Here is a 204,364-nt window from a genome sequence, read left to right as displayed (position 1 = left end):
GGCCGACCCCCCCAAGGCCGACCCCCCCAAGGCCGACGCCCCCAAGGCCGACGCCCCCAAGGCCGACGCCCCCAAGGCCGACGCCCCCAAGGCCGACGCCCCCAAGGCCGACAGCCCCAAGGCCGCCGCGCCCAAGCCGCCGGGCGGCGCGGGCACGCAGTCCCCGCTGCGCGGCGCCGCCGCCGCCGTGGTCAAGAACATGAACGCCTCGCTGACCGTGCCGACGGCGACGAGCGTGCGCGCGGTCCCGGCCAAGCTGCTGGTCGACCAGCGGATCGTCATCAACAACCACCTGGCCCGCACCCGCGGCGGCAAGATCTCCTTCACGCACCTGATCGGCTACGCGCTGGTCCGGGCGCTCGACGCGTTCCCGAACATGAACAGCGCCTTCGCCGAGGTCGACGGCAAGCCGGTGCTCGTGCGCCCCGAGCACGTGAACTTCGGGCTGGCCATCGACCTGCCCAAGCCCGACGGCTCGCGCTCGCTCGTGGTGGCCTCGATCAAGGCCGCCGAGCAGATGGACTTCGCCGCCTTCTGGGCCGCCTACGAGGACATCATCCGCCGTGCCCGGAACAACAAGCTGACGATGGAGGACTTCTCCGGCACCACGATCAGCCTGACCAACCCGGGGACGATCGGCACCAACCACTCGGTGCCCCGTCTCACCGCCGGCCAGGGCGCGATCATCGGCGTGGGTGCGATGGAGTACCCCGCCGAGTTCCAGGGGATGAGCCCCGAGGTGCTCACCGAGATGGGCATCTCGAAGATCATCACGCTGACCTCGACGTACGACCACCGGATCATCCAGGGCGCGGAGTCCGGCGACTTCCTCCGGAAGCTGCACGCGCTGCTGCTCGGTGAGGACGGCTTCTACGACGACATCTTCCGCTCGCTGCGGATCCCCTACGAGCCGGTGCGCTGGATGCCGGACGCGCGGATCACCCGCGAGGGGCAGATCGACAAGGAAGCCCGGGTCATCGAGGTCATCGAGTCCTACCGGCGCAACGGCCACCTGATGGCCGACACCGACCCGCTCGAGTTCAAGGTCCGCACCCACCCCGACCTGGACATCCTCCAGCACGGCCTGACCCTGTGGGACCTCGACCGGAAGTTCCCGGTCGGCGGGTTCGCCGGCGAGCGGCTCATGGCGCTGCGGGACATCCTCGGCGTGCTGCGCAACTCGTACTGCCGCACCGTCGGCGTCGAGTACATGCACATCACCGACCCCGAGGAGCGCGAGTGGCTCCAGGAGCGGATCGAGGTCAAGCACGAGCAGCCCGACCGCGAGAAGCAGAAGCACGTGCTCGGCCGGCTCAACGCCGCCGAGGCCTTCGAGACCTTCCTGCAGACCAAGTACGTCGGCCAGAAGCGCTTCAGCCTCGAGGGCGGGGAGTCGGTCATCCCGATCCTCGACGAGGTGCTCATCGCCGGCACCGACCACGGGCTCGACGAGGTCGCCATCGGCATGGCCCACCGCGGCCGGCTCAACGTGCTGGCCAACGTGCTCGGCAAGAGCTACGCCAAGATCTTCGGCGAGTTCGAGGGCAACATCGACCCGGGCACGGTCCAGGGCTCCGGTGACGTGAAGTACCACCTCGGCGCCACCGGCAAGTTCCGCAACCCGTTCCAGTCGGACGCCGAGATCGCCGTCTCGCTGGCCAGCAACCCGAGCCACCTCGAGACGGTCAACCCGGTGCTCGAGGGCATCGTGCGCGCCAAGCAGGACATGATCGACAAGGGCGAGCAGGGCTTCACCGTCCTGCCCGTCCTGCTGCACGGCGACTCCGCGTTCGCCGGCCAGGGCGTGGTCCAGGAGACCCTGAACCTCTCCCAGCTGCGCGGCTACCGCACCGGCGGCACGGTGCACGTGGTCATCAACAACCAGGTCGGCTTCACCACCAGCCCCGGCTCGGCCCGCTCGACCCTCTACTCGACCGACGTCGCGCGGATGGTCAACGCCCCGATCTTCCACGTGAACGGCGACGACCCCGAGGCCTGCGTCCGGGTGGCCCGGCTGGCCGTGGAGTACCGGCAGACGTTCAAGAAGGACGTCGTCATCGACCTGGTCTGCTACCGCCGTCGCGGGCACAACGAGGGCGACGACCCCTCGATGACCCAGCCGCAGATGTACGACATCATCGACCGCAAGCGCTCGGTCCGGAAGCTCTACACCGAGGCGCTGGTCGGTCGCGGCGACATCACGCTCGAGGAGGCCGAGGAGGCTCTCAAGGACTACCGGGGCCAGCTGGAGCGGGCCTTCGCCGAGACCCACGACGCGCAGGACTCCTCCAAGCCCGAGCCGGTCATGGACCCGCGCACGCCGCAGGAGTCCACGGTGAAGACGGCGACCAGCCAGGAGGTCCTGAAGGCCATCGGCGACGCGCACGTCTCCTTCCCGCCGGACTTCCACCCCCACCCGAAGCTGCAGAAGATGCTCGAGAAGCGGGCCGCGATGGCCAGCGAGGGCGGCATCGACTGGGCGATGGGCGAGCTGCTGGCGTTCGGCTCGCTGCTCATGGAGGGCGTGCCCATTCGCCTGGCCGGCCAGGACTCCCGCCGCGGCACGTTCGTGCAGCGGCACTCGGTGCTCATCGACCGGGAGAACGGCTCGGAGTACACCCCGCTGGCCAACCTCACCGAGGAGCAGGCGAAGTTCTTCGTCTACGACTCGCTGCTCAGCGAGTACGCCGCGGTCGGCTTCGAGTACGGCTACTCGGTCGCCAACCCCAAGGCCCTGGTGCTCTGGGAGGCGCAGTTCGGTGACTTCGTCGACGGCGCGCAGATGGTGATCGACGAGTTCATCAGCTCCGGCGAGGCCAAGTGGGGCCAGCGGTCCGGTGTGGTCATGCTGCTGCCGCACGGCATGGAGGGGCAGGGACCCGACCACTCCAGCGGTCGCATCGAGCGGTTCCTGCAGCTGTCGGCGGAGAACAACATGACCGTCGCCAACTGCACGACTCCCGGCAACTACTTCCACCTGCTCCGCCGCCAGGCGCTCTCGGACGTGCACCGGCCGCTGATCGTTTTCACGCCGAAGTCCCTGCTGCGGGCCAAGGCGGCGGTCAGCCCGGTCAGCGACTTCACCGACGAGGCGTTCCGCCCGGTGCTGCCCGACACCGGTGTGGGCGGCGAGCCGCTGGACGCCTCGGCGGTCCGGCGGGTGCTGCTGTGCAGCGGAAAGGTCGCCTACGACCTCATGGCGCAGCGGGAGTCCGACGGCCGCGCCGACACCGCGGTGGTCCGCGTCGAGCAGCTGTACCCGCTGCCGGCCGAGCAGATCCGGGCGGAGCTGGAGCGCTACCCGAACGCCTCGGACGTCGTGTGGGTGCAGGAGGAGCCGGCGAACATGGGTGCCTGGCAGTTCATGGCGGTCAACCTGCCGGAGGAGCTGCCCGAGGGCCGCGCGCTCCGGCGGGTCAGCCGGCGGGCGTCGGCCAGCCCGGCGGTCGGCTCGGCCAAGGTGCACGAGGTCGAGCAGCGCAAGCTCGTGGCCGAGGCCTTCGCCCGCTGAGCCCCGCCCGCTGATCCGGTAGCCACCCCGCGACGCCCGGCCCCCGAACACCTCGGAGGGCCGGGCGTCGTAGGTTCTGCGGCATGTACTTCACCGACCGGGGTCTCGAGGAGCTGGCCGGACGACGCGGCGAGGAGCAGGTCACCCTCGCCTGGCTGGCCGACCAGATGCAGGCGTTCGTCGACCAGCACCCCGACTTCGAGGTGCCGGTCGAACGGCTGGCCACCTGGCTCGCCCGCGGCGGCGCCGACCCGGACGAGGACCTCGACTGAGCACTTCGCGATCCTCCGGACCGCACCGCGGTGACATCGCGATCCTCCGGATCGCACCGCGGTGACATCGCGATCCTCCGGATCGCACCGCGGTGACATCGCGATCCTCCGGATCGCACCGCGGCCAGGTGCCGTCCCCCGGCTGCGCCAAGCCCTCCGGCGGATCCCAGCGAGGACCCTCCGGGCCCATCCCTGGGCTCCGCTGGTGCGGACCTTGTGCCGTCCCCTGCTCGGCTGAGCGCTTCCGCGCAAGCCCCTCCCGGTGCGCCTACCGGGCGCGCCACCGCCGAGAAGGCACGCTCGGTAGGTGCTCGGTCACTCACACGCGCTCTCCGGACTCGCTGCGGGCGCCGCGACCCTGCCCTGGGCGCCCGTCACGGGGCCGGTCGCCCAGGGCGCGTGGATCGCCGCCGTCGGCGGCTTCGCGATGCTGCCCGACCTCGACCACCGCAACTCCACGGTGTCGGACATGTGGGGCCCGGTCACCGACGTGCCCGCGGGCGCGATCGGCGCGCTGTCCGGCGGCCACCGCTGGGGCACGCACGACGCGGTGCTCGCCCCCCTGGCCTTCGGCGCACTGGCGGTGGCGGCGTCCGGGGCCTTCTGGTCCAGCCTGCTGCTGCTCGCGCTGGCCATCGGGCTGGCGCTGCGCGCCCTGCACTTCGTCATCCCCGGCAGCACCGAGACCACCATCCTGGGCAACCTGCTGCTGTCCTGGGGCGGCGCCTGGCTGCTGCTGGACTCCATGGGCAGCCCGGCGTGGCTGCCCTGGGCGGTCGCCGCCGGGGTGCTCACGCACATCCTCGGCGACGCCCTCACCACCGCCGGCGTCCCGGTGCCGTTGCTGTGGCTGGTCAAGCGGAAGCGGATCGCCCTCTCCCCCATCCGCACTGGCGCCACGATCGAGAAGGTGGCCCTCGTGCCGCTGTTCGTGGTGGCCACGGTCGCGTTCGCCTACCTCAACACCGACCTGCGCACGGCGGTCGACCCGCTGGTCGACCGGCTGCTCAGCTCCGGCTGAGCCCGGGTCAGGGGCGGGGGTTGCTCCGGGTCCAGCCGCGCTCGTCCCGGCGGGCGCCCTGGCCGGCCCGGCAGCGCCGGCACACCGCCTGCACGCCCTCCGCGTGCCGCCCCGACTCCGGCTGCGCGTCGGGCCAGCCGACGTGCGGGAAGCAGGTGAGCCGCGACCGGCTCAGCGACAGCCCGCACACCGTCTCGTTGCGGCCGCGTTCCCACGCGTGCACCTCCCCCGCGGGGTACCGGATGCCGTCGTCGGGGTCCACCCACTGGCCGGTGGCCGCGACGGCCGCGCTGCTCGCTCCCATTCGCCACCAGTACCCGCGGCCCCCGTCCGCGGCAAACCGTTCGCCGGACCGGCCCGGAACCCGCAGACTCGCGGCGTGGAAAGACTGTCCGACAAGCTCCTGAACTGGGCGAGCATCCTCGACGACGAGACCCGCCGGCAGGCCGAGCGCACCGCCACCCTCGACATCGTCGACCCGCACGTGGCCCTCATGCCCGACGCACACCTGGGCAAGGGCGCCACCGTGGGGTCGGTGCTGCCCACCCGGGCGGCGATCATCCCGGCGGCCGTGGGGGTGGACATCGGCTGCGGCATGATCGCCGTCCGGACGCCCTGGACGGCCGACGAGGTCCGCTCCCGCGGCTCCCTGGCACCGCTGCGTGGGGACATCGAGCGGAACGTGCCGCTGTCGGCCGGGAAGTACAACAAGGAGCTGACCGGGACCGCCCGCCGCCGAGTCGGCGAGCTGGAGGCCAAGGCCGAGGAGCTCGGTGACCGGGTGCTCCACTCGGTCACGACGACGGCGCCGAACTGGGCGATGCAGCTGGGCAGCCTCGGCTCGGGAAACCACTTCATCGAGGTCACGGCCGACGAGCAGGACCGCGTCTGGCTGTTCCTCCACTCCGGCAGCCGCGGAGTGGGCAACAGGATCGCCCAGAAGCACATCGCGATCGCGCAGGAGCGGGCCCGCCGCGACGGCCTCGACCTGCCCGACCGTGACCTCGCCTGGCTGGACGAGGGGACGCCGGAGTTCGACCGGTACATCGCCGAGCTGCGGTGGGCGCAGCACTTCGCGCTGCTCAACCGTGAGGAGATGATGGACCGGGTCGCCGACTGCCTGGCCCGGCACATGCGGGCCGACGAGACGCCGGAGCTCGAGCGGACCAACTGCCACCACAACTTCACCCAGCGCGAGAAGCACTTCGGCGTGGAGCTGTGGGTGTCCCGCAAGGGCGCCATCCAGGCGCGGAAGGGGCAGGCGGGCCTGATCCCGGGCTCGATGGGAACGGCGAGCTACGTGGTCGCCGGGCTCGGCAACGCCGACTCGCTCGAGTCCTCGCCGCACGGGGCGGGACGGGTCTTCTCCCGGACCCGGGCGCGGAAGACCTTCTCCCGCGCGCAGCTGGAGGAGTCGATGCGGGGCATCGAGTGGCGGCACAGCGACGCTTTCCTCGACGAGATCCCCGCGGCGTACAAGGACGTCGACCAGGTGATGGCCGACGCCGCGGACCTCGTGGAGATCCGGCACACGCTCCGTCAGCTGGTGAACGTGAAGGGCGACTGAGCAGCGCCCGGCCCCGGCCGTCGGACCGGGCGCCGGGCGCCCCCGGTCAGCGGGTGATGCCCTGCTCCCGGGCGCAGGCGGCGACGGCCTCGGCGACCGCGGTGGCCACCCGGCGGTCCAGCGGACTGGGCACGATGTGGTCGGGCCGCAGGTCGTCAACGACGACGTCGGCGATCGCCGTGGCGGCTGCCAGCTTCATCTCCTCGGTGATGCCGGTGGCGCCCGCGTCGATCGCCCCCCGGAAGACACCGGGGAAGGCCAGCACGTTGTTGATCTGGTTGGGCAGGTCGCTGCGGCCGGTCGCGACGACGGCGGCGTACCTCGCGGCCATCTCCGGGTCGACCTCGGGAATCGGGTTGGCGAGGGAGAAGACGATGCCGTTCGGGGCCATCGAGGCGATCGCCGCCTCGGGCACCGACCCCCCGGAGACGCCGACGTAGACGTCGGCACCCGCCAGCGCCCCGACCATGGAGCCGGCGAACCCCGACGCGTTGGTGTTCTCCACCAGCCACTGCTTGGTGCCGGTCAGCGCCTCCCGCCCCGCGTGCAAGATGCCCCGGGAGTCGGCGACGGCGATGTCGCCCACACCCGCCTCCAGCAGGATCTTGGTGCAGGCCACCCCCGCCGCACCGGCGCCGGAGACGACGACGCGCAGGTCCGCGACGTCCCGGCCGACCACGCGCGCGGCGTTCCGCAGCGCGGCGAGCACGACGATCGCCGTCCCGTGCTGGTCGTCGTGCATCACCGGGATGTCGAGCCGGTCGCGCAGCCGCTCCTCGATCTCGAAGCAGCGCGGGGCGCTGATGTCCTCGAGGTTGATGCCGCCGAAGGAGGGCGCGATGGCGGCCACCGTCTCGACGATCTCGTCCACGTCAGTGGTCGCGAGGACGATCGGCACGGCCGAGAGGCCGGCGAACTCGCTGAACAGGCAGGCCTTGCCCTCCATGACCGGCAGCGACGCGGTCGGCCCGATGTTCCCGAGGCCGAGCACCGCGGTGCCGTCGGAGACGACGGCCACGACCCGCGGCGCCCAGGTGAACCGGCGGGCCAGCTCGGGCTCGGCGGCGATAGCGCTGGACACCCGGGCGACGCCGGGGGTGTAGGTCAGGGCGAGGTCGGCGACCGAGCCGATCGGGCGGGTGGCGGCGACCGAGAGCTTGCCGCCCTCGTGCACGGCGAAGGCCGGGTCGTCGGCGAAACGGTCGGAGCTGAGGTGCTGCCCGGGCCCGGCATTTCCGCTCATGGGCACAGCAGCGTAACCGGGGGTCGGGGGCCCGTTGTCGCTACGGTCAGCACGTGGAGATCCGTGAACTCGCCGTGCCCGACAGCTACGTGCTCGACCTGGTGCCGCACGGCGACACGCGGGGGCGTTTCACCGAGTGGTACCGCGCCGACGTGCTGTCCCAGGGTGTGGGACACGCTCTCCCGCTCGCGCAGGCCAACCACAGCGTCTCCGCCCGGGGCGTGCTGCGCGGCGTGCACTTCGCGCTGGTGCCCCCGGGGCAGGCCAAGTACGTGTACTGCCCGGCCGGCCGGGTGCTCGACGTCGTCGTCGACGTGCGGGTCGGCTCGCCGACGTTCGGGACCCACGAGGCGGTGCTGCTCGACAGCGCGCAGCCGCGCGCGGTCTACCTGGCCGAGGGCCTCGGGCACGCCTTCGTCTCGCTCGCCGACGCCAGCTCGGTGACCTACCTGGTCTCCTCCGGCTACGACCCGGCGCGGGAGTTCGGCGTCCACCCGCTGGACCCCGAGCTCGACCTCCCCTGGCCCGCGGACGTCGAGCTCGAGCTGTCGGCGAAGGACCGGACGGCCCCCTCGCTCATGGAGGCGCGCGAGCAGGGGCTGCTGCCCACCATGGCCGCGTGCGCCACCCGCTACGCGGAGCTGGACGGCGCCTGAGCCGCTACTCCGCGAGCAGGTCCGGCGGGGGCGGGGCGGGCAGCCGCCCCGGGCGCGGCCACAGCCGGCCGACCACCCGGCCCACGACGACGGCGGGGCCGAACGCGCGGCTGTCGTCGGAGCCGAATGGGTTGTCGCCCTCCACCCAGTGGCCCTCCGGAACCGCGTGGCGCACCCGCTTGACCACCAGCAGCTCGGGCCGGCGGGGGAAGCGGGCGACGACGACCTCACCGGGTGCCGCCGTGCCCGTTGGCACCCGGCGGACCAGCAGCCGGTCCCCGGGCCGCACGGTCGGCGACATGGAGGGGCCGGTCACCCGGACCTGCACCCAGGCGCGCGGCAACGCCCCCACCGGGCCGGATGCGCGTTCGTCCACGCTGTCGCCGTCGATCACCGCGAGTAGGGTCGCAGACGACACCACCCCACGACATCGGAGGCATCCCATGCGTCTGTTCCGCATGTTCTCCGCCGTGGAGGCCACCGCGCACTGCGACCTCCCCTGCGGCGTGTACGACCCGGCCCAGGCCCGCATCGAGGCCGAGTCGGTCAAGGCCATCCAGGAGAAGTACCAGGCCAGTGACGACGAGGTCTTCAAGATGCGCGCCGTCCTGATCAAGGAGGCCCGGGCCGACCTGGTCAAGCACCACCTGTGGGTGCTGTGGACCGACTACTTCAAGCCCCCGCACTTCGAGAAGTACCCGCACCTGCACGAGCTGTTCAACAAGGCCACCAAGCAGGCCGGCGCGGCCGGCGGCAAGGGCAGCATGGACCCCGCCGAGGGCCAGAAGCTGCTCGACTACATCGCCGAGATCGACAAGATCTTCTGGGAGACCAAGGCAGCCGCCTGAGCGAGGTCCTCGCGACGATGCCGGGCCACCCCACGGGTGGCCCGGCATCGTCGTGTCCGGAGCGGCCGACGGTCTGGAGCCGCCACGCCCGCCACACCCGGGAACGGCGACCACCCTCCCGGTACCGTCTGAGGACGATGCGCATCGACCCCGCCGGCTGGCCCTTCGTCACCGGACCGCTGGCTCCGGCCGCCCTGCTCGCCGCGGGAGCCCGGGCCACCGGCCGCCGTTGGCCACGCCTGGCCGCCTGGCCCCTGCTGGCCCTGTCCGCATACATGGCGCTGTTCTTCCGCGACCCCGACCGGCAGTGCGACAGCACCCCGCCCGGCCCCGACGACGTCCTCTCCCCCGCCGACGGCGTGGTCATGGTCGCCGGCGAGCCGCAGCCCGGCGTCGCCCCGGACGGCGACTGGCAGCAGGTGAGCGTCTTCCTGTCCGTGGTGGACGTGCACGTCAACCGGGCCCCGTACCGCGGGGAGGTCGTGGAGAGCTCCTACCGCAAGGGCAGCTTCCTCGCGGCCTACCGCAAGGAGTCGGCGCACCGGAACGAGCGCAGCGAGATCCGGCTGCACGACACCACCGGCCCCGCGCCGCGCACCGTCGTGTTCCGCCAGATCGTCGGGGTGCTGGCCCGCCGGATCGTCACCCGCACCGGCCCGGGCCAGTCGCTGGCCACCGGGGAACGGATGGGACTGATGAAGTTCGGCTCGCGCATGGACGTCTTCGTGCCGCCCGAGTGCACCATCACCGTGACCAAGGGCCAGCGCGTGCGGGGCGGCGAGACCGTCATCGCCCGCTGGCCCGCGGCCGGCTGAGGCGCGGCATGCCCAGCTCCGCGTCCGGCCAGCGCCCACCCCAGACCCGCCGCACGGCCACCGTCGAGTTCGTCCGCGGATCGGTGCGGGGCAGCCGCCGCCGCGCCCTGGCGACGCTGCCCAGCCTGTTCACCCTGGCCAACATGCTCTGCGGCTTCGCCGCGATCCTGGTGTCGATCCGCGGGCAGTACACCCTCGCCGCCGTGCTGATCGGGCTGTCGGTGCTCTTCGACATCACCGACGGCGCCGTCGCCCGACTGGTCGGTGCGGTGACCCCGTTCGGGCTGCAGTTCGACTCGCTGGCCGACCTCGTCTCCTTCGGCCTGGCCCCGGCGCTGCTGGCGTTCACGCTCTTCTCCGAGGGGCGCGACGAGTGGGATCCCCTCGGCTGGGTGGTCTGCTTCCTCTGGGTGGCCTGCGCGGCGATCCGGCTCGCCCGCTTCAACACCACGATCGACCCCACGGCGGACAAGCGGTACTTCATCGGCATGCCGAGCCCGGGCGCGGCCGGCGTCGTCCTGGCCTCGGTGTTCGCCTTCGGCGACCACATGGAGGGCCGGGACCGGCTCTGGGTGCTGCTGGTGGTGGCACTGCCGGCGGTGCTGATGGTGACGAACGTCCGCTTCCGGTCGTTCCGGTCGCTGGTCAGCCCGAAGAGCGGCCGCCCCTACGGCCTCGTGGCGGCGGCGATCCTGCTGGTCGTCGGCTTCGCGATCATCCCCGTCGTGACCGGCTGCGTCCTCGCCTACGGCTACCTGCTCGCACCGGTCCTCGTGCCGGTGTTCGCCCCGCTGGGCCGGCTCGTGCCCGCCCGGCTCAGGGAGGTGCTCTCCTGAGCGTCCGCCCGGTCCGCCCCGCGGACGTCCCCGCCGTCGTCGGGCTCGTCCGCGAGCTCGCCGACTACGAGCAGGCCCTGCACGAGGTGCGGCTCACCGAGGACCAGCTCGCCGGCTGCCTGTTCGGCGACTCCCCCGCGCTGTTCGGCCACGTCGCCGAGCGCGACGGCCAGGTGGTCGGCGTCGCCCTGTGGTTCCTCAACTTCTCCACCTGGCGCGGCACGCACGGCATCTACCTCGAGGACCTCTACGTCCAGCCGCAGCACCGCGGCACCGGTCTGGGCCGGGAGCTGCTGCGCACGCTGGCGCAGGTCTGCGTGGAGCGGGGCTACTCCCGGCTGGAGTGGTCGGTGCTCGACTGGAACACGCCGTCGATCGAGTTCTACCGCGCGGCCGGCGCCGTCCCCATGGACGAGTGGACGGTCTTCCGGCTCACCGACGACGCGCTGACCGGCTTCGCCGCGGGCTGACCGGCCCGCGCGCCGCTCCGGGCACTAGCGTGGCGTCGTGACCACCGAGCGTGCTGCCACCGAGTGCTGGCTGACCGACATGGACGGCGTCCTGGTGCACGAGGGCAACGCCCTGCCCGGCGCCAAGGAGTTCCTGGACCGGCTCGTGGAGCGGCGCCGCCGCTTCCTCGTCCTCACGAACAATTCGATCTTCACCCCGCGCGACCTCGCCGCGCGCCTGGCCCGCGGCGGCCTGCAGGTGCCCGAGGAGGCCATCTTCACCTCCGCGCTCGCCACGGCGGACTTCCTCACCTCCCAGCTGCCCGGCGGATCGGCGTACGTCATCGGCGAAGCGGGGCTGACCACCGCCCTGTACGAGGCCGGCTACACCCTCACCGACACCGACCCGGACTACGTCGTCCTCGGGGAGACCCGCACGTACTCGTTCGAGGCCATCACCCGGGCCATCCGGCTGGTCGGCAAGGGCGCCCGGTTCATCGCCACCAACCCCGACGTCACCGGCCCCTCCCCCGAGGGGCCGCTGCCCGCCACCGGGTCGGTCGCGGCGATGATCACCGCGGCCACGGGCGCGAAGCCCTACTTCGTCGGCAAGCCGAACCCGATGATGTTCCGCAGCGCGATGAACCGGATCGAGGCCCACTCGGAGTCCACGACCATGATCGGCGACCGGATGGACACCGACGTCGTCGCGGGGATCGAGGCGGGGCTCGAGACGGTGCTGGTGCTCACCGGGTCGACCAGCGCCTCGGAGGTCAGCCGGTTCCCGTTCCGGCCCAGCCGCGTCTGCGACTCGATCGCCGACGTCATCGACCTGGTCTGAGGCAGGCCCCGACCCTGCCGCCCGGGCCCCGACGGCCGGCCTCAGTGGTCGGCGTAGGCCAGCCGTGACTCCGGCGTGGCCAGGAGGTAGAGCACCGTGCCCACCAGCGCGAGGATCGGCAGCCCGATCAGCGGCAGCTGGGCGGGGAAGGCCAGGGTGAACCCGGTGAGGCCGAGGAACAGCTGCAGGGCGATCACCGGACCCCGCGCCCAGCCGGCCACCCGCCACAGCCCCGCGGCTCCGGCGCCGAGCACCCCCGCCGCGAGGGCGGCGAGGACCACCTCCGCCACTGCCCGAGGAACGCTCTCCGGGCTGCCGGTGAGCGTCAGGTAGAGCAGGACCAGCACGCCGAGGGTGAACGCGGCGGACTCGACGCCGACGGCCAGCGCGGCCCGCCGGAGGGACGGGGGCGCCTCGCCGTGCGGCCGCGCCGGGCGGGGCGCCGGCTGCGCCGCGGTCGGGCCGAACAGCCGGTCGGCGAGCCCGCGCGGCGGCCGCGACGGCGTACTCCGGTCCTCGGTCACGCCCCGAGATTACGCGGCGGAGCAGCATCCCCCGCCCACACCGGACCCGCGACCTCGCGTGCACCCGCGGCCGCGCTGGATAGCCTGGCGGCATGCGTGCGCTCGTGGTCGTCAACCCGGCGGCGACCACCACGACCGCCAACATGCGGAACGTGCTGGTCGGCGCCCTCGCCAGCGAGCTCAAGGTCGACGTCGCCGAGACCGGCCACCGGGGCCACGCCCGGGAGCTGGCCGCCCAGGCCACCGCCGAGGGGATCGACGTCGTGGTCTCCCTGGGCGGTGACGGGACGGTGAACGAGGTGGTCAACGGCCTGCTGACCGACGGCCCCGGGCCGGAGGTGCCCACGCTGGCGGTCGTCCCGGGCGGCTCGACCAACGTCTTCTCCCGCGCGCTGGGCCGGTCGCGGGACCCGGTGGAGGCGACCGCGGAGCTCCTCGCCTCGCTGCGCGCCGGGCGCACCCGGCTGGTCTCGCTCGGCACCGCCAGCGCGACCGGCACCAGCACCGCCGCGGTCACCGGTGTGGCGCCCACCGACGCCGAGGCGGTGGCGCGCGCCGACGCCGCCGCCGACGGGCCCGGCTGGACCGACCCCCGCTGGTTCGTCTTCGCCGCCGGGTTCGGCTTCGACGCCGAGGTCATCGCCCGGGTCGAGGCGCGCCGCGCGCAGGGCCGGCGCTCCACCGGCGCGCTCTACGTCCGGGAGGGCACCAGCGCCTTCCTCTTCGGCCGTGAGCGCCGGCGGCCGGCCATGACCCTCCAGGTCCCGGGAGAACCGCCCCTCGAGGGGCTCTTCCTCTGCCTGGTCTCCAACGTCAGCCCCTGGACGTACCTGGGCACCCGGCCGGTGAACCCCACCCCCCAGGCCTCCTTCGACACCGGGCTCGACGTCTTCGCCCTCGGGCGCACCGGCACGACCCGCATGCTGCGCGCCCTCCGGCAGACCATGCGCCCCGAACCCGACCTGCGCGGGCGCGGGCTGCACCGGTGGCACGACCTCCAGGAGCTCACCGTCACCGCGGTGCGGCCGCAGGGCTGGCAGCTCGACGGTGACCATCTCGGCACCGCCACCGGCGTCCGGATCCAGAACGTCCCCGATGCGCTGCGGGTCATCGCCTGACGGGTGTTTCCGGCGCCCGCCACACGGGCACCGACTCTGCCGAGTGGCAGGCCTAGCACGACCGTGGTGAGGTTGCTCACGCGGGGGTCAGCGCGGACCGCGTTTCCCTTGACAGTTGTCCGGCACGTGAAAACATCGCTGCTGGAACGCAACCTGCCGGTAACAAAGCAGGCAGTCGCTGCCGCCATGGCGCTGGGTAACCGGTGTCGGCCCGGCGATGGCAGACCGAGCTGTGCGACTGACGTACCGACCGTAGACGACATCGAGGAGTACAACGCCATGGACTGGCGCCACCGCGCGCTCTGCCGGGACGAGGATCCGGAGCTGTTCTTCCCCATCGGGACGACCGGCCCGGCCCTGGTCCAGATCGAGCAGGCGAAGGCCGTGTGCCAGCGCTGCCCGGTGGTCTCGTCGTGCCTGGACTGGGCCCTGCGCTCCGGTCAGGACTCCGGCGTCTGGGGTGGGCTCTCCGAGGACGAGCGGCGCGCGCTGAAGCGCCGCCAGGCTCGGACCCGGGTCCACACCGCCTGACCAGGAGCACCACGACGGCTGCCGGGGTTCCCCGGCAGCCCACCGCACCACCGCGATCGCACTGACCGCCACGAGGCCGGTCCGGGTCCGTCCCGGACCGGCCTCGGCGCCTCCTCCCCCGGCCCGCGCGCTCAGCGCCGCGGCCGGGCGCTCCCGGGCAGGGTCAGGACCACCTCGGTGCCCGGCCGGTCCGCGGGCGACCCCATGGCGAGGCTCCCGCCGAGCTCGCTGGCCACGAGCGTGCGCACGATCTGCAGCCCCAGCCCGTCGCTGGCGGCCGGATCGAAGCCCGGCGGCAACCCGCGGCCGTCGTCCCGCACGCGGACGACCAGGTCGTCCCCGTCCCGCTCGGCGACCAGCTCGATGGTCCCCGGCTCGCCGCCGACGAAGGCGTGCTCGGCGGCGTTGTGCAGCAGCTCGGTGACCGCCAGGACCAGCGGGGTCGCCGCCACCGCCGGCAGCTCGCCGAAGGAGCCGCGCCGGCGGGTGCGGGCCGCCGGCCCGACCGAGGTCAGGTCGCCCAGCATCGGCAGCACCTGGTCCAGCACGTCGTCCACGTCGACGACGTCCTCCCGGCTGCCGGCGAGGGTCTCGTGGACCACCGCGATGGAGGCGACCCGGCGCACCGACTCCTCCAGCGCCGCCCGGGCGGCCGGCTCGGTCATGCGGCGGGCCTGGAGCCGCAGCAGAGCGGCCACCGTCTGCAGGTTGTTCTTCACCCGGTGGTGGATCTCCCGGATGGTGGCGTCCTTGGTGAGCAGTGCGCGGTCGCGCCGACGCACGTCGGTGACGTCGCGGACCAGCACCAGCGCGCCGTGCTCGCCGCCGGGCGCCTGCAGCGGCAGGGCCCGCAGCAGGAGCGTGGCGCTCGCGGCCTCCACGTCCACCGGGTCGGGATAGCGCCCGCCGACCGCCGCGGTGATGCCGGCCGCCGCCGCCTCCGCGGCCACCCGGTCGCTGCCGGCCCGGCAGGTGACGTCCGCCAGGTTCGCCCCGGCCAGGTCCCCGGCGACGCCGATCCGCCGGTAGGCCGACAGCGCATTCGGGCTGGCGTAGCTCACCCGGCCGGCCGCGTCGAGCCGCACCAGCCCGTCACCGACCCGGGGGCTCATCTCCGCGTCCTGCTGCTTCGGTGGCGGGAAGGTTCCGTCGGACACCATGAGGCAGAGGTCGGCGGCGATGTCGAGGTAGGTGAGCTCGAGCGTCGACGGCGACCGGGTGACGGCCAGGTTGGTGTCCTTGGCGAGGACGGCGACGGGGACGCCCTCGTGGCGGACCGGGATGACCTCCCGCCGGCGCGGGGTGCTGCCCGACCAGTCCGGCTCGCCGGCGGTGAACGGGCGTCCGTCCCGGTGGGCCGTGGCGAACGCGGGCGCGTCCTCCGCGCCCAGGGTCGCGCCGACCATGTCCTCCGGCCGGCTGGTCGGCGCCGTGAGCGGCCGGACCTGGGCGACGCACCACCAGGCGCCGCTCTCCAGCGGCACCCACAGGGTGAGGTCGGCGAAGGCCAGATCGGCCAGCAGCTGCCAGTCGGCGACCAGCCGGCGGGCGTGGTCGACCTGGTCGGGGGTGGACGCCGTGCCGCGGGCGAGACGCTCGGAGAGGCTGCTCATGGTGCGCCGAGCCTAGAAGGGCACCGGGCCCGGGCCTGCCCGCAGGCTCCGCGCGGCCGCCGCCGGCGGGCCACCTACGCTCCGGGCGTGGTCGCCGCCCCCGCCCTGCGCATCGATCCCGCCACGCCCGAGGACCACGCCCGCATCGCGGCGCTCACGCTCGACGTCTACGTGGGCGGGGGGCTCGCCTCCTCCGGGTACGCCGACGAGCTGGCCGACGTGGCCGGGCGGGCGCGGGTGGCCGAGCTGCTGGTCGCCCGCGACGGCGCGGGACGCCTGGTCGGCAGCGTGGCGTTCGTACCGGGCGGCGACTTCGGCGAGGTGCTGGAGTCCGACGACGAGGCCGGGTTCCGGATGCTCGTCGTCGATCCGGCGGCGCAGGGCTGCGGCGTCGGTACCGCCCTGGTCGAGGAGTGCCTGACCCGTGCCCGCGCGGCCGGCAAGCGGCGGGTCGTCATCTCGACCGGCACCCGCATGACCGCCGCGCACCGGCTCTACGAGCGGCTCGGGTTCACCCGGCTGCCCGAGCGGGACTGGAGCCCGGTCCCGGGCATCGACCTGGTGGTCTACGCCCACCCCCTGTGAGGCTCAGGCGTCGGCGACGGTGGCGATGAGGTCGCCCTCCTGGAGGACCTCGCCCTCCACCACGTGCAGCTCCTGCACGGTGCCCGCTCGCTCGGTCAGCACCGGGATCTCCATCTTCATCGACTCGAGGATGACGAGGGTGTCACCGGCCGCCACGGGTGCCCCGGGCTGGACCAGCACCTTCCACACGCTGGAGACCATCTCCGCGTGGATCTCCTCGACCGCCACCGGGACCTCCTGCGCTCGCTGTGGGTGAGGCCTCATCCAAGCACGGCCGACGGCGCGGCGGCCCCCGGCGCGGTCGCACCCGAGGCGAGCCGGCCGAGCACGGCGCACCCCTCCGCACCGTCGTGGGGCACGCCGACGTCCGGCAGCCCCGACAGCGCCCGGCCGGCGGCCCGCGCCGCGGTCGGGACGTCGTCGGCTCCGGCGCTGACCGTGGCCAGGAGCGCGTCGTACCAGCCGTCGAGCCGGTCGCCCGGGTCGTACCCGCTGACCGCGAGCAGGTCCACGCCGTCCGGGGCCGGCGGTCGGCCCGCCGAGCCGGGCAGCCGGCCGCGGACCCGTCCGGCGGTGCCCGGGGGCAGCGTCGAGCGGAGCTGGACGACGACGGCGGCCTGCGGCTCCGCGCGTCCGACCGGCCCGGGATCGTCGGCCCGGGGCTCGGCGGCGCTCCGCAGGGCGAGCTCCACGGCGTCCACGCCGTGCGCCCGCTCCAGCACCGCCATGTCCAGGGAGAAGCCGGCGGCCACCTCGGCGAGCTCGCCGTCCGGGGAGATGCCCACGGTGACCAGCCCCCGCCAGCCCACCTCGGCCAGGCGGGAGGCGGCCGGAGGCAGCTGCGCCGTCGCGCCGGGGGTCCAGGACACCCGCGCGATCCCGGCGGCGCGGTCGCGGGCCACGGGGGTGGGGAAGCGGAGCCCCTCGGCGGTCACCCAGGCGAGGAGGCCGCGCTCGCTGGCCGGCTCCACGCCGTCCCCGCCGATCCGCTCGAGCACGTCCGGGTCGGGCCCCGCCCAGCGCAGCCCCGCGGCGATGACCGCGGCCGCGAGCGTCGCGTTGCCGGCCAGCGCCGGGGGCACGGGCAGCACCGTGTCCGCCCCGCTGCGGCGGGCGGCCTCCACGAGGCGGTCGACGGCCAGGTAGGACTCCGCGGCCGGCGCGGCTCCGAGGAGGACGGCGTCGTCGGCCAGGCGCACGTGCCGCGCGGCGCGCTCGGTCTCGCTGTGCACCGCCACGGCCTTGAGGTCGAGCCGCTGGCAGGCGGTGACCACGGCGCACGCCGCCGGCCCCCGGCCCGCGACGAGAACGGTCTCGATCCCCAGCTGCGGCACTGCTGTTCCTCCTGCATCGCCCTGCCCGGCGCACGGCCGGGTTCCCCCGTGAGAGGCTTGTCCCGTCAGCTTGGCGGGTCTCCCGGCCGCGCGCACCCCCCGTGCGCCGCTCCGGTACCCGCGGGATCCACGGGCCAGCGGCCCACCGGCAGTGTGAGAGGAGGGCAGCGATGTCCAAGCGTGGACGCAAGCGTCGCTCCCGCAAGGGGAACAAGGCCAACCACGGCAAGCGCCCCAACGCGTGATCTGGGGCGTCCCGCCCCCGTCACGCGGGGGTGGGACGCTCTCCGGACCGCTCGACGGTCAGCCGTTCCACGCTGACCGACGTGCCGTCCTCCTCGATGGAGACGGTGGTCAGCTGCAGCTTGATGCGGTCGCGCAGACCCGAGGGCGGCTTGTCCCCGCCGCAGCGGCGGCGGACCAGCGCCTTGAACTCCTGCTCGATGCCGAACTCGCGCAGGCAGGACGAGCAGTCCTCCAGGTGCTCGGCGATGACCGCACGCCGGGCGTCGGGCGTCTCGTGGTCGAGGAACTCGAAGACGTGCGTCAGGACGTCGTCGCAGGAGTTGATCTCGATCGGCTCGCCGGCGTCGTGGGCCTCGCTGCTCATGACTGGCTCGCCTCCTCACCGGCTCCGGCGCGGACGAAGCCGCGCTCACGGGCGTAGTCGGCCAGCAGCTTCTGCAGTCCTCGTCGGCCGCGGTGCAGCCGGGACATCACCGTGCCGATGGGCGTGCCCATGATCTCGGCGATCTCCTTGTAGGCGAACCCCTCGACATCGGCCAGGTACACGGCCAGCCGGAAGTCCTCGGGCAGCTGCTGCAGGGCCTCCTTGATGTCGGAGTCCGGCAGGTGGTCCAGCGCCTCGATCTCGGCCGACCGCAGCCCGGTGGAGCTGTGCTCCTCGGCCGCGTACAGCTGCCAGTCCTGCACCTGCTCGGTGGGGTACTGCTGCGGCTGCCGCTGCTTCTTCCGGTAGCTGTTGATGTAGGTGTTCGTGAGGATCCGGTACAGCCAGGCCTTGAGGTTGGTGCCCTGGGCGAACTGGTGGAAGGCCGAGTACGCCTTCACGAACGTCTCCTGCACCAGGTCCTCGGCGTCGGCGGGGTTGCGGGTCATCCGCAGGGCCGCCGGGTACAGCTGGTCCAGGAAGGGCAGCGCGTCCCGCTCGAAGCGGGCGTCGCGCTCGGCGCGGGTCTCGGCCAGCTCCGTGCGGCTGCCGCCCTCGCGGGCCTCGGGCACCTCTACGGGCGCCCCCACGGGCATCTGGCCGGGGTTCTCGACCGCGGACTCCTCAGGCACCGACCGTCCTCTCTGGGGCCCCCGGACGCGGGGCACCACATCGGTCGATCCTAGCCGCGCGGCGTCGGGACGGCCCGGGGGACGTCGGCGCGCGGTCCTCGTGCGGGCGCTGGAGACGGTGCTGCTCACGGGCGGTGCAACGGCGGTCCCGCCGCCGGGCATTCCCGCCCGCGCGGTGCTGGCTAGGCTGCGGCGCCGTGGCGGCAACCCCGGCGGTGCGGGTCCTGGAGAAGGCGTCGGTGGCGCACGCGCTGCGCTCCTACGACCCCGAGCACCCGGCCGACCAGGGGCACGGCGAGGCGGCGGTCGCCGCGCTCGGGGCCGACCCGCACCAGGTGTTCAAGACCCTGGTGACCCGCGTCGACGGCGTCCTCACCGTGGCGGTGGTGCCGGTCAGCGGCACCCTGGACCTCAAGGCCCTGGCCGCCGCGGTGGGTGGCCGCAAGGCGGTGATGGCCGAGGCGGCCGACGCCGAGCGGGCCACCGGCTACGTGCTCGGGGGCATCAGCCCGCTGGGCCAGAAGAAGGTGCTGCCCACCGTCGTGGACTCCTCTGCGCTGGAGTTCGCCACGGTCATGGTGAGCGGCGGCCGGCGCGGCCTGCAGCTGGAGCTCGCCCCGGGCGACCTCGTCCGGCTCACCCGCGCCCGCACCGCCCCGATCGGGCGGTGAGGGGCGTCAGCCGTACGGGTTGAGCAGCTGGTCGACCGGCGCAAAGTTATCGGTGAGCACGGCGGCGTCGCCGGTGAACCGGTCCAGCTCCGCGCCCTCCGCCACCCGCCAGGCCAGGTCCCGCGCGGTCAGCGCGGCGGCGATCTCCTCGGCGGGCAACGGCTGCTGGGAGGCGACCGCGACCAGGTTGCCGCCGGCCTCCCCGGCCAGTACGGGCGCCCGCGCCAGGAGCAGCACGTGGTCGAACACGGCCCGCATCGTGGCGAGCTCCGCCCGGACGAAGGACAGCGGCGGGTGGTCGATGAGGTTGACCGCGTAGACGCCGTCGTCGGCGAGCGCGCGGTCGACCAGCTCGAGGGCCTCGCGGGTGGTCAGCTGCCAGGGCACCGACAACCCGCCGAAGGCGTCGCCGACGACGAGGTCGCGCTCCCCCACCTGCTCCTCGGCCAGCCCGACCCGGCCGTCGGCGACCCGCACCCGCAGCTCCGCCGACGTCTGGAGGGCGAGCTGCTCGCGGTCCATCGCGACGACGCCGGGGTCGACCTCGACCACCAGGCTCTCCGTCCCCGGCCGCACCTCCGCCAGGTACCGCGGCAGGGTCAGCCCCCCGCCGCCGACGTGCAGCGCCGACAGCGGCTCGCCGGGCGGGAAGACGGCGTCGGTGACCGCGGCGATCGCCCGCACGTACTGGAACTCCAGGTGGGTGGGGTCCTCGAGGTCGACGTAGGAGTGCCGCAGGGTGTCCAGCAGCAGCACACGGCCGGAGTCGTTCGCGGGGTCGGCCACCACGCGGGCGCAGTGGTAGGCCGTCTCCGCCTCGCACGGCGTGGGGGCGACGGCCGCCAGGCCCCCGCCGGCCACCGCCAGCACCAGCAGCCCGGCCGGCACCGGCCGCCCGCCGCTGCCCCGCCGCAGCAGCAGCGCGACGGCCAGCCCGGTGGCGACGGTGATCCCGCCGGTGGCGACCAGGATGACGCTGCTGGGCAGGATCGCGACGAGCACGAACCCGGTGGCGAACGTCGCCGCGATGCCGCCCAGCGTGCCGATGCCCGACAGCCGCCCGACCACCGAACCGGTCTCGTCGAGGCTGGCCAGCTGCAGCTTGACCACCATGGGCGGCACCGCCGACAGCAGCGCCGCCGGCACCACGACCGCCACGGCGGCCAGCAGCAGCACTCCCCCGGCGTCGGCCCCGCTGAGCAGCTCACCGGTGAACCGGACCAGGGGCAGCACGGCGATGATCAGCGCGCCGCCGGCCAGCAGCAGCGGTGCCAGGAGCCGCCGGGGGTCGGTGCGGTCGGCGGTGGCGCCGCCGAACCACGCGCCGGCGGCGATCGCCGCCAGGGCGAAGCCGATGACCGCGGTGCTGGTCTGCACCGTGACGCCCACGTAGGGCGCGATCAGCCGCAGCCCCACGATCTCCAGGACGAGCACCGCGCCCGAGCTCAGGAACGTCAGGCCGGCCGCCACCCACGTCGGCAGCGCGCCGCCAGGTGCGGGCGGCGCGTCCCGCGCCCCGTCCGCGCGCGTGGACCCCTGCTCGGGCGCCACGTCAGAAGAGCGCCGGCTGGTCGGCCGGCGCCGCCACCGCATCGGCCCGGGCCAGCAGCTCCGGGCCGTTGTTGCGCACGTTGCTCACCGCCGCACCCACCGGCCGCAGCTCGAGGCCCGCGACCACCTCGGGCGGCGTCAGCTGCGCCAGCTCGGCGACGTCCTCCCTGGCCGGGTCGAGCCAGTCGGCCCAGCGGTCCCGCGGCAGCACCAGCGGCATCCGGTCGTGGATCTCGGCGAGCGCACCGACGGCGGGGGCGGTGACCACGGTGCAGGTGTAGAGGCGGTCCTCGCCCGTCCCCCACACCTCCCACAGCCCGGCCATGGCCAGCACCGACCCGTCCTCGGGGGTGATGAAGTAGGGCTGCTTGGCCGGGGAGTCCAGCCGCTTGGCCCACTCGTACCAGCCGTCGGCCGGCACCAGGCAGCGGCGGGTGGCCGCCGCCTTCCGGAAGGCCGGCTTCTCGGTGAGCGACTCGACGCGGGCGTTCAGCATCCGGTTGCCGACCGAGACGTCCTTCGCCCACGACGGGACCAGCCCCCACCGGACGGCGCGCAGCTCGCGGTGCCCGCCGCCGGTGGGCAGGCCCTCGGCGTCCCGCTCCTTGGCGTGCCGCACGACGTAGACGTCCTTGGTCGGCGCCACGTTGTAGTCGGCGGCCAGCGGGGCCTGCCCGGCGGCCGGCACCGCCTCGAACTCCAGCGCGAGGTCCTCGGGCTTGCGGCTGGCCGCGTACCGACCGCACATGGGCGCCTCCTCGACGGGCACGGGCTCTGACCGTTCGCACTGTAGGTGGCCCCGCCGACACCGGGCCGCCGGTGCGTGCCGCGGGCCGCCACGGGTAGCCCCCTGTCGGAACAGCCGACGAGAGACGAGGATCACCGCGTGACCGTGACGCAGAAGCCCCCGACCGAGCACCCGAAGACCGCCAGCGACGCCGCGGCGCGCCCGTACGCGACGGTCAACCCCTTCACCGGCCAGACCGAGCAGGAGTTCCCGTTCCTGGACACCGCCGAGGTCGACGGCGTCGTGGGCCGGGCGCACGCCGCCTACCAGGAGTGGCGGCGACGCCCCCTGGCCGAGCGCACGGCCGTCGTGGCCCGCGCCGCCGAGCTGCTGGACGAGCGCGCCGACGAGTACGCCGGGCTGATCACCCGCGAGATGGGCAAGCGCCACGCCGAGGCCGTCGGGGAGCTCAAGCTCTGCTCGCTGATCCTCAAGTACTACGCCGACAACGGCGCCGACTTCCTCGAGCCCACGCACATCCAGCCGATGTTCGGCAAGGGCGAGGCCGTCGTGGAGACCGAGCCGATCGGCGTCCTGTTCGCCATCGAGCCGTGGAACTACCCCTTCTACCAGGTGGTCCGGGTCGCCGGCCCGAACCTGGTGCTGGGGAACACCATCGTCCTGAAGCACTCGGAGAACGTGCCGCAGTGCGCGCAGGCGATCGAGCGCCTCTTCGCCGACGCCGGCGCGCCCGCGGGCGTGTTCACCAACGTCTTCCTGCGGATCGAGGACGTCGAGCAGGTCGTCGCCGACCTGCGGGTGCAGGGCGTCACCCTGACCGGCAGCGAGCGGGCCGGCAGCTCCGTGGGCGCCCTGGCCGGCAAGCACCTCAAGAAGTCGGTCCTGGAGCTGGGCGGCAGCGACCCGTTCATCGTGCTGGACGCCGAGGACATGGGCGCCACGGTCAAGGCCGCGACGGCGGGCCGGATGCAGAACACCGGCCAGGCGTGCACCGCGTCGAAGCGGCTGATCGTGACCGAGGAGCTGTACGAGCCCTTCGTCGAGGGGCTCAAGCAGGCGTTCGGCACCTTTGCCCCGGGCGACCCGGCCGACCCCCAGACATCGCTCGCGCCGCTGTCCAGCGAGCGCGCGGCGAAGGACCTGCACGCCCAGATCCAGGACGCGATCGACAAGGGCGCCACAGTGGTCACCGGTGGCGGGCGCCCCGACCACGCGGGCGCCTTCGTCGAGCCGACGATCCTCACCGATGTCACGCCGGAGATGCGGGCGTACTCCGAGGAGCTCTTCGGCCCCGCCGCCGTCGTCTACAAGGTCAAGGACGCCGACGAGGCGGTGGAGCTGGCCAACAGCAGCGTCTACGGCCTGGGCGCCACCGTGATGAGCGGCGACCCGGACCGGGCCGCCGCCGTCGCCGAGCGGCTCGAGGCGGGCATGGTGTGGATCAACCAGCCCACCGCGTCCTTCCCCGACCTGCCCTTCGGCGGGATCAAGCGCTCCGGGTACGGCCGCGAGCTCTCCGAGCTGGGCATGTTCGAGTTCGCCAACCGGCGGCTGGTGCGCACCGTCCCGGTGAAGAAGGCCGACAAGCCGCAGGCCGGCTGATGGTGGTGCCCCGTCGTCCGCGCGCCCCGCACGCCCGGCGTGCGGACGACGGGGCCGCATCCCGCGGCGCCCGACCGGGCAGACTGGTGCCGTGACAGACGTCTGGTCCGCGCCGCACGCCCCGGCTCCCGTCGACGCCGTCGTCTCGTTGCCGGGGTCGAAGTCGCTCACCGCCCGGGCGCTGGTCCTGGCCGCGCTGGCCGACGGGCCCAGCCGCCTGGTCCGTCCCCTGCGGGCGCGCGACACCGACCTCATGGCCGCCGCCCTGCGCGCCCTCGGCACCGGGATCGCCGACGACGGCGCCGACTGGCTGGTCACCCCCGGCCCACTCCGCGGCCCTGCCGCGGTCGACGCCGGCCTGGCCGGCACCGTGCTGCGGTTCCTGCCACCGGTCGCCGCCCTGGCCGACGGCGCGGTCACGGTCGACGGCGACCCCCGGCTGCGCGAGCGGCCCAACGCCGGGTTGATCGCCGCGCTCCGGGCGCTCGGCGTGCCGGTCGACGACGCCGGCCGCGGGCGGGCGCCGTTCACGGTGCACGGCAGCGGGCGGGTGCGCGGCGGCGCGGTGGCGGTGGACGCGAGCGAGTCCTCCCAGATCGTCTCCGGGCTGCTGCTCGCGGGCGCCCGGTTCGACGAGGGGGTCGACCTGTCGCTCACCGGCACCGTGCCGTCGATGCCGCACGTGGACATGACGGTGCGCGCGCTCCGCGAGCACGGCGTCGAGGTCACCACCACCGACGGCGGGTGGCGGGTCTCCCCCGGTCCGATCACCCCGGTCGACCGGGTGATCGAACCGGACCTCTCCAACGCCGCCCCGTTCCTCGCGGCGGCGCTGGTCACCGGCGGCCGGGTGACGGTCCGGGACTGGCCCACCGCCACGACGCAGCCCGGCGCGCACCTCGACCGGCTGCTGGGCGACATGGGCGCCGACGTCGCCCGCACCCCGGACGGGGGCCTGCAGGTCACCGGCGGGCGCGGGATCCGCCCCCTGGTCGCCGACCTCGGCGAGGTCGGCGAGCTCACCCCCGTGCTCGCGGCGCTGTGCGCGCTGGCCGAGGGCCCGTCGCGGCTCACCGGCATCGGGCACCTGCGCGGCCACGAGACCGATCGCCTCCAGGCGCTCGACGAGGTGCTCACCGCCGTCGGGGCGCGGGTGCGGCAGCTGCCCGACGGCCTGGAGATCGAGCCGGGCCCGCACCGGCCGGCGCGGCTGGACTCCTACGCCGACCACCGCATGGTCATGGCCGCCGCCGTCCTCGGGCTCGCCGTCGACGGCGTCTCGGTCGACGGTCCGGAGGCGGTCACCAAGACCCTCCCCGACTTCCGGGAGCGGTGGGCCGGCCTCCTGGGGGACCCGGTGGAGGCCCTCCGCTGAGCGGCAACCAGCGCGACGCCCGGCGGATGGACGAGGACGACGTCCGCATCCGGCCCGGCCGGCGCGGCTCCCGGCCGCGCACCCGCACCCGCCCCACGCACGACGACGCCGTCCCCGGGCTGGTGATCGCCGTCGACCGCGGGCGGATGACCGTGCGGGTCGAGGGGCCCGACGGCGGCCAGGTCGACGTCACCGCCATGCGGGCGCGGGAGCTGGGCCGGCACGGCGTCGTCGTCGGCGACCGGGTCCGCGTGGTGGGCGACACCAGCGGACGGACCGACACGCTCGCGCGCATCGTCGTCATCGAGGAGCGGACCACCTCGCTGCGCCGCACCGCCGACGACACCGACCCCACCGAGCGGGTGGTCGTGGCCAACGCCGACCTGCTCGTCATCGTCACCTCGGTCACCGACCCCGAGCCCGCGTTCGGCTTCCTCGACCGGTGCCTGGTCGCCGCCTACGCCGGCGGGCTCGAGCCCCTGCTGTGCCTCACCAAGACCGACCTCGCGTCGGCGCAGCCGCTGCTGGACCGCTACGCCGGGCTGAGCCTGAACGCGGTGCCGATGTCCCGCGAGCTCCCGCTGGAGGACCTGGTCGGCCGGCTCCGCGACCGGATGAGCGTCTTCGTCGGCCAGTCCGGCGTCGGCAAGTCCACGCTGGTCAACCGGCTGGTGCCCGATGCGCTGCGGGCCACCGGCGACGTCAGCAAGATCGGCAAGGGCCGGCACACGTCGTCCTCGGCCGTCCTGTTCGACCTGCCCGGTGGCGGCACCGTCATCGACACCCCCGGCATCCGGTCCTTCGGCCTCGCCCACGTCACCGCCGACGACGTCCTCTCCGCGTTCGAGGACATCGCGGAGGCCGCCACCGACTGCCCGCCCGGCTGCGGGCACACCGCCGAGGACCCCGACTGCGCGCTCGACGCATGGGCCGCCGCGATGCCGGAGCGCCGCGAGGACCAGCTCCGCGCGCTCCGGGTGCTGCTCGGCGCCGTCGGCCAGGTCGGCCCCGGCTACTGAGCGGCCGCCGGGTCCGGGCTCACGCGAGCCCCGGCTGCGGCGGGCCGGACCGGCCGCGGCGGCCGAACAGGCCCCGGCGCGGCTCGGCGAACAGGTCGTCGGCCATCGGCTCGTCGACCGCCTCGATCCGCAGGTCGTGGCCCCGGCCAGCGACCTCCCCGCCGATCGCCTCGGTCAGCACGCAGACGCCGGTCTGCACGTCCAGCCGCACCCGGAACGCATCCGGATAGACCGCCAGGAGATGCGCCGCGTCGCCGTCGTACTCGGCGAGGTCGACCTCCCGGGAGCGCAGCAGCGGGCAGCAGCCGCAGCGCGGCTCGTACGCCGGCGTGGTCCGGACGACGGCCTCCCACGCCGGGCGGCCGGCGTGCTCCACCTCGGTGACGGCGTCCAGCAGCAGCGCCGGCTCACCCGGGTCCGCGTCCAGGCCCGGATCGGCGAGCTCGGCCGGGTCGAGCACCGCGACCCAGAAGTAGTTCTGGTACATCGGGTCGTCGAGCGACAGCCCCTGCGGCCGCTCGGCCACCAGCCCGTCGGGACGCCACGTCGGCGCCGGGGCGCCGGGGTCGGACGGCCAGGGCTCGGTCACGGTCCGGCCACCCCCGGGCGAGAGCAGCGCCACCCGCGACCGGGAGGCGCGCCCGGCCTGCAGGAGCTCGCCGTCGAGCGCCTCCACCCGCAGGGCGTCCGGCCGGCGCAGCCAGGCCCGCACGGGAGTCGTCTGCCACGGGTCCCCCGGCCAGGAGACCGTGAACCGCAGCGTGGACCAGCGCCACGGCGAGGACCGGGCGAGCGCGGCGAAGGTGTCCGGTGAGGCGGTCAGCACCCGGCGAGTGTGCGCGGGGGGCGGTCCGCCGTCGACCGACTTGTCGACACACCCACCTGTCGACACCGGCACCTGTCGACATCGCGGGGTGTCGCCCGCCGGGGACACCCCGCGGGGCGGCAACGGGTGGGGAGCTCACACCTCGACGGTGCCGCCGCTGCGCCAGTAGACCCCCGCGGCGCGGCTGAGGAAGCCCTCGTCGACCAGGTAGCGGCGCAGCGCCGCGACGTCGGGGTGCCACACCGCCAGCAGCGCGTTGACCTCCCGCTCGGGGTAGCGCACGCCCGGCTCGAACACCCGCACCAGGTGGTCCAGCACCACCAGGCGCTTGGCGTGCTGGGCCGGGACGGACACCAGCCGGCCGTCCTTGACGAACGCGGAGAGGACGGCGTCCGCGGCCGGGTCGTCCGACAGCGGCTCGGGCGCCGGCGCGGCCTCGGCGGCGGCGCGGGCCGCCGCGCCGAACTGGTCGGCGCGCAGCGCGAGGCCGTGCCCGTCCCGGATCACCAGGCCGGCGCGGGCCAGCCGGCGGGCGGCCAGCGCCACCTCCTTGAGCGAGAGGCCCGACGCCGCGGCGACCTCCTCGATGGTGCCGGCCCCGAGCGCGAGCGCCGCGACCACCTTGAGCCGCACCGGGTCGGCCAGCAGCCCGGCGATCGTCGCTGCGTCCACGCATCCGACGGTATCCGCGCATCCTCGGGCAGGTGACGGGTAGGGACCCGGCCATGGTGAGCCCGATCGACATCCAGAAGGCCCTGTCCGGCATCGACTACCCCGCGGGCAAGGACGACATCGTCAAGCACGCCGAGTCCCACGGTGGCGACAAGGAGGTCCTGGACGCCCTCAGGGGCATCGAGGACCGCGAGTACGAGGGCCCGAGCGGGGTCAGCTCCGCGGTCTTCGACTGACCGACCGCTAGGTTCGGTGCCCATGACGTCGGGTCGGGGCTACTCAGAGGACATGCGGCTGGCACACGTGCTGGCCGACCAGGCCGACTCGATCAGCCTGGACCGCTTCAAGGCCCAGGACCTGACGGTCGAGACCAAGCCGGACCTGACGCCGGTCACCGACGCCGACCGGGCGGTCGAGGAGCAGCTGCGGATCACCCTCGGCCGGGCCCGGACCCGGGACGCCGTGCTCGGTGAGGAGTTCGGCACGACCGGGCACGGCTCCCGGCGGTGGGTGCTCGACCCGATCGACGGCACCAAGAACTTCGTCCGGGGCGTTCCGGTCTGGGCCACCCTGATCGCGTTGTTCGACGGCGACGAGCCGGTGGTCGGCCTGGTCTCGGCACCGGCCCTGAACAAGCGCTGGTGGGCGGCCAAGGACGTCGGCGCCTGGACCGGGCGCCGGCTGGAGTCGGCCACCCGGTGCCGCGTGTCCGAGGTGGCCCGGCTCGACGACGCCAGCCTCAGCTACTCCAGCCTGTCCGGCTGGGAGGAGCGCGGCGGGCTCGACGGCTTCCTCGGCCTCACCCGCTCGGTGTGGCGCACCCGCGCCTACGGCGACTTCTGGAGCTACGTGCTGCTCGCGGAGGGTGCCGTCGACATCGCGTGCGAGCCCGAGGTCTCGCTGTGGGACCTCGCCGCGCTCGACGTGATCGTCCGGGAGGCCGGCGGCCGGTTCACCGACGTCACCGGCGCGCCCGGCCCGGCCGGCGGCAGCGCCCTGGCCACCAACGGCAAGCTGCACGACGCTGCCCTGGAGCGCCTCGCGGCACCCCGGCGGCCCACCCCCGCCTGACCGCGGCTCAGCGCTCCGGGCTGTCGCCGTAGGCGTAGCCGGAGTCGGCGTAGCGGCTCCCGGCGGCGACGCCGGGGGGTGCGATGGCGTCCAGCCGGGCGAGGTCGTCGGCGCCGAGCCGCACCGCGGCCGCCCCCGCGTTCTCCTCCAGGTAGCCGCGCCGCTTCGTGCCCGGGATCGGGACGACGTCCGGCGCCTGGGCCATGACCCACGCCAGCGCCAGCCGGCCGGGCGGGACGCCCTTCTCCGCGGCGAGGTCGCGGACGGCGTCGACCAGCCGCAGGTTGGCCGCGAACGCCGCACCGGTGAACCGGGGGTGGTCCCGCCGCCAGTCGTCGTCGCCGAAGTCGGCCGGGCTGGTGATCGCCCCGGTGAGGAACCCGCGGCCCAGCGGGCTGAATGGCACGATGCCGATGCCGATGCCGTGCTCCCGGGCGACCCCGAGCACCGTCTCGCCGTCCCGGGGGATCTCGACGTCACGGGTCCACAGCGACCACTCGCTCTGCAGCGCGGCGATGGGGTGCACCGCCACGGCCCGGCGGATCGAGGCCGCGCTGGCCTCCGACAGCCCGAGGTGTCGCACCTTGCCCTGCTCGACCAGTTCCGCCATGGCGCCGACGGTGTCCTCGATCGGGACCCGGGGGTCGACGCGGTGCTGGTAGTAGAGGTCGATGACGTCGACCCCGAGCCGGCGCAGGCTGGCCTCGGCGCAGGCCCGGACGTTCTCCGGCCGGCCGTCGATGGTCATCCCGCCGTCCGCGGTGCGGCGGAGGGAGAACTTGGTGGCCAGCTGCACCTCGTCGCGGCGGCCGGCGATCGCCTCGCCCACCAGCTCCTCGTTGTGCCCGCTGCCGTAGACGTCGGAGGTGTCGAGGAAGGTGACGCCGAGCTCCAGGGCCCGGTGGATCGTCGCGATCGACTCGGCGCGGTCGGCCGGGCCGTACATCTGGCTCATGCCCATGCAGCCCAGGCCGAGCGCGGAGACGGCGAGGCCGTCCCGCCCCAGCGTGCGGGTGCCGACGGGATCGGGTCCGGGCCGCGAGGTCGCCATGCCGCGCATCCTCGCCCGCTCCCGGCGCGGCCCGCTACCGGCCGTTTCCGTCCCGGACCCCCGGGTAGGCCGACGGGGCACCGACCGAACCGGAGGACCCCATGAGCTCCAGCCGCGCCCGCCCCGGCCCGCGCCGCACCGCCCGCGTCCTGGGCCTGGTCAGCACCGGTCTCGGCGTCGCCATGCTGCGCGACCCGAAGGGCGTCGCCCGCTTCTCCGGGGTCGACGACTCCGCCACCGCGCTCTCGATGATCACCGTGGTCGGCGCCCGCGAGTTGCTGCACGCCTTCCCGCTGCTGGCCGGGTGCCCCGGCTGGGCCTGGACCCGCGTGGCCGGCGACGCCATGGACCTCACCGCGATGGGCATCGCGCGCTCCTCCCGGGGCATCGCGCGCTCCTCCCGGGGCATGGCGCTCTCCTCCCGGGGCATCGCGCTCTCCTCCCGGTCCGGCGAGCGCGAGCGGCGGCTGCGCAACGCGACCCTCGCCGTCGCCGGCCTCGCCGCCCTCGACCTGGCCACCGCGGTGCGGTCCCGGCGCGCGGGCAGCCGGAGCGCCGACCGCGAGCTGCTCCCCGGCTCGGCGCCCTGGAAGAGCGCGATCGACGTCTCCGCGGCCACCACGGTGAACAGGCCGCCGCAGGAGGTCTACGCGCGCTGGCACGACTTCACCCGGCTGCCCGAGTTCATGGCGCACGTGCGCGAGGTGCGCCCCGCCGGCATCGGGCGCTGGCACTGGGTCGCCGAGGCACCGGGCCGGCGCACGGTGCAGTGGTCCGCCGAGGTGGTCGAGGAGACCCCCGGCGAGCGGATCCGCTGGCGGTCGCTGCCCGGTGCGGACGTCGAGAACGCCGGGGTGGTCGAGTTCCGCCCGGCCCCCGGCGACCAGGGCACCGAGGTGCGCGTCCGGCTGGCCTACGCGCAGCCCGGCGGCAAGGCCGGCAAGGCGGTCGCGAAGCTGTTCGGCGAGGCCCCGGAACAGCAGGTCCGCGACGACCTCGCGCGCTTCAAGCAGATCCTCGAGACCGGGCAGGTGGTCCGCTCCGAGGGCACGCCCGAGGGCCCGCTGGCCCGCCGGATGGCGAAGCAGCAGCCCGCCGCACCCCGTTCCTGACCCCGCCGACCGGAAGGACCACCCCCGTGCGCGCCACCCAGTGGATGGGCAAGGACCACGTCGAGGTCAACGAGGTCCCCGACCCGCGGCTGCTGAACGACCGCGACGCGATCGTGAAGGTCACCTCCACCGCCATCTGCGGCTCCGACCTGCACCTCTACGACGGGTTCATCCCCACGATGAAGAAGGGCGACATCCTCGGCCACGAGTTCATGGGCGAGGTGGTCGAGGTCGGCAAGGGCGTGGGGAACCTGCGCGTCGGCGACCGGGTCGTCGTCCCGTTCCCCATCGCCTGCGGTGCGTGCACCGCCTGCGAGCGCGGTCTGTTCTCCGTCTGCGAGAACTCCAACCCGAACGCCGGCATGGCCGAGAAGCTGTGGGGCCACTCGCCGTGCGGCATCTACGGCTACTCGCACCTGGTCGGCGGCTACCCCGGCGGCCAGGCCGAGTACGCCCGGGTGCCGTTCGCCGACGTCGGCCCGCTGAAGGTCGAGGACGACCTGACCGACGAGCAGGTGCTGTTCCTCACCGACATCTTCCCCACCGGCTACATGGGCGCGGAGATGTGCGACATCTCCCCCGGCGACGTCGTCGCCGTCTGGGGCGCCGGGCCCGTCGGCCTGTTCGCCGTGGCGAGCGCGAAGATGCTCGGCGCCGAACGGGTCATCGCCATCGACCGGTTCGGCTACCGGCTGGACAAGGCGCGCGAGGCCGGGGCCACCGACGTCCTGAACTACGAGGAGGTCGACGTCCTCGACGCGCTGAACGAGCTCACCGCCGGCCGGGGACCGGACGGGTGCATCGATGCCGCGGGGCTGGAGGCCACTCACCCCACCACCGCGGTCGACGCCTACGACCGGGCCAAGACCGCCGTCATGGCCGAGACCGAGCGGCCGCACGCCCTGCGCGAGGCGATCATGGCCTGCCGCAACGGCGGCACCGTCTCCATCGTCGGCGTCTACGGCGGGCTGATGGACAAGTTCCCGGTCGGCTCGCTGATGAACCGGTCGCTGACCGTGCGCACCGGGCAGGCGCACGTGCATCGCTACCTGAAGCCGCTCTACGAGAAGATCCGCGACGGCGAGATCGACCCCACCTTCCTGATCTCGCACACCCTGCCGCTGGACCGGGCGCCGGAGGGCTACCGGATGTTCCGGGACAAGGAGGACAACTGCACCAAGGTGGTCCTCAAGCCCTGACCCGACCCCGTCTGGTGGGATGAGCACGACCGGGCCGGCGACGCGGCCGCCCGGGTCCGAGGAGGCGCCACCGTGCAGTACGCCGAGTCCGTCGTCGACCTGGTCGGCAACACGCCGCTGGTCCGGCTGTCGTCCGTGACCCGTTCCCTGGGCCCGGGCGCGCCGCTGGTGCTGGCGAAGGTCGAGTACCTCAACCCGGGCGGGTCGGTGAAGGACCGCATCGCCGTCCGCATGGTCGACGCCGCCGAGGCCTCCGGTGAGCTGGGGCCGGGCGGCACGATCGTGGAGCCGACCAGCGGCAACACCGGCATCGGGCTGGCCCTGGTCGCCCAGCAGCGCGGCTACCGCTGCATCTTCGTCTGCCCCGACAAGGTCGGCCAGGAGAAGATCAACGTGCTCAAGGCCTACGGCGCCGAGGTGGTCGTCTGCCCGACCGCCGTCGACCCCGCCGACCCCCGGTCGTACTACTCGGTGTCCGACCGGCTGGCCCGTGAGACGCCCGGCGCCTGGAAGCCCGACCAGTACTCGAACCCGAACAACCCGCGCTCGCACTACGAGACCACCGGGCCGGAGATCTGGGCGCAGACCGACGGCCGGATCACCCACTTCGTCACCGGGGCCGGCACCGGCGGCACGATCAGCGGGGTCGGCCGCTACCTCAAGGAGCAGTCCGGCGGGCGGGTGCAGGTCATCGGCGCCGACCCCGAGGGCTCGGTGTACTCCGGGGGCACCGGACGCCCCTACCTGGTCGAGGGCGTGGGCGAGGACTTCTGGCCCAGCACCTACGACCGGGACGTCGCCGACGAGATCGTCGCGGTCTCCGACGGCGACTCCTTCGCGATGACCCGCCGGCTGGCCCGCGAGGAGGGGCTGCTGGTCGGTGGCTCCTGCGGCATGGCCGTGGCCGCGGCGCTGCGCGTGGCCGAGCGGCTGACCGAGGACGACGTCCTCGTGGTCCTGCTGCCCGACGGCGGCCGTGGCTACCTGGGCAAGATCTTCAACGACGCGTGGATGGCCGACTACGGCTTCGTCGAGGCCACCGGCGGGGAGACCGTCGGCGAGCTGCTGCACACCAAGTCCGGCGAGACGCCGACGCTGGTGCACACCCACCCGAACGAGACCGTCCGGGACGCCATCGACATCCTCCGCGAGTACGGGGTCAGCCAGCTCCCGGTGGTCCGGGCCGAGCCGCCGGTGACCGCGGGCGAGGTCGTCGGCTCCATCGACGAGAAGACGCTGCTCGACGCGCTGTTCGCCGGGAAGGCGTCGCTGGCCGACCGGGTGGAGAAGCACATGTCCCCGCCGCTGCCGATCGTCGGCTCCGGCGAGCCGGTCGGCTCCGCCGTCGCCCAGCTGGGTGCCGCCGACGCGCTGCTCGTGCACGTCGACGGCAAGCCCGCCGGCGTCGTCACCCGCCAGGACGTGCTGGGCCACCTCGCGGGGGTGACCCGGTGAGCCGCGAGAACGACGCCCGAGCGAGCATCGCAGCGAGCGCCAGCGAGCGAGGAGCGGAACGAGGGCGGAGTCGAGCCGTGCAGCAGGGCTTCAACACCCGCGCCATCCACGCCGGGCAGGACCCCGACCCGGCCACCGGCGCGGTCATCCCACCGCTGCACCTGACCACCACGTACAAGCAGGACGGCGTCGGCGGGCTGCGCGGCGGCTACGAGTACAGCCGCAGCGGCAACCCGACCCGCGACACGCTGCACGCGGCGCTCGCCGCGCTGGAGGAGGGCTCGACCGCCCTGGCGTTCGCGTCGGGGCTGGCCGCCGAGGACACCCTGCTGCGCACGGTGTGCCGCGCCGGGGACCACGTCGTCCTGGGTGGCGACGCCTACGGCGGCACGTTCCGGCTGATCTCCCGCGTGCTGTCCGAGTGGGGGCTGGAGCACACCCCGGTCGACCTGGACGACGCCGGCGCGCTGCGCGCGGCGATCCGCCCCACCACACGGGTGGTCTGGTGCGAGACGCCCAGCAACCCGCTGCTGAACATCACCGACATCGCGCGGACGGCGGAGATCGCCCACGAGGCCGGGGCGCTGCTCGTCGTCGACAACACCTTCGCCTCGCCGTACCTGCAACGGCCGCTGACGCTGGGCGCGGACGTGGTCGTGCACTCGACCACGAAGTACCTGGGCGGGCACTCGGACGTCGTCGGCGGTGCGCTCGTCACCCGGGACGCCGGCCTCGGCGAGCGGCTGGCCTACAACCACAACGCCATGGGCGCGGTGGCGGGCCCGTTCGACTCCTGGATGGTGCTGCGCAGCCTGAAGACGCTCGGCGTCCGGATGGACCGGCACTGCGCCAACGCCGCGCGCATCGCGGAGTTCCTCGCCGGCCGGCCCGACGTCGGGGCGGTGCTCTACCCCGGCCTGCCCGGGCACCCGGGCCACGAGACCGCGGCGAAGCAGATGTCCGGCTTCGGCGGGATGATCTCCTTCCGGCTCCGGGACGGCGAGGAGGCGGCCCTGCGGGTGTGCGAGCGCACCCGGCTGTTCACGCTGGCCGAGTCGCTCGGCGGGGTCGAGTCGCTGATCGAGCACCCGCACCGGATGACCCACGCCAGCGCCGCCGGCTCCCCGCTGGAGGTGCCGGCCGACCTCGTGCGGCTCTCCGTCGGCATCGAGGACGTCGACGACCTCCTGGCCGACCTCGAGCAGGCCCTCGGCTGAGGCCTCTGGCTCAGGGCACCGGGTGGCCGGAGGTCAGCACCGGCGCGAAGTGCTCCACCACCGGGAACGGGTCGTAGAAGTGGTGCAGCAGCTCGCGCCACTGCTGGTAGCCGGCCGACCCGCGGAACCCCTCGGTGTGGTCCTCCAGCCGCTCCCACCGCACCAGCAGCAGGTAGACGCCGTCCCGCTCGAGGCACCGCGTCAGCGACAGGCCGGCGAACCCGGGCACCGCGGAGATGATGCCGGAGGCGGCGCGGAACGCCTGCTCGAACTCCGCCCCCTGCCCCGGCCGGATCGACAGCTCCGCGCGTTCGAGCACCATCCCCGAACCGTACGGGGCCGTTCCGCGCGGGACATCCCGGAGCCGCCGCTCCCGGTGCATCACCGAGCCCTCGGCCGGGCAGGGTGATCGGCGTGCCGGCTCCCCGTACCAGCGTCGTGATCGCCACCCGCGACCGGCGGGCGTCCCTGCTGCGCTCGCCGGAGCGGCTCGTCGAACCCGGCGGGCCTCCGGTCGTGGTCGTCGACAACGGGTCCTCCGACGGCACCGCCGCCGCCGTCCGCGACCGGTATCCCGCGGTGGGGGTGGTGCCGCTGCCCGGCAACGCCGGAGCCGTCGCCCGCACCGTGGGCGTCCGGTCGACGTCCACCCCCTACGTCGGCTTCGCCGACGACGACTCGTGGTGGGCGGCGGGCGCCCTGGACCGCGCCGCCGACCTGCTCGACGCCCATCCGGCGGTGGCCCTCGTCGCCGGCCGAGTCCGGATGGCGCCGGACGGAGCGCTGGACGCGGTGTCGCGGAAACATCGGGCCGCCGTCCTCGGCACCACGCCGGGCAGCCCGGGGCCGGACGTGCTGAGCTACCCCGCCTTCGCCACCGTCGTCCGCCGCGACGCCTACCTCGCGGTGGGCGGCTTCTCCCCGCTGCTGTTCTTCGGCGGCGAGGAGCACCTGCTGGCCCTCGACCTCGCCGCGGCCGGCTGGCAGCAGGTCTACGCCGACGACGTGGTCGCCTGGCACGACCCCGCCGGCCCCGCGACGGTCGCGCAGGGCCGCTGGGCGCTGCAGACCCGCAACGACCTGCTGGTCGACTGGCTGCGCCGGCCGCTCGGCGTCGCGCTGCCTGCCGCCGGGCGGCTGGCCCGCCGGGCGCTGTCCGACCCGGCGGCGCGGACCGCCGTCCGGGGATGGCTGCGGCGGCTGCCGGCAGCCCTGCGGCAGCGCCGTCCGGTGCCCCCGGACGTCGAGCGCCGGTTCGCCCTGGCGCAGCGCCCGGTCAGCCTCCCAGCCGCCGGGTGAGCTCCGCGCGGAGATCGGCGTTGCCGGCCGCACCGAGCGCACGGGAGCGCGCCACGGCGGCGGAGAGCTCGCCACCCACGCAGCGGGCCAGGGCGTCGTCGAGGGCGTCCGCGGTGACCTCGTCGGCCCCCAGGACCAGGGGCCAGTCCAGCGCCCGCGCCTGACCGCTCACCTTGGCGCCGCCGTCGATCGGGTCGCAGGCGATCACCGGCCGGTCGTTCTTCAGCCCGAGCACCAGCCCGTGCAGCCGCATGCTGACCACGGCGTCGCACCGCCGCAGCAGCGCCTCGACCTGCGCCGGCCGCCGCGGGTGCGGCTTGGCGTACAGGTCGGTGTCGATCGGGAACCACGGCAGCGCGCGGGCGGCCAGCCACTCCTCGATCACCCCGCGCACCCGGTCGGCCCGGCTGCGGTCGCCGTACTCGCCCTGCACCGGCGCGAAGGCCACGGCGAGCACCGGGGCGTCGGGCACCGGGCCCTCGACGGCCAGGTCCGGCCGCGTGATCCCCGGGGCGTCGCGCTCCCACACCTCGTCGAACATCGTCCGGGCGACGTCGTCGCCGACCGAGACGTTCACCGCCCAGCGCTGCGCCGAGGCGAACGCGGCGGTGAGCTCCGGCAGCGGCGGGAGGTCGCCCACCGGGCCGGTGACGAAGAGCAGGTGGGTGTAGCCGGCCGGGTCGACGTCGCGCCAGTGCACCCCGCGCTCCAGGTAGGGCGCCCAGGCGACGTCGTGGGCGATCCCCAGCTCGGTCAGCCACCCGACGACGACGTCGGCCCCCAGCTCGTCGCCGACGGTGGCGATCACCTCGTCGAAGCTGAACCATCCGGCCACGAGCACGCGCATGATCTCCACCCTGGCAGGCGGGCAGCCGGCCGGCACGCCCGGGGAAGGAGATCACCCTCCCGGCGGTTGTCGGCGGTGACCGACCCCACCGGAGAGGACCGTGCCGTGACCACCCCCGACGCTCCCCGTGACCTTCCCGCGCTGGAGGCCGAGCGCGCCCGGATCCGCGAGACCCACCTCCGGCCCGCCGGTTCGCGACCCGCGTCCACCGCCCGGGGCCTGCACCACACCGCCCTGATCAGCAGCGACGTCGAGCGGACCGTCCGCTTCTACCAGGACGTCCTCGGCTTCCCGCTGACCGAGCTGATCGAGAACCGCGACTACCCCGGCTCGTCGCACTTCTTCTTCGACATCGGGAACGGCAACCTGCTGGCCTTCTTCGACTTCCCGGGCCTGGACGTCGGCCCCTACGCCGAGGTGCTCGGCGGGCTGCACCACATGGCGATCAGCGTCGACCCCGAGCGGTGGGAGCGGCTCGTCGAGCGGCTCACCGAGGCGGGCGTGCCGCACGAGGTGCACAGCGGCGTCTCGGTCTACTTCCGCGACCCCGACGACGCCCGCATCGAGCTGATCGCCGACCCGCTCGGGGAGATGTACGGCGCCACGGTCCTCTAGCGCGACCCGTTCTCCAGCGCTTCTCCGCCGCCCGCGAGGTCGCGGGCGGCGGAGGTCGGCTCAGCTGTCCCGGTCGGCCACCAGGTCGGCGTACTCGGGGTGCCGCTCGATCCAGCCGGCGACGAAGGAGCAGCGGGGCACGACCGACCCGCCCCGGGAGCGGACCTCGTCGAGCGCGGCCCGGACCAGGGTGCTGCCCAGCCCGGACTCCCCGGCGTCGGGGTCGACCTCGGTGTGGGTGAACACCACCGTGTCCCCCCGTCGTTCGTAGGCGGCCAGACCGAGCATGCGGTCGCCGCTGCGGATCTCGAACCGGTCGGACTCGGGGACGTCGGTGACTGTGGTCTCCATGGCCCGGTCAACCGGGCGTGGGTGGCGGCTGTTCCGCGCCCAGCCGGAGGGCCTGCGTCGGGCACTGCCGCACCGCCTCCTCGGCGTCGCGCAGGTCGCCGCCCTCGGGCTGCGGGCGCAGCACCACCACCGTGCCCTCGTCGCCCACCTCGAACAGGTCCGGCGCCAGCGCCTCGCAGGCCCCGGCCCCCACGCAGCGCTCGAGATCGGCCTCCAGCCGCAGGCTCACGAGGCCACCGTCAGCCGGGCCGGGAGCCGCTTGAGGCCGTTGACGAAGGAGGAGCGCAGCCGGGCCGGCGGGCCGGTCACCTCCAGGTCGGGCAGCTGCTCGAACACCTTGCGGAAGGTCACGGCCAGCTCCCGGCGGGCCAGGTGCGCACCCAGGCAGAAGTGCGGCCCCTTGGACCCGAAGCCGACGTGCGGGTTGGGGTCGCGCGCCAGGTCGAACCGGTGCGGCTCGGCGAAGACCTCGGGGTCGCGGTTGGCGGCGGCGTAGAACAGCAGGAACTTGTCGCCGGCGGCGAACCGGTAGCCGTTCAGCTCGCCGTCCCGGGTGGCGGTGCGCCGCATCCAGGTGATCGGGCTGGTCCAGCGGACGATCTCCTCCACCGCCGTCCGGGTCAGCGCCGGCTCGGCCACCCAGCGGGCCCGCTCGTCCGGGTGCTCCTGGAGCGCGAGGAGGCCCTGCGAGATGGCGTTGCGGGTGGTCTCGTTGCCCGCGACCAGCAGCAGGATGAAGAACGACGCGATCTCCTCGTGGGTCAGCTTCTCGCCGTCCACCTCGGTGGTGACCAGGGCGGTGGTCAGGTCGTCCGTGGGCTGCTGCACCCGCTCGGCGGCCAGCCGCTCCATGAGACCGGCCAGCTCGATGCCGGCCATGAGGACGCCGGTGAGCGGGTCCTCCTCGTCCTCGACGAGCTCCGGGTCGCCGCCGGAGAGGATGACGTTCGACTTCGCGAGCACCATCGCGCGGTCCTCGGCGGGGATGCCCATCATGTCGCAGATGACCCGCAGCGGGATCGGCGCCGCGAGGTCGGCGACGACGTCGAACGCGCCGTCGCCCTCGGCCGCCTTCCGGCGTACCTCGGCGAGGACGTCGTCGACGATGCCCTCCACCGAGTCCACGACCCGCTCGAGCATCCGGGGGGTGAACGTCTTGGCGACGATGCGCCGGATCTTCGCGTGCCGCGGGTCGTCCATGCTGATCAGCGAGCCGTAGAACTCGTTGAGGTCGGCCGGGATGTCCTGGATCGACACCGCGCCCTCCCCCGAGCAGAAGACCGCGGGCTGGCAGCTGATCGCCTCGAGGTCGGCGTAGCGGGTGACCGCGTGGTACCCGGGACCGCTGGCCAGGTTCGGGATCACCGGCTCGGCGAAGAAGGCGAACGGGCGCTCGGCGCGCAGCCGGTCGAACACCGCGTGCCGCTCGGCCGGCGGGCGCACCCAGAAGTCGCGGTCGGAGAGGTCGATGCCGAGATCGGCGGCGCCTGCCCGGTGGGGTGGCACGGTGCCGGGTGCAGGTGCGTCGACGGACACGATCGTCCTCCCGGGGCAGTGGTCGATGACCGCACGCTATTGAGATCCGCGGTGACGCACAACACACCCGCTCGGCCGGACGCCGGGGACATCTGCCGGGATGCACGAAGGCCTGGTCACCGTGGTGACCAGGCCTTCGTCGTGGTAGCGGGGACAGGATTCGAACCTGTGACCTCTGGGTTATGAGCCCAGCGAGCTACCGAGCTGCTCCACCCCGCGTCGGTAGAACCCACCCTACCAGCTCCGCGGCGGGTGGGTGCCGGGGGGCGGCACCCACCCGCCGCGAGGGGGCGGGATCAGGTCCGGCTGACGCCGTCCCCGGCCTCGGTCACCGGAGCGTCCCCGGGGACAGGAGCGCCGGGGGCCACCGGGGCGGCCGTGGCGCCCACCGGCACCGGCGCGGCCTCGGCCGCCGCGCGGCCGGGCAACCGCGGCTCGCCGCGCAGCGCCTTGACCAGCGACACGAGGACCAGCAGCAGCACGATCGCGAACGGGAACGCGGCCACGATCGAGGCCGTCTGCACACCGGCGAGACCACCGCTCACCAACAGCGCGGCCGCCGACGCCGAGATGACCAGCCCCCACACCACCGTGACCGAGCGCGCCGGGTCGGCGCCCTCCTTGGTGCTCAGGGACCCCAGCACGAAGGTGGCGGAGTCGGCGCTCGTGACGAAGAAGGTGACGATCAGGATCATCGCGCCGATACCGGCGATCACGCCGCCGGGCAGCGTGTCGAGCAGCCCGAACAACTGCGACTCGGTGGCCTGCCCCGCGAGCTCCGCGCCGTCCTGCTGCGCGAGGATCCCGGCTCCGCCGAAGACGGAGAACCACAGGCCGCTGACCAGCGTGGGCACACCGAGAACGCCGATCACGAACTCACGGATGGTGCGACCGCGGGAGATGCGCGCGATGAACGTCGCCACGAACGGCGACCAGGAGATCCACCACGCCCAGTAGAAGACCGTCCAGCCGTTGATCCACTCCGACCGCTCCGCGTCGAACGGGCCGGTCTGCAGGCTCATCGTGGGCAGCTCGGTGATGTAGCTGCCCAGAGTCGTGGTGAACGCCCCGACCAGCCGCCCCGTCGAGGCGGTGAAGAGCACGAAGGCGAACAGCAGCACGGCCAGGACCACGTTGGCGGTGGACAGCCACTTGATGCCGCGCTGAAGGCCCGAGAGCGCGGAGATCAGGAACAGCACCGTGACGACGGCGATGATGATCAGCTGGGTGCCGGAGCCGATGCTGAACCCGTCGTCGAGCGAGGCGAGTCCGCCGTTGACCTGCGCGGCGCCCAGCCCCAGCGAGGTGGCGACACCGAACACGGTCGCCACCACCGCGATGGTGTCGACCAGGGTGCCCAGCGGGCCGTCGACGCGGTCCCCGAGGAGCGGCCGCAGCGCGCCGCTGATGGTGGCCTTCCACCCGCGGCGGAAGCGGGCGTACGCCAGTGCCATGGCGAGCACCGCGTAGATGCCCCACGGGTGCAGACCCCAGTGGAAGAACGAGTAGCGCAGCGCGTCCCGTGCCGCCGCGGTCGTCTCCGGGGCGGCCGTGGGCGGGGTCAGGAAGTGCGACACCGGCTCGGCCACGCCCCAGAACACCAGCCCGATGCCCATCCCGGCGCTGAACAGCATCGCGAACCAGGCGGTGGTGGTGTACTCCGGCCGGTCGGTGTCCCGCCCCAGCCGGACCTTGCCCCACCGGGACGCCGCCACGACGATCACCGCGATCAGGACGGCCGTCGCGGTCAGCAGGTAGAACCAGCCGAACCGGTCGACGACGAAGCCGCGGGTGGCATCCGCGGCCGATGCCAGCGACTCCGGCGCGATCGCTCCCCACGCCACGAACGGCAGGACGACGAGCAACGAGGCCCAGAAGACGGTGGACGTTCGGCGCACGGGGTAGGACCTCCTGGATCGGTACAGCGGACAGCTGGATCGGGGCAGCGGAAAGGACCGGGGGCACCCTCTGCCACCGGCCCGATCTCTCAGCATGCAGGCCGGAGCCCCGGTTCGCACGCCGACAGGGGTGAGAAGGCCCACGGCGCCGCCCCGTCCGGCCGCGAGCGGACCGCCGGGAGCATCGGGGAGAGTGGGGGGCGTGTCGACCCCGCCCACCGGACCGCAGGACGCCTACCGCGCCGTGGAGCTGGCCCTCCGCGCCGGCGAGCTCCTGCTCTCGTCCGGGGCCAGCGCCGCCGAGGTGACCGCGACCTGCACCGCGGTGGCCCGCGCGGGTGGCCTGCGGGGCGTGGAGTGCGACATCACGTTCACCTCGATCACCGTCTCCGGGCACCCGGCCGACGACGACGTCCCGGTCAGCGACCTGCGCCTGGTGCAGCAGCGGGACCTGGACTACACCCGCGCCACCGTGGTGCACGACATCGTCGGCGACCTCACCGAGGGCCGGATCACCCCCACCGAGGCCGACCACCGTCTGGTGGCCGCGGGGCGGGCCCGGCAGCGGTACCCGCGGGCCGTCGTCATCTGCGCCCGGGCCACCCTCGCCGCGTCGGTGGCCGTGCTGCTCGGGGCCGGCGTGCTGGTCACCGCGTCCGCCTTCGGGGCGACCGTGCTGGTCGGCCTGGCGATCGACGGCCTGGGCCGCCGCGGGCTGCCCGCCTTCTTCCAGAACGCCGTCGGCGGGCTGATCGCCACCGTGGTGGCCCTCGCGCTCGTGGCCGCCGATCTCGGGGTGCGCCCCCCGCTGGTGATCGCGGGCGGCATCGTCCTGCTGCTCCCCGGCGTCACCCTCGTGGGCGCGGTCCACGATGCGATCACCGGCTTCTACGTCACGGCCAGCGCCCGGGCGTTCGAGACGTTCCTGCTCACGGCCGGGATCATCAGCGGCGTCGCCGTAGGCCTCTCGCTGGGGGTGCGCCTCGGCGTCCCGGTGCAGATGTGGGAGCCCGCGACCAGCGGGCTGGACGAGGTGCCGCTGCAGCTGGCCGCCGCCGCGGCCATCTCCGCCGCCTTCGCCGTCACCTACCACGCGCCACGGCGCACGCTCCTGCCCGCCGCGGCCGCCGGAGCGCTGGGCTGGGGGGTCTTCGTGGGGCTCGACCGGCTGGAGCTGTCCCCCACGCTGGCCTCGGCGGGCGCCGCCGTGGTCATCGGCCTGGGCAGCTACGCGCTGGCCCGCAGGCAGCGCGTCCCCGCCCTGGTCTACGTGGCCGCGGGCATCATCCCGCTGCTGCCCGGGCTGGCGATCTACCGCGGGCTGCGGCGGCTGACCGAGGGCGACACGCTCGGCGGCATCACGCTGCTCGGCAGCGCCGTGACCGTGGGGCTGGCCCTGGCCGCCGGCGCGCTGCTCGGCGAGTACATCGGCCAGGCCCTGCGCCGCAGCCGGGTGCCGGCGGAGCGCCGGCTGACCGGCCTCCTGCAGGCCCGGCCGGTGCGCCGGGCGCAGCGCGGCACCGCCGACGCGCAGCCGGGGTGAGGACGCGTCGGCACGGACGGCTGTGAACCGTGTGACGCACCGGCACACCGGCCGCCCGCGCCGGAGCGCGCCTTCCCCGGACAGCCCCGGCGCCCCGCCTACAGTCCGGTCCGTGGCGGGGGACGGAGCGGCGAGCAGGCTCGCCGGGAACCCGCAGCCGGTCGAGATCCACCACGCGGGCATCTGGTACTCCGGCGAGCTGCTCGGCTGGCGGCACACCCCGGACGGCCGGGTCGCCGCCCGCGTCCGCTGCACCGTCGACGGGCTGCGGCACTCGACGTGGAAGGACCTGGCCGAGCTCCGGCTCCCCGACCCCGCGCACCCGCCGCGCCGGGAGCCGTTCCCGGCCCGGCTGGCCCGTGCGGTCGGTGCCGCTGGGGCCGGCACGCGGGCCGTGGACGTCGACGAGGCCGACCGGACCCGCCCGCACTCGCTCCTCGCGGCGCTGACCTCCCGCCCGCACCCGCCGGCGCACGCGCTCACGCCGCCACCGGCACCGCGGACCGCCCCCGAGGCGGCCGCGCCCCCGGCACGCGGGCCCTCGTCGTCGCCCTCGCGCCCGCGCCCCACCCCGTACCGCCGCGCCCCGCGCCCGGCCGACGCACACCGGCGCCTCGCCGACGGGACGGTGGCGGCTGCGCGGTCCGGCGTCGGCTGAGCCCGCGCCCGGCCGGTGGCCGGGATCGCCGGAGCCGCTCGATGACGGGTCGGCCCAACCCCCAGAACGACGAAGGCCCGACCCCCTGGGGGCCGGGCCTTCGTGGTGGTAGCGGGGACAGGATTCGAACCTGTGACCTCTGGGTTATGAGCCCAGCGAGCTACCGAGCTGCTCCACCCCGCGTCGGTAGAACCAACCCTACCAGTTCTGCGGCGGGTGGGTGCCGGGGGGGGCGGCACCCACCCGCCGCGAGGGGCGGTCACCCGCCGCCGTTGGCCTCCTGCTGGGCCTGCTGGTAGGCGGTGACCGCCGCCTGCAGGTCCTCCAGCGCCTGGCCCTGGCCGGCGAAGTCGCCGGACCGCTGCGCCTCGGCCAGCGCGGCGAGGGCCGCGTTCATGCCCTCCACCGCCTGCTCCAGCCGGACCTCGACGGCGACGTCGCCGCCCCCGTCGGCCGGCGGCTCGGGCGCGTCCGTGTCCGGCGTCTCCGGGACGTCGGTGGACGCGTCGCCGTCGGCACCGGTGTCGTCGTTGTCGGGAGCCGAGTCCCCGGCCCCGTCACCGAACACCTGCTCCAGCGCCTCGGCCAGCGTGTCGGCGTAACCGACCCGGTCGCCGTAGTTGACCAGCACCTTCCGCAGCAGCGGGAAGGAGTTCTCCCCGGTGCCCTCCACGTACAGCGGCTCCACGTAGAGCAGGCCGCCGTCGCCGATCGGCAGGGTGAGCAGGTTGCCGAACACCGGCGTGGAATCGGCGCTGCGGAACAGGTTCAGGTCACGCGCGACCTCGTCGTTGGTGTTGAACGACTGCTGCACCTGCTGCGGCCCCCGGAAGGGCGTGTTCCCCGGCAACCGGAGCACCTGAAGCTTCCCGTAGTCCTCCCCTGGCTCGCTCGACGCGGAGATGAACGCGGAGAGATTCTGCCGGTTGAAGGCGTTCAGCGCGCTGGTCAGCTGGAACGTCGCCCCCTCCTCGCCCGGCCGCTCGGCGAGGATGTAGTACGGCGGCTGGTCCTGGTCGGTGTCCTGCGTCGGGTCGTCCGGGATCTGCCAGCGGTCGCTGCCGCTGTAGAACGCCTGCGCCTCGTCCACGTGGTACCGGGTGAGGATGTCCCGCTGCACCTTGAACAGGTCCTCGGGGTACCGGACGTGCGCCTTGACCTCCTCGGGCATCTCCTCGAAGGGCAGTACGACGCCGGGGAACGCCTTCATGAAGGTCTGGAGGACCGGGTCCTCCTGGTCCCACTCGTACAGCGTCACGGTGCCGTCGTAGGCGTCGACCGTGGCCTTCACCGAGTTGCGGATGTAGTTGAAGGTCTCGTTCGGCAGCGCCGTCGTCCCGGTGCCGGTCAGCGCGTCGGCCGCGGCCTCGCCGAGCTGCATCTGCTCGGCGTAGGGGTAGGCGTCGGAAGTGGTGTAGCCGTCGAGCATCCACAGGATCTCGCCGTCGATGACCGCGGGGTACGGGTCGCCGTCGACCTCGAGGAAGGGGGCGACCTTCTCCACCCGCTCCCGCGGGTCACGGACGTAGAGCACCTTGGACTCGTCGTTCACGGCACTGGAGAGCAGGAAGTTGCGCTCCCGGTAGTAGATGGCGAACGCCAGCTGCCGGAAGAAGCTGCCGATCTCGACGCCGCCCTCGCCTGCGTAGGTGTTGTTGATCTCCCGCTCCTCGGAGCCACCCTCGGGCTGGTCGAACTCCCGCGGCTCAGCACCCTCCGGGGCGCCCACCACGGAGTAGTCGTCGATCAGCTCGCCGTAGTAGATCCGGCTCTCCTCGACGTCGATCGTGCCGCGGGTGGGCAGGTCGCGGGTGGTGAAGTTCGGCTCGCCGCCCTCCTGGCCGGCCACGACCTCGTTGGCGGGCGCGGCCACGAACCCGTTGCCGTGGGTGTAGACCGCGTGCCGGTTGATCCAGGTGTCCTGGTTCTCCGAGAGGCCCGCGCTGTTGAGCTCGCGGACCGCGACGACGTAGTCGCGGGTCTCGCCGTCGATCGTGTAGCGGTCGATGTCCAGCTTCTCCGGGAAGCCGTACACGTTCCGGATCTGCTGCCGTGCCGTGAAGGTGTCCGACAGCACGTTCGGGTCGAGCAGGCGGGCGTTCTGGATCGTCTCCGAGTCGTTCTGGAGATCGACCTCCTCCGCCTCGGGGTCGGCCTCCTCGGCGGTGGACTGCCGGTAGTTCACGTAGTCGATCTCGGTGAGGTCGTAGGCCTCCCGCGTCGACTGGATGGCCTGCTCGATGAACGGCGCCTCCTTCTCGTTGGCGCTGGGCTTCACCACGAACTGCTGGACGATCGCCGGGTAGGCCACGCCGATGACCAGGCTGGACACCAGCAGCAGCACCAGGGCGGCGGCCGGGAGCAGGAAGTTGCGGACCACGATGTTGGCGAAGAAGGCCAGCGCGCAGACCGCCGCCACGAACACGAGGATCGTCTTCGGCGTGAGCAGCGCGTTGACGTCGGTGTAGCTCGCGCCGGTGAACACGTCACCGCGGCTGGAGTAGACCAGCCCGTACCGGTCCAGCCAGTAGGCGGCGGCCTTGAGCGCGACGAAGACCCCGAGCAGCACCGAGAGCTGCACCCGCGCGGCGGCGGTGAGCTTCTGCCCCGGGGTCTGCAGCCGCAGGCCACCGAAGACGTAGTGGGTCAGCATTGACCCGATCAGCGCCAGGATCGTGATGGCGAAGCCGAAGCCGAGCAGCAGCCGGTAGAAGGGGTAGTCGAAGACGAAGAACGACAGGTCGACGTTGAACAGCGGGTCGACGTTGCCGAAGTCGGTGCTGTACCGGAAGGACAGCCAGGTCTCCCAGCTGCTCTGCGCGGTGAAGCCGGCGAACAGCCCGAGGACGACGGCGATGCCGGTGAGCACCAGGCCGCGGCGCGGCTCCAGCGACTGCCGGTAGCGCTCGAGGTTCTGCTGCTCCAGCGACATCGGCCGGAACGTCGGCCGGAACCGGTAGGCGAGGTACATGGCCAGCGCGGTCAGCCCGCCGGTCGCGACGCCCGCCACGGCGAACAGCAGCGACCGGGTCTGGAGCTCGGTCCAGAACGTCTCGGTGAAGCCGGTGGACTCGAACCAGAGGTAGTCGACGTAGACGTTGGTGAGCGTCCCGACGACGGTGAACAGCACCAGCAGCACGGCGATGGCGCCGATGACCAGCTTCGCGCGCCGCGACAGCGTCGGTACCGGCACGGGGGGCCGCATGGCCACGAGCGGGCTCCTTCAGTTGCAGGCGTGGCCGAGAGGGCCACGGGACGACCGGCCGCGGGCGACCGGGTGGTGCAGCGCCGGGGCGAGCCCCGGCCTCATGGACAACGCTCCGCACGGCCGGGGGTTCCCGACGGTGCGGTTCCGCCGGTCAGGGCGGGTCCGCGACCCTCAACAGGACTCCGGCGTCCGGCCGGCACGGAGGTCGGCCAGGGCCGCGACGGCGTCGTCGAGGGTGGCCACCTTCGCCATCGGGACGCCGGCGTCGGGCGCGGCGAGGGCCTCGGCGCAGTTGCCGGCCGGGACGAGGAACAGCTCCGCGCCGATGTCCCGCGCCGCGAGCATCTTCAGCGGGATCCCGCCGATCGGGCCGACGTTGCCGTCGAGATCGATCGTCCCCGTGCCGGCGATGACCGCCCCACCGGTCAGGTCCTCGTCCCCGACGAGGTCGAGGATGCCAAGGGTTAGCATCAGCCCGGCCGAGGGCCCGCCGACGTCCGCCACCTGGATGTCCACGTCGAAGGGGGCGGCCGGCTGGTCCAGCACCGAGATGCCCAGCAGCGAGCCGTCGCGGCCGTCCGCGGACCGGGTGGTCACCGTCGTGCTCCCCGGCTCCCCCAGGCGCGTGTAGGCCACGGTCACCTCGGTCCCGGGCGGGATGGCGGTCAGCACGTCGGCCAGGACGTCGGTGTCCGGCACCGCCCGTCCGTCGACGGACTCGAGCGCGTCGCCCTCCTCGAGCCGCCCCTCTGCCGGGGAGTCGTCGGGCACGTCGCGCACGACCACCTTCTGCGGGTAGCCGAGCTCGCCGAGCGCGACGCTCTCGGCCGCCGCCTCGGAGGTGATGAAGGCCTGCCGGTTGACCTGCCGCGTCTCCTCCTCGGTCCGGTCCGGCGGGTAGACCGCCTCCTCGGGGACGACGGCCACCTCGTCGTCGAACCAGCCGCGCACGGCCTGCACGAGGCTGAGCCCGCCCTTGCTGACGCCGACCGTCGTGAGGTTGAGGTTCCCCTCCACCTCGTTGCGCTCCCTGCCCTCCACCTCGATGATCTGCTCGCCGTCGATCTCGCCGAGCGTGTTGAAGGTGGGGCCGGGCACCTGCGCCACGTAGGGCACCGGCACGACGGTGCCGAGCACGCCGAACACCAGCAGCAGCAGGGCGCCCACGCTGAGGACGGCGATCCGACGGGTCACGAGGGGCGAGCTTAGAAGCCCTGCGCCACTCGGGGGTCCGCGACGGGTCCCCGCAGGGGCCCGCCGTCCGCTGCGGGCGCAGCGCCACCACCCCCCGACCGAAGATCACACGTCTACCGTGGACGCATGAGTGACGTGCCCTTCGGCTTCGGCCCTCCCGACCGCGACCCCGAGCGCCGGGAGCCCGGCCGCGGCGACCAGGGCGGCGGTGACCCCTTCGGCCTCGGTGCCCTGTTCGGGGGCATGGCCGGGGGCGGCTCGCCGGAGGACGTGCTGGGCAAGATGCCGCTGTTCGCCGAGCTGCAGAAGCTCATGAACTGGTCCGGCGGACCGGTCAACTGGGACCTCGCCCGCCAGGGCGCCATCAGCTCGCTGGCCGCCGGGCACCAGCCGACCTCGGAGGGCGAGCGCTCGGGCGCGGCGGAGGCGCTGCGGCTGGCCGACCTGTGGCTGGACCAGGTCACCGAGCTGCCCTCGGGCATCGAGCGCACCGCCGTCTGGTCGCGCGTGGAGTGGGTGGAGCAGACGCAGCCGGCCTGGGGTGCGCTGATCGACCCACTGGCCGAGCGGGTGGTGGCGGCGATGACCAGCGCCCTGCCGCAGGAGGCGGCGATGTCCTTCGGGCCCATCGCCGGGATCATGGGCCGGATGGGCGGCCTCATGTTCGGCGCCCAGGTCGGTCAGGCGCTCGGCAAGCTCGCCGAGGAGGTGCTCACGAGCACCGACGTCGGGCTGCCGCTCGCGCCCGCCGGGACCGGGGTCCTGGTGCCGCAGAACCTGGCCGCGTTCGCCGAGGGGCTGGACCGCCCGGCCGAGGAGGTCCGGCTGTTCGTGGCCCTGCGGGAGGCCGCCTCCCAGCGGCTGTTCGCGCACGTGCCCTGGCTGCGCCAGCAGCTGCAGGACGCCGTGCACGCCTACGCCCGGGGCATCACCATCGACCGCGAGGCGATCGAGCGCGGCATCAACGAGGCGATGGCCGGCGGGATGGGCGGGGGGCTGGACCCCAGCGACCCGGAGAGCATCCAGCGGCTGCTCGGCAGCGGCGTGCTCGAGCCGGAGGAGACCCCGGAGCAGCAGATGGCGCTGCGCCGGCTGGAGACCCTGCTCGCCCTCGTGGAGGGCTGGGTGGACGCGGTGGTGGCCGAGGCCGCGGCCGAACGGCTGCCCGGGCACGCGGCGCTGGCCGAGACCATGCGCCGTCGCCGCGCCTCCGGCGGCCCGGCGGAGCAGACGTTCGCGACCCTGGTCGGGCTCCAGCTGCGGCCCCGCCGGCTGCGCGACGCCGCCACCGTGTGGGGCGCCATGGCCCAGCAGCACGGGAGCGCCGCCCGCGACCGGTTGTGGTCCCACCCCGACCTGCTGCCCACGTCGGACGACCTGGACGAGCCGCTGGACTTCGTCGCCCGCCAGGGGCTGGACGACGAGCTCGCCGCGCTGACCGCCGACGACGCGGAGCGCGCGCCGGAGCAGTCCGGCGACGACGGCCCGGCCACGGACCCCGACGACGAGGGCGGGACCGCCCGCTAGTCGACGAGGTCGGGCGCCAGGTCCTGCCCCGCCGCCCCGGCGGTGGCCGCGAGCTCGACGCCTTCGAGGAACCCGCGGGCCCGCTCGGCCCGCGGGTAGCGGGCGACCAGCGCCCAGAACCGCTCGTCGTGGCCCGGTTCGAGCAGGTGCACCAGCTCGTGCACCAGCACGTAGTCGACGACGTACTCGGGCATCGAGCGCAGCCGGCTGGAGAGGCGGATGGTGCGGTCGGCCGGCGTGCAGGAGCCCCAGCGCCGGTGCTGGTTCTCCACCCAGCGGACGCTGGCCGGCTCGGCCAGGCCGTCCAGGTGCGCCGCCGACAGCGCCCGCGCCCGGGCCAGCAGCTCGGTGTCGCCCCCGAGGGACCGCTTCCGGCGCTCCTCCCGGGTGCGCAGCTTGGCGACCATCTGGGCGACCCAGCGCTGCTCCTCGGCCGGGCTGAACGCGGCCGGGATGAGCACCACGGTCCGGCCCATCTCCTGGTAGGCGGTCACCGTCCGCCGCCGGCGCGTGCTGCGCCGGACCTCCACGACGTCGTCGTCCGCCGGAGCGGGCACGGCGGACGCGTCGGGAGTCGATCGGGGCACGCACGCACCGTAGGACACCCGGCGGGCGTGGCGCCTGCGCGGAGACACCCGCTCGGGTGCAGGTCGCACGGACGGTGGACACGGCCGTCGCCGCTTGCGCTCCCCGAGCCGGCCGGCGGGGCGCCGTCCACACCCGGAGAGGGACATCGCCGCAGCTCGCGGGCGTGCCGGCGACCACGGTGAGTGGGCCGTCCCCCTCCCGTCCCCCGGTTCCGCACAGCGACACGCCTGTGCGTCCCCATCGCATCCACAGGGCTGTCCACAGCTGTGGGAAGGCGGCGCCGCGTCGGCCGCCACGAGCCCGCCTCCGGACCCCCGCCGAGGGCGTCGGGCCGGGCCGGCGCGGGTAGCGTGCTGGCGCACCGGCGCCCGGCGTGCGAGCCGTGGCGCCCCGGAGACGAGGAGATCCCGTGGCGGAGAGCTACAACGGTTACTGCGTGAAGTGCAAGGAGAAGCGCGACTTCGACGGCGAGGTCAAGGTCAGCGAGTCCGGCCGGCGCATGGCGCAGGGCACCTGCCCCGTCTGCGGCACGAAGATGAACCGGATCCTCGGCAAGGCCTGAGCAAGACCTGAGCAAGGCCTGAGGGACACCCCCTCCGCACGGCGGCGACCCCACGGGGTCGCCGCCGTCCGTCGTCCGGTGCCTGTGGACGACGGGTCCGGCCCCGGCCTCCCGGCTGCCACCCTGCCGCGGTGACCGACAACGCCCACCCCCTCCTCCCGGCCGCGACCCCCGTGCTCCTCGGCGAGGCCGGGACGGTGCAGATCGGCGGCGTCGACTCCACCGACGGGCTGGTGCTGCACCCGCCCCCGGGGCTGGCACCCCTGCTGCGCGGCCTCGACGGCCGCCGGACGCAGCGGGCCGTCCGTGCCGACGCCGTCCGGGACGGACTGGACCCGGAGGTGGTCGACGCCGCGCTGGAGGCGCTGCGCGACACCGGGCTGCTGACCGATCTCGACGCCGCCGACCTGCTCGCGACCGGAGCCGGCCCGGCCGCGGTGGCACGGGCGGCGGTCGAACTCCCCGCGGTCGCCGGCCCCCCCACCGGCGACCGGCCGGCGGGCTGGCGGGCCCGGCGGCTGGCGACCGTGGTGGTCGAGGGGGCCACCCGGGTGGGCACCCCGCTCGCCGCGGTGCTGGCCGCCAGCGGGATCGGCCGCGTGGTCGTGCGCGACACCGGCGTGGTGGCCGCCGCCGACGCCGTCGTGGGCGGGCTGAGCGCCGCCGACGAGGGCCGCCCCCGCGCCGCGGCCGCGGCCGACGCGGTCCGCCGGGCGAGCCCGCTGACCGACCTCGGCCCGCTCCCGGCCGGTCTGGCGGCCGACCTGACGGTGTTCACCCGCGCCTGGGACGCCTCCGACCCGCTGCTGCCCGGCACCGACCGCCCGCACCTGGTCGCGACCGTGCGCGGCGAGACGGGCGTCGTCGGGCCGCTGGTGGTGCCCGGCGGCACCAGCTGCCTGCTCTGCGCCGACCTGCACCGCCGGGACGCCGACGCGCGCTGGCCCCGCCTGGCCGCCCAGCTGACCGCGACCGAGGCCCCCGCCAGCGGCGCGACGATCACCTGCCTGCTCACCGCGCTCGTCGCCGCCGGCCAGGTGCTGTCCTACCTGGACGGTGCCGGCGCGCCGGTCACGCTGGAGGGCACGGTCGAGCTGCGGCCCCCGGATCTGCTGCCCCGCCTGCGCAGATGGCCCCGTCATCCCGCCTGCGGGTGCGGCGTGGCCGAGGACGACGGGACCCGTCCGGCCTCCGGCGTCGAGGCTCCTCCCGGCGGGCACCCGTCCCGGCAGGCCACAATGGGCCGCTGAACGAGCTTCCGGGCTCACCGGGCACGACACACGGCGTCTCCCCGACCGGGCGCCGGCGAGGAGGACGCGTGAGCGACGAGCGACCGGTCATGCCGCGGGGGTCGGTCGCACGGACGGCCAGGCTGGCCTCCCTGCCGCTGGGCGCGGCCGGACGGGCGACCCTGGGGATCGGCAAGCGGCTGTCGGGCCAGTCGGCCGACGCGGTGAACGCCGAGCTGCAGCAGCGCACCGCCGAACAGCTGTTCGCCGTGCTCGGCCAGCTCAAGGGCGGGGCCATGAAGCTGGGCCAGACCCTGTCGGTGTTCGAGGCGGCCGTGCCCGAGGAGATGGCGGCCCCCTACCGGGAGGCGCTGACCAAGCTCCAGGAGGCGGCGCCACCGATGCCGGTGCGCACGGTGCACGCGGTCCTCGCCCAGCAGCTGGGCGGCACGTGGCGGCAGCGGTTCCGCGAGTTCGACGACGCCCCGGCCGCGGCCGCCAGCATCGGGCAGGTGCACCGGGCCACCTGGCGCGACGGGCGCGACGTGGCGGTGAAGATCCAGTACCCCGGCGCGGCCACGGCGCTGATGAGCGACCTGAACCAGCTGGCCCGGTTCGCCCGGCTGTTCGCGGCGGTCTTCCCCGGTCTGGACGTCAAGCCGCTGATCGCCGAGCTGAAGGCCCGCGTGGTCGAGGAGCTGGACTACGGGCTGGAGGCCGACGCGCAGCGGGCGTTCGCCGCGGCCTACGCCGGGGACGCCGAGATCTCCGTCCCCCGGGTGGTGGCCAGCGCCCCCAAGGTGGTGGTCTCGGAGTGGATCGAGGGCGTGCCGCTCTCCCGGATCATCACCTCGGGCAGCCGGGAGGAGCGCGACCGCGCCGGTCGGCTGCTGGCCACGCTGCACTTCTCCGCACCCGAGCGCGCCCGGCTGCTGCACGCCGATCCGCACCCGGGCAACTTCCGGATCCTGCCCGACGGCCGGCTGGGCGTCATCGACTTCGGCGCGATCGCCCGGCTGCCCGACGGCCACCCCGAACCCATCGGGCGGTTGCTGAACTGGGCGCTGGCCGGACGCGCGGCCGAGGTCCTGGCCGACCTGCGCGCCGAGGGGTTCGTGCGGCCGGGGTTCGACGTCGACCCCGAGGCGGTCCTCGAGTACCTGCGCCCGCTGCTGGAGCCGGTCGCCGGCCACCGCTTCCACTTCACCCGCGCGTGGATGCAGGAGCAGGCGATGCGGCTCGGCGATCCGCGGACCGAGGCCAACCGGCTGGGCCGGCAGCTGAACCTGCCGCCGGCCTACCTGCTCATCCACCGGGTCTCGATGGGCTCCATCGGCGTGCTCTGCCAGCTCGACGCGGCGGCCGACTGGCGGGCCATCCTCGAGGAGTGGCTCCCCGGCTTCGCGGATTAGGACGCGGCCCTCCGGACCGCCGCCCCCAGGATCAGGGGCGGCGGTGTCGTGCCGAGTGGGGCCCGGAGGGCTCCGCGCAGGCGCGACTGACCCGCTCCACGCCACCCTGGGTACGGCACGTGGTCGCGGTGCGGTCCGGAGGACCGCGATGTGCACAGCTGCGGTCCGGAGGACCGCGATGTGCTCAGTAGACGGATGCGCTGGCGCGCGCGGCCCGGCGGACCGCACGCTCGGCGCGACGGGCGGCCCGTCGCGCCACGTAGAGACGTCGGGCGCGGCTGGCAGCCATCGCCTCGGCTCGCAGCTCGTTCATGCGGCTGCTGGCCATCTCGTGCTCGAGCATGTACATGGCGGGTTCCTTCGACGTGGTCGGCGGCCGGGCCGCCGGGATGCTGGATGTCGTGCTGGATTCGGTGGTGCTGGATCTGGTGGTGGTGGATCCGCTGGTGCCGGCTCCACCGGTGGTCGGGACGGACGCCGCCGGGCTCATGCGGCGACCACCTTGCGGGGACGGCCGCGGGGCCGCTTCCGGGCGATGACCGCCCCCCGCTCGAAGATCTCGCCGCCCCAGACGCCCCAGGGCTCGCCGCGCGAGAGCGCACCGGCCAGGCAGGCGTCCCGGACCGGGCAGTCCCCGCAGAAGCTCTTGGCGAGCTCCAGCTGCGCCGGGGTCTCGGCGAACCACAGCTCCGGGTCCTCCACCCGGCAGGGCAGGGGGCGCCGCGCCGGGGCGGGTGCCACCGGCGGGCGTGACCGCCGGCGTGGGTGCGGGCTGTTCCGGGGCGTGGCGCCGTCGGTCCAGGGGAGCCCGGGCCGGCGGTGGGACGTCGGGCGGTCGATCGTCTGCTGCACTGCCGCTCCTCCTCGTACTCGTCAGGTACGGCCGGCGGGGGTCCGCCGACCGAAGTCGGGGCCGGGTGCCGCGGAGAAACGAAGAGGCCGCGGATCCCGGGGTTCGGGTTCCGCGGCCTCGAGGAGGACCGGTGAGCTGCTAGCTCAGCGATCTCCCCGGGGCTGGGAGCCCGAGGGTGGTGTTGTCGTTCTGGGGCAGGTAGGTGGGCGCGAGGAAGCGCTCGACGATGCGCAGCGACGTCCGGCGCCGGCCGGCGGTCGACCCGATCAGGCCGGTGGCCACGGCACCGCCGGTGCAGGCGGCGAGGGGCAGACCGGTGCCCTGGATCGGAGCGGCGGACGCAGCCATGACCGGGCCGCGCTCGCGCACGTCGACGCCGCCCCGGACGAGGAGGTCGGAGGCCGCGGTGGTCCACGTGGTGCTGATCATCGAAGGTCCCCTCCTTCCTCGTTCTGCGCCGGCCGGTCGGCCGGGCGCGCTGGGGGGCGCAGCTGGTGTGCGACGGGACACTATGACCCCGCCGGAGACGGGGTCAATCGAATTAAATCCGGTTTCCTCCGGACGGGGCCCGCGCCGGTCCCGGAGCCGCCTGCCGTCGCCCTCGGCGACGGCGCCCTCACCCGTCAGCCGGTGACGGCGGCCAGCACGTCCTCGCCGTAGAGCTCCAGCTTCCGGGCACCGATCCCGGGCAGGCCGGAGAGCTCCCGCAGACTGGCGGGGCGGGTCTCGGCGATCGCCTGCAGGGTCGCGTCGGTGAAGACGACGTAGGCCGGCACCGACGCGGATTGCGCGGCCTGGCTGCGCCAGGCCCGGAGCCGCTCGAACAGCTCGCCCGCCTCGCCCTCGAGCACCACCTTGGGTCGCTTGGCGGACCGGCGGGCCGGCGGCGCGGTCGGGCCGGAGTCGGGGGCCAGCCCGTCGAGGAACCGGCTGCGCGGGCGGGACCGCCGGCCACCGGGGTTGCGGGCCAGGGACCAGGAGAGGGTGAGCTGCTCGCGGGCGCGGGTGATCGCCACGTAGAGCAGCCGGCGCTCCTCGTCCACCGCCTCGGGCCGACTCAGCGACTGCGCGATCGGCAGCACGCCGTCGACCAGGCCGACCACGAAGACGACGTCCCACTCCAGGCCCTTGGCCGCGTGCATGGACGCGAGCGTGACGCCCTGGACGGTCGGGGCGTGCTGGGCGTCGGCGCGCTCGGCGAGGTGCGTGACGAAGCCCGCCAGGTCCAGCGAGGGGTGCTCGGCCACCAGGTCGACCGCGAGGTCGACCAGCGCCGCGAGCGACTGCCAGCGATCCCGCGCCGCGCCTCCCGGCGGCGGCCGGTGCTCCACCCACCCGGTGGAGGCGAGCACGTCGCGGACGGCGGGCACGAGCATGCCCGGCTCGTTGCCACCTGCCGCCGCCCCGCGCAGCAGGATCACCGCCTCGCGGACCTCGGGGCGCTCGAAGAAGCGTTCGCCGCCCTTGAGCACGTACGGGACGCCGGCGTCGGCCAGCGCGGACTCGTACACCTGCGACTGGGCGTTGATGCGGAACAGCACGGCGATCTCGGCGGCGGGCGTGCCGTCGTCGACCAGCGCCTTGCACCGCGCCGCGACCGCCGCGGCCTCGGCCGGCTCGTCGGGGTGCTCGACGAACGTCGGCTCGGGGCCCCCCGCCCGCTGGCCGAGCAGGCGCAGCCCGGGCAGGCCCTTGCGCGGCGGCGCCTGGCCGATCAGCCGGTTGGCCAGCCCGACGACCTGCGGCGTGGACCGGTAGTCGCGCTCGAGCTTCACGACCGCCGAGTCCGCGTAGCGGTCGGCGAAGCCGAGCAGGTAGTCGGGGTCGGCGCCGGTGAAGGAGTAGATCGTCTGGTTCGGGTCACCGACCACGCAGATCTCGGCCCGGCCGCCCAGCCACGCGTCGAGCAGCCGCTGCTGCAGCGGGTTGACGTCCTGGTACTCGTCGACGACGAAGTGCCGGTACTGCGCGCGCACCTGCCGCGCGACGTCCTGGTGCTCCTCGATGGCGTAGGCGGTGACCAGCAGCAGGTCCTCGAAGTCCAGGGCGCCGTCGCGCTGCTTCGCCTGCTCGTAGCTGGCGTACACCGCGGCCACGGCGGCCGGCTCGAACGGCGCCTCGCGCCCGGCGGCCTTCGCGCGGGCCGGGTAGTCCTCCGGCGTGGCCAGCGTGGTCTTGGCCCACTCGATCTCGCTGGCGAGGTCGCGCAGGCTGGTGCGGTCGGTGGTGAGCCGGTTGCGGGCCGCCGCCGAGGCGACCACGCGCAGCTTGTTCTCGATCAGCCCGGGCATCGGCCCACCGAGCACGCGGGGGGCGAAGTACCGGAGCTGGCGCATGGCCGCGGCGTGGAACGTGCGCGCCTGGACCCCGCCGACGTCGAGCGCGGCCAGCCGGCCCCGCAGCTCTCCCGCGGCCCGCGCGGTGAAGGTCACCGCCAGCACCTGCTCGGGCACGTAGGTGCCGGTGTGCACGCCGTAGGCGATCCGGTGGGTGATCGTCCGGGTCTTCCCCGTGCCGGCACCCGCGAGGATGCACACCGGTCCGGAGACCGCCTGCGCGGCCGCACGCTGCTCGTCGTCCAGACCCGCCAGCACGGCCTCCGCGTCCGCTCGTGCCACGCCCGGTCCGCCTTTCCCATCCCTCGTCCTGCCCGCCGGAGCCGGTCCGGCTCCGGGGACGATCCTCCCAGCCGGCACCGACGGGCGGTGGGAAGCATCCCCAGGGGGCGCACGTTGGCATGCACGCACACCACCCCCGTCCCGGGGCTGGACCCGCTCGGCACGAACAGGGAGACTCCCCCGCGATGACCACGACCCCCGGCGCCCCCGTCACGATGTACACCACCACGTGGTGCGGCTACTGCGTGCGGCTGAAGAAGCTGATGCAGCGCGAGGGGATCCAGTTCGCCGAGGTCGACATCGAGACCGACCCGCAGGCGGCGGAGCTGGTCATGTCGGCCAACGGGGGCAACCGCACCGTGCCCACCCTGATCTTCACGGACGGGAGCGCGCTGACCAACCCGGGCATCGAGGCGGTCAAGGCCCAGCTCGCACAGCTCCCGGAGGCGTGAGACCCGTGGTCCCCGGCCCCCGGCCCTCCGACCGGCTCGACGAGCCCGCCGGTCGCCCGGAGGGCACCGGGTGCCCGCGCTCCGACGCACCCCGCGTCGCGATCACCCGCGGAGCCCGGGGGTGGGTCGTCGTCCCGCTGCCGGGTGGCGGGCTGCCGGGCGACCACGTCGAGAGCCTCGTCGAGGGGATGACGCTGGCCGACCTGGTCGCCGACGAGTGGGGTGGGCTGCCCGAGCCCGACCGCTCCGCCCGGCGCGCGGCGCGCGGCCCGGTCGGTGACCCGGAGGAGACGAACGGCACGGACGCGCGGATCGCCGGGCTGGAGCGCACCGTCGCCCAGCTGGAGCACGCGCTCGCCGCCCGGGTCAGCACCGAGCGCGCGATCGGCGTCCTCGCCGAGCGGCACGGGTCCAGCCCGCGGGCGGCGTTCGAGGCGCTGCGCCGGGAGGCCCGCACGCAGGGCCGGCCCGTCGTCGACCTCGCCCGCGAGGTGCTCGACGGCCTGGCCGTCGACGCGCCGGAGCCGGCCGTGCCCGTGCCCGTGCCGGCCGCCGCTCCGGCGGCGCCCGCTCCCCGCCCGGTGCGCGGCGCCGTGGTCGCGACGGCGGACGGCCGCTCCTGAGCCGGCCGGAGCCGCTCTCCCCCGACGCCCTCGCCGACCGTCTCGCCGCACTGCTGTCCGGCACGCCCGCCGAGCCGGGGGCGGCCGCGCTGCGGGTGGCCGTCGACGGCCCCGAGCTGGCCGGCCCCGAGGCCCTCGCCGCCGCCATCGCCGAGCGGCTCCCGGCGCTGGGGCGCGGCGCCGTGGTGGTGCCGGCCACGGGCTTCTACCGGCCGGCCTCGCTGCGGCTGGAGCACGGCCGCACCGACCCCGACGCCCGCTACACCGACTGGCTGGACGCCGGCGCGCTGACCCGTGAGGTGCTGGGGCCCCTCGGCCCGGGTGGCTCCGGGGTGTACCTGCCGGTGCTGTGGGACCTCACCCGCGACCGGGCCGCCCGCCTGCCCCGGCAGCCCGCGCCAGCCGGCGCCGTGCTGCTGCTCGCCGGGACGATGCTGCAGGGGCTGGGGCTGGCCCTGGACGCCGTGGTGCACCTGCGGGTGTCACCGGCCGCCCGGCGGCGCCGGACCGCGGCCGGGGACGCGTGGGCGCTGCCGGCGTTCGACCGCTACGACACCGAGGTCGACCCGGTGGCGCTCGCCGACGCGGTGGTGCTGGCCGATCACCCCGACCGCCCGGCTCTCGTCCTCGGCGGCCGCTGGGCCCCGTCCCAGAGCTCGTCCCAGAACTCGTCGTCCCAGAACTCGCCGTCCTAGAGCTCGCCGGCCACCCACCGGTCGAGGATGTGCCGCGCGATCGAGATCGACGGCGGGATGGCGAGCCGCTCGTCGGGTGCGCGCAGCTCGTCGCGGGTGAACCAGCGCGCCTCCTCGATCTCGGTCGGGTCGACGCGGATCTCCTCGGCGCCGTCGACGCGCGCCACGAAGCCGAGCATCAGCGACTGCGGGAACGGCCAGGGCTGGCTGGCGACGTACCGGACGTCGGTGACCCGCAGCCCGACCTCCTCCTCGACCTCGCGCGCCACCGCCGCCTCGGCGGACTCCCCCGGCTCGACGAAGCCGGCCAGGATGGAGAACCGCCCGGGTGGCCAGACCGCCTGCCGGCCGAGCACCACACGGTCGGCGCCGTCGTGGACGAGCATGATCACCGCGGGGTCGACGCGCGGGAAGAACTCGACCCCCGTCGTCGGGTCGCGCTGCGTCCAGCCGGCCCGCTCCACGGTGGTCGGCACCCCGGTGAGGGGGCTGAACCGGTGCCGCTCGTGCCACTCCAGGATGCCGACGGCCTCGACCAGCAGGCCGGCGTCCAGGTCGCCGAGGTCGGCGCCGAGATCCCGCAGCCCGGCCCAGCGGTCCACCGGGCGGCCGTTCACCGTGAGCGCCCGCTCCCCGCGGACGGCGGCGTACGGCACGCCCCCGTCCTCCCCGAGGTACACCGCTCCCGCGGGCAGCTCCGGGCGCTCGTCCCACACCAGGACCGGACCCGACGGGCCCTCCTGCACCGGCACGGTGCGCTGGGGGTCGACGGTCAGCACCCGCACCGGGCGGCCACCGGCGGGGTCGGGCAGCAGCCGGGCCAGGTGCGCCCGGTCGTGCGCGGTCCGCGAGAGCAGCGGCCACCCGTTCCCGCCCGGCGCGCCGGTCATGCCGGGTCGCCGCCCCCGGAGACGGTGACCGGGGCCAGCGTGCCCAGCTCGGCGGCGACCCGGCCGGCGTCGCCGACGACGACCGCGGTGAGGGCCTCGGGCGCCAGGTAGCGGGCCGCCGCGGCCTGCACCTGCTCGACGGTCACCTCGGTGAGGTCGCGCTGATGGGTGGTCAGCCAGTCGGCCGGCAGACCCACGCCGAGCAGCGCGGACAGGGTGCTGGCCAGCCCGGCGTGGGTGGAGGTCGACAGCGCCATGCTGCCCAGGATGTACCGGCGGGCGGCGTCCAGCTCGGCCTCCGTGACCGGGGTCAGGCTCATGCGCCCCAGCTCGTAGAGCGTCTCCAGCAGCGCCGGGCCGGTCACCTCGGTGGCGACGTCGGCCTCCACCAGGAAGGACGAGGCGGCGCGCTGGTGCTCGACCGCGCTGCGCGGGCTGTAGCTGTACCCGCGGCGCTCGCGGATGTTCTCGACCAGCCGCGAGGAGAAGTAACCGCCGAAGATCATGGCGGCGAGGCGCAGCGCGGGCAGTTCGGGATCGGTGCGGCTGGGAGCCAGCCCGCCCAGCCGGAGGTTGGACTGCACCGCCCCGGGCCGGTCGACCAGCTCGATGCCCGGCACCCGCTGCTCGCCGACCGGCGGGGTCTCCACGGCCTTGCCGGTCGCCGTCCAGCCCTCGAGCGCGGCGGCCACGGTGTCGGCGGCCGCGCGCGGGTCGAGGTCGCCGACCAGGACCAGGATGCTGCCCGCCGGCACCACCCGTTCCCGGTGCAGCCGGCGCAGGGCCGGGGCGCGGACCGCGGACACCAGGTCGGCGTCGGGGAGCCCGATGGCGTACGGGTGCGCCCCGAAGCGGCGGGCGGCCAGCGCCGAGCGGGCGATCATGCCCGGCTGGCTGCGCGCGATGGCGATCCGCTCGGCCAGCCGGTCGCGCTCGCCGTCGACCTGACCGGCCGGGTAGCTGGCGCCGGTGAGCAGTTCGGCGAGCAGCTCCAGGACCGGCCCGAGGCCGCCGGGCAGCAGCGTCGTGCCGAAGACCAGCCGGTCGGCGTCGGTGCTGACCGACAGCTCGGCGCCGTGGCCCTGCAGCAGCTGGGCGATGTCGGTCTGGTCGTGCCGCTGGGTGCCCAGCAGCACCGCGCCGGACAGGACGGCGCCGCGGGCGGCGTGCACGCCGGCGTTGCGCGCGTTGGACGCCGCGAAGGGCACCCGCAGCCGCAGCTCCACCAGCGGCACACCCGGCCGGGGCACCACGACGACGCGCAGCCCGTTGGGCAGCGTGGTCTCCGCGGCCACCGGTGTCGGGTGCGGGCGTGGCTCGCCCAACGGCGGGATCAGGGTCGGCTCCTGGACCGCGGTCATCGGGCGCCTCCTGCCGGTCGCAGCTCGAGCACCGCGGCGGTGCCCGGATCCAGCCCGCGGGCCGCCGTCCGCACCGCCTCCGGCGACACCGCGGCGAGCCGGGCGGCCAACTCGCCGGCCAGCTCGGCGCGGCCGTGGACGAGCTCGGCGGCGGCGAAGGCGAGGGTGCGGCCGAGCACCGAGTCGGCCTGCTGGAGCAGCTGCGCCTCGATGCGGGCCTGCACCCGGCTCAGCTCGGCCGGGTCGACGCCGTCCTGGGCGATCCGGCCGATCTCCTCGTGCACCGCGGCCATGACCCGGTCGGCGGGCACGGCGGCCGGGTGGTGCACCTGGGTGGTGAGCAGCGTCGCGTCCCGGACGTCGAAGGGGTCACCGAAGAGCCCCACGTAGCTGCTCTGGGCGATGGCGATCCGGTCGTCGTGGATCAGCCGGCGCTCCAGCCGGGAGGCGTCGCCCTCGCTGAGCAGCTCGGCCAGGAGCACCGTGCCGAGGTAGGAGTCGAAGTCGCCGACCGGGTCGGGCACCCGCCAGCCGATGGCCAGCGCCGGGGCCGGGGCCAGCGCGTCCTCGACCACGGCGGTGCGCACGGTGGTGGGCGAGGGCTCCCCGGTGTGCGGCAGCGGCGGGACGTGCCGGGCCGGCACCGGCCCGAACCAGCGGCGGACGAGCTTCTCGGTCTCGGCGACGTCGAGGTCGCCCCCGATGCACAGGACGGCGTTGCCCGGCGCGTAGTACCGGGAGAAGAAGTCCGTGGCGTCGTCGACCGTGGAGGACTCCAGGTCGACGAAGGAGCCGTAGCCGTCGTGGGTGTTGGCGAAGGTCTCGAAAGCGACCTGGGGCAGCTGCAGCCACGGGAAGGCGCCGTAGGGCCGGTTGAGCACGTTGACCCGGATCTCCTCCTTCACCACGTCGATCTGGTTGCGGAGGTTCTCCTCGGTGATGGCCGGGGCGGCCATGCGGTCGGCCTCGAGGAAGAGGGCCCGCTCGAGCGCCTCGCTCGGGAGCGCCTCGAAGTAGTTCGTGTAGTCCTGGTGGGTCGAGCCGTTGAACGTGCCGCCGGCGGCCTGCACGAGCCGCGCGTGCTCCATCTTCGCGACGTTCGCCGACCCCTGGAACATCAGGTGCTCGAAGAGGTGGGCGAAGCCGGTGCGGCCTTCGGGCTCGTTGCGCATCCCGACGTCGTAGTAGACGCTCACCGCCACCACCGGCACGCTGCGGTCGGGGGCGAGGACGACCCGCAGGCCGTTGTCCAGCGTGAACCGTTCGATCGGGTGCCGCAGGGTCAGTTCGGGAGCGGCTGCAGTCACGCGCTCGACAGTAACCGCGGCGGCGGGCGGGCCGCCGTGCGGCTAGCTCGGGCGGATGAGCAGCATGGGTGCGTGGACGACGGACGGGTGCGGCGGGCGGGCCCCGCGGACGCGGCGGCGCTGGTGGAGCTGCGGGCGGCGATGTTCGCCGCGATGGGAACCGATCCCGGGCCACCGGACGCGCCCTGGCGGGCCGCCGCCCTCGACTGGTTCGGCGAGCGCCTGGCCCGGCCCGACCGGTTCGCGGCCTGCGTCGTCGACGATCCCGCGAGCGGCCGGGTGGTCAGCGGCGCGGCGGCCGAGGTCGAGCAGCACACCCCGAACCCGTGGAACCCGGGGGGCGCCCGCGCCGAGCTGTTCAACGTCAGCTCGCTGCCCGGCTCCCAGGGGCGCGGGTACGCGCGTGCGTGCGTCGCCGAGGTGCTCGCCTGGGTGCGGGAGGAGACGACCGTGGGCACGGTGCGGCTGTCGGCCACTCCCCCCGGCTTCGGCATCTACCGGGCGCTGGGTTTCACCGAGACCCGCTACCCGGCGATGCGGTTGCTCCTCGAGCGCTGAGCCGTCACAGCACGTCGACCGAGCCGAGCACCCGGTCGATGACGCCGTACAGCTCCGCGTGCGTGTTCGGGATCGAGACGTACAGCAGCGCCGGCGCCGGCCGGCCGACGTCGATGAGCAGCAACGCCGCCCGCTCCCCCGAGGCCTCGTAGCCGGCGACGTCCCAGGTGAGCGCGAACTCGACGAGGTGCGCGGCGTGCCCGTCGACGGTGCGGGCCTCGTCGCGCAGCACCTCCCGCTCGTTCGGGCGGGGGTAGTAGTTGGCCCGGACGCTGTCGGCGAGCACCCGGGTGGTGGTGGCCAGCGTGGCCGGGCCGGCCCAGCCGTACCCCTCGGCCACCGGGCCGGAGGTGCACTGCGAGATGAAGATCCCGCCGTCGGGGGTGTCCTCCTGGGTGGTGAAGTACTGGCCGGCGGTCGTGGTCGTCTCCAGCTGGACGCCCAGGTCGAACTCCCGCCAGCCCTCGCCGAGGTAGGGGTAGGAGATGCCGGCCTCGGCGTCGACGATGCGCACGGTGCCGGGCGGGAACGCCGGTGCGGCGGCCTGCGGCGGGGACGGAGCCGGGGGCTGTGCGGCGAGCGCGGCCCCGGGCGCGGCGGTGTCGGGCCGGAGCAGGAGCACCGAGCCGAGGACGGCGAGGACCAGCACCAGGACCGACCCGGCCGCGATCCACACCCCGGCCCTCGACCGCCGGCCGGGCGCCGCGGAGGCACCGGCGTCCACGGGAGCCGGCGCCGGAGGCCGGGACGGCGTGCTCCTGACGGCGACGCCCGGGCCGGCGGGCAGGAGCACGTCGGACCAGCCGGACCCGTCCCACCACCGGACCATGCCGGGGGCGCCACTCGGATCCGGGTACCAGCCCGGCCCCGCGTCCTTCGCTCCCCCGGTCACGGCAGCAGACTAGAGCCGAGACCGGCGGCCGGACCGCCGCACACACCCCACCCGGAGGCACCACCTGGACCTTCCCGCCGCCGACGGGTCCGCCGTCGTGGGCCGGCTGCGCGCCGCCGGGTGCGTGTTCGCCGAGGACGAGGCCCGGCTGCTGGTCGCCGCCGCGGGCGGCCCGGCCGAGCTCACCCGGCTGGTCGACCGGCGGGTGGCCGGGGAGCCGCTGGAGCAGGTCCTGGGGTGGGTGGAGTTCTGCGGGCTCCGGATCGCCGTCGCGCCCGGGGTCTTCGTGCCCCGCCGGCGGACCGGGCTGGTGGTCCGCGAGGCGGCGGCGCTCGCCGTCCCCGGGGCGGTCGTGGTCGACCTGTGCTGCGGCAGCGGAGCCGTGGGAGCGGCGGTGGCCGCGGCCGTGCCGGGGATCGACCTGCACGCCGCCGACGTGGACCCGGCCGCGGTCCGCTGCGCGCGCGGCAACCTCCCGGGGGTCCCGGTGCACGAGGGGGACCTCTTCGCCGCCCTGCCCGCCGGGCTGGCCGGCCGGGTGCGGGTGCTCGCCGCCAACGTGCCGTACGTGCCGACGGCGGCGATCGCGCTCCTGCCGCCGGAGGCGCGCGACCACGAGCCGCGGTCGGCCCTCGACGGCGGGAGCGACGGCCTGGACGTCGCGCGACGGGTGGCCGCCGGCGCGCCGGCGTGGCTGGCACCCGGCGGTGCGCTGCTCTTCGAGTGCGGCGGGGAGCAGGCGGCCGCGGCGCTCGACGTCGTGGCCGCGGCCGGCCTTACCGCGCGGCTCGTGGTCGCCGACGAGCTGGGCGCGACCGTCGTCGTCGGCACCCGGCCCTAGCCCTACCGCAGCCGCGCGGCCGCCAGCTCCCGCCACAGGTGCGCCGCCGCCTCGGCGCCGCGGTGCAGCATCGACAGGAGCACCCGCTCGTTCGGCGAGTGGATGCGGTCGGTGGGCAGCCCGGCGCCGAGGAACAGCAGCGGCGCCCCCAGCACCTCGACGAGGTCTGCCTCCGGGCCGCTGCCGCCCTCGCGGGTGAAGAGGACGTCCTCCGGCGCGGTGTCGAACGCCTGGCCGATGGCCGACAGCAGCGCGTCCATCGCCGGGGAGTCCAGGTCGCTGGCGCATGGGGCGACCCCGCCGGGCGGGGTGTGCACCTCGGCCTCGATGCCGGCGGGGAGGTTCGCCCGCACCCACGCCTCCAGCAGCGGGCCGACGTCCTCCGGCCGCTGGTCGGAGACCAGCCGGAAGGTGAGCTTGGCGTGCGCGTCGGCCGGGATGATCGTCTTGTGCCCGGGGCCGGTGTAGCCGCCCCACATGCCGTTGACCTCGGCGGTCGGCCGGGCGCCGGTGCGCTCCAGCGTGCTGAAGCCCGCCTCGCCGTAGGTGGCGCGCGACGCGGCCGGGCCGGCCAGCCACGCCTGCTCGTCGAACGGCACGCGGCTCATCAGCTCGCGCTCGCGGTCGGTCAGCGGCCGCACCCGGTCGTAGAAGCCGGGGATGGTGACCCGGCCCTGGTCGTCGTGCAGCGCCGCGACGAGCTCGGCCAGCGCGTGCAGCGGGTTGGGCACCGCGCCGCCGAACGAGCCGGAGTGCAGGTCGACCGCCGGGCCGCGCAGGGTGATCTCGGCGTCGGCCAGGCCACGCATCGCCGTCACGGCGCTGGGCACGTCGGGGGCGGCCATGCCGGTGTCGCTGACCACGACGACGTCGCACACCAGCCGGTCCCGCCGCTCCTCCAGCAGCCGGCGGAAGTGCGGCGACCCCGACTCCTCCTCGCCCTCGATGAGCAGCTTCACCGTGACGGCCGGGGTGTCCCGGCCGGTGGCGGCGAGGTGCGCGCGGATGCCGATCAGGTGGAACGCGACGTTCCCCTTGTCGTCGATCGCGCCGCGGGCGTGCAGCTCGGGGCCGTCGGGGCCCTCGACCCGGGTCGGCTCGAACGGCGGGTGCTCCCACAGCTCCAGCGGGTCGACCGGCTGCACGTCGTGGTGGCCGTAGACGAGGGCGACCGGCGCGCCGGCGTCGGCCGAGGGCCACTCGGCGAAGACGGCGGGCGCGCCGTCGGTCGGCCAGATCTCGACGGTCGGGAAGCCGACGCGGCGCAGCGCGTCGGCCAGCCAGGTGGCGCTGGCGGCGACGTCGCGGGAGTGCGCCGGATCGGCGGAGATCGACGGGATGCGCAGCCAGGCGTCCAGGTCGGCGTGCAGGTCGTCGAGGTGGTCGAGGACGAAGTCGCGTTCGGCGCTGGTCACGGTCCCCGACGGTAGTGCCGGGCCGGGACGGGCCGTCCGCCGTGTCCGGCCGCCGCCCGCCGCTCCGGGCTGGTCAGCCAGCGGAACACCCCGCGCTCGACGGCCTCCGCGGCCGCGATCGCCAGCAGCTGCACGCCGCCCCACAGCGCGAGCAGCGACCACTCCTGACCGGCCAGCGGCGCCTGCATGTTCCCCAGCTGGTGCAGGACGACGGCGAGCAGCACCGAGGAGAGCAGGGCCAGCGCCACCAGGGCGTGCACGGCGGCGATCCACACGTTCGGCCGCGACCGCGTCATCGTCGACTGCCGGCGCAGCCGCCGGTAGCAGACGACCCCGTAGCCCAGCCCCAGCACCGCGCTGACCGCGACCAGGTCCCAGGCCTGCCACGACGGGGCCACGCCGCCGCCGGTCGCCGTCGAGTCGAGGATCAGTGCCGGGGCGACGACGACGCCGAGCGCGGCCAGCCCGTAGGCCGCCGCCGCGCCCTCCCGCACGGTCCGCCGCGCGCGTACCCGCGTGCTCATCGGCCCTCGCGCGCCCGCAGGGTGAACCGGTCGACCAGCCCGCCGTCGGGCCGGATGCAGCGGCCGGTCAGCCGGTCGCCGTCGACCTCGACGTGCAGGTACTGCAGCACGGACGCCGCGGCCGCGGTGATCCGGCTGGGCCGCACGGGGGTGAGCTTGGCACCGCCGCCGCTCACGACGTAGGTGATCCCGTCGAGCGGGATGGTGCGCTCGTAATTGTGGTCGTGCCCGGCGAGCACCAGGTCGACGGCGTGCCGCTCGAGCACCGGGATCAGCAGGTCCTCGGCGCCCGGCGTCGCCCCGTGCCGACCCGAGGAGTAGGGCGGGTGGTGCAGGCAGACGATCTTCCACTGGCTCGTCGAGGTGGCCAGGGCGTCGTCCAGCCAGTCCAGCTGCGCGGAGGCGTCCGGCCCGAACAGGCCGGGCGTGCTGGAGTCCAGGTAGAAGAAGTCGACCGGCCCGTGCGTGCTCCGGTAGTACCGCGCCGGCGTGCCGAGCAGCCGCAGCTCGGTCTCGATCTCCTCGAGCCGGGCGTCGCTGAAGTAGACCTCGCCGTCGTGGTTTCCGATGGCCAGCTCCACGTCGACCCCCGCCTGGACCAGCGGACCGTAGGGGCGGAGGAAGACGTCCTCGAAGCGGTCATCGATCTTGCCGTAGTAGCAGATGTCGCCGAGGTGGGTGATCAGCCCGTAGGGGTTCTGCTCGTACCCCTGGGCCATCCGGGCCGCGACCGCGACCGCCTGCCGCCCACCGGTGCCGGTGTCGCCGACGGCCGCGAAGGTGAGCCGGTCGGGTGTGGTCTCCCAGGCGCGTGCGGGCAGGACCAGCTCCGGGGTCCGGCCGGGGACGAGGTCCTCGCGGCTCAGCAGCGGCCACACCTGGTCGGCGAGCACCCCGCCGGTGAGGGCTGCGCCCCCGACGCCGGCGGCCGCGGCGAGGAACTGCCGTCTGGTCAGCGACATGAAGGGTTCAACGCGGCGGCGGGTGCCCGACGTTCCCGGGCGGGGCGGCGCTCCCCCGGGACCGTTAGCGTCCGGGGCATGCCTGGAGAGCTGCTGCGCACCGATGTCGGCGACCTGACCTTCGACGTGCGCGTCGACGGACCCGAGGACGGCCGGCCGGTGCTGCTCCTGCACGGTTTCCCCCAGACGTCGGCGTCCTGGGCCGCGGTGACGCCGCTGCTGACCCAGGCCGGGCTGCGCACGTACGCCCCCGACCAGCTCGGCTACTCCCCCGGCGCGCGGCCGGCCGAGGTCGAGGCCTACGCGATGCAGAACCTGGCGCAGGTGACCGCCGACCTCATGACGGCGCTGGAGATCCCGGTCGCCGACGTGGTCGGGCACGACTGGGGCGCCAACGTCGCCTGGACGCTGGCCGCCTGGCACAGCGACCGGGTGCGGACGCTGACCGCCGTCTCCGTGCCGCACCCGGCCGCCTACACCGCGGCCTTCCGCATCGACCCGGAGCAGAAGGAGCGCTCGGCCTACATCCGGCTGTTCTGGCAGCCGGGCAAGGCCGAGGAGGTGCTGCTCGCCGACGACGCGCGGCGGCTGCGCCGGATGCTGCTGGGCGCCGACGGCGGGACCGGCGTCTCCCCGGAGGCGGTGGACCAGTACGTGGCGGTGCTCTCCGCCCCGGGCGCCCTCACCGCAGCGCTGAACTGGTACCGGGCGATGAGCTCCGACACCCGCGTGGACAAGGTCGACGTGCCCACCACCTACGTGTGGAGCGACGCCGACGTCGCCATCGGCCGCACCGCCGCGGAGGCGTGCGCGGAGTTCGTCACCGGCGACTACCGGTTCGTGGAGCTGCCCGGCATCACGCACTGGATCCCGGAGCAGGCGCCGGAGCAGCTGGCCGCCGCGATCCTGGACCGCGTCGCGACGAGCTGACCCCGGAACGCTGGGGGCGAGCACCCTGCCCCGGCGCGTGCCCGCCGCCTCCGCCGCGCCGGCTCAACGCTGGTCGCGGCGCAGGGGGTGGTCGTCGGGGACCTCGACCACCGCGATGCGGACGCCGTCGGGGTCCTCGATCCACATCTCGACCAGCCCCCACGGCTCCAGCCGGGGCGGCTGCCCGATCGTCACGTGCGCGGCCGCCAGCCGATGGTGCTCCGCGGCGACGTCCCGCACCTGGAGCCAGAGCGCCAGGCCCGTCGGGCTCCCTGTCGACCGACCGGAGACCTCCAGCAGCCCGTTGCCCAGGAAGAACACCACGCCGGGGTGCTCCTCGGGACCGAACTCGCGGTAGACCGCCAGCCCGAGGACGTCCCGGTAGAACGCCTGGGACCGTCGCGCATCCGATGGCCGGAGCAGGATGCGGCTGCTCAGGATGTCCATCGCGCCATCCTCTGCCATCTGCACGGGAGTCCGGCCCGGCCCGTCCCGCGAGCCGCCGACAAGTCGAGGAGTCGACGAGCCGACGTGTCGACAGCCGTCCGGCCCCGTCCCGGCACGTTCCCGCGGGAACGCATCCGGTGCCTCGTGCCGTCATGCCCAGGAAGGCCCTCTCCCAGAAGGAGCACACGGCATGGTCGGACGACGCACACCCGCGAGGCTCCTGCTCGCCGCAGCCCTGCTCGCCGGGGCCCTGCTCGCCGGCTGCACCGGTTCCTCCGGCGGGGAGTCCGACAGCGCGGCCGATGTCGTCGGCGGCGGTGCGACCGTTCCGGAGTTCGCCGTTCCGGGCGATCCCGGGACCGCACCGGCCACCCCGGCCGACGCCGACTCCGACCGGCAGGTGGTCACCACCGCCACCACCGCGCTCGCCGTCGACGACCCGGCCGAGGCCGCCCAGCAGGTCAGCGAACTGGTGGAGTCGGTCGGCGGGCGGGTGGAGCAGCGCACCGTGCACGCGGCGTCCGGGGAAGGGGGCGAGGGTTCGGTCGCCGACCTGGAGGTGCGGGTGCCCGCGTCGGAGCTGACCGGCGTCCTGGCGGACCTGGAGGACCTCGGCGACGTCGAGGACGTGTCGGTGTCCCGCACCGACGTGACGTCGACCGCGGTGGACCTGGACGCGCGGATCGCGGCGCTGGAGACCTCGGTGGCGCGGCTGCTGGCCCTGATGGACGGCGCGGCGACCACCGAGGCCCTGCTGGCCGCCGAGGAGGCCCTGGCCGAGCGCCAGCAGGAGCTGGAGGCGCTGCGGTCCCGACGCGCGCTGCTGGCCGACCAGGTGGAGCTGACGACGCTGCACGTGCACCTGGAGCCGTTCGGCCTGGCACCGGCCGGCGGACCGGACGGCTTCCTCGACGGGCTGGGCACCGGCTGGCGCGCCCTGGTGTCGGCCCTCGGCGGGGGCGTCGTCGTCCTCGGTGTGCTGCTGCCGTGGCTGGCGGTCGCCGCGCTGGTGGCCGGGGCGGTGCTGGTGCCGGTCCGCCGGGCGCGACACCGGCGGGCGGCCGCCGCGGTGCCGGCTCCGTCGGCGCCGCCGCAGGACTGAGGCGCGCGGGGGCCGGTCAGCCGGTCCCGGTCACCAGGGCCAGCAGGCCGGCCTCGTCGAGCAGGTCGACGGGGCGGATCGTCTCCTCGGCGGCCACGTGGTGGAAGCCGGCGCTGACCTGCTCCACCGGCACCCCGGTCAGCCGGGACCAGCCCAGCCGGTAGGCGGCCAGCTGCACGCCGACCGCGGCCAGCTCCGCTCCGGACGGCGGCGGGCCGGTCTTCCAGTCGATGACCTCGTAGCCGCCGTCCTCGCGCTGGAACACCGCGTCGATGCGCCCCCGGAGGGTCAGCGGACCCAGCGGTGTCTCGAACGGCACCTCCACCTCGGTGGGCTGCCGGTCGGCCCACTCGCTGGCCAGGAACGCCTCCCGCAGCTCGTCGAGCTGGTCGTCGGGCGCGGCCAGCTCGTCACCGGAGCCGGGCAGCTCGTCGAGGTCGACCAGCCGCGCCGCGCCGAACCGCTCCTCCAGCCAGGCGTGGAAGGCGGTGCCCCGGCGCGCCTGCGGAGCGGGCGCGGCGGGCATCGGCCGGCGCAGCCTCCGGGCCAGCTCGCCCGGATCCCGGCGCAGCGTGACCAGCGCCGACACCGACAGGTGCGAGGGCAGCGGCACCTCGACGGTCGGGCGGGCCGCGGCGGCGCGCTCGCGGAGCAGCAGGTCGGCGTCGCGCACCCACGAGGCCACCAGCTCGTCCGGCTCGCCGAGCACCAGGTCGGGGTCCAGCGGGTGCGGGGCAGCGCCCTCGACCAGCTGGGCGGCGGCGGTCAGCGCCCGACGGCGCGGCTCCGACAGCGGGTCGGCCGGCCACACCCCGACCGGCCACTCCTCCAGCGCCGGGTTGGTGGCGCCGTCCTCCGGTGCGGCTGCCCACTGCACGACGGTGCCGGCACCGGCCTCGCACGCCTCCTTCGCGGTGTGCAGCAGGGACGACGGCCCGCACGGCCGGACCCCGTCGCGCCACCAGCTGCCCGAGCACAGCAGCAGCCGCTTGGCGCGGGTGACGGCGACGTAGCCGAGCCGGATCTCCTCGTCGCGGCCGAAGTCCTTCCACTCCTGGACGTAGTCCTCCAGGGCGTCGCGCACCGCTGCCTGGTCACCCGAGCCGGGCACCGGCAGCCGCAGCTGCGGCAGCTCGGCGCGGTCGGTGAGACGGAGGTCGACCGGGACGGCGCCCGGGTCCTTGATCCAGGAGTCGCTGGCGTTGCTGCGCGCGGGGAACTGGTCGACGGTCATCCCGGGCACGGCGACGACGTCCCACTCCAGCCCCTTGGCCGAGTGGCCGGTGAGCAGCTGCACCGCCTCCCGGTTGACCGCGACCTCGCCGGGTTCCAGCCCCCGCTCGCGCTCCTCGGCGTCCCGCAGGTAGCCCAGGAACGCCGGCAGCGAGGGCAGCTCGGCCAGCTCGGTGAACTCCGCGGCGACGCCGTGGAGGGCGTCCAGGTGCGCCCGCGCACCGGCCGGGCTGACTCCGGGCGCGCTGGCCAGCTCGGTCTCCAGCCCGAGCGTGCGGGCCACCTCGTCGACCAGGTCGGGCAGCGAGTCGCCGATCCGCGTGCGGAGGTGGGCCAGTTCGCCGCCCAGCCGGCGCAGCCGCCGGTAGCCGGTGGGCGAGTACTGCGCGGCGTCGCCGAGGTCGTCCAGCGCCTCGACGATGCTGCCGCGCTCCTGCGGCGGCTCGACGGCCCCCGGCCCCTCTGTCGGCTGCCCGCCCTCGTCCGGGCGGGCGGGGCGGCGGGAGCGCACCAGCGCCCGGGCGCGCGCCTCCAGCGCAGCGAGGTCGCGCGGCCCGATCCGCCACCGGGCACCGGTGAGCAGCCGGCCCATCGCGTCCCCGGCGGTGGGGTCGACCAGCACCGTCAGCGTGGCCACCACGTCGGACACCTCGGGCACCTCGAGCAGCCCGCCCAGCCCCACCACCTCGACGGGCAGGCCGCGCTCGCGCAGCGCGGCGGCGATGCCCGGCAGCTGCTTCCGGGTGCGCACCAGGACAGCCATCGACGGGTGCTGCATTGCATCGCGGTCCTCCGGACCGCACCGCGGCCAGGTGCCGTCCCCCTGCTCGGCGGAGCCACTGCGTCGTCCCTGCGCGGACCCCTCCGGGGCCATGACATCGCGGTCCTCCGGACCGCACCGCGGCCAGGTGCCGTCCCCTGATTGCGTGGAGCCGCTGCGTCGCCCCTGCGCGGACCCCTCCGGGGCCCACTCGGGACGAGCGGCTTCCACACCCGAGTACCACGCACGCGCGAACCGGTCGGCCAGCGCCGCCGTCTCGTCGGCCACGGTGTCGTACAGCCCGACGGTGACCGCGCCGCGGCCCGCCGTCGGTGCAGGCGCCAGGTCGGGCAGTGGCTGGGCCGGCTCCGGCAGCATCGCCGAGACGGCGTTGGCCACGGCGAGCACCGCCTCGTCGTTGCGCCAGCTGGTGGCCAGCGTCAGCCGCTGCGCGCCCCGGCCGGGGCGCCCGGGAAAGGTGCGGGCGAACCGCTCGATCGTGCCCGCGGACGCGCCGCGCCAGCCGTAGATCGACTGGCGGGGGTCGCCGACGGCCAGCACCGGATGGCCGCTGTCCCCGCCGAAGAGCGCTTCGAGCATCCGGAGCTGCCCGACGCTGGTGTCCTGGTACTCGTCCAGCAGCACCACCTGCCAGCGCGCGCGCTCGCGGCGCCCCACCTCGGGCGAGGCGACGGCGATCCGCGCGGCGTAGGACACCTGGTCGGCGTAGTCGATGGAGCCCATCGCCCGCTTGCGGGCCTCGAACGCCTCGACCAGCGGCAGCAGCGCCACGCGGGCCCGCTGGCGGGCCAGCAGCTCGGTCACCGCGGCGTAGGGCCCCTTCTTCTTCGGCGCGTCCGCGTATCCCGCGATCTGCGCCTCCAGCCGCGCCGTCCAGGCGCGCAGCGCCGCCGGGGTGACGTCGTGCTCCCCCATCTCGGCGGCCAGTGCCAGCACGTCCTCGACCGTGGTGAGCAGCGACAGCGGCACGTCGGACATGTCGCCGGTCCAGGCGGCCACCGCCGTCGTCGCCTGGCCCCAGCACATGGCCGGCCCGAGGACGCCGGCGCCGGGCTCCACCCCGATCCGCAGCCCGTGCTCGGCCACGAGCGACGCCGCGTACCCGTGGTAGGTCGAGACCGTCGGCTGGGCGATGGCCAGGCGCTCGCGGAGGTCGTCCTCGGTGGACGGGTGCCGGGCCAGCGCCCCCAGGCGGAGCCGGATCCGCTCGTTGAGCTCGCTGGCGGCCTTGCGGGTGAAGGTGAGGCCGAGGATCGCCTCGGGCTCCACGATCCGGTTGGCGACCAGGTAGGACACCCGCGCTGCCATGGTCTCGGTCTTGCCCGAGCCGGCGCCGGCGACGACCACCAGCGGCCGGTCGGTGGGCGCGCGGACGACGCCGGCCTGCTCGTCCGACGGCGCGTAGGAGAGCCCGCAGCGCTCGGCCACCTCTGCCGGCGTCAGCAGCCGGCGGGGCTCCTGCGGCGCCGCCGGGGCCTCCGCCAGCAGGTCGTCGAAGGACAGCTGCCCGTCGTGGGTCATCCGGTCACCTGCCGTCCGCGCTCCTGCAGCGGGCAGCTGCGCCGGGCGGGGCACCGCGCGCAGTGGCTGCCGGTGCGCACCTCGAACGTGCCGGCGCCCATCCCCTCGCCGACCTCGGCCACCAGCTGCCCGGCCCAGGTCTGGTCCAGCGGCACGTCGGCGGGCAGCGGCTCCTGGTGCTGCTCCTTGGCCTTGGCGCCGGTGCCGACCTGGAGCAGCGCGGCGCCGCCGGGCACGGTGCCGTGCTCGGCGAACCCGCCGGCGGCGATCGCCACCTGGTAGGCGGCGAGCTGGCCGTGCTCCTCGGTGTTCTTGGCCGCCGTCTTCCCGGTCTTGAGGTCGACGACGACCAGCCGCCCCTCGGCGTCCCGCTCGAGCCGGTCCACCTGCCCACGGATGCGCGCCCGGCCGATCACGACGTCGACGTTCCCCTCGGCGCTGAGCAGCTCCCGGCCGTTGGCGGCGTGCCAGCGGAGGAAGCGGTCGAGCATGTCCTGGGCCTGGACGCGCTGCCGCTGGTCGGCCCAGCCGGGGCCGAGGTCGAGCTGGTCCAGCTCGCCGTCCAGCACCGCCCGCGCGTCGGCCGGCGGCAGCCCCTCGGCGACCTGCTGGGCGACCGCGTGCACCGCCGTCCCGACGGTGCGGGTGGCGTCCGGCGAGGCCTCGGCGCCGACCGCGCCCAGCACCCAGCGCAGCGGGCAGCGCTGGAAGGTCTCGATGGCCGAGGGACGCACGCGCACCGGCTCCTCCTCCGGCACCAGCGGCGCGTCGTCCGACAGCGGGGCGAGGCCCCACCAGCGGGCGGGCGCGGCGCCGGCCACGCCCTCGTCGGCCAGCCGGCGGAGCAGCGCCGCAGCCGGGGCACGGCGGGCCGGGGGCGTCTGCGGATCGGTGACCGCCCGGCGCAGCTCGGCGACCAGCGCGGGCAGGGTGAGCGCCCGGGGCAGCTCGGTGAGCGGACGGCCGTCGGCGGAGGGTGGCTCGACCAGGTCGAGGAACCGGGAGGCGGTGGCGCCGGCGTCCGCGCTGTCCAGCGCCCCCTCGATGGCGGTGACGACGAGCCGCCGCCGGGCGCGGGTGGTGGCGACGTAGAACAGCCGGCGCTCCTCGGCCAGGGCCAGCGTGCGGCGGTCGGTGCCCGCGGCGTCGAGCCCTGCGGCCTTCTCGACCAGCACCTCCGCGCCGAGCAGCGACGCCCGCTCGCGGAGGTCGGGCCACACGCCCTCCTGCACGCCGGAGACGCACACCACGTCCCACTCCAGGCCCTTCGCGGCGTGCGCGGTGAGCAGCCGGACCGTCTCGCCGGCGGCCCCCCGGGCGGCGCCGGTGTCACCGGGCAGCTCCTGTGCCGACAGGTGGGCGACGAACGCCCGGACGTCGGCCGACGGCAGCCGGTCGACGAACCCCGCGGCGGCGTCGAACAGCGCGACGACGGCGTCCAGGTCGCGGTCGGCGACGGCTCCCGGCGGACCGCCGGCGGCGCTGGCCCGCGCCCAGCGGGCGCCCAGCCCGCTGCGCTGCCACATCGCCCACAGCACGTCCTCCGCGGTGCCGTCCTGCGCCAGCGCTAGCCGGCCGGCGGCCATCACCGCCGCCACCCGCGCGGCCGGCCGGGCCAGCTGCTCGGGCAGCGCCTCGAGCAGCGCCTCGTCGGTGAGCGCGTCGGCCAGCGGAGTTCCCCGCTCGGCGGCGTCGACGCCCCGCTGGGCCTGGGCCACCCGTACCGCACGGCGCAGCCGGCGGAGGTCCAGGACGGTGGCGCCGCCCAGCGGAGAGGCCAGCAGCGCCTCGGCTCCCGGCTCGTCGAGACCGGTCGGCTCGCCGTCGGGACGCGGGAGCAGCGCCGTGAGCGCGTGCAGCAACGGGGCCACCGCGGGCTGCGCGGCCAGCGGCAGGTCGTCGGTGGAGACGGTGACCGGCACGCCGGCGGACGCCAGCGCCCGGCGGAACGGCCCGAGCACCCCGGCCGTCCGCACGACCACCGCCATCTGCGACCACGGCACGCCGTCGAGCAGGTGCGCCCGGCGCAGCACGTCGGCGACGTAGACCGCCTCGACCGCGGCCGAACCGAAGACGTGCACCTCCGCCTCGCCGGGGGGCGTCGACTCCCCCGCCGCCAACCGGCGGTGCTCCCAGGGGCCGGGCAGCCCCTCGGCCACCCGCCGGCTGATCCGCAGCAGCTCCTCCCCCGACCGCCGGCAGACGCCCAGCGAGACCCGGTCGGCCGCGCGGCCGTCGGTGTGCCGGAACCGGTCGGGGAACTCCACGATGCCGCGGGGCTCGGCCCCGCGGAAGGCGTAGATGGACTGGTCCGGGTCGCCGACCGCGACCAGGTTGCCGCCGCCCCCGGCGAGCAGCGCCAGCAGCTCGACCTGCGCCGGATCGGTGTCCTGGTACTCGTCGACGAACAGCCAGCTGGCCCGCTCGCGCTCCTGGCGGAGCAGCTCCGGGTCCTCGCTCAGCTCGAGGATGGCCTGGCGGACCAGCTCCGCCGGGTCGTACCCGGAGGCGTCCCCGCGGGAGGCGACCCAGAAGTCGCTGACGTTCTCGTACTGCTGCTGGAACGCGGCGGCGTGCACCCAGTGCTCGCGGCCGGTCTCGCGGCCCCAGGCGGCCAGCCGCGCGGGGCCGACCCCCCGCTCCGTCGCGCGCAGCAGCAGCTCGCGCAGCTCCGCCCGGAACCCCTCGGTGCCCAGCGCCGGCGCGAGGTCGGCGGGCCAGCGCACGGTGCCCACGCCCTCGGCGTCGCCGCGCAGCAGCTCGGCGACGACCGCGTCCTGCTCGGCGGCGGTGAGCAGGCGCGGCGGCGGGTCGCCGCGCAGCACGGCGGCGCGGCGCAGCACGCCGTAGGCGTAGGAGTGGAAGGTGCGGGCCAGCGGCTCACGGATGGTGCGGGCCACCCGGGCGGTGATTCGGGTGCGCAGCTCGGCAGCGGCCTTGCGGCTGAAGGTCAGGACCAGGATCTGCTCGGGATCGATCCCGGTGTCGATCCGGCGGGCGACGGCCTCGACGATCGTGGTGGTCTTCCCGGTGCCGGGGCCGGCGAGCACCAGCAGCGGCCCCCCGGCGTGGTCGACGACCGCCTGCTGCGTCGGGTCGAGCCGCGGCGCCGTGGTGCGCGGCGGCTCCCCCGGCAGCAGCCGGTAGACCGGACCGCTCTCACCGCCGTGCTGTGCCACCCCCCGATGGAAGCACGGGGGTACGACGATCCGGCGCGGGCGCGTGGGCGCGCCCGCCCGGGATCAGGCCAGCGAGTCCAGCAGCGACTGCTCGAGCATCAGATCGGTCGCGGTGGTCAGCCAGCCGGCGACGAGGAGCAGCGGCCACGCCTGCTCGCGGTCCAGCGACGCGGTTCCAGCCATCAGCCCGGCCTGGGCGACCGCCCGGCACGCCATCGTGTTCATGCCCTCGGATCGGCACGGACGGCCGGGAACTGAAGGTGGCGCGGCGAACTGGTTCGCACGGGGTTGCCGGACACGTGCCGGCAATGCGGGCCGGCGGTCAGCTCCCCCCGACCAGTCCCCACGGCCGGGCCGCGATGTCGTCGGCCTCCGCCCGGTCGAGGACGCCGACCGCGACCAGGCGGCCGAGGACGTGCTCCTGGCGGGCCGCGGCCAGGTCGGGAGAGCGGAACGGGTCGTAGGCACTGGGCGCCTGCACGAGGCCGACGAGCACCGTCGCCTGCGCCCAGTCCAGCTCCTCCGGGGGCAGCCCGAAGTAGCCCTGCGCCGCGCTGCCGACGCCGTAGAAGCCGTGCCCGAAGTAGGCGGCGTCGAGGTACATCCGCAGGATCTCCGTGTCGCTCCACTCCCGGTCCACCTTGACGGCCAGGACCACCGCGCGGGCCTTGGCCGCCGGGTCGGTCGCGCCGTCCTCGTACAGGATCCGGGCCAGCTGCTGGTGCAGGGTCGACCCGCCCTGGTCCTCACCCGTCAGCAGGCCGAGGGGCGCCCGCAGGACGCCGCGCCAGTCGACGCCGGGGTGGTCGTGGAAGTGGCTGTCCTCGGTGGCCAGCAGGGCGGCGGCGATCCGGGGTGGCGCATCGCCCGCCAGCGGGATGCCGCCGTGCTCGGCCACCCGCTCGGCCACCCGCTGCCGGGCGTCGTCCACCCCGGGCGTCGCCGCCCAGAGGACGGCGACGCCGGCCGTCAGCACGATCAGCAGGACGGCCAGCACGCGGCCACCGCGGCGGAGCCACCGGACGGCTCGGCGGGGCCTTCGGCGGGCGGGTTCTCCGACAGGGGGCACGGATCTCTCCGGGGTCGACGTCAGCACCCTGTCAGTCCACGCCGCCGAGGTCACCCCGCACATCGCCCCACGGGTCGATCCTGGGCGGCGCCGGCGTCATCCCGCGGTGCTACTCCCCGGCGCGGTCCGGCCAGCCGACCGCCGCCAGCACGACCCTCCCGTTGCGCACGGGCACGCCCTCGCCGGCCAGCAGCTCCAGCTGCCGCACCCGCACGGGCTCGGCCGCCGAGCCGTCCGCCCGCAGGACCCGGTGCCAGGGCACCGCGGCCCCACCCTGCGCCAGCGCGCGGGCGACCCGGCGCGGGCCGACGCCCACGATCCGGCCGATCGCCCCGTAGGTGCTCACCCGGCCCGGCGGGATCTGCTCGACCACGTCGAACACCGCCTCGTCGACGTCGAGGGCGGGATCGCTGGCGGAGGGGGTGCCGGCCACCGGCAGATCATGGCAAGCGCCGGCCGCCGGGCGGGCATCCGTGGCGCGGACGTCCGCCTGCGGGACGAGGACCGCGGCGGTCAGGTGGCCTTGCGGCCGAACCGCGCCAGCAGCCGGGTCTGCGGATCCGCTGCGGCGGAGACGTCCAGCGGCGGGCCGAACACGCCGGGCACGCCGTCCTCCGGCAGCCGTTCGGCGTAGACCAGCGCCGCCGTCACCAGCTCGCCGTCGAGCTCGGTGTCACCGCCGGTGGCGTGCGCCAGGTCCCAGGCGTGCACGGTGAGATCGGTGGTCATCTCGAAGATGTACTCGGCGCTGGGCGTGGGCCCCCGGGACAGGTGCACCGTCCGGACCAGGCCCTCGTCCTCGGCGAACGCCGAGAGCGCGCCGTCGGCCGCGGACTCCCAGCCGAGCAGCGGGTCGTTGCCGAGCAGGTCGCTGGTCTCGTCCGGGAAGCGGCCCTCGGCGTAGGGCTCGCCGGCCATCAGCGGCGGCACCCACAGCTGTTCGCTGACCAGGTGCGCCACCAGATCGGCGACCGTCCACTCGGGGAGGGCCTGGTCCTCCCAGCGGTCGGGCTCCACCGCGTCGACCCGGTCGGTGAACTGGTTCTGGGCCCGCTGGAAGAGCTCGAGCAGCTCCACGGGCGAGAAGTCGGACATGGGAGAAGTGAACATGCCGAGGGCCCGGCCCGCCTCCCCGAGGAGAGACGGGCCGGGCCCTGGTGAGGCACTCGAGGGACGAGGTCCCTGCTCAGTACGTGGGCAGCGCCTTGTCGATGCGGGTGGCCCACGCCGTGACGCCGCCCTGCACGTGCACGGCGTCCTTGAAGCCGGCGTTCTTGACCGCGGCGAGGACCTCGGCCGAGCGCACACCGGTCTTGCAGTGCAGCACGATCGGCCTGTCCTGCGGCAGCTCCGAGAGCTTGCGGCCGGAGAGGATCTCGTCCTTGGGGATCAGCTTCGCGCCCGGGATCGAGACGATCTCGTACTCGTTGGGCTCGCGGACGTCGATCAGCTCGAAGTCCTTGCCGGCGTCCATCATGTCCTTGAGCTCGTCGACGGTGATCGTCGAGCCCGCGGCCGCCTCCTGGGCCTCCTCGGAGACCACGCCGCAGAACGCCTCGTAGTCGATGAGCCCGGTGATCGGCTCGCCCTCGGGGTCCTTGCGCACCTTGATCGTGCGGAAGGTCATCTCCAGGGCGTCGTAGACCATCAGCCGGCCCAGCAGGGTCTCGCCGATGCCGGTGATCAGCTTGACCGCCTCGGTGGCCTGGATGGCGCCGGCCGTGGCGCACAGGACGCCGAGCACGCCGCCCTCGGCGCAGCTCGGGACCATGCCGGGCGGCGGGGGCACCGGGTAGAGATCGCGGTAGTTCGGGCCGTGCTCGTTCCAGAAGACCGACACCTGGCCGTCGAACCGGTAGATCGAGCCCCACACGTAAGGCTTGTCGAGCAGCACGCAGGCGTCGTTGACCAGGTAGCGCGTGGCGAAGTTGTCGGTGCCGTCGACGATCAGGTCGTACTCGCGGAAGATGTCCAGCACGTTCTCGCTGTCCAGCCGCGTCTCGTGCAGCCGGACGTCGATGAGCGGGTTGATCTCCTTGATGGAGTCGCGCGCGCTCTCGGCCTTGGACCGGCCGACGTCGGACTGCCCGTGGATGATCTGGCGCTGCAGGTTCGACTCGTCGACGGTGTCGAACTCGACGATGCCCAGCGTGCCGACGCCGGCCGCGGCCAGGTACATGAGCACGGGCGAGCCGAGGCCGCCGGCGCCCACGGCGAGCACCTTGGCGTTCTTCAGCCGCTTCTGACCGTCCATCCCGACGTCGGGGATGATCAAGTGGCGGCTGTACCGGCGGACCTCCTCGATGGAGAGGTCGGCGGCGGGCTCCACCAGGGGTGGCAGGGTCACGCTTGCTCCTTCACGTCGCGGACGGCGGCCCCGCGAGGCCGGCGATCGTGTGCGACAACAGCGTGCCAGCCCGGGCTGTTCCCGCCCCGCGCGGTCCGCGCCCCCCTCGGCCGGGGACGCCCGGGGTCGGGCGCCGCCGCACCGTCAGGGATACGGCCAGGCGTTCTTGACGCAGCCGTCCAGGCCCAGCGTCTGCTGGACCATGACCGGTGCCGGCTGCCCCGGCCCCGGACAGCCGACGTGGCCGTTGCCCAGCGCGTGACCGACCTCGTGGTTCACCACGTACTGGCGGTAGGTCGCGATGTCGCCGTCGTAGTGCGGGACGGCGGTGGCCCAGCGGGCGAGGTTGATGACCGCCCGCTCGCCGTACCGGCAGGAGGTGTAGCCCCCCGTGCCCACACCGGGGCAGTAGGTCTCCATGCTGCCCGGGCTGACCAGGCTGACCTTGAAGTCGTACTCCGCGCCGGCCCCCACGCGCTGGAAGGACATCCGGCCGCCGCTGCCCCACGACCGCGGATCCCCCAGCGTCGCGGTCACCGCGTCGGCGAAGGCCGCGCCGTCGACGCCGATGCCGTCCTCCACCTCGACGGCGAAGCGCTGCAGCGGGCCGCTGCCCAGCACGTCGGAGGTGCTGTCGACGACCGACAGGGTGCCGGCCCCCTGCTCGACGTACTGCTCGGCGACCGCCGCCGGCGCGGCCGGCTCGGACGGGCCGGCGTCCCCCTCGGCGGGCGGGACGGTGCCGGTCGGTGCCGGTTCGGGTTCGGAGGTCACCGGTGCGGGAGCCGACGCCGGAGCCGGCTCGGCCGTCGCCGACGGGACGGGCCGGTGCAGCACCAGGTCCACCAGTACGGCGATGGTGGCGAGGGTCAGCAAGGGAATGGCGTACGCCCGCCAGCCGTAGCGCCGGGTGAACCGGCGGACCCGCCCCTCCGGCGGCCGGATCTGGCGCGGGCGGACCGGCGGGCGGGGCTCGACGCGGGCGACCAGGGGACGCGGCGGCGCCGTCGGGCGGCCATCGGCCGGGCGTCCGCTCACCGGTCCCCCTCCTGACTCGTCATCCAGCCCCGGTGGCTCAGGGTCTCACGCTGCGTGGCGTGTCGGCGACAGCCGGCGGGAACGCCACGAGCTCGTCGCCGGTGCGGCCCTCCGCGAGCGCGAGCACCGCCCGGGCCGTCGGCTCTGCCGCCTCCAGCATCGCGACGTGCCCGACGCCGTCGAGGAGCAGCAACCGGCCGTCCGGCACGGCGGCGGCCAGCCGCGGCGCGAGAGCCGGGTCCACGAGCCGGTCCCGGCTGCCCCACAGGACCAGCGTCGGCATGCGGAGGCTCCGGGCGGCCCGCCAGGCGTTCGCCGGGCCGAGCCGCAGGTAGGAGGTGATCAGTCCGCGCATGCTGCGGGCGAGCGCGCGGTCGGCCCAGGGCTGCCCGGCGCGCTCGCGCATCTCCCGGACGGCCTGCTCGATGCGCTCGGGCGGCACCGCGGCGGGGTCGCCGAAGCAGACTCGGATCATGTTCCGGACGCTGGCCTCCGGGGTCACGGCGGCCAGCCGTCGCTCGGCGAGCGTCGGCACGCCGGGCACCAGGAGCAGCAGCAGCGCCCGGCTGAACGCCGGGGGCACCCGGTACACCGGCATGGCCGGGGACACCAGCGTCAGCGTGGCGACAAGGTCGGGCCGCTGGGCGGCCACGAGCAGGCTGACCAGGCCGCCGAGGGAGTTGCCGACGAGGTGCACCGGCCGGCCCGCGCCCTCGCCCGGCTGGTCCGCGACGTGCGCCAGGACGTCGACGACGGCGCGCACGTGGCTCCGGATGGAGTAGCCCCCGCGTGCGGGCGGGGCGGACCGGCCGAACCCGGGCAGGTCCACCGCCCAGCCGTCGAACCGGACCGCGAGCAGGGCGGCCAGGTCGGTCCAGTTGGTCGAGGCGCCCCCGAGCCCGTGCACGTACAGCGCCCGCTCGCGCGGTGCCCCGGCGACCTCTTGACCGTCGGCCGGCCCGGTCCAGGGAGTGCGGCGGACGAAGACGGTCCCGCTGCGGATCGGCACGTCGGCACCCGGCCACGGGGGCAGCGGACCCGCCAGCGGCGGGAGGGGGGTCGGGGACAGCGGGGCGTCGGACATCGTCGTCGACGGTAACGCCGGGCGGCGCAGGTCCGGCTCGCCGGGAACTCGCCGGTAATGTGCTCCGTGCCATGCAGCCCTCACGCCCCGCCGCAGCCACCCGGCGCACGTCCCGACTGCCCCGGAGCGCCCGCCGGCTGCAGCTGCTGCGCGCCGCCCAGGACGTCTTCGTCGCGCAGGGTTTCCACGCCGCCGCCATGGACGACATCGCGGTCCGCGCCGGGGTGAGCAAGCCGGTGCTCTACCAGCACTTCCCGGGCAAGCGCGAGCTGTACCTGGCGCTGCTGGAGGAGCACGTCTCCGGGCTGGCCGACCGGGTGGCCGAGGCGATGGGCGGCACGGACGACAACCGGACCCGGGTGGACGGCGCCGTCGGGGCCTACTTCGACTTCATCGACGCCGAGGGCCAGGCGTTCCGGCTGGTCTTCGAGTCCGACCTGCGCAACGACGAGGACGTCCGGGCGATCGTCGACCGGGGCGCCCGGCTCTGCGTCGAGGCGATCGCCGACGTCATCGCCGCCGACACCGGCGCGGACCGCGAGCGGGCACTGCTGCTGGCCTCGGGCCTGACCGGGCTGGCCGAGCGGAGCGCCCGTTGGTGGCTGCCTCGCAAGGGCACGGTCTCCCGTGACGAGGCGGTCTCCCTCATGTCGGCGCTGTCCTGGCGGGGCATCTCCGGCTTCCCCCGGGTCGACGGCGACCCCCTGCCCTCCTGAGGCACCGGCCCGCCCCGGCCGCGTTCGCTGACGGCGCACCGGCTCGACCGGACCGCGCCGGCGCTCCTGGACTAGCGTTGGGTCCAGTCGCGCGAACCGAGGAGGCATCGCCCACGTGGAAGTAAAGATCGGCGTCCAGCACTCGCCACGGGAGCTGGTCATCGACAGCCCCAAGACACCTGACGAGATCGCGGCCGAGGTGGCCAAGGCCATGTCGGGCTCGACCAAGGACGGCCTGCTCACCCTCATCGACGAGCGGGGCCGCCAGGTCCTCGTCCCCGTCGACCGCATCGCCTACGTGGAGATCGCGCAGGCCGACCAGCGCCGCGTCGGCTTCATCGCCGGAGCCAGCACCGGCAGCTGAACCCAGGATCCAAGGAAAGGGGCGTTCCGCGATGCGCGGAGCGCCCCTTTCTGCACGGTCGTGCCGAGTGGGCCCCGGAGGGGTCCGCGCAGGCGCGACGGAAGGGCTCCGCGCAACAGGGGCACGGCACGTGGCCGCGGTGCGATCCGGAGGATCGCGATGTCATCGCGCAGGCACGACGAACGCGCTCGCGCACCGGGGGGAACGAACCTGCTCGGTCGTGCCGAGTGGGGCCCGGAGGGTCCCGCGCAGGCAGGACGGACGCGCTCGACGCACCGGGGGTACGGCACCTGGCCGCGGTGCGATCCGGAGGATCGCAGTGTCACCGCACGGTCGTGCCGAGTGGGGCCCGGAGGGTCCCGCGCAGGCAGGACGGACGCGCTCCACGCAGCAGGGGCACGGCACGTGGCCGCGGTGCGATCCGGAGGATCGCCATGTCATCGCGTCACGGGTTCAGGCCCAGGGTCCTCATCCGCTCGGTGTGCGCCCGGGTGATCCGCTCGATCAGTCGCCCGATGCCCGAGAGGTCGCCGGTGCCCGAGACGATCAGCTCGGCCAGCCGGTCGTGCTCGGCGATGACCGCCTGGGAGCGGGTCATCGCCTCCCCGACCAGCCGGCGGCCCCACAGCGCCAGCCGTCCGGCGACCTTCCGGTCCGCCGCGATCGCCCCCCTGACCTCCCGGACGGCGAAGTCGGCGTAGCCGGTGTCGGCGAGCACGCCGAGCACGAGGCCGCGGTCGGGCTCCGGGAGGAAGCCGGCGATCTCGCGGTAGAAGTCGGTGGCCAGCCCGTCGCCGACGTAGGCCTTGACGAGCCCCTCCAGCCAGGTGCTGGGCCGGGTGCTCTCGTGGAAGGTGTCCAGCGCCGAGACGAACGGCGCCATGGCGGCGGCCGGGTCGACGCCCAGCTCGGTGAGCCGGGCGACGAGCTGCGCGTGGTGGCCGATCTCGGCCGCGGCCATGCGGGCCAGGGCCGCGTGACCGGCCAGCGTCGGCGCCATCCGGGCGTCCTCGGCCAGCCGGTCGAAGGCGGTCAGCTCGGCGTACGCGAGCACGCCGAGCAGGTCGGCGACGGCCGGGGTCTCGACCGGGGGCACGGCATCTCCTGACGCTCGGGAGCGGGGCGCGCGTGCCCCTGACGAGTGATCCAGCCGACAGCGGGGAGCGCGGCGCGGAGAGGCTAACCGGTACCCGCGCTAGCATGGGACCCGGCGAGCCTCCGGGCACGCTCGTGTATCTGTGCGCTGACGATCGCTGGACGACGCCCCCGTGGCCGTCCCCCGGGCGAGTTCGACGTCCGGTCCGCTGGCCGCGTCGGCGCTGGAACTCATCCCGCGACATCCGACCGCGGACAGGCGCGAGGCGGCACCGCCGCCGCCGGCGCCGGTCCCCCAGCCGACCAGAGGCGAGAGCACTGACCTCCACCGACACGAACACCACCGACCCGAACCCCGCCGACGCGAACCCCGTCGACCCGGCCGCGGCCCCCGCCGCCGAGCTGGACCGCGCGGAGACCGGCGCGCCCGCCCCCGAGGAGCTCGAGCAGTCCGTCGAGGAGCTCGGCGGCGCGCCCGTGGCGCCGGACAGCCCGCTGTTCAGCGACTTCGACGTCCACCCGGACATCGTCGCGGCGCTGGCCGAGGTGGGCATCCACCGCACCTTCGCCATCCAGGAGCTCACGCTCCCCCTCGCGCTGGCCGGCAACGACCTCATCGGCCAGGCGCGCACCGGCACCGGCAAGACCCTGGGCTTCGGCGTCCCGATGCTGCAGCGGGTCACGCCGCCGGCCGAAGGTGGCGACGGCGTCCCGCAGGCGCTGGTCGTCGTCCCCACCCGTGAGCTCTGCGTGCAGGTGGCCCGCGACCTCGCCGCCGCCGGCACGAAGCGCGGCATCCGCGTGGAGGCCATCTACGGCGGCCGCGCCTTCGAGCCGCAGATCGCCGCCCTGCAGGCCGGCGTCGAGGTCGTCGTCGGCACCCCGGGCCGGCTGCTGGACCTGGCGCAGCGCGGCGACCTCATCCTGGGCAAGGTCAAGGCCCTGGTCCTGGACGAGGCCGACGAGATGCTCGACCTGGGCTTCCTGCCCGACATCGAGCGGATCCTCGCGATGGTCCCGGAGAAGCGGCAGACGATGCTCTTCTCGGCGACGATGCCGGGCCCGATCGTCACCCTGTCGCGGTCGTTCATGACCCAGCCGACGCACATCCGGGCGCACGGCAACGACGAGGGCTCGACGGTTCCGCAGACCACCCAGTTCATCTACCGGGCGCACAACCTGGACAAGCCCGAGCTGCTGTCCCGGGTGCTGCAGTCCCGCGACCGCGGCCTGGTCATGGTCTTCTGCCGCACCAAGCGCACCGCGCAGAAGGTCGCCGACGAGCTGGTCGACCGCGGCTTCGCCGCCGCCGCCGTGCACGGCGACCTCGGCCAGGGCGCGCGCGAGCAGGCGCTGCGCGCCTTCCGCAGCGGCAAGGTCGACGTCCTCGTCGCCACCGACGTCGCCGCCCGCGGCATCGACGTGACCGGCGTCAGCCACGTCGTGAACTACCAGTGCCCCGAGGACGAGAAGACCTACGTGCACCGGATCGGCCGCACCGGCCGCGCCGGCAGCACCGGCGTCGCCGTCACCCTGGTGGACTGGGACGACATCCCCCGGTGGCAGCTGATCAACAAGGCGCTCGGCCTGGGCTTCGACGACCCGCCGGAGACCTACTCCACCTCGCCGTGGGTCTACAGCGACCTGGACGTGCCCGAGGGCGCCAAGGGCCGGCTGCCCCGCTCCCAGCGCACCCGCGAGGGGCTGGAGGCCGAGACCCTCGAGGACCTCGGCGAGACCGGCAAGCGGAACCGCCCGGCCGGCCGGGGTGACTCGGGCGGGCGCGACTCCCGCGGCCCCGCCGAGGGCCGCGGCGCCACCGAGGAGAAGGCAGCCGGTGGCGGCAAGAGCCGTCCCCGCCGTCGCACCCGGAGCGGTGCCGGCTCCGGCCAGGCCGCCGAGGGCAGCCTGGCCTCGCCGGGGTCCGCCGAGGCGCCGGCCGGTGCCGAGGGGGCACCCGAGGGCGGCGGCAGCAGGCCGCGCCGTCGTCGCCGTCGCGGCGGTGCCGGTCGCGGCGGCTCGGACTCCGGCGGCGGTGCCCCCGCCTCGGACGCCGGCGCCGCGGCCACCGACTAGCCCCGGTGGCCGTCGCGTCGCGCCCGCCCCTGCGGGTCTGGGTCTGGACGGCGGCCACCCTCGCGCTGGCCGTCGTCGCCGCCCTGCTCTGGCGTGGCTCCGACGCGGCCGCCACCGACAGCACCACCGCACCACCTCCGACCGGCGTCCCCACGGGGACGCCGGCCGGAACGGTCTCCGCAGCCTGGTCCGCGCCCGGCGACCCGGTTCCCGGCGACGTCGTCGCGGCGAGCCGGGTGCTGGTCGGGTCGGCGAACGGGGTGCGCGCGCTGGACCCCCTGACCGGCGAGGAGGCGTGGCACTACACGCGCGCCAACGCCCGGTTGTGCGGGCTCACCGTCAGCGACGGGGTGGCGGTCGCGGTGTTCCGCACCGAGGACCGCTGCGACGAGGCGATCGGGCTCGACGCCGGCACCGGGGTCCGTTCCTGGACGCGGAACGTGAACTTCCGCCCCGATGCGACGCTCTCCTCCACCGGCGGCACCGTGCTCGCGCACAGCCCCACGGGGCTGGTGGCGCTCGACCCGGTCGGCAACAACACCCGCTGGCGGCACGCCCCGCCGTCGGGGTGCGAGCTCCTGGCCTCCGCCCCCGGGGACACCGGTGTCGCGCTGCTGCAGCAGTGCGCGGGCTCGCCCGATCCGCAGCTGCGGCTGCTGGACAGCCCCGACGGCGGCGAGCTCTGGACCCGGGAGCTGCCGGTGCCCGACGGCGCCGAGGTGCGGCTGCTGGACGCCGACCTCCTCGTCGGGGTGCAGGCCGGCGACGAGGTGCAGCTGGTCACCGCCGCGGACGGCACCCTGCTGACGACGCTGCCCGCCGACGCCGGCCGGCCGGCGCAGCAGACGGCCGTCGGCGGCACCGTCCTCGTCACCGCCGACGGCACGCTGACCGCGCTGGACCCCGCCACCGGGCAGCGGCGGTGGACCGCACCGGCGACCGGGCTGCCCGGCGAGCCGGTGGACGGGAACGGCCCTCCGGCCCTCACCGTGCCGACGGACGCCGGGTTCGTGCAGCGGGACGCCGGCTCCGGGGACGAGCTCGCGACCTGGTCGGTCCCGGGACTCCCCGAGGGCGGGACGGCGACCGCCCTCGGCCCCGCGGTGGTGCTCCGCCTGGCCGATCGGGTGACCGGCTACCGGTGAGGGACGCCCCGGCGCGGCACGTCCGCGACGATCGAGGTTCACTGGGGACCATGGTCCTGCCCGGCGGCTCCGATGCCGTGTCCGTGACGCTCGCCATCGCTCCCGACGACCTGCGCCAGCTGGCCCACCACGACGCCCGGTCGCGCACCTTCGCCGGTGGCGCCGGACCGCTGTCCACCCTCGACACCGGGGGCGACGCCGGCAGCGGCACGGTGCTCATGGTGGCCGGCTACACCGGCAGCAAGGAGGACTTCGCGCCCCTGCTGCGGCCGCTGTGCGAGGCCGGTTACCGGGTCGTGGCGCTGGACCAGCGCGGGCAGTACGAGTCCCCCGGCCCCGACGACCCGGCGGAGTACTCGGTCGAGATCCTCGCCGGCGACGTCATCGCGGTCGCCCGGGCGCTCCGCGAGGAGTCCGGGACGCCGCTGCACCTGGTCGGCCACAGCTTCGGCGGGCTGGTCACCCGCGCGGCGGTGCTCATCGACCCGGAGCTGTTCGCGACCTTCACCCTGCTGGGCTCCGGGCCGTCCCGGCTGACCGGCCGCCGCGCGGACCTGCTGGACCACCTCGGCCCGCTGCTCGATGCCGGCGGGGTGCCCCTGGTGCACCAGACCCTCGAGCAGGTGGCGATGACCGACCCCACGGCCCAGGCCGTGCCCGCCCCGACCCGGGAGTTCTACGGCCGGCGCTTCCTCCGCAACTCCCCGGCGGGGCTGCGCGGCATGGCCGACGCGATGCTCGCCGAACCGGACCGGGTGGCCGAGCTGAAGGCGACCGGCGTCCCGGTGCTGGTGGCGCACGGGGAGGCCGACGACGCGTGGCTGCCGCACGTGCAGGCCGACATGGCCGAGCGCCTGGGCGCCCGGCACGAGGTCATCAACAGCTCGATCCACTCCCCCGCCGTCGAGAACCCACCGCGGACCCTCGAGGTGCTCTGCGACTTCTGGACGTCGGTGCGGTCATGAGCCGGCTGGCCCCGCTGCCCTCGCCCGACGACTGGACCGCCGAGGAGGACCGGCTCGGCTTCTTCGGCCCCGGCAGCGTGACCTGGCGGATCCACGGCGATCCCGCCTACCACCTCGGTGCGATGCGGTCGCTCATGGTCCAGGCCCTCCACCCGGTGGCCATGGACGGCGTGGCGCGCAACTCCGAAGGCTTCAAGAACGACTGGTGGATGCGGATGACCCGCACCGGCCAGTACATGGAGACCGTCGTCTTCGGCACCCGGACCGAGGCCCGCCGCATGGCCGCCCGGGTGCGCGGCTACCACCGGAAGCTGTCGGGGGTCGAGGAGACGACCGGGCGGGCCTACCGGGTCGACGATCCGGACCTGCTGCTCTGGGTGCACGTCTGCGCGGTCGAGTCGATCCTGTCGACGGCGCGCCGCGCCGGCCTGGCGCTGTCGGACGAGGACGCCGACCGGTACGTCGACGAGCAGCTGGCCTTCGCCCACCTCGTGGGGGTGCCGCTGGAGTCGGTGCCGAGGTCGGTGGCCGAGCTGGACGCCTATCTGGAGCGGATCCGCCCGACGCTCGCCGTCACGCCCGCGGCCATCAAGGGGGTGCGCGACCTGTTCCTCCCGCCCATGCCCGGGTGGTTGCAGGTGGTGACGCCCGCCCGCCCGCTGTGGGGCTCGCTGGCGGGTCTCTGCTTCGCCTCCCTGCCGGCCTGGGCCCGGCGGATGTACTCCCTGCCCGGGCTGGCGCTCACCGACGCCGCGGCGACCGCCGGTCTGCGGGCGTTCCGGGCCGGGCTGCTGGCCCTGCCGGAGCGGGCGTACCGGTCGCCGATCGTGCGCGCCGGGTTCGCGCGGGTCGCCGACGCGTCGGCCGCCTGACCCCGCGCCGCCCCGAGGGGTGCCGGCTCAGCCCCGCAGCGCCGGCGTCCCGGTGCCGGCGGCGAGCAGCCGCTCGAACTGCTCCGGGTCGGTGGTGCAGGCGCCGATCGGCGTCCGCTTGTTCGTGCCGTGGTAGTCGCTGGAGCCGGTGACCAGCAGGCCGAGGTCGGCCGCCAGCGCCCGCAGGTGCGCCCGCTGCGCGTCGGTGTGGTCGGGGTGGTCGACCTCCAGCCCGAGCATGCCCGCGGTGGCCATCGCGGCGAGCGCCTCGTCCCCCACGGTCCGGCCGCGGGCGGTGGCCAGGCCGTGGGCGAACACCGGCACGCCTCCGGCGGCCCGCACGAGGGCGATCCCCTCCCGGACGTCGGTGTCGGCCTTGGCGACGTAGTAGGGGCTCCGGTGGTGCAGCAGGGTGGCGAACGCCTCCTCCACCGACCCGACGACGCCGGCTCGGACCAGCGCCCCGGCCACGTGCGGGCGGCCCACCACCCCACCGGCCGCGCGGGCGACCAGCTCCTCCCACAGCACCGGGTACCCGTCGGCGGCCAGGGCGGCGACGATGCGCTCCGCGCGGCCGAGGCGCTCGTCGCGCAGCCGGGCCCGCTCCGCGGCGAAGGCCGGGTGCAGGGGGTCGAACAGGTAGGCCAGCAGGTGCACGCTGATCGGCGGCGCGTCGGCGGGGAACCACCGGCAGGACAGCTCCATGCCGGGCACCACGGTGAGGCCGGCGGGCCGCGCGTCGGCCGCCTGCGCCCAGCCCGCCGTCGTGTCGTGGTCGGTGAGCGCGACGACGTCGAGCCCGGCCGCGCGCGCCGCCGTCAGCAGCTGGGCCGGGGTGTCGGTGCCGTCGGACACCGAGGAGTGGGTGTGCAGGTCGATCCGCATCACCGGTCAGCCTGCCGCACCGGGCCGCCGGCCACCCGGCGACCCGGGCTCACGGGGTGCGCGGGGGCAGCCCGGGGATCGGCTCGGTGTCGCGGCGCCCACCGGTCGCGACCGGCCCGCCCGAGGACGACTCGGGGTTCCCCTCGTCGTCGCCACCGGACGCGGCGCCCCAGTCGCTGCTGAACAGCAGGCCGCTGACCTGGCGGTACAGGTCGCCGGCGTGCGGCAGGAAGGTGATCTCCGACAGGGCCTGCTGCTGGCCGGCCGACTCGAAGCGGAAGGTGCCGTAGCCGAGCAGCTGGCCGAACAGCGTCTCCTTCCACGTCAGGTCGGTGATCCGGCGCAGCGGGAGCAGCGTGACGGTGCGGACGACCAGGCCGGAGGTCAGCAGCACCCGGCGGCGGCTGACGATGAAGTGCCGCATCCACCACTCGCCGATGCGCACCGCGTACAGCACGAGGGCGCCGAGGACGACCAGCATCCCGGCGGTGCTGGTGACCCGGTTGTCGGGATCGAGCACCAGCAGCCAGCCACCGGCGAGGAACACCGGCAGGAACTTGGCGGTCGGGACGACGAGCACCGCCCAGTGCCGGCGGGTCGCGACGACCGCCTCCTCGTCGTCGAGCAGGTACTTGCCGACGTCCTTCGCGGCGCGGGTGGGCAGCCCGCCGGGGTCGGCCACCGCGTCAGACGAGGGAGCCGACGAACGTGGCCAGGGAGGAGGCCGCGTCGCCCAGCGCCTCGCCCGCGTTGCGGACCAGCTCCGCGGAGGACTCCGGGGCCTGGATGACGTAGAAGACGACGAAGGCGACGACCACCCAGGTGAGGACCTTCTTCAGGTTCACCGCCACCTCCGTGGTGTGAGTGCAGGGCGCAGCTCCGGCGACGGAGCGGCACGGGGAGTCCGCCGGATGCGGCGGACGCGTTCGTCCCATGAGTAACACAGGCCCCAGGGGCTCCCCCTCCCGACGCGCCGGTTGCCGGGCGGCCGGTGTCGTTCCGGAGCGGCCCGCCCCGTCAGCGGCCCGGGACGAGGTGCTCCCCGGGCGGGCCGAGGGGCAGGTCGGGGTAGATCCGGTCGCGCAGGTCCAGCAGCTCCAGCTGCTCGACGAGCAGCCAGGCGGCGTCCATGGGCCACATCACGAGCCAGAGCCACACCCCGTAGGCCTCCCCCACGAAGGCGGCCCGGTCGTCGCTCGTGGGCACCGCCCACAGCGGCGCGTGCTGCCCCGCCGCCTTCACGTCCACGGAGCTGGGCCCGGAGATCACGTCACCCGGGTCCAGGCCGGGGAGGCCGGCGTAGCCGCAGCCCACGCCCGTGCCGGGCTCCTCCGCCACCAGGACGAGCTCGGCCGAGCCGCCCAGTGGAGCCGGCCCCGCGCAGTCGACGACGATGGCCCGGGCCCCCGGCTCGCCGCCCCAGGCCAGCCCGGTCACCGCCCACCCCGGCGGCACCGGGTCCGGCACCCAGGCGGGGACGCGCGCGTCGGCGGTCACCGCGGCGATGGCGTCGTGCGCGACGAGGGCGGTGTGGTGCAGCGGGGTGACGGCGCCGTGCAGGTGGCACCAGGCCTGCGCCTCGGACCCGTGGCGGACGACCAGTGGTTCTCCGCAACGAGGGCAGACCGGCGACGCGCTCATCCGGGACACCGTCGCCGCAGTCGCCGCGATCGTCAAGCGCAGCAGAGCCGGCCGCGGCCGTGCGTACCCTCCCGGCGTGACCGCCGCGCCGCTCCCTCCGCCGCGCCCCGTGGTGCCCTGCGTCGGCGCGCTGGTGCACGACCGCGCCGGGCGCCTGCTCCTGGTCCGCCGGCGCAACGACCCGGGCCGCGGCCTGTGGTCGGTGCCGGGCGGCCGGGTGGAGCCCGGGGAGACGGTGGCGGCCGCGGTGGAGCGCGAGGTGCTCGAGGAGACCGGCCTGCGCGTGCGCGCCGGCGCCGAGGTCGGCCGGGTGCGGATCGACTCCGGCCCGGTGGTCTACGAGGTCACCGACCTGGCCTGCTCGCTCGTGGACGACGACGCCTCCCCGGTCGCGGGGGACGACGCCGCCGACGTGCTCTTCGCCGACGCCCGGACGCTGGCCGGTCTCCCGTGCACGCCGGGGCTGGTGGCGACGCTCGGCGGCTGGGGCGTGCTGCCCGGCTGACCGGCCGGCCCGCCCCGCCGCGCGCGGGTCAGCCCCGGGGTGTGGGCTCCGGGCGGCCCGGCTGCTCGCCGCCGCGGGCCTCCCCGTAGGACTGCTTGGGCACCATCACCTTGCGGCGGAAGATGCAGACGACCGTGCCGTCCTGCTTGTAGCCGATCGTCTCGACGTACACGATGCCGCGGTCGTCCTTCGACTTCGAGGGCGTCTTGTCCAGGACGGTCGTCTCGCCGTAGATGGTGTCGCCGTGGAAGGTCGGCGCGACGTGCCGCAGCGACTCGATCTCCAGGTTCGCGATCGCCTTGCCGGAGACGTCCGGGACGCTCATGCCGAGCAGCAGCGAGTAGATGTAGTTGCCGACGACGACGTTCTTGCCGAAGTCGGTGGTCTTCTCCGCGTAGTTCACGTCCATGTGCAGCGGGTGGTGGTTCATCGTGAGCAGGCAGAAGAGGTGGTCGTCGTACTCGGTGACGGTCTTCCCCGGCCAGTGCTTGTAGACGGCCCCGACCTCGAACTCCTCGTAGTACCGACCGAACTGCATCGTCATGGCTCCCGACGTCGACCCGCGTGGACGGCTGGTGATCCTACGGCCGGGCCCGGAGGCCGCCCGACCGGCCGGTTCAGAGCAGCTCGAGCGCCGACCCGATCTCCTGCGAGGCGTACCAGGCCAGCTCGTGCCCCTCCGCCTGGTCGACGACGAACTGGGCGTCGTCGCTGCCGAGGTCGGCCTCGAGGACGACGTTCACCGCGGCGCGGACGTCGTCCTCGGCCTCGGCGCCGTCGAGGTGCGCGCTGGCGACGTCCTGCAGCCGGACCGCGTACGCCAGCCGGGCGGCCCCCGGGTCCACGTGCGGGTCGTCCATGGGCGTCACCGCGTCGTCCGGCACGTCGGCCGCGAGCACCGCCCGGCGGCGGGCGGCCAGCGGATCGACGTCGAGCAGCCGCAGGCTGGCCCGTGCCGCGGCCAGCAGCGCCGCGTACTCCAGCTCCTCGGTGTCGGCGTCGGCCGCGCTCAGGGCGTAGTACTCGCGCAGTTGCGGGGTGACCGCGAAGACGGTCTGCGGCTCGGGCAGCCGCCCCTCGTCCACGAGAGCCCGCAGCACGGTCGTCGTCGCCGGCAGGTACACGCGCACCCGGTCGACCCCCTTCGTCGTCGGAATGCCCGACGGTAGCCGCCCGGGGCGCGGCACCCGGACGCGGCTCAGCCGGAGGTCTCGACGAGCTCGGCGACCTCCTGTTCGATCAGGTCGGCCAGTACGTCCACGTCACCGACGCTGTCCCGGTCGGCGTTGAGCCCGAAGAAGACCGTGCCGTCGTAGGACGTCATGCCGATCGACAGGCCCTGCCCGCGGGCCAGGGGGACCACGGGGAAGACCTCCAGCATGCGGCCGCCCGCCGCGTACAGGGGCACCTGCGGGCCGGGCACGTTGGTGACCACCAGGTTGAACAGCCGCCGGGAGAGGCCGCGGGCGGCCCGCGCGCCGAGCGCGTGCAGCGTCGAGGGCGCGAAGCCGCTGAGCGCGATGAGGCTGTCCGCCCCGACCGACCGCCCGTGCTGGGTGACCCCGCGCATCGCGTAGGTGAGCCGGGCCAGCCGCACCCGGGGGTTGGGCTCCCCCACCGGCAGGTCGACCAGGTGGGAGGAGACCCGGTTCCCCCCGGCGCCCTCCTCGTCCTGCACCGACACCGGCACCAGCGCCCGCACCGAGGTGCCGCCGACCACGGGCTCACCCCGCGAGAGCAGCCACTCCCGCAGCGCGCCGGCCACGACGGTGAGCAGCACGTCGTTCACCGTCCCGCCGTGCGCCTTGCGCACCCGCTTGAGCTCGTCGAGGTCCGCGCAGGCCACCGCCACCCGGCGCTGCCGGCCGACAGGGGCGTTCAGCGGGCTGTGCGGCGCGGGCAGGAGCGCCGAGCGCGCGGTGCGGGCCAGCCCGCCGGCCACCCCGCCGATGCGCACGGCGGTCGCGCGGGCGTCGGTCGCCGCGGAGCGCGCCAGCCCCATGAGGGAGGGGCGCTGCCGGTACTCCTCGAACGCCGACCAGACCAGCTCGAGGCCGGACGGCGGCCGGCGTGGCTGCCACGGCGCCGGCCGGGGCGCCGGCGCGTCCGGCGAGACGTCGAGCAGCACCTGCCCGATGTCGATCGCGCTCAGCCCGTCGACGAGCGCGGGGTGGGTCTTGGTCACCACGGCGACCCGGTTCCCGCTCAGCCCCTCGACCAGGTACGCCTCCCAGAGCGGGCGGCGGCGGTCCAGCGGGCGGGAGGTCAGCCGGGACACCAGGTCCAGCAGCTGCTCCTCGGTCCCCGGCCGGGGCAGCCCGGACCGGCGGAGGTGGTAGGCGATGTCGAACTCCGGGTCGTCGACCCAGACCGGGTTGCCCAGGTGCCCGGGCACCTCGGCGACCCGCTGCCGGTACCGCGGGACCAGCGACAGCCGGGCCTCCACCAGCGCCGCCAGCGCGTCCAGGCCCCCGGGCGGGGTCTCGAGGATCAGCACCCCGCCCACGTGCATGGGGGTGCCCGGCTCCTCCAGGTAGAGGAACGAGGCCTCCAGGGTGCTCAGCCGCTCGACCATCGCTCTCCTCACGGGCCGGGGCGGCCCACGCTACGACGCCGACCGCGGATCCCGACAGTCGAGCACTCAGCCCGCCCGGCGCATCCGCCGGATCCCCCGGCGGCTCCCGGCGGACGCGGTGGCGCCCGACAGCTCCGCGGCCAGCGCGCGCAGCTCCACCCGCAGCGGCGATCCCGCCGCCACCTCGGCGAGGGTGCGGCCGGCCGCCAGCGCGGCGTCGGTGGCGCGGCGGTCGGCCGGCAGGAACGTCTCCGGCCGGCGCCCGGTGAACCGCTCGAGGGCGTCGCCGACCTCCTGGCGCGGATCGCCCGGCACCGGACCGCGGCGCACCTGGTTGACCACCAGCCGGGGCTCCACCTCCGGGAGCGCGTCGCGCAGCTGGTCCAGCGCGCGGACGCAGCGCTGCAGCGCGACCGGGTCGGCCCCGCTCACGCAGAGCACGGTGTCGGCGTGCTCGAGCACCGCCAGCGTCGCGCCGTTGCGCCGCGGGGCGGCGGTGTCGAAGGAGAGCTCCTCGTCGTCCTCCACGCTGAACGCGCAGTCGACGACGGTCAGCTCGGCCACGTGCCGCGCCTCCTCCAGGACGGCGGCGACCGCGGAGGGCCGCAGCTCCGGCCAGCGGTCGGCGCGGGCCAGCCCGGTGAGGACCCGCAGCCCCGGCCGGACCGCCCAGGCCAGCGCGACGAGCGACCGGCTGTCCAGGGTGCCGGCACCGGCCTGCCGCGCGGCCCCGGCGAGGCCGGGTGACTCGTCGAGCAGCCCGAGCACCTGGGCCACCACCCCGCCGTAGACGTCGGCGTCGACCAGCAGCGACGACGTCCCCAGCCGCGCGGCCTCGTCGGCCAGCCCGACGGCGACCGTCGTGCGCCCGGGCGCACCGGTCGGCCCCCACACGGCCACCACCCGGCCCCGGCCACCGGGCCGGGCGGCAGCCGGCTCCGGCACGCCGGGCACCGGGAGCGCCGCCCGGAGGTCGGCGACGTCGTGGCCGGGCCCGGGGACGCCGGAGACGGCGTCCCGCAGCGCCCGCGCGATGAGCTCCGGGTCCGCGTCGGCCGGCAGCACCTGGGTCACGCCCAGCTGCCGCAGCCGCTGGGCGGCCCGCTCGTCGCCCGGCTCCACCAGACCGACGACCGCGACGCCGGCCGCGTGCAGGCGGGCCACGGCCTCGACGTCCAGCCGGCGCAGCTCCGCCGAGAGGAGCGCCGCCTGCCCGGTGCCGGTGGCCGCTGCCGCCAGGAGGTCGGAGATGTCGACGCAGCGCCGGACGACCGTCACCCCGTGGTCGTCGCGGTCGAGGGCGCCGACCAGCTCGGACTCCCAGCCGGCGCCGGTGACGGCGGTGAAGACCTGGAGCGCCATCAGCCGACCGGTCCGGCCGGCGCCTCGGGGGCCGGCGTCTCGGGGGCCGGCGCGGCCGCGGGCGCGGACGAGGGCGCGGCCGCCGGCGACGAGGGAGCGGCCTCCACCGGGGGCACCCTGCCCGCCGTGGGCGCCGAACCGTCCGGAGTGCCCGCTCCCGCGGGGTGGGCGACCACCACCAGCGGGCGGCCGGCGATCGCCGCCAGCACGTCGTCGGCCTCGTCGGCGGCCACGGCCACGACCACCTGCACCGTCGTCGACGGCGTCGACAGCACGCCGTCGCCGCCGCCGGTGAGCGCCTGCACCGGCGCGGCACCGACGACCAGGGTCACGCTGCCGATGTCGGGGCCGGTGGCCCCCGCGGCGGGGTCGGCGACCGCGTACACGTCCACCACCTGGCCCCGGCGCAGGCCCGGGGGCACGTAGCCGGCCTGCACCGGCAGCGCGAGCTGCACCACGTCGGCCGGTTCCTCCAGCGCGGACCGGGGCAGCAGCTCACCGGCCCGCACACCACGCGCCAGGGTCTGCCCCTCCGGCCGGGTGGTCGCGGAGAGGTAGGCCGGCGCGCTGCCGTCCAGCCGCACGTCGACCACGACGAGGTCCTCGGCGGTGAGCTCGGTGCCGGCGGCGAGATCCGCGGCGGCGCTCCAGACCGGCACCGTCGCGTCGGCCGCGCTGACCACCCGGGCGCCGAGGAGGACCGAGCCGAGCACGAGGAGGACCCCGAGGACCAGGCGCAGGTCCAGCCAGCCGGGCGCCTTGACCCGCCGGGGAGTCGGTCCGGTCGGCAGGTCGGCCGGGTCCGGGACGGTGCCCGGGTTGCGGACGGCGGTCACGCCACCTCTTCTCGTCAGACGTCGGACGCCCGGGAAGGCGCGATGACCCGCCGATGCGGGCCGTTGACGACGTTCGGATGCGAATGATGCGGCACGGACCCGTTCCCCTGCACTGGTCATCCACACGAACGTGTGTGGACAGCCGCCACGGACCACCGGCACGGCTGACAGACTGGAGCGCGACCGGATGGAGACCCGATGCCCACGCCCCGCTTCCTGACCCTCGACGACGTCGCGGAGATCCTCAACGTCTCCTGGTCGCAGGCCTACGCACTGGTCCGGCGCAAGGAGCTGATCGCCATCCAGATCGGCGGCCGCGGCCAGTGGCGGATCGAGGTCGACGAGCTCGAGCGGTTCATCCAGCAGAAGTACGCCGAGGCCCGAGCCGGCGCCGTGCCGCCCGAGCCCGCCGCGGAGGCGGCCTCGGAGGCGGCGGAACAGGCCTCCGAGCAGCGCGCCTGATCCGCGTCACCCCTCCGGCCTCCCGGCCCGGTCCCGGCGCCGGGCTCAGTCCCAGCCCGGCAGCAGCGTCCGGACGACGGCGACCGCGCCGATGACCACCGCGGACACCTGCCGCACCGCGCCGGACCGGCGCGGCTCGTCGGCGGGGTGCTCGGCCACCTCCAGGTAGTCCGCGCCCACCCGGTCGATCGTCCCGGTCAGCACCGAGCCGTCGTCGAGCACGACCTGGACGGGGCTGCGGTCGCGGGCCAGCCCCCGCAACGCCCGGCGGAGGTCCAGCCGGGCCCGGACCGGCCCCTCCTCCTGCACGGGCGCGGTCCACCGCCCCAGCCCCGCGGCGCTCCGGACGGCAGCGAGCGCGACGAGCTGGTCGCGGCCGCGCTCGTCACCGAGCAGCAGCCAGTCGACGCCGAGGTCCACCAGCACCCCGGTCACCGGGCCCGCACCGCGGCAGGTCACGGTCACCCGCTCCCCCGTCGAGCCGCCGAGCCGGTCGGCGAACCGCACCGCGCCCATCTCGGCGCGAGCGCGCGAGGCCCACTCGGCCTGCGCCTCGGCCTCCTCCGCCGCGTCGAACTGCGCCTGCAGGTCCGCGAACAGCTGTTGCCACCGCATGTCCCACCTTTCGTCCCGTTCAGCGTAGATGTACATCGATACTTGCGTTTGGTTGCGTTTGCTTGCTTTAGTACGTCGACGTCGAACGAAGGAGGAGAGATGTCGGCACGACGACTGCTCGGGACATGGCTGGGCATGGCGGCGATCGCGGCCGCCCTCAGCGCGCTGACCGCGCCGCTCCCGGTGGCGCTCGACGCGCTCGCCGCCGCGCAGCAGACCGCCGACACCGCCGGCGCCGACGTCCTGGCGCTGCACCTCGCCGGCCTGCTCGCCTGGCTGGTCTGGTGCTGGGGTGCGCTCGGGCTCGCGCTGACCGCGATCTCGACGCTGCCCGGGCCGGCCGGCGCGGTCGCTGCGGCGGCCGTGCGGGGCGTGCTCCCGCGGAGCGCCCGGTCGGCTGCGGCCCTCGCGCTCGGTCTGGGCCTGGGGGTCGCCACCCCGGTGGCCGGGATCGCCACCTCCGTGGTCGCGGCTCCTCCCGCCGTGGCCGCCGAGCTGCCGGCCGGAGGCCCCTCCTCTGTCGCCGGCGTGCCCGACTGGCCGGCCCCGGCCGCCGCCTCCCAGCCCTCCGGCCCGCCACCGGCGCAGCGCGCGCAGCCGGTGCACGACGCGGTGCCGGTGCACGACGCGGTGCCGGTGCACGACGCGCTGCCCGACTGGCCACGCACGCCGGCCGCGGACGAGCACGTGGTGGTCCGGGGCGACTGCCTCTGGGACATCGCCGAACGCCGGCTGGCCGCGGACACCGGCCGCACCCCCTCCCCGGGCGAGGTGGCCACCGCCGTCAGCGCCTGGTGGCAGGCCAACGCCGACGTCATCGGCGCCGACCCCGACCTGCTCCTCCCCGGCCAGGTGCTGCGCGCTCCCGCCCGGCCCTGACCCCTCCTCCCGCGCACCCTCGAACCCCCGGAGCACCCGATGACCGCACCGTCCCGCCCCGCCCCGATCCCCGGCCGGCCCGCCCTGCGGCTGGCGGTCGTCCCGACCCCCCAGCCACCGCTGGAGCCGCGCCCCGCGCTCAGCCTCGTGCAGCCCGGCCGCGCCGTTCCCCGGCCCGTTCCGCGCCCCGGCCCGCGCCCCGTGCTGGGCACCCCCGGGCGCGACGAGTTCGGCCCCGTGCTGTGCGGACGCGCGGACCTGCCGCCCGCGTCCGGCACGGCACGGCGGCTGGTGACCACCACGCTGGAGGCCCTGACCGGTCGCCGGCCCATCGCGCAGGTGCAGCCGCTGACCTCGCCCGGGGTCTACGCCGCCCTGTCCGCCGGCCGGCGGCCCCGGTGGTGCGCCGAGGGCACGTCGCCGGTGATCGTCGGACGGGTCCGGGTGTCCGAGCCGGTCGACGGGGTGGCGGAGGTCAGCGCCGTCGCGCACCGCGACGGCCGGGCGCACGCCGTCGCCGCGCGACTCGAGGGGATCGACGGCCGCTGGCGGTGCACCGCCCTGCAGATCGGCTGAACAGCACGACGCCCCGCCGACCGGCTGGTCGGCGGGGCGTCGTCGCTGTCGGGGTCCTCGTTCAGCTGGACGCGGCTCCGTGGCACTGCTTGTACTTCCGGCCCGACCCGCAGGGGCAGGGCGCGTTGCGCGGCGTCTCCTTGGAACCGGTGACCGTCGCGGTCTTCGCCGCCTTGGCCCGGCCGCCGTCGGCCGGCGAGGCATCCAGGCTCGGCGCCGAGTAGGTGAGGTTCTCCGGTGCGCGCCGCGGCTCGTCGAGCCCGGCGACCTCCAGCGTCGGAGCGGCCTTCGTGGGCTCCGGCTCGGTCACCGGCGCGGCCGCCACCGCGGGCTCGGGCTCCGCGACCGGCTCGGCGACGGCCGCACCGGCCGGCTCCGGCTGAGCCGGTGCCGCAGGCGCTGCCGGTGCCGCAGGCGCTGCCGGTGCCGCGGGCGCAGCCGGTGCCGCAGGTGCTGCCGGTGCCGCAGGCGCTGCGGGTGCCGACGACCGGCGGGCCGTCCCCGCCGCCGCGGTGCCGGCGGCCGCCCGGGCGGCCGCCGCCTGACGGGCCAGCACCTTGGCGGTCCCGGCCTGGGCCGCGGCGAGCGCCTTGGCCTCCGCGTCGGACTGCTTGGCCTTGGCCTCGGCCTCCTGCTCCCCCTTGGTCTTGACCTCGAGGTTGAACAGGAACCCGACCGACTCCTCCTTGATGCCGTCGAGCATCGCGATGAACATGTCGTAGCCCTCGCGCTGGTACTCCACGACCGGGTCGCGGTTGGCCATGGCGCGCAGGTGGATGCCGGCCCGCAGGTAGTCCATCTCGTAGAGGTGCTCACGCCACTTGCGGTCGAGCACGCTCAGCAGCACCCGCCGCTCCAGCTCGCGCATGACCTCCGAGCCCAGCGCCGTCTCCCGCTCCTCGTAGGCGCGGTGGACGTCGTCGAGCATCGCCGTCTTGAGGTCCTCGGCGCCGAGATCGGACTGCTCCCCGCCGGCCAGGGAATCGATCAACCCGTCGACGGTGACGCCGACCGGGTACAGCGTCTTCAGCCCCGTCCACAGCTGGTCGAGGTCCCAGTCCTCGGCGTAACCGGTCTCGGTGGCGCCGTCGACGTAGGCGCTGACCACGTCGTCGACCATGGTGCGGACCTGCTCGTGCAGGTCGGCGCCCTCCAGCACCCGGCGCCGCTCGTCGTAGATGACGGTGCGCTGCCGGTTGAGGACCTCGTCGTACTTGAGGACGTTCTTGCGGACCTCGAAGTTCTGCTGCTCGACCTGGGTCTGCGCCGAGAGGATGGCGCGGCTGACCATCTTCGACTCGATGGGCTGGTCGTCGGGCACCCGCAGGGTGTTCATCATCGACTCGAGCATCGGGCCGTTGAACCGGCGCATCAGGTCGTCGCCCAGGGAGAGGTAGAACCGCGACTCCCCCGGGTCGCCCTGCCGGCCGGAACGGCCGCGCAGCTGGTTGTCGATCCGGCGGCTCTCGTGCCGCTCGGTGCCGAGCACGTAGAGACCCCCGGCCTCGACGACCTGCTCGTGCTCGGCCTTGACCTGCGCCTTCGCGGAAGCCAGGGCGTCGTCCCAGGCGGCCTCGTACTCCTCGGGCGTCTCGGCGGGCGACAGCCCGCGCGCCCGCAGCGCCTCGTCGGCGATGAACTCGGCGTTGCCACCGAGCTGGATGTCGGTACCCCGCCCGGCCATGTTGGTGGCCACGGTGACCGAGCCGGCACGGCCGGCCATGGCGATGATCGCGGCCTCGCGCGCGTGGTTCTTGGCGTTGAGCACCTCGTGCGGGATGCCGCGCTTGAGGAGGTACTTCGCGAGGATCTCGGACTTCTCCACGCTCGCGGTGCCCACGAGCACCGGCTGCCCGGCCTCGTGCCGATCGGCGATGTCGTCGACGACGGCGTCGAACTTCGCCGTCTCGGTCTTGTAGATGACGTCGGAGCGGTCGTCGCGGATCATCGGCCGGTTCGTCGGGATGGGGACGACGCCCAGCTTGTAGGTCTGGTTGAGCTCGGCGGCCTCGGTCTGGGCCGTGCCGGTCATCCCGGAGAGCTTCTCGTAGAGCCGGAAGTAGTTCTGGAGCGTGATCGTGGCGAGCGTCTGGTTCTCGTCCTTGATCTTCACCCGCTCCTTGGCCTCGATGGCCTGGTGCATGCCCTCGTTGTAGCGCCGGCCCGCCAGCACGCGCCCGGTGAACTCGTCGACGATCAGCACCTCGCCGTTGGTGACGATGTACTGCTGGTCCTTCTTGAACAGCTCCTTGGCCTTGAGGGCGTTGTTCAGGTAGCCGATCAGCGGCGTGTTGGCCGCCTCGTAGAGGTTCTCGATCCCCAGCTGGTCCTCGACGAACTCGACGCCCTCCTCGGTGACGGCGACGGTGCGCTTGTCCTCCTCCACCTCGTAGTGCACGTCGCGCTTCATCATCGGGACGATGCGGGCGAACTCGCCGTACCACTTGGCGCTGGTCTCGGCCGGACCGCTGATGATCAGCGGGGTGCGCGCCTCGTCGATGAGGATCGAGTCGACCTCGTCGACGATGGCGAAGTGGTGGCCGCGCTGGACCAGGTCGGCCTTGCTCCAGGCCATGTTGTCGCGCAGGTAGTCGAAGCCGAACTCGTTGTTCGTGCCGTAGGTGATGTCGCAGCCGTACTGCTCCCGCCGGACCGCCGGCGGCTGTCCCGAGATGATGGTGCCGACGCTGAGCCCGAGGAACCGGTGGATCCGGCCCATGGACTCGGCGTCACGGGCGGCCAGGTAGTCGTTGACGGTCACGATGTGCACGCCGTCGCCGGGCAGGGCGTTGAGGTAGGCCGCCAGCACGCCGGTGAGCGTCTTGCCCTCACCGGTCTTCATCTCGGCGATGTTGCCCAGGTGCAACGCGGCACCGCCCATGATCTGCACCCGGAAGTGCCGCTGGCCCAGCGTGCGGGTCGCCGCCTCGCGGACCACGGCGAAGGCCTCCGGCAGCAGCGCGTCGAGGGACTCGCCGTCCTCGTACCGCTGCTTGAACTCGTCGGTCTTGGCGCGCAGCTCGGCGTCGGTGAGGTCGGTGTAGTCGTCGGCGATCGACTCGACCGCATCGGCGATCCGGCCCAGCCGTCGGACGAGCTTTCCCTCACCGGCACGGAGAATCTTCGAGAACACCACGGCCCCAGCGTAGGCGGCCCGGTCCGGACTCCGGTCGCCCCGACCACGCCGAACCGCGACCCGGCGCACCAGGTGCCCCATCCGTACGCTGCGCCGGTGGCCCGCGACCTCTCCGACCCCGGCCAGAGCCTGCTCGACTTCCTCACCGAGCGGCACCTGGCGACCCTCACCACGCTCCGTCCCGACGGGACGCCGCACGTGGTCCCGGTGGGCATCACCTACGACCCGGCCACCCGGGTCGCCCGGGTGATCACCTCCGGGAGCTCGGCCAAGGCGCGGCACGTGCGGGACGGGCAGGGGCGCGCCGCGGTGTGCCAGGTGGACGGCCGGCGCTGGACCACCCTGGAGGGGACGGCGGTGGTGCGCGAGGACGACGCCTCGGTCGCCGACGCCGTCGAGCGGTACGCCCGCCGCTACCGGCAGCCCCGGGAGAACCCGGCGCGGGTGGTCATCGAGATCGCGGTGGACCGGATCCTCGGCAACGCCTGACGCGCCCGCCCCGGGGACGGGTGGGGGCGGCGAGGGGCGGGGGCGCGGCGGGCACGCGCCCCCGCCCTCCGGTCACACGCCGGCGGTCGTGGCCTGCTGGACGGCCGGGGCCGCCGCGCCGTCCTGGCTCACCGGCGCCAGCCGGATGAGGCCGTAGTCGTAGGCGTGCCGCCGGTAGACCACCGTCGGCTGCCCGGTGTCGGCGCACTGGAACAGGAAGAAGTCGTGCCCGACCAGCTCCATCTCGTGGAGGGCCTGATCGACGGTCATGGGCGTGGCGGGGTGGTGCTTCTCGCGCACGATCTGCCCGGGCAGGTGCTCGTCCAGCTCGGTGACGTGCGGCCCGGCGGCCAGCGCGCGGTCGAGTTCCAGCTGCTCCTCGATGGGCAGCTCGGGGTGGCCGGCATCCAGGGGGGCCCCGGTCAGCCGGACGCTCGCCGGCGTGCGCCTCCCGTGGTGCACCCGGCGGCGGTCGGCGGCGCGGCGCAGCCGGTTGTCCAGCTTCGCGCTGGCCAGGTCGAGAGCGGCGTAGAAGTCGGGCCCGGCCGCTTCCGCGCGGACCACCGGCCCCTTGCCCCGCAGCGTGATCTCCACCCGCTGGCAGTTGGCCGCCTGGCGGGGGTTCTTCTCGTGGAAGAGCTCGACGTCGATGCGCGAGAGCTTGGTGTCGAACCGCTCCAGCTGACCGACCTTGTCCTCCACGTGTTGGCGGTAGTGCTCCGGCACCTCGACGTTGCGACCACGGACCACGATCTCCATGAGACCTCCCGGTAGGGACGTGCGTTGGTCGCATCGACGCTAGTCCCTCCTCCCGGGGGGCGACAGTCGATCGAGGTCGGCCGCGGGGCCGTTCGCGGGCCGCCACCGACCGGCGCCACCGGGGCCCGCGGGGGCCCGGGGGGTGGCGGCCACGACGGCGGCGAGCACCGGCAGCTCGTGCGGCCCGCGGCCCGCGGCCAGCACCGACGCCGCCTCGCTCAGGGTCGCGCCGCTGGTCACCACGTCGTCGACCAGCACGAGCAGCGCACCCGCCGGACGGCGCCGGGCGTCGAGCGCGAACGTGCCGGCGAGGTTGGCGCGGCGCTCGGGCGCGGAGAGGCCGGCGGAGTCGCGCACCCGGCCCTGGCGCCGCAGCGCCCGGCACTCGGCGGCCGGCAGGCCCGCGGCCCGGAGCTCGCCGACCGCCCGTCCGGTCAGCTCCCGCACGTGGTCCCGCCCGCGGTCCCGCACGGCGGCCGGGGACGTGGGCACCGGGACCAGCAGGACCGGCCGGGACCGGTCCCCGGCGCCCAGCCGGACGGCGGCGACCGCCAGGGCGAGCGCGGCACCCAGCGGAGTGGCCAGCTCCGCCCGCCCCTGCTCCTTGAAGGCGTTGACCGCCGGGCGGACCGGACCGGCGTAGGCGCCGGCCGCCACCGTCGGCGGGAAGCCGTCGGGAAACCGGCGGGGCTGGGCCGGGCGGGGCGCGGCGAGGCACCGGGCGCACCGCGGGCACAGCACCGCGCCGGGCCGCCCGCAGCCCGCGCAGGTGCGCGGCAGCACCAGGTCGGCCAGCGCCGCGCCCACCTCGCGCAGCAGTGCTCCGGCCACACGGCACGGTAGGCGCCGTCCCCGGGGCGCGCCGGGCTCGCGAGGCGTGCGGTGGACGGGGCCTTCGCCTGTGGATGCCGTGCTCAGAGCGGGTAGAACGGCGCCGTTCCCGGCAGCGACTCCGCACCCCGCACGAGGGTCGACCAGGTGCCCCCGGTCAGCTGCCAGATGGCGTCGTCCGCGGTGACCAGCGGTTGGCGGGTGGGGGCGACGCCCAGGGACGTCGGCTGGCTGGGCAGCCCCGACGTCGGCACCCGCGACAGCCCCCAGCCGTCCACGCCCACGGAGTAGGGGACGATCCGCTCCTCGCCCTCGTCGCCGGCCAGCACCAGCAGGCTGCCGCTGTCCCGCCAGCCCACGTCGATCACCTGGGCGAGCGTCGGCGCGACGGCCCGCAGGTCGCGCAGCACCACCGAGCCGTCGTCCTCCGACCGCACGACGGTGCCCACGTACAGCCGCCTGCCCTGCGGGCCCTCGATGACCACCGCGGCGCGCACGCCGTCCGGTGAGAGCTGGATGAGGTCGGCGCGGCCGAGGCCGCCGAGGGTCGGGGCCGCCACCGGCTGGGGCGGGCCGCCCGCCGGCACGCGCACCACCTCGGAGCCGTTGCGCACCACCCACGCCTCGGTGCGCGTGGCGGCCACCGTCGGGGCGCTCAGCGAGTCCGCGCTCAGCACGGGGGTGAGCTCCCCGCCGTACTGGCCGGCGAGCAGGGTGGCGCCGCCGGCGGGCTCGTTCCGCGTTCCGGTGAGGAAGGACAGCGCACCGGTCGGGGTCTCGGCCCCGATCGCCGCGCTGCTCAGCCCGTAGGCGCCCTCGCCGGCCGGGCCCGGTGCCGGCTCGCCGTCCGGCACGGTGCGGAGCGCGCCGTCCAGGAGGTAGTGCCCGACGCCGTCGACCGGCACCGCGTCCGGGTCGTAGGAGGCCCAGTCCTCGACGGTCTGGCGCGCCGGGACGCCGTCGGGGACCACCGGCTCGCCGTCCAGCAGCACGATGACGTCCCGGATCTGCGGCTGGTCGAGCTGCTGGAGGGTCCACACCAGCTGCGCGCTGATCTGCGCGAGCAGCGGGGAGGGCTCGGCGGGCAGCCCGGTCAGCTCGACCGTCGCCGTCTGCCCCTGCACGGTGACGCTGCCCTCCAGCTCCACGCCCGCCAGCGGGTTCTGGACGCCGGCGGCCAGCGGCGCCGACGGGCCCTCGATCACCCTCTCGACGATCGTGGTCGCCTGGGACCCGCCGGTGATCAGGTACCGGGGGTCGGGCACCACCCGTTGCCGGGTGGGGTCCAGGAAGTAGGCGTCGACCTGGTCGTAGAGCCGCCGGAAGTCCGGCTCCAGCATGATCAGGCCCTCCTGCGGGTCGGTGATCCGCCACTCGCCGTCGATCTGCTCGAGGCGGAACTGCCGCGTGAAGACCCCGCGGTCGGCCACGGTGAACACCCCGCGCGAGTCGACCTTCCCGATCAGGTTGGCGGTGACGGTGACCGTGCCGGGATCGGTGGTCACCGTCGCGAAGTCCGTGCCGATGACGCTGATGCCGACGTCGGACCAGGACTCGGCGGCGTCGGGGGTCAGGTACTGGCGGGCCACGGGGTGCCGGGGCACCGTGCTGGCCGCGGCGTCGATGAAGTCGTTGACGATCTCCTCGGGGCTGGCGCCGGGGGCCGGCGGCAGGGGCTCGATGCCGACCGACTCCACCACCCGTGTCGGCGCCTGGGTGATCTCGACGACGGGCGAGCTGGTCGGCACCGTCGAGCAGCCGACCAGCGCGAGCAGCGTGCTCAGCAGGACGGCGACCGACGACGGCCGGGCGCTCATCGCGCCGTCCGCGGACGGTGCAGCCGGACGGGGCGCAGCGGGAGCGGGGAGCTGGTGAGCTCGGCCCCGGCCACCAGCGGCACGGTCAGCCGGAACTGTGCGCCGGCGCCGGGCTGACCCCAGACCTGCAGCCATCCCCCGTGCAGCCGGGCGTCCTCGAGGCTGATCGACAGCCCCAGCCCGCTGCCGCCGACGGTGCGCACCCGGGAGGGGTCGGCCCGCCAGAACCGGTCGAACACGTGCTGGGCCTCCCCCGCACTGAGCCCCACGCCGTGGTCGCGGACGGCGACCGCGGCCGCGGAGCGGTTGGCGGCGAGGGTGATCTCCACGGGGTGCCCCGAGCCGTGCTCGATGGCGTTGCCGACCAGGTTGCGGAGGATCCGCTCGACCCGGCGGGCGTCGACCTCGGCCAGGACGCCGTCGGGCGGCCGGGTCACCTTCAGCTCGCACTGGTGCCGCTCCGCGAGGGACTCCATGCCGTCCACGACCCGGTTCACCAGCACGCCGAGGTCGGTCGGGGCCCAGTCGAGGACCGCCGCCCCGGCGTCGTAGCGGCTGATCTCGAGCAGGTCGCTGAGCAGCGCCTCGAACCGGTCGAGCTCCGCGCGCAGCAGCTCGGCGGACCGGGAGACGTGCGGCGGGAACTCACTGCGCGTCTCGTAGATCACGTCGGCGGCCATCTGCACGGTCGTCAACGGCGTGCGCAGCTCGTGCGACACGTCGGAGGTGAACCGCTGCTGCAGCTGCGAGAGCCCCTCCAGCTGGGTGATCTGCCGCTGCAGGCTGTCGGCCATGGCGTTGAAGCTCGTGGCCAGGCGCGCCAGGTCGTCCTCGCCGCGGACGGCCATCCGCTCCTCCAGCTGGCCCTCCGCCAGCCGCTGCGCGGTGCCCGCGGCCTGCCGCACCGGGTCGACCACCAGCCGGGTCACCAGGACGCCGATGCCCACGACGAGCAGGGTGAGGGCCACGCCGCTGATCACGACGGTGCTGCGGATCAGGGAGAGGCTCTCCTGCTCCTGCTGCAGCGGGAACGCGTAGTACAGCTCCAGCTGGTCCGGGCCCTGGGCGTCGCCGGTGACCGGCGCGCCCACGAGCAGGCTCGACTGCGGTTCGCCGGTGTCCTCGGTCGGGATGGTGTCGAACTTCCACGCCTGGCTGCCGGAGTCCACCGTCGCGCGCAGGTCCTCGGGCAGCGCGTCGAGGAGGAAACGGCGGCTGACCGCCGGGGTCTCCCGCGAGCCGGTGTAGACCATGACGACGTCGAAGTCACCGGCCGCTCCGCCGCGGTCGAGCAGCTGGTTCACCGTGCGGGCGAGGGTGGACCGCACGCTGGCGGCGTCGCCGGTCGCGATGCCGGCCACCTCGCTCTGCGCGTAGACGACCCCGGCCTGGACCTGGTCGATCGCGGCCTTGCGCTTCACGTCCAGCAGCTGGTCCCGGATCTGGCTGAACAGCACCATGCTGACGATCACCACGACCGTGCCGGCGACGAGCATCGTGATCGCGCCGATGCGGACCTGCAGCGACGAGCGCCAGGTGTGCAGTGCCCGGCCGGCCAGTCGCCGGCCGCTCAGCAGCGCCCTCCGGCGGGCCCGTCCGGCTCGCCGGCGCAGCCGCCGCAGGCCGGCGGAGCGCTCGTCGCGGCTGCGCCACGACGGTCGGGAACCCGGCGGCGGTTCACCCGGCGCGGTGCCCGCCTCGGCGGTCCGGGTGGCGGTCACCGGACCAGTGTCCCTCAGCCGGCGGCCGCAGCGGCGGGGCGACTCACGGCGCACCCTGGTTCGCTGCCGCGGCCCGCTCCGCTCCTCGCTCGTCCCTCGCTGCGATGCTCACGGGCCTGTCCGCTCACGGCGGCCCGGCCTTGTAACCCACCCCGCGCACCGTCAGCACCACCTCGGGCCGCTCCGGGTCGCGCTCGACCTTCGCCCGGAGCCGCTGCACGTGCACGTTCACCAGCCGGGTGTCGGCCGCGTGCCGGTAGCCCCACACCTGCTCGAGGAGCAGCTCCCGGGTGAACACCTGCCGGGGCTTGCGGGCCAGCGCCACCAGCAGGTCGAACTCCAGGGGGGTGAGCGCGATGGGGACGCCGTCCCGGGTCACCTGGTGCGCGGGGACGTCGATCTGCACGTCGCCGATGCTCAGGCTCTCCGCCTGCCCGGTCTCCCCGCGCCGCAGCTGGGCGCGCACGCGGGCGACCAGCTCCACCGGCTTGAACGGCTTGGTCACGTAGTCGTCCGCGCCGGCCTCGAGGCCCTGGACGACGTCGATCGTGTCGCCCTTGGCGGTGAGCATGACGATCGGCACCGTCGACTGGGTGCGGATGTCCTGGCAGATCTGCAGGCCGTTGCGCCCGGGCAGCATCAGGTCCAGCAGCACGAGGTCGGGCCGGGTCTGCTGGAAGACGCCGACGGCGCGGTTGCCGTCGGAGACGAAGGCCGGCTCGTAGCCCTCCCGGCGCAGCACGATGCCGAGCATCTCGGCGAGCGCGGCGTCGTCGTCGACGACCAGGACGCGGCCGCGGGAGGGTCCGTTCTGGGGCGCAGTGGGTGGCACGGGGCCCATTCTGCGCTGATCAGGCGAAAAGGGCGCCCACCCACCCGGGTGAGATGCCACGGCGGGTCGCCCGGCGCCCTCCTCCGCCCGAGGGATCAGGCACAGGAAGCTCTACCTACGTCCGGGGCGCCGGACCCGCAGGTGGAGCTTCCTGTGCCTGGATGGCGACGATCAGTAGCGGTAGTGGTCGCTCTTGTAGGGCCCCTCGACCGGCACGCCGATGTAGTCGGCCTGCACCTTGGACAGCTCGGTGAGCTTCACCCCGAGCGCGTCGAGGTGCAGCCGGGCCACGTGCTCGTCGAGCTTCTTGGGCAGCACGGTCACGCCGGGGGTCCGGCCCTCGTAGGCGGCCCGGTTGGTCCACAGCTCGATCTGGGCGAGCACCTGGTTGGAGAACGAGGCGCTCATGACGAAGCTGGGGTGCCCGGTGGCGTTGCCGAGGTTCAGCAGCCGGCCCTCGGACAGCAGGATGATCGTGTGGCCGTCGGCGAACCGCCACTCGTCGACCTGCGGCTTGATCGTGGTCCGCTCGATGCCCGGGGTGCGGGCGAGCCCGGCCACGTCGATCTCGTTGTCGAAGTGGCCGATGTTCCCGATGATCGCCTGGTGCTTGGTCCGGCCGAGCTGGTCGGCCGAGATGATGTCCTTGTTGCCGGTCGCGGTGATGATGATGTCGGCCTTGCCGATGACCTCGTCCAGCGTGGTCACCTCGTACCCGTGCATCGCCGCCTGCAGGGCGTTGATCGGGTCGATCTCGGTGACGATCACGCGGGCACCCTGGCCGCGGAGGGACTCCGCACAGCCCTTGCCCACGTCGCCGTAGCCGCACACCACGGCCACCTTGCCGCCGATCATCACGTCGGTGGCGCGGTTGATCCCGTCGATCAGCGAATGCCGGCAGCCGTAGAGGTTGTCGAACTTGCTCTTGGTCACCGAGTCGTTGACGTTGATCGCCGGGAAGAGCAGCCGCTCCTCGCGGGCGAGCTCGTAGAGCCGCATGACCCCGGTGGTGGTCTCCTCGGTGACGCCCGCGATGCCCTGGCCGATGCGGGTCCAGTAGCCGCCGTCCTCGGCGAGCGTGCCGCGCAGCACGTCGAGGATCACGCCGTACTCCTCGGAGTCGGCCTCGGTGGTGTCGGGGACGACGCCGTCGGCCTCGAAGCGGGTGCCCAGGTGGATCAGCAGGGTGGCGTCGCCGCCGTCGTCGAGCAGCATGTTCGGCCCGACGACCTCACCGGAGGAGTCCCGGAACTCGAACAGCCGCTGGGTGCACCACCAGTACTCGGGCAGCGTCTCGCCCTTCCAGGCGAACACCGGGACACCGGCGGGCTGCTCCGGGGTGCCGTCGCCGACGACGATCGCGGCGGCCGCGTGGTCCTGCGTGGAGAAGATGTTGCAGCTGACCCAGCGCACGTCGGCGCCCAGCGCGGTCAGCGTCTCGATCAGCACGGCGGTCTGCACCGTCATGTGCAGGGAGCCGGCGATGCGGGCGCCGGCCAGCGGCTGCGCGTCGCCGTACTCGGCGCGCAGCGCCATCAGGCCGGGCATCTCGTGCTCGGCGAGCTGGATCTCCTTGCGGCCGAAGCCGGCGAGGGAGAGGTCGGCGACCTTGAAGTCGGCCTCGCCGGTCGGGGTGGTCAGTCCACGGGTGCCAGTGCTGGCGGTCATGTCGCTCCAGGTCCGCGCCCGCACTCGTCGGCGGGCGCTCGGGGTCAGAAGGAGAGCGAGCATGCCGAGGCTTCGGCGGGGCTCGTGCCGTCGTCCAGGATAGGACGGCGGCCCGGGACGTCGTGACTCCCGGCTCGAGAATTCGGTCGTGCACGATCTGCATCGGCACGCGCCGACGGCGGCTGGAGTCAGGACTCGCAGCCGACCCCGTCGCCGTCGCCGTCGAAGGCGGGCGAGAAGCCGGGGTCGGCGCGCCGGATGGGAGCGGCCCCGGCCGCCCGGACGGCGGCGCAGTCGGCGTAGACCGGCGCGGCGGGCCCGGGGGTCGTGGCGACCTCCGGAGCGGGGCCCGCGGCGTCCGGGCCGGGGCCGGGCAGCGGCTCGTCGGGGCAGCCGGCCAGGACGCCGGCCATCGCGTCGTGCTCGGCCTGCGTCACCCACAACCCGTAGCCGGCCTTCACCGCGACCTGCCGGGCGACGTAGGCGCAGCGGAACGAGGTGTCCGGCGGCAGCCAGGTCGCGGCGTCGCCGTCGCCCTTCTGCATGTTGAGCGGGCCGTCGGCGGCCAGGAGGTTCACCGGGTCGTTGGCGAACCGGACCCGTTCGGCCTCGTCCCAGCCCTGGGCGCCCTTCTGCCAGGCGTCGGACAGCGCGACCACGTGGTCGATCTGCACGTCGTCGCTGGTGCCCTCACCGCGGCGGAACTCGATCGTGCGGCCGGAGTACGGGTCGGCGAGGGTGCCGGTGAGCACGACGCAGTCCCGGGTGCCGGGCCGGAACGTCTCGCCGGTGAGGTCGCGCGCGAGGATGTCGTTGCGGGTGTCGCAGCCGTTGCGGTCGGTGTCCACCCAGCCGTCGCCGAAGCGGTCCCGCTCGTAGCCGGTGCGCGGCGCCCGGCCCTTGACCGCGACGCCGTCCAGTGCGGCCAGGGCCGAGCCGGCCACCGGGGTGCCGCCGGCGGTGGCGGCCGCGGGCTGCGGGGCCCCGCTGCTCCCGGCCGGGTCGAGCTCGCCGCAGCCGGCCGGGGCGCTCGCGAGGCCCAGCACGAGGACCGCGCCCCCGAGACGGCGCGGCCAGGAGCCGGGACGGACGTGCACGGAACTCCCCCACCCAGCCGGAACCACTCGGCCCCGACGCTAGGCCGGTCCGCGGCCGCTCCGGCGGCGCAACGCCGGGCCGCGGCCGGTCAGCTCAGGTTCGTGGTGGCCCGGTAGAGGACGGCGGGGCCGCGGGCGCTGACCGGGGCCCCTGCGGGGATGAACGCCGACCGCCCCTTCTCCAGGGTCAGTTCCCCGTCGGCGGAGGCGAGCACGGCGGTGCCCTCGGTGCACAGCAGCACCTGCGGACCGCGCGTGGTGAGGACGCCGGAGCCGTCGTCGAGCTGGCACCGGGTGAGGTCGAAGTCGGCCACCGGCACCGGGTAGCGCAGGCCGCCGGGCCCGAGCACCGGGTGGATCACCGGCACCCGCCCGTCGCTGAAGTCGAGCACCTCGATCAGCGCCGCCAGGTCGACGTGCTTGGCCGTGAGCCCGCCGCGCAGCACGTTGTCCGAGCTGGCCATCACCTCGACGCCGGCGCCGGACAGGTAGGCGTGCAGGTTGCCCGCGGGGAGGTACACCGCCTCCCCCGGCGCCAGCTTCAGGTGGTTGCACATCAGCGAGATGACGACGCCGGGGTCACCGGGGTAGGACTCGGCGAGAGTGGCGGCCCAGCGGTAGGTGTTGATGAACTCCGGGTCGTGGGCGGCCACGAACCGCCGGGCGGCGACGGCGACCGCCTCGACCAGCGTGGTCCGGCCCTCCGGGGGCAGGGCGAGCAGCTGCGGGATCGCGGCCCGCAGCCCGCCACGGGCGAGGGCGGCGATCGTCGGCTTGAGCTCGGGCACCTGGAGCTTGGCCAGGCAGTGCAGGGACTCCTCGACCGGGCGGAAGCCGCACAGCGCCTCGAAGGTGGTGAGCGCCAGCAGCAGCTCGGGCTTGTGCGAGGCGTCCTTGAAGGTGCGCGTCGGGTCGTCCCGCGGGATGCCGGCGGCCTCCTCGGCCGCGTAGCCGGCCTGCGCCTGCTCGATGGTGGGGTGGGCCTGCAGCGACAGCGGGGTGTCGGCGGCGAGCACCTTCATGAGGAAGGGCAGCCGGTCCCCGAACCGCGCGCGCACCGGCTCGCCGAGCAGCAGGCCGGGCCGGGCCTCGATCGCCTCGTCCAGCGGGGTCCCGTCGGAGAGCACGCTCGGCTCGTCCGGGTGCGCACCCATCCAGAGCTCGGCGTAGGGCTGCTCGGCCGGGCTGGGCTCACCGAGCAGTTCGGGGATGACCGTGCGCGAGCCCCACGGGTAGTGACGCACGGTGTTCGTCAGAAGCCACATCGGGATCGCAGGCTACCCGCCCGCGGGAGCCCCGGACCCCGACGGCGCCCCCGCCCTCCCCCCAACGGCGGATCCGGGGATCCCGGCTGCTCAGACCGCTGCCCGCACGTCCGGGGCGCCCAGGCGCGCGGCGTCGGCGGTCCGGTCGTCGAGCATCCGCTGCGACTCCCGCTCCGCCTCGACCCGCGCCGTGTAGTGCCGGACCTCGCGGGCGGTGCGCTCGTCGTCCCAGCCGAGGACCCCGCCCATCAGCGCCGCCACCTGCGGCGCCGACTCCACCCCCCGGTGCGGCGTCTCGATCGAGATGCGGGTGCGGCGGGTCAGCACGTCGTCGACGTGCAGCGCCCCCTCGGCGGTCACCGCGTGCACCACCTCCGCCGCCAGGTGCTCGGGGGCGCCGTCCAGGGGCCGGCCCAGCGCCGGGTCGCCGCGCACGAGGTCGAGGACGGCGAGCACCTCGTCGCCGTGGCGGTGCAGCAGCCGGGTCACCGTCTCCTCGGGCAGGCCGTGCTCCGCGGCGAGCCCGGCGGCCCGGTCGCGCACCCCCGCCCAGCCGCGGGCGCCGACCAGCGGCAGCTGCGCGGTGCGCGAGCCCGGCGCTCCCGGCAGCGCCTCCACCGCGGCGTCGACGGCGTCGGCGGCCATCACCCGGTAGGTCGTGTACTTGCCACCGGCCACCAGCACCAGCCCCGGCACCGGGGTGACGACGGCGTGCTCGCGGGACAGCCGGCTGGTCTCGTCGGACTCCCCCGCCAGCAGCGGCCGCAGCCCCGCGTACACGCCGACGACGTCGTCGGCCGAGAGCGGCCGGCTGAGCACCCGGTTGACCTGGTCGAGCAGGTAGGCGATGTCCGCGCTGCTGGCGGCCGGGTGGTCGCGGTCCAGCCGCCAGGGGGTGTCGGTGGTGCCGACGATCCACCGGTCCCGCCAGGGGATCACGAACAGCACGCTGGTCGGCGTCCGGAGGATCAGGCCGTCCGGGCCGAGGTCGCCGCCGTCGATGGCCGTGCGCGGCACCACGAGGTGCACCCCCTTGGAGGCGCGCACCCGGAGGCTGGGAGCCGCTGCCCCGAGCATCTCGCCCACGTCGTCGCTCCAGACGCCGGTGGCGGCGATGACGCTGCGGGCGCGGACCTCGAAGGAGGAGCCGTCGGTCAGGTCGGCGACCCGGACGCCGGTGACGGCGGCGTCCGGCGCCTCCCCGTCGCGCAGCAGCCCGACCACCCGCGCGCTCGAGAGCGCGGCCGCGCCGTAGCCGGCGGCCGTCCGGACCACGGCGAGGGTGTGCCGCGCGTCGTCGACCTGGGCGTCCCAGTAGCGGATGGCGCCGCGGACGACGTCACGCCGGAGCGCCGGGAAGGCCCGCAGCGCGGCCCGCCGGGAGAGGTGCCGGTGGCGCGGTATCGCCCGGTCGCGGGCGAAGGCCGCGCCGAGCACGTCGTAGAGGGCGACCCCCGCGCCGTAGTACGCCCGCTGCCAGACCGGCGCGGTCAGCGGGAGGAGGAACGGCAGCGGCCGCACGAGGTGGGGGGCGATGGTGGTCACGAGCCGCGCCCGCTCGGTGAGCGCCTCGCGCACCAGCGGGAACGCCAGCTGCTCGAGGTACCGCAGCCCGCCGTGGATCAGCTTGCTCGACCGGCTCGAGGTGCCGGCGGCCCAGTCGCGGGCCTCCAGCAGCCCGACCGACAGGCCCCGGCTGGCGGCGTCCAGCGCGGCTCCGGCGCCGGTCACCCCGCCGCCGATGACGAGGACGTCGACGACGTCGGTGGCCAGCCGCGCGCGGTCGGCCCGCCGCCGCTCCGGCGACAGCAGCGTGCGGTCGGTCTCCCCCGGGTGCATGCCCTCCACTGTCCCTGCCGACCGCCCGGTCGCGCACCCGCGACCCGCCGCGACGGGCTGGGCGCCGCCCGGTGGCCCGCCTAGTGGGCCGCCGCCCCGTCCTTCTTCCGGTGCAGCGTCAGGTTCAGCACCAGGACGACCAGCGCCCCGATCACGAGGCCGAGCAGCGCACTGGCCAGCGTGTTGACCAGCCAGCCGACGACCCCGCCGAGCGCACCGGTGGCGTCGTGGGCCAGCTCCTCCAGGTGGTGCACGACCTCGTACAGGCCGTGCCAGCCCAGCTCGTCGGTGCCGACCAGGATGATGTGCCCGCCGACCCACAGCATCGCCGCGGTGCCGATGACGGTGAGCGCCGAGAGCAGCTTGGGCATGCCCCTCACCAGGCCGCGGCCGAACGCGGCCACGCCCTTCCCGGCCCGCTGCGACAGGCTCAGCCCGACGTCGTCCATCTTCACGATCAGGCCCACGACGCCGTACACCAGCACGGTGATACCGATCGCGACGACCACCAGGATGATCGCCCGGGACCAGAACGCCTCGCTGGCCACCTCGTTGAGGCTGATGACCATGATCTCGGCCGACAGGATGAAGTCGGTGCGCACGGCGCCGGAGACGATCGTCTTCTCGTCCGGCAGCGCGTCCTCCACCGTGGCGTGGGCCTCGGTGTGCCCGCTCACCCGGTGCCAGATCTTCTCCGCCCCCTCGTAGCAGAGGTAGGCACCGCCGATCATGAGGATCGGGGTGAGCAGCCACGGCAGGAACTGGCTGAGCAGCAGGATCGCCGGGAGGATGATCAGCAGCTTGTTGCGGAGCGAGCCCAGGGCGATCTTCTTGATGATCGGCAGCTCGCGGTCGGCGTTGAGCCCGTGCACGTACTGCGGCGTGACGGCGGTGTCGTCGACGACCACGCCGGCGGCCTTCATGCTGGCCCGCCCCGCCGCGGCACCGATGTCGTCGATCGAGGCCGCGGCCGCGCGCGCGAGCACCGCCACGTCGTCCAGCAGGGCTACGAGTCCACCCGCCACGGGGAGTCCTTCCGGTCGGTCAGCCCGGTTCGGCTGTTCGGGTCATGGTGGCCTGTCCGGCGGCGACCCGCTCGGAGGCCGGGCCGGCTCACGGCCGCGCGGCGCGCTCGTGGTCGAGCGCGAGAGCGAGGTAGACGGCGCTGAAGTCGGCGACGGCCAGCTGGCGCGCCACGCGCGGCAGCCGGGCGAAGCGCTCCGGCTCGCCGTGCTCGGCGAGCCCGCTGACCGGGACGCTGTGCGCAGCGGCGGTGCGCAGCACCTGCTGCATCGCCTCGGCGGCCGACCGCGGCTCCCGCTCCTCCGCGCCGCCGTTCGCGCCGGCGTCGGCATCGCGGATCGTGATCAGCCGCAGCCGCCGGCCGGTGTCGTCGGCGCGGTCGCGGAAGAAGTCCTCGGCGTCCTGGGGCGCCAGCGGGCCACCCAGCACGGCGCACGCGGCCACCCGCTGGTCGGGCAGCCGGAACCCGGCCGCCGGCAGCCCGGCCAGCGTGGCCAGCTGGTCGGCGGCGCGGGTCGCGGCCGCCCCGGCGAGCGGCCCCTCGGCGGCGATCACCGGCAGCGCGTCGAGCAGCTCGAGGGCCAGCGTCTTCGCCGGGTTGACCACGGTCTCCCGCGCCGGCCCGCACTCCGCCGCCACCTCGTCGAGGGCCGCGGCCACCGCCTCGGTGTCGGCGGCCCCCTCGGGCAGCAGGCGCAGGTCGGCGGCCAGCCGCAGCATCGGCGTCAGCAGCGACCAGAGCGTCGTGTGCCGCACCCGGCTCCGGGGCAGGGCCACGTACGGGGCCCGGGCGGTCGAGCAGGCCGCCCGCAGGGGCGAGTCGTCGGCTCCGATGCCGACCAGCGACACCCCCCGGCGCGCGGCCTCGTAGGCCGGGGTGACGGCGTACGCGCCCGCCCCGGTGCGGGTGACCACGACGGCGATGTCGCTGGGCCCGGTCCACACCGGCAGCGCCGGACCGGGGACGACGTCGACGGTCACCGGGCTGGAGGGACCCAGCAGGGCCCGCAGCACCGACGCCGCGACCGCCCCCTCCCGCCGGGCCACGATGACCAGGCCCCGGGGGCGGCCGCCCTCGGTGACCCGGCCCAGGCCCGCCTCCTCGGTGAGCCGCGCGGTCTCCCGCACCTGCGCGCCGGCGCCGGCCACGGCCGGCAGCAGTCCGCGCGGATCGCGGGCGCGCAGCAGCTCGAGGTCGTCGAGGACCTCCTCGGCGAGCTCCGGCGAGGTCATGGCGTACCCGCCCTCACCCGCGCTGCCGCGCCTCGTCCAGCAGCAGCACCGGGATGCCGTCGCGGACCGGGAACCCGCGGGAGCAGGTGCCGCAGACCAGCTCGCCGGCCGCCTCGTCGACGGTCAGCGGCGTGTGGTGGGTGTCCGGGCAGGCCAGGATCGCCAGCAGCTCGGGGTCCAGGCCCAGGGGGCCGCTCGACGTGCTGGACGGCGTTCCGGTCATCTCGGCCCCTCCTCGGCGCGCACCGTCGCGAGGACGCGGTCGCGCAGCTCGGTCATCCGCGCCTCGTCCGGCGCCTCCACGTTGAGCCGGAGCAGCGGCTCGGTGTTGCTGGCCCGGAGGTTGAACCAGGCGCCGTCGGGCAGCTCGACGGTCAGCCCGTCGAGCTCGTCGAAGGTCGCGCCCTCCGCCTCGAAGATCTCGCGGACCTCGGCGGTCCGCCCCGCGGCGTCGGCGACGGTGGAGTTGATCTCCCCGGACGCCGCGTAACGGGCGTAGCCGGCGGTCAGCTCCGACAGCGGCCGGCCCTGCTCGCCCAGGGCGGCCAGCACGTGCATGGCCGCGAGCATGCCGGTGTCGGCGCGCCAGAAGTCGCGGAAGTAGTAGTGGGCGGAGTGCTCACCGCCGAAGACGGCGTCGGTGCGGGCCATCTCGGCCTTGATGAACGAGTGCCCCACGCGGGTGCGGACCGGCTGGCCGCCGTGCTCGCGGACGATCTCGGGCACCGCGCGGGAGGTGATCAGGTTGTGGATGATCGTCGTCCCCCGGCCCTTGGCCAGCTCGCGGACGGCGACCAGCGCGGTGATCGCCGACGGGCTCACCGGCGCGCCCTGCTCGTCGACCACGAACACCCGGTCGGCGTCGCCGTCGAACGCCAGGCCGATGTCGGCGCCGTGCTCGACGACCGCCCGCTGCAGGTCGACCAGGTTCGCCGGGTCCAGCGGGTTGGCCTCGTGGTTGGGGAACGAGCCGTCGAGCTCGAAGTACAGCGGGACGATCTCCAGCGGCAGGCCGGCCAGGACGACGGGCACGGTGTGCCCGCCCATGCCGTTGCCGGCGTCGACCACGACCTTCAGCGGCCGGACGCCGCGGAGGTCGACCAGCGAGTGCAGGTGCGCCGCGTAGCCGGCCAGCACGTCCTGGCTGCTCACCGAGCCGACCCGGTCGGGGACCCGGTCGTAGGAGTCGCGCTCGGCCCACTCCCGGATGGTGACCAGCCCGGAGTCCTGGCCGATCGGGGCGGCCCCGGCCCGGCACATCTTGATGCCGTTGTACTGCGCCGGGTTGTGGCTGGCGGTGAACATCGCGCCCGGCACGCCCAGCGAGCCCGCGGCGAAGTACAGCAGGTCGGTGGAGCCGAGGCCCGCCTCGACGACGTCGATACCGCGGGCGATGACGCCCTCGGCGAAGGCCCGCGACAGCGGGATGGAGGAGTCCCGCATGTCGTGGGCGGTCACGACGGTGGTGGCGCCGCTGTCGGCGCGGACGAACTCGGCGAACGCGGCGCCGATCGCCCGCGCGACGTCCTCGTCCCACTGGTCCGGCACGACACCACGGACGTCGTAGGCCTTGATCAGGGCCGAGAGATCACGCACGGAGCGACCTTATCGGTGGGCCGGAGCCCGCGTCGCTCAGGAGAGGTCGGGGAGGATCCGGAGGTGCCCGCGGCGGATCCCGCTGCCGTCGTCGGCGGGCGCGCGCGCCGGCTCGGGCCGGGCCGCCTCGCGCACGGCGTCGGCCAGCGCGAGCAGGTCGTCCCCGGTCGGACCGGCGTCCTCGACGTCGATCTCGTGCCGGACGACCTCCCAGCCGCGGGGCACGGTCAGCCGCTCGGCGTGGAACTCGCACAGGTCGTAGCTGTGCGGCTCGGAGTACGTCGCCAACGGGCCCACGACGGCGGTCGACTCCGCATAGACGTAGGTCAGGGTCGCCGCCGCCGGTTGGGCGCAGCCGCTGCGCGAGCAGCGCCGTGACTGCCTCACCACCGGTTCCTCACGTCAGGCACAGTAATCCCGCCCGGCGGGGCGCGACAGCAGGCGCACCGGGAATCGGCCCGTTCCGCACCATCCTGCACGATGACCCCGTGGGCATCGTCACCGGTCGGGCCGGGGTTGCGGCGTGGCGCGGCGCCGCGCCGGAAGAGTTCCGGCGCGCCGTCCCGGAGCGCGGTGTGTCGCGGCCTGCCGTAGTACCCGCCGTAGTCTTCGCCCCGTCATGAGCCGCCCAGCCCGCCGCCCCGCCCGCTCCCGCCGCGACCGCCACGGCCGCGGGCTGCGCGGCCGTCTGGTGCCCACCCAGGTGCCGCTGTCCCGGAGCCGCGCGGAGCAGTTCGACGACCTGGTCCTCGACGCCGTGGAGGACCTGGAACGGCGCTGGGAACGGGAGCTGGCCGGGGTGGAGTTCGCGGTCGAGGACGTGCCGTGGGTGGAGCGCACCGATCCGGACGAGGCCGAGCTCGACTCCGACGTGCTCGACGACGGCGGCGTGCCGCTGGCCCGGCTGCTGCCGGCCCGCCGGGAGCAGGGGCAGGAGGTCCCGCCGCGCATCGTGGTCTACCGCCGGCCGCTGGAGCTGCGCGCGAACGACCGGGACGACCTGGCCGACCTGGTGCGCGACGTCGTGGTCGACCAGGTGGCCACGCTGCTGGGCCGCGACCCCGAGGAGATCGACCCCACCGGATGACCGGGGGCGGCTGAGATGCTGGGCGGGATGGACGACTCCGCCGCCTGGCTCCTGGTCGGCGCCGTGCTGGGCGTCCTGGCCGTGGTTGCTGTGGCGCTGTGCGTCGCGGCGGCGCGCGTCCTCGCGCGGGGCGGCGCGGCCCGCCGCCGGCCCGGTGCGACGCCCCGGCCGGTCCCGGCCACGGCCGGCCCGGTCGACGACCTGGCCGACTTCCTCGAGCACCCGCCCGGCACCCGGCCGGCCGGCCCCGGGCCGGCCGGCTGGGCGGCGCTCGCCCCGCCGCCACCCGCACCCGCCGCACCGCCGGCGCGACGTGACGACGGTCGCCGACGGGCGCTGGTCCCGCTGGCCGCGGGAGGCCTCGTGGCGCTGGCCGTGGTGGGGACCGCCGCCGCCGTCGTGGCCGGCAGCGGGACCGGTGACCGGCCGCCGGCGGCTGCCACCCGGCCGCGGGAGGGCGCACCGGCGGGCGGCGGTGGGGCCGAGCGCCCGGTCGTCGCCGAGCTGAGCGCCGCGGGGCTGGTGCTCGAACCACGGGCGGTGGGGATCACCGCCGCCTACCCGGAGCTGCGCCTGGGGTTCGGGGACGGCGGCGCGCAGCTGGACCTGCGACTGCCGACGTACAACTGCCTGACCACGGCACCGCCGCCGGACCCGGTGGCCGCGGGATGCGCCGCCGCCCAGGTCGAGCACGCGTCCCTGAGCACGCCCCGGCTGCGGGTGGAGCGGAACGGCGAGGAGCTGACCCTGCGCGGGGAGGTCGCCACCAGCACCCGCCCCGGCGGCTCGCCACCCGAGCCCACCGGCCGGGTCTACGACCTGGAGCTGACCCTCGCGCCCGGCGGCGGGCCCGGCACCGGGAGCTCGTTCGTCGGCGAGCTCACGCTCGGCTCGGGAACGGCGCCGGTCGCGCCGGCGGAGAGCACGGGGCGCACCCCGGACTGACGTCCGGTCAGCGCGGCCAGCGCCGTCCGGGCGCGGTCAGCCCCACCACCGGCGCCCCCATCCCGCCGGTCAGCCCGCCGGCGGGCGCGGTTCCCCACCACGGCCGGCGGTCGGCTCCCTCGACGAGGGTCAGCAGCCCAGCGCGGAGCCGCCCGCCGTCGGCGACGACGGCCAGCTCGAGCCGGCCGGCGGCGGCGTGCAGCCGGGCCGCGCCGCGCACGAAGTCACGGGCCCGGCGGTCCGGCAGCGCCGCGAGGAGGTCGGGCAGCCAGCGCTCGAGGAACCGCGCGTCGGCACGCCGCTCGACCGGCCCGTCCAGCGCGTCGACCAGCCGGGTGCTGCGCGCGTTGGCCACCACCGCCGTCGGCAGGCGCGCGGCCAGTGCGCGGACGGTCGGGTCCCCCAGCGGGAGGCCGGTCAGCCGCAGCGACCACGGACCGCGGCGGCTCTCCAGCAGACCGAGGATGCCGGCGGCGAGCCGCTCGGCGGCCGCCTCGTCCCGGGCCGGGAGGGACGCCGTGGGACCACCGGGCGGCAGCGGGGAGGCCAGCTGACCCAGGAGGGAGACCTCGGTGACCGGCCCTCGGCGGCGCAGCGAGAGGAACGCCGCCGCCAGGGGCGGGCCGCCGGGTTCGCCGTCCACCACGACGGCCGCCGGCCGGGGCGCGAACCGGTGCGCGGCCCCCTGGTTGAGCACAGCGGTCAGCCACGGGGCGCGGGCGGTCACCGGCGCCCGGAGCTCGTGCGCCAGCCGGTCGGCGGCACGCACCTCGCGGGCCACCTCGGCGCGGCCGAGGGCGACGCGGGCGGAGCCGGGGACGACGCGGGCGGCGGTCACGGTCCGCAGCGAACCACAGCCGCCGCGCGGGACGAGCTAGACGGCGCGACGGCGGAGCCGGCGCCGCTCGCGCTCGGAGAGGCCGCCCCAGATGCCGAAGCGCTCGTCGTTGGCCAGCGCGAACTCGAGGCACTCGGCCTTGACCTCGCAGCCGGTGCAGATCTTCTTCGCCTCACGGGTGGAGCCGCCCTTCTCGGGGAAGAACGCCTCCGGGTCGGTCTCGGCGCACAGGGCGCGCTCCTGCCACGACTGGGCCTCGGGCTCGAGCCCGAAGCCCAGGAAGCCGACGAACGGCTGGCCCGTGCCCTGGCCCACCGCCACCCCGGTGGCCTGGCCGGCGGCGGCCCCCAGCCGGTCGGCCGACCGCTCGGACCCGTTCACGTAGTCGCTCAGCCACGAAACCTCGGCCATGACGGTTGGTCCCCTCTCGCTCTTGTCGCGATGCGCGGCCGGCAGGACGTTCCCGGGCCGTTCAGCGCTCGTCGACACCGCCGGAATTACACGCGTGTCGTTGCCCGGCCGTCAACTTTGCCCGGTGTAAGCGACACGCCACACCAGCCCCACGCGTCACAGGGCCTTCGTCACATCTCGTGGCTCCCCTCGACACGCCCGGCGAACAGTCGACAACTGCTCATCGGGCACGATGGGTTTCGTGCAGATCGTGGTGCTGGCCGGTGGGACCGGAGGGGCTCGCTTCCTCCGCGGAGTGCGTGCGGCGGCACCGGACGCGGAGATCACCGCCGTGGTCAACACCGGCGACGACGTGACACTGCACGGGCTGCGGATCTGCCCCGACCTCGACACGGTCGTCTACACCCTCGGCGGCGGCATCGACGAGGAGCGCGGCTGGGGCCGGGCGGGCGAGAGCTGGACGGTCAAGGAGGAGCTGGCCGCCTACGGCGCGGACCCCGCGTGGTTCGGCCTGGGCGACCGCGACCTGGCCACCCACCTCATCCGCACCCGCATGCTCGACGCCGGCTATCCGCTCTCGGCGGTGACCGCGGCGCTCGCCGACCGGTGGCAGCCCGGCGTGACCGTGCTGCCGATGAGCGACGAGCGGGTGGAGACGCACGTGGTCGTCACCGATCCCGACGACGGCCGCCAGCGCGCCATCCACTTCCAGGAGTGGTGGGTCCGGCACCGGGCCGCCCTCGACGCGTCGGCCTTCGTCCAGGTCGGTGTCGACGCCGCCCGCCCGGCCCCGGGCGTGACCGAGGCGCTCGCCGCCGCGGACGCGGTGCTGCTGGCGCCGTCGAACCCGGTGGTGTCCATCGGCACGGTGCTGGGCGTCCCCGGGCTGCGCGAGGCGCTGCTGGGCTCCCCCGCCCGCATCGTGGGCGTCTCCCCGATCGTCGGCGGCGCCGTCGTCCGGGGCATGGCCGACCGCTGCCTGCCCGTCCTGGGCATCGAGGTGAGCGCCGAGGGCGTCGGCCGGCACTACGGCGCCCGCCGCGACGGCGGGCTGCTGGACGCCTGGCTGGTGGCCGAGGACGACGCCGCGGAGGTGCCGGGCGTCGACGTGCGCCGGGTGCCGCTGCTCATGTCCTCCCCCGAGGCGACCACGGCGATGGCCCGCGCCGCCCTCGACGCCGCTCGTGCCTAGCGAGGTCCCGGCCGGCATCTCCGTGCTGCCCGTCGCCGGGCTGCCGGAGTTCGGGCCGGGCGACGACCTGGCCGCGGCCGTCGCCGGCGCGGCTCCGTGGCTGGCCGACGGCGACGTCGTCGTGGTCACCTCCAAGGTGGTCTCCAAGGTGGAGGGCCGGCTGGTCCGGGTCGAGCCCGGAGCCGACCGCGAGGCCGCCCGGCAGCGGGCGATCGACGGGGAGACCGTGCGCACGGTGGCCCGGCGCGGGCCGCTCAGGATCGTGCAGACGCCCCAGGGATGGGTCGTGGCCGCCGCCGGCATCGACGCGTCCAACGTGGCGAGCGACACCCTGGTGCTCCTGCCCGAGGACGGCGACGCCTCCGCCCGCCGGCTGCGCGCCCGGCTGGGCGAGCTGGCCGGCGTGGACGTCGCCGTGGTCGTGAGCGACACCTTCGGCCGCACCTGGCGGGAAGGGCTCACCGACGTCGCGGTCGGCGCCGCCGGGATCAATGCCCTGGACGACCACCGGGGGGCCGTCGACTCCCACGGCAACCGGCTCGAGACCACGCGGGTGGCGGTGGTGGACGAGCTGGCCGCCGCGGCCGACCTGGTCAAGGGCAAGCTCGCCGGGGTGCCGGTGGCCGTCGTACGCGGCCTGCCGCCGCAGCGCCCGGCCGGGGACACCGACGCGGGGACCCGCCCGCTGGTCCGCCTCCCCGCCGACGACCTCTTCCCCTACGGCACCCGCGACCTGGTGGGCTCCCGCGCGCCGGTGCCCGGGCTCGTGCCCCGCGCCGGCGAGCGGGACGCCGCGGCCGCCGCCTTCCGCGTCGCCAGCGCGGCGCTGCCGGAGTTCCCCGTGGTGCTGCGGCACGGCGGCGAGGGCGACGGCGCCGTCGACGTCCACCTGCCCGACGCGGTGACCACGACCAGCGCCCTCAACGCGGGTGCCCTGGTCGGCGCGGCGATCGTGCAGCTGCACGCCGAGGGCTGGGCGACCCGCTGGGAGCCGGCCCCCACCGCCGGGGGGACCTCACTCGTCGGGAGGCTCTGGCTCGGCGCTCCCCCGCCCTGAGCCATCCGGCGTCGGTAGGGTCGGCGGTCATGCGCGGGATCATCCTGGCCGGGGGCACCGGGAGCCGTCTGTTCCCCATCACGCAGGCGGTGAGCAAGCAGCTCATGCCGGTCTACGACAAGCCGATGATCTACTACCCGCTCTCCACGCTGATGATGGCCGGGGTGCGCGAGGTGCTGGTCATCACCACCCCCGGCGACAGCGACGCGTTCCGGCACCTGCTCGGCGACGGCAGCCGGCTGGGGATGCGGATCGAGTACGCCGTGCAGCCGCAGCCCGAGGGCCTGGCGCAGGCGTTCCTGATCGGGGCGGAGTTCCTCGGCGGCGAGGCCGCGGCCCTGGTGCTGGGCGACAACATCTTCTACGGCGCGGGGCTGGGCACGGCGCTCTCCCGGCTGCCCGAACCCGCCGGCGGGCACGTGTTCGCCTACCACGTGGCGAACCCCCAGGACTATGGCGTCGTGGAGTTCGACGACGCCGGCCGGGTGCTCTCCATCGAGGAGAAGCCGGCCACGCCGAAGAGCTCCTACGCCGTCCCCGGGCTGTACTTCTACGCCGGCGACGTCGTCGAGGTCGCCCGGGGCATCCGACCCAGCGCCCGGGGCGAGCTGGAGATCACCGCGGTCAACGAGCACTACCTGCGCCAGGATCGGCTGACCGTCACCGCCCTGGACCGGGGCACCGCCTGGCTGGACACCGGGACGTTCGCGTCGCTGCGCCAGGCCACCGAGTTCGTCTCCGTCGTCGAGGAGCGCCAGGGGCTGAAGATCGGCTGCATCGAGGAGGTCGCCTGGCGCAACGGCTGGCTGGACGACGACGGCCTCGTGCGCGCCGCCGGACCGCTGGGCAAGAGCGGCTACGGCGACTACCTCCTCGGGCTGCTGCGCGACCGCTAGGCGGAGGCGGGTCAGCGGCGCCGGTTGTCGACCGGGGCGAACCGCGGGCCGCGGCGCGGCCGGCGCGGCCCCCCGGCCAGGATCAGCCGCACCACCCGCTGCCGGTGCCCCCGCCAGGGCTCGAGGAGGGCGAGCATCTCCTCGTCGTCGGTGTTCCGCCGCCCGGTCAGCGCGAAGCCGACGGTGTTCTTCAGGTGGTAGTCGCCGACGCTGACCGTGTCCGGGCAGCCGAGCGCCCGCTGCACCACCTCGGCCGCCGTCCACACGCCGATGCCGGGCACCGTCCGCAGCCGGCGCTGCAGCTCCGCGGAGTCGTCGCACCCGGTCTCCGGCTCCATGCGGTGCGCGACCCCGGCGACCGCCCTCAGGGCGCGGCGCCGGGCCCCGTCCAGGCCGCAGCGGTGCCACTCCCAGTCCGTCACCTCCAGGACCCGCCGGGCCGAGGGCACCACCCGCATGCCGTCGGGCGCCGGGCCGGGCGCCGGGTCGCCGGCCAGCCGGCAGAGCTCCCGGAAGACCCGGTAGGCCTCCGCCGTCGTCACCTTCTGCTCCAGGACGGCGGGCAGCAGCGCGTCCCACGTCCGCCCCGTGCGGCCCAGCCGCAGGTGCGGGTGGGTGCGGTGCAGCTCGGTCACGACCGGGTGCGCGGCACCCGGCCGGAAGTCGTCGGGCCGGTCGTCGGCGCCCAGCCAGCCGGGCACCGCCGCCCCGGCCCGCGCGGCGCCGGGCCCCCAGGCCTCGATCCGCAGCTCCGCGGCCGCGCGGGAGATCCGGACCGTGGCCGGCCCGTCGGGGGTGCTCGTCGTCCGCCAGAGGCCGCCGTCGGCGACCTGCATCGTCGGGTCGGCCGCGCCCCGCCGGTGCGGCGCCAGCGCCCGGACCAGGTCCAGCGGCCAGCCGGGCACCCAGGCGGCCGCGTAGTCGGCGGCGGCCCGGGTGCCCGGCGTGGTGCTCGTGCTCAGGAGGTGCTCCCGGGGAAGGTCAGCGGGGTGCCATGCGCAGCGCGCCGTCCATCCGGATGACCTCACCGTTGAGATAGCCGTGCTCGACGATGGCGAGGGCCAGCTGGGCGAAGTCGTCGGGACGTCCGAGCCGCTTGGGGAAGGGTATGCCCGCCGACAGCGCCTGCCGCGCCTCCTCGGGCAGCGAGCCGAGCAGCGGCGTGTCCACCAGCCCGGGGGCGACGGTGCACACGCGCACGCCGACGCTGGACAGGTCGCGGGCCGCCGGCAGGGTCATGCCGACGATGCCGCCCTTGGAGGCGGAGTAGGCGATCTGGCCGATCTGCCCGTCGTAGGCCGCGATCGAGGCGGTGTTCACGATCACGCCGCGCTCGCCGTCCTCGCCCGGCTCGGTCGTCGCCATCGCCGCGGCCGCCAGCCGCAGCACGTTGAAGGTGCCGACGAGGTTGACCATCACGGTGCGGGTGAAGGCGCCGAGGTCGTGCGGCTGGCCGTCGCGGCCCACGGTGCGCTGGGCCCAGCCGATGCCGGCGCAGTTGATCGCGATCCGCAGCGGCCGGTCCTTGCCCGCCGCCTCGGCGACCGCGGCCTGCACCGAGGCCTCGTCGGTCACGTCGGTGCGGACGAAGGTCGTGTGCCCGCCGAGCTCCGCGGCCAGGGCGGCGCCCTTGTCCTCCTGGAGGTCCAGGATCGTGACGGCGGCCCCGCGGGCGGCCAGGGCTCGGGTGGTGGCCTCGCCGAGCCCGGAGGCTCCTCCGGAGACCACGGCTGCGACGTCGAAGCTCTTCATGCCCGGAGGCTAACCAGGCCGCTCAGCCGAAACGTGACCCGTACCGCTCCTCGACCGCGCCGAGCAGCTGCTTGACCCGCTCGGCCTCGATCGCCGGGCAGACCATGGTCACGTCGGCGGTGTGCACCACCACGCTGTCGCGGACCCCGACCAGCGCCACCAGGTGGTCCGGGTCGTCGCTGAGCACGATGTTGCCGGAGCCGTCCAGGACCACCGCGAGCCCGCGGACCGCGTTGCCCGAGCCGTCGTCGTCGAGCGTGTGGGCCAGCGCCGGCCACGACCCGACGTCCAGCCAGTCGACGTCGAGGTCGACGACCAGCACCCGGCCCGGCTCGGTCGCGGCCGGCTCGAGCACCGCGTAGTCGACGCTGATCTTCGGCAGGGTCGGGAAGACCGAGGCCAGCACGGCGTCGCGCTCGGGGCCCGCCGGTGCGGCGACGACGGCGGCCAGCCCCTCGGCGCTCTGCGGGAGGTGCTCCGCCAGGGCCTCCAGGACGGTGCGCGCCCGCCAGACGAACATGCCCGAGTTCCACAGGTACTCGCCGGAGGCGAGGTACTGCTCGGCGGTGGCGCGGTCGGGCTTCTCCCGGAAGGAGGCGGCCTCGGCGACACCGGGCAGGCCGGTGGGCGCCCCCCGCTGCACGTAGCCGAAGCCGGTGGCCGGGGAGGTCGGCGTGATGCCGAGGGTGATCAGCGCCCGCGGCCGGGTCGCCAGCGCGTCGTAGGCGGCGCGCAGCGCGTCGGCGAAGCGCTCCACCGGCCGGATCACGTGGTCGGCGCTGACCACCGCCAGCTCGGCGTCGGGGTCGGCGTCGGCCACCAGCGCGGCGGCCAGCCCGACGGCGTTGGCGGTGTCGCGGGCCACCGGCTCGAGGACCAGGCGCCCCGGGTGCAGCCCGGGCAGGGCGGCGCGCACCTGGTCGGCGTAGCGCGCGGCGGTGCAGACCCAGATGGCCTCGGCCGGCAGCACCGCGCGCAGCCGCTCCCAGGCCTCGGCGAGCAGGCTGCGGGGCGCGCCGTCCTCGCCGGTCACGACGTCGAGCAGCTGCTTGGGCCGCTCGCTCCGGGAGAGCGGCCACAGCCGCGTCCCCGAGCCGCCGGCCATGATCACCGCGTGCCGCATGTCAGTCCTCGCCCCGTTCGGGCCGGCCCGTCGCGGGCACGGCGGCCAGCTCCCCGGCGCGTCGCTGGAACCGTGCACCGGCGGCCACCCGGCCGCTGACGTAGGAGACCAGCATCCGCCCGCCCAGACCGGCCCGCAGGGCACCGCGCAGCGGCGCGTGCCGGCGCCGCGGGTACTGCCCGGAGAGGTACCGCAGCGCGCTGGTGTGGTGCACCCGCTGCATCCGGTGCGGCTCGCGGCGGGTGGCGTGCCCGCCCTCGTGCTCGACGACGGCCGTGGGCACGTAGACGTGCAGCCAGCCGCGGCGGGTGAGCCGCTCGGCGAGGTCGACGTCCTCGAAGTACATGAAGTAGCCCGGGTCGAAGCCACCCACCGACCAGTAGGCCTCCAGGTCGACCAGCAGGCACGAGCCGGACAGCCAGCCGGCCGGGCGCTCCCGCGGCTCCTCCCGCTCCCGCCGGTACCGCGCCGTCCAGGGGTTGCCCGGCCATCCCCAGCCGAGCAGCGCGTGCCCGGCGCCGGTGGACAGCCGCGGCAGGTCGCGCGCCGAGGGGTACAGCGCGCCGTCGGGGGTCATGATCGCCGGCCCGAACGTGGCCGCGCGGGGCCACCGGTCGGCGGCGGCCAGCAGCTCGTCGACCGACCCCGGGGCGAAGCGCAGGTCCGGATTGGCGATCAGGGCCCGGCCCGCCCGCAGGTCGGCCAGGCCGGCGTTCGCCGCCGCGCCGTAGCCGATGTTGCCGCCGGTCCGGAGCACCCGCACGTGCGGGTGCCGGGCGGCGGCGCGCTCGGGCGCGCCGTCGGTCGACCCGTTGTCGGCGAGGACCACGTCCACCGGCCGGGAGGTCGCCAGCGCGAGCGAGTCGACGAAGCCTTCCAGGGCGGCGCCGGGTGAGTAGGTCACCGCGACGACGCGCAGCGTTCCGGCGTCTGTGGTCACCCGGGCGACTCTAGAGAACGCCGTGCGCGCCGCTGCCCGCACGGCGGCCGCAGAGCACCCGCTGCGACGGGTGCGCAGGGTGTGACGGGAGGGGTCGTCACACCCCCCGGGGCCCCCGTCCCGACCCTCCCTCGGCGCGTGTCCGGCCGGGTTCCGCCGGTACAGTCGCCAGGCGTGACGTCACCCCGCCCAGACCTCGTCGTCGTCGGCTCCGGTTTCTTCGGCCTCACGGTGGCCGAGCGCGTCGCCACCCAGCTGGGCAAGCGCGTACTGGTCATCGACCGCCGCGACCACATCGGCGGCAACGCCTACTCCGCGCCGGAGCCGGAGACCGGTATCGAGGTGCACGTCTACGGCGCCCACCTCTTCCACACGTCGAACGAGCGGGTCTGGCAGTACGTCAACCAGTTCACCGAGTTCACGAACTACCAGCACAAGGTCTACTCGATCTACCAGGGTCAGACCTACTCGCTGCCGATGAACCTGGCCACCATCTGCCAGTACTTCGGCAAGAGCTTCTCCCCCGCCGAGGCCCGCGCCCTGGTCGCCGAGCAGGCCGGAGAGTTCGACACCGCCGAGGCCGCCAACCTCGAGGAGAAGGCGATCTCCCTGATCGGCCGCCCCCTCTACGAGGCGTTCATCCGCGGCTACACCAAGAAGCAGTGGCAGACCGAACCGACCGACCTGCCGGCCGCGGTCATCGCCCGCCTGCCGGTGCGGTACACGTTCGACAACCGCTACTTCAACGACACCTACGAGGGTCTGCCGAAGGACGGTTACACCGCCTGGCTGCAGCGCATGGCCGACCACCCGAACATCGAGGTCCGGCTGGACACCGACTACTTCGACGTCCGGGACGAGCTGCCCTCCGACGTCCCGACGGTGTTCACCGGCCCGATCGACAAGTACTTCGGCTACGAGGCCGGCGAGCTGGGCTGGCGAACGCTGGACTTCGAGACCGAGGTCCTGCCGATCGAGGACTTCCAGGGCACGTCGGTGATGAACTACGCCGACGAGGAGGTGCCCTACACCCGCATCCACGAGTTCCGGCACTTCCACCCCGAGCGGGACTACCCCAAGGACAAGACCGTGGTGGTGCGGGAGTACTCGCGGTTCGCGCAGACCGGCGACGAGCCCTACTACCCGATCAACACGCCCGAGGACCGGGCCAAGCTCGAGCGCTACCGCGAGCTGGCGGCCAAGGAGGCTGCGGAGAAGCGCGTTCTCTTCGGCGGCCGGCTGGGCACCTACAAGTACCTGGACATGCACATGGCCATCGGTTCGGCCCTGAGCATGTTCGACAACCGCATCCGGCCCTTCTTCGACGACGGCGGCGCGCTCGACGGCCGCCTCGACGACTGACGCCGCCGACCCCGAGGACTGAACCCGCTCCATGACGACGGACACCATCGCCGACGACGCCCCGGTCTCCCCCGAGACCGTGGCCGAGCCCAGCCCGGACGAGCTCGCACCCGGGAAGGGCGTGCGACTCCTCCAGCGGGTGCTCATGCCCCGCCCGGCCGACCAGCTCAAGGTCCGGACCCTCTACCTGGACGAGGTGAACTCCGGGCGGGCCAAGGCCCTCGACCGGTTCACCGCCGAGCTCGCCCCGGGATGGGAGGTCTCCTTCGCCACCTACTTCAACGCCTTCCCGGCCAGCTACTGGCGCCGGTGGACGACGCTGTCGTCGGTCGTCCTGCGGATCACCCTCTCGGGCAGCTGCCGCATCGACGTCTACCGGTCCAAGGCCGACGGTGAGTCGATGCACGTCACCGGCGCCATGCACGACGGCCCGGAGCGGACGCTGGAGTTCGAGCTGGACCTCGGGCCGTTCGTGGACGGCGGGTGGTACTGGTTCGACGTCACCAGCGACGAGACCACGACCGTCCGGCACGCCGGCTGGTACGCCCCCGAGGCGCCGGCCGAGGAGCCGAAGCTGGCGGTCGGCATCTGCACGTACAACCGTCCGATCGACGCCGTCGCCGCCCTGGAGGCCCTCGCCGACGACGAGACGGTGCGCGACCAGCTGCACCTGGTGGTCGTCGCCGACCAGGGCAACGACCACGTCCGGGACGCCGCCCGCTTCCCGGCCGTCGCCGAGGCGCTCGGTGACCGGCTGCGGATCGTGCAGCAGCCCAACCTGGGTGGCAGCGGCGGGTTCGCCCGGACGATCCACGAGTCGTTCACCCGCAGCGAGGCCACGCACATCGTGCTGCTCGACGACGACATCCACCTGGAGGCCGACAGCCTGCTCCGGGCGCGGGCGTTCGCCGCCTACAGCTCCAACCCGACGATCGTCGGTGGGCAGATGCTGGCCCTGCAGGACCGCTCGGTGCTGCACACGATGGGCGAGATCGTCGACCGCTCGAACTTCTTCTGGCGCAACGCCCCGAACACCGAGTACTTCCACGACTTCGGCGAGGAGTCGCTGCGCGAGTCCCCGGACCTGCACCGCCGGATCGACGTCGACTACAACGGCTGGTGGATGTGCCTCATCCCCCGGACGGTGTGGGCGGAGGTCGGCATGCCCCTGCCGCTGTTCATCAAGTGGGACGACGCCGAGTACGGGCTCCGGGCCCTCGCGGCCGGCTTCCCGACCGTGTCGCTGCCCGGCGCCGCCATCTGGCACCTGTCGTGGGGGGACAAGGACGACGCCAGCGACTGGCAGGCGTACTACCACATCCGCAACCGGCTGGTCGCGGCCGCGCTGCACTCCCCGCACCAGCACGGCGGCCGGATGTTCCGCGAGATGATCAAGCACGACCTGCGGTTCCTCATGACGCTGCAGTACTCCACGGTCGAGCTGCACCAGATGGCCTACCGCGACTTCCTCGCCGGTCCGGACGGGCTGTTCGAGGGGATGCCGGGGTCGGTCAAGCGCGCCCGGGAGGTGCGGGCCACGCACTCCGACGGCCGGGTCCTCGCCTCCTCCGGTGAGCTGCCGCTGCCGTCGATGAGCCCGGCGGAGGCGATCGGCTTCCGGAAGATCCCGACCAACCCGGTGAGCATCGCCTCGACGCTGGCGAAGGCGATCGCGCACAACGCCACCCCGGTGGAACCCCGCAACCGCGAGGTCCCGCAGCTGGACCTCTCCTTCCAGGACGCCCGCTGGTTCCTGCTGGCCCGGCTGGACAGCGCCACCGTCGGCACCGCCGACGGCCGGGGCGTCACGTTCCGCCAGCGCGACCCGAAGCTGTTCCGCTCGCTGTTCCTGCAGTCGCTCGGGCTGCTGCGGCAGATGTCGCGCGAGTTCCCGGAGCTGCAGCGCCGCTACCGGGAGGCTGCGCCGCGGCTGACCTCGGTCGAGGGCTGGAGCGAGGCCTTCGAGGCCTGGGGCTACGAGCGGAGCTGAGTCCCGGCCACCGACGCGGACGGCCCCGGGGAGCACGCTCCCCGGGGCCGTCCGCGTCCTGCGCGCTGCGCGGGAGGGCGGGTGTGCTCAGGGGCGGGTGAAGCGCTCCCGCCGGCCGGCCGTCGTCAGCCGCACCCACTCGCGCCAGCCCGCCCGGTCACGGCGGTGCACCAGGAAGAAGTAGCTGAACCGGACCCACTCCAGCGGGAGGAGCCAGCGCATCCCCGGCTGGGCCATCAGGTAGCCGCGGTTGCGGTAGGTGAAGTACCGCTTGGCGTCGTTCGCCGGGTACTGGGCCGACAGCCGGCCGCCCAGGATCGGCTGGAACTCCGTCGTCCCCTCGGGGTGCAGGTAGGCCGCGCCGACGGCGGTGCCGAACGGCAGCCCGGAGCGCACCAGCCGGCGGTGGATCTCCGTCTCGTCGCCGCGGAAGAACAGCCGGTAGTCCGGGACACCGACCACGTCGAGCGCCTCGGCCCGGAACAGCGCACCGTTGAACAGCGAGGCGTACCGGGGCAGCACGTCGAGGCCCGCGAAGTCGTGCCGCGACCGCCGCCAGCGCAGGCCGCGCCGGAGCGGGAAGGCCAGCCGGTCGGGGTCGGCCATGTCGGTCACCAGCGGTGAGACCTCGGCCAGGCCGTGCCGGCGCGCCGTGGCCAGCAGCGTCGCCAGGACCTCGGCGTCGGCCGGCCGGCCGTCGTCGTCGGCGCACCAGACCCAGTCGGCCCCGAGGGCGAGGGCGTGCAGCATGCCGAGGGCGAACCCACCGGCCCCGCCCAGGTTGCGCTCGCTCGGCAGGTAGGTGGCCGGCAGTCCGCTGGCCTCGACGACCTCGCGCGCCGGGCTGTCCGGCCCGTTGTCGACGACGACCACGTGGTCGACCGGGCGGCTCTGCCCGCCGACGGCGCGGAGGCTCTCGGCGAGCTGCTCGCGGCGGTGCCGGGTGACGATGACGGCGACGACCCGCTCCCCCGCCCCGCTCACGCCGGCTGCCCCTTGTAGGCGCGGAGCACGTCCTCGAGGTCCCCCTGCAACTTGATCTGCCCGTGCTCCATCCAGATGGCGGTGTCGCACAGCTCGCGGAGGAACTCGTCGGAGTGCGAGGCGAACACCAGCAGCCCGGCCCGGTCGACCAGGTCGGACAGCCGGCGCTTGGACTTCTCGAGGAAGGCGGCGTCGACCGCACCGATCCCCTCGTCCAGCAGCAGGATCTCCGGGTCGATGCTCGTGACCACCCCGAGCGCCAGGCGCACGCGCATGCCGGTGGAGTAGGTGCGCAGCGGCATGCTCAGGAAGTCACCGAGCTCGGTGAAGGCGGCGATGTCGTCGATCCGCTCCTCCATCTGCTTCCGGGTCATGCCCAGGAAGAGACCGCGGATGATGATGTTCTCGAAGCCCGAGATCTCCGGGTCCATGCCGACGCCGAGGTCGAAGACCGGGGCCACCCGGCCGTTGATCGACGCCTCGCCGCGGGTCGGCTCGTAGATGCCCGACAGCAGCCGCAGCAGCGTGGACTTCCCGGCGCCGTTGTGCCCGACCAGGCCGACCCGCGCCCCGTGCTCGAGGTGCATGGTGATGTCGCGCAGGGCCTCGATGACCGGGACCTTGCCCTCGGTCGTCGAGATGTTGCCCCCGACCATCCCCATGATGGTCTTCTTCAGGGAGCGGCTCCGCGCATCGAAGATGGGGAAGTCGACGGAGGCGTTCTGGGTCGAGATGCTGACCCGGGAAGCCGTTTCGGACACGTTCACACCCAATACGAGACTCGGGACCGGTAGCGCCGCAGGACGACCAGGCACATCACCCAGCCGACGACCGTGATGCCGAGGACCACCACCCAGTGCCGCCAGACCACATCCTGCCCCAGCAGCGGCTGCCGGATCACCTCGATGAAGTGCAGGAAGGGGTTGAACTCGGCGAGGCGCGCCCGGTCGGCGATCGTCGGGTTGCTGCTGTTCAGCAGGTCCTGGTACATCCACACGATCGGCGTGAGGAAGAACATCAGCTGGACGATGCTCTGGGTGATCGGGTTCAGGTCGCGGAACCGGGTGGTGACGATGCCGAACAGCATCGCGACCCAGGCGCCGTTGACGGCCAGGAGCAGGAAGGCCGGCAGCGCGAGGAGCACGCTCCAGTCCAGCGGCTGCGGGAAGACCAGGAGCATGATCAGGTAGACGATCAGGTTGTGCGCGAAGAAGAGGCTCTGCCGCCACACCAGCCGGTAGACGTGCACGCTCAGCGGCGCGGGCAGGTGCTTGATCAGCCCCTCGTTGGCGATGAAGACGTCCGCGCCCTCGGTGATGCAGCCGCTGATGAAGGCCCAGACGATGAAGCCGACGAGGATGTAGGGCAGCTGGACCGACAGGTCGTTGCCGAAGAGCCCCGCGTAGAGGATGCCCAGCGCCACCGCGGTGACGGCCATGCTGATGGTGATCCAGATGGGGCCGAGCACCGACCGGCGGTACCGCTGGCGGATGTCCTGCCAGCCGAGGTGACCCCACAGCGAGCGCTGCCCCCACCCCCCGGATAGGTCGGCCAGAGCGCTCCGCCAGTCGTGCCGCGAAGTCGTGGGCGGAGCTGTCATGGCAGGGACGCTACCCACGATCGGGGGACCACCCGTCGGCTGCCCCGGGTCGGTGCGGGCCGGAACGCTCACCGCAGCTGCACCGTGATGGCGCCGGTGGTGGTGTTGCAGGTGATCGTCCCGTTCTGGAACGTGCTGCGCCGCCCACCGGGCACGGCCTCCTCGTTGCTGGTCGGCAGCCCCAGCGGCGAGGCCGGCCCACCCAGGGCCAGGTAGCGCTCCAGGATCGCCCCGTGCACCTCCCGGGCGCCGGTGGCCACCGAGGACCAGATCCGCCCACCCTGGAACCGGGCCTCCACCCCCGCCCCACCGGGCAGCGGGATCTCATCACTGGTCGGATACCCCAGGAACCCGCGCTCGGCGCCCATCTGCGACCAGGTGTTGCGCACCCAGCCCCGCACCTGCCACGGCCCGGTCGCCGGCGAGAAGTAGATCGCCGCCCCGCTGGAGAACTCACTGGCGCGCCCGACTCCGTCGGGCAGCACGATCTCGTCGCTGACCGGCACCCCGAACGCCCACGACAGCCCACCCATGGCCGCCCACTTGTCCTCGATCAGCCCGTGCACCTCGAAGGCGCCCTTCTTGGCCGAGGAGTAGATGAGCCCGTTCTCATAGGTCTGGAACACCCCTCCCCCACCCGGTGCCGGCTGCTCGTCCGACGTCGGGTAACCCAGACCGACAGGCCCACCCTTGGCCAGCCACTTGTCCCGGATCCAGCCGTGCACCTCGAAGGCACCGGTCGCCGGTGAGAAATAGATCGACCCGCCCTGGAAGACGCTCACCGACCCACCCCCGGCCACCGCCTTCGGCGCCGCCGTCGGATACCCCAGGAACGACTTGACCCCGCCCATCGCAGTCCACTTCTCCGCCACCGGTCCCACCAGGTCCCATGCACCCGTGGCGGCACTGGACACGATCAGACCGTTGGAGAACTCCCCGATCGCGCCGACGCCGTCACCAGCAGGCGCCTCGGGTCGCACCGGATAACCGACCGCGGCCTTCCCTGCCCCCGACGCCACCCACCGCGCACCGACCCACCCCCACACCGGCTGCGGGCCAGTCGCCGCCGCGGCATGGATCACCCCACCACTGAAGGTGCTGTACGCCCCCCACAGCGACGCAACCTCATCCGAGGTCGGGAAACCCAGCCGCCCCTTCTCCCCACCCAGCTCATCCCACTTCGCCAACACCGAACCATGCACCTCGTGCGCCCCCGTCGACGCCGAGGACGACACCACCCCACCCTGGAACGACTGCCGCACACCCCCCGCCACCGCGACCTCCTCCGACGACGGGAAACCCAGCAGGCCACCCTCCCGACCCAGCACCGACCACCGATCCAGCACCCACCCACGCACCACGAGGGCGGTAGGGGCGGCGCCGGAGGCGTAGACGGTGCCGCCCTGGAACACCTGGTAGGCGCCGCCACCGGCAGCGGGCCGCTCGTCGGAGAGCGGATAGCCCAGGAAACCGATCTCCCGGCTGTTCGTGGACCAGCGGCTGGCGATCCACCCGCGGGTCACGAAGGCCCCGGTGCCGGGCGACCAGTGGACCGCGCCGTAGGTGTACTCCTGGAAGCAGCCACCGCCGCGCAGGCCGCAGTGGATCAGCGACCGCGGCTCGCCGAGGACGCCGGCGGCGCCGCCCCAGCTGGCGTACTTGGCGGCGACGACACCGCCGCCGGGCGACTGGGTGCTGCCGAACCAGTCGGTGTAGTAGAGCCAGAAGTTGCGGTTGCCGTACGCGGAGCAGCCGTCACCGGTGCGGTAGCCCGCCGCCAGCGCGGCGGCGTTGGGCTGGTAGGGCGTGTAGTTGTACAGACCCGCGGTCGCCTGGTTGGCGACGTAGACCGAGCCGGACCCGCAGGCGGCGTCCGGCGACCAGCGGATCTGCTGCGTGATGCCGGCCCGGTAGCCGAAGCGGGAAGCGTTGATCCGGTAGTTCTGGAACTGCCGGGCAGCGTTGTAGACCTGGTAGAAGAACCCCCCGAAGGCCGGGTCGCAGGGGGCGGTGTCCGGGCAGCCGAAGCCGGTCGCCTTCTGGTAGCGGGTGGGCGTGAGCGTCGCCCCCTTGGCGGTGACGAGCGACTGCTCCTTCTGCAGCAGCACCAGCAGGACCCGCGGGTTGACCCCGCAGGCCCAGCCGACCTTGGCGATGATGTCCGCCGCGCTCTCCCAGCCGCCTCCGGGGTAGTGGCCGCAGAAGGCGGTCGCCCCCATCGTCGGGGTGCTCTGCCGGTAATTCCGCAGGCACGGGGTCCCGTCCGGGGCGGGGTAGCAGGCCGGGTTCTTCACGTCCAGGAACGCCTGCACCTCGGGTGCCGACATCGATCCGCCGGCGAAGAACACCTCGTCGGAGATGATGTTGCCCGCGTTGAACTGGCGGGCGTCCGCCGCGGGCTGCAGGTCCACCCGCGGCGCCGGCCCCAGGGGCGCGACGAGCACCGTCGCCAGGGTGAGCAGGGCCAGCGCGAGCGCGACGGGCAGCCGGCCGACGACCCGCTTCACGGCACGTCCACGTCGACGGCGGGCGCCCGGCCGGCCGAGTCCGCGGACTCGTAGGAGAGCACCGCCTCCCACGTGCCCGACGCGAGGTCGGACAGCGGGACGGCCAGGCCGCCGCAGGCGGTGGTGCTCGCGTCGGGGGTCGCGGGGAGCTCCGACGTCCGGGTGGTGCCGTCGCGGGTCAGCGTGAGGGTGCAGGTGCCGCCGTCCTCCCGTACGTCGACGAACCCGGCCGCCTCCACGGCCGAGCCGCGGTCGAGGACGCCGGCGAAGGTCAGCGTCACGGCGACCTCCCGCTCCTCGTTGGGCTCCGGAGTGCCCGACGGGCTGGGCGGCGGATCGGTGGCGACGTCCGTGGGCTCGGCGGAGGGCGGCACCATCGAGGTCGTCGGAGCGGCGGTCGGGCCCGGCTCGTCCTCGCCGCCGGACCCGGTGCAACCGACCAGGAGCACGGTCGCGAGGACCGTGCCGGTCATGGCGCGGGCACCCATCGGGAATCGGTGGCGGGACACGGAACTCTCCTCCTGGACGGTCCTGCTTGCGTGCGCTGCGGGAAGCCGACTGCTCATCGGCGGACGGCCGGCGTCACCGGACCGTGACGGTGATGGCGCCGGTGGTGGTGTTGCAGGTGATCGTCCCGTTCTGGAACGTGCTGCGCCGCCCACCGGGGACGGCCTCCTCGTTGCTGGTCGGCAGCCCCAGCGGCGAGGCCGGCCCACCCAGGGCCAGGTAGCGCTCCAGGATCGCCCCGTGCACCTCCCGGGCGCCGGTGGCCACCGAGGACCAGATCCGCCCACCCTGGAACCGGGCCTCCACCCCCGCCCCACCGGGCAGCGGGACCTCATCACTGGTCGGATACCCCAGGAACCCGCGCTCGGCGCCCATCTGCGACCAGGTGTTGCGCACCCAGCCCCGCACCTGCCACGGCCCGGTCGCCGGCGAGAAGTAGATCGCCGCCCCGCTGGAGAACTCACTGGCGCGCCCGACTCCGTCGGGCAGCACGATCTCGTCGCTGACCGGCACCCCGAACGCCCACGACAGCCCACCCATGGCCGCCCACTTGTCCTCGATCAGCCCGTGCACCTCGAAGGCGCCCTTCTTGGCCGAGGAGTAGATGAGCCCGTTCTCATAGGTCTGGAACACCCCTCCCCCACCCGGTGCCGGCTGCTCGTCCGACGTCGGGTAACCCAGACCGACAGGCCCACCCTTGGCCAGCCACTTGTCCCGGATCCAGCCGTGCACCTCGAAGGCACCGGTCGCCGGTGAGAAATAGATCGACCCGCCCTGGAAGACGCTCACCGACCCACCCCCGGCCACCGCCTTCGGCGCCGCCGTCGGATACCCCAGGAACGACTTGACCCCGCCCATCGCAGTCCACTTCTCCGCCACCGGTCCCACCAGGTCCCATGCACCCGTGGCGGCACTGGACACGATCAGACCGTTGGAGAACTCCCCGATCGCGCCGACGCCGTCACCAGCAGGCGCCTCGGGTCGCACCGGATAACCGACCGCGGCCTTCCCTGCCCCCGACGCCACCCACCGCGCACCGACCCACCCCCACACCGGCTGCGGGCCAGTCGCCGCCGCGGCATGGATCACCCCACCACTGAAGGTGCTGTACGCCCCCCACAGCGACGCAACCTCATCCGAGGTCGGGAAACCCAGCCGCCCCTTCTCCCCACCCAGCTCATCCCACTTCGCCAACACCGAACCATGCACCTCGTGCGCCCCCGTCGACGCCGAGGACGACACCACCCCACCCTGGAACGACTGCCGCACACCCCCCGCCACCGCGACCTCCTCCGACGACGGGAAACCCAGCAGGCCACCCTCCCGACCCAGCACCGACCACCGATCCAGCACCCACCCACGCACCAGGCGCGACCCGGTCCAGGGCGACCAGTAGATGACGCCCCGCTGAAAGCCCGCGTAGTAGCCGGAGTTCGACGAGGGCGTGTGGTCGGTGGTGGGGGCGCCGAGCGCCGCCGGTCCACCGAGGGTCTCGTAGCGGTGCAGGATGTCGCCCCAGAGCGCGCGGGCCCCGGTCTGCGGGGTCCAGTACATCCGCCCGTTGGCGTACTGCTGGACGTGCACGCCGGCGGTGACCCGCTCCGTGCCGACCTGGGCACCCAGCAGGTCGCGCATGCCGGTGTCGACCAGGTACCGGTTCTCGATGGCGGTGCGCGAGGTGGCCACCAGGTGCGCGACCTTCCCGCGGATCTCGTCCATCCGGGCGTAGCCGTACCGGCCCGGGCACGCGGTCGAGCCGACGTCGCGGTGGCCGAAGACGGTCGGCAGGTTGACGCTCGTGCCGGCGGCGTAGCGGGACGTGCCACCTCCGGAGGAGGTCAGGGTCGTCCACCCTGCGGGGTTGATCCCGTGCAGGCTGAACTTCCAGGCGATGACGGCGGACACCGCGTCGACGGTGGCCTGGGGCACGGCCTCGACGTCGTAGTTGCCGAGCATGGAGATGCCGAACGTGCCGGTGTTGAAGCCACCGGCGTGCGCGGCGACCACGGTGCTGTCGAGGCCGCCGGAGCGCCCCTCCCACATGCGGCCGAACCGGTCGACGATGACGTTGTAGCCGATGTCGCCCCAGCCCAGGCGCACCGCGTGGTAGTGGTAGATCGACCGCATGATCCCGGCGACCTGGTCGGCGGAGTAGCCGTTGGCGTCGGCGGTGTGGTGCACCGTGGCGGCCTTCAGCTTCGGCGCGTACGAGGGCGCCCACGTGCGCAGCCGCTCGTCGGCCCCCCACTGGGCGCGGGAGAAGATCGGCGGCATGGCCATGCCGGCACCGGCGGTGTCCAGGCCCTCGGGCGTCCCGAGCGCCGCATCGGCGTGGCTGTGCCCCGGGTCGATGAGGTCCAGCTGCACGTCGGCCGGCTGCGCGCCGGACCGGCTGACCAGCTCGGCCTCCACGCCCGTCGCCGGGCCGGTCCACAGCGGCGAGGTGCCACCGCGGCGCTCGACCCCGGAGTCGGTGCCCGGGGCCTGCTCGGCGTCCTCGGTCGTGAGCGCGGTCCACTCGCCCCACTCGCCGTCGGTGCCCTGCACCCGCAGCTGCACCACGACGTCGGTCACCGCCGGGTCGTAGGCCCACGTCACGCCGACCAGGGCGAACTCGTCGAGACCGGTCTCGCGCACGGTGAGGGCGGGCGCCGCCTCGGTCACCCCCTCGACCGGCTCGCTGGTGCCGGGCTGCACCTCCGCGGCCGGAGCGGGCGCCTCGACCGAGCCCATGGGGACCCCAGCGGCGGACGTCTCGACCGGCGTGGGTTCCGGCGCAGGCTCGGCGTAGACCGGCAGGACGAGCAGCAGGCCGGTCAGGCCGGTGAATGCGAGGGTTCCGGCGAGGGTGCGGCGCACGAGGGTGGTCCTCCGGTGGGGCAGATAGTCCGGCCGACGCCTTGATCGACAGACGCGTGGATCGACTTGTCTCCACCCCTACGTTCGTCCACGGGGACGCCGGAGTTGAGTCGACAGCCCGGACGGAACGGACGACGTCGGCCGCACTCCGGGCCCGGGGGACGAGGTGATGCCCGATGGTGCGCCGCTCCCGGCCGGACCGACAACCCGACGTGTGACGGATGGGTTCGGTGCACATCGGTGGTGCGAATGGGCTGGACGGGTCGCCGGGCCACGCAATCTGCCGTGTCGAGGCCGCTCGGGCCCCTCGGCGGTGGCTAGCGTTGCCAACGCCGACGCACACAGCGTCACATCCTGCTCCTTCCCGGCAGCCTATCGGCAGGGAGAGCACGGCAGGCGTCGCCGACACCAGCTTGAGAGGTCCCCCGTGAGCCGAGACCGGAGAGAGCTCGACCAGCCCAGCGGTCGACCGCTCCCGCCCCGCCTCGACCCCCGCGCCGGCCGGCCGTCCCGCTCCGGGGCCGGCTCCGCCGCCCGCGACGGCGGCGCCCCGTCCTCGGGCGCCCGCCGGTCCGCGCACCTGCTCCGGGCGGTGGGCGCGCTGCTGTCGCTGGTCCTGCTCGTCACCAGCGGCTGGGGTTGGTACCTGGGCCGGGTGGCGTCCGCGACGGTCAACCGGACCGACGCCATCCCCACGTCCGGGAACGACGGGACGACCGGCACGGGCGCGGCGATGAACCTGCTCCTGGTCGGCAGCGACAGCCGGGCGGAGCTCACCGACGAGCAGCTCGTCGCGCTGAACGCCGGCACCGACTCCGGCAGCAACACCGACACGATGATCCTGGTGCACGTGCCCGCCGACGGGTCGAAGGCCTCCTTCGTCTCCTTCCCCCGGGACAGCTACGTCGAGATCCCCGGCTACGGGTGGGACAAGCTCAACGCCGCCTACGCCTACGGGCGGATGGACGCTCCCGACAGCGCCTCGGAGGAGGAGAAGGCCGCCCAGGGCGCCCAGCTCCTCGTGCAGACGATCAGCCAGCTCACCGGGCTGCAGATCGACCACTACGCCGAGGTGGACCTGCTCGGCTTCTTCAACCTGACCTCCGTCGTCGGCGGCGTCGAGGTCAACCTGTGCGAGCCCGTGGACGACCGGCGCTGGTCCGGCGCCGTGTTCCCCGCCGGGGTGCAGACGATCAGCGGCGCCGACGCGCTGAAGTTCGTCCGCCAGCGGCACGGCCTGCCCCGTGGCGACTTCGACCGCATCATCCGGCAGCAGGTCTTCATCGCCGGCGTGCTGCGCAAGATGCTCTCCGACGAGGTCATGCTCGACCTGGGCAAGCAGCGCGAGCTGGTGCAGGCGGCCGCCGAGTCGCTGACGGTCGACCGCAGCCTGGACCTCTTCCAGCTCGCCGAGCAGATGCAGTCGGTCACCGCCGGGAGCATCGAGTTCCAGACCGTGCCCTACATCGGGGACGACAAGGACGACGCCGGCCGCTACATCCTCCGGCTCGAGAAGGAGAGCGCCCTGCACGCCTTCTTCGCCGACCTCTCCGCCGAACCGGAGCCCGAGCCGGCGGGGGCCACGCCCGAGGCGCCCGAGCCGGTCGACCCGGCCCGGATCGACGTCCAGGTGTTCAACGGCTCCGGCACCTCGGGGCTGGCGGGGAAGGCGGCGCAGTCGCTCCAGGCGGCCGGGTTCGTCGTCAGCGGCACGGCGAACGCCGACGCCATGGACTACAAGCAGACCGAGATCCGGCACGCCGCGGGTGACGAGGCGCTCGCCGCCACGGTGGCCGCGACCATCCCCGGCGCCGTCCCCGAGGTCGCTGCCGACGTCCCCGCCGGGGCGGTGCACGTGGTGCTCGGCTCGGACTTCAACGGGGTCGGGCAGGCCGTCACCCCGGCGGCCCCCGCGCCGGTCACCGAGGGCGAGGACGCCCGCACCGCGGACAACACCAGCTGCATCAACTGATCGGCGCCGCCGGCCGCCACCGCACCGGTCGGCAGCCCGCCCGATCAGCGGCCACTGGATCAGCACCGCACTGGATCAGCACTGCACCCGGCGACGGCCGTGGACGCCCCGGCGTCCACGGCCGTCGCCGTCCGCATGCCCGGGCGGTGCCAGGAGGGCGGTTCCGGCGGCACGGTCCGACGGCGGCACGGGCTCCACATCCGGGTACCGACCGGCCGCGCGCCCGCGTCAGCCGGGAGCCGACCGGCAGCGCCCACCGATCAGTGACGCGGGCCGACCGACGGCGCGCGGCATCCCAGCCCGCCGCTGTCCGCCCCGTGGAGCGGCAGAGGTCAGCGGGTGAAGACCCCGACGCCCACCGTGACCGCCCACAGGGCCGCCAGCAGCAGCAGCACGCGGTCGCCGAGGACGATCTCCTCGGGAGCGCCGGCGGCGCCCTTGTCGACGTCGACGGCGTAGCGCAGGATCCCGAGCACGAACGGCCCGATGGAGATCGCCGCCCAGGGCACGCCGTCCTGCTCCTGGCCGAGCTCGAAGGCCCACAGGCTGTACGCGGTGCAGGCGACGCCGGCCGACAGGCTCCACACGAACCGCAGGTAGCTCGCCGAGTACTCCTGGAGGGTGCGGCGGGTGGCCGCGGCGTCCCCCATCACGATGAGCTCCGAGTACCGCTTGCCGGCGACCATGAACAGCGAGCCGAACGCCGCGACCAGCAGGAACCACTGGGACAGCGGCAGCCCGGCCGCGACGCCGCCGGCGATGCCGCGGAGCAGGAAGCCCGAGGCCACGACGGCGAGGTCGATGACCGGCTGGTTCTTGAGGAAGAACGAGTAGCACAGCGAGATGACCACGTAGCTGCCGATGACCCCGGCCAGGGCCGGGCGGGTCAGCAGGACAGCCGCCGTCACCGACCCGACGAGCAGGACCACGCCCATGACCACGGCCAGCGGGATGGGCACGACGCCGGCGGGGATGGCGCGGAAGCGCTTGCGGGGATGCCGGCGGTCCTCCTCCATGTCACGGAGGTCGTTGACCACGTAGACGCCCGAGGACGCCAGGCAGAACAGCACGAAGGCGATGGCGGTGGGGCCCAGCACGTCCGGGTCGAAGATGGCCCCGGCGGCCAGCGGGGCGGCCAGCACCAGGAAGTTCTTCACCCACTGCCGCGGGCGCAGCGCCCGCACGATGCCCCAGGAGAGGCTGCCGCGGAACCCCGGGAGCCGCGGGGCGAGCTCGACCACCGGTAGGGACGGCTGGGTCGCGGGCCCGGTCACGGCCGGGCTCGCCGGCTTGGCGCCGGTGCCCTGCCCGGTCGAGCTGCTCACTGCTGTCCCCTCTCCCTCGCGCGGCGCGCCAGCGTCCGCACGGTCACCGCCGACAGCCCGCCGATGGCGGCCCCCGCGGCGACGTCACTCGGATAGTGCACGCCCAGCAGGACGCGCGAGACCAGCATGGCCCCCAGCGCGGTCCCCATGACCGGGCGGCCGATCAGCGGGCCGAACCCCACTGCGGCGGCCGCGGTGGAGCAGCTGTGCGCGCTCGGGAAGGAGAGCTTCCCGGCCGTCCGCGCCAGGGCGGGCAGGTCGGTGAACGCCGGGCGTTGCCGGCGGACGACCCGCTTGACCACGACACCGGCGGCGTGCCCGGCGAACACGCCGACGCTGGCCTGCGCCCACTCCGCCCGCCGGGAGCCGCGCAGGTAGCCCACCGCCCCCAGCGCGAGCCAGCCCGCGGCGTGCTCGCCGAACAGGGAGAGCCCCTTGGCCACCGGCACCGCCGGGGTGTGCCCCAGCCGTCGCCGGGTCGCGCGCAGCAGCTGCTCGTCGAGTCGGGTGAGACGCGTCAGCGGGCCCTCGGTCATCGGGAGCCCACTCTAGCCGCGGGGGGACCGGCCGCCGCACGCCGAACGCCACCAGCACCACCCGACACTCTGGACACCGGCCTTCCGGGCACTGGCAGTCTGGACGCGTGGCCCCGTCGCTCCCCGCCCTCCCCGCCTCCCTGCTCGCCGCGGCTCTCGCCCGCTCCGCCGCCACCCCGCTGCTGACGTCCTACGACGACGCGACCGGGGAGCGCGTGGAGCTGTCGGCGACCACCCTCGCGAACTGGGTGGCTAAGACGGCCAACCTGCTGCAGGAGGAGCTCGACGTCGGCCCGGGGAGCGCCGTCGCGGTCGCCCTCCCGGTGCACTGGCAGACCGCGGCCGTCCTGCTCGGCGTCTGGAGCTGCGGCGCCGCGGTCCTGGACACGGCGGTGGAGGACGAGGGCCGGGCGGCCGAGGCCGACGTCGTCCTGGCCGACCAGGAGCGGCTGCCGTCGCTGGAGGACCTGGACGGACCCGAGCTGTTCGGCTTCTCGCTGCACCCGCTGGGCTCGGGCATGACCGGGTACGCCGGCCGGGCCCGCGACTTCGCCCTCGAGGTGCGCGGGCAGGCGGACGTCTTCACGCCGTACGAGCCGGCCGATCCCGCCGGGCCCGGGCTCCGGGCCGGCGGCGTGGAGCTGACCCTGGAGGGCCTGGTCGGGGCAGCCGAGGCGCTGGCCGGCCGGCTCGGCATCGGTGCCGGCGACCGCGTGCTGGTCGACGACGGCACGGCGGCCGAGGCCGGCCCGGTCGCCTGGCTGCTGGCGCCGCTCGCCGCGGGCGCGTCGGTGGTGCTCTGCCGCCGTCCCGACGGCGCCGCCCTCGCCCGGCGGGCGGCGACCGAGCGGGTCACCGCCACCCTCGGCCCGCACGTCGACGGCGTGCGCGCGCTCGGCCGCGGGTGACCGCGGCCGAGCGCGCGGCTCAGCCCTCGCCGTAGGGCCAGCGCGCCTCGTCGGGGCCCTGCCAGCCCCACCGGGTCTCCGTGGTCTCCCGCACCTCGTAGGCGGCGTCCGGGTAGGGCGCCACCACGCGGAAGACCTGCAGGGTCGTGATCCCGGGCCAGTCGGGCCACCAGCCGCCGACCTGCGTCACCGACGAGTTGCGCAGCGTCGGGGCGAACAGGCCACCGCGGCCCAGCTGCCAGGTGGCGTCGCCGAGGCCGTCGACCCCCTGACCGCCCCACATGACCGCGTACTCCATCGGCTCGGTGATGCCGTTGGTGATGTCCAGCTGCCGCTGGCAGGGGAACAGGAACGAGAACTGCCAGGCGGTCGCCACGGCGGCGTCCTCGGGCAGGTACCGGTCCAGCCGCTCCACCGGCACGACCGACGGCCCGGTGGTGGCCAGCCAGCCCGGGCTGCCCGTCGTACCGTCCCGGGCGACCAGGCGGACGGCGTCGGCGTCGGGTGCGACGCCGAGGTCGAGGGACCGGGCCCGCCAGACGGCCGACTGCGTGTCGTCCCGGAGGCCCGCGCTCGCGAGGACCTCGAACCCGCCGGCCTGCTGCCGGCCGTACTCCACGGTCAGCTCGTTGCCCGCCTCGTCGAGCTTGCCGGCCACCAGCACGGCGACCCGCTCGTCCGCGCCGACGTCACTCGGCAGCTCGTACCAGGGAGTGGTGAACTCCCCGACGGCCGATCCGTCGACGTCGCCGTCCAGGCTGCCCCAGACGTCGGTGGCCGGCCCCGTGCCGGGCTCCACCGGCGGGGGGCTCGCGGGGTAGAAGCCGCTCCCGGGGGCGAACACCTCGCCGGTCCGGTCGCCGGTGCCCGGCACGGCCGGCAACGGGGTGGCGGCCTCGACGTCCAGGACCTCGACGGCCTTGGTCGGCCCGCAGGTGCTGCCCAGCGGGTCGCTGATCGCGTCCCCCCAGGGCGAGTAGGTGTCCTGCGTGGTCGCGGCCGCGTAGGCGAAGCTGCCGAACAGGAAGGTGACCGAGAGCCCGAGGAAGATCGCGGCCACGATCGGCACCGCGGTCAGCCAGGGCCGGCGCCGCGGCAGACCGGCCCGGCGGCCGACCAGCCGCACGAGGCCGACGACCACGGCGGCCCCCAGGAGCCAGACCACCAGGCTGTCGAACGGCAGCACCGACAGGTGCGGGCGCTGCCACGACTGCGGCACGCCCTGCAGCCAGGAGTAGGCCCAGCTGTTGGGGCCGTGGAAGCTCAGCGCCGCGACGACGGCGACCGTCCCGAGGGCCGGCACGGCCAGGGGCCAGCCGGTGCGCAGACCGCCCGGCACCGCGCGGGCGAGCACCGGCAGGGAGACCAGGAACAGCGCCAGGAACGCCGGGCCCAGGCCGGAGAGCGCGCCGAAGTGGTGCGTCCACTTGCTCGGGGTGATCCACAGCAGCAGGAACGCCAGCGCGAGGCTGGAGGCGGCCATCAGCAGCTGCGGGCTCACGCCGCGGCGGGAACGGGAGACCGCGGCCAGGACGGCGAACCAGACCAGCGAGGCCAGACCCAGCAGGACCGCCGCGCGCTTGGCGTAGTTGCCCATCGGGTCCTGGGCGAAGAGGAAGGCGTAGCGCTGGTACTCGTCGAACCAGCTGTTCTGCGCCTGGATCGACAGGAAGATCTGCTGGCCGCGCAGGAAGTCGTTGAGCGAGCCGTCGCCGAACGCGGCGATCGCGGCGACCGCCCCGGGCGCCACCACCGCCAGGCCGCGGATCCCGGCGCGGGCCGCAGGCACGCCGTCCCGGATCAGCCGGACCGCGGCCGGCGCGCCCGCGAGCAACGGCGCGAGGGACACGAAGCCGGTCGGGTGGGAGACGACACCCAGCGCGGCGACCACCACGGCCAGGCCGAGGCGCGGCAGGCTGCCCCGGCGGATCGCCGAGGACATCAGGAGCAGGACCGCGGCGGCCGCGAAGCCGACGAGGGCCTCCGGGCGGACCCCCACGCCGAAGGGCATCCACCAGGCCAGGAAGGCCACCCCGAGCACCACGGCCAGCGAGGTCCGCCCCCGCGCCGAGCGCTCCAGCACGGCGGGCAGCGCACCGGGCTGGCTGGTGAAGCGGCGCAGCGCCAGCCAGGTCAGCAGCCCGGTCACCAGCGAGGGCACCCGCAGCATCGCCGGGCTGCTGCCGACCAGGCCCTCCCACACGCCCAGGGCGCGGTAGAACCAGGTGAAGGGCGTGAAGTTCTGGTTGAGCAGCTGGTAGTAGTTGCCGACCATGCCCTCGTCGGCCGCGCTGCGGGCCATCGCCGCGTAGTAGCCGTCGTCGTCGGACATCGGCGCCAGGAACATCCAGACGAGCATCACCAGCGGCACGACGACGTCGACCGGGCCGAACCGGCGCCCGCGGCGGGCGGCCGGGGCCGCGCCACGGCGCCGGGTGCGGTGCTCGGCCACCAGGAAGGCGAAGGACACCGCCGCGCCGACCACCAGCAGGCCCATGAGCAGCCACTTGAGCAGCGAGGGCGTCGTGGCGAACTGGTCGTCGACGGCGAGCTCGACCGCCAGCAGCTCGCCGTCGGCCGGCGAGAGGTCGGTGAGCGAGGTGGCCAGCACGTCGACGGCCGGCAGCAGCGCGTCGGGGGCGCTGCCCACCACGTCGCCGTCCCGGGTCACGGTCAGCCCCGCCGCGTCCCCGGTGACGCGGTACACGCAGTCGCCGGCGACGGGCGCGCCGTCGACGAGGGTCCGGTCGTTCGCCCGGATCGTCAGCCCGTCCTCCCCGGCACGGGCGAGCAGGCCCTGACCGCCACTGCTCGGCTGCCCGGGGACGACGGTGGCGAGGATCACACCGTCGTCGGTCCCACCCGCCACACGCGCCGCAGCGCAGCTGAACGAGGCGTCGATCCGGAGGGGGGTCTGGGCGGTCAGCTGCAGCATCGTGGAGGTGGGCGCGGCCGGGTCCTGCGGCCAGCTGACCACCGGCTGGCTCATCGACACCGGCGCGACCGGCAGCAGCACCGCGCAGACCACGGCCAGCAGGCCCGCCACCAGCGCGATCAGGGACCACCGGCGGCCCGCACCGGCCTGCGGCGCGGCCGAGGTGGACCCGCCCGTCGGGGGACGGACGGTGACCGCTTGCGACACTGGAACTCCTCGCCGTTCTGACAGTTCTGTCCGCAACAGTGAACACCGGCTCCCCCGGCGGGTCACGGCTCCGCGAACCAGGCCGCGTCCCCGGACGGGGCGCGCGCGGCGGTTACCGTGCCAGCGTGCAGCGATCCCAGGCCGGCGCCGCCGGAGCCGGCGACCCGGCGCCGGCCGTCCGCGGGGCCGCCCCCGCGCTCGGCTGGGTGGCCCTGTGCATCGTCGGCTCCGGTGTCCTCACCTACGTGTACCTGGCCCTGGTCGCCCGCGCCGTGCCCACGGCCGACTACGGCTGGTTCGGGTCGTACTGGTCCCTCGCCCTGCTGGTCGGCTTCGGCGCCTTCCTGCCGGTGGAGCTGGAGCTGGCCCGCCTGCTGCACCGGCGTCCGCCCGGCGCGCGGCTGCCCCGCGGCACGGTGGCCACGCTGGCCCTCCTGGCGGCATGCGGGGCGGTGGCGCTGCTGGCCGCGGCCGGCGAGCTGGTGCCCTCCCTCGGCGGCCACGTCGGCTTCCTCCTGGCCCTGCTCGCCGTCTGCGCGCTGTCGGCCGGCCAGTTCCTGCTCCGCGGCCTGCTGCTCGGCGCCGACCGGCTCGGCACGCACGGCACGGTCCTGCTGCTGGACTCGGGCGTGCGCGTCGTCCTCGCCGTGCTGCTGACCGTCTTCGTCCCCTCGGCGGACGGCGCCGCCTACGCGTGGACGCTGGTCGGCGGGATGGCCCTCGCCCACCTGCCGCTGCTGGCCTGGGTGCTGGTCCGCCGCCGGAGGTCCGCCCCGCCTCCGGTCCCGCCCGAGGAGGACCCCCCGGCCCGCGCCTTCGCCGGGGCCGTCGGGCACCTGCTGGTGGGCTCGCTGTGCGCCCAGGCGCTGCTCAACGCCGCGCCGATCCTGGCCACCGCCCTCGCCGCGGAGGGTCAGGCGCAGGTCGCCGCCCGGTTCATCGCCTCCTACACGCTGGTGCGGCTGCCGCTGTTCGTGGCGGTGCCGCTGCAGAGCGCGCTCATCCCCGTGCTGACCCGGCTCCAGGCGACGCCCGGCGGCGATGCGGCGCTGCGCCGCCTGGCGGTGCGCGGGCTGGCCGCGGTGACCGTGCTGGCCGGTGTCGCCGCGCTCGCCGGGTATCTCCTGGGGCCCTGGGTGGTCGCCCTCGTGTTCGGTGAGCGCTACGCGCTCACCGGCCCGGAGATCGGCCTGCTGGCCGCCGGCGGGGTCCTGCACCTCGGGCTGCTGGTGGGCAGCCAGGCGCTGGTCGCCTCCGGCCGGCACCGGGCGGTCGCCACGGTGTGGGCCGGCGGCCTGGCCGTGGCCGGCGTCCTCATCGTGCTGGTGCCCGACCTCGTCCTGCGGCTGGCGTCGGCCTTCACCGTCGGCTCCGGCGTCGGGCTGCTCCTCACCGTCCTCTTCCTCGTCCACGCCACGCGCGCAACGGCCGCCCCGGCGGCCGAACCCGCCGTCCCGACCCCCGGGAGTGCCCGATGACCGGCACCTACGACGTCCTGATCGGCCTCAACTACTACGCGCCCTACGTCAGCGGGCTGACCAACGTCGCCCGCGACGTCGCCGTCGGGCTGGTGGAGCGGGGGCACCGGGTCAAGGTCGTCACCAGCCGGCACGACCCGGAGCTGCCGCCGCACGAGACGCTCGACGGGGTCGACGTGGAGCGCACACCGGTGGTCGCCCGGTTCGGCAAGGGCGTCATCAGCCCCACGCTCGTCACCCGGACGGTCGCGGCCAGCCGGACGGCGCGGGTGACCAACCTGCACCTGCCGATGCTCGAGGCCGGGGTGATCGCCGGGGCGTGCGCCTCCCCCGTCGTGGTCACCTACCACTGCGACGTCAGCCTGCCGCCCGGTGCCCTGAACGCCGTCCAGCGGGTCGCCGTCGACGCCTCCAGCCGGCGGGCGCTGCGCAAGGCCGCCGCCGTGGTCGTGACCAGCGACGACTACGCCCGGCACAGCCGGCTCTGGCCGGCGATGGAGGGCCGGACGGTCGCCATCCCGCCGTCGTGCCACCAGCGCCCGGCGGGCACGCCGCGGTTCCGCGACGGGGACGGCCTGCACGTGGGCTTCCTCGGCCGGATCGTCGAGGAGAAGGGGCTGCAGTTCCTGGTCCGCGGCTTCCAGGAGTTCGCCGCCCCGGACAGCCGGCTGGTCATCGGCGGCGACTTCGCCAACGTCGCCGGCGGCTCGGTCGTCGACGAGATCCGCGGCCTCGTGGACGGCGACCCGCGGATCCGGATGCTGGGGTTCCTGCCGGACGAGGACATCGCCGACTTCTACGCCTCGCTCGACGTGTTCGCCCTGCCGTCGATCAACGCCTTCGAGGCCTTCGGCATCGTGCAGGTCGAGGCGATGATGACCGGCGTCCCGGCGCTGGCCAGCGACCTGCCCGGCGTGCGGACGCCGGTGCAGGAGACGGGCTTCGGCGTGGTGGTGCGCCGGCGCGACGCCTCGGCGATCGCCGAGGGGCTGCGCGGGCTGGCCGCCGCGCCGCCGGACCGGGCGGCCGGGGCGCGCAAGGCCCAGGAGCGGTACGGGCTCGCGACCGTCCTGGACGCCTACGAGGAGCTGCTGGAGCGCACCGCCCGCTGAGGGCCGCCGGTCAGCGCAGCAGCGAGCGGGCGATGACCATCCGCTGCACCTGGTTGGTGCCCTCGTAGATCTGGGTGATCTTGGCGTCGCGCATCATGCGCTCGACCGGGAAGTCCTGGGTGTACCCGGCACCGCCGAAGAGCTGGACGGCGTCGGTGGTCACCTGCATGGCGACATCGGAGGCGAAGGCCTTGGCCGAGGCGGAGACGCGGGTGACGTCGGGTCGCCCCTGCTCCCCCGCCGCGGCGGCGACGTAGACCAGGTGCCGGGCGGCCTCGATCCTCATCTCCATGTCGGCGAGCATGAACTGCACGCCCTGGAACGAGCCGATGCTCGTCCCGAACTGCTTCCGGTCCTTGACGTAGGCGACCGCCGCGTCGAGCGCGCCCTGGGCGACGCCGACCGCCTGGGCGCCGATCGTCGGCCGGGTGAAGTCCAGCGTCCGCAGCGCCGTCTTGAAGCCGGTGCCGGGTGCGCCGACGATCCGGTCGGCCGGGATCGTGCAGCCGGTGAAGTAGAGCTCGCAGGTGGGCGAGCCCTTGATGCCCATCTTGCGTTCCTTGGGGCCGACCGCGAAGCCGGGGTCGTCGCGGTGGACGGCGAACGCGGAGATGCCGTTGGCCCCCTTCTCGGGGTCGGTGACGGCCATGACCGTGTACCACTCGGAGATCCCGGCGTTGGTGATCCACGCCTTCGTGCCGTCGAGCACCCAGCTGTCGCCCTCGAGGCGGGCGCGGGTCTTCATCGCGGCGGCGTCGGAGCCGGCCTCGCGCTCGGAGAGCCCGTAGCTGATCATCGCGTTCCCGGCCGCGATCGAGGGCAGCACCTGCTGCTTCACGTCCTCGGACGCCGACAGGATGATCGGCATCGAGCCCAGCTTGTTGACGGCGGGGATGAGCGAGGCGCTCACGTCGACCCGCGCGATCTCCTCGATGACGATGCAGGTGGCGATGGCGTCCGCGCCCTCGCCGCCGTAGGTCTCGGGGATGTGGGTGGCGTGGAAGCCCGCCGCGGTGAGCGCCTTCTGCGCCTCGACCGGGAAGCGCGACTCGGCGTCGACCTCCGCGGCGTAGGGGGCGATCTCCCGCTCGGCGATGTCGCGGACCGCCGCCCGGATCGCCTCGTGCTCCTCGGTCAACGCGTACAGCCCGGTGTTCGTACCCACGCTGCGATCGTAGGACGTCCGATTACCGGTCGGTAGCGAGGCGCTCCTGGAGGGTGAGGTCACGGGCCACGACGCTCTCGGCGAGCTCGGCCTGGAAGCGCTCCACCCGCTCGCGCAGCGCGGCGTCGCCGGCCGCGAGGACGCGGACGGCGAGCAGCCCGGCGTTGCGCCCCCCGCCGATGCCGACCGTCGCCACCGGCACCCCGGCCGGCATCTGCACGATCGACAGCAGGCTGTCCAGCCCGTCGAGCCGGTCGAGCGGCCGCGGGACGCCGATGACCGGGAGCGGCGTGGCCGCGGCGACCATGCCCGGCAGGTGCGCCGCTCCCCCGGCCCCGGCGACGATCACCCGCAGCCCGCGCCCCGCCGCGGACTCGGCGTAGTCGAGCATCCGGCGCGGGGTGCGGTGGGCGGAGACGACGTGCGCCTCGTAGCCGACGCCGAACTCGTCGAGCGCCTCGGCGGCCGGCTGCATCATCGGCCAGTCGGAGTCACTGCCCATGACGATGCCGACGATCGGACTGCGCTCGCTCACGACGGGCTCCTCAGTGCTCGGTCTCGAAGGCGAACGCGGGGTCGACGACGCCGTCGGCCAGGTACCGGGCGGCGGCTCCCGCCCGGGCCCGCACGTCGGCCAGGTCGTCCCCGAGCGCCGTGACGTGGCCGAGCTTGCGGCCGCGGCGCTGGGTCTTGCCGTACCAGTGCACCTTCACGTCGGGCCAGTGCGCCATGAGGTGGTGCATCCGCTCGTCGAGGGGCGCGCCGGCCCAGTCCGGCTCCGCCGCGGCCCCGCCGAGGACGTTGGCCATCACCACCACCGACGCGGTCATCGCGGTGGACCCCAGCGGGTAGTCGAGGACGGCGCGCAGGTGCTGCTCGAACTGGCTGGTGCGCGCGCCCTCGATCGTCCAGTGCCCGGAGTTGTGCGGCCGCATCGCCAGCTCGTTGACCTGCACGCCGTCCGCCGTCTGGAACAGCTCCACGGCGAGCATGCCGACGACGCCGAGGGAGTCCGCGATGCGGACGGCGAGCTCCTGCGCGGCGGTGGCCAGCTCGTCGGGCAGCCCGGGCGCGGGCGCGACCACCTCGGCGCACACGCCGTCGCGCTGCACGGTCTCCACCACCGGCCAGACGGCGACCTGGCCGAACGGCGACCGGGCCACCTGCGCCGAGAGCTCGCGGACCATCGCGACGCGCTCCTCGGCCAGCAGCGTGCCGTGCCGCTCGAGCAGCCCGGCCGCCTCCCCGGCGTCCCGGACGACGAAGACGCCCTTCCCGTCGTAGCCGCCGCGGGGGGTCTTGAGCACCACCGGCCAGCCGTGCTCCCCGGCGAACCGGGTGACGTCGGCGGCCGTGGCGACCTCCGCCCACGCCGGCTGGGGCTCCCCCGCCGCCGCGAGCGCCCGCCGGAGGACGAGCTTGTCCTGGGCGTGCACCAGCGCCCGCGGGCCCGGGGCGACCCGGGTACCGGCCGCCTCGAGCGCCGCCAGGTGCTCGGTCGGCACGTGCTCGTGGTCGAACGTGACCACCGTGGCGCCGTCCGCGAGGTCGCGGAGGGCGGCGAGGTCGTCGTGGGCGCCGATCCGCACGTCGGCCGCCACCAGCGCGGCGGACTCGTCGGGGCCGGCGGAGAGCACCCGCAGCGACTGGCCGAGCGCGATCGCCGCCTGGTGGGTCATCCGGGCGAGCTGACCGCCCCCGACCATGGCGACCACGGGGAGTCCCGTACCTGGGTGCAGAGCTGCGGCCACGCGCCGAGGCTAGCCGGGGCGGCCCGGCGCCTGACCGGTGCACCGGCGGCGCGCTCCGTACAGTGCTGGCGTGGGGTTCCTCGCGCGGCTGCGCCGACTCGTGCGCGACGGGGAGCGCCGGCTGATCAAGGAGCTCGGCGCCTTCGGGATCGTCGGCATCGTGTGCTTCGTGGTCGATCTGGGCCTCTTCCAGCTGCTCTACGCGCAGGCCGGCCTCGGGGCCGTCACGGCCAAGCTGGTCGCCGGCCTGGTGTCGACGACGCTGGCCTTCCTCGGCCACCGGTTCTGGTCCTTCGCCGCGCGCGCCCGCACCGGGCTGCGCCGGGAGTACTCGCGGTTCGTGCTGGTCAACGCCAGCACCCTGCTGCTGAGCGTCGCGGTCGTCGCGGTCGTCCGCTACCCGCTGGGGCAGGAGTCGCCGCTGGTCCTGCAGGTGGCCAACGTCGGGGCGATCGCGGCCGGGACCCTGATCCGCTGGCTGGTGTACCGGCGCTGGGTCTTCCCCGCCCGGGAGACCGCCGCACCGGCCCCGCGGGTGGAGGCCACGACGGGGCAGCTGTGACAGCGGCGACGGCAGCGACCCCTGAGCAGGCGTTGCCCTCGCGGAGGGCTGCCGGCGACCGGGGCTCGGTTACCGTCGGGCGGTGTCGCAGATCGCGGAGCAACGGCGGGATCTCATCCGGTCCCTCACCGTCTCCTACGCCCGGGACCCCGCGGTCCGTTCCGTCGCCGTCGTCGGCAACAAGCCGCTCCAGCCGGACCCGGCCCGCGCGGCGGTGATCGACGGCTGCGACCTCGTGGTGCGGGTCAACGGCTTCCGGCTCGACGACCGGCCCGGCGAGTGCACCTACGGGCAGCGCGCGGACGTCGTCTTCTTCAACCGGGCCCTGCGGGCCACGCCGTGGTTCTTCGCCGGCTACCAGGACCGCCTCCACCTCATGGTGGAGCCCGGCCGGCTGCACTGGGAGCCGGACCTGGTCCCCTCCTGGTGGCCGGCCGACCTCGGCCAGCTGCACGTGGACAACGACGACCTGACCCTGCCGCTGTCGGCCGACCTGGGGCTGGACTCCCGCAGCGAGGGCCTGTGGTCGACGACCGGGACGATGGCCGCCTGGTGGGCCCGCAACACGTTCCCGGACGCCCGCCTGGAACTCGCCGGCTACTCGTTCGTCGACGACCCGGAGCAGACCCGGTGGGACCACGCCTCCGGTGACGACTGCATCGTGGGTCCGGAGCACCGCATCGCGCTGGAGGGCGAGCTGTTCCGCCGCTGGATCGCCGCCGGCCGCACCCGGCTCTGGTCCTGACGCCTTCCGCACGTCCCGGGCCCGCGCCGGGGACGGCACCACCGACTTGGAGGAGCACCCCGTGAGCTTCCGCACGAAACTGACCCTGCGGATCAACCGCTCCATCGCCTGGCGCGTCGACGAGCTCCTCGCGGAGCTCCGCGGCGACGTGGCCGGCCTCCGGCACCAGATCGACGAGGTCGCCGACCAGCTGCGGCACCGCGGCGCGCAGCTCGACGATCTGTCCCGGCGCCTCGACGAGGTGCAGCGGGAGTCCTCCTGGTCGGCCAACGAGCTGGCCCGCCTGGCGCCGCAGGCCGCCGCCTTCGAGGCCCGGCTCGAGCAGCGGGCCCGGCCGGTGGTCCTCACCGGCGGGCTCGAGGACCTGCCCGAGGCCCGGCTGCTCGTCGACGTCGTCCGCGAGGAGCACGCCCGCGTGCGGGCCCGCCTGTCCCTCGTCTCGGCCTACGAGGAGCGGCTGCGCCGGCTCGAGCAGCGCCCCGCCCCCGTCGCCGCCCCGTGAGCGACGTCGGCCGGCTGCTGGACGGCGGCGCCCCCTGGATCATCGCCGAGCTGTCGGCCAACCACGACGGCAGCCTCCAGCGGGCCCTCGACACGATCGACGCCATCGCCGCCACCGGCGCCCAGACGGTGAAGTTCCAGACCTACCGGGCCGAGTCCATGACGGTCGACTCCGACCGGCCGCCGTTCCGGATCAGCGACGACCACGGGCTCTGGGGCGGGCGCCGGCTGTTCGACCTGTACCGGGAGGCGGGCACGCCCTACGAGTGGCACGCGCAGCTGTTCGCGCACGCCCGGGACCGCGGGCTCGTGCCCTTCTCCAGCCCGTTCGACGCCGGAGCCGTCGAGCTGCTCGAGGGCCTGGACTGCTCGATCTACAAGATCGCGTCCGCGGAGCTGGTCGACCTGCCGCTGATCCGGCTCGTCGCCTCGACCGGCAAGCCGGTGGTGCTCTCGACCGGGATGGCGACGCTGGCCGAGGTGGAGGCCGCGCTCTCGGCCGCCCGCGGCGCCGGGGCGACCGAGCTGGTGCTGCTCAGCTGTACCGCGGCCTACCCCGCCGACCCCGCGCAGAGCCACCTGGCCAACATCGCCGTCCTCCGGGAGGCGTTCGGCGTGCCGGTGGGGCTGTCCGACCACACCCCGGGCATCGGCGTCCCGGTCGCGGCCGTCGCGCTCGGCGCGGTGGCCGTGGAGAAGCACGTGACGCTCGGGCGCGACGGCGGTGGCGTGGACTCCGCCTTCTCCCTGGAGCCCGCGGAGCTGGCCGACCTGGTGCGCGAGTGCACGGCCGCGCGCGCCGCGGTCGCGACCGGCCCGCGGTTCGGCGTCCGGCCCGGTGAGGAGGAGACGGCGCGGCTGCGCCGTTCCCTCTGGGTGGTGGCCGACGTGGCCGCGGGCGACGTCGTCGGCCCGGAGACGGTGCGGGCGCTGCGGCCCGGTGGCGGGCTGCCGCCGGCCCGGTGGGACGACGTGGTGGGCCGGACGTTCGCCCGTCCGGTGGCCGCCGGCACGCCGCTCGGCTGGGACGCGCTGGGCGCCGCCGGCGCCTGAGCACCCGCGGCTCAGGCGGCGAAGAACCCGCGGACCAGCTCGCAGACCCGGTCGACGTCGTCGTCGGTCAGCCCCACGAACAGCGGCAGCGAGATCTCCTCGCGGTACCACTGCTCGGCGACGGGGCACTCGCCGCGGCGGTACCCCAGGTCGGCGAAGGCCGGGTGCCAGTGCGCCGGGATGTAGTTGACCTGCACCCCGATGCCCGCCGCCCGCAGGTGCTCGAACAGCGCCCGCCGGACCTCCGCCGGGACGCGGGCCGGGTACAGGTGCCAGGCGACCTGCGCGTCGTCCGGCCGCGCGGGCGTGCGGACCTCCGCCACGTCGGCGAGCGCGGCGTCGTAGCGGGCGCTGATCTCGGCCCGCCGCGCGACGAAGCCGGCCAGGCGGGCGAGCTGGCTGGAGCCCAGGGCGCACAGGACGTCGGGCAGCCGGTAGTTCAGGCCGAAGGCGTGCACCTCCTGGTGCCACGGTCCCTCGTCGGGCCAGCGCTGCTCGCCGCGGTCGCGGACCAGGCCGTGGTTGCGGAAGCTCGCGGCCCGGGCGAACAGCTCCGGCGAGGTGCTCACCACCGCGCCACCCTCGGCGGTGGTGAGGTTCTTGGTCGCGAAGAAGCTCAGCGTGGTGAGGTCGGCGAGCGACCCGACCGGGCGGCCCCGCCACACGGTGCCGATCGAGTGAGCAGCGTCCTCCAGCAGCAGCGCCCCCGCCCGGTCGGCGACGGCGCGCAGGGCGTCCATGTCCGCGGGCAGGCCGGCGTAGTCGACGGAGGTGACCACGGTGGTCCGGTCGGTCACCGCCGCGGCGGCCGCCGCGGGGTCCAGGCACCCGGTCCGCTCGTCGACGTCGGCGAACACCACCCGGGCGCCCAGCAGCGCGGCCGTGGCCGCGGTGGCGACGAAGGTCAGCGGGGAGGTGAGGACCTCCTGGCCCGGGCCGACGCCGGCGGCAGCGTACGCCGTGTGCAGGGCGGCGGTCCCGGAGGTGACCGCCACCGCCGGGTGCCCGCCGGTCCAGCCGGCCAGGTCGGCCTCGAAGCGGGCGACCGCCGGCCCCGTCGACAGGTAGTCGCCGCTGACCGCCGCGGCGACCGCGGCGACGTCGGACTCGTCGACCGACTGGCGGGCGTAGGGCAGCACCTGGTCAGTCCAGCTCGGCGAGCAGCGACCGGAGCCCGGGCACGTCGAGCAGCAGGTCGTTGGTGTCCGAGCGGTAGGCGAAGCCGTCGGGCATCTGCTCCCCGACCGGCGGCGTGTACCCCCAGCCGGCCAGGTACGGGGTGATCACGTACCGGTCGCCGGTCAGCACGGTCCGCCGCGAGTCGTCCGCCGCGATCATCTCCTCGTGAAGCTTCTCCCCCGGCCGGATGCCCACCTCGTAGGTCTCCGCGCCGGGGGCGATCGCCTCCACCAGGTCGACCAGCTTGGTGCTCGGGATGCGGGGCACGTAGAGCTCGCCGCCGGCCATCGTGTCCAGGGAGGAGACGACGAAGTCGACCGCCTGGGGCAGGGTGATCCAGAACCGCGTCATGCGCCGGTCGGTGATCGGCAGCGGCTTGCCCTCCTCCGCCAGCCGGCGGAACAGCGGGATGACGCTGCCCCGGCTGCCCATGACGTTGCCGTACCGCACGACGCTGAACCGGGTGTCCTGGTGGGCGGCGTAGTGGTTGGCCGAGATGAACAGCCGGTCGGCGCAGAGCTTGGTCGCGCCGTACAGGTTGATCGGGCTGGAGGCCTTGTCGGTGGAGAGCGCCACCACCTTGCGCACCCCGGTGTCGATCGCCGCCTCGACCACGTTCTCCGAGCCGTTGACGTTCGTCCGGATGTACTCGACGGGGTTGTACTCGGCGGTGTCGACCTGCTTGAGCGCCGCGGCGTGCACCACGTAGTCGACCCCGTGCATCGCCCGGCGGAGCCGCTCGCGGTCCCGGATGTCGCCGATGAACCAGCGCAGCCGCTCGTCGTCGGCGAACTGCGCCCGCATGTCGGACTGCTTCAGCTCGTCCCGGCTGAAGATGACGATCCGGGTCGCACCGAGCTCGAGCGCCCGGTGCACGAACGCCTTCCCGAAGGACCCGGTGCCCCCCGTGACGAAGACGGACGCGCCGTCCAGCGAGGTGGGGCCGGTCAGGTGGGTCACGTACTGCTCCTCGTGTCGGTCGAGCCGTCGCGATGGTGTCACAGCGGCGGCGACATCTCCCGGCTCGGGCAGGATGGGCGGCATGCGCGTGGTTGCCGTCGTCCAGGCCCGGATGGGCTCCACCCGGCTGCCCGGCAAGGTGCTGCGCCCGCTCGCCGGGCGGCCGGTCCTGTCCTGGGTCGTACGGGCGGCGCGGGCGAGCGCCGGGGTGGACGACGTGGTGGTCGCGACCACCGTCCTGCCGGAGGACGACGTCGTCGCCGAGGCGGCTCGGGCCGCGGGCGCCCGGGTCGTCCGGGGGGACGCCGACGACGTGCTGTCCCGCTACCTCGGGGCGCTCGACGAGCACCCGGCCGACGCGGTGGTCCGGCTGACGGCCGACTGCCCGCTGCTGGACCCCGCGCTCGTCGCGATGGTCGTCTCCGCCTGGCGGGCCGCCCCGGACGGCGTCGACTACCTGGCCACCACGCTGCACCGCACGCTGCCGCGCGGGCTGGACGTCGAGCTGATCACGGCCGGCGCGCTGCGCCGGGCCGGCCAGGAGGCGACCGGGCACGACCGCGCGCACGTCACCTCGCACGTCTGGAGCCGGCCGGAGGCCTTCGCGCTGGCCGGGCTCGTGGTGGCGCCGGCCGCGGCCGATCTGCGGATCACCCTGGACACCGCGGAGGACGCCGCCCTGCTGGACGCGCTGGTCGCCGAGACCGGCGACCGGGCGCCCGGGTGGCGGGAGCTCGTCGCCCTCCTCCGCTCACGGCCGGAGCTGGCCGCCCTCAACGCCTCCGTCGTGCAGAAGTCGCTGGAGGAGGGGTGACCGACCGGCCGCTGGCACTGCTCCGCTGCGACGCGGTCCCCGCGGGCGGCGTCGGTCACCTGGTGCGCTGCCTGGCGGTCGCCGAGGCCGCCGTGGCGGCGGGCTGGCGGCCCGCGCTCGTCGGTGACTTCCGCGCCCCGCTGGCCGAGGAGCTGGTCGCCCGCAGCGGGCTGGAGGTGCTCGGCGGGGCGGAGGCACCGCTGGACCGGCTGGCCGGACGGACCGGCGCCCGGGTCGTGCACGTGGACCACTACGCGACGACCGCCCCCGCCCCCGGCGATCCGGGCTCGGGTGCCCCGGTCGTCAGCGCCGTCCAGGACGGCCGGCACGGGCGCCGCCCGGCCCACGTGGTCCTCGACGCGTCCTCGACCGGCGACGTGAGCGCGGCCGTGGTGCAGCCGGCCCGGGTGCGGCTGACCGGACCGGGGCAGGCGCTGGTGCGCGCGGCGGTGTCCGCCGCGGCCGGCCGCCGCCGGGCCGACGGCGCGGCCCAGGACCGGGTCCTGGTGACCGCCGGGGGCACCGACGCCGCCGGCATCGTGGCCGCGCTGACCGAGATCGTGGCCGGCGCCGTGGCAGCGGCGGGGCTGCCGGCCGAGGTCCTCGTGCTCGACCCGGCTGCGGGCACCGGCCCCTCCCCCGCCGGCCCGCCCGGCGTGCGGCGGCGCCCTCCGGGACCGGACCTCGTCGAGCTGGCCGCGGACTCCTGCCTCGTCGTGACCGCCGGCGGCACGACCACCAGCGAGCTGGCCGTGATCGGGGTGCCGATGGCGGTGGTGCAGGCGGTGGGCAACCAGGAGGAGACCTACCGGCGGCTGGTCGGCGCGGGCGCGGCGCTGGGCCTGGGGCAGGCGGCCGACCTGCGACGGGACCACGACCGGCTCGTCGGTGAGCTGGCCGAGGTCCTGCGCGACCGGGACCGCCGCGAGGGCCTCGCCGCGGCCGCCGCCGGCCAGATCGACGGGCGGGGGGCCGAGCGCCTGGTCCGGGCCTGGGAGCGGGTCGCGAGCGGTGCGGTGCAGCCCGCCGAGCAGGGGTGGTCGGTGGTCGCGGCCGGGCCGGCGGACAGCGACCTCCTCCTCGCCTGGCGCAACGACGCCGAGACGCGGGCGCAGTCGCTGGACCGCCGTCCGGTGGCGGCCGACGCCCACGCCCGCTGGCTGGCCGGCGTGCTCGGCGACCCGGACCGGTTGCTGCTGGTCGTCCGCCGGGGCGGCAGCGCGATGGGGACGGTCCGGTTCGACCGCCTGGCCGACGACCGGTGGGAGGCGTCGATCACCGTCGCGCCGGAGGCCCGCGGGGCCGGCGTGGGGCGGACCGTCCTGGGCTGCGGCGAGGAGTTCCTCGCCGCCCGGTTACCGGCCGCCGTCCATCTGACCGCCCGCGTCCGGGCGGGCAACGCCGCCTCCCGGCGGCTGTTCGCCGGGTGTGGCTACCGGCCCGCCCCCGCGGCACCGTCCGACGTGCTCGCCCTCGGCAAGCGGCTGGAGCCCTGAGCCACCGCGCGTCCCGCGCTCCGACCTCCCGTCACCACGGCTGGCAGGGCGTCACGCCTGCCCACAGGGGCCGGCAGCTCTCTCACCGAGCGGTCAGGCGGTGGTCGACCTGCTGGTCGACCACCTGCGGGAGCTGCAGGGTTCCCCGGAGGGAAGAACCTCTCCGGCTGACCACGGCGTACACCCAGTTGAAGACGAGGACGAAACCCGCCGTGATGGCGAGCGTGACCGCGTAGCAGGCGGCCAGCTTCGCGCCCCAGGGCAACGCCACGTGCGGCTCGATGAACATCACGATCGACGCGGCCACGGCGTTCGTGAAGAAGAACTGGAGCGCGTTCTTGCCGACCCAGTTGAGCGGACCCCGTGGCTGGACACGGAACTGCCAGGGCTTCGCCGACATCGCCGCAACGATCGCCAGCAACGAGAAGAAGACCCACGGCAGGGTCGGCGCGAACTTGAGCGACTGCATGTCGAGCAGGTGCGCACCCCGGAGCTCCAGCGTCGTCCAGAGACCGACGAGGGCCACGCCGATCACGACCGCCGCCTGCCACGGGCGCAGGTAGACATCGCGCTGCAGGTATCCGACCAGGAAGAAGGCGCTGTAGCAGAGGAAGTACGCGTCGAAGAAGAAGAATGACCCGCCGGCTTGGACGCGGACGAACCCGACGACGCAGAGGAGCAGCAGGAACACGACCAGGCGGAGTGAGTCGGTGTAGCGCCGGATCACGGCGAGGGCGAGGCTCATGACCGGGATGACGGCGAAGTAGACGACCAGGAACCAGCCCCCACCCATGACACCCTGGAAGGGCAGCGGGGTGTTCGGGTTCTCCAGCACCAGGTTGCCCAGGAAACTGGCGAGGAACTCCCGGTGGGACCCCAGCGGCACGGTCGTCGCCGCCGCCATGACGACCATGGCCGCGAACGTGACGACCACGAACAGCGCCCACTGCGAGTAGATCCGCCAGAGCGACGAGAGCGTCTTCTCGAAGCGGATGGCGGGCATCGAGGCGACCGCCCAGCCGGAGAGGAAGAAGAAGAAGGGCACGTCCACGGCGAGGCTCGCCGCGCGCACCCAGTCCGGCACGTAGTTGAACCCCGAGTTGAACACCGTGTGGATGAAGACGATGTTGAGGGCCGCGAAGCCCTTCAGCAGGTCGATGTAGTGGTTCCGGGGGTACCGCGTCCGAGCGGGGGCGGGGTGGTCGTCCGCGGCGGCGGCCGGCGAGGGGATGTGGAGCACTGCGCCTCGTCTCGTTCTGTGGCACGCCCCGACGACGCGCTTGGTAACGATCCTGACACGACACCCATTTTCACGTAAAGCAACCGTGCGGCGCCGCGCTGTAGTCATCCAGCACTGCCGTCACACCCGTCACACCAACCATCGGCGGCCACTCGCGTCGGCGGTCGCCGACAGCCTCCAGGCCGACGGAGCGGGCCCCCGGCGGCAGCCACCGGTAGCCGGACGCCTCGCCCGGACGCCTCGCCCGGACGTCTCGCCCCGAACGCCGAGCGGCGACCTCAGGCGGCCAGCCGGGAGCCGTTCCGCCCGGCGATGACCTCCAGGCGGGTGGGGATGCGGGTGCGCAGCTCCTCCAGGTGGCTGATCACCCCGACGGTGCGGCCGCCCCGGCGCAGCTCGTCCAGGACGCCCATGACCGCGTCCAGGGCCTGGGCGTCGAGCGTGCCGAAGCCCTCGTCGACGAAGAGGGTGTCGATCCGGACGCCACCGGTCTCGGCGGTGACCACGTCGGCCAGCCCCAGCGCGAGCGCCAGGGAGGCCATGAAGCTCTCGCCGCCGGAGAGCGTCTTCGTCGCCCGGCGGACGCCGGTGTACTCGTCGAACACGTCCAGCCCGAGCCCGCCACGGGCGCCGTTGCGGCCCTGCGCGTCGCTGTGCAGGAACGTGTAGCGGCCACCCGACATGTCCAGGAGGCGGCGGCTGGCCACCTCGGCGACCTGCTCGAGACGGGCGGCCAGCACGAACGACTGCAGCCGCATCCGGCGGGCGTTCGACCCCCGGCCGTGGGCCAGGTCGGCCAGCGCGGTCACCTGGTCCGACCAGTCGCGCAGCTCGGCCAGCTCCAGCTCGGCGTCGGTGACCCGGCCCACGAGGTCGGCCAGCGCGCCGGTGCACCGCCGTGCCCGCTCCAGGTCCGCGACCGCCTCCTCGCGCCGGCGGGTGCCCGCGGCGCAGCGCGCCTCCAGCTGCTCCAGGTCCGGCCGCGGGGGGAGGTCGGCGAGCTCGGGGTCGGCCAGCCGGTGCCGCAGCAGCGTCCGGCGCTCGTCGTGCTGGTCGAGCTCGCGGTCCAGCGCGGCGAGCCGGCCGGGCTCGAGCAGGCCGGCGGCGGCGGCGAGCACGTCGTCGAAGCCGGCTGCCTCCGCCCGCTCCTCGGCGAGCCGGCGGGTGGTGTCCGCGAGCGCGCGGGCCCGCGACTCCTCGGTCTGCGCGCCGACCACCGCCTCGCACGCGTCGGCAGCCGCGGACAGCCGCGCGACCCGGGCGGCGAGGTCGGGGTCGGCGCCCCGGGCCGCGGTCAGCCGCGCGGTCAGCTCGGCGAGGCCGGCGGCCAGCGCGGCGCGCTCCGCGGTGCCGGCGCGCAGCTCCTCGCGGTCGGCGGCCAGCCGGGCGGCGACCCGCTCCCGCTCCTCGGCCAGCCGCCGCACCTGCGCCTCGGCGGGCCCGAGGTCGGCCGCGAGCGCGGCCGCGGCCCGGACCTCCGTGGTCAGCTCGGCAACCCGCTCTCCGTGCTCGGCGACGGCGAGCTCACCGGCCCTCGCCCGGAGCCCGGCCAGCTCGCGCTCGGCTGCCTCGACCCGGGTGGTGGCGGCGCCCAGCGCGGTCTCGGCGACGTCGGCCGCGGCCCGCGCGGCGTCCTCGTCGGCCGCCGTCACCCGCTCCCCGCCGGCGGTGGCCGGCCGGGGGTGCTCGGTCGCGCCGCACACGGGGCAGTCGGCGCCGTCGGTCAGCCCGGCCGCGAGCTCGGCGGCCATCCCGTCCAGCCGCCGGGCGCGCAGGTCCAGCCAGCGCTCGCGCGCGTCGGCCCAGGCCTCCCGGCGGGAGCGGGCGTCCTCCCGGAGGCCGGTCAGCTCGCGGTCCAGCGCGTCCGCCGCCCGTGCGGCAGCCAGCGCCGCCTCGGCCGCGTCGAGGGCGGCGCGCAGCCCGGGGAGCTCGGCCGAGGCCGCCCGGGCCCGGAGCACGCGCGCCTCCTGCTCGGCCATGGCGGCGGGCTGGCCGGCGGCGGCCTGCTCACCCGCGGCGCACCGCTCGACCAGGTCCGCGATGGTCCGGTCGAGTGCGGCGACCGACCGCCCCAGCGACGCCGCCCGCGCCACCTCCGGCAGGAGGGCCCGAGCCTCGGCCGCCCCGTCCCGCAGCTCCCGGCCGACCGTCGCGGTCGGCTCGCGGCCGCCGGACACCGCCGTCCAGCCGGTGGTCGCCGCGGTCAGCGCGGCGGTGGCCCGCTCCGCCTCCAGCGCGGCCGCTCCCGCGGCGTGCAGCACGTCGCGCAGCGGCTCGGCCCGGCGGCCGGCGTTCCGCTCCGCGCGCAGCGGCGCCAGGGCGGGCTCCGCCGCCTCCAGCGCGGCGAGCTCGCGCGCGACCTCGTCGTGGCGCGCGTGCCGCTCGGCGAGCGCCCGTGCCGCGGCCAGCTCGGCGTCGATCGCGGCCGTCGCGGTGGCGGCGGCCTCCGCGCGCGCGGTCGCGGCTCCCAGCTCCTCCCCCGCCGTCGAGCAGACGCGCTCCACCCACGGCAGCACGCGCGACCCGGCACCGGCCCCGACGAGCTCGGGCGCGAGCTCCTCGGGCACCTCCACGTCGGCGATCTGGGCCACCCGGGCCAGCAGCGTGCTGACCTGCGCCCGCTGGCCGGTCACCCGCTCGCGGGCCGTGGCGCGCTCCTCGGCCAGCCACTCCTCGGCGCGGGCGAACCGGTCGACGTCGAAGAGGGTGCGCAGCAGCTCGGCCCGGTGCTCGGGCTCGGCCCGGAGGAAGCGCGCGAAGTCGCCCTGCGGCAGCAGGACCACCTGGCAGAACTGGTGGACGTCGAGCCCGAGGCGGGTGCGGAGGTGCTCGGACCCCTCGTCGATCCGGGTGCTGACCGGCTCCCAGCCGCCGTCGGTGAGGCGGGAGACGAGGAGCCGGGCCTGCTCGGTGGCCCACCCCTCGCCGCGCTTCTTCGGCCGCTGCTGCTCGGGACGCCGGACGACGCGCAGCCGCTCCACGCCGAGGGTCAGCTCGCAGGTGACCTCGGTGCGGGTGGCGGCGTCCGCGTGGTCGCTGCGCAGCCGCTTCTCCTCGCCGCGCGCGCCCGGCACCCGCCCGTAGAGGGCGAACACCACCGCGTCGAGCAGCGTGGTCTTGCCCGCCCCCGTCGGCCCCCAGAGCAGGAACAGCCCGTCGCGGCCGATCTCGTCGAGGTCGACCTCGACGGTGCCGGCGAAGGGGCCGAAGGCGGTGACCGAGAGGTGGTGCAGCCTCATCGGGCGGCCTCCGCGCGGTCCGCGGCGCCCAGCGCCCGGGCCAGCAGCTCCCGCTCGGCCGCGCTGGCCGGCACGCCGCGGACGTGGCTGACGAACTCGCCGGCGACGTCGAGCGCGCTGCGGCCGCGCATCCGCTCCTGGTAGCTGCCGCCCTCCGCCGTGGCGCCGGCTCCCGTCCAGTCCAGGTGCACGCAGTGCGGGAAGCGCTCGCGCAGCCGCCGCATGGGGTCGGTGGGCCGGGCCGGGTCGGTGAGCCGGGCGGAGACGAAGTGCTGCTCGGCGGCGGCGTGCGCGGGCTCGCCCAGCAGCTCCTCGAGGGTGCCGGTGAGCACCGACAGCGGCCGGGGGGTGGGCAGCGGCACCGGGCGCACCGCCGCCAGGCCGGCCGCGTCGAGCTCGACCAGCCAGGCCTGCTTCTGCTGGCCCGCCTCGCCGAACGAGTAGGCCAGCGGGGAGCCGCTGTACCGCATCCGCGCCGAGAGCGTCTGCGGGCGGTGCAGGTGGCCGAGCGCCACGTAGTCCACCCCGTCGAACACCTCGGCCGGCACCAGGTCCACACCGCCCACGCAGATGTCGCGCTCGCTCTCGCTGGCCACCCCGCCGCCGACGAAGGCGTGCGCGAGCACCACCGAGCGCGCCCCGGGCCGCAGGAACAGGTCGGCGCGCACCCGGTCCATGGCCGCGCGCAGCACGGCCTCGTGGCTGCGCGCGTCCGGCACGCCCAGCTCGTGGCGGGCGATCTCCGGCTCGAGGTACGGGATCCCGTAGACCGCCACCTCGCCGTGCTCGTCGGCGAGCAGCACCGGCTCGTCGAGCCGCGGGGTGGCCGCCCGGACGTGCAGGCCGGCGGCGCTGAGCAGGCCGGAGAAGGTGCCCAGCCGGCGCGCGGAGTCGTGATTCCCGGGCGTCAGCACGACCTTGGCGCCCGTGGCCAGCAGCCGGCCGACGACGCGGTCCAGCACCCCGGTGGCGTCGGCGGAGGGCACCGCACGGTCGTAGACGTCACCGGCCACCACGACGACGTCGACCCGCTCGGCCGTGACGACGGCGACCAGACCGCTCAGCACCGCCTCCTGCTCGCCGAGCAGGTCCGTGCCGTGCAACGTCCGGCCGATGTGCCAGTCGGAGGTGTGCAGCAGCCGCATGCCGCCGAAGGTAGGGAGGGGGTCCGACAGAACCGCACAGGCGCGCCGTGACGGATCGGTCACGTCACGTGCCCGCCGGTCAGAGGACCGCGGTCGGGTACCAGCCCTCCGCGGGCGGCCGGCCGTCGTCGCTCCGGAGGTAGCCCGCGTGCTCCTGCGCCCGCCGGTCGGCGTCCTCCTCGATCATGAAGGCGAGCAGCTGCTGCACGCCGTCGCTGTCGGGGATCCGCCGCAGCACGGTGGGCCCGCCGTCGCCGGCGGTCTCGATCGTGAGCGTGCCGGACCGGACGATCCGTTCCCACAGCGTCTGGGTGTAGGAGACGTCGGTGATGCGGGCCAGGCCGAGGTCGCGGCCCCGCCGGGCGAGGATCCCCTCGCGGAAGAGGAGCCGGTGCGTGGTGACCACGTAGTGCGTCGTCCGCCAGCGCAGCAGCGGCACGACGACCAGCACCAGCAGCAGCAGGGCCGCCGCCGCGACGATGCCCAGCCGGATCATGCCCTGCTCCGGCCCCGGCGGGACCAGCGCCGCCCCGAAGGAGACGCCACCCACCACGAGCAGGAGGACGAGGACCGGCCGGAAGACCGTCAGCCAGTGCGGATGCAGGTGCCGCACGACCTCTTCGTCGTCGGCGAGCAGCTTGTCGGGGTAGGGCACCCCACCAGGATGCGTCCTGCGACCGGGTTCAGGCGTGCACCGGCACCGGCGCGTCCACGCGGGCGCGCGGGGCCTCCGGCGTCGCCGCCGGCGGGGCGAGCCGCGGCGCGGGGGCCGGGAGCGCGCCGCGCATGCGCCGTCGGGCCGGCTCCTCGACGCACCGCCAGAGCAGCCACGCCGCCGGCAGCGGCAGGACCGGCACCACGGCCTGCAGGACCGCGCCGGCCGGGGAGCCGCCGCCGAGGGCCGGGACGACCTCGCCCAGCGTCCAGCAGGTCTCGAACACCGCCATGTGCACCAGGTAGAGCGCGAAGGAGATCCGGCCGCCGAGGACCACCGGTGCCGCCGACAGCAGCCGTGCCGGGCCGCCCTCGGCCAGGGCCAGGGCACCCACCAGGACCGGGAAGGCGAGGACGGCGACGCCGCCGCGCCCGTCCCCGGCCACCAGCACCGCGAGCGGGACCGCGGCCGCCGCCCCGGTGGCGACCACGGCGGCCCGGCGTGCCAGCACGCGGGAGCCGCGGATCCGCGCCACGCACAAGGCGACCAGCGCCCCGGCGAGGAAGCAGCCGGCCAGCCGCAGTGCCCAGCTCCAGCGCCAGTCGTGCGCCCCCAGGACCACGCAGGTCCAGGCGAACGGGGTGACCGCCGCCAGCGCCAGCGCGCCGAGGACGACCGGCCGGCAGCGGCGCAGCCGGAACAGGACCAGGACCAGCGCGGGGAAGACCAGGTACGCCAGCCACTCGGCGCTCAGCGACCACCCCGGCCCCACCGGCCCGGTGGCGGCGTAGCCCGGCTGGTCCCAGACCTGCACGAGCAGGACCTGCCGCAGCACCGCCCCGGCGTCGAACCCCGCCGCCGTCGCGCGGCCGGGCTGGCCGGTCACCAGCTCCTGCACGACCAGGCCCGCGCTGACCGCGGTCAGCACCACCATCCACGTCGGCCAGATGCGGGCCAGCCGCGCCCAGTAGAAGTCGGCCGTCGCACGCAGCCCCGGCCGCCGGCCGAGCACCGCCACGTAGGTGTGCGCCAGCACGAAACCGCTGAGCACGAAGAACAGGTCGACCCCGAGCCAGCCGGCCTCCAGCAGCGGGCGCAACGGCTCCAGGTGCACCAGCCACGAGCGGTCGGGCGCGAAGAGCCAGAAGTGGTGCGCCACGACCCAGAGGGCGGCGACGAGCCGCAGGCCGGTGAGCGCACGGATCTCCGGCCGGGCCGATCGGGGCGCGTCGACGGCGGGTCGATCGACCAGCTCACTCCGGTGCGTCATCGGTCGGTGACGCTAGGCGGCTCTCCCGGTCCCGGCCGGGACGTCCGGCGACGCGGCCGGGGATGTCGACCCGCCCGTCACACCCGCCCCGCGCGTGCCGTCCGGCACGTCCGGCGAGGTCAGGCCCGGCGGACGTGCCGGACGTCGCCGCTGGCGAGCTCCACCGTGCCCTCGGCGGTGTCGACGACCAGGCGCCCGTCCCAGTCGACCGCCCGCGCCGTCCCGGTCAGCACCGATCCGTCCGGCAGGGTCGCCGCCACCGTGCTGCCGATCGTCGACGACCACGCCAGGTAGTCCCGGGCCAGCCCGGAGAGCACCGGGTCGCCGAGCGCCTCGACCCACCCGCGGTAGCGCCGCTCCACCGCCCGCAGGAAGGCCAGCAGCACCGGCGCGCGGTCCACGGTCCCGCCGGTGACCACCGACAGCGAGGTACCGGTCTCCGGCAGCTCGTCCGCCGACGTGGAGACGTTGAGGCCGGTGCCGACCACGACGGCGGCGCCGGTGCTCTCGGCGAGGATGCCGGCCAGCTTGCGGCCGTCGGCGGCCAGCAGGTCGTTGGGCCACTTGACCGAGCAGAGCACGCCGCTGACCTCGCGCACCGACTCCGCCAGGGCCACGCCGGTGAGCAGCGGCAGCCAGCCGCGCCGGGCCGCCGGCACGTCGGGACGCAGCAGGAAGGAGACGGTGAGCCCGGCCCGCGGCGGCGAGGTCCAGACCCGGTCGAGCCGGCCACGGCCGCTCACCTGGTGCTCGGCGACCAGCACGGAGCCCTCCGGGGCGCCGTCGGCGGCCGCGGCGGCGAGGGCGGCGTTGGTCGACCCGACCTCCGCCACCACCTCGACCGATCGCCAGAGGGAGCTGTCGCGGGTCAGCGCGGCCTGCAGCGCGGCGGCGTCCAGGCCCGGCCGCGTGAGATCCGACCATCGGGATGAGGGCGCGTCGGGCACTCCCCTACGCTACGGCCCGTGACCGGGTCGCCAGGTCACGCCTCAGCAGAGCCTGCCGCATCCGCTCGGCCGACCAGCCCGACGAGGAGACCGACCACGTGAGCGCCGCCGAACTCGAGAACGCCGGGGAGCACGTCCCCGACGACGTCGACATCCACACCACCGCCGGCAAGCTGGCCGACTTCCAGCGGCGGGTCGAGGAAGCCGTCCACGCCGGCTCCGAGCGCGCGGTGGAGAAGCAGCACGCCGCCGGCAAGATGACCGCCCGCGAGCGGATCGAGGCGCTGCTGGACCCGGGGTCGTTCACCGAGTTCGACGAGTTCGCCCGGCACCGGTCGACTAACTTCGGCATGGCCGACAAGCGCCCGTTCGGCGACGGCGTGGTCACCGGGTACGGCACGGTCGACGGCCGGCCGGTGGCCATCTTCTCCCAGGACGTGACCGTGTTCGGCGGCAGCCTGGGCGAGGTCTACGGCGAGAAGATCGTCAAGGTGCAGCAGTTCGCGATCACGAACGGCTGCCCGCTCGTCGGCATCAACGAAGGTGGCGGCGCGCGGATCCAGGAGGGCGTGGTCTCCCTCGGCCTCTACGGCGAGATCTTCCGGAACAACGTGCACGCCTCCGGCGTCATCCCGCAGATCTCCCTGGTCATGGGGCCGGCCGCGGGAGGGCACGTCTACTCCCCCGCGCTCACCGACTTCATCGTGATGGTCGACAAGACCAGCCAGATGTTCATCACCGGCCCCGACGTGGTGAAGACCGTGACCGGGGAGGACGTCACCCTCGAGGAGCTGGGCGGGGCGCGCACGCACAACACCAGGTCCGGCGTCGCGCACTACCTCGCCGAGGACGAGACCGACGCCCTCGACTACGTCAAGGCGCTGCTGTCCTACCTGCCGAGCAACAACCTCGACCCGCTGCCGGCCGTCGAGGTCGCCCCGGTCGACACCGTCCTGCCCGACGCCCTCACCGATGAGGACCTCGAGCTCGACACGTTCGTCCCCGACTCGGCGAACACCCCCTACGACATGCACACCGTGCTCGAGCACGTGCTCGACGACGGCGAGTTCCTCGAGGTGCAGCCGCTGTTCGCGCCGAACATCCTCATCGGCTTCGGCCGGGTCGAGGGCCGGCCGGTCGGCGTCGTGGCCAACCAGCCGACCCAGTTCGCCGGTACGCTGGACATCGACGCCAGCGAGAAGGCCGCGCGCTTCGTGCGCACCTGCGACGCCTTCAACATCCCGGTGCTCACCTTCGTCGACGTCCCCGGCTTCCTGCCCGGGACGTCGCAGGAGTGGGAAGGGATCATCCGCCGCGGGGCCAAGCTCATCTACGCCTACGCCGAGGCCACCGTCCCCAAGGTCACCGTCATCACCCGCAAGGCCTACGGCGGCGCCTACGACGTCATGGGCTCCAAGCACCTGGGGGCCGACGTGAACCTCGCCTGGCCGACGGCGCAGATCGCCGTGGTCGGCGCGCAGGGCGCGGTGGGCATCCTCTACCGCAAGGAGCTCGCGCAGGCGGCCGACCCCGATGCCCGCCGCGCCGAGCTGATCGCGGAGTACGAGGACACCCTCGCCAACCCCTACATCGCCGCCGACCGCGGCTACGTCGACGCCGTCATCCCCCCGTCGACGACCCGCGTGCAGGTCACCAAGGCGCTGCGCGTCCTGGCCAACAAGCGGCAGACCCTGCCGCCCAAGAAGCACGGGAACATCCCGCTGTGAGTGAAGACCAGCGCCCGCTGTTGCGGGTGGTGAAGGGCGAGCCCTCCGCGGAGGAGCTGGCCGCGCTGACGGTCGTCGTCGCGGCCCTGTCCCAGCCCCGGGAGCGGCGTCGGGCGACGCCGGTCGGCGCCTGGGCCTCGTACGCCGACCGCCACCGTGGCGCCCTGCAGCACGGCACCGGTGGCTGGCGGGCCGCGGGGAGGTACGCATGAGCAGCGACCGCAGGCTGGTGCTCGGCTCGGCCTCCCCCGCTCGGCTGTCGCTGCTGCGCCAGGCCGGGCTGGCTCCCGAGGTCGTCGTCAGCGACGTCGACGAGTCCGCGCACACCGCCCCCCGGGTCGCCGAGACCGTCGCCCTGCTGGCCTCGGCCAAGGCCACCGCGGTGGCCCGGCAGGAGACCGATGCGCTCGTCATCGGGGCGGACTCGCTGCTGGAGTTCGGCGGCAAGCCGCAGGGCAAGCCCGCCGACGCCGCCGAGGCGCGCGACCGGTGGCGGCGCATGGCCGGCCGCTCGGGGATCCTGCACACCGGCCAGGCGCTCTTCGACGTCCGGGACGGCGCGGTGGTCAGCCGGGACGTCGCGGTGGCCTCCACCGTCGTCTACTTCGCCGAGCCGACGCCGCCGGAGGTCGAGGCCTACCTCGCCACCGGCGAGCCGCTGGCCGTGGCCGGCGCCTTCACCCTCGACGGGCTCGGTGCGCCGTTCGTGCGGCGGGTGGAGGGCGACCCGGCCGCCGTCGTGGGGCTGTCGCTGACGGTCCTGCGCACCCAGCTGGCCAGGCGGGGCCTCGCGATCACCGATCTCTGGCGTCGCTGACCGAGCCGGGGGCCTCGGCCGGCCGGCGGTCGCCCACCAGCGCCGCGTCCGGCGAGAGCGCCAGGCAGTCGCAGTCGGTCTCCGTGGCCGCGATGAGCGCGCGCATCTCGGCCGCGGGGACCGGGCGCCGGCTCACCCAGTCCGGCCGCTCGCCCTCCCGGAGCAGGAAGTCGGTGTAGCCGCGGTCGGCGAGCAGGTCGAGCACCTCGTCGACGCTCTCCCGGTTCACCTCGAAGAACAGCGACGGGCGCGTCGTGGTGAGCCCCCGGACGACGCCCGCCTCGTGGCCCTCCACGTCGATCTTGACCAGCACCGGCGGGCCGTACTCGGCCACCAGCGCCTCCAGGGTGCGCAGCGGGACCTGGATCGTGTCGTTCCACTCCAGCTCCGCCCCGGCGCCGACCGCGCCGGTGACGCGCGCCTCCTCCAGCGTGGCCAGCGCATCGGCGGAGGTGCAGAACAGCGTGGCCTCACCGGCGTGGTCGGAGAGCGCGGTGGCGACCACGGTGACCTCCGGATCGGCGCCGAACCGGCGCCGCAGGTGGGCGGTCAGCCGGGGCTGCGGCTCCACCGACACCACGCGCGCGCCGCAGTCGCGGAACGCGGCGGAGAACTCGCCGATGTTCGCGCCGACGTCGAAGACCAGGTCGCCCGGGCGGATCAGCTCGGAGAACAGGGTGCGCTGCTTGCGCCGGGTACCCACCGCCTTCCGCCCGATGTTCCGCACGTGGAAGTACAGCCGCGGGGTGCGGGTCAGCAGGAACCGGTGGATGGCCAGCATGCGCGCAGACTAAGCGCGACGCCGCCTGGGTGGGAGCCCCTCGATCACGGGAACCCGCGGAGCACACCGCGCCGGCCGCGGCGCCCCCGAACCTGGCCGGAGGCCGACCAGCCGCACTGGCTACAGTCCACCGGTCACGGAGGAGAGGGAGTACTCGGGTGCAGAAGGTCCTCATCGCCAACCGCGGAGAGATCGCGGTGCGCGTCGCACGTGCCTGCAAGGACGCGGGGCTGACCAGCGTCGCGGTCTACGCCGAGCCCGACCGGGACGCGCTGCACGTGCGCGCCGCCGACGAGGCGTTCGCCCTCGGCGGCACGACGCCGGGTGACTCCTACCTGGTGATCGACAAGATCCTGGACGCCGCCAAGCGGTCCGGCGCCGACGCGATCCACCCCGGCTACGGCTTCCTCTCGGAGAACGCCGACTTCGCCCAGGCCGTCATCGACGCCGGGCTCACCTGGATCGGCCCCTCGCCGCAGGCGATCATCGACCTCGGTGACAAGGTCGCCGCCCGGCACATCGCCACCCGCGCCGGCGCCCCCCTGGTCCCCGGCACCAAGGACCCGGTCGGCGGCGCGGACGAGGTCGTCGCCTTCGCGCAAGAGCACGGCCTGCCGGTCGCCATCAAGGCGGCCTTCGGCGGCGGCGGGCGCGGCCTCAAGGTCGCCCGCACCATCGAGGAGATCCCGGAGCTGTTCGACTCCGCCGTCCGCGAGGCCGTCTCGGCCTTCGGCCGCGGCGAGTGCTTCGTCGAGCGCTTCCTGGACAAGCCCCGGCACGTCGAGGCCCAGGTGCTCGCCGACACCCACGGCAACGTGATCGTGGTCGGCACCCGCGACTGCTCGCTGCAGCGGCGCAACCAGAAGCTGGTCGAGGAGGCGCCCGCGCCGTTCCTCACCGACGAGCAGCGGGCCCGGATCCACTCCTCGGCCAAGGCGATCTGCGCGGAGGCCGGCTACCACGGCGCCGGCACCGTCGAGTACCTGGTCGGCGCCGACGGCTCCATCTCCTTCCTCGAGGTCAACACCCGCCTCCAGGTGGAGCACCCGGTCTCGGAGGAGACCAGCGGCATCGACCTGGTCCGCCAGCAGTTCCGCATCGCCGAGGGCCTGCCCCTGGAGATCACCGAGGACCCGGCGCCGCGCGGGCACAGCATCGAGTTCCGGATCAACGCCGAGGACGCCGGCCGCAACTTCATGCCCGCGCCCGGCCCGGTGACCCGGCTGGAGATCCCGCAGGGCCCCGGCGTGCGCTGGGACTCCGGCGTCGAGACCGGCGGCGAGGTGGCCGGTGCGTTCGACTCGATGCTGGCCAAGCTGATCGTCACCGGCGCCACCCGCGAGGAGGCGCTGCAGCGGGCCGCCCGCGCGCTGGACGAGCTGGTCGTCGAGGGCATGCCGACGGTCATCCCCTTCCACCGCGCCGTCGTGCGCGACGAGGCCTTCACCAGTGCGCCCTTCACGGTGCACACCCGCTGGATCGAGACCGAGTGGGACAACCAGGTGCCCCCGTACACGGCGGCCCCGGTCGAGGGCGAGGAGCCGCAGGAGCGGCAGACCGTCGTCGTCGAGGTCGGCGGGCGCCGGCTCGAGGTCTCGCTGCCGGCCGGCCTGGCCGCCGGCGGCGGGGCCCCGGCCCCCGGTGCCGCGGCCAAGCCGCGCAAGCGCGGCGGCGGTGGCGGCGCGGCCGCCTCCGGGGACTCCCTCACCTCGCCGATGCAGGGCACGATCGTCAAGGTCGCCGTCGAGGACGGCGCGACCGTCGAGGCCGGCGACCTCGTCGTGGTCCTCGAGGCCATGAAGATGGAGCAGCCGATCACCGCGCACAAGGCCGGCACCGTCTCCGGGCTGTCGGCCGAGGTCGGCGCCACGGTCACCAGCGGCGCCGTCCTCTGCACCATCGCCGACGCAGGCTAGGCACCGCACCGGTGCACCACCGCCCCGGACCTCCACGTCGGAGGTCCGGGGCGGTGGCGTCCGCGGATCAGCCCAGGTGGCGCTGCCCGTCGGCCGGCGTCCGCCACACGACCCGGTTCGCGACGTGCACGGCGAGGCTGCCGTCGTCCTGGAGCACCGAGACCGCGCCGGGGAACCGCCAGGTGCCGCTGTCCCACCGCGGCCGGCCGGCGCCGTCGTAGGCGACGAGGTTGCCGTCGCCCTGCTGCACCAGCCGGAAGCCCGATCCGTACCGGGAGCTGGCCCAGACGGCCCGGCCGCCCGAGGAGTAGACCACCAGGTTGCCGTCGGACTGGGTGACCACCCGGTACCGGCCGTTGGGCGAGGTCAGCCCCTGCCCGGCGACGAGCTGCTGGCCGGGCCGCAGCCGGTCCGGGGTGTCCCAGCCGGTCGACCACAGCGGCCGCCCGTCGGCCCGGTAGAGCACCAGGTTGCCGTCGTCCTGCATGATCAGCGCCGCTCCCCGGTTGCCCCAGGTGCCGGAGTGCCAGACCGGGCGACCCCCGGCGTAGCTGACCAGATTGCCGTCGGACTGCATCGTGAGCCAGCCGCCGCGGGCGTAGCTGCCGCTCGCCCAGAGGGCCCGGCCGTCGGAGGCGTAGACGACCAGGTTGCCGTCGGACTGGAACACCGTCCGGTACCGGCCGTTCGGGGAGACCAGCTGCTGGCCACCGGTGAGCAGCTGCCCCGGCCGCAGCCGGTCGGGGGTGTCCCACCCGGTCGACCACGCCGCGGAGCCGTTGGCCCGGTACAGCACCAGGTTGCCGTCGTCCTGCATGACCACCCGCGCACCGGCGTTCCCGGCGGTGCCCGACTGCCACAGGATCCGCGACCCGCTGACCGTGACCAGGTTGCCGTCGGCGCCCAGGACGGTCTGCGTGCCGGGCGCGTAGACGCCGCTGGCCCAGAGCGCCCGGCCGTCGGGGGCGTAGACGACGAAGTTCCCGTCGGACTGGAACACCGCCCGGTAGCGCCCGTTCGGCGAGCGCAGCGCCTGGCCGGCGGGCAGGGACTGCCCGGCGTCGAGGACGCTGGCCGGGCGCGGCGCCACTCGGACGGTGGCGGTGGCGCCGGCGGTCTCCACCGTGGCCGTGAAGGCGCCGCCGGCGAAGGTCACCGGCCGACCGGGCACCAGGGTGGCGCGGTAGTCGACCGACCAGCCGGTGGCGGTGGACGGGGTGCCGTCCAGCAGCAGGGACGTGTCCGGCCGCGCGCCGCTGCGGCGCAGCAGGACGCCCGCGTCCAGGCCGGCCCGGTTGCTGGTCAGCCAGGCGTCCCGGCCGGCGGCCGGACGGAACTCCAGCCAGTAGGTCCGGCCGTCGGCGGCGCTGAGCCGCAGCGCCCGCGTGCCGGTGGCCCCGGAGACCGGGGACAGCTCGTAGGTGGCGGTCGGCGTTCCCGGGGTGAGGTCGACGACGTCGGCTCCCGGCAGGACCCCCAGCAGCGCCGCGTGCGTCGTGCTGAGGGTCCCGACGTTCTCCCACGAGGCGCCCATGACGTCGTAGTAGTCGCGGTACTCGGTCACGCGGCAGCTGCCCGCGTCCACCGCCCCGTCGCAGTGCCGGGCGGAGGAGTGCCCCAGCCCCAGGTTGTGGCCGATCTCGTGCGCGATCACCGAGGTGGGCAGGTCGGTGGTGTAGGACCGCCCACCGCCGTGCAGCGAGAAGCCGACCTCGCCCAGCCCGTACGAGCAGCCGGGCGCGTTCTGCGGCAGATAGACGAGCAGGTGCCGACCCGTGCCGCGGGTCCACCCCGCGTGTCTGGCCGCCTCGTCCCACAGCGCCTCCGCGTCGTCGCACCCGGCGGCCGCGTCGAACCAGTCCCACTGGTCCGCGACGTCGAGGGCGACGGCGCCGCCGGTCTGCTCCGACCAGAACGTGGCGACCGGGCCGTCGACCTGCGCCACCACGTCGGCGAGGGTCCGGCTGTCGCGGGCCGCGCCGGCGGGCACGACCATCACCACCGTCACCGGGTGCGCGGTGGGCGTGGTGGCCGGCGCGGTCGGTGGCGCGGCGGCCAGCACCTCCGCGCCGAGCACCTCCCGGGCCGGTGCCGCGCCGGGGTCGCCCGGCTCGCCGGGAACCTCCGCGCCGACGGTCACCTCGACGGTGGCGCCGACGGGCACCTCACCGTCGGCGGTGCCGAGCTCGTCGGCCAGTTCCTCCCCGGGCACCCGGACGGACTCGCCGTCCCCCGTGGCGATCCAGGTCAGCGGCTCGTCCGCGTGGTGGTCGTGCGACGACTCCTCCGGGTGCTCCGGATCGGGCCAGGCCTGGACCAGCTGACCGACGACGGTCTCCGGGGCGCCCTCCTCGGCGGAGGCGGCGGGGACGCCGGCGAGCACCGGGGCCACCACCCCGGTGGCCAGCAGCAGGGCGGCTGCCCGCTGGCGCGGACGCCGACGGCTCAGGAACACGGCTCAACTCCTCGTACGGGTGGTCGCTGTACTCCATCGGCGGGCACCGGCTCCACCGGCACCTACCGGCGCCGGCGGCCGGTCAGCGGCGCCGGCGGCCGGTCAGCGGCGCCGGAGCAGGGCGGCGCGCATCCCGCGCAGCGCCAGCAGGCCCGCACCGCCCAGCGCGGAGGCCGCCGCGACGGGCAGCAGCACCCCGGCCTCCTCACCGGGTGCCGTGCCGGAGGCGGGAGCCGTCGCCGTCGCCGTCGGGGCGACCACGGCGGCCGCCGCGACGGAGGCCGCCGGCAGGGAGGCCCCGGCCGCCGGCTGCTCGGCCGCCGCCGCGCCGGCGGCCCGGCCACCGATCAGCGTGCCCACGGGAGACCGGCTGTCGGCGGGACCCGCCGCCGTCCCGGACGGGGACGGGGACGGCACGACCTGGAGCAGGGCACCGCCGCCGTCCACGCCCTGGACGGTGACGGTGAAGTCGCCACCGGAGAGCGGCACCGGGACGCCGACCGGGAGGGCGGAGCGCAGGTCGGCCTCCCAGCCCGAGGCGGCCGCGGGCGTGCCGTCCAGCAGCAGCGAGGTGTCGGGGAACCGGCCGGTCCGGTGCACGAGCACGCCCGCGTCCAGCCCGTAGACGTTGTCGGGGGTGGTCAGCCAGCGGTCCCGTCCGACCCCCGCCCGGAGCTCCAGCCAGTAGGCCACGCCGTCCGCGTCGACCAGCTGCAGCGCCCGCACCCCGGTGCCCCCGGCGAGCGGGGCGAGGGACACCGTGCGGGGGGCGTCCTGCGTCGTGACGGTCTCCGCGGATCCCGCCGGCAGGACGCCCAGCGCCGCCGCCTGGACGGCGTTGAGGGAGCCGGTCTGCCCCCACGAGGCGCCCATGACGTCGTAGAGGTCGCGGTAGCCCACGGTGCGGCAGGACCCGCCCTCGACGGTGCCGTCGCACTGCTCCGCCGAGGAGTGGCCGAGGCCGAAGTTGTGGCCCAGCTCGTGCGCGATGACCGACGGCAGCGTCTCCCGGACGTACAGCCGGCCGCCGGACGCGGGGCCGGAGCCCACCTGCGCCAGCGCGTAGCCGCAGCCCGGCTGGGCCGCGGTCTGGCCGCTGAGCCGCAGCATCAGGTGCTTGCCGGGGCCGGGGACGAAGCCGACCGCACGGGCCGCCTCGGCCCACATCGCCTCGGGGTCGGCGCACCCGGCCGTGGTGCTCACCCAGTTCCACGCCTGGCCGACGCCGAGGGCGATGGCGCCGCCGCTCTGCTCGGCCCAGAAGTCCGCGACGGGGCCGTCCACGGTGGCGGCGACGTCGGCCAGCAGGGTGTCGTCCGGCCCGGTGCCGGCCGGCGCCACCAGCACCACGGTCACCTCGTTGGTCAGGCCGCTGCGCGGGGAGCGGGCGGGCCGCGGCTCCGCCGGGGCCGCGACGACCTCGCCGGCGAGGACGGTGCGCGCGCCGGCGTAGCCGTCCGCGCCCGCCGGGTCCGCGCCCGCCGCGTCCTCGACCGTCCCGCCGACGGTCAGCGAGACCGTGGCCCCGGCCGGCACGGCGGCGACCTGCTCCGGGTCCACCCGGACCGGGCCCGCGTCGGTCTCGACCCAGCTCAGCCGGGCGTCGGCGTCACCGGTGTGCGCCGCGCCGGGCTCGCCCTCGGCCAGCACGTGGACGAGCTCGCCCACGACCGTCGTCGCGGCGTCCTCTGCGGTGGCGACGGCGGGCACCGCGACCGCACCCGCCAGCGCGGTGGCCAGGACCGCCGCGGCGCGCAGCAGAGGACGACGGGCGCGGGGACGACCGAGGCCGTGGCGAGGAGACATCCCCTCCTGAATCGGCGGCCGGATCGCGCGTCGGCACCACCGGACCGGAGTTGAGCCGAACCGTCGGCACTCCGGTCACACGCGGCGCACCGACCCCGCCGGCCACGGCTCAGGCGAGGTCGTCGGCCCCCATCAGCCGTCGGCCGGCCTCGGTGATCGACCCCGACAGTGACGGGTAGATGGCGAAGGTCTGCGCCAGGTCGTCCACCGTCAGGCCCTTGGTGACCGCCAGGGCGATCGGCAGCACGAGCTCGGACGCCCCCGGGGCGACGACGACACCGCCCACGATGACCCCGGTCGAGCGCCGGGCGAAGAGCTTGACGAAGCCGTCGTGGATGTCGCCCATCTTGGCCCGGGCGTTGGTGGCCAGCGGCAGCCGGACCGCCTCGACGTCGACGTTCTCGTCCAGCGTCTTCTCCTGGACGCCGACGGTGGCGATCTCCGGGTGGGTGAAGACGTTGGCCGCGACCGTCTTGAGCTTGATCGGCGCGACGGCCTCGCCCAGGGCGTGCCACATCGCGATCCGGCCCTGCATGGCCGCGACCGACGCGAGCTGGAAGACGCCGGTGACGTCACCCGCCGCGTAGATGCCGGGCACGGAGGTGCGCGAGACGCGGTCGACGACGACGTGCCCGGACTCGGCGACCTGGATGCCGTGCTGCTCCAGGTTCAGCCCGGCGGTGTTCGGCACGGTGCCGACGGTCATCAGGGCGTGCGAGCCCTCGACGGAGCGGCCGTCGGTGAGGTCGACGGAGATGCCCTTCTCGGTGCGCCGCACGCCGGCCGCGCGGCCGCGCTCCAGCCGGCCGCCGCGGGACTGGAAGACCTGCTCCAGCACCTCGGCGGCGTCGGAGTCCTCCCCCGGCAGCACGCGGTCGCGGGAGGAGACCAGCGTGACCGGGATCCCCGCCTCCAGGTAGCCGGAGGCGAACTCGGCGCCGGTGACGCCCGAGCCGACGACGACCAGGTGCTCGGGCGGCTCCTCGAGGTCGTAGACGTCGCGCCAGTCGAGGATCCGCTCGCCGTCGGGCTCGGCGCCGGGCAGCACGCGCGGGTCGGCGCCGGTGGCGATGAGGACGACGTCGCCCTCGATCTCGTCGACGACGCGGCCGTCGTCGTCGAGGATCTCGACCTCGTGCGCGGCCAGTCCGGGCTCGTCGTCGGCCAGCCGGCCCTGGCCGGCGACGATCCGCACGCCCTCGGCCTCGAGGCGGGCGTGGATGTCCGCCGACTGCGCCATGGCCAGGTTCTTCACCCGCTGGTTGGCCGAGAGGAGGTCCAGGCTCACCGTCGCGAGCTCGGCGCCGTGCACGCCGAGGACGGCGGAGTCGCGGACGGAGGTCATCGCGCCGGCGGCGGCGATCAGGGTCTTCGACGGGACGCAGTCGGTGAGCACGCTGGCCCCGCCGATCCCGTCGCGCTCGATCACGGTGACCTGCGCACCGAGCTGCGCGGCGACCAGGGCGGCCTCGTAGCCGGCCGGTCCACCACCGATGATGACGATGCGGGTCATGGCTCCATCTTCCGTTGCCGGGCGGTCCGTCGCCGCCATTGTCCCCGGTGCGCTCCCCCTGCCGGGGTACCGCCCGTCCCCGGCCTGGCGGCCGGTCTCGATAGTCTCGCCGCGATGGGCCTCTACGCCGCCTACGGGTCGAACATGGATCCCGCTCAGATGCTGCGCCGCTGTCCGTCGTCCCCGCACACCGGGACCGGCTGGGTGCGTGGCTGGCGGCTGACCTTCGGCGGCGAGGAGCTGGGCTGGGAGGGGGCGCTCGCCACTCTGGTGCCCACCGGGGACGACGTCCCCGGGGTGTTCGTGGCGCTCTACGACCTCACCGAGGCCGACGAGCGGGCCCTGGACGCGTGGGAGGGCGCCGACTCCGGCCTCTACCGCCGGGTGCACCTGCGGGTGCACACCCTCGGGGGCGACGTCGTGGCCTACGTCTACGTGCTGGACGCCTTCGAGGGCGGCCTGCCGTCGGCCCGCCACCTCGGCGGGATCGCCGACGGCGCCGAGGCCGCCGGCGCCCCCGACGACTACGTGCGCGAGCTGCGCACCCGCGACTGCCGCTCCAGCGGCGTCTGAGCGGACTCGTCCGCGGGGCGGACGGGCTGCCGCGCCGACCGGTCGAGGTCCCGCTCGACCGCCCGCCGGAGAACGGGCCCGAGGGGCCGCTCGACCAGGCGGTGGACCAGCCAGGCCGCACCGGTCACCGCGCACAGCGCGATCGCCAGCACCCCGTACGCCGGCAGTGCTCCTTCCAGGTGGTGGATGAGCGTCCACCCCGGCACCTCGTGCAGCAGGTAGAGCGGGTAGGTGAGCGCGCCGAGGACGCTCAGCCACCGCCAGTCCAGCCGGGCGACGGGGCTCATCGTGCACACGACGACCGCCCCGATGCAGAGCACCAGCAGCAGCGACATCGCGCGCACCGACACCCCGGCGCCCGCGATCGCCAGCGACCAGTCGACGTAGAACGTCGTCGAGATCCACAGCGCGTAGGAGGCGTTGGCGGCCAGCAGCAGCCCCACGGTCACGCTCCAGGCCTCGCGTAAGGCAAGGTAGAGCAGGATGCCGATGCAGAAGAACGGGGCGAAGTTCGGCTCGAGCAGGGTGACCAGCAGTCGCGCGTCGGCCTGCACCGCCAGCACGCCCGCCACCGGCCACAGGAGGCAGAGCAGGAGCATGCGCTCGCGGGTGATGCCGACGAGCACCATGACGCCCAGGAGCAGGTAGAACTTCAGCTCCACCCACAGGGTCCAGAAGACGCCGTCGACGTGACCCACGCCGAAGGCGCTCTGGAACATGGTCAGGTTCAGCGCCACTCCCGGTGCGCCCAGGTCACCCCACACCGCGAACAGGTCCCGCTCGACGTAGACCACGGCCGCGATGAGCAGGACGGCGACCCAGTAGGCCGGATAGAGCCGGCCGACGCGCGAGGCGATGAACGCGGGCACCGAACGACCCCAGGCGCTCATCAGGACGACGAAGCCGCTGATCATGAAGAACAGATACGGCCCGTACCCGCCGTAGACGGTGAAGCCGCTCAGGAACGGGAAGACCTCGCGCACGCTGCCACCCCAGGCGGGGCTGTCCCGTCCGGTGAAGTGGAAGAGCGCGACGGCCATGGCCGCCACGTACCGCAGCCCGTCCAGGGCGCGCAGCCGCAGCTCCGGCTCACCGGCGCGCATCGGGCGTGCTTCGACCACGCTTCCCCCTCCGTGACTCTCCTCCCCCGAGGGTGACCGCCCGCCGGTCGATGGGCAACGAGCGACCCGACGGGTGGGGCGGCCGGTGCTCGTGGTGCCCGGGAGCACCCGCGGAGGGTCAGGCTGTGACAGCTGGGTGCTCGACGCCTTCGAGGGGGCCTCCCCTCGGCCCGCCAGCTCGGGGTCATGGCCGACGCCGCGGAGGCCGCCGGCGCCCCCGACGACTACGTGCGCGAGCTGCGCACCCGCGACTGCCGCTCCAGCGGCGTCTGATCCCCGGTCAGCGCGGCGCGAGCCGCAGGACGACGGTGGTGTCGGTGGCGAACGCCCGCTCGGCGAACCCGGTCCAGTCCCGGTTCTGCGTGGACGCCAGGTCGGCGACCACCCACCGGACACCGGCGTCCCACAGCGCGTCGGCGTCCCGGGCCGCGGGGGCGTCGACGAACCGGCGGGACAGGTCGATCCGGTCCTGGACCCAGTCGGGGTGAGGCACACCGGCCAGGTAGTCGGCCCCCTGGACGTACATCCGCCGGTCGGCGAGAGCCGCGTCGAGGAACCAGCGGTAGCGCCCGCAGGACTCCGCCGCCTCCCCCGGTCCGCTGCACTGGCGGTTGGTGGCCACGACGTCGTCGGCCGAGGAGTTCTCGCGGAGCCAGCCGAGCGCCTCGGCGTGCTCCGGCGTCCAGGCCATGGGGGCGTCCGGTGCCGCGGCCGCCGTCGGCGCGGTCCGCGCCGCGTCGACGACCTCGGAGACCCCGGCGGTCAGCGCGGCGACGGTGAGCCCCACACCGAGCGTCGCCGCGGCGACGGCGACCGAGGGTCCACGGCGCCGGCGCACCAGGAACACCGCGGCGGCCAGGAGCACCGGAAGCGCCCAGACCGCGTAGGGCAGCGCCCAGACGAACCGCTGCGGCACGACCATCAGCCCCAGCAGCCCGGCGGCGGCACCTACCCCGGCGGCGGCCCAGAGGATCGCGGCGGGCAGCCGCTCCAGGGCGACGCCGAGCCCGGCCGCGGCCACCACGGAGGCGACGACGCCCGCGGAGATCGGGAAGTAGGTCTGGCTGAGACCCGGGTGGCCCATGACCGAGGCCAGGAACAGCCCACCGGCGACGGCCCCGAGGGCGAACCAGAACTCGGGGACTGGACGGCCGCCGGCCAGGGCGAGCAGGCCGGCCCACTTGGCGGCGAAGACCAGCGCCACGGCGACCGAGCCGACCAGCAGGGCGAGCCGGCCCTCACCGCCGACGAGGCCGAAGGCGCGTGCCGTCGACCCGGGCTCCAGGAGCAGGTCGCCGCCGCTGCCCATGATCAGCACGACGAAGGCCGCTGCCACCGCCCCGCCCACCACGGCGAGCGCGGTGAGGGCGCGCCCGCGGGTCTCCCGGTCGCGCAGCCCGGCGAGCGCGAGCAGGCCGATCCCGCCGCCGAGCACCGCCGCGAAGCTGGTCTTGCCGCCGACGCACCCGACGGCGAAGAGGGCCAGGAAGGCGTACGGCCACCGGAGGGTGCCGCGCAGGAGGTCGGTGAGGACGATCGCGGCGCCCAGCATCGCCAGCGCGCCGAAGCCCAGGGACGGCGAGAGCAGCGAGTGCTGGAGGAAGGTGATCGACGAGACGCTGGCCACGTTGAGGCCGACCGCGAGCAGCAGGATCGCCAGGGCCGGCACCGCCCGGTGGGCGGAGAGCCGCCGGCTCCACGTCCAGACCAGGCAGAGGATGCCGAGGAAGGCGACCAGCGGGAAGACCCGGGTCAGGACGACGAAGGCGTCGGCCCCCGCGGCGTCGGTCGTGGTGCCCGACCAGGCGTGCACGAACCAGTGGTACCGGACCGGCGTGCCGGCGGCGAAGATGCTGTCGCCCGGCCCCCACGTGGCCAGCGAGGTCGCGAGCGCCTCGTGGTACGGGATGTCCACGTAGTAGCTGCGCCAGCCGTCGAAGGACAGCGGGTGGGCCCGCCAGAACGACCACACGTAGAGCAGCGCGATCGCCAGGCCGGCGCCCACGCTGCCGAGCTCGTCCAGGCCGGGCCGCACGACGGTCCCGGACCGCAGCCGGGCGCGGACGGCCGGGACCAGGAGCGCGGCCGCCACCAGGACCGTGGGGGCCAGCCAGCCCACCGGCGCCAGCGGCGTCGGGAGCAGCAGCTGCGCGCCGAGCATGGCCAGCAGCGTGCCGACCGCCGTCCCGAGCCCCACCAGCTCGCTGACCGCGAGGCCGGCCGGACCGCGGGCCAGCCGCCAGAGCACCGCCCCGGTGCCCACCTGCACGACGACGACCAGGACCAGGCGCAGCGCCTGCGCGACGTCGACGCCACCGACGGCCAGCAGCGCCCAGCCGAGCGCGGCCAGGCCGAGCGGGACCGCCCAGGCGGCGCGCGTGCTGCGCCACACCGGGCGAGGGCTCGGCGGCGCCACGCGCTCCAGCACGCTCGTGCTCACGCGGACGCGGCCCGGGCGACCTCGGCGAGGAACTCGTCGTGGTCGCGGATGTAGTCGTCGGGGTCGTACGGGTCCGACGCCAGGACCAGCAGGACGGCGTCGGAGGTGTACCGGTACTGCGTGCCCCAGATCATCGGCTGCATGTGCAGCGCGAGGTCCGGCCGGTCGAGCACGAACTCCTGCCGCTCGGCGCCGTCGTCGACCAGCGCGCTCACGCTGCCCTGGACGCAGACGAGCAGCTGGTGGCAGCGGCGGTGCGCGTGCGCTCCCCGCACGTCGGAGGACGGCACGCCGAACACGGTGAAGAACCGCTGCGGCACGAACGGCAGGTCGCCGGCGAAGTTGGCGGCGACGAGGCTGCCCCGGAGGTCGTCGGCGCGGGTGAGCTGCACCAGCTGCGCCCCCGGGACGCGGCTGGACTGCACCTGGCGCGGGTTTCCCCGCCGGTCGACGACCTCCCCGGGGCCGGCGTCGACGTAGCCGACGATGCGGACCGGGTTGCCCTCGACCACGGCGTTCGGCGGGACGTCGTTGGTCACCACGGTGCCGGCCGCCACGCGGGCGCGCCGGCCGATGCTGACGCCGCGCACGATGGTGGAGTTGGCGCCGAGGGAGGCCCCGGGGCCCACGACGGTCTGCCGGTCGGACCCGGCCTCGGCCCCGTCGGCGTCCGGCGCGGTGTCGGTGAAGACGACGTTCGGCCCGGCGACCACGTCGTCGGCCAGCCGGGCGCCGTCCCCGACCCGCACGCCGCTGCCCAGGCGCACCCGGTCGCCGAGCACCACGTCGTCGCCGACCACGGCGTGGTCGCCGATCACGCAGCCGGCTCCGATGCGGGCTCCCGCGAGCACGTGCGCGAAGGCAGCCACCTGGGTCCCGGCACCCACGTCGGTGCTGTCGCACAGACCGGCGGCGTGGACGGAGTAGCTCATCTGGATCTCCAGGGAGGTCGGGGTGCTCGCTCGCGGCGGCCGGGCGGCAGGGACGGCGCCGGTTCCAGTGGGCCACGGGCGGACCGCATCCGGGCCGACATTAGCCACTGCGCGCGGGAGCGTCACACCGCCGGTCACACCCGCCCCAGGAACCGTGCGGGAGCCCGTCCAGCACATCCTGCGCAGCAACCCCGGCACTCCGCGCCGTGCACGCGGCCCGCCGGTCGGCCACCTACTGTGCTCGGTGGACGGATCGGTCCGTCCACCCCGGTGGGGGGAGACCCGGCGACGGCCGGCCGGAAGGGCGAGGACGAACAGCATGGGCGATGTGCCCCTCAACGACCTGGGTCGCGGGTTCGCGGCGCTCGAGGGCGAACTGCGGTCCACCGTGGACGAGGTGCTGTCCAGCGGGTGGTACGTCCTGGGCCCGCAGCACGACGCCTTCGAGCGGGAGTTCGCCGCCGCCGTCGGCGCCGCCCACTGCGTCGGGGTGGGCAACGGCACCGACGCCCTGGAGCTGGCCCTGCTCAGCGTCGGGTGCCGCCCGGGGGACCAGATCCTCACCGCCGCCAACGCCGGGATGTACACCACGACGGCGGCGCTGAAGGCCGGCCTGGTGCCCCGCTTCGCCGACGTCGACCCGGACACCCTGCTGCTCACGGCGGCCACCGTGGAGCCCGCTCTCACCGCCGCGACGAAGGCCGTCGTCGTCACGCACCTCTACGGCCGGCTGGCCGAGGTCGGGCCGCTGCGCGAGCTGTGCGCCGGCCGGGGGATCCCGCTGATCGAGGACTGCGCCCAGGCGGCGGGTGCGGTGTCCGACGAGGGCCCCGCCGGCTCGCTGGCCGACGTCGCCGCCTTCAGCTTCTTCCCGACCAAGAACCTCGGTGCCCTGGGTGACGCGGGCGCCGTGGTGACCGACGACCCCGAGCGCGCCGCGCTGGTGCGCAGCCTGCGCCAGTACGGCTGGTCGGCGAAGTACACCGCCACCGTGCCGCGGGGCCGCAACAGCCGGCTCGACGAGCTGCAGGCCGCCGTGCTGCGCACCAAGCTGCCGCACCTGGCCGGCTGGAACGCCCGGCGGAGGGAGATCGTGGGGCGGTACGCCACCGCCCTGGAGCACGGGCCGCGCAGGATGGTGCACGGCGACGCCGCGGGCTCCCCCGCCTACGTCGGCCACCTCGCCGTCCTCCGCTCCCCGTCCCGCGACGCCGACCGGGCGGCCCTGGCCGCGGCCGGCATCCGGACCGACGTGCACTACCCGGTGCCCGACCACCGGCAGCCGGTCCTCGCCGAGGCCGCGGCCGGGATCTCCCTGCCGGTGACCGAGCAGGCCGCCGCGGAGATCCTCACCGTGCCCTGCTTCGCCGAGATGACCGACGCCGAGGTCGACCGGGTGTGCCATGCCCTCGCCGCGCTCTGACCGGACGGATCCCGATCTGATGGACACGCACCTGGTGGACACGCACCTGACGGACCCCGGTCCGCTGACCCGGCAGACGTGGCCGGCGGCGACCCCGCAGCCCGCCGGGACGTCGGAGCACCCGGCCGTCCCGGCCACGGACGTGACCTACTCGGTCGTCGTGCCCGTGTACGGCAACGAGGCCACCATCCCCGCCCTGCTCGACCGGCTGGCCACGCTCTCCGGCGACCTCGACGGCGAGATGGAGGCGGTGTTCGTCGTCGACGGCTCGCCGGACGCCTCGCTGCTGGTGCTCCGCCGGCTGCTCCCCGAGTCGGGCCTGCGGGCCCAGCTGGTCACCCTGTCGCGCAACTACGGCGCCTTCTCGGCGCTGCGGGCCGGCCTCGCCGTCGCCGAGGGCCGGTACACCGCCGTCATGGCCGCGGACCTGCAGGAGCCGGTCTCGCTCGTGCAGGACATCTTCGCCGCGCTGTCCACCGGCGAGTTCGACGTGGCGGTGGGCGTCCGCTCCGCCCGCAACGACCCGGCGCTGTCCTCCGTGGCCTCCCGCACCTTCTGGAGCCTCTACCGGCGGTTCGTGCACAAGGACCTGCCGGTCGGCGGGGTCGACATGTTCGGCTGCACCCGGCAGGTGGTCACCGAGCTGCTGCGGCTCGAGGAGTCCCACACCAGCCTGGTCGGCCTGCTCTACTGGCTGGGGTTCCGGCGGGCCGAGATCCCCTACGTCCGCCAGGAGCGGGAGCACGGGAAGAGCGGCTGGACGCTGCGGAAGAAGCTGCGCTACATGAGCGACAGCATCTTCTCCTTCACCGACCTGCCGATCACCGTGCTGATCACCGCCGGCGTCCTCGGCGTCGTGCTGTCGGTGGTCGCCGGGATCGCGGTGTTCGCCGCCTGGGCCACCGGGAACGTCCAGGTCCAGGGCTACACGCCGCTGATGCTCATGCTGTTCCTGCTGTGCTCGTCGATCCTGCTGGCCCTGGGCATCGTGGGGTCCTACGTCTGGCGCACCTACGAGAACAGCAAGCACCGCCCCGGTGCGGTGCCGATGCACCACGAGCGGTTCCCCGCCGGCCGTGGCTGAGCCCGGCCCGGCGCGGACCACGGCGCCGGCCGGCAGCCGGCGGACGTACGGCGAGCTGCTCCGGTTCGCCGTCGTGGGGGGCAGCAACACCCTGGTCACCCTCGCGCTGTTCGTGCTCCTCCAGCAGTGGCTGCCCGCGACCGTCGCGTACACGCTGGTCTTCGCCGCGGGCCTGGCCTACACCACCGTGCTGACCGCCTCGGTGGTGTTCGGCGCCCGGCTGACCTGGAGCACCGGGGCGGCCTTCGTCGGGTGGTACCTGCTGGTCTACGGCGTCGGGCTGCTCGTCGTGCACGTCCTGGAGAGCCGCTGGGACCCCTCCGCGGTGGTCACCGCGGTGGTGACCGTCGCCGTCACCGCGCCGCTGAACTTCCTCGGGGGTCGGCTGCTGTTCCGGGCGCCGCCCGCGGCCGGCACCGACCCGGCGGCGGCCGGCGTCACTGCGCGGCGCAGATCTCCGGGGTGACCTCCCCCGCGACCGGGTGCTGCAGCCCGGTGACGCCCAGGGCGTAGACGGCGAGGACGGCGACGACCGTGCCGGCCACCCACGCCCGGCCGGGGGTCGCCGCCCGGTCCGGGCCGAGGGCGGCGGTGGCCAGCAACGCGCTGCCGGCCACCCCGAGCAGCACGAGCAGCAGGGCGAACCGGGTCTCGGTGGACGAGGTCACCAGGCCCACCAGCGCGCCGGCCCACACCAGCGCGGCGGCGACGGTGCCCAGCCGCGGCCGCGCGCCGCGCCGGACGAGCCGGGTCAGCACCACGGCCGAGCCGGTGACCGCGAGGGCCGTGACGAGCAGCGCGAAGAGCCCGTCCACGCCCGGCGCCGGGGCGGTGTAGGGGGTGGACAGCGGCCAGTGCAGCGCCGCCCCGACCTTCTGGGCGGAGAAGAGCATCGCCTGCGGCAGGTGGGCCAGGTAGGTGGTGAGCAGCTCGCCGGGCGACCCGGGGGTGTCGCCGTCCAGCGCGGTGGCCATGCCCGGGCTGCAGTAGAACCGCCGGGGGCTCGCCGCGCCGGCGACCACGGTGTCGTAGCGCACGAGGTAGGCGGCGTCGGCGGCCTGCAGCTGGGTGAGCCAGCCGGTCTGCTCCGGCCAGGGCAGCCAGGTGGCGCCCCGGCGCAGGTTGAGCACGAACTGCGGCAGCAGGGCGAGCGCGCTCCCGAGCGCGAACCAGCCCGCGGCCAGGCGGCGCGCGACGAGCACGGCGATCCCGAGGGCGATCAGCGTGAGCAGCGATCCGGGCCGGACGTTGAACGCCACGCCGGCGGCGGCGCCGGCGAGCAGCAGCCACCACCGCCCGGTCCGGTCCAGCGCCACGACCGCGGTGATCAGCAGCGCCGCGGCCCACAGGTCGGTCAGCGGGAAGGGGGCGAAGCCGGCCAGCGTGATCCCGGTGCCCACCGCGGCCACGAGCACCGTCGTCCGGGTCGCCGGCCGCCACACCGCGACCAGCCGCGGCACCAGCACGACCCCGATCACGGCGACCAGGAGCGCGTTCTCCGCCAGGACGGCGAACCCCGCCGCGGCGTCGCCGGCCACCGCGGTCACGGCGGCCGCCGGGAGGTAGAGCAGGACGGTGAGGACGCCGCGCAGGTCGAGCAGGCCGGCCGTGAAGACGTCGCCGCCCGCGAGCAGCGCCCGCGCGCCGCCCCAGTACTTCGTGGCGTCGTAGAGGAAGGCCGGCGCCGGCGGCTGCAGCACCACGGCGAGCGCGAGCAGCAGCCCGCTGACCAGCTGCACCCGCCACAGGCCCCCGGGCCACCGGGGCGGCGCGGCGGAGGCCGACGGGGCGGTCTGGCTCACGAGAACGGCCTCCCTGACCGGCGACGGGCACCCGGACGCGCCGGTCCGGGCCGCCGCGGACGCTACGTCATGGTCCGGCGGCCCACCCGGAGCGACAGGCCAGCGGCGGCCGGCGACGGCGAAGACGGCATCGAGCACCGCGGCCGGGGTGGGGTACGGGGTGGCGAGCGGCCACGGGGCGGAGGGGGCCGATGGCACCCCGGAGCCGTGCCGGCAGGTCAGCGGGCGGCGTCCGCCGCGGCGGGCGGCGGGAACTCCAGGAAGGTGCCGAGCACCTGCCGGGCCGCCAGCGCGGGGGTCAGCTCGCCGGCGAGGACGGCCCGCTCCAGGTCCGGGACGGCGGCGCGGACGCCCGGGTGCGCGCGCAGCGCGTGCTCCAGCCCGTCGCGGACGAGCTGCCAGGTCCAGCGCACCTGCTGCGTGCGGCGCCGCTCGTCGAACGCGCCGGAGGCCTTCGCCCGGTCCTGGTGCTCGACGAGCTTCGCCCACACCTCGTCCAGTCCCTCACCGGTCAGCCCGGCGCAGGTGAGCACCGGCACGTCCCACGGCTCGCCCCGGCCGCGCAGCATGCGGATGGCGGAGGAGAGCTCCCGCGCGGCCTTGCGGGCGTCCGCGGCGGCCGGGCCGTCGGCCTTGTTCACGGCGATGACGTCGGCGATCTCGAGGATGCCGCGCTTGATGCCCTGCAGCTGGTCGCCGGTGCGCGCGATCGTCAGGAAGAGGAACGAGTCGACCATCTCGGCGACGGTGATCTCCGACTGGCCGACGCCGACGGTCTCCACCAGCACGACGTCGTAGCCGGCCGCCTCGACCACGACCATCGACTCCCGCGTCGCCTGCGCGACGCCGCCGAGCGTCCCCGACGTCGGCGAGGGCCGGATGAAGGCGGCCGGGTCGACGGCCAGCCGGGACATCCGGGTCTTGTCGCCCAGGATCGAGCCGCCCGACCGGGCCGACGACGGGTCGACGGCGAGCACCGCCACCCGGTGCCCCTCCCCCGTCAGCGTTCCCCCGAGGGAGTCGATGAAGGTCGACTTGCCCACGCCGGGCACGCCGCTGATCCCGACCCGCCGCGCTCCCCCGGCGTGCGGCAGCAGCTCGACCAGCAGCTCCTGGGCCTTCTCCCGGTGGTCCGCCCGGCGGGACTCGACCAGCGTGATGGCGCGTGCCATCACCCGGCGGTCCCCGGCGAGCACCCCCTCGACCAGCGCGGGGACGTCGACCTCGCGACCCATCAGTGGCCGAGGCGCTCGGACAGCGTGCGCAGCAGCTCCTGCGCCGCCTCGGCGATGACCGTGCCGGGCGGGAAGACCGCGGCGGCGCCCATCTCCCGCAGCGTCGGCACGTCGTCCGGCGGGATGACGCCGCCGACGACGATCAGCACGTCGTCGGCACCCAGCTCGGCCAGCGCGTCGCGCAGCGCCGGCACCAGCGTGAGGTGGCCGGCCGCCAGCGACGAGACGCCGACGACGTGCACGTCGGCCTCCACCGCCTGCCGGGCGACCTCGTCGGGGGTCTGGAACAGCGGGCCCACGTCGACGTCGAAGCCGAGGTCGGCGAACGCGGTGGCGATGACCTTCTGCCCGCGGTCGTGCCCGTCCTGGCCCATCTTGGCCACGAGGATGCGCGGCCGGCGGCCCTCCGCCTCGGCGAACTCTTCGGCCTGGCGCCGCGTCTCCTCCATGGGACTGCCCTCCCCCGCCCGGCCACCCGCCAGCGCCTCGTCGCGGTAGACGCCGGAGATGGTGCGCACCTGGCCGGCGTGCCGGCCGTAGACCGCCTCCAGCGCGTCGGAGATCTCCCCCACCGTGGCCTTGGCCCGCGCCGCGTCGACGGCGAGCTTCAGCAGGTTGCGGTCGAGGTCGTTGCCCCGCGTGCCCTCGGCCGCGGCGCGGGCGGCGTCGGTGAGCCGGGCCAGCGCCTCGGTGACGGCGCCGCCGTCGCGCTCGGCCCGCAGCTGCTCGAGCTTGGCCTTCTGCTGGGCCAGCACGTCGGCGTTGTCGACGCGGAGCACCTCGATCGCCTCGTCGGCGTCGACCCGGTACTTGTTCACGCCGATGACCGGCTGGCGGCCGGAGTCGATGCGGGCCTGCGTGCGGGCCGCGGCCTCCTCGATGCGCAGCTTCGGGATGCCGTCGTCGATGGCCTGCGCCATGCCACCGTGCTCGGCGACCTCCTGGATGTGCGCCCAGGCGCGGCGGGCCAGGTCGTAGGTGAGCTTCTCGACGTAGGCCGAGCCGCCCCACGGGTCGACGACCCGGGTGGTGCCGGACTCCTGCTGCAGCACCAGCTGGGTGTTGCGGGCGATCCGCGCGGAGAAGTCGGTGGGCAGCGCCAGCGCCTCGTCGAGGGCGTTGGTGTGCAGCGACTGGGTGTGCCCCTGGGTCGCCGCCATCGCCTCCAGGCAGGTGCGGACGACATTGTTGTAGACGTCCTGCGCGGTGAGCGACCAGCCCGAGGTCTGCGAGTGGGTGCGCAGCGACAGCGACTTGGGGTTCTGCGCCCCGGCGTCCTTCACCAGCTTCGCCCACAGCAGCCGCCCGGCCCGGAGCTTCGCGACCTCCATGAAGAAGTTCATCCCGATGGCCCAGAAGAACGACAGGCGGGGCGCGAACGCGTCGACGTCCATCCCGGCGGCCTGGCCGGCCTTCAGGTACTCGACGCCGTCGGCGAGGGTGTACGCCAGCTCCAGGTCGGCGGTCGCCCCGGCCTCCTGGATGTGGTAGCCGGAGATCGAGATGGAGTTGAACTTCGGCATCCGCTGCGAGGTGAACGCGAAGATGTCGCTGATGATCTGCATCGAGGGCTTGGGCGGGTAGATGTAGGTGTTCCGCACCATGAACTCTTTGAGGATGTCGTTCTGGATGGTGCCGGTCAGCTGACCCGGCTCCACCCCCTGCTCCTCGGCCGCCACGATGTAGAGCGCCAGCACCGGCAGCACGGCGCCGTTCATCGTCATCGAGACGCTCATCCGGTCCAGCGGGATGCCGTCGAACAGCTGCCGCATGTCCAGGATCGAGTCGATGGCCACGCCCGCCATGCCGACGTCGCCCGGCACGCGCGGGTGGTCGGAGTCGTAGCCGCGGTGGGTGGGCAGGTCGAAGGCGATCGACAGCCCCTTCTGCCCGGCGGCGAGGTTGCGCCGGTAGAAGGCGTTGGACTCGGCCGCGGTCGAGAAGCCCGCGTACTGGCGGACCGTCCACGGCTGGGTGGTGTACATCGTCGGGTAGGGGCCGCGCAGGAACGGCGGCAGGCCGGGCAGCGTCTCCAGGAAGTCCAGGTCGGCCAGGTCGGCGGGCGTGTAGAGCGGCGGGACGGCGATCCCCTCGGGGGTCTCCCAGGTCGCCTCGCCCACGCCGCGGCCGGTCGCCGCCTCGAACGCCTTCGCCCAGTCGTCGGCCGAGGCGGCGCCGGACGGGCGGCCGAGCTCGACGTCGCCGAAGTCGGGGATCGCTGTCATCGCGCCACTCCCAGCTGCTCGTGGACGGTCCGCAGTGCCGCGAGGGCGTCGCACCCGGCGAAGACGTACCCGTCGACGCCGTCGACGGCGAGGTCCGGCCTGCCGGCCAGCCACACCTGCGTGGCGCCGGCGGCCCGGAGCTCGCGCGCGAGCCCGGCGGCGTCGGCGGCGTAGTCCTTGTCGGTGCCGCAGATGCAGGCCACCGTCGTGGCCGCGTCCGCGAACCCGGTCGCGCCGTCGCCGGCCGGGGTGACCAGCCCGCCGGCCTGGAACAGGTTGCCGGCGAAGGTGGCGCGGGCGGTGTGCCGGGCGACCGGGCCGAGGGTGGCCAGGTAGACGGCCGGTCGCTGCCCGGCGGCGTCGGCGGCGTCGCGCAGCGCCTCGAACTCCTGCGCCGCGCGCACCCGCGGCAGCCCGACGGCCGGGCGCAGCTCCGCGGCCGGCTGCCGCTCCGGCAGCTTCTCGGCGAGGTTCGGAAACTCGCTCACCCCGGTGATCGCGTCGGCGCGGGTCGCCAGCCGGGCCGCGCGGGCGTCCCAGGCCTGCGCGATCCGGTCCCGGACCAGCCCGGAGGCCAGCGCGGCGGAGAGCCCGCCGGCCCGCTCGATCTCGGTGAACCAGGCCCAGGCCGCCTGCGCGATGTCCTCGGTGAGCTGCTCGACGTACCAGGAGCCGCCGGCCGGATCGAGGACCCGGCCCAGGTGCCCCTCCTCCACGAGCAGGTTCTGGGTGTTCCGCGCGATCCGGCGGGAGAAGGAGTCGGGCAGCCCCAGCGCGGCGTCGAACGGCTGCACCGTGACGACGTCGGCGCCGCCCACACCGGCGGCGAAGCAGGCCACCGTGGTGCGCAGCATGTTCACCCACGGGTCGCGCCGGGTGGTCATCACCGACGAGGTGACGGCGTGCTGGCGCTGGCCGCGCACGTCGGCCGACGCCCCGCTGACCTCACCGACGCGGTCCCACAGCCGGCGGGCGGCGCGCAGCGCGGCGATGGTCGTGAACTGGTCGGCCGACGCCGCGTAGCGGAACTCCAGCTGGCCGATCGCCTCGTCGACGCCCAGCCCGCCGTCAGTGAGCGCGCGCAGGTAGGCGACGCCGGCGGCCAGCGAGCAGCCGAGCTCCTCGACCACGGAGGCCCCGGCGTCGGAGAAGACCGTGCCGTCGACGACGACGGTGCGCAGGTCGGTGTGGGCGGCCGCCCGCCGCGCGACGGCGGCGAGGCCGGAGAGGTCCTGCTCCTCGCCCGAGGCGGCCTGGACGCCGAGCGGGTCCAGTCCCAGGGAACCGCCGGGCGCGAGGTCGGTGCGGCCCTCGACCAGGTCGAGGAACGCCTCGGCCGCCGCCTGCCCGCCCTGCACGCTCACCGGCGCCAGGTCGAGGTAGACGTCGGTCAGCACGTCGCCGAGCGCGCCGACGGGGACCGCCCCCTCCCCCACGACCAGCCACAGCGAGGTGACACCGTTCTCCAGGTCGGCGGCGATCGCCTCCCTGGTGACGGAGACGTCGGGGTGCGCGTGCCGCTGCCGGATGTCCCACCCGCCGGATGCGCCGCCCTCGGCGCCCCCCGCCGCGACGACCTCGGCCGAGCCGGCCGGTCCGCCGGCCGGGCGGGACCCGCGCACGAACGGCGGGACGCCGGGCACGCCGACGCCCGCGGGGAGGTCGCCGGCGTCCTCGGCGGTGTAGAGCGGGCCGACGGTCACCCCGGGGGCGACGGCCACGCGGAGGGCGTCCTCGACCGGGTCGGGCAGCTCCTGCCGGCCGCTCTTGCGCAGCACCCCCGCGACCAGCTCGCGCCACTGGTCGCGGGTGACCGCCTCGAACTCGGCGGCGAGCGCCAGGGCCTCCGGGACCGCGTGCTCGGCCGGCACGTCGGCGTCGGCCGGTGCGGCGCCGCTCGGCTGCTGGTCGGTGGAACTCATCCTCGGCGGGTCTCCTCCACGGCAGGGTGGGCAGAAGTGTCTCCGGGCGCCGGCCGGCGGGTGCGAGGGGGTGCCGGTGGGCCGCTCGGCGACGGTTCCGCGTCCGCCTCCAGGGCCAGCAGCGCGGTGCGGGCCAGCAGCCGCACGCCCACCCCGATCGCCCGCTCGTCGACGTCGAACGTGCCCCGGTGCAGGTCCAGGGGGGCGCCACCGCCGTGGGTGCCCAGCCGGGCCAGGGCGATCGGCATGACGTCGGCGAACCAGCCGAAGTCCTCGCCCCCCATGCTCTGCGGCGACAGCACCACCTTGTCCGCGCCGACGGTGCCGATGGCGGCCGAGCGCAGCAGGGCCACCGCGCGCGGGTCGTTGACCACCGGGGGCACACCACGGATGTAGTCGACGTCGACCTCGGCGCCGGTGGTGGCGGTGATCCGCCCCACCAGCGAGCGCATCAGCTCCTCGGCGCCCTTCCAGGCCTCCCGGTCGAGCACCCGGACCGTGCCGCGCAGCGTCCCGCGCTGCGGGATGGCGTTGGCCGCGACCCCGGCGTTGACCGCCCCCCAGACCAGGGACATGCCGGTCCGCGGGTCGACCTGGCGGGAGAGCAGCCCGGGCACGTCGGTGATCAGCCGGCCGAGGGCGTCGACGAGGTCGACGGTGAGCTGCGGCCGGGCGGTGTGCCCGCCGGGGCCGGTGAGGGTGACGTCCATCCGGTCGCACGCCGCGGTGATGGGGCCGGTCCGCAGCCCGACCGTGCCGGCCGGGATCGACGGGTCGCAGTGCAGCGCGAAGGCACGCGAGGCCCCGTCCAGGACACCGGAGGCGACGACCTCGGTGGCGCCGCCGGGAACCGTCTCCTCCGCGGGCTGGAAGACGCAGCGGACCGTGCCCGGCAGCCCGTCGAGCGAGGCCAGCGCGACGGCGACGCCGAGCACCACCGTGGTGTGCACGTCGTGCCCGCAGGCGTGGGCGATGCCGTCGCGGGTGGAGGCGTACGGCACGTCCTTGAGGTCCTTCAGGGGCAGCGCGTCGATGTCGGCCCGGAGGACGACGACCGGTCCACCGCCCGGCCCGATGTCGACGCTCAGCCCGGTGCCGGTGGGGAGCCGGCGCGGCGCGAGCCCGTGGTGGCGCAGCCGCTCCTCGAGGAAGGAGGTCGTCTCGAACTCCGCGTAACCGAGCTCCGGGTGGGCGTGCAGGTGCCGCCGGGTGGCCGACAGCGCGGGCCCGTTGGCGGTGACCCACTCGTCGACCGCCGTGGCCAGCTTCTCCACGACGGGGGTCATGCCGCGTGTCCCCCGGCGCACTCCGCCGGGCCCGGCACCGGCCCGTCGGGCACGCCGGCCGGGTCGGGCTCCGGCAGCCCGTCCCGCAGCTCGGCCAGCAGGCTGTCGACGACGAAGCGCAGCTCGCCGTCGTGCTCGCGGGCCACCGCCCGCTGCCGCTGGTAGGAGGCGCCGGCGTCCAGGATGCGGAGGACGTCGCGCAGCTCGGCCTCGCAGTCCAGCCGCTTGGCGGTCGGCGCGAGCTCCTCGACCAGCTCGGCGATCGCCTCGCGCACCGGCCGGACGGCGTACTGCTCGTCGACGATGATCTCGGCGTCCAGGCCGTACCGGGAGGCCCGCCACTTGTTCTCCCGGACCACCCACTCCTCGGGCACGGGGAGGGTGTAGCCGCGGTCGAGCTGGGTGTCGAACTGCTCGACCAGGCACTGCGCGAGGGCGGCGACCGCGCCGATCTCGTCGAGGGTGGGCAGCCCGTCGCAGATCCGCAGCTCCACGGTGCCGAAGTCGGGGTGCGGCCGGATGTCCCACCACACCTCGCGGACGCTCTCGATGCTCTTCGTGGAGATCAGCGTCTCCATGTACTCCTCGAACTCGTCCCAGTCGGCGAGCTGGAAGGGCAGCCCGGCGGTCGGCATGCCCTCGAAGATCTTGGTGCGGGCCGAGGCGAGGCCGGTGTCGCAGCCGACCCAGAACGGCGAGGACGACGACAGCGCCAGGAAGTGCGGCACGTACTGGCACAGCGCGTTGACGATCGGGATGACCTTCTCCGGCGCCCGGACGCCGACGTGCACGTGGACGCCGAAGATCTGCAGGCGGCGGGCCAGCCACTGCATGCGCTCGACCAGCTGCTGGTAGCGCTCCTTGGGCGAGATCTCCTGGGTCTGCCAGTCGGTGAACGGGTGGGTGCCGGCGCACAGCAGGCCGAGGCCGCGCTCGTCGGCGGCGGCCACCACCTCGGCCAGGGTGCCGGCGAGATCGGCCTTCGCCTCGCGCACCGTGGTGCAGACCCCGGTGATGATCTCGATCGTCGACTGGAGCAGCTCGTGCTTGGCCTTCGGGTGCTCCTCGGCGCCCTCGGGGAGCAGCTGCTCGAGGATCTCGGTGGCACCGGGCGACAGCTCCCTGGTCTCCCGGTCGACGAGCTGCAGCTCCCACTCCACACCGAGGCTGGCGCGCTCCGAGCTACGGAAGGGGATCTCCACCTCCGGGAGTCTAGGGACGCGGGCCGGTCCGCACCCCTCGGCCGAGCGCCGGTCACCCGCCGGTGGCGCCTCCCCGGGCGTCGCCGGTCAGCCGTGCGTAGAGGATGACGTCGCTCGGCCGGCCGCGGTGCAGGAACCGCCGGCGGATGGTCCCCTCGGCGGTGAACCCGGCCGCCTCGGCGACCCGGCGGGAGCCGGTGTTGGCCGGGTCCACCAGCAGTTCGACGCGGTGCAGCTCGACGCGGTGCCCCCCGGCGGGCGCCAGCGCCCAGTCGGTGAGCACGCCCAGCGCCTCGGCGGTCAGTCCGCGTCCGCGGTGCGCGGGCGCCGTCCAGTAACCGGCCTCGGCGACGCCGTGCTCGGGCGGGAACAGACCCATGCTCCCGACGAGGTCCCCGCCGTCCAGCGGCTCGACGGCGAACAGCGCGCCGCCCTCGGCCCAGGTCTGCGGGGCGACGTCGCCGACGAACCCCTCGGCGTGCTCCGCGCGGTAGGGCACCGGCACTTGCGTCCACCGCTGGATCTCCGGGTCCTGACAGGCCGCGAGCACGGCCGGCGCGTCGCCCGCCCGCCACGGGCGCAGCCGGACCCGCGGGCCGACGAGTGCGGGCTGGGCGTCGCGGCCGGTGCTCGTCACGGGCCCATCCTGCCGCGGCGACCGTCGCCCGGCCCCGGGCGCGGGCGCTGCGCTAGCGTCCCACCGTGAGCGAGCTGCACCGAATCGATCCCAACACCCTCGCGACGCAGGCGGCCGAGGACCTGGTCGCCGCGCTCGGCGGCCGGCACGACGTCGCCGTCGTCATGGGGTCCGGCTGGGCCCCCGCGGCCGACGCGTTCGGCGCCCCCGACGCCGGCGTCGGCATCGCCGAGCTGCCCGGCTTCGTGGCGCCGACGGCGGTCGGGCACGGCGGCGAGGTCCGCTCGGTGCGCGTGGGCGACCGCCGGGTGCTGCTCTTCCTGGGCCGCACCCACTTCTACGAGGGCCGCGGAGTCGCGCCGGTCGTCCACGGGGTGCGCGCCGCGGTCGCCGCCGGTGCGCGGACGGTGATCCTCACCAACGCGGCGGGCGGGCTGGCGCCGGAGCACCGGGTCGGCCAGGCGGTGGTGATCTCCGACCACCTGAACCTGACCGCCCGCTCACCGCTGGTCGGCGCCACGTTCGTCGACCTCACCGACCTGTACTCCTCGCGGCTGCGCGCGCTGGCCCGCGAGCTGGACCCCTCCCTCGCCGAGGGCGTCTACGCGCAGCTGCCCGGCCCGCACTACGAGACGCCGGCCGAGATCCGGATGCTCCGCACCCTCGGCGCGGACCTGGTCGGCATGTCCACCGCGCTCGAGGCGATCGCGGCACGGGCGGCCGGGGCCGAGGTGTTCGGCCTCTCCATGGTCACCAACGCGGCGGCCGGCATCACCGGGGAGAAGCTGGACCACGCCGAGGTCCTCGCCGCCGGCAAGGCGGCCGCGGGCCGGCTCGGGGAGTTCCTGGTCCAGCTCATCGGGCGGCTGCCGTGAGCGATCTCGTCCTGCTCACCGGCGCCGCCGGCCGGATCGGCACGGTGCTCCGCGGCGGCCTGCCCGAGCGCGGCTGGGCGCTGCGCTCGCTCGACGTCGTGCCGGTGCCCGACCCCCGGCCCGGTGAGGAGCACCTGGTGGCCGACGCCACCGACCTCGCCGCGATGGCCGAGGCGGCCCGCGGCGCGGCGGCGGTCGTGCACCTGGCCGGGATCTCCGGTGAGTCCACCTGGCCGGCGATCCGGCACGCCAACATCGACGGCACCTACTGCGCGCTGGAGTCCGCCCGGCTCGCCGGGGTGCCGCGCGTGGTGCTGGCCAGCAGCAACCACGCCACCGGGTACACCCCGCGCCCCGACGGCGGGCCGCTCCGCGAGGCCGACGCGCCACCGCGCCCCGACACCTACTACGGCGTCTCCAAGGTGGCGATGGAGGCGCTCGGGTCGCTGTACGTGGACCGCTACGGCCTGGACGTGGTCTGCCTGCGGATCGGCAGCGCGTTCGCCGAGCCGACGACGGTGCGCCAGCTGGCCACCTGGCTCTCCCCCGCCGACACGGTCTCCCTGGTCGACGCGGCCCTGCGGGCGGCGTCCCCGGGCTTCTCGGTCGTGTGGGGCGTCTCGGACAACACCCGCCGATGGTGGGACCTCTCCGCCGCGGAGGCGCTGGGCTACCGGTCGGACGACGACGCCGAGCAGTACGCCGCGGCGCTGATCGAGGCGCACGGCGAGCCCGACCCCACCGATCCGGTGCACGCCCGGGTCGGCGGGGAGTACACGACCGCGGCCTTCGACGCGGAGAACTTCCAGGCATGAGCGGACGTCCAGGCGTGAACGGCGATCTCCTCGCCACCGCCCGGGCCTGGGCGGAGGCGGACCCGCACGAGGGGGACCGCGCCGAGATCCTGGCGCTCGTCGAGGCCGGCGACACCGCCGAGCTCGGCCGCCGGTTCGCCGGTCCGCTGACCTTCGGGACGGCGGGGCTGCGCGGCCCCCTGCGGGCCGGTCCGGCCGGCATGAACGCCGCCGTGGTGCTGCGCGCCGCGGCCGGGGTGGGCCGGCACCTGCTGGACACCGGGCACGGCGGCGGGACGGTCGTGATCGGATTCGACGCCCGCCGGCGGTCGGACGAGTTCGCGCACCTCTCCGCGCAGGTGTTCTCCGCGCTCGGGTTCGGCGTGCAGCTGATGCCGCGGCCGCTGCCCACCCCGGTGCTCGCCTTCGCCGTCCGGCACCTCGGCGCGGTGGCCGGGGTGATGGTCACCGCCAGCCACAACCCGCCCGACGACAACGGCTACAAGCTCTACCTGGAGCAGGGCGCCCAGCTGGTGCCACCGGCCGACCGGGCGATCGAGGCGGCCATCGCCGCCGTCGGCCCGGCGCGGGACGTCCCGCTCACCGGTGGGCACGCGGTCCTGGGCGACGACGTCCTCACCGAGTACGTGACCGCGGTGGTGCGGGCGCTGGACCCCGAGCGGGTGCCGGCGGCGGACCGGGCCGCGCTGCGGGTGGCCTACACCGCCATGCACGGGGTGGGCGCGTCGACGACCCGGCTGGTGTTCGCCGCGGCCGGGTTCGCCCAACCGGTGGCGGTCGCGGAGCAGGACGCGCCCGACCCGCGGTTCCCGACGGTGGCCTTCCCGAATCCGGAGGAGCCCGGCGCCGTCGACCTGCTCACCGCGCTGGCCGACCGCTCGGGCGCCGACGTCGCGATCGCGCAGGACCCCGACGCCGACCGCTGCTCGGTGGTGTGCGCCGGCCGGCAGCTGACCGGTGACGAGGTGGGGGCGCTGCTCGCCGACTGGCTGCTGCGCCGGGGGGTGCGCGGCACCTACGCGTCGTCGCTGGTCAGCGGATCGCTGATGCACGCGATCGCCGAGTCGCGCGGCGTGCCGTCGGAGGAGACCCCCACCGGGTTCAAGTGGATCGTGCGCGCCGGGTCGGCCGCCGCACCGCTGGTGTACGGCTACGAGGAGGCGCTGGGCTACGCGGTCGCGCCGGACGTCGTCCGGGACAAGGACGGCATCTCGGCCGCTCTCGCCGTCGCGCTCCTGGCCGCGGAGCTGAAGGCCGAGGGCCGCACGCTGCTGGACCGGCTGGACGAGCTGGCCGAGGAGCACGGGCTGTTCGTCACCGGCCAGCTGTCGGTGCGCGTCGAGGACCTGTCGCTGATCACCGACGCGATGGCCCGGCTGCGCTCGGCGCCGCCTGCCGCGCTGCTGGGCCGGCCGGTGGAGTACGCCGACCTCGCCGAGCAGTCGCCGCCGGTCGACGCCGTCCGGCTCCTGGGTGACGGCGTGCGGGTGATCGTGCGGCCCAGCGGCACCGAGCCGAAGCTCAAGGCCTACCTGGAGACCGTCGTGCCGGTGCACGACGACGCGGGCATGATCGCCGCTCGCGGGCGCGGTGCCGACGAGCTCGACCAGCTGCGGGCGGAGATGTCGGCGGCTCTCGGCGTGTAGCCGCGCCCCCGCCGTCCCCCCGGTAGATTCGCCGCATGATCCATCCGACCGCCATCGTCGATCCGGCTGCCCGACTCGGCGAGGGGGTCGAGATCGGGCCGTTCTCGATCGTGCACGCCGACGTCGAGCTCGGTGCGGGCACCGTCGTCGGGTCGCACTGCGAGCTGGGGCACCCGGCCGCCGCCGGTGACGTCGGTCCCCTGCGGGTCGGCGCGGGCGCGCTGATCCGGTCGCACAGCGTCCTCTACGCCGGCTCCACGTTCGGCGACCAGCTGCAGACCGGGCACCGGGTCACCCTGCGCGAGGGCATCGAGGCGGCCGAGGACCTCCGGATCGGCACGCTGTGCGACCTGCAGGGCGACGCCACCTTCGGCCGGCACGTCCGGCTGCACTCCAACGTGCACATCGGCCGGGGGTCGACCGTCGGGGAGTTCGTCTGGATCTTCCCGTACGTCGTGCTCACCAACGACCCGCACCCGCCCAGCGACGGCTTCCACGTCGGGGCCACGATCGAGCGCTTCGCCGTGGTGGCCACCTCGTCGGTGGTCCTCCCCGGCGTCCGGGTCGGCGAGGGTTCGCTCGTGGCGGCGCACGCGCTGGTGCGGCAGGACGTCCCGCCGGGCGCCATCTGCGCGGGCGTGCCCGGCAAGATCCGCGGGGAGGTCGGCAACATCGACCTGGTCGACGGGTCGGGGCCGGCGTACCCGTGGCGCCGCCACTTCCACCGGGGCTACCCCGAGGACGTGGTGCAGGGCTGGATCGCGGAGTTCGACGCCTCGAACGCCTGATTCGCCGCCGCGGCGATGAGTTCGCCGGCCTCAGCCGGTCTGGTCGTCGACATCGGCGGATGACCAGGAGGAACGATGCGCAGGATCGTCGTGCACATGATGGTGTCGCTGGACGGCTTCTTCGAGGGCCCGGACCACGACCTCGGCTGGCACCGGGTGGACGACGAGCTGCACGCGCACTTCAACGAGCAGCTCGCGGGCATGAGCGCGTTCCTCGAGGGCCGGGTGACCTACGAGCTGATGGAGGCGGTCTGGCCGACCGCCGACGAGAACCCGGACTTCCCGCCGGTCATGCACGAGTTCGCCGGCATCTGGCGGGCGACCCCGAAGATCGTCTTCTCCCGCACCCTGCGTGGGGTGGGCCCGAACGCGACGGTCCGCACCGAGGTGGACCCCGACGAGATGCGTGCGCTGAAGCAGCAGCCGGGCGGTGACATGACGCTCGGCGGCGTCGACGTGGTCGAGACCTTCCGGCGGCTCGACCTGATCGACGAGTACCGGCTCTACGTCAACCCGGTGGTCGTCGGCGGCGGGCGGCGGCTGTTCGGGACGGCGGACTCCCCCACCGATCTGGACCTCGTGGAGACCAGGCCGTTCGGCAACGGCGTCGTCCTGCTGCGCCATGCCGTCCGGCGGCCCTGAGCGCGGTCAGCCCGCGACCGGCTCCCGGCACCCGGTGGTGAGCGCCCGGTCCGCGGCGGCCAGCACGGCGACGACGTCGCGGCCGAACGCGACGTCGCAGGGGTGCGCTCCCCCGGTGAGCGCGGCGGCGGACAGCTCGTCGACCGCGACCCGGAACGCGTCCACCGGCGCGTCGGTGTCCGGCAGCAGCACCAGGCGGCCGGCGTCGCCGTGGACGTAGAACTCGATGCCGGTCGAGAGCGGGGCGACGGTGTGCGACAGCGTGACCGTCGAGGCGACCCCCGACTCGTGGGTGAGGACCAGGTGCACCGTGTCCCGGAGGCCCGCGCCGGCCTGCACCGCGGTCACCGGGCCGAGCGCCGGCACGAGGACCGAGAGGGCGTGCGGGCCAATGTCCCAGAGCGCGCCGCGCTCCTGCCGCCACGGCGAGGCCGCGAACGGGGTCCCGGCCAGGGACGACAGCCAGGACCCGGCGCCGCCGGCCGGCTCGGTGCGCGCTGCCTGGGTCAGCCAGGTCGAGGTCTGCGCCTGGAAGCGGAAGGTGAAGAAGACGACGGAGGCCACGCCGGCGGACCGGGCGGCGGCCACGACCCGGTCGGCGCCCGCGACGTCCAGCGCGATCGGCTTCTCCAGCAGCAGGTGCCTGCCCGCCTCGGCCGCCCGGACCGCGAGGGGCGCCTGCACGTCCGGCGGGAGGGCGATCGCGACGGCGTCGACGTCGGCGAGGAGCTCGTCGACGTCGGCGTAGCCGGGGACC

Annotated in this window: 191 protein-coding genes and 2 tRNA genes (1 of these 193 running past the window's edge); 80 read left to right on the top strand and 113 right to left on the bottom strand. The window is 75.0% G+C overall.

What is annotated here, in order from left to right; translation table 11 throughout:
* The 3 genes from BD833_RS05235 to BD833_RS05225 all read left to right on the top strand — a co-directional run.
* Positions 1-3,511: multifunctional oxoglutarate decarboxylase/oxoglutarate dehydrogenase thiamine pyrophosphate-binding subunit/dihydrolipoyllysine-residue succinyltransferase subunit (locus BD833_RS05235; RefSeq protein ID WP_243737457.1), on the top strand; the 3,511-nt coding region annotated here is incomplete at its 5' end.
* 83 nt (positions 3,512-3,594) lie between these two features.
* Positions 3,595-3,783: a DUF6104 family protein gene (locus tag BD833_RS05230; RefSeq protein ID WP_166532029.1), complete on the top strand. Its 189-nt coding sequence runs from the start codon at positions 3,595-3,597 to the stop codon at positions 3,781-3,783.
* Between the two features lie 307 nt (positions 3,784-4,090).
* Entirely contained in the window at positions 4,091-4,804 is a 714-nt protein-coding gene (locus BD833_RS05225; protein ID WP_166532028.1) for a metal-dependent hydrolase, read from the top strand.
* Between the two features lie 7 nt (positions 4,805-4,811).
* Here BD833_RS05225 and BD833_RS05220 read toward each other — a convergent pair whose 3' ends face one another.
* Positions 4,812-5,108 carry a hypothetical protein gene (locus BD833_RS05220; protein ID WP_166532027.1) on the bottom strand — a complete coding sequence of 99 codons (297 nt, stop codon included), beginning with the start codon at positions 5,106-5,108 and terminating at the stop codon, positions 4,812-4,814.
* Positions 5,109-5,183: 75 nt separating this feature from the next.
* Between BD833_RS05220 and BD833_RS05215 the strand changes: the two genes are divergently transcribed.
* Positions 5,184-6,371: an RtcB family protein gene (locus BD833_RS05215; RefSeq protein ID WP_166532026.1), complete on the top strand. Its 1,188-nt coding sequence runs from the start codon at positions 5,184-5,186 to the stop codon at positions 6,369-6,371.
* Between the two features lie 46 nt (positions 6,372-6,417).
* Here the strand turns inward: BD833_RS05215 and BD833_RS05210 are convergent, their stop codons facing one another.
* Complete coding sequence (locus tag BD833_RS05210) at positions 6,418-7,614, bottom strand: NAD(P)-dependent malic enzyme (RefSeq protein WP_166532025.1); 1,197 nt, start codon at positions 7,612-7,614, stop codon at positions 6,418-6,420.
* A 53-nt stretch (positions 7,615-7,667) separates the two neighbouring features.
* Here BD833_RS05210 and BD833_RS05205 point away from each other — a divergent pair, with 53 nt between their 5' ends.
* Positions 7,668-8,270 carry a dTDP-4-dehydrorhamnose 3,5-epimerase family protein gene (locus BD833_RS05205; RefSeq protein WP_166532024.1) on the top strand — a complete coding sequence of 201 codons (603 nt, stop codon included), beginning with the start codon at positions 7,668-7,670 and terminating at the stop codon, positions 8,268-8,270.
* A 4-nt stretch (positions 8,271-8,274) separates the two neighbouring features.
* Here the strand turns inward: BD833_RS05205 and BD833_RS05200 are convergent, their stop codons facing one another.
* The gene (locus BD833_RS05200; protein ID WP_243737456.1) at positions 8,275-8,664 is read right to left on the bottom strand and encodes a S26 family signal peptidase; all 390 of its coding nucleotides are present in this window, start codon (positions 8,662-8,664) and stop codon (positions 8,275-8,277) included.
* A gap of 49 nt (positions 8,665-8,713) precedes the next feature.
* On the opposite strand from BD833_RS05200, the gene sodN reads away from it, so the two are divergent.
* The 5 genes from sodN (at position 8,714) to BD833_RS05175 (ending at position 12,059) form a co-directional block, all read left to right on the top strand.
* Positions 8,714-9,118, top strand: a complete 405-nt coding sequence (sodN, locus tag BD833_RS05195; protein ID WP_113830630.1) for a superoxide dismutase, Ni — start codon at positions 8,714-8,716, stop codon at positions 9,116-9,118.
* Between the two features lie 137 nt (positions 9,119-9,255).
* Entirely contained in the window at positions 9,256-9,933 is a 678-nt protein-coding gene (locus tag BD833_RS05190; protein ID WP_166532022.1) for a phosphatidylserine decarboxylase, read from the top strand.
* An 8-nt stretch (positions 9,934-9,941) separates the two neighbouring features.
* Complete coding sequence (pssA, locus tag BD833_RS05185; protein WP_166532021.1) at positions 9,942-10,769, top strand: CDP-diacylglycerol--serine O-phosphatidyltransferase; 828 nt, start codon at positions 9,942-9,944, stop codon at positions 10,767-10,769.
* An 86-nt stretch (positions 10,770-10,855) separates the two neighbouring features.
* Entirely contained in the window at positions 10,856-11,239 is a 384-nt protein-coding gene (locus tag BD833_RS05180) for a GNAT family N-acetyltransferase (RefSeq protein ID WP_243737455.1), read from the top strand.
* Between the two features lie 37 nt (positions 11,240-11,276).
* On the top strand, positions 11,277-12,059 hold the full coding sequence (locus tag BD833_RS05175; protein WP_208092341.1) for an HAD-IIA family hydrolase: 783 nt from the start codon (positions 11,277-11,279) through the stop codon (positions 12,057-12,059).
* 41 nt (positions 12,060-12,100) lie between these two features.
* Here the strand turns inward: BD833_RS05175 and BD833_RS05170 are convergent, their stop codons facing one another.
* A complete protein-coding gene (locus tag BD833_RS05170; RefSeq protein WP_166532020.1) occupies positions 12,101-12,583 on the bottom strand; it encodes a hypothetical protein in 483 nt (160 codons plus the stop codon).
* A gap of 92 nt (positions 12,584-12,675) precedes the next feature.
* Between BD833_RS05170 and BD833_RS05165 the strand changes: the two genes are divergently transcribed.
* Positions 12,676-13,701 (top strand): diacylglycerol/lipid kinase family protein, encoded by a 1,026-nt coding sequence (locus BD833_RS05165; RefSeq protein WP_166532019.1) that lies wholly within the window; start codon positions 12,676-12,678, stop codon positions 13,699-13,701.
* Between the two features lie 279 nt (positions 13,702-13,980).
* Complete coding sequence (locus BD833_RS05160; RefSeq protein ID WP_091928851.1) at positions 13,981-14,232, top strand: WhiB family transcriptional regulator; 252 nt, start codon at positions 13,981-13,983, stop codon at positions 14,230-14,232.
* Between the two features lie 131 nt (positions 14,233-14,363).
* Here the strand turns inward: BD833_RS05160 and BD833_RS05155 are convergent, their stop codons facing one another.
* Entirely contained in the window at positions 14,364-15,845 is a 1,482-nt protein-coding gene (locus BD833_RS05155; protein ID WP_166532018.1) for a sensor histidine kinase, read from the bottom strand.
* Between the two features lie 87 nt (positions 15,846-15,932).
* Between BD833_RS05155 and BD833_RS05150 the strand changes: the two genes are divergently transcribed.
* A complete protein-coding gene (locus BD833_RS05150) occupies positions 15,933-16,430 on the top strand; it encodes a GNAT family N-acetyltransferase (protein WP_208092340.1) in 498 nt (165 codons plus the stop codon).
* A gap of 3 nt (positions 16,431-16,433) precedes the next feature.
* Here BD833_RS05150 and BD833_RS05145 read toward each other — a convergent pair whose 3' ends face one another.
* Together BD833_RS05145 and BD833_RS05140 are read right to left on the bottom strand one after the other, a co-directional pair.
* Positions 16,434-16,658 (bottom strand): biotin/lipoyl-binding carrier protein, encoded by a 225-nt coding sequence (locus BD833_RS05145; protein ID WP_208092339.1) that lies wholly within the window; start codon positions 16,656-16,658, stop codon positions 16,434-16,436.
* Between the two features lie 32 nt (positions 16,659-16,690).
* Positions 16,691-17,764 (bottom strand): biotin carboxylase N-terminal domain-containing protein, encoded by a 1,074-nt coding sequence (locus tag BD833_RS05140; RefSeq protein WP_166532016.1) that lies wholly within the window; start codon positions 17,762-17,764, stop codon positions 16,691-16,693.
* 170 nt (positions 17,765-17,934) lie between these two features.
* Between BD833_RS05140 and BD833_RS23445 the strand changes: the two genes are divergently transcribed.
* Positions 17,935-18,009 carry a 50S ribosomal protein bL37 gene (locus tag BD833_RS23445; RefSeq protein WP_014377707.1) on the top strand — a complete coding sequence of 25 codons (75 nt, stop codon included), beginning with the start codon at positions 17,935-17,937 and terminating at the stop codon, positions 18,007-18,009.
* A 20-nt stretch (positions 18,010-18,029) separates the two neighbouring features.
* On the opposite strand, the gene rsrA is transcribed toward BD833_RS23445, so the two are convergent.
* A complete protein-coding gene (rsrA, locus tag BD833_RS05135; protein ID WP_166532015.1) occupies positions 18,030-18,374 on the bottom strand; it encodes a mycothiol system anti-sigma-R factor in 345 nt (114 codons plus the stop codon).
* A complete protein-coding gene (locus BD833_RS05130) occupies positions 18,371-19,066 on the bottom strand; it encodes a sigma-70 family RNA polymerase sigma factor (RefSeq protein ID WP_166532014.1) in 696 nt (231 codons plus the stop codon). Before BD833_RS05130 ends, rsrA begins: the two co-directional genes overlap by 4 nt.
* Before the next feature lie 197 nt (positions 19,067-19,263).
* Between BD833_RS05130 and ybaK the strand changes: the two genes are divergently transcribed.
* Positions 19,264-19,737 (top strand): Cys-tRNA(Pro) deacylase, encoded by a 474-nt coding sequence (gene ybaK / locus BD833_RS05125; RefSeq protein WP_166532013.1) that lies wholly within the window; start codon positions 19,264-19,266, stop codon positions 19,735-19,737.
* 6 nt (positions 19,738-19,743) lie between these two features.
* Here the strand turns inward: ybaK and BD833_RS05120 are convergent, their stop codons facing one another.
* On the bottom strand, positions 19,744-21,288 hold the full coding sequence (locus BD833_RS05120; RefSeq protein ID WP_243737454.1) for a fused MFS/spermidine synthase: 1,545 nt from the start codon (positions 21,286-21,288) through the stop codon (positions 19,744-19,746).
* A gap of 1 nt (position 21,289) precedes the next feature.
* Positions 21,290-22,036: an SOS response-associated peptidase gene (locus BD833_RS05115; RefSeq protein WP_166532011.1), complete on the bottom strand. Its 747-nt coding sequence runs from the start codon at positions 22,034-22,036 to the stop codon at positions 21,290-21,292.
* Between the two features lie 138 nt (positions 22,037-22,174).
* On the opposite strand from BD833_RS05115, the gene BD833_RS05110 reads away from it, so the two are divergent.
* From BD833_RS05110 to rsgA, 3 genes are all read left to right on the top strand, one after another.
* Positions 22,175-23,638: an NAD-dependent succinate-semialdehyde dehydrogenase gene (locus BD833_RS05110; protein WP_166532010.1), complete on the top strand. Its 1,464-nt coding sequence runs from the start codon at positions 22,175-22,177 to the stop codon at positions 23,636-23,638.
* 91 nt (positions 23,639-23,729) lie between these two features.
* Positions 23,730-25,013, top strand: a complete 1,284-nt coding sequence (gene aroA / locus BD833_RS05105) for a 3-phosphoshikimate 1-carboxyvinyltransferase (RefSeq protein WP_166532009.1) — start codon at positions 23,730-23,732, stop codon at positions 25,011-25,013.
* A 26-nt stretch (positions 25,014-25,039) separates the two neighbouring features.
* Positions 25,040-26,032 (top strand): ribosome small subunit-dependent GTPase A, encoded by a 993-nt coding sequence (gene rsgA, locus BD833_RS05100; protein WP_166532008.1) that lies wholly within the window; start codon positions 25,040-25,042, stop codon positions 26,030-26,032.
* Positions 26,033-26,051: 19 nt separating this feature from the next.
* On the opposite strand, the gene BD833_RS05095 is transcribed toward rsgA, so the two are convergent.
* Complete coding sequence (locus tag BD833_RS05095) at positions 26,052-26,858, bottom strand: hypothetical protein (protein WP_166532007.1); 807 nt, start codon at positions 26,856-26,858, stop codon at positions 26,052-26,054.
* Positions 26,859-26,993: 135 nt separating this feature from the next.
* Positions 26,994-27,530 (bottom strand): DUF2087 domain-containing protein, encoded by a 537-nt coding sequence (locus BD833_RS05090; RefSeq protein WP_166532006.1) that lies wholly within the window; start codon positions 27,528-27,530, stop codon positions 26,994-26,996.
* A gap of 32 nt (positions 27,531-27,562) precedes the next feature.
* On the opposite strand from BD833_RS05090, the gene BD833_RS05085 reads away from it, so the two are divergent.
* On the top strand, positions 27,563-27,766 hold the full coding sequence (locus BD833_RS05085; RefSeq protein WP_243737453.1) for a DUF2795 domain-containing protein: 204 nt from the start codon (positions 27,563-27,565) through the stop codon (positions 27,764-27,766).
* Between the two features lie 22 nt (positions 27,767-27,788).
* On the top strand, positions 27,789-28,601 hold the full coding sequence (gene hisN, locus BD833_RS05080; RefSeq protein ID WP_166532005.1) for a histidinol-phosphatase: 813 nt from the start codon (positions 27,789-27,791) through the stop codon (positions 28,599-28,601).
* 7 nt (positions 28,602-28,608) lie between these two features.
* Here the strand turns inward: hisN and BD833_RS05075 are convergent, their stop codons facing one another.
* Complete coding sequence (locus tag BD833_RS05075; RefSeq protein WP_208092338.1) at positions 28,609-29,652, bottom strand: aldo/keto reductase; 1,044 nt, start codon at positions 29,650-29,652, stop codon at positions 28,609-28,611.
* A 101-nt stretch (positions 29,653-29,753) separates the two neighbouring features.
* Between BD833_RS05075 and BD833_RS05070 the strand changes: the two genes are divergently transcribed.
* From BD833_RS05070 to BD833_RS05055, 4 genes are all read left to right on the top strand, one after another.
* Positions 29,754-30,764, top strand: coding sequence for an SRPBCC family protein (locus BD833_RS05070; protein WP_166532003.1), 1,011 nt, complete (start codon positions 29,754-29,756; stop codon positions 30,762-30,764).
* A 26-nt stretch (positions 30,765-30,790) separates the two neighbouring features.
* Complete coding sequence (locus tag BD833_RS05065) at positions 30,791-31,963, top strand: zinc-dependent alcohol dehydrogenase (RefSeq protein ID WP_166532002.1); 1,173 nt, start codon at positions 30,791-30,793, stop codon at positions 31,961-31,963.
* Between the two features lie 72 nt (positions 31,964-32,035).
* The gene (locus BD833_RS05060) at positions 32,036-33,418 is read left to right on the top strand and encodes a cystathionine beta-synthase (RefSeq protein WP_166532001.1); all 1,383 of its coding nucleotides are present in this window, start codon (positions 32,036-32,038) and stop codon (positions 33,416-33,418) included.
* A 77-nt stretch (positions 33,419-33,495) separates the two neighbouring features.
* Positions 33,496-34,635, top strand: a complete 1,140-nt coding sequence (locus BD833_RS05055; protein ID WP_208092337.1) for a cystathionine gamma-synthase — start codon at positions 33,496-33,498, stop codon at positions 34,633-34,635.
* Positions 34,636-34,645: 10 nt separating this feature from the next.
* Here the strand turns inward: BD833_RS05055 and BD833_RS05050 are convergent, their stop codons facing one another.
* Positions 34,646-34,957: an antibiotic biosynthesis monooxygenase family protein gene (locus BD833_RS05050; protein WP_166531999.1), complete on the bottom strand. Its 312-nt coding sequence runs from the start codon at positions 34,955-34,957 to the stop codon at positions 34,646-34,648.
* 92 nt (positions 34,958-35,049) lie between these two features.
* On the opposite strand from BD833_RS05050, the gene BD833_RS05045 reads away from it, so the two are divergent.
* Entirely contained in the window at positions 35,050-35,934 is an 885-nt protein-coding gene (locus BD833_RS05045) for a glycosyltransferase family 2 protein (RefSeq protein ID WP_166531998.1), read from the top strand.
* On the opposite strand, the gene BD833_RS05040 is transcribed toward BD833_RS05045, so the two are convergent.
* The gene (locus BD833_RS05040) at positions 35,912-36,781 is read right to left on the bottom strand and encodes a polysaccharide pyruvyl transferase family protein (protein ID WP_166531997.1); all 870 of its coding nucleotides are present in this window, start codon (positions 36,779-36,781) and stop codon (positions 35,912-35,914) included. The genes BD833_RS05045 and BD833_RS05040 overlap by 23 nt on opposite strands.
* Before the next feature lie 105 nt (positions 36,782-36,886).
* Between BD833_RS05040 and BD833_RS05035 the strand changes: the two genes are divergently transcribed.
* Positions 36,887-37,396, top strand: a complete 510-nt coding sequence (locus tag BD833_RS05035) for a VOC family protein (protein WP_166531996.1) — start codon at positions 36,887-36,889, stop codon at positions 37,394-37,396.
* A 60-nt stretch (positions 37,397-37,456) separates the two neighbouring features.
* On the opposite strand, the gene BD833_RS05030 is transcribed toward BD833_RS05035, so the two are convergent.
* The 5 genes from BD833_RS05030 to BD833_RS05010 form a co-directional block, all read right to left on the bottom strand.
* Positions 37,457-37,747 carry a GNAT family N-acetyltransferase gene (locus BD833_RS05030; protein WP_166531995.1) on the bottom strand — a complete coding sequence of 97 codons (291 nt, stop codon included), beginning with the start codon at positions 37,745-37,747 and terminating at the stop codon, positions 37,457-37,459.
* Between the two features lie 7 nt (positions 37,748-37,754).
* On the bottom strand, positions 37,755-37,976 hold the full coding sequence (locus BD833_RS05025; RefSeq protein ID WP_243737452.1) for a ferredoxin: 222 nt from the start codon (positions 37,974-37,976) through the stop codon (positions 37,755-37,757).
* A complete protein-coding gene (locus tag BD833_RS05020) occupies positions 37,973-39,283 on the bottom strand; it encodes a cytochrome P450 (RefSeq protein WP_208092336.1) in 1,311 nt (436 codons plus the stop codon). Before BD833_RS05020 ends, BD833_RS05025 begins: the two co-directional genes overlap by 4 nt.
* A gap of 142 nt (positions 39,284-39,425) precedes the next feature.
* Positions 39,426-39,502: transfer RNA gene (locus BD833_RS05015), tRNA-Met, on the bottom strand.
* Between the two features lie 77 nt (positions 39,503-39,579).
* Positions 39,580-41,181 (bottom strand): BCCT family transporter, encoded by a 1,602-nt coding sequence (locus BD833_RS05010; protein WP_243737451.1) that lies wholly within the window; start codon positions 41,179-41,181, stop codon positions 39,580-39,582.
* 202 nt (positions 41,182-41,383) lie between these two features.
* On the opposite strand from BD833_RS05010, the gene BD833_RS05005 reads away from it, so the two are divergent.
* The gene (locus BD833_RS05005) at positions 41,384-42,724 is read left to right on the top strand and encodes a threonine/serine exporter family protein (RefSeq protein ID WP_166531994.1); all 1,341 of its coding nucleotides are present in this window, start codon (positions 41,384-41,386) and stop codon (positions 42,722-42,724) included.
* Positions 42,725-42,836: 112 nt separating this feature from the next.
* On the top strand, positions 42,837-43,382 hold the full coding sequence (locus tag BD833_RS05000) for a hypothetical protein (RefSeq protein WP_166531993.1): 546 nt from the start codon (positions 42,837-42,839) through the stop codon (positions 43,380-43,382).
* A 106-nt stretch (positions 43,383-43,488) separates the two neighbouring features.
* On the opposite strand, the gene BD833_RS04995 is transcribed toward BD833_RS05000, so the two are convergent.
* From BD833_RS04995 to BD833_RS04985, 3 genes are all read right to left on the bottom strand, one after another.
* Positions 43,489-43,565 (bottom strand) — tRNA-Met (locus BD833_RS04995).
* Positions 43,566-43,641: 76 nt separating this feature from the next.
* On the bottom strand, positions 43,642-46,587 hold the full coding sequence (locus tag BD833_RS04990; RefSeq protein WP_243737462.1) for a UPF0182 family membrane protein: 2,946 nt from the start codon (positions 46,585-46,587) through the stop codon (positions 43,642-43,644).
* A gap of 174 nt (positions 46,588-46,761) precedes the next feature.
* Positions 46,762-47,784, bottom strand: coding sequence for a YlbL family protein (locus BD833_RS04985; RefSeq protein WP_166531991.1), 1,023 nt, complete (start codon positions 47,782-47,784; stop codon positions 46,762-46,764).
* A 126-nt stretch (positions 47,785-47,910) separates the two neighbouring features.
* Between BD833_RS04985 and BD833_RS04980 the strand changes: the two genes are divergently transcribed.
* The gene (locus BD833_RS04980) at positions 47,911-49,311 is read left to right on the top strand and encodes a zinc-dependent metalloprotease (RefSeq protein ID WP_166531990.1); all 1,401 of its coding nucleotides are present in this window, start codon (positions 47,911-47,913) and stop codon (positions 49,309-49,311) included.
* On the opposite strand, the gene BD833_RS04975 is transcribed toward BD833_RS04980, so the two are convergent.
* Positions 49,308-49,898: a M48 metallopeptidase family protein gene (locus tag BD833_RS04975; protein WP_166531989.1), complete on the bottom strand. Its 591-nt coding sequence runs from the start codon at positions 49,896-49,898 to the stop codon at positions 49,308-49,310. The two genes, BD833_RS04980 and BD833_RS04975, sit on opposite strands and share 4 nt — an antisense overlap.
* Before the next feature lie 410 nt (positions 49,899-50,308).
* On the opposite strand from BD833_RS04975, the gene BD833_RS04970 reads away from it, so the two are divergent.
* The 3 genes from BD833_RS04970 (at position 50,309) to BD833_RS04960 (ending at position 53,102) form a co-directional block, all read left to right on the top strand.
* Positions 50,309-50,461 (top strand): DUF5679 domain-containing protein, encoded by a 153-nt coding sequence (locus BD833_RS04970; RefSeq protein WP_012950213.1) that lies wholly within the window; start codon positions 50,309-50,311, stop codon positions 50,459-50,461.
* Positions 50,462-50,592: 131 nt separating this feature from the next.
* Positions 50,593-51,711, top strand: a complete 1,119-nt coding sequence (locus tag BD833_RS04965) for a ThiF family adenylyltransferase (RefSeq protein WP_166531988.1) — start codon at positions 50,593-50,595, stop codon at positions 51,709-51,711.
* Positions 51,712-51,779: 68 nt separating this feature from the next.
* Positions 51,780-53,102, top strand: coding sequence for an ABC1 kinase family protein (locus BD833_RS04960; protein WP_243737450.1), 1,323 nt, complete (start codon positions 51,780-51,782; stop codon positions 53,100-53,102).
* Positions 53,103-53,286: 184 nt separating this feature from the next.
* On the opposite strand, the gene BD833_RS04955 is transcribed toward BD833_RS04960, so the two are convergent.
* The 4 genes from BD833_RS04955 to BD833_RS04940 all read right to left on the bottom strand — a co-directional run bounded on the left by BD833_RS04955 (position 53,287) and on the right by BD833_RS04940 (position 56,573).
* A complete protein-coding gene (locus BD833_RS04955) occupies positions 53,287-53,592 on the bottom strand; it encodes a hypothetical protein (protein ID WP_166531634.1) in 306 nt (101 codons plus the stop codon).
* A complete protein-coding gene (locus tag BD833_RS04950) occupies positions 53,589-53,954 on the bottom strand; it encodes a WhiB family transcriptional regulator (protein WP_208092335.1) in 366 nt (121 codons plus the stop codon). The genes BD833_RS04955 and BD833_RS04950 overlap by 4 nt, the downstream gene beginning before the upstream one ends.
* A 139-nt stretch (positions 53,955-54,093) precedes the next feature.
* The gene (locus BD833_RS04945; RefSeq protein WP_166531987.1) at positions 54,094-54,384 is read right to left on the bottom strand and encodes a hypothetical protein; all 291 of its coding nucleotides are present in this window, start codon (positions 54,382-54,384) and stop codon (positions 54,094-54,096) included.
* Positions 54,385-54,578: 194 nt separating this feature from the next.
* Positions 54,579-56,573, bottom strand: a complete 1,995-nt coding sequence (locus tag BD833_RS04940) for an ATP-dependent helicase (RefSeq protein ID WP_166531986.1) — start codon at positions 56,571-56,573, stop codon at positions 54,579-54,581.
* A gap of 185 nt (positions 56,574-56,758) precedes the next feature.
* On the opposite strand from BD833_RS04940, the gene BD833_RS04935 reads away from it, so the two are divergent.
* The 3 genes from BD833_RS04935 to BD833_RS04925 all read left to right on the top strand — a co-directional run bounded on the left by BD833_RS04935 (position 56,759) and on the right by BD833_RS04925 (position 58,343).
* Positions 56,759-57,025: a mycoredoxin gene (locus BD833_RS04935; RefSeq protein ID WP_166531985.1), complete on the top strand. Its 267-nt coding sequence runs from the start codon at positions 56,759-56,761 to the stop codon at positions 57,023-57,025.
* Complete coding sequence (locus BD833_RS04930) at positions 57,022-57,648, top strand: ANTAR domain-containing protein (protein WP_166531984.1); 627 nt, start codon at positions 57,022-57,024, stop codon at positions 57,646-57,648. Before BD833_RS04935 ends, BD833_RS04930 begins: the two co-directional genes overlap by 4 nt.
* Before the next feature lie 95 nt (positions 57,649-57,743).
* Positions 57,744-58,343, top strand: coding sequence for a nucleoside/nucleotide kinase family protein (locus tag BD833_RS04925; RefSeq protein WP_208092334.1), 600 nt, complete (start codon positions 57,744-57,746; stop codon positions 58,341-58,343).
* On the opposite strand, the gene nudC is transcribed toward BD833_RS04925, so the two are convergent.
* The 3 genes from nudC to BD833_RS04910 are packed head-to-tail and all read right to left on the bottom strand — an operon-like array spanning position 58,340 to position 61,901.
* Complete coding sequence (gene nudC, locus BD833_RS04920) at positions 58,340-59,233, bottom strand: NAD(+) diphosphatase (RefSeq protein ID WP_166531983.1); 894 nt, start codon at positions 59,231-59,233, stop codon at positions 58,340-58,342. The two genes, BD833_RS04925 and nudC, sit on opposite strands and share 4 nt — an antisense overlap.
* Positions 59,230-60,594: a M16 family metallopeptidase gene (locus BD833_RS04915; protein ID WP_166531982.1), complete on the bottom strand. Its 1,365-nt coding sequence runs from the start codon at positions 60,592-60,594 to the stop codon at positions 59,230-59,232. The genes nudC and BD833_RS04915 overlap by 4 nt, the downstream gene beginning before the upstream one ends.
* Positions 60,591-61,901, bottom strand: a complete 1,311-nt coding sequence (locus BD833_RS04910; RefSeq protein WP_166531981.1) for a M16 family metallopeptidase — start codon at positions 61,899-61,901, stop codon at positions 60,591-60,593. The genes BD833_RS04915 and BD833_RS04910 overlap by 4 nt, the downstream gene beginning before the upstream one ends.
* A 72-nt stretch (positions 61,902-61,973) precedes the next feature.
* Here BD833_RS04910 and BD833_RS04905 point away from each other — a divergent pair, with 72 nt between their 5' ends.
* The gene (locus tag BD833_RS04905) at positions 61,974-62,459 is read left to right on the top strand and encodes a GNAT family N-acetyltransferase (protein ID WP_166531980.1); all 486 of its coding nucleotides are present in this window, start codon (positions 61,974-61,976) and stop codon (positions 62,457-62,459) included.
* 4 nt (positions 62,460-62,463) lie between these two features.
* On the opposite strand, the gene BD833_RS04900 is transcribed toward BD833_RS04905, so the two are convergent.
* Positions 62,464-63,351, bottom strand: coding sequence for a DUF2510 domain-containing protein (locus BD833_RS04900; RefSeq protein ID WP_166531979.1), 888 nt, complete (start codon positions 63,349-63,351; stop codon positions 62,464-62,466).
* Between the two features lie 97 nt (positions 63,352-63,448).
* On the opposite strand from BD833_RS04900, the gene BD833_RS04895 reads away from it, so the two are divergent.
* Entirely contained in the window at positions 63,449-64,192 is a 744-nt protein-coding gene (locus BD833_RS04895; protein ID WP_208092333.1) for a putative protein N(5)-glutamine methyltransferase, read from the top strand.
* Positions 64,193-64,194: 2 nt separating this feature from the next.
* Here BD833_RS04895 and BD833_RS04890 read toward each other — a convergent pair whose 3' ends face one another.
* The 3 genes from BD833_RS04890 to BD833_RS04880 are packed head-to-tail and all read right to left on the bottom strand — an operon-like array spanning position 64,195 to position 67,093.
* Positions 64,195-65,607, bottom strand: a complete 1,413-nt coding sequence (locus BD833_RS04890; RefSeq protein WP_208092332.1) for a dipeptidase — start codon at positions 65,605-65,607, stop codon at positions 64,195-64,197.
* Positions 65,604-66,131: a hypothetical protein gene (locus tag BD833_RS04885; protein ID WP_166531978.1), complete on the bottom strand. Its 528-nt coding sequence runs from the start codon at positions 66,129-66,131 to the stop codon at positions 65,604-65,606. Before BD833_RS04885 ends, BD833_RS04890 begins: the two co-directional genes overlap by 4 nt.
* Positions 66,128-67,093: a metallophosphoesterase family protein gene (locus tag BD833_RS04880; RefSeq protein WP_166531977.1), complete on the bottom strand. Its 966-nt coding sequence runs from the start codon at positions 67,091-67,093 to the stop codon at positions 66,128-66,130. The genes BD833_RS04885 and BD833_RS04880 overlap by 4 nt, the downstream gene beginning before the upstream one ends.
* A 78-nt stretch (positions 67,094-67,171) precedes the next feature.
* On the opposite strand from BD833_RS04880, the gene BD833_RS04875 reads away from it, so the two are divergent.
* Entirely contained in the window at positions 67,172-68,023 is an 852-nt protein-coding gene (locus tag BD833_RS04875; RefSeq protein WP_166531976.1) for an alpha/beta fold hydrolase, read from the top strand.
* A 63-nt stretch (positions 68,024-68,086) separates the two neighbouring features.
* Here the strand turns inward: BD833_RS04875 and BD833_RS04870 are convergent, their stop codons facing one another.
* Positions 68,087-68,470, bottom strand: a complete 384-nt coding sequence (locus BD833_RS04870; protein ID WP_166531975.1) for a VOC family protein — start codon at positions 68,468-68,470, stop codon at positions 68,087-68,089.
* Positions 68,471-68,660: 190 nt separating this feature from the next.
* Between BD833_RS04870 and BD833_RS04865 the strand changes: the two genes are divergently transcribed.
* Positions 68,661-69,572, top strand: a complete 912-nt coding sequence (locus BD833_RS04865; protein WP_166531974.1) for a DUF4349 domain-containing protein — start codon at positions 68,661-68,663, stop codon at positions 69,570-69,572.
* Between the two features lie 16 nt (positions 69,573-69,588).
* Here the strand turns inward: BD833_RS04865 and BD833_RS04860 are convergent, their stop codons facing one another.
* From BD833_RS04860 to BD833_RS04820, 9 genes are all read right to left on the bottom strand, one after another.
* On the bottom strand, positions 69,589-73,107 hold the full coding sequence (locus tag BD833_RS04860; RefSeq protein ID WP_166531973.1) for an ATP-dependent helicase: 3,519 nt from the start codon (positions 73,105-73,107) through the stop codon (positions 69,589-69,591).
* Entirely contained in the window at positions 73,104-76,286 is a 3,183-nt protein-coding gene (locus BD833_RS04855; protein WP_243737449.1) for an ATP-dependent helicase, read from the bottom strand. The genes BD833_RS04860 and BD833_RS04855 overlap by 4 nt, the downstream gene beginning before the upstream one ends.
* 63 nt (positions 76,287-76,349) lie before the next feature.
* Complete coding sequence (locus BD833_RS04850; protein ID WP_166531633.1) at positions 76,350-76,511, bottom strand: hypothetical protein; 162 nt, start codon at positions 76,509-76,511, stop codon at positions 76,350-76,352.
* A 97-nt stretch (positions 76,512-76,608) separates the two neighbouring features.
* Positions 76,609-77,283: a biosynthetic peptidoglycan transglycosylase gene (locus tag BD833_RS04845; RefSeq protein WP_166531972.1), complete on the bottom strand. Its 675-nt coding sequence runs from the start codon at positions 77,281-77,283 to the stop codon at positions 76,609-76,611.
* Between the two features lie 181 nt (positions 77,284-77,464).
* On the bottom strand, positions 77,465-77,788 hold the full coding sequence (locus BD833_RS04840; protein ID WP_166531971.1) for an MGMT family protein: 324 nt from the start codon (positions 77,786-77,788) through the stop codon (positions 77,465-77,467).
* Positions 77,789-77,868: 80 nt separating this feature from the next.
* The gene (locus BD833_RS04835) at positions 77,869-78,450 is read right to left on the bottom strand and encodes a TIGR03086 family metal-binding protein (RefSeq protein ID WP_166531970.1); all 582 of its coding nucleotides are present in this window, start codon (positions 78,448-78,450) and stop codon (positions 77,869-77,871) included.
* A 91-nt stretch (positions 78,451-78,541) separates the two neighbouring features.
* The gene (moeZ, locus tag BD833_RS04830; protein WP_166531969.1) at positions 78,542-79,702 is read right to left on the bottom strand and encodes an adenylyltransferase/sulfurtransferase MoeZ; all 1,161 of its coding nucleotides are present in this window, start codon (positions 79,700-79,702) and stop codon (positions 78,542-78,544) included.
* Between the two features lie 144 nt (positions 79,703-79,846).
* On the bottom strand, positions 79,847-80,740 hold the full coding sequence (locus BD833_RS04825; RefSeq protein ID WP_166531968.1) for a DUF3152 domain-containing protein: 894 nt from the start codon (positions 80,738-80,740) through the stop codon (positions 79,847-79,849).
* Positions 80,741-80,777: 37 nt separating this feature from the next.
* The gene (locus BD833_RS04820) at positions 80,778-81,824 is read right to left on the bottom strand and encodes an alpha/beta fold hydrolase (RefSeq protein WP_166531967.1); all 1,047 of its coding nucleotides are present in this window, start codon (positions 81,822-81,824) and stop codon (positions 80,778-80,780) included.
* Between the two features lie 71 nt (positions 81,825-81,895).
* On the opposite strand from BD833_RS04820, the gene BD833_RS04815 reads away from it, so the two are divergent.
* Positions 81,896-82,540: a TetR/AcrR family transcriptional regulator gene (locus BD833_RS04815; RefSeq protein ID WP_166531966.1), complete on the top strand. Its 645-nt coding sequence runs from the start codon at positions 81,896-81,898 to the stop codon at positions 82,538-82,540.
* A 115-nt stretch (positions 82,541-82,655) separates the two neighbouring features.
* Positions 82,656-82,904 carry a DUF3107 domain-containing protein gene (locus BD833_RS04810; RefSeq protein WP_166531965.1) on the top strand — a complete coding sequence of 83 codons (249 nt, stop codon included), beginning with the start codon at positions 82,656-82,658 and terminating at the stop codon, positions 82,902-82,904.
* Positions 82,905-83,349: 445 nt separating this feature from the next.
* Here the strand turns inward: BD833_RS04810 and BD833_RS04805 are convergent, their stop codons facing one another.
* On the bottom strand, positions 83,350-84,000 hold the full coding sequence (locus BD833_RS04805) for a ferritin-like fold-containing protein (RefSeq protein ID WP_208092331.1): 651 nt from the start codon (positions 83,998-84,000) through the stop codon (positions 83,350-83,352).
* Between the two features lie 476 nt (positions 84,001-84,476).
* Between BD833_RS04805 and BD833_RS04800 the strand changes: the two genes are divergently transcribed.
* From BD833_RS04800 to BD833_RS04785, 4 genes are all read left to right on the top strand, one after another.
* Entirely contained in the window at positions 84,477-86,075 is a 1,599-nt protein-coding gene (locus BD833_RS04800; RefSeq protein ID WP_166531964.1) for a DEAD/DEAH box helicase, read from the top strand.
* Positions 86,076-86,080: 5 nt separating this feature from the next.
* Entirely contained in the window at positions 86,081-87,220 is a 1,140-nt protein-coding gene (locus BD833_RS04795) for an outer membrane protein assembly factor BamB family protein (RefSeq protein ID WP_166531963.1), read from the top strand.
* Positions 87,221-87,303: 83 nt separating this feature from the next.
* Positions 87,304-88,185 (top strand): alpha/beta fold hydrolase, encoded by an 882-nt coding sequence (locus tag BD833_RS04790; protein WP_243737448.1) that lies wholly within the window; start codon positions 87,304-87,306, stop codon positions 88,183-88,185.
* Positions 88,182-89,057 (top strand): oxygenase MpaB family protein, encoded by an 876-nt coding sequence (locus BD833_RS04785; RefSeq protein WP_243737447.1) that lies wholly within the window; start codon positions 88,182-88,184, stop codon positions 89,055-89,057. Before BD833_RS04790 ends, BD833_RS04785 begins: the two co-directional genes overlap by 4 nt.
* Positions 89,058-89,084: 27 nt before the next feature.
* Here BD833_RS04785 and BD833_RS04780 read toward each other — a convergent pair whose 3' ends face one another.
* The 4 genes from BD833_RS04780 to BD833_RS04765 all read right to left on the bottom strand — a co-directional run bounded on the left by BD833_RS04780 (position 89,085) and on the right by BD833_RS04765 (position 91,583).
* Positions 89,085-89,942 (bottom strand): PHP domain-containing protein, encoded by an 858-nt coding sequence (locus BD833_RS04780; RefSeq protein ID WP_166531961.1) that lies wholly within the window; start codon positions 89,940-89,942, stop codon positions 89,085-89,087.
* 49 nt (positions 89,943-89,991) lie between these two features.
* Positions 89,992-90,624, bottom strand: coding sequence for a PH domain-containing protein (locus BD833_RS04775; RefSeq protein WP_166531960.1), 633 nt, complete (start codon positions 90,622-90,624; stop codon positions 89,992-89,994).
* A gap of 4 nt (positions 90,625-90,628) precedes the next feature.
* The gene (locus tag BD833_RS04770; RefSeq protein WP_166531959.1) at positions 90,629-90,787 is read right to left on the bottom strand and encodes a hypothetical protein; all 159 of its coding nucleotides are present in this window, start codon (positions 90,785-90,787) and stop codon (positions 90,629-90,631) included.
* A gap of 172 nt (positions 90,788-90,959) precedes the next feature.
* A complete protein-coding gene (locus tag BD833_RS04765) occupies positions 90,960-91,583 on the bottom strand; it encodes a DUF6758 family protein (RefSeq protein ID WP_166531958.1) in 624 nt (207 codons plus the stop codon).
* A gap of 76 nt (positions 91,584-91,659) precedes the next feature.
* On the opposite strand from BD833_RS04765, the gene BD833_RS04760 reads away from it, so the two are divergent.
* Complete coding sequence (locus BD833_RS04760; RefSeq protein ID WP_208092330.1) at positions 91,660-92,088, top strand: NUDIX domain-containing protein; 429 nt, start codon at positions 91,660-91,662, stop codon at positions 92,086-92,088.
* 28 nt (positions 92,089-92,116) lie between these two features.
* Here the strand turns inward: BD833_RS04760 and BD833_RS04755 are convergent, their stop codons facing one another.
* From BD833_RS04755 to BD833_RS04735, 5 genes are all read right to left on the bottom strand, one after another.
* Positions 92,117-92,632 (bottom strand): MaoC family dehydratase, encoded by a 516-nt coding sequence (locus BD833_RS04755; protein WP_243737446.1) that lies wholly within the window; start codon positions 92,630-92,632, stop codon positions 92,117-92,119.
* Between the two features lie 73 nt (positions 92,633-92,705).
* On the bottom strand, positions 92,706-93,218 hold the full coding sequence (locus BD833_RS04750; RefSeq protein WP_166531956.1) for a DUF6912 family protein: 513 nt from the start codon (positions 93,216-93,218) through the stop codon (positions 92,706-92,708).
* A 68-nt stretch (positions 93,219-93,286) separates the two neighbouring features.
* Positions 93,287-94,663, bottom strand: a complete 1,377-nt coding sequence (locus BD833_RS04745; protein WP_166531955.1) for a WS/DGAT/MGAT family O-acyltransferase — start codon at positions 94,661-94,663, stop codon at positions 93,287-93,289.
* Positions 94,664-94,729: 66 nt separating this feature from the next.
* Positions 94,730-96,025, bottom strand: coding sequence for a CpaE/TadZ family protein (locus tag BD833_RS04740; protein ID WP_166531954.1), 1,296 nt, complete (start codon positions 96,023-96,025; stop codon positions 94,730-94,732).
* On the bottom strand, positions 96,025-96,861 hold the full coding sequence (locus tag BD833_RS04735) for an SAF domain-containing protein (RefSeq protein WP_166531953.1): 837 nt from the start codon (positions 96,859-96,861) through the stop codon (positions 96,025-96,027). The genes BD833_RS04740 and BD833_RS04735 overlap by 1 nt, the downstream gene beginning before the upstream one ends.
* A 198-nt stretch (positions 96,862-97,059) precedes the next feature.
* Here BD833_RS04735 and BD833_RS04730 point away from each other — a divergent pair, with 198 nt between their 5' ends.
* Positions 97,060-97,323, top strand: a complete 264-nt coding sequence (locus BD833_RS04730; RefSeq protein WP_166531952.1) for a helix-turn-helix domain-containing protein — start codon at positions 97,060-97,062, stop codon at positions 97,321-97,323.
* 45 nt (positions 97,324-97,368) lie between these two features.
* Here BD833_RS04730 and BD833_RS04725 read toward each other — a convergent pair whose 3' ends face one another.
* Complete coding sequence (locus BD833_RS04725) at positions 97,369-97,938, bottom strand: hypothetical protein (RefSeq protein WP_166531951.1); 570 nt, start codon at positions 97,936-97,938, stop codon at positions 97,369-97,371.
* A 99-nt stretch (positions 97,939-98,037) separates the two neighbouring features.
* On the opposite strand from BD833_RS04725, the gene BD833_RS23175 reads away from it, so the two are divergent.
* Together BD833_RS23175 and BD833_RS04715 are read left to right on the top strand one after the other, a co-directional pair.
* Complete coding sequence (locus BD833_RS23175; RefSeq protein WP_166531950.1) at positions 98,038-98,817, top strand: LysM peptidoglycan-binding domain-containing protein; 780 nt, start codon at positions 98,038-98,040, stop codon at positions 98,815-98,817.
* Positions 98,818-98,856: 39 nt separating this feature from the next.
* Positions 98,857-99,393, top strand: coding sequence for an Rv3235 family protein (locus BD833_RS04715; RefSeq protein WP_166531949.1), 537 nt, complete (start codon positions 98,857-98,859; stop codon positions 99,391-99,393).
* Between the two features lie 61 nt (positions 99,394-99,454).
* On the opposite strand, the gene secA is transcribed toward BD833_RS04715, so the two are convergent.
* On the bottom strand, positions 99,455-102,529 hold the full coding sequence (secA, locus tag BD833_RS04710; RefSeq protein ID WP_166531948.1) for a preprotein translocase subunit SecA: 3,075 nt from the start codon (positions 102,527-102,529) through the stop codon (positions 99,455-99,457).
* Positions 102,530-102,625: 96 nt separating this feature from the next.
* On the opposite strand from secA, the gene BD833_RS04705 reads away from it, so the two are divergent.
* On the top strand, positions 102,626-103,018 hold the full coding sequence (locus BD833_RS04705) for a pyridoxamine 5'-phosphate oxidase family protein (RefSeq protein ID WP_166531947.1): 393 nt from the start codon (positions 102,626-102,628) through the stop codon (positions 103,016-103,018).
* Positions 103,019-103,090: 72 nt separating this feature from the next.
* Here BD833_RS04705 and hpf read toward each other — a convergent pair whose 3' ends face one another.
* The 14 genes from hpf to BD833_RS04635 all read right to left on the bottom strand — a co-directional run bounded on the left by hpf (position 103,091) and on the right by BD833_RS04635 (position 119,086).
* Positions 103,091-103,777, bottom strand: coding sequence for a ribosome hibernation-promoting factor, HPF/YfiA family (gene hpf, locus BD833_RS04700; protein WP_166531946.1), 687 nt, complete (start codon positions 103,775-103,777; stop codon positions 103,091-103,093).
* 39 nt (positions 103,778-103,816) lie between these two features.
* On the bottom strand, positions 103,817-104,608 hold the full coding sequence (locus BD833_RS04695) for a ComF family protein (protein ID WP_243737445.1): 792 nt from the start codon (positions 104,606-104,608) through the stop codon (positions 103,817-103,819).
* Positions 104,609-104,691: 83 nt separating this feature from the next.
* Positions 104,692-106,425, bottom strand: a complete 1,734-nt coding sequence (locus BD833_RS04690) for an LpqB family beta-propeller domain-containing protein (protein WP_166531945.1) — start codon at positions 106,423-106,425, stop codon at positions 104,692-104,694.
* On the bottom strand, positions 106,422-108,146 hold the full coding sequence (mtrB, locus tag BD833_RS04685; RefSeq protein WP_166531944.1) for an MtrAB system histidine kinase MtrB: 1,725 nt from the start codon (positions 108,144-108,146) through the stop codon (positions 106,422-106,424). The genes BD833_RS04690 and mtrB overlap by 4 nt, the downstream gene beginning before the upstream one ends.
* Positions 108,147-108,270: 124 nt before the next feature.
* Positions 108,271-108,987: an MtrAB system response regulator MtrA gene (gene mtrA, locus BD833_RS04680; protein ID WP_166531943.1), complete on the bottom strand. Its 717-nt coding sequence runs from the start codon at positions 108,985-108,987 to the stop codon at positions 108,271-108,273.
* 162 nt (positions 108,988-109,149) lie between these two features.
* A complete protein-coding gene (gene ahcY, locus BD833_RS04675; RefSeq protein ID WP_166531942.1) occupies positions 109,150-110,646 on the bottom strand; it encodes an adenosylhomocysteinase in 1,497 nt (498 codons plus the stop codon).
* A gap of 188 nt (positions 110,647-110,834) precedes the next feature.
* Positions 110,835-111,743 (bottom strand): GmrSD restriction endonuclease domain-containing protein, encoded by a 909-nt coding sequence (locus BD833_RS04670; protein WP_243737444.1) that lies wholly within the window; start codon positions 111,741-111,743, stop codon positions 110,835-110,837.
* An 89-nt stretch (positions 111,744-111,832) separates the two neighbouring features.
* A complete protein-coding gene (gene manA / locus BD833_RS04665) occupies positions 111,833-113,008 on the bottom strand; it encodes a mannose-6-phosphate isomerase, class I (protein ID WP_166531941.1) in 1,176 nt (391 codons plus the stop codon).
* 90 nt (positions 113,009-113,098) lie between these two features.
* Entirely contained in the window at positions 113,099-114,847 is a 1,749-nt protein-coding gene (locus tag BD833_RS04660; RefSeq protein ID WP_166531940.1) for a glycerol-3-phosphate dehydrogenase/oxidase, read from the bottom strand.
* Between the two features lie 80 nt (positions 114,848-114,927).
* On the bottom strand, positions 114,928-115,872 hold the full coding sequence (locus BD833_RS04655) for a DUF808 domain-containing protein (RefSeq protein ID WP_166531939.1): 945 nt from the start codon (positions 115,870-115,872) through the stop codon (positions 114,928-114,930).
* 88 nt (positions 115,873-115,960) lie between these two features.
* Positions 115,961-117,103: an SIS domain-containing protein gene (locus tag BD833_RS04650; protein ID WP_166531938.1), complete on the bottom strand. Its 1,143-nt coding sequence runs from the start codon at positions 117,101-117,103 to the stop codon at positions 115,961-115,963.
* 13 nt (positions 117,104-117,116) lie between these two features.
* Positions 117,117-117,326, bottom strand: a complete 210-nt coding sequence (locus BD833_RS04645) for a Trm112 family protein (RefSeq protein WP_243737443.1) — start codon at positions 117,324-117,326, stop codon at positions 117,117-117,119.
* The gene (locus BD833_RS04640) at positions 117,323-118,699 is read right to left on the bottom strand and encodes a phosphomannomutase/phosphoglucomutase (protein WP_166531937.1); all 1,377 of its coding nucleotides are present in this window, start codon (positions 118,697-118,699) and stop codon (positions 117,323-117,325) included. Before BD833_RS04640 ends, BD833_RS04645 begins: the two co-directional genes overlap by 4 nt.
* Positions 118,700-118,735: 36 nt before the next feature.
* Complete coding sequence (locus tag BD833_RS04635; RefSeq protein WP_166531936.1) at positions 118,736-119,086, bottom strand: DUF3499 domain-containing protein; 351 nt, start codon at positions 119,084-119,086, stop codon at positions 118,736-118,738.
* Between the two features lie 232 nt (positions 119,087-119,318).
* Between BD833_RS04635 and BD833_RS04630 the strand changes: the two genes are divergently transcribed.
* Positions 119,319-119,786, top strand: a complete 468-nt coding sequence (locus BD833_RS04630) for a metallopeptidase family protein (protein ID WP_166531935.1) — start codon at positions 119,319-119,321, stop codon at positions 119,784-119,786.
* A 27-nt stretch (positions 119,787-119,813) separates the two neighbouring features.
* The gene (locus tag BD833_RS04625) at positions 119,814-120,731 is read left to right on the top strand and encodes a hypothetical protein (RefSeq protein WP_166531934.1); all 918 of its coding nucleotides are present in this window, start codon (positions 119,814-119,816) and stop codon (positions 120,729-120,731) included.
* 7 nt (positions 120,732-120,738) lie between these two features.
* Here BD833_RS04625 and BD833_RS04620 read toward each other — a convergent pair whose 3' ends face one another.
* A complete protein-coding gene (locus tag BD833_RS04620) occupies positions 120,739-121,569 on the bottom strand; it encodes a GNAT family N-acetyltransferase (protein ID WP_166531933.1) in 831 nt (276 codons plus the stop codon).
* 36 nt (positions 121,570-121,605) lie between these two features.
* Positions 121,606-121,848, bottom strand: coding sequence for a WhiB family transcriptional regulator (locus BD833_RS23370; RefSeq protein ID WP_166532068.1), 243 nt, complete (start codon positions 121,846-121,848; stop codon positions 121,606-121,608).
* Positions 121,849-122,221: 373 nt separating this feature from the next.
* On the opposite strand from BD833_RS23370, the gene cofD reads away from it, so the two are divergent.
* From cofD to rfbA, 3 genes are read left to right on the top strand one after another with little or no spacing between them, the layout of a single operon-like run.
* The gene (gene cofD, locus BD833_RS04610) at positions 122,222-123,172 is read left to right on the top strand and encodes a 2-phospho-L-lactate transferase (RefSeq protein WP_166531932.1); all 951 of its coding nucleotides are present in this window, start codon (positions 122,222-122,224) and stop codon (positions 123,170-123,172) included.
* On the top strand, positions 123,165-124,229 hold the full coding sequence (locus BD833_RS04605; RefSeq protein WP_208092328.1) for a coenzyme F420-0:L-glutamate ligase: 1,065 nt from the start codon (positions 123,165-123,167) through the stop codon (positions 124,227-124,229). The genes cofD and BD833_RS04605 overlap by 8 nt, the downstream gene beginning before the upstream one ends.
* A 29-nt stretch (positions 124,230-124,258) precedes the next feature.
* Positions 124,259-125,125, top strand: a complete 867-nt coding sequence (rfbA, locus tag BD833_RS04600; protein ID WP_166531931.1) for a glucose-1-phosphate thymidylyltransferase RfbA — start codon at positions 124,259-124,261, stop codon at positions 125,123-125,125.
* Positions 125,126-125,136: 11 nt separating this feature from the next.
* On the opposite strand, the gene BD833_RS04595 is transcribed toward rfbA, so the two are convergent.
* From BD833_RS04595 to BD833_RS04580, 4 genes are read right to left on the bottom strand one after another with little or no spacing between them, the layout of a single operon-like run.
* Positions 125,137-126,153 carry a DNA-3-methyladenine glycosylase family protein gene (locus BD833_RS04595; protein WP_243737442.1) on the bottom strand — a complete coding sequence of 339 codons (1,017 nt, stop codon included), beginning with the start codon at positions 126,151-126,153 and terminating at the stop codon, positions 125,137-125,139.
* On the bottom strand, positions 126,107-126,877 hold the full coding sequence (locus BD833_RS04590) for an SDR family NAD(P)-dependent oxidoreductase (protein WP_166531930.1): 771 nt from the start codon (positions 126,875-126,877) through the stop codon (positions 126,107-126,109). The genes BD833_RS04595 and BD833_RS04590 overlap by 47 nt, the downstream gene beginning before the upstream one ends.
* 22 nt (positions 126,878-126,899) lie before the next feature.
* Positions 126,900-128,000 carry a mannose-1-phosphate guanylyltransferase gene (locus BD833_RS04585; RefSeq protein WP_166531929.1) on the bottom strand — a complete coding sequence of 367 codons (1,101 nt, stop codon included), beginning with the start codon at positions 127,998-128,000 and terminating at the stop codon, positions 126,900-126,902.
* Between the two features lies 1 nt (position 128,001).
* Complete coding sequence (locus BD833_RS04580; RefSeq protein WP_243737441.1) at positions 128,002-128,940, bottom strand: glycosyltransferase family 2 protein; 939 nt, start codon at positions 128,938-128,940, stop codon at positions 128,002-128,004.
* Positions 128,941-129,114: 174 nt separating this feature from the next.
* Here BD833_RS04580 and glf point away from each other — a divergent pair, with 174 nt between their 5' ends.
* Both glf and BD833_RS04570 read left to right on the top strand, forming a co-directional pair.
* Positions 129,115-130,302, top strand: a complete 1,188-nt coding sequence (glf, locus tag BD833_RS04575) for a UDP-galactopyranose mutase (protein ID WP_166531928.1) — start codon at positions 129,115-129,117, stop codon at positions 130,300-130,302.
* A gap of 31 nt (positions 130,303-130,333) precedes the next feature.
* A complete protein-coding gene (locus tag BD833_RS04570; RefSeq protein ID WP_166531927.1) occupies positions 130,334-132,292 on the top strand; it encodes a glycosyltransferase in 1,959 nt (652 codons plus the stop codon).
* Positions 132,293-132,379: 87 nt separating this feature from the next.
* On the opposite strand, the gene glfT1 is transcribed toward BD833_RS04570, so the two are convergent.
* The 6 genes from glfT1 to BD833_RS04540 form a co-directional block, all read right to left on the bottom strand.
* Positions 132,380-133,276 (bottom strand): galactofuranosyltransferase GlfT1, encoded by an 897-nt coding sequence (gene glfT1, locus BD833_RS04565; protein ID WP_166531926.1) that lies wholly within the window; start codon positions 133,274-133,276, stop codon positions 132,380-132,382.
* A complete protein-coding gene (gene wzt / locus BD833_RS04560) occupies positions 133,273-134,037 on the bottom strand; it encodes a galactan export ABC transporter ATP-binding subunit Wzt/RfbE (RefSeq protein ID WP_243737440.1) in 765 nt (254 codons plus the stop codon). The genes glfT1 and wzt overlap by 4 nt, the downstream gene beginning before the upstream one ends.
* A 2-nt stretch (positions 134,038-134,039) precedes the next feature.
* Positions 134,040-134,876 (bottom strand): galactan export ABC transporter permease subunit Wzm/RfbD, encoded by an 837-nt coding sequence (gene wzm, locus BD833_RS04555; RefSeq protein ID WP_166531925.1) that lies wholly within the window; start codon positions 134,874-134,876, stop codon positions 134,040-134,042.
* A gap of 68 nt (positions 134,877-134,944) precedes the next feature.
* Positions 134,945-137,383, bottom strand: a complete 2,439-nt coding sequence (locus tag BD833_RS04550) for a hypothetical protein (protein WP_166531924.1) — start codon at positions 137,381-137,383, stop codon at positions 134,945-134,947.
* Positions 137,380-137,892: a hypothetical protein gene (locus BD833_RS04545; protein ID WP_166531923.1), complete on the bottom strand. Its 513-nt coding sequence runs from the start codon at positions 137,890-137,892 to the stop codon at positions 137,380-137,382. The genes BD833_RS04550 and BD833_RS04545 overlap by 4 nt, the downstream gene beginning before the upstream one ends.
* Positions 137,893-137,965: 73 nt before the next feature.
* A complete protein-coding gene (locus BD833_RS04540) occupies positions 137,966-140,749 on the bottom strand; it encodes an N-acetylmuramoyl-L-alanine amidase (RefSeq protein WP_166531922.1) in 2,784 nt (927 codons plus the stop codon).
* A gap of 427 nt (positions 140,750-141,176) precedes the next feature.
* Between BD833_RS04540 and BD833_RS04535 the strand changes: the two genes are divergently transcribed.
* Positions 141,177-142,721: an LCP family protein gene (locus BD833_RS04535; protein WP_243737439.1), complete on the top strand. Its 1,545-nt coding sequence runs from the start codon at positions 141,177-141,179 to the stop codon at positions 142,719-142,721.
* Between the two features lie 332 nt (positions 142,722-143,053).
* Here the strand turns inward: BD833_RS04535 and BD833_RS04530 are convergent, their stop codons facing one another.
* Together BD833_RS04530 and BD833_RS04525 are read right to left on the bottom strand one after the other, a co-directional pair.
* On the bottom strand, positions 143,054-144,046 hold the full coding sequence (locus BD833_RS04530) for a decaprenyl-phosphate phosphoribosyltransferase (protein ID WP_208092327.1): 993 nt from the start codon (positions 144,044-144,046) through the stop codon (positions 143,054-143,056).
* A complete protein-coding gene (locus BD833_RS04525) occupies positions 144,043-144,582 on the bottom strand; it encodes a phosphatase PAP2 family protein (RefSeq protein ID WP_166531920.1) in 540 nt (179 codons plus the stop codon). Before BD833_RS04525 ends, BD833_RS04530 begins: the two co-directional genes overlap by 4 nt.
* A gap of 107 nt (positions 144,583-144,689) precedes the next feature.
* Between BD833_RS04525 and BD833_RS04520 the strand changes: the two genes are divergently transcribed.
* Positions 144,690-145,490, top strand: coding sequence for a TIGR03089 family protein (locus BD833_RS04520; protein WP_166531919.1), 801 nt, complete (start codon positions 144,690-144,692; stop codon positions 145,488-145,490).
* A 19-nt stretch (positions 145,491-145,509) separates the two neighbouring features.
* Here the strand turns inward: BD833_RS04520 and BD833_RS04515 are convergent, their stop codons facing one another.
* Entirely contained in the window at positions 145,510-148,632 is a 3,123-nt protein-coding gene (locus tag BD833_RS04515) for an arabinosyltransferase domain-containing protein (RefSeq protein WP_166531918.1), read from the bottom strand.
* Positions 148,633-148,757: 125 nt separating this feature from the next.
* Here BD833_RS04515 and BD833_RS04510 point away from each other — a divergent pair, with 125 nt between their 5' ends.
* Together BD833_RS04510 and BD833_RS04505 are read left to right on the top strand one after the other, a co-directional pair.
* The gene (locus tag BD833_RS04510; protein ID WP_166531917.1) at positions 148,758-150,110 is read left to right on the top strand and encodes a lipopolysaccharide biosynthesis protein; all 1,353 of its coding nucleotides are present in this window, start codon (positions 148,758-148,760) and stop codon (positions 150,108-150,110) included.
* Positions 150,107-151,222 carry a glycosyltransferase family 4 protein gene (locus BD833_RS04505; RefSeq protein ID WP_166531916.1) on the top strand — a complete coding sequence of 372 codons (1,116 nt, stop codon included), beginning with the start codon at positions 150,107-150,109 and terminating at the stop codon, positions 151,220-151,222. The genes BD833_RS04510 and BD833_RS04505 overlap by 4 nt, the downstream gene beginning before the upstream one ends.
* Before the next feature lie 10 nt (positions 151,223-151,232).
* Here the strand turns inward: BD833_RS04505 and BD833_RS04500 are convergent, their stop codons facing one another.
* From BD833_RS04500 to BD833_RS04490, 3 genes are read right to left on the bottom strand one after another with little or no spacing between them, the layout of a single operon-like run.
* The gene (locus BD833_RS04500) at positions 151,233-152,387 is read right to left on the bottom strand and encodes an acyl-CoA dehydrogenase family protein (RefSeq protein WP_166531915.1); all 1,155 of its coding nucleotides are present in this window, start codon (positions 152,385-152,387) and stop codon (positions 151,233-151,235) included.
* A gap of 22 nt (positions 152,388-152,409) precedes the next feature.
* Positions 152,410-152,922 (bottom strand): 5-(carboxyamino)imidazole ribonucleotide mutase, encoded by a 513-nt coding sequence (purE, locus tag BD833_RS04495; protein WP_166531914.1) that lies wholly within the window; start codon positions 152,920-152,922, stop codon positions 152,410-152,412.
* Positions 152,923-152,932: 10 nt separating this feature from the next.
* Complete coding sequence (locus tag BD833_RS04490; RefSeq protein WP_243737438.1) at positions 152,933-154,138, bottom strand: 5-(carboxyamino)imidazole ribonucleotide synthase; 1,206 nt, start codon at positions 154,136-154,138, stop codon at positions 152,933-152,935.
* A 70-nt stretch (positions 154,139-154,208) separates the two neighbouring features.
* Here BD833_RS04490 and BD833_RS04485 point away from each other — a divergent pair, with 70 nt between their 5' ends.
* From BD833_RS04485 to pseI, 4 genes are all read left to right on the top strand, one after another.
* Positions 154,209-154,700: a GtrA family protein gene (locus BD833_RS04485; protein WP_243737437.1), complete on the top strand. Its 492-nt coding sequence runs from the start codon at positions 154,209-154,211 to the stop codon at positions 154,698-154,700.
* An 82-nt stretch (positions 154,701-154,782) separates the two neighbouring features.
* Positions 154,783-155,445: a hypothetical protein gene (locus BD833_RS04480; protein WP_208092326.1), complete on the top strand. Its 663-nt coding sequence runs from the start codon at positions 154,783-154,785 to the stop codon at positions 155,443-155,445.
* 61 nt (positions 155,446-155,506) lie between these two features.
* Positions 155,507-155,947, top strand: coding sequence for a hypothetical protein (locus tag BD833_RS04475; protein ID WP_166531913.1), 441 nt, complete (start codon positions 155,507-155,509; stop codon positions 155,945-155,947).
* Positions 155,944-156,999, top strand: coding sequence for a pseudaminic acid synthase (gene pseI / locus BD833_RS04470; RefSeq protein WP_166531912.1), 1,056 nt, complete (start codon positions 155,944-155,946; stop codon positions 156,997-156,999). Before BD833_RS04475 ends, pseI begins: the two co-directional genes overlap by 4 nt.
* Positions 157,000-157,010: 11 nt before the next feature.
* On the opposite strand, the gene BD833_RS04465 is transcribed toward pseI, so the two are convergent.
* Together BD833_RS04465 and pseB are read right to left on the bottom strand one after the other, a co-directional pair.
* Entirely contained in the window at positions 157,011-158,138 is a 1,128-nt protein-coding gene (locus BD833_RS04465; RefSeq protein ID WP_166531911.1) for a DegT/DnrJ/EryC1/StrS family aminotransferase, read from the bottom strand.
* 4 nt (positions 158,139-158,142) lie between these two features.
* Positions 158,143-159,138, bottom strand: a complete 996-nt coding sequence (gene pseB, locus BD833_RS04460) for a UDP-N-acetylglucosamine 4,6-dehydratase (inverting) (protein WP_208092325.1) — start codon at positions 159,136-159,138, stop codon at positions 158,143-158,145.
* An 82-nt stretch (positions 159,139-159,220) separates the two neighbouring features.
* On the opposite strand from pseB, the gene BD833_RS04455 reads away from it, so the two are divergent.
* Positions 159,221-159,952, top strand: coding sequence for a cytidylyltransferase domain-containing protein (locus BD833_RS04455; RefSeq protein WP_166531909.1), 732 nt, complete (start codon positions 159,221-159,223; stop codon positions 159,950-159,952).
* Positions 159,949-161,448, top strand: coding sequence for a bifunctional UDP-2,4-diacetamido-2,4,6-trideoxy-beta-L-altropyranose hydrolase/GNAT family N-acetyltransferase (locus BD833_RS04450; protein ID WP_166531908.1), 1,500 nt, complete (start codon positions 159,949-159,951; stop codon positions 161,446-161,448). The genes BD833_RS04455 and BD833_RS04450 overlap by 4 nt, the downstream gene beginning before the upstream one ends.
* Positions 161,449-161,530: 82 nt before the next feature.
* Here BD833_RS04450 and BD833_RS04445 read toward each other — a convergent pair whose 3' ends face one another.
* The 6 genes from BD833_RS04445 to BD833_RS04420 all read right to left on the bottom strand — a co-directional run bounded on the left by BD833_RS04445 (position 161,531) and on the right by BD833_RS04420 (position 169,944).
* A complete protein-coding gene (locus BD833_RS04445) occupies positions 161,531-162,688 on the bottom strand; it encodes an acyltransferase family protein (protein ID WP_166531907.1) in 1,158 nt (385 codons plus the stop codon).
* A gap of 278 nt (positions 162,689-162,966) precedes the next feature.
* Positions 162,967-165,927, bottom strand: coding sequence for an AAA family ATPase (locus BD833_RS04440; protein ID WP_166531906.1), 2,961 nt, complete (start codon positions 165,925-165,927; stop codon positions 162,967-162,969).
* Positions 165,924-167,072, bottom strand: a complete 1,149-nt coding sequence (locus tag BD833_RS04435) for an exonuclease SbcCD subunit D (RefSeq protein WP_166531905.1) — start codon at positions 167,070-167,072, stop codon at positions 165,924-165,926. Before BD833_RS04435 ends, BD833_RS04440 begins: the two co-directional genes overlap by 4 nt.
* Positions 167,073-167,151: 79 nt before the next feature.
* Positions 167,152-167,727 carry a PH domain-containing protein gene (locus tag BD833_RS04430; RefSeq protein WP_166531904.1) on the bottom strand — a complete coding sequence of 192 codons (576 nt, stop codon included), beginning with the start codon at positions 167,725-167,727 and terminating at the stop codon, positions 167,152-167,154.
* A 28-nt stretch (positions 167,728-167,755) separates the two neighbouring features.
* Positions 167,756-168,997 carry an acyltransferase family protein gene (locus BD833_RS04425; RefSeq protein ID WP_166531903.1) on the bottom strand — a complete coding sequence of 414 codons (1,242 nt, stop codon included), beginning with the start codon at positions 168,995-168,997 and terminating at the stop codon, positions 167,756-167,758.
* A 119-nt stretch (positions 168,998-169,116) separates the two neighbouring features.
* A complete protein-coding gene (locus tag BD833_RS04420) occupies positions 169,117-169,944 on the bottom strand; it encodes a biotin--[acetyl-CoA-carboxylase] ligase (protein ID WP_166531902.1) in 828 nt (275 codons plus the stop codon).
* A 98-nt stretch (positions 169,945-170,042) separates the two neighbouring features.
* On the opposite strand from BD833_RS04420, the gene BD833_RS04415 reads away from it, so the two are divergent.
* From BD833_RS04415 to BD833_RS04405, 3 genes are read left to right on the top strand one after another with little or no spacing between them, the layout of a single operon-like run.
* Positions 170,043-171,671 (top strand): acyl-CoA carboxylase subunit beta, encoded by a 1,629-nt coding sequence (locus tag BD833_RS04415; protein WP_166531901.1) that lies wholly within the window; start codon positions 170,043-170,045, stop codon positions 171,669-171,671.
* Complete coding sequence (locus tag BD833_RS04410; RefSeq protein WP_166531900.1) at positions 171,668-171,883, top strand: acyl-CoA carboxylase subunit epsilon; 216 nt, start codon at positions 171,668-171,670, stop codon at positions 171,881-171,883. Before BD833_RS04415 ends, BD833_RS04410 begins: the two co-directional genes overlap by 4 nt.
* The gene (locus BD833_RS04405; protein WP_166531899.1) at positions 171,880-172,488 is read left to right on the top strand and encodes a Maf family protein; all 609 of its coding nucleotides are present in this window, start codon (positions 171,880-171,882) and stop codon (positions 172,486-172,488) included. The genes BD833_RS04410 and BD833_RS04405 overlap by 4 nt, the downstream gene beginning before the upstream one ends.
* Here BD833_RS04405 and BD833_RS04400 read toward each other — a convergent pair.
* Entirely contained in the window at positions 172,466-173,269 is an 804-nt protein-coding gene (locus BD833_RS04400) for an FkbM family methyltransferase (RefSeq protein WP_166531898.1), read from the bottom strand. The two genes, BD833_RS04405 and BD833_RS04400, sit on opposite strands and share 23 nt — an antisense overlap.
* Positions 173,270-173,427: 158 nt before the next feature.
* Here BD833_RS04400 and BD833_RS04395 point away from each other — a divergent pair, with 158 nt between their 5' ends.
* On the top strand, positions 173,428-175,185 hold the full coding sequence (locus BD833_RS04395) for an acetyl/propionyl/methylcrotonyl-CoA carboxylase subunit alpha (RefSeq protein WP_208092324.1): 1,758 nt from the start codon (positions 173,428-173,430) through the stop codon (positions 175,183-175,185).
* Between the two features lie 67 nt (positions 175,186-175,252).
* Here the strand turns inward: BD833_RS04395 and BD833_RS04390 are convergent, their stop codons facing one another.
* The 3 genes from BD833_RS04390 to BD833_RS04380 all read right to left on the bottom strand — a co-directional run bounded on the left by BD833_RS04390 (position 175,253) and on the right by BD833_RS04380 (position 180,959).
* Complete coding sequence (locus BD833_RS04390; RefSeq protein WP_166531897.1) at positions 175,253-177,640, bottom strand: matrixin family metalloprotease; 2,388 nt, start codon at positions 177,638-177,640, stop codon at positions 175,253-175,255.
* A gap of 102 nt (positions 177,641-177,742) precedes the next feature.
* Entirely contained in the window at positions 177,743-179,446 is a 1,704-nt protein-coding gene (locus BD833_RS04385; RefSeq protein ID WP_166531896.1) for a reprolysin-like metallopeptidase, read from the bottom strand.
* Between the two features lie 109 nt (positions 179,447-179,555).
* On the bottom strand, positions 179,556-180,959 hold the full coding sequence (locus BD833_RS04380) for an NAD(P)H-quinone dehydrogenase (RefSeq protein WP_166531895.1): 1,404 nt from the start codon (positions 180,957-180,959) through the stop codon (positions 179,556-179,558).
* Positions 180,960-181,073: 114 nt separating this feature from the next.
* Here BD833_RS04380 and BD833_RS04375 point away from each other — a divergent pair, with 114 nt between their 5' ends.
* The gene (locus BD833_RS04375; RefSeq protein WP_166531894.1) at positions 181,074-181,532 is read left to right on the top strand and encodes a gamma-glutamylcyclotransferase family protein; all 459 of its coding nucleotides are present in this window, start codon (positions 181,074-181,076) and stop codon (positions 181,530-181,532) included.
* Here the strand turns inward: BD833_RS04375 and BD833_RS04370 are convergent.
* The 3 genes from BD833_RS04370 to BD833_RS04355 form a co-directional block, all read right to left on the bottom strand.
* Positions 181,484-182,653 (bottom strand): acyltransferase family protein, encoded by a 1,170-nt coding sequence (locus BD833_RS04370; protein WP_166531893.1) that lies wholly within the window; start codon positions 182,651-182,653, stop codon positions 181,484-181,486. The genes BD833_RS04375 and BD833_RS04370 overlap by 49 nt on opposite strands.
* 280 nt (positions 182,654-182,933) lie before the next feature.
* On the bottom strand, positions 182,934-185,093 hold the full coding sequence (locus tag BD833_RS04360; RefSeq protein ID WP_166531892.1) for a hypothetical protein: 2,160 nt from the start codon (positions 185,091-185,093) through the stop codon (positions 182,934-182,936).
* The gene (locus tag BD833_RS04355; RefSeq protein WP_166531891.1) at positions 185,090-186,025 is read right to left on the bottom strand and encodes a WxcM-like domain-containing protein; all 936 of its coding nucleotides are present in this window, start codon (positions 186,023-186,025) and stop codon (positions 185,090-185,092) included. Before BD833_RS04355 ends, BD833_RS04360 begins: the two co-directional genes overlap by 4 nt.
* A 319-nt stretch (positions 186,026-186,344) precedes the next feature.
* Between BD833_RS04355 and BD833_RS04350 the strand changes: the two genes are divergently transcribed.
* Genes BD833_RS04350 through BD833_RS04340 form a run of 3 tightly spaced genes read left to right on the top strand, consistent with a single transcriptional unit; the run spans position 186,345 to position 188,998 of the window.
* Positions 186,345-187,448 carry a DegT/DnrJ/EryC1/StrS family aminotransferase gene (locus BD833_RS04350; protein ID WP_166531890.1) on the top strand — a complete coding sequence of 368 codons (1,104 nt, stop codon included), beginning with the start codon at positions 186,345-186,347 and terminating at the stop codon, positions 187,446-187,448.
* Positions 187,449-187,467: 19 nt separating this feature from the next.
* Positions 187,468-188,532, top strand: a complete 1,065-nt coding sequence (locus BD833_RS04345) for a glycosyltransferase family 2 protein (RefSeq protein WP_208092323.1) — start codon at positions 187,468-187,470, stop codon at positions 188,530-188,532.
* Positions 188,525-188,998 carry a GtrA family protein gene (locus BD833_RS04340; protein WP_166531889.1) on the top strand — a complete coding sequence of 158 codons (474 nt, stop codon included), beginning with the start codon at positions 188,525-188,527 and terminating at the stop codon, positions 188,996-188,998. The genes BD833_RS04345 and BD833_RS04340 overlap by 8 nt, the downstream gene beginning before the upstream one ends.
* On the opposite strand, the gene BD833_RS04335 is transcribed toward BD833_RS04340, so the two are convergent.
* The 7 genes from BD833_RS04335 to BD833_RS04305 all read right to left on the bottom strand — a co-directional run bounded on the left by BD833_RS04335 (position 188,970) and on the right by BD833_RS04305 (position 198,841).
* On the bottom strand, positions 188,970-190,334 hold the full coding sequence (locus BD833_RS04335; protein ID WP_166531888.1) for a hypothetical protein: 1,365 nt from the start codon (positions 190,332-190,334) through the stop codon (positions 188,970-188,972). The genes BD833_RS04340 and BD833_RS04335 overlap by 29 nt on opposite strands.
* A gap of 218 nt (positions 190,335-190,552) precedes the next feature.
* Positions 190,553-191,569, bottom strand: a complete 1,017-nt coding sequence (gene meaB / locus BD833_RS04330) for a methylmalonyl Co-A mutase-associated GTPase MeaB (RefSeq protein WP_166531887.1) — start codon at positions 191,567-191,569, stop codon at positions 190,553-190,555.
* Positions 191,569-193,794 (bottom strand): methylmalonyl-CoA mutase, encoded by a 2,226-nt coding sequence (gene scpA / locus BD833_RS04325; protein ID WP_166531886.1) that lies wholly within the window; start codon positions 193,792-193,794, stop codon positions 191,569-191,571. Before scpA ends, meaB begins: the two co-directional genes overlap by 1 nt.
* A complete protein-coding gene (locus BD833_RS04320; RefSeq protein WP_166531885.1) occupies positions 193,791-195,716 on the bottom strand; it encodes a methylmalonyl-CoA mutase family protein in 1,926 nt (641 codons plus the stop codon). The genes scpA and BD833_RS04320 overlap by 4 nt, the downstream gene beginning before the upstream one ends.
* A complete protein-coding gene (locus BD833_RS04315) occupies positions 195,713-197,002 on the bottom strand; it encodes an amidohydrolase (protein ID WP_166531884.1) in 1,290 nt (429 codons plus the stop codon). Before BD833_RS04315 ends, BD833_RS04320 begins: the two co-directional genes overlap by 4 nt.
* The gene (locus tag BD833_RS04310) at positions 196,999-198,204 is read right to left on the bottom strand and encodes a glutamate--cysteine ligase (protein WP_166531883.1); all 1,206 of its coding nucleotides are present in this window, start codon (positions 198,202-198,204) and stop codon (positions 196,999-197,001) included. Before BD833_RS04310 ends, BD833_RS04315 begins: the two co-directional genes overlap by 4 nt.
* A 52-nt stretch (positions 198,205-198,256) precedes the next feature.
* Entirely contained in the window at positions 198,257-198,841 is a 585-nt protein-coding gene (locus BD833_RS04305) for a GNAT family N-acetyltransferase (protein WP_166531882.1), read from the bottom strand.
* 65 nt (positions 198,842-198,906) lie between these two features.
* Here BD833_RS04305 and BD833_RS04300 point away from each other — a divergent pair, with 65 nt between their 5' ends.
* The 5 genes from BD833_RS04300 (at position 198,907) to BD833_RS04280 (ending at position 203,607) form a co-directional block, all read left to right on the top strand.
* A complete protein-coding gene (locus BD833_RS04300; RefSeq protein ID WP_208092322.1) occupies positions 198,907-199,716 on the top strand; it encodes a purine-nucleoside phosphorylase in 810 nt (269 codons plus the stop codon).
* Entirely contained in the window at positions 199,713-200,531 is an 819-nt protein-coding gene (locus BD833_RS04295; RefSeq protein WP_166531881.1) for an NAD-dependent epimerase/dehydratase family protein, read from the top strand. The genes BD833_RS04300 and BD833_RS04295 overlap by 4 nt, the downstream gene beginning before the upstream one ends.
* The gene (locus tag BD833_RS04290; RefSeq protein WP_166531880.1) at positions 200,528-202,177 is read left to right on the top strand and encodes a phospho-sugar mutase; all 1,650 of its coding nucleotides are present in this window, start codon (positions 200,528-200,530) and stop codon (positions 202,175-202,177) included. The genes BD833_RS04295 and BD833_RS04290 overlap by 4 nt, the downstream gene beginning before the upstream one ends.
* 35 nt (positions 202,178-202,212) lie before the next feature.
* Positions 202,213-202,965, top strand: coding sequence for an acyltransferase (locus BD833_RS04285; protein WP_166531879.1), 753 nt, complete (start codon positions 202,213-202,215; stop codon positions 202,963-202,965).
* 75 nt (positions 202,966-203,040) lie between these two features.
* On the top strand, positions 203,041-203,607 hold the full coding sequence (locus tag BD833_RS04280) for a dihydrofolate reductase family protein (protein WP_166531878.1): 567 nt from the start codon (positions 203,041-203,043) through the stop codon (positions 203,605-203,607).
* Positions 203,608-203,613: 6 nt separating this feature from the next.
* Here the strand turns inward: BD833_RS04280 and BD833_RS04275 are convergent, their stop codons facing one another.
* Positions 203,614-204,364: the 3' portion of a Gfo/Idh/MocA family protein gene (locus BD833_RS04275; protein ID WP_166531877.1), read on the bottom strand. It continues 140 nt past the right edge of the window; 751 of the gene's 891 nt are visible here — the last part of the coding sequence; its start codon lies off the right edge, out of view; it ends in the stop codon at positions 203,614-203,616.

Source organism: Blastococcus xanthinilyticus, assembly GCF_008124835.1.
Lineage (GTDB): Bacteria > Actinomycetota > Actinomycetes > Mycobacteriales > Geodermatophilaceae > Blastococcus > Blastococcus xanthinilyticus.
This window is presented reverse-complemented; position numbering and strand designations above follow the sequence as displayed.

What these genes read in the sequence shown, in the direction of transcription:
- BD833_RS05230 (WP_166532029.1), top strand. Translation starts at nt 3,595, where the DNA reads ATGTACTTCACCGACCGGGGTCTCGAGGAGCTGGCCGGACGACGCGGC.
- BD833_RS05220 (WP_166532027.1), bottom strand. Translation starts at nt 5,108, where the DNA reads ATGGGAGCGAGCAGCGCGGCCGTCGCGGCCACCGGCCAGTGGGTGGAC.
- BD833_RS05210 (WP_166532025.1), bottom strand. Translation starts at nt 7,614, where the DNA reads ATGAGCGGAAATGCCGGGCCCGGGCAGCACCTCAGCTCCGACCGTTTC.
- sodN (WP_113830630.1), top strand. Translation starts at nt 8,714, where the DNA reads ATGCGTCTGTTCCGCATGTTCTCCGCCGTGGAGGCCACCGCGCACTGC.
- BD833_RS05190 (WP_166532022.1), top strand. Translation starts at nt 9,256, where the DNA reads ATGCGCATCGACCCCGCCGGCTGGCCCTTCGTCACCGGACCGCTGGCT.
- pssA (WP_166532021.1), top strand. Translation starts at nt 9,942, where the DNA reads ATGCCCAGCTCCGCGTCCGGCCAGCGCCCACCCCAGACCCGCCGCACG.
- BD833_RS05165 (WP_166532019.1), top strand. Translation starts at nt 12,676, where the DNA reads ATGCGTGCGCTCGTGGTCGTCAACCCGGCGGCGACCACCACGACCGCC.
- BD833_RS05160 (WP_091928851.1), top strand. Translation starts at nt 13,981, where the DNA reads ATGGACTGGCGCCACCGCGCGCTCTGCCGGGACGAGGATCCGGAGCTG.
- BD833_RS05155 (WP_166532018.1), bottom strand. Translation starts at nt 15,845, where the DNA reads ATGAGCAGCCTCTCCGAGCGTCTCGCCCGCGGCACGGCGTCCACCCCC.
- rsrA (WP_166532015.1), bottom strand. Translation starts at nt 18,374, where the DNA reads ATGAGCAGCGAGGCCCACGACGCCGGCGAGCCGATCGAGATCAACTCC.
- BD833_RS05115 (WP_166532011.1), bottom strand. Translation starts at nt 22,036, where the DNA reads ATGTGCGGTCGGTACGCGGCCAGCCGCAAGCCCGAGGACCTCGCGCTG.
- rsgA (WP_166532008.1), top strand. Translation starts at nt 25,040, where the DNA reads ATGGACGAGGACGACGTCCGCATCCGGCCCGGCCGGCGCGGCTCCCGG.
- hisN (WP_166532005.1), top strand. Translation starts at nt 27,789, where the DNA reads ATGACGTCGGGTCGGGGCTACTCAGAGGACATGCGGCTGGCACACGTG.
- BD833_RS05075 (WP_208092338.1), bottom strand. Translation starts at nt 29,652, where the DNA reads ATGGCGACCTCGCGGCCCGGACCCGATCCCGTCGGCACCCGCACGCTG.
- BD833_RS05070 (WP_166532003.1), top strand. Translation starts at nt 29,754, where the DNA reads ATGAGCTCCAGCCGCGCCCGCCCCGGCCCGCGCCGCACCGCCCGCGTC.
- BD833_RS05050 (WP_166531999.1), bottom strand. Translation starts at nt 34,957, where the DNA reads ATGGTGCTCGAACGCGCGGAGCTGTCGATCCGGCCGGGGCAGGGGGCG.
- BD833_RS05040 (WP_166531997.1), bottom strand. Translation starts at nt 36,781, where the DNA reads ATGCGCGTGCTCGTGGCCGGATGGTTCAGCTTCGACGAGGTGATCGCC.
- BD833_RS05030 (WP_166531995.1), bottom strand. Translation starts at nt 37,747, where the DNA reads ATGGAGACCACAGTCACCGACGTCCCCGAGTCCGACCGGTTCGAGATC.
- BD833_RS04990 (WP_243737462.1), bottom strand. Translation starts at nt 46,587, where the DNA reads ATGCGGCCCCCCGTGCCGGTACCGACGCTGTCGCGGCGCGCGAAGCTG.
- BD833_RS04980 (WP_166531990.1), top strand. Translation starts at nt 47,911, where the DNA reads ATGAGTGACGTGCCCTTCGGCTTCGGCCCTCCCGACCGCGACCCCGAG.
- BD833_RS04955 (WP_166531634.1), bottom strand. Translation starts at nt 53,592, where the DNA reads ATGAGCCCGGCGGCGTCCGTCCCGACCACCGGTGGAGCCGGCACCAGC.
- BD833_RS04945 (WP_166531987.1), bottom strand. Translation starts at nt 54,384, where the DNA reads ATGATCAGCACCACGTGGACCACCGCGGCCTCCGACCTCCTCGTCCGG.
- BD833_RS04935 (WP_166531985.1), top strand. Translation starts at nt 56,759, where the DNA reads ATGACCACGACCCCCGGCGCCCCCGTCACGATGTACACCACCACGTGG.
- nudC (WP_166531983.1), bottom strand. Translation starts at nt 59,233, where the DNA reads ATGACCGGCGCGCCGGGCGGGAACGGGTGGCCGCTGCTCTCGCGGACC.
- BD833_RS04915 (WP_166531982.1), bottom strand. Translation starts at nt 60,594, where the DNA reads ATGACCGCGGTCCAGGAGCCGACCCTGATCCCGCCGTTGGGCGAGCCA.
- BD833_RS04885 (WP_166531978.1), bottom strand. Translation starts at nt 66,131, where the DNA reads ATGAGCACGCGGGTACGCGCGCGGCGGACCGTGCGGGAGGGCGCGGCG.
- BD833_RS04880 (WP_166531977.1), bottom strand. Translation starts at nt 67,093, where the DNA reads ATGTCGCTGACCAGACGGCAGTTCCTCGCCGCGGCCGCCGGCGTCGGG.
- BD833_RS04875 (WP_166531976.1), top strand. Translation starts at nt 67,172, where the DNA reads ATGCCTGGAGAGCTGCTGCGCACCGATGTCGGCGACCTGACCTTCGAC.
- BD833_RS04870 (WP_166531975.1), bottom strand. Translation starts at nt 68,470, where the DNA reads ATGGACATCCTGAGCAGCCGCATCCTGCTCCGGCCATCGGATGCGCGA.
- BD833_RS04865 (WP_166531974.1), top strand. Translation starts at nt 68,661, where the DNA reads ATGGTCGGACGACGCACACCCGCGAGGCTCCTGCTCGCCGCAGCCCTG.
- BD833_RS04860 (WP_166531973.1), bottom strand. Translation starts at nt 73,107, where the DNA reads ATGACCCACGACGGGCAGCTGTCCTTCGACGACCTGCTGGCGGAGGCC.
- BD833_RS04850 (WP_166531633.1), bottom strand. Translation starts at nt 76,511, where the DNA reads ATGAACACGATGGCGTGCCGGGCGGTCGCCCAGGCCGGGCTGATGGCT.
- BD833_RS04835 (WP_166531970.1), bottom strand. Translation starts at nt 78,450, where the DNA reads ATGTCCGACTTCTCGCCCGTGGAGCTGCTCGAGCTCTTCCAGCGGGCC.
- BD833_RS04820 (WP_166531967.1), bottom strand. Translation starts at nt 81,824, where the DNA reads ATGTCCGACGCCCCGCTGTCCCCGACCCCCCTCCCGCCGCTGGCGGGT.
- BD833_RS04815 (WP_166531966.1), top strand. Translation starts at nt 81,896, where the DNA reads ATGCAGCCCTCACGCCCCGCCGCAGCCACCCGGCGCACGTCCCGACTG.
- BD833_RS04785 (WP_243737447.1), top strand. Translation starts at nt 88,182, where the DNA reads ATGAGCCGGCTGGCCCCGCTGCCCTCGCCCGACGACTGGACCGCCGAG.
- BD833_RS04780 (WP_166531961.1), bottom strand. Translation starts at nt 89,942, where the DNA reads ATGCGGATCGACCTGCACACCCACTCCTCGGTGTCCGACGGCACCGAC.
- BD833_RS04765 (WP_166531958.1), bottom strand. Translation starts at nt 91,583, where the DNA reads ATGAGCGCGTCGCCGGTCTGCCCTCGTTGCGGAGAACCACTGGTCGTC.
- BD833_RS04755 (WP_243737446.1), bottom strand. Translation starts at nt 92,632, where the DNA reads ATGACGATGCAGTTCGGTCGGTACTACGAGGAGTTCGAGGTCGGGGCC.
- BD833_RS04745 (WP_166531955.1), bottom strand. Translation starts at nt 94,663, where the DNA reads ATGGTCGAGCGGCTGAGCACCCTGGAGGCCTCGTTCCTCTACCTGGAG.
- BD833_RS04740 (WP_166531954.1), bottom strand. Translation starts at nt 96,025, where the DNA reads ATGGCGCTCCAGGTCTTCACCGCCGTCACCGGCGCCGGCTGGGAGTCC.
- BD833_RS04730 (WP_166531952.1), top strand. Translation starts at nt 97,060, where the DNA reads ATGCCCACGCCCCGCTTCCTGACCCTCGACGACGTCGCGGAGATCCTC.
- BD833_RS04725 (WP_166531951.1), bottom strand. Translation starts at nt 97,938, where the DNA reads ATGCGGTGGCAACAGCTGTTCGCGGACCTGCAGGCGCAGTTCGACGCG.
- BD833_RS23175 (WP_166531950.1), top strand. Translation starts at nt 98,038, where the DNA reads ATGTCGGCACGACGACTGCTCGGGACATGGCTGGGCATGGCGGCGATC.
- BD833_RS04715 (WP_166531949.1), top strand. Translation starts at nt 98,857, where the DNA reads ATGACCGCACCGTCCCGCCCCGCCCCGATCCCCGGCCGGCCCGCCCTG.
- hpf (WP_166531946.1), bottom strand. Translation starts at nt 103,777, where the DNA reads ATGGAGATCGTGGTCCGTGGTCGCAACGTCGAGGTGCCGGAGCACTAC.
- BD833_RS04690 (WP_166531945.1), bottom strand. Translation starts at nt 106,425, where the DNA reads ATGAGCGCCCGGCCGTCGTCGGTCGCCGTCCTGCTGAGCACGCTGCTC.
- mtrA (WP_166531943.1), bottom strand. Translation starts at nt 108,987, where the DNA reads ATGGGCCCCGTGCCACCCACTGCGCCCCAGAACGGACCCTCCCGCGGC.
- ahcY (WP_166531942.1), bottom strand. Translation starts at nt 110,646, where the DNA reads ATGACCGCCAGCACTGGCACCCGTGGACTGACCACCCCGACCGGCGAG.
- manA (WP_166531941.1), bottom strand. Translation starts at nt 113,008, where the DNA reads ATGTGGCTTCTGACGAACACCGTGCGTCACTACCCGTGGGGCTCGCGC.
- BD833_RS04660 (WP_166531940.1), bottom strand. Translation starts at nt 114,847, where the DNA reads ATGCACCCGGGGGAGACCGACCGCACGCTGCTGTCGCCGGAGCGGCGG.
- BD833_RS04650 (WP_166531938.1), bottom strand. Translation starts at nt 117,103, where the DNA reads ATGACCTCGCCGGAGCTCGCCGAGGAGGTCCTCGACGACCTCGAGCTG.
- BD833_RS04645 (WP_243737443.1), bottom strand. Translation starts at nt 117,326, where the DNA reads ATGACCGGAACGCCGTCCAGCACGTCGAGCGGCCCCCTGGGCCTGGAC.
- BD833_RS04630 (WP_166531935.1), top strand. Translation starts at nt 119,319, where the DNA reads ATGAGCCGCCCAGCCCGCCGCCCCGCCCGCTCCCGCCGCGACCGCCAC.
- BD833_RS04625 (WP_166531934.1), top strand. Translation starts at nt 119,814, where the DNA reads ATGGACGACTCCGCCGCCTGGCTCCTGGTCGGCGCCGTGCTGGGCGTC.
- rfbA (WP_166531931.1), top strand. Translation starts at nt 124,259, where the DNA reads ATGCGCGGGATCATCCTGGCCGGGGGCACCGGGAGCCGTCTGTTCCCC.
- BD833_RS04590 (WP_166531930.1), bottom strand. Translation starts at nt 126,877, where the DNA reads ATGAAGAGCTTCGACGTCGCAGCCGTGGTCTCCGGAGGAGCCTCCGGG.
- BD833_RS04585 (WP_166531929.1), bottom strand. Translation starts at nt 128,000, where the DNA reads ATGCGGCACGCGGTGATCATGGCCGGCGGCTCGGGGACGCGGCTGTGG.
- BD833_RS04570 (WP_166531927.1), top strand. Translation starts at nt 130,334, where the DNA reads ATGACGACGGACACCATCGCCGACGACGCCCCGGTCTCCCCCGAGACC.
- wzm (WP_166531925.1), bottom strand. Translation starts at nt 134,876, where the DNA reads ATGACAGCTCCGCCCACGACTTCGCGGCACGACTGGCGGAGCGCTCTG.
- BD833_RS04525 (WP_166531920.1), bottom strand. Translation starts at nt 144,582, where the DNA reads ATGACCGAGGGCCCGCTGACGCGTCTCACCCGACTCGACGAGCAGCTG.
- BD833_RS04505 (WP_166531916.1), top strand. Translation starts at nt 150,107, where the DNA reads ATGACCGGCACCTACGACGTCCTGATCGGCCTCAACTACTACGCGCCC.
- BD833_RS04455 (WP_166531909.1), top strand. Translation starts at nt 159,221, where the DNA reads ATGCGCGTGGTTGCCGTCGTCCAGGCCCGGATGGGCTCCACCCGGCTG.
- BD833_RS04440 (WP_166531906.1), bottom strand. Translation starts at nt 165,927, where the DNA reads ATGAGGCTGCACCACCTCTCGGTCACCGCCTTCGGCCCCTTCGCCGGC.
- BD833_RS04435 (WP_166531905.1), bottom strand. Translation starts at nt 167,072, where the DNA reads ATGCGGCTGCTGCACACCTCCGACTGGCACATCGGCCGGACGTTGCAC.
- BD833_RS04425 (WP_166531903.1), bottom strand. Translation starts at nt 168,997, where the DNA reads ATGACGCACCGGAGTGAGCTGGTCGATCGACCCGCCGTCGACGCGCCC.
- BD833_RS04405 (WP_166531899.1), top strand. Translation starts at nt 171,880, where the DNA reads ATGAGCAGCGACCGCAGGCTGGTGCTCGGCTCGGCCTCCCCCGCTCGG.
- BD833_RS04400 (WP_166531898.1), bottom strand. Translation starts at nt 173,269, where the DNA reads ATGCTGGCCATCCACCGGTTCCTGCTGACCCGCACCCCGCGGCTGTAC.
- BD833_RS04385 (WP_166531896.1), bottom strand. Translation starts at nt 179,446, where the DNA reads ATGTCTCCTCGCCACGGCCTCGGTCGTCCCCGCGCCCGTCGTCCTCTG.
- BD833_RS04380 (WP_166531895.1), bottom strand. Translation starts at nt 180,959, where the DNA reads ATGACCCGCATCGTCATCATCGGTGGTGGACCGGCCGGCTACGAGGCC.
- BD833_RS04375 (WP_166531894.1), top strand. Translation starts at nt 181,074, where the DNA reads ATGGGCCTCTACGCCGCCTACGGGTCGAACATGGATCCCGCTCAGATG.
- BD833_RS04355 (WP_166531891.1), bottom strand. Translation starts at nt 186,025, where the DNA reads ATGAGCTACTCCGTCCACGCCGCCGGTCTGTGCGACAGCACCGACGTG.
- BD833_RS04350 (WP_166531890.1), top strand. Translation starts at nt 186,345, where the DNA reads ATGGGCGATGTGCCCCTCAACGACCTGGGTCGCGGGTTCGCGGCGCTC.
- BD833_RS04345 (WP_208092323.1), top strand. Translation starts at nt 187,468, where the DNA reads ATGGACACGCACCTGGTGGACACGCACCTGACGGACCCCGGTCCGCTG.
- meaB (WP_166531887.1), bottom strand. Translation starts at nt 191,569, where the DNA reads ATGGGTCGCGAGGTCGACGTCCCCGCGCTGGTCGAGGGGGTGCTCGCC.
- scpA (WP_166531886.1), bottom strand. Translation starts at nt 193,794, where the DNA reads ATGACAGCGATCCCCGACTTCGGCGACGTCGAGCTCGGCCGCCCGTCC.
- BD833_RS04320 (WP_166531885.1), bottom strand. Translation starts at nt 195,716, where the DNA reads ATGAGTTCCACCGACCAGCAGCCGAGCGGCGCCGCACCGGCCGACGCC.
- BD833_RS04315 (WP_166531884.1), bottom strand. Translation starts at nt 197,002, where the DNA reads ATGACCCCCGTCGTGGAGAAGCTGGCCACGGCGGTCGACGAGTGGGTC.
- BD833_RS04290 (WP_166531880.1), top strand. Translation starts at nt 200,528, where the DNA reads ATGAGCGGACGTCCAGGCGTGAACGGCGATCTCCTCGCCACCGCCCGG.
- BD833_RS04285 (WP_166531879.1), top strand. Translation starts at nt 202,213, where the DNA reads ATGATCCATCCGACCGCCATCGTCGATCCGGCTGCCCGACTCGGCGAG.
- BD833_RS04280 (WP_166531878.1), top strand. Translation starts at nt 203,041, where the DNA reads ATGCGCAGGATCGTCGTGCACATGATGGTGTCGCTGGACGGCTTCTTC.